Genomic DNA, 207,217 nt, shown 5'->3' on the forward strand with positions numbered 1-207,217 from the left:
TCATTGAGATCGCCATCGCCGGCAAGCCGGACTCCTACAGAAACTGTTTTTTGCCAGGGGACAGGCATAAAAAAGGGCTCCTTGAAGGAGCCCCTGGGCCGGAGCCCGCGGTCCGGATGGGACACGCATGGTTAATTCAGTACAAAATCAAATTGTCGTGTCGGAGTGTTGTGCCCTGTAATTAGCCGACGGCGTGAAGTTCGTTGAGTCTGTGGATTCCCGCAGTGCCGGTCATACCGTCCCAGTTGTCGCCGCGTCCTTCTCGCCAGCCGTTGATCCAGGCTTGACGTACCGACGGTAGAGTAAATGGGCAAAGCTCACGGGATTTGCCACCAACGCCATATTGATATCCGCGCAAAAATGCTCTTTCCAACGGATCACGCTTAAGTCTTCTCATAGGGTGTTGCCCTCACTTGTTGACTGTATTTATCGCGTCGACCTCTATTGAGGTCTGGCAGAAAAACTCTGCCGTTGGGGGCTCGTTGCCGGCGTGACGAGCCAAGGTGTTGACGTCATTGCGGCGCCAACCTGAGTTGAGTTCTAACCAATGCGTCACATCGAGGGAATGATCGTTTTGTCATAAGGAAGTAACTGTTCATGTGCTAAGGCCATAAGTAACAGAGTGTTTGTTGCGTATTTATTAGCCAAACCCCGGTATGATCGGCCCTGCGCTTGATGATGGGTTTAATCCTTTAGTGAGAATGGCTCCCGTTGCCGGGATGCACTATTCGACGAAGGGTCGACTTATGTCATTTTATTGCATCAACTTTTTTATCTGTCCTTGCATCTAAGCTCATTTGACCCGGGCAGCAGGGGTGGAACGGCACACCTTCGTGCCACGCGGGCGCTCTTCGAGAAAAGCGCCTGATTGAAAACCGGACCGGCAATGCGTTGCCCGGTCACTCAGCCAAAGGTTCTGGAATTCCCATGTCCGATCGTTTCGAACTCTTCCTCACTTGCCCAAAAGGCCTTGAAGGCTTGCTCATCGAGGAAGCCGTCGGGCTTGGCCTTGAGGAAGCGCGGGAGCACACCTCTGCCGTGCGTGGCATGGCCACCATGGAAACCGCTTATCGCCTGTGCCTGTGGTCGCGCCTGGCCAACCGCGTGCTGCTGGTGCTCAAGCGTTTCCCGATGAAGGACGCCGAAGACCTGTACCACGGCGTGCTGGACATCGAGTGGCAAGACCACATGCTCAATGACGGCACCCTGGCCGTCGAATTCAGCGGGCATGGCTCGGGCATCGACAACACTCACTTCGGTGCGCTGAAGGTCAAGGACGCCATCGTCGACAAGCTGCGTACTCCGCAAGGCGACCGTCCGTCCATCGACAAGCTCAACCCGGACCTGCGCATTCACCTGCGCCTGGACCGCGGCGAAGCCATTCTGTCCCTCGACCTGTCCGGTCACAGCCTGCACCAGCGCGGCTATCGCCTGCAGCAAGGTGCGGCGCCGCTGAAGGAAAACCTCGCGGCGGCCATCCTGATCCGTTCCGGCTGGCCGCGCATCGCGGCCGAAGGCGGCGCACTGGCCGACCCGATGTGCGGTGTGGGTACATTCCTCGTAGAAGCAGCGATGATCGCCGCCGATATGGCGCCGAACCTGCGTCGCGAGCAGTGGGGCTTCACCGCCTGGCTCGGCCACGTCCCGGCGTTGTGGAAAAAACTTCACGAAGAAGCGTCCGAGCGCGCCGCTGCCGGCCTGGCCAAGCCACCGCTGTGGATTCGCGGTTACGAAGCCGACCCGCGCCTGATTCAACCGGGCCGCAACAACGTCGAGCGTGCCGGCCTGAGCGAATGGATCAAGATCTATCAGGGTGAAGTCGCGACGTTCGAGCCGCGTCCGGACCAGAACCAGAAAGGCCTGGTCATCTGCAACCCTCCGTACGGCGAGCGTCTGGGCGACGAGGCGAGCCTGCTCTATCTCTACCAGAACCTCGGCGAACGCCTGCGTCAGGCCTGCCTGAACTGGGAAGCGGCGGTGTTCACCGGCGCGCCGGACCTGGGCAAGCGCATGGGCATCCGCAGCCACAAACAGTATTCGTTCTGGAACGGCGCCTTGCCGTGCAAGCTGTTGCTGATCAAGGTGCTGCCGGACCAGTTCGTCACCGGCGAGCGTCGTACCCCGGAACAGCGTCAGGTCGAGCGTGAACAAGCGGCCTACGATCAGACGCCGGACGAGCCGCAGGAACGCAAGTTTAACAAAAACGGCAACCCGATCAAACCGACGCCGGCACCGGCTCCGGTGGTCGAGCAGCCGCGCCTGAGCGAAGGCGGGCAGATGTTCGCCAACCGCCTGCAAAAGAACCTCAAGGCCTTGGGCAAGTGGGTCAAGCGTGAAGGCATCGACTGCTATCGGGTTTACGATGCCGACATGCCGGAATACTCCATGGCCATCGACCTGTATCACGATTGGGTCCACGTCCAGGAATACGCCGCGCCGAAATCCATCGACCCGGAAAAAGCCTCGGCACGCATGTTCGACGCCCTTGCTGCAATTCCGCAGGCGTTGAACATCGACAAGAGCCGCGTGGTGGTCAAGCGCCGCGAGCGTCAGAGCGGCACCAAGCAGTACGAGCGCCAGGCGGCGCAGGGCAAGTTCGTCGAGGTCAATGAAGGTGGCGTGAAGCTGCTGGTGAACCTCACCGACTACCTCGATACCGGTCTGTTCCTCGACCATCGGCCAATGCGCATGCGTATCCAGAAAGAGGCGGCCGGCAAGCGCTTCCTCAATCTGTTCTGCTACACCGCAACGGCCAGTGTGCACGCGGCCAAGGGCGGCGCGCGCAGCACCACCAGTGTCGACCTGTCGAAAACCTACCTGGACTGGGCGCGTCGCAACCTGTCGCTGAACGGCTTCTCCGACAAGAACCGCCTGGAGCAGGGCGATGTGATGGCGTGGCTCGAAGCCAGTCGTGACGAGTACGACCTGATCTTCATCGACCCGCCGACGTTCTCCAACTCCAAGCGCATGGAAGGCGTGTTCGACGTGCAGCGCGACCAGGTGCAACTGATTGACCTGGCGATGGCGCGTCTGGCGCCGGGTGGCGTGTTGTACTTCTCCAACAACTTCCGCAAGTTCGAACTGGAAGCCAATCTCGGCGAGCGTTATGCGGTCGAGGAAATCACCGCGCAGACCATCGATCAGGATTTCAGCCGCAACGCCAAGATCCATCGCGCCTGGAAAATCACGGCCCGTTGAAAACTGAGTGAACCCTTGTAGGAGCGAGCTTGCTCGCGATGAACCCGAAAGCGCCGCGTGTATCCAGAAAGCACGCGTTATCGTTATCGACCATCGCGAGCAGGCTCGCTCCTACAGGTGATCAACGCTGGTCAAATTAGTGGCAAATAGCTATAACTCAACTCACGGCCAAAGGGCTTTCCCGCACCTGGCGTTTTGAGTTGCGTTCTATGTCGTTGCACGCCGTGCGCCCAAAGATCCTGGGTTTTATCAGCGAAGATGTCTCGGCCTGGCTGGTCGCGCTGCTGGTATTGCTGGTCGGCGGGGTGCTCACCGGTTTGCTGGCATGGTCGACGCTGAATCTGTTTCACCATCAATTGCGGCAACGCTTTCAACTGCTGGCCAGTGAGCGTTATAGCCGTATCGAAGAGCGTTTCGAAGATCAGGAGCAGCGCCTCGATGGCCTGCGCCGTTTTTTCGCCAACTCCGACTCGGTGTCCCGGGCGGAATTCGACGGTTATACCCAGCCTTTGCTGCTGCGAACCCAAGCCTATTCCTATGCGCAACGGGTCAGCGGTGAGCAGCGGGCGGCGTTCGAACGCCGTGCCCGTGACGAAGGCTTGAGTGACTTCACCCTGCGCGAACTCGATGCCGATGGCGAACTGAAGCTGGCGGGCGAGCGCGACGAGTACGTGGCGGTGCTCTACAGCCAGACCCAAAGCAAACTCGGTTCTCCCCTCGGTTACGACTTGCTGGCCCAGCCGCTGCGGCGTGCCACGCTCGAACGGGCCGATCAGCATGGCCGCATGGCGGTGTCGCAACCGATGCATCTGGTGAGTATCGAGCCGGCTTATGCGCGAGGCGTACTGCTGGTCGCCCCCGTCACACCACGCAACAGAAAGGACCACAACGCCACCAAGCCCTACGGTTATGTGATGGCCGTGATCAGCATGCGCCAGTTGCTCGCGGACGGGCTGCCGGAAGCGAGCCGTGACTATCTCTCGGTGCGCATCCTCGATCTGTCGACCGACGACCAGCACGAAGTGCTCTTCGAGTCGCCCAACCCGCCGGCTGTCAGCGAGTTGTCGGCCACGCGCCTGTTGCGCATGGCCGATCATGACTATCAAGTCGATATCCAGCCCAGCGATGCGTTCCTGCAAGCCAACCACTCTTCCGTGACCAGCCTGGTGGTGTTGGGTGGTCTGCTCAGCGTGCTGCTCAGTGCCTTGCTGTATGTGCTGGTCAGTCAGCGCCAGCGCGCGTTGAAACTGGTCGAGCAACGCACCCAGGAGCTGCGCGACAGGGAGCAGGAGCTGCGCGGCACTCACGGTCAGCTGCGTGGCGTGCTGAATGCCGCCACCCAGGTTGCGATCATTGCCACCGACCTGCGCGGCGTCATCAGCACCTTCAACGCCGGTGCCGAGCAGATGCTCGGCTATGGCAGTGCCGAAGTGGTGGGTCACATGACCCTGGAAAACCTGCATCTGCCGCGCGAACTGGTCGCTCGCTCGGCAGAGTTGAGCGCACGTTATGGCAAGCCGGTGCCGACCTGCCAGGCGATGCTGGTCGAAGGCGAAGTGGGCGGCGGTCACGAGACGCGGGAGTGGACACTGGTGCGCGGCGATGGCAGCCACTTGATGGTCAACATGCTCGCCACACCGGTGCTCGATGAGCAAGGCCTGTGGGTCGGGCACCTGGCGGTGTGCATCGACATCACCGAGCGCAAACGGGTCCACGAAGCGCTTGCGGCGCGGGACCTGCTGCTGAAGAAACTCAGCGCCCATGTGCCCGGTGGCATCTATCAGTTCAAGATGGAGTTCGACGGGCGCTTCAGTGTGATTTACGCCAGCGACGGCATTCGCGAGATCTACGAGCTGGAGCCCGACGTGCTGCTGCTCAATGCCGAGTCGATCTTCACCCGCATTCACCCTCAGGACACCACCCGCGTCCGCGCCTCGATCCGCGCCTCGGCCGAAACCCTCAGCCCCTGGCGCGAGGAGTACCGCGTGCAACTGCCGCAACGTGGCTTGCGTTGGGTTCGCGGCGAAGCCACGCCGGAGGAGTTGCCCGGTGGCGGTGTGCTGTGGCACGGCTATATCTCGGACATTTCCGATATGAAGCGGGTGGAAGAAGAGTTGCGCGCGTTGTCGGTTACCGATTCGCTGACCGGGATCCACAACCGCCGCTATTTCCAGGAACGCCTGACCACCGAAATGGCCCGGGTGGAGCGTGGCGGCGGGGATCTGTCGGTGATCATGCTCGATATCGACCACTTCAAGCGGATCAATGACCTGCATGGCCACGCCATCGGTGACCGGGTGTTGCAGGCCGTGTGCGAACGGATCGGCCACCGGTTGCGTCGCACCGATGTGTTCTGCCGCCTGGGCGGTGAGGAGTTCATGGTGCTGTGCCCGGATATCAGCGGCGAGCATGCCTTTGTGTTGGCCCAGCAGTTGTGGCAAGGCTTGCGCAGTTCACCCATTGAGGGTGTCGGTACGGTCACCGCCAGTTTCGGCATTGCCAGTTGGCGGGTCGGGGAGGGGGCCGATGCCTTGCTGTTGCGCGCGGATTCGGGCGTGTATGCGGCGAAGCAGGCGGGAAGGGATCGGGTTGAGGAGGAGATGAGCTAACCCGGGTTGTACGCAGACCCTGTAGGAGCGAGCTTGCTCCGGGCGGCGTTCCGACGATGGTCGATAACGATAACGCGGACATACTGAATGTACGCGGCGCTCTGGAATCCATCGCGAGCAAGCTCGCTCCTACAAGGGACCGTGCTGTGCTTTACAACACCGAAGCCGTCTGCGGCATTTTCGGTTGGCGGTACAGGTCCAGCAGCACCTGATCGAGCACCGACGAGGCGCCGAACGGGGCCTTGTCGTTGAGGATCGCCACCACCGCCCAGGTGTTGCCGTTGATGTCGCGACTGAAACCGGCAATCGCCCGCACGGTGTTCAGGGTGCCGGTCTTGACGTGGGCTTCACCGCGCATCGCCGTGGTCTTCAGGCGCTTGCGCATGGTGCCGTCGGTGCCGGCGATCGGCATCGAGCTGATGTATTCGGCGGCATACGGGCTGTGCCACGCCGCTTCGAGCATCGAGGCCATTTCCCGGGCGCTGACACGCTCGGCGCGGGACAGGCCGGAGCCGTTCTCCATCACCAGGTGCGGCGCGGTGATGCCTTTTTTCGCCAGCCACTGACGCACGACACGCTGGGCGGCCTTGGCGTCGTCGCCGTCGGCATCGGTACGGAAGCGTTGGCCGAGGCTCAGGAACAGCTGCTGGGCCATGGTGTTGTTACTGTACTTGTTGATGTCGCGGATGATTTCCGCCAGGTCCGGCGAGAACGCCCGGGCCAGGACCTTGGCGTCTTTCGGTGTTGGCGCCAGCACATCCTTGCCCTGGATGCTGCCACCCAGTTCCTTCCAGATCGCGCGGACCGCGCCGGCGGTGTAGGTCGCGTGGTCGAGCAGCGACAGGTAGGTCTGCGAGCTGCAGCCTTCACCGAGTTGACCGCCGACCGTCACGGTCACGGTGCCATCGGCCTGGGCCACCGGGTTGTAGCGCACGCCACCGGTGCATTGCTTGGAATTGAGGGCCTTGACCTGGTTGTCGATGCGGATGCTCGCAATCGGCGGCTCCACCGAGACCAGCACCTTGCCCGAGTCATTGCGCGCGACGAAGCGCAGTGCCTTGAGGTTGACCAGCAGCGAATCGGGTTTGACCAGGAACGGCTTGTTCTCGTCGTTGCCGTCGTCATTGAATTCCGGCAGTTGCGGTTGCACGAAGAAGGTCTTGTCCAGCACCAGGTCGCCGGTGACCTGGGTCACGCCGTTGGCACGCAGGTCACGCATCAGCAGCCAGAGTTTTTCCATGTTCAGCTTCGGATCGCCGCCACCCTTGAGGTAGAGGTTGCCGTTGAGGATGCCGCCACTCAAGGTGCCGTCGGTGTAGAACTCGGTTTTCCACTGGTGGTTCGGGCCGAGCATTTCCAGGGCCGCGTAGGTGGTGACCAGTTTCATGGTCGACGCCGGGTTGACCGACACGTCTGCGTTGAACACCGTCGGGGTGCCGGGGCCGGTCAGCGGGATCATCACCAGCGACAGGGCGTTGTCCTGCAACTTGCTGGCTTTCAGGGCTTTTTCAACGTTGGGTGTCAACGCCGTGTTGATGGGAGCTGCGCAAACGGGGAGGGCCAGGGGGAGGAGAAAACCGGCCAACAGCAATGGACGCAAAGATTTGATCATCAGAAATAAAACCCTACAGTCGAGGGGAAAAAAGATGAGGGCATGAAGATAAATTCCCTCAATGGTCATGAAAGTGTCGGCATTATGCCCCAAGGTGTTGCAGCTTGTGCCGTGCGTCGGCGGTCTGATCGGCTATTTTTTTACCGACGGTAGGGGTAGTGGCCCAGAGAGTCAGGCAATTGGCGGCTTAAACTGCTAAAGTGCCGCCCGTTATTACTTAAGAGGATTGTTCCAATGGCGACTAACCGTTCCCAGCGTCTGCGCAAAAAACTGTGCGTCGATGAATTTCAAGAGCTGGGTTTCGAACTGAACCTGGATTTCAAAGAAGATTTGGCTGATGAAGCCATTGATGCTTTCCTCGACGCGTTCCTCAAAGAAGCCATGGAAGCCAACGGTCTGGGTTATGTTGGCGGCGACGACTACGGTCTGGTTTGCCTGCAGAAGCGTGGCTCGGTCAGCGCTGAACAGCGCGCTGCCGTTGAAGCCTGGCTCAAAGGCCGCACCGAGCTGACCAGCGTTGAAGTCAGCCCGTTGCTGGACGTCTGGTACCCGGAAAAGCCGATCAATCCGGTAGCTTGATGTTGAAAAAACGGCGACCCAAAGGTCGCCGTTTTTTTATGCGTTTTTTGTAGGCGCGAGCTTGCTCGCGATGAACCCGAGAGCACCGCGGGGTGTCATGTTCCCAGCGTTATCGTTGACGACCATCGCGAGCAGGCTCGCTTCCACCGTTCAGGATCAGCAGCGTCACCACCCCCGCGACAATCCCCCAGAACGCCGAACCGATGGAAAACAGCGTCAACCCCGATGCCGTGACCATGAAGGTGATCAGCGCCGCTTCACGCTCCTTCACTTCACTCATGGCAATGCTCAGGCCGTTGATGATCGAGCCGAACAGTGCCAGTGCGGCGATCGACAGCACCAGTTCCTTGGGCAGCGCGGCAAACAATGCCGCGAGCGTCGCGCCGAACACCCCGGCGATCCCGTAGAAAATCCCGCACCAGACGGCTGCGGTGTAGCGCTTGTTGCGATCCTCATGGGCGTGCGGTCCGGTGCAGATCGCTGCGCTGATCGCCGCCAGGTTGATGCCGTGAGAGCCGAACGGTGCCAGCAGCAAGCTGGCGATGCCGGTGGTGGTGATCAGCGGCGAGGCGGGTACCGTGTAGCCATCGGCGCGCAATACGGCGATGCCGGGCATGTTCTGTGAGGTCATGGCGACGACAAACAGCGGAATGCCGATGCTGATGGTCGCTGCCATGGAGAAATGCGGCGTGGTCCAGACCGGCGTGGCCACTTCCAGGTGGAAACCGCTGAAATCCAGCAGGCCCATGAAACCTGACAATGCCGTGCCGATCAGCAATGCCGCCAACACCGCATAACGCGGCGACAGGCGCTTGACCAGCAGATAAGTGACGAACATCCCCAGCACCAGGGCGGTGCGGTGTTGCGCGGCGACGAAAATCTCGCTGCCGATCTTGAACAGGATCCCCGCCAGCAGGGCGGCGGCCAGGGAGGCCGGGATTTTTTTCACCAGCCGTTCGAAGCTGCCGGTCAGCCCGCAAATCGTCACCAGCACCGCGCAGGTGATATAGGCGCCAATGGCTTCGCCGTAGCTCACGCCGCCCAGGCTGGTGATCAGCAGCGCGGCGCCGGGGGTCGACCAGGCAATGGTGATCGGCGTGCGATAGCGCAGGGACAGGCCGATGGAGCATACCGCCATGCCGATGGAAATCGCCCAGATCCACGAAGAAATCTGCCCGCTGCTCAGGCCCGCCGCTTGCCCGGCCTGAAACATCAGCACCAGGGAACTGGTGTAACCGGTCATCATGGCGATGAAACCGGCGACGATGGCCGAGGGCGAGGTGTCGGCCAGAGGGCGGAGCTGCGTGTGCGTGGCGTCGTTCATGACGGTAGTGTTCCTTGTGCAAATCGCGGAATTCGGGTTTAAGCCTAAACTCAAAAGTAACCGGACGTTGCGATACAGCCGGGGCAACATTCAGCCGTACAGTCGTGTTGCCACTAAGCATTGTGTACAATCGCAGTGTTTTTTACGCGATACTTGCCAGCGACCCACTGTGCCGTATTACAGTCACGGTCAATTCGCCGCAGTTCTTCCGACTCGAGTGCCCATGAACGAACAGTTGCAACCCCTAAAGAAACAACCGCGAGCAGGCAAAGCCGGCCGCAGCGGTACCCAGGACGATATTGTCTACGCGCATATCTTCGAGGCCATCCTCGAACAGCGTCTGGCGCCCGGCACCAAGTTGAGCGAAGAAGCGCTGGGGGAAATTTTCGGGGTCAGCCGCACCATCATTCGCCGCGCCCTGTCGCGCCTGGCCCATGAAGGTGTGGTTTTGCTGCGTCCGAATCGCGGCGCCGTGGTCGCCAGCCCGAGCGTCGAAGAAGCCCGCCAGGTGTTCATGGCCCGCCGCCTGGTGGAGCGAGCGATCACTGAACTGGCGGTTCAGCACGCGACCGCCGAGCAGATTGCCGAATTGCGCCAGATGGTCAACGACGAGCGCGACAGCTTCTCCCGTGGCGACCGTGGTGCCGGCATCCGCCTGTCGGGCGAATTCCACTTGAAACTGGCCGAAGCGGCGAAAAACGCCCCGTTGATCAGCTTCCAGCGCAGCCTGGTGTCCCAGACCTCGCTGATCATCGCCCAGTACGAAAGCGGCAACCGCTCCCACTGTTCCTACGATGAGCACACCCAGTTGATCGACGCCATCGAGAAACGCGACGGCGAGCTGGCGGTGAACCTGATGATGCACCACATGGATCACATCGACAGCAAGCTCAACCTCGATGAGGAAAGTGCTTCGGATGACCTGCATGCGGTGTTCTCGCATTTGTTGCAGACCAAGAAGCCAGGGCGCTCGCCGGCGAAAATCTGATAGACCGGGTCGCCCCTATCGCGGGCAAGCCCGCTCCCACAGGATTTGCGGTGGAGCGCAAATCTTGTGAACCCCACAAATCACTGTGGGAGCTGGCTTGCCAGCGATAGCAATCGAACAGGTAGTAAAAATCCCCCGGACTGTAGAGTGCGGGGGATTTTTTATGCCCGGAAAACCTTAGCGCTGATGCACCAGGTTGCCCGCCGCATAGGTCTGCTGAACAGTCCGGTCATCCCCCAGGGTCATCAACACGAACAACGTTTCGGCGATGTTGTTGGCCTGCTTCAGGCGATAGCTCAGCAGCGGCGTGGCGTTGTAGTCCAGCACCAGGAAGTCCGCATCGGTGCCCGGTTGCAGGGTGCCGATCCTGTCTTCCAGGCGCAGCGCGCGGGCGCCGCCGAGGGTGGCCAGGTACAGCGACTTGAACGGGCTCAGGCGCGCACCTTGCAGTTGCATGACCTTGTAGGCTTCGTTGAGGGTTTGCAGCAGCGAGAAACTGGTGCCGCCGCCGACATCGGTGCCGATACCGACGTTGAGGTTGTGCTTCTCGGCCATCGGCAGGTTGAACAGGCCGCTGCCGAGGAAGAAGTTCGAGGTCGGGCAGAACGAGATGGCCGAACCGGTTTCTGCCAGTCGCGCGCATTCGTCATCGCACAGGTGCACGCCGTGGGCGAACACCGAGCGCTCGCCGAGCAACTGGTAGTGGTCGTAGACGTCCAGGTAGCCCTTGCGCTCCGGGAACAGCTCCTTGACCCACTCGATTTCCTTGAGGTTTTCGCTGATGTGGGTCTGCATGTACAGATCCGGGTATTCGCTCAGCAACTGGCCGGCCAGGGTGAGCTGTTCCGGGGTGCTGGTCGGTGCGAAGCGTGGCGTCACTGCATAGTGCAGGCGACCCTTGCCGTGCCAGCGCTCGATCAGTGCCTTGCTGTCGACGTAGCTGGATTCGGCTGTGTCGGTCAGGTAGTCCGGGGCGTTGCGGTCCATCATTACCTTGCCGGCGATCATCCGCAGGTCGAGCTGCTCGGCGGCTTCGAAAAACGAGTTCACCGATTGCGGGTGCACGCTGCCGAATACCAGCGCAGTGGTGGTGCCGTTGCGCAGCAGTTCCTTGATGAAAATGTCGGCGACTTCGTCGGCGTGGGTCTTGTCGGCGAACTGGCTTTCGCACGGGAACGTGTAGGTGTTGAGCCAGTCCAGCAGTTGCTCGCCGTAGGCGCCGACCATGCCGGTTTGCGGCAAATGGATGTGGGTGTCGATGAAGCCCGGGGTGATCAGTGCATCCTGATAATGGGTGATCTCGATGTCGGCCGGCAGGGTCGGCAGCAGTTCGCTGGCGTGGCCCAGGGCACTGATCTGGCCGTTATCCACAACCAGCAAGCCGTCTTCGAAATACTCGTAGGAGGCTTCGATGCCAACTTTGGCAGGGTCGGCGATGCTGTGCAGGATGGCGGCGCGGTAAGCTTTGCGAGTCAAAGGCATGTGAGTTCTCAATGTCTGGCTTGTCAGTTCGAGGCGGCTTGCTTCGACGTGTGGCTGCGGCGTGAGGCGGGCAGCAGTTTGGCAATCGGTTCGGCGCTGGACGTTTGCTGGCCGAAATTGGCGTTGTAGGTGGCGATGATTTCGCCGGCGATGGAGATGGCGATTTCCACAGGCAACTTGCCTTTGACTTCGCCGATGCCCATCGGGCAGCGCATGCGTTGCACGACGCCGGTGTCGAAACCGCGATCGCGCAGGCGGTGTTCGAACTTCACGCGTTTGGTCTTCGAACCGATCAGGCCGAAGTAGGCGAAGTCGTTGCGCTTGAGGATCGCAGCGGTCAGTTCGAGGTCGAGCTGGTGGTTGTGGGTCATGACGATGCAGTAGCTGCCGGCGGGCAGATCGTCGATTTCATCCACAGGTTCTTCGCTGACGATCTTGCGCACGCCATGGGGGATCTGCTCGGGAAATTCATCTTCCCGCGAATCGATCCATCGCACCCTGCACGGCAGGCTCGCCAGCAATGGCACCAGGGCGCGGCCGACATGACCGGCGCCGAACACGGCAATCTGCGCCTGCACCTGGCCCATCGGTTCGAACAACAGAACAGTGGCGCCACCGCAGCATTGGCCGAGGCTGGCGCCGAGGCTGAAGCGCTCCAGATGGGTGTCCTGCTTGCCGCTGGCGAGCATCTCGCGGGCGATCTTCATGGCCTTGTATTCCAGGTGCCCGCCACCGATGGTGTCGAAGGCCTGGTTCGCGCTGATGACCATCTTCGAGCCGGCGTTGCGCGGCGTCGAGCCGAGCTCTTCGATGATGGTGACGAGCACGCAGGGCTCACCGCGGTTTTGCAGGTCGGCGAGGGCGTCGATCCAGTTGTACATGTTTCACCTCAACATCTCTGTTGTCAGTTCGGGCCTCATCGCTGGCAAGCCAGCTCCCACAGGATTTGAGTTGAATCCAAATTCTGTGGACACCACAAGACACTGTGGGAGCTGGCTTGCCAGCGATGGCCGCGCCTCGGTCTAGAGCGAAGCCAACTCGGTCTCGGCCTCGACAGCCTTCGCCGCCTTCAGCTGGCGCATCTGCTCACAGCCCCACAACACCCGCTCCGGAGTCGCCGGCGCATCGATTTTCGGTTGATGTTTGTAGTCGCCCAAGCTCGCCACGGCGTCCTTGATCGCACACCACGAGGCGATGCCGAGCATGAACGGCGGCTCGCCCACGGCCTTGGAATGGAACACCGTGTCTTCCGGGTTCTTGCGGTTTTCCACCAGCTTCACCCGCAGGTCCAGCGGCATGTCCGCCACGGCCGGGATCTTGTAGCTGGCCGGGCCGTTGGTCATCAGCTTGCCCTTGTTGTTCCACACCAGCTCTTCCATGGTCAGCCAGCCCATGCCCTGGATGAAACCGCCCTCGACCTGACCGATGTCGATGGCCGGGTTCAGCGAGGCGCCGACGTCGTGGAGGATGTCGGTGCGCAGCATCTTGTATTCGCCGGTCAGGGTGTCGACCAGCACTTCACAGCACGCCGCGCCAAAGGCGAAGTAGTAGAACGGACGGCCACGAGCCTGGCTGCGGTCATAGTAGATTTTCGGAGTCTTGTAGAAGCCGGTGCTCGACAGCGACACCTGGGCGAAGTACGCCTGCTGGATCAGCGCTTCGAAGGTCAGGATGTGATCGCGTACGCGCACGTGGCCGTTGTGGAATTCCACGTCTTCTTCGCTGACCTTGTACTGGCGAGCCGCGAATTCCACCAGGCGTTGCTTGATGGTTTCGGCGGCGTTCTGCGCGGCCTTGCCGTTCAGGTCGGCGCCGCTGGAAGCGGCGGTCGGCGAGGTGTTCGGTACCTTGTCGGTGTTGGTCGCGGTGATCTGTACGCGGTCCATTTCCACCTGGAACACTTCAGCCACGACCTGCGCGACCTTGGTGTTCAGGCCCTGGCCCATTTCGGTGCCGCCGTGGTTGAGGTGGATGCTGCCGTCGGTGTAGACGTGCACCAGGGCACCGGCCTGGTTGAGGAAACTGGCGGTGAAGGAAATACCGAATTTCACCGGGGTCAGCGCCAGGCCTTTTTTCAGGATCGGGCTGTTGGCGTTGTAGCGACGGATCGCTTCGCGGCGCTCGGCGTACTGGCTGCTTTCTTCCAGTTCGGCGGTCATCTCTTCGAGCATGTTGTGCTCGACGGTCTGGTAGTAGTGGGTGACGTTGCGCTCGGTCTTGCCGTAGTAGTTGGCCTTGCGCACCGCCAGCGGATCCAGGGCCAGATGGCGAGAGATGGCGTCCATCACTTCTTCGATGGCGACCATGCCTTGCGGGCCGCCGAAACCACGGTAGGCGGTGTTCGACGCGGTGTTGGTCTTGCAACGGTGACCGTTGATGGTCGCATCGCCCAGGTAGTAAGAGTTGTCCGAGTGGAACATCGCGCGGTCGACGATCGACGCCGACAGGTCAGGCGAGCAGCCGCAGTTGCCGGCCAGTTCCAGGTTGATGCCGTGCAGGCGCCCGGTGCTGTCGAAGCCGACGTCATACTCGACGTAGAACGGGTGACGCTTGCCGGTCATCAGCATGTCTTCGACCCGCGGCAGACGCATCTTGGTCGGCTGGCCGGTCAGGTGCGCGATCACCGCGCACAGGCACGCCGGGCTGGCGGCCTGGGTTTCCTTGCCGCCGAAACCACCGCCCATGCGGCGCATGTCGACGACGATCTTGTTCATCGACACGTCCAGCACTTCGGCCACCAGTTTCTGCACTTCGGTGGGGTTCTGCGTGGAGCAGTAGACGATCATGCCGCCATCTTCGGTCGGCATCACCGAAGAGATCTGGGTTTCCAGGTAGAAGTGTTCCTGGCCGCCGATGTGCAGCGTGCCCTGGATGCGATGCTCGGCAGTGGCCAGCGCCGTGACCGAATCCCCACGTTTATGGGTATGGCTGTCCAGTACGAAGTGGCGTTTGCGCAGGGCTTCGACCACGTCCAGCACCGGCTCGAGGTCTTCGTATTCGATGATTGCGGCCATGGCCGCCTTGCGCGCGGTTTCCAGGTCTTTCGCCGCCACGGCGAGCACCGGTTGACCGACGAATTGCACGGTATCGATGGCCAGCAGCGGATCGCCCGGCAGCAACGGACCGATGTCTTTCAGGCCCGGTACGTCTTCGTGGGTGATGGCGATGCGCACGCCTTCGAAGGCGTAGCAGGGCGCGGTGTCGATGCTGATGATGCGGGCGTGGGCACGGTCCGACATGCGCGCATAAACGTGCAACTGGTTCGGAAACTCCAGGCGATCGTCGATGTACTGCGCTTCACCGGCCACATGCTTGGCGGCGCTGTCGTGTTTGACGCTGCGGCCGACACCGGTGGTCAGGTCCTTGGCGAACAGTTCAGCCAATTCGGCTTGGGTCTTCTCTACGGCGTGATGATTAGACATAAGCGGTCACCCGAGTCTCGATGTGCGGTGTTTGCAGTTCGATGAAGTATTTGCGCAGCAGGTTCTGCGCGCTGAGCAGGCGGTATTCCTTGCTGGCGCGGAAGTCCGAGAGCGGCGTGAAATCTTCGGCCAGGGCGGCGCAGGCGCGTTCAACGGTGGCCTGCCCTTGGGATAAAGAGTCAAAACGGGAGCCGAGCAGCGCGGCTTCGCAGGCGGCGGCGCGTTTCGGGATGGCGGCCATGCCGCCGAAGGCGACGCGGGCTTCAGCGACCACGCCGTTTTCCAGGCGAATGTTGAAGGCGGCACAAACTGCCGAAATGTCGTCGTCCAGACGCTTGGAGACCTTGTAGGCGCGGAACAGTTTTTCAGCGCTGGCGCGGGGCACGATGATCTTCTCGATGAACTCGCTTTCCTGACGCGCGGTCACGCGGTAATCGATGAAGTAGTCTTCCAGGGCTATGGTGCGGCGGGTTTCGCCCTTGCACAGGACGATTTGTGCGCCGAGGGCGATCAGCAGGGGCGGCGAGTCACCAATCGGCGAGGCGTTGCCGATGTTGCCGCCCAGGGTGCCCTGGTTGCGGATCTGCAAGGAGGCGAAGCGGTGCAGCAATTCACCGAAGTCCGGGTACTCGGCGTTCAAGGCCTCGTAGCAATCGGACAGGGATGTGGCGGCGCCGATTTCCAGGCGCTCGTCAAAGCGGTCGATACGCTTCATCTCGGCGACGTTGCCGACGTAGATCATCACCGGCAGGGTGCGGTGGAACTGCGTGACTTCCAGTGCCAGGTCAGTACCGCCGGCCAGCAGGCGAGCCTGTGGATAAGCGTCGTAGAGGTCGGCGAGGTCGGCCACGGTCAGCGGCACCAGGCAGCGTTTGTCGCCGCTGTTGAGTTCGCCGATATCGGTCGGGGCAATGGCTTTCAGGCGCGCGATGGTCTCGGCTTCGCGGGCGTCGAACTGATCCGGTTTTTTGCCGCAGCAGGACTGCTCGGCGGCTTCCAGGATCGGCCGGTAGCCGGTGCAGCGGCAGAGGTTGCCGGCCAGTGCTTCATGGGCCTTGGCATGATCCGGTGCATCGCTGTTCTTTTGCAGGGCAAACAGCGACATCACGAAACCGGGGGTGCAGAAGCCGCATTGCGAACCGTGGCACTCGACCATGGCTTTCTGCACGCTGTGCAGTTCACCCTTGTGCTTGAGGTCTTCAACGCTGATCAGTTGTTTGCCGTGCAGGGACGACACGAAGGTCAGGCACGAGTTGAGGCTGCGATAGCGAATGTGTTCGCGGCCGTCGTCATCGGTCTGCAATTCGCCGACCACCACGGTGCAGGCGCCGCAGTCACCGCTGGCGCAGCCTTCTTTGGTACCGGGTTTGCCGACATGGTCGCGCAGATAATTGAGCACGGTCAGGTTCGGGTCCAGGGCGTGCTCGCTACGGAGTTCCTGGTTTAGTAAAAACTGGATCACGGAAGGCCTCGCAGACTCATTATTGTTGTTAACCGATGGGACCGAATTTAGCAGGTCTGACTTTTCGGTCAATGATTTTCTGACTTAAAGGTCAGGAAAATGCATTTTGTCGATCAACTACCTGTTGGTTAATTATTGTCGCTGGTTCGTTAGCCTGCCTTTTTGCTTGAATTTGCTTGAATCGTGCCAAAAAACCTCAGGGCAGGCACTCCGCCCTGACCCGGCAATTGCGCTACACTGCGCCGCTTGTACAGATCGAAGAGTTTGAAGGACAACCATGACGTTCAAGGCGCCGGACAGCCTCGCCGAGCAAATCGCTCACCACCTCGCCGAACGCATCATTCGCGGCGAAATGAAGCCCGGGGAGCGCATCCAGGAACAGAAGGTCACGCTGGCCCTCAATGTCAGCCGTGGTTCGGTCCGCGAGGCCTTGCTGATCCTCGAGCGTCGGCACCTGATCGCGATCCTGCCGCGCCGTGGCGCCCACGTCACCGAACTCACGCCACACAAGGTGCAGAGCCTGTGCACGCTGATGAGCGAGATGTACATCCTGCTGGCCAACGCGGTGGCCAGTGGCTGGCAAGTCCAGGCCGACCTGGCTCCGTTCGTGCAGATCCAGCAGCGCCTGACCGCGAGCTTCGAGCGTCAGGACATCCACACCTTCGTCGACGACAGTTTCAGCGTGATGCGCGCCACCTATGGGTTCGCCAACAATCCGTACCTGCAGGAAACCGTCGAGAACCTGCAGCCGGCCATGAGCCGTGCCTATTTCCTTGCCCTGGACCAGCGCAAGGCCTCGATGAGCGAGTACCTGGAACTGTTCGAACGCTTGCTCGCAGCGGTGATCGCCCGTGATTTTGCGCAGATCCGCGAAGTGCTGACCGCTTACGGCCAGCGCAGTTGCGATCTGGTGATCTCCGCTCTGACGGACGCCTGAGCGTGCGGCTCAAGTGCATCAAGCTGGCGGGATTCAAGTCCTTCGTCGATCCGACCACGGTGAACTTTCCCAGTAACATGGCGGCGGTGGTCGGGCCCAATGGTTGCGGCAAGTCGAACATTATCGACGCCGTACGCTGGGTGATGGGCGAAAGTTCGGCGAAGAACCTCCGTGGCGAGTCGATGACCGACGTCATCTTCAACGGCTCCACCAGCCGCAAGCCGGTGAGCCAGGCGAGCATCGAACTGGTGTTCGATAACTCCGACGGCACCTTGCTCGGCGAATACGCCGCCTATGCGGAAATCTCCATTCGCCGCAAAGTGACCCGCGACAGCCAGACCACCTATTACCTCAACGGCACCAAATGCCGGCGCCGCGACATCACCGATATCTTTCTCGGCACGGGCCTTGGCCCGCGCAGCTACTCGATCATCGAGCAGGGGATGATCTCCAAGCTGATCGAGTCCAAGCCCGAAGACCTGCGCAACTTCATCGAAGAAGCCGCAGGCATCTCCAAGTACAAGGAGCGCCGGCGCGAGACCGAGAACCGCATCCGCCGTACCCACGAAAACCTGGAGCGCCTGACCGACCTGCGCGAAGAGCTTACGCGTCAGCTCGAACGCCTGCACCGCCAGGCCGAGGCAGCCAAGAAGTATCAGGAATACAAGGGCGAGGAGCGTCAGCTCAAGGCCCAGCTGTCGGCCCTGCGCTGGCAGGCGCTGAACGATCAGGTCGGCCAGCGTGAAGCGATCATCGGCAATCAGGAGGTTTCTTTCGAAGCCCTGGTGGCCGAGCAGCGCAATGCCGACGCGAGCATCGAGCGCCTGCGTGACGGGCATCACGACCTGTCGGAACGCTTCAATCTGGTGCAAGGGCGCTTCTACTCGGTCGGTGGCGACATCGCCCGGGTCGAGCAGAGCATCCAGCACGGCCAGCAGCGCTTGCGCCAGTTGCAGGACGATTTGAAAGAGGCCGAGCGCGCTCGCCTGGAAACCGAATCCCACCTGGGTCACGACCGCACGCTGCTGCTGACCTTGGGCGAAGAGCTGGACATGCTCACCCCGGAGCAGGAAGTCACCAGCGCCGCCGCCGAAGAGGCCGCTGCCGCCCTGGAAGAATCCGAAACCACCATGCATGGCTGGCAGGAGCAGTGGGATACGTTCAACCTCACTGCCGCCGAGCCGCGTCGTCAGGCCGAAGTGCAGCAGTCGCGGATCCAGCAGTTGGAAACCAGCCTGGAGCGCCTGGCCGATCGCCAGAAGCGTCTTGGCGAAGAACGCGCCTTGCTCTCGGCAGATCCCGAAGACGCGGCAATCATGGAGCTCAGCGAGCAGCTCGCGGAATCTGAAGCGACCCTTGAAGATTTGCAGACCAGTGAAGAGGCTCAGGTCGAAAAGCTCGAGCAACTGCGCCAGCAATTGCAGCAGACGCTGACAGCGCAGCAACAGGCCCAGGGCGATTTGCAGCGACTCAACGGTCGCCTGGCTTCGCTCGAAGCCTTGCAGCAGGCCGCGCTCGATCCGGGCACCGGTACCGCCGAATGGTTGCGCGAACAGAACCTGGCGAATCGCCCGCGCCTGGCCGAAGGCCTGAAGGTTGAAGCCGGTTGGGAGCTCGCGGTGGAAACCGTGCTCGGTGCCGACCTGCAAGCGGTGCTGGTGGACGATTTCAACGATTTCGATTTGTCCGGGTTTGCCCAGGGCGATTTGCGTTTGCTCAGCCCGGCCAGCGATGGCGTACGGGTGCCGGGCAGCTTGCTGGAGAAGGTCGAGGCACAGATCGATCTGTCGCCTTGGCTGGGGCAAGTCAAACCCGTCGACAGCCTCGAACAGGCCTTGGCCTTGCGCGGACAATTGGCGGTCGGGCAGAGCCTGATCAGCCGTGACGGTTACTGGGTCGGTCGGCATTTCCTGCGGGTGCGTCGGGCCAGTGAAGCGGAAAGCGGCGTGCTCGCCCGCGGTCAGGAAATCCAGCAACTGGGCCTTGAGCGCGACGAGCGCGAAGCCGCCGTCGAAACCCTGGAAACCCAGCTTCAAAATCTAAGGGCGCAGCAGCGTCAGCAGGAGAACGGTCGCGAACATCTGCGCCGCCTGCTGCAGGACGAAGCCCGCCAGCAAGGTGAATTGAAGGCGCAATTGTCGGCCGGTAAAGCCAAGGCCGAGCAATTGACCCTGCGCCGCAGCCGCCTCGACGAAGAACTCATCGAACTGGACGAACAGCGCGCGCTGGAGCACGAAAACATCGGCGAAGCGCGCCTGCAATTGCAGGAAGCCCTCGACAGCATGGCGCTGGACACCGAGCAGCGCGAGCTGTTGCTGGCCCAGCGCGACAGCCTGCGCGAGCGCCTGGACCGAGTGCGTCAGGAAGCGCGGCAACACAAGGATCATGCCCATCAGTTGGCGGTGCGTCTGGGTTCGCTCAAGGCGCAGCACGATTCGACGCGCCAGGCGCTGGAGCGTCTGGAAATGCAGTCCGAGCGCCTGACTGAAAAGCGCGAGCAACTGAGCCTCAACCTGGAGGAGGGCGAGGCGCCGCTGGAGGAGCTGCGCCTGAAGCTCGAGGAGCTGCTCGACAAACGCATGACCGTCGACGTAGAACTCAAGACTGCGCAGATCGCCCTCGAAGACGCCGACCGCGAATTGCGCGACGCCGAGAAGCGCCGCAGCCAGGCCGAACAGCAATCCCAGTTGATTCGCAGCCAGCTCGAAACCCAGCGCATGGAATGGCAAGCCCTGACCGTGCGCCGCAAGGCCTTGCAGGACCAGTTGCTCGAAGACGGCTACGATCTTCACGGCGTACTCGCGACGTTGACCGCCGAGGCCAGCGAGAAGGAAGCCGAGGAAGAACTCGAGCGCATTGCCGCGCGGATTGCGCGCCTCGGCGCGATCAACCTCGCGGCCATCGACGAATACCAGCAACAGTCCGAGCGCAAACGTTATCTGGATGCGCAAAACGACGATCTGGTGGAAGCACTGGAGACGCTGGAAAACGTCATCCGCAAGATCGACAAGGAAACCCGTAACCGCTTCAAGGATACCTTTGATCAGATCAATGGCGGTTTACAGGCGCTTTTCCCAAAAGTTTTCGGTGGAGGACGCGCGTATTTGGAACTGACGGGCGAAGATCTACTCGATACAGGGGTGACGATCATGGCGCAGCCGCCAGGAAAGAAGAACAGCACCATCCATTTGCTCTCCGGCGGCGAAAAAGCCCTGACCGCATTGGCCCTGGTTTTTGCGATCTTCAAGTTGAATCCGGCGCCGTTCTGCATGCTCGATGAAGTTGACGCGCCGCTGGATGACGCTAACGTTGGACGCTACGCAAATTTGGTTAAAGAGATGTCTCAGACAGTGCAGTTCATCTATATCACCCACAACAAGATCGCCATGGAAATGGCCGATCAACTGATGGGTGTGACGATGCACGAACCCGGTTGTTCACGTCTGGTGGCAGTGGATGTCGAGGAGGCGATGGCGATGGTGGATGCCTGAGTCCTGGTCGCGGGAAGGCGTGTTTGTGGATTACAGGACTCTTTTCCTCGCTTCGACTTGCTGGCCAATCGACATATTCGCGCTAGCCAACGTGGTAGACGGTGTAAAGTTGCCTTTGGTCGTGCTAGTTTAATGTCAATTTTTCGTATACGTGGGCAAAACGCCTGTCAGAACATAGAGTTGGCGCCACGTTTTAAAGCGGTTTGCAGGTTGTAAACCCCTTATTTTTCAGCATTTTTTATAGAGGCACGGGATTACATGGAAATCGGTCTGCGCGAGTGGCTGATCGTCATCGGCATTATTGTCATTGCCGGTATTCTTTTTGATGGCTGGCGCCGGATGCGCGGCGGCAAGGGAAAACTGAAGTTCCGTCTTGACCGAAGTCTGTCCAACCTGCCCGAAGAGGACAGCAGCGCCGAGCTGCTGGGCCCGCCGCGAGTGCTGGACAACCATAAAGAGCCGCAACTGGACGAGCAGGATCTGCCGTCGGTGAGCATGCCGGCCCGGGAGCCTCGCGAGTCGGGCTCCAAGCGCGGCAAGCGTGGCCACGGCGAGCCTTCCCAGGGTGACATGAACCTCAGCCTGGACCTGGACGGCGGCCCGAGCTTCAGCAGCCGCGACGACGATTTCCCGGATGAAACCAAGTCCTCGTCATCGCTCAATGACAAAGAACAGCCACAAGCTGAAGAAGTGCTGGTGATCAGCGTGATCTGCCGCGACGCTGCCGGCTTCAAGGGCCCGGCGCTGTTGCAGAACATTCTGGAAAGCGGCCTGCGTTTCGGCGAGATGGATATTTTCCACCGTCACGAAAGCATGGCAGGCAACGGTGAAGTGCTGTTCTCCATGGCCAACGCCGTCAAGCCGGGCGTATTCGACCTGGACGACATCGACCACTTCAGCACTCCGGCGGTGAGCTTCTTCCTGGGCCTGCCTGGCCCTCGTCATCCGAAGCAAGCCTTCGATGTGATGGTGGCAGCGGCGCGTAAACTGTCCCAGGAGCTGAACGGTGAGCTGAAGGACGATCAGCGCAGCGTACTGACCGCCCAGACGATCGAGCACTACCGTCAGCGCATCGTCGAATTCGAGCGCCGCGCCCTGACCCAGAAGCGCTGATATTGGCAATGTGTGGGCATGACTGCCACGCACTGTAGGAGCCGGCTTGCTGGCGATGCGGACTTGAAACCGCCATCGCCGGCAAGCCGGACTCCTACAATGAATCTGCGCCGCATCAACAGATTGAGCAGCCTCGGCTGCTCTTTTGCTTTATGAGAGAACACCCATGACCGCCGCCAAGAACCGCATTTTAGAGCTGCGCGCTGAGCTGGATCAGCACAACTATCGCTACCACGTGCTCGACGAGCCGAGCATTCCGGACGCCGAATACGACCGCTTGTTCAACGAGCTCAAGGCGCTGGAAGCGGCCAATCCCGAACTGATCACCAGCGACTCGCCGACCCAGCGAGTGGGCAGCGCGGCACTGTCGGCGTTTAACCAGGTGCGTCACGAAGTGCCGATGCTCAGCCTCGGCAACGCCTTCGAAGAAACCGACATGCGCGAGTTCGATCGTCGCGTGACCGAAGGCCTGGATTTGCCGGCGGGCGATCTGTTCGGTGGCGGCGCAGCCGTTGAATATAGTTGTGAGCCCAAGCTCGATGGCCTGGCCGTCAGCCTGCTGTATCAGGACGGTGTCCTGGTGCGCGGCGCCACCCGCGGTGACGGCACCACGGGCGAAGACATCAGCGTCAACGTGCGCACGGTGCGCAACATTCCGCTCAAGCTGCAGGGCACTGGCTGGCCGGCGACCCTGGAAGTGCGCGGCGAAGTGTTCATGTCCAAGGCCGGTTTCGAGCGGCTCAACGCCACGCAGCTGGAAGTCGGCGGCAAGACCTTTGCCAACCCGCGCAACGCGGCGGCGGGCAGTTTGCGCCAGCTCGATTCGAAGATCACCGCCAACCGTCCACTGGAATTCTGCTGCTACGGCATCGGCCAGGTGTCGGCGGACATTGCCGATACGCACATCGGCAATCTGCAGCAACTCAAGGCCTGGGGCATGCCGATCAGCCACGAACTGAAACTGGCGCAGGGCATCGCCGAATGCCTGGATTACTACCGCGACATCGGTGAGCGGCGCAACGCGCTGCCTTATGAAATCGATGGCGTGGTGTTCAAGGTCAACAGCATTGCCTCCCAGCGCGAGTTGGGTTTTCGTGCCCGTGAGCCGCGCTGGGCCATCGCCCACAAGTTTCCGGCGATGGAAGAGCTGACCGAACTGCTCGACGTGGAATTCCAGGTCGGCCGCACCGGTGCGGTGACGCCGGTGGCGCGTCTGAAGCCGGTCAAGGTCGCGGGCGTCACGGTGGCCAACGCCACGCTGCACAACATGGACGAAGTCGCGCGCCTGGGCCTGATGATCGGCGACACGGTGATCATCCGCCGCGCCGGTGACGTGATTCCGCAAGTGGTGCAAGTGGTCATGGAGCGTCGTCCGGAAGATGCGCGGCCGGTGCAGATCCCCGAACAGTGCCCGGTGTGCGGCTCCCATGTCGAGCGCACGCAACTGATCAAGCGCAGCAAGGGCCGCGAGACGGTCAGCGAAGGCGCGGTGTACCGCTGCGTCGGCCGCCTGGCCTGTGGTGCGCAACTCAAGCAGGCAATCATCCACTTCGTTTCCCGTCGCGCCATGGACATCGAAGGCCTGGGCGAGAAGAGTGTCGAGCAACTGGTCGACGAAGGCCTGGTGAGTTCGCCGGCCGACCTGTACGCCCTGACTTTCGAGCAGATCGTCGATCTGGAAGGTTTTGCCGAACTGTCGAGCAAGAACCTGCTCGGCGCCATCGAAGACAGCAAGAAACCGGGCCTGGCGCGGTTCATCTACGCCCTCGGGATTCCCGATGTCGGCGAGGAAACGGCCAAGGTGCTGGCGCGTTCCCTGGGGTCGCTGGAGCGGGTGCAGCAGGCCTTGCCGCAAGTGCTGACGTACTTGCCGGACGTCGGCCTGGAAGTCGCGCACGAGATCCACAGCTTCTTCGAGGACGCGCATAACCAGCAGGTGATTGCTGATTTGCTCAAGCACGGTCTGCAGATTCAGGATCAGGGCGAGTTGGGCGCCGAGTTTTCCGCGAGCACCACCCTGGGTGGTTTTCTCGACAAGCTGCATATCCCCTTGGTCGGTCCGGGCGGGGCGCAGAAACTGGCGGACAAATTCGGCTCGCTGCAGGCGGTGATCGGTGCGGACTGGCTCGACATGCGTCAGGCGCTGCCGGAGAAACAGGCCAATTCGGTGCGCGAGTTCTTTGCGCTGGAAGCCAATCGCCAACTGGCCGAAGCGGCGGAGAAGCAACTGCTCGATTTCGGCATGCACTGGCAGAGCGAGAAGAAGGTCGTCGAAGGCCTGCCGCTGGCCGGACAGACCTGGGTGCTGACCGGCTCGCTGGAACTGATGAGCCGCGACGTGGCCAAGGACAAGCTCGAAAGCCTCGGTGCCAAGGTCGCAGGTTCGGTGTCGGCCAAGACCCATTGCGTGGTGGCCGGGCCGGGTGCCGGTTCGAAGTTGACCAAGGCCAATGAGCTGGGGTTGAAGGTGCTGGATGAAGAGGCGTTTGTGGCGTTTTTGAGTCAGCAGGGTATTTCGGTGTGACGCCCATCGCTGGCAAGCCAGCTCCTACAGGCGTAGGAGCTGGCTTGCCAGCGATGGCGATTTCAACCGCGCCACAAGAAGCGGGAACGATCCTCGCCGGAGAATGATCTAGTCTTGGCAAGCCCCAGGGAGAGATCGCCATGTACCGCTTCTTCGAACAGCTCAGCTCGCGCATCGCCGCGCCGTTCATGGCCGAGAGTTCGCGCAACAGCAAGGTCTGGCCCTGTCGTTGCGGGCAGTCGCTGTTTTTTCGCAACAGCCAGTGCCTGGCCTGCTCGGCGGCGTTGGGGTATCAGCCGCAGCAGAGTCGCTTGTCCTCCCTGCAACCGGGTGTGCAAACGGGCACCTGGCTGCTTGATGTCGATCCCGGGGGCGGGCTGTTTCGACGCTGCGCCAACCTCGATTCCCCGGCGGCCTGCAATTGGTTGCTGCCTGCCAATGACCACGAGGTTCTGTGCATTGCCTGCAGCCTCAATCGCACCATTCCCGATCTGTCGATCGCCGAGAACCACGAGCGCTGGCGCAAGGTGGAAATCGCCAAGCGGCGCCTGGTCGCGCAACTGGTCAGCCTCGGGCTGCCAGTCATCCCGAAAAGCGTGGACGAAGACATCGGCCTTGCGTTTGATTTCATCGGCGTCGACCGCGAAGGCAAGCCGCCCACCACGGGTCATGCCAACGGCCTGATCACCCTCGATATCAAGGAAGCCGACGACGCGCACCGCGAGCAGGTGCGGGTGCAGATGCACGAACCCTATCGCACGTTGCTCGGGCATTTTCGTCATGAGGTCGGGCATTACTACTGGGACCGATTGATCGCCAACAGCCAATGGCTGGAGCCCTTTCGCCAACTGTTCGGCGATGAACGCGCGAGCTATGCCGAAGCCCTCGAGCGACATTATCAGCAGGGCGCGCCGCTCGACTGGCAACAGCACTACGTCAGCGCCTACGCGACCATGCACCCTTGGGAAGACTGGGCCGAAACCTGGGCGCATTACCTGCACATGATGGACGCCGTGGATACCGCGCTGGGTTTTGGCATGAGCGCGCGGGAAATGGACTTCGACTATCAGCCGTTTCCGTCGGATACCCTCTACGATCCACAGCATCCCGGTGGCACGGCGTTTCTGTCGTTCGTCAATGCGTGGATCGAACTGGCGGGCATGCTCAATGAGCTGTCACGCAGCATGGGGCAGCCGGATTTCTATCCGTTCGTCCTGCCGCCAGCCGTCATTGCCAGGCTGCACTTTATTCACCTGGTGATCCAGCAAGAGGGCGGCAGGGCGGACGAGGTGCTTGAGGCGCAATAGCAAGTGCTTGAACCCCCTCATGTTTTTAATCCGAAACCAACGGTTGTAACTTCGTCTCAGATAGGTACAATGGCGCGGCTCGCCGACTGGTGAGCGTCGTTATGGTGACCCTATCGGTCCCCCCGCAACGATTACCCGTGAACCTGGTCAGAGCCGGAAGGCAGCAGCCACAGCGGGAACATTGTGTGCCGGGGTGTGGCTGGTAGGGTTACCACCTATCTCTAAGTCCTTGATTCTACAAGGATTTGTCAGTAAAAAATCTCGAAGTGTGACAGCGTTTAGGTACACCTATGTGGTGCACTGAGCTGTTGATTTTATCGTTATCATTTTCCCCGCGCTACAGGATGTCTTCGCAGTATGAGCGTATGTGCTTTATGCCCTATCGACTGATGATCTGAAGACTGTCCTTCAAATAGCTCGAGATCGACCAGTCGTCAGCTCGAGTAGCTGAATTCAGAAAAAATCCCATCTCGAGTTTGACAACGCTCAACTCTATACCAGAATAAAAAAACCGGCCCTCTTACGGTCAATAATAGGGACGGTTCTGGCAGGGGCGAACCCATGCGCTTTGCAACGATGATGGTAAGTCCGAGGCTAGATATTCTCAACTTAATAGAGAGCGCTCGAGATGGGTACGAAAATGAACCCGACTAACGGACACATCATTGTTGGTTCCTGCCTAGATGGCCATCGCTTTATCGGCCGTGTCATGGCTTCACAGCTTTTTCAGATCGCGCCTGACCCAAGGGACAGTGAGAACAAGAAAAAGCTAGATACTTCTGTTGAACTGCAGGGAATGCTTTCTGTGCGGGAAGAGGTCCAGCGGATGTTTGAAGGCGCCAAAAAGAAAAACGTGCCTGCTTACGCTGAATATATAATTAGTCTTAAAAATGGCGCAGATGGCATTACCCCACCGATTACCCTTTATTCAGAACAAGCACTAGATTTTGAAGAGCACGAGGATAATTCCTGTAGTATTCAAGTGCCGTGGGACCAAAAACTTGTTGCTATCGATGGTGAGACCCAATTGGCAGCACGACATGAAGCAGCCAACATCGATGAAGCGACCAAAAAACTTTGGGTGCCGGTTTACATCTGTCATGGGCTTGATAAGGGGTGGGCACGCCAATCTTTTCATGACTTGAATACATTGGGCGTACGCCCAAATCAGGCCTTAAGCCTAGGAATGGACGCTCGTGATCCGCTAACCCAGGTCACTCGACACCTTGAAAGGAACGTCCCATTCCTGAGGAACCATGTAAACAAAGTTCGTCGGCAGCTTCGGTCCACTGACGCACATATTGTTACCATCACTACGTTACGTAACGCCTGCGTGACGTTTGCTAAGGGTATTAATGGGGTTCAATACGGTAGTCGCCCTGTTCCCATTGATCCAGAGCTTCTGCCGAAGATCGAGAAAGCTGCGGTAGAGTGGTTCACCGCTGTTTCAGAGGCGATTGGGCCAGCATTAGAGGATCGTACTAATAAACTGGCTTCGGCACCTGCGGTATTCGCTGCCGTCGGTGCTCTAGGATCGCCGCTGCTACAAATTGAAGATGATGAGCTGAGGCTTATGCGGGCGAAAGAATTGGCTTTCGAGCTTAAAAGTATTGATTGGACGCGACACGCTCGTTGGGCTGGCATCGCTGGCAAGTTAAGCCCCAAAAATGTGTTGTCCGTTGGTGGTGCAAAAGAGACTGCTTATGCCGTTTACTCTGCACTGGCTGATGATACAAACACTGCATATAAAGCTATCCGTCCTGCAGTCGCTGTATCAGAGCTTCTGTAAGAGATCATGTAGCACTTCCGAGTAGGGCTTCCTAAGGGGGCCCGCTCTCCAATTTTCTGTTTAATGTTGGAGTTGCGTATTTCGGGGAGGCGGAGCTTGGATTAAGCTAGGTGGACGATTGTACCCAGGAAGCGGCCTTCCCAGGCCTGACCTCGGCCCTTGGCTACTTTTTGGCTAGAAGCGAGAGGGTAGATGCAACCTATGATTGCCGCAGCCGCATGATGGCATCTGTGATCGCTTGAGCGTTCGCGTCCAGCGTTTCCATGGCCGCCATTGCGTTAGCGGCGACACTTCCCACTCCATTTTCTGAGAGCCACTTGGTGATCTCTTCTATAGCAGCACCTAGGGCGTGCTGGTTGTGCAGGAGCAGCGTCAATGCATCCGCTGTGGCGATGTTGGGTTCTGTGTTATCTGACATGGGTATCGTCCTTGGGTGAGGTGTGAAAATCCTAGTTCATTTTGCCGCTGGTTGGGACTGGGTGGGTAATTTTTCGCGTCTATCCCCCTCGTTTACATTCGAACTGACTAGTTATTTGGGCCGCTCAACTAGCACGTTTCCTCTCGATCACCGGCAGAAGAAGACCGGAAATTTAAAACCGTGAATTTGATAAGCCTAGGTTGGTTAAGTTACTTTGGTTTGGCTAGTCACGTTTGTAATAATCAAGCTGGTCTAGTGGAACAACAACTGTCCAGTTTTCAGGAGGCGCCGTCAATATTAACGTCTTAAGCTGATCACTAGGTAATGAGTATAGTTTCTTCTCTACTTGATACAGGTTATGCTTTTGCGCTTTTTTCCCATCGAGATCAAATCCGTCCCGTACAGGTTTGTTTCGGTACATTTCCAGTGATGACTCCTGGTGATCAGTTAGGCTCACTTTGGCAGTCAGGATGTTCATATCCGCGTTCTTCATAATCGATACGACGCAAGCCCTGACGCAGGGCGGATCAGGTTTGAAAGGAACTTCATCACATTTGCACTTGATATTTTCTCCAGAAGCTTGCAGAGAGGTTGCTATCACAAGTGCAAATATACCCAGTATTCTATTCATTGCGTCCCGCTCCGGTTTTCAGCTGCTCGGAATGCAATCCACCAAACCATGTAGAAAAAAAGCCAAATCGCGAAAAATAATACGGCTAACCGCAGATAGTTCAATTGGTCATCATAGGAACCGTTCGCCAAGGAAAAAATACCCATCAATACTTGATCAGTCTTTGCAACCGTTGCAGCAAGGTAATGCCGAAGAACTGAATCGCCAGAAAACATCGAGAGCAACAGAAACGCCCAGCTGATAATCAATAAAAAGTACATCGACCTTACTTTGGTGTTTGGTGGACTAATGTGGGTGGTCCCAAACACCAACAACACACTGCCTCCCAAAAATGCGCTTGAAAGATTTACCAGCTGCTGTGAGCTGGCGGATATCGCTGCCAATGACTCCAACGTGTTCATCACAAGCCTCCAAAATCGACTCGACAGGGCTATCTCTTGATACACGCTAGCAGATGGTGGAAAGCTTAGATAAAGATAGCGCTCACTTCAGCTATGGGGACGTCGCGATGGAGTGTTATGGGGTGGGGTGAGCGATTACCCAACGACGGCTTGTGGCCGATTGTAGCCTGTCAGAAAGGGCTTCTGCCGACCCATAGCTGCCCTTCTTGAAAGGGCAGCTAACGGCCAAGAGCTACCGCTCACAGCGAGTGGTAAATGGATAGGATCACGCACGCCATTGTCGACTTAACCTGAGTCGATTCAATCCCGCGATTAACTAAAAGCCATCCTCATTCTGCTTAAGATGGAGTCCACAGCGGTGGTTATATCGGTGCCTTTGAATATTTTATATGGGAAAGTGTATTTCATATCCTTGTCATCTGTTTTCTTAATTACAAGAACCTCTTCTGATCTAACTTCAATGTCCATGTTTATTTTAGACATGACTGGGTCGGAGTTGATGAATGAAGTTAGTGAGTTGTAAATGAGTTCTTTTCGAGCGTCTTGGGTAGTGATGTAATCTAAAAAAGATACTTCTCCATCGCGAGTATTAACTGCACTTTCAGGGGCTTCAGAGCTACCCTCAATATAAGGCTCGTTAAAGTGCGTTATAAGTGGGGTTGTCCTTCCAGTACGGCTATCAAGTACTGCGCTTATGATTGCGGATTTAGCCTCTTCCCCTAACTCTTTAAAGTCATTCCACTCTTCTAGGAGGCGATAAATTCGATGCAAAGGGATTCGTATCAGAAAATGCGTGCCGTTGGTATTGATAAGAATAGAGCTATATGCTGCAGATCTATCCATCGTGCGATCTGGTTGAACGAAATTGGCAATGCCTAGTTCAGATAATATCTGCTTTAGGGGAGCGTTGGATTTAATTAAGGTGTCAAACTTTTCAGGTGCGATTTCATTTATTAGACTATACGTAAAGTCGATCAAAGTGCGGAAGCGAATAGCGCCTTTCGCAGTTTCCTTCAGTTCGCCACTGGAGATAGAACCAAGGACTGCGGCTTTCAGATCTGCGATTTGACTGCTCAGCAGATCAATGCTCCTGCCATCGGTTATTTTCAACCGTTGCTCGCTCAGCAGTCTTTGAAAAAGACCTGACCATTGTTTTTTTAATTGGATCTCGATATCTTCGAATCGTGAAAACTCAAAAATACTGTTATTTTCGTTTCTTAGTCGTAGAAAATTAATGAATTCAAATATATAGGCGGCAGTTTCCGGCTTGTCTATCGATGAAAACTCAATCTCTTTAATTATGTCTTTATTTTTGTTTTTCTCATAGGTTAAATGATCCCTCATGATTCCTGAGTCAACAAAAGCAAATACAGGGATGCCATTTTGTATGGCTTGCAAGATTTCCGCTTGGGTTATTGATATCTTATACCCACCCTCACCAAATTTTTCCGAACGGCTCATGTCAGATATTTTTTCAAGATCTATCTGCTCGAGTGCTTTAGGGATAATGGTGCCGCCAAACCGAGAGCCAACAACTAGAACCACTACGTCGCAATTTTTAACTTCGCGAAGACAGCTTGTATGGGTGTGGATCTGCGGGTCAAAAATAACTTCGGCTTGATCGCTCATTATAGGCTCGTGACCAAACCCTAACATTACGCTTCGCAATTGGCCTCTTAGCGAGTGGAGGTCGTAGCAGGTAGATGAGATAAAAACCTTTAGGCTTGCCACACAATATCCTTTGGTATAAGCGAATTAGGTGCCATCAGTGGCTTGATCAGCTAGCAGAATATCCAATGATCAGGAGAGTGGAAAGGCGCGTTTCATTCGCATCTCGCTCTTTCGAGCAAAGCCCGATCAATCTGAATCGGCCTAATATTACAAGTGTAATTTAAGTGAGTGCTTTTGGCCGTTGACTGTCGGTCGAAAGCGATCCCTTGAAAGTCGTTGATTCCCGAACTTTTTAAATTCTACACTTGCTCCGGGCTAAAATCGGACGTGTTCGGCTGGCCAGAATATCATCGGATAGGTCTGGGGAATTGGAGAAAGCTCGGTAAGTGTGGCCCGGCGTTAGGCCCGTACACGCTCGCCCGTGAAACCCGATCAACATGATTTCAGAATATCGAGACGTGAACTGGCTACCCTGGAGAGCGTCGCGGTAATCGCTAACTACGAGCTTACAGAGGCTGCATTCGCCTTGCTCATCTCTAGTCCGAGACGTTGCATTACGCGCATCACAGCGGTAGGGGACCACTGCCCTCCACGGGCGGTAGGGATGTTTCGAGCGACGAGACAATCAGCCACGGCCTGTAGGCTTGTGGCGCCCTTGAGAACGCATAGTTCGATAGCGTCCTTCACCCGTGCTGCACGGTCGTCTGCCTGCTGGCGCTGGGTGTCGTGACCTTTGGTGCGATTCAACTGGATACGACCCTTGGCGAGAGCCTGAGAGCGGTTGCTGATCTTCTGGACGGCCTCGGCATCACCACCAGCCGCACGTGCCTCCAGAGACTTCAATGCGGCCCTAGTTCGTTCGCTGATGAAGGTGCGTTCTTGTTCCGCCAGGACCGCGTAGATGTGCAGTTGAAAGGTGTCAGCGGTGGGCATGGTGGCTACCCGGAACTTGTGCGGCTTCATCAGGCCAGCGATGTGTTAAACGTCGCGGCTCATCCGGTCCAGCTTGGCCACCACCACAGGCCGCCCGTCCGCGAATGCTTTGGCCCCTGCTGGACGCTCCAGAGGGTGAATCGAGCCAGAGACGCCAACGTCTTCAAACTCTGCGACCACCACCCATCCTTGCTGCTCGGCGGCGAACTTGACGTACTCCCGCTGGGCATAGAGGCCGAGTCCGGATTCACCCTGACCTTTGGTTGATACACGGTAGTACGCGACAACTTCCATGCAGGTGACTCCGTAAACTAGGCTGATGAGGTTATTTTACAACTGTTAGAATGACCGATTAACAGTTGTAAATGTCTGGGCCGTCATTCCTGCCTGGTCCTGCCGGGTAGTCGATGTACTGGAAAGTGGGCATACATCATCCGAAAGCCACGTCATTCACCGCCCTTTCCCAAAGGGGTGAGGGGGGAAATGTATCAGGAATATGGGTCAGTTAGGAGCTGGGATTCTGAGGTCTATTCTTGATCTGGAACTCGACCAAAACGATTGGAGTGTCACATCCCGAGTAGGTGGAAGGGCGCAGAAATAGCGGGTCTAATGGCGGCCATCTGATGTCATCAAAAGGAGCGGCAAATGTTGGAGCTGGTGGAAACAAAAAGTGAAAAAATTGCCGCCCAACGGCGTTTTGCCAAGGCGATGGAGAGTGCCTGGAATGGGGAGGAACGTCGGACGGTAGCTTGGCGTCCTTCGAGCGAAGTATTGCCGATTGCCCACAACGGCGTGCTTTGGTTCGCCCAGGTAAAGCCTCACGATGATCAGAATACCTTGCGGTACTGGAACTCTTTTGGTGTCTATAACGATTCAGGAAACCTCCAGATAGCCGTTGAGATCAACATTCCTGTCGAGAGCAATTCCAAGGCGGTATCTGGTTTTTTCGCCAAGGATCAGGCTACTGGCTCCGTCTATCTTATGCATGATGGCGGCGTTGGCGGTGGGCGCCCTGGAATAGGTCAGGAAAACTTTCTACGCTGGTCGAGCAAACGGCCTGTACCGGTTATGGCGTCTGACGGGAACTCTCGATTCGGGATAATCGTGAGCGAAATCGATGGTGCAAGCTTGAGCGTCAACGTGTCATCGTTTGTCCAGTCGGTGATTGACTTTAAGGCTGCTGTTACGACGGCGGAGCCCGCTGTGATTGCCGAGGCTGAAGACGGCTTTAGCTACAAGGATTACTTCAAGGAGTTCTCTGGAAGGAAAAAAGGTGTCCGGAAGAAGGAGTTTGAATACATCACCCGACATGGCGACATCGTGCACGCGTTGTCTAGCTGGGTACTCGGGCCGCGCGGAGATTTTGGACGTAAGGTCATTAAAAATGCCTACATCGATCTTGGTGTGCAGGACAGGGAAGGTCGTTTGATTGAGCTATACGAAGTAAAAACGAACGCATCAAGGCAGACCCTCTACACTGCAATTGGCCAATTACTGGTGCACGAAAACCAAGCAGGAGAGGGTGTCAAAAAGGTTGTCGTGGTACCAAAAGGTGAAGTGGTCTCGAGCGATATACAGGGCGCCTTGAAGGCTCTGAGTATTGACATGGTTTTCTTCGAATTACGTGGTCAGGCTGTGTCCATTTGTCGCTGATAAGAGACGGATGATGGCTTACTCACCAAGGTTGCAGGGATGAGCGTATCAATGTGGTGGTTTCTGACGCTCCGATGTCCGAGGTTTCATCGAATCACCAATGTACCCGTTCGGAGCATTTCATAATGAATGGATTCCGTCTGACTGGTAAGATTCGTGGATACGCTGACCCCCTCTGATCGAAGCCTCCGTATGGCTCAGGTGAAGTCAAAGGGGACCAAGCCAGAAATGGTGGTGCGCCGGCTACTTTTTTCAATGGGGTACCGCTATCGGCTTCACGACCGCAGCCTCCCAGGCAACCCAGACATCATCTTCAAAGGCAAGAAGAAAGTCATTTTCGTCCACGGATGCTTTTGGCACCGACACGAAGGCTGTCCACTCGCAAGATTACCTAAGTCTCGGTTGGACTTCTGGATTCCAAAATTGGAAGGCAACAGAGAACGCGATACACGCACGCTGCATCAGCTAAAGTCACTGGGATGGGAAGTCCTTGTGATTTGGGAATGCGAGCTTAAAGATTTGAATTTATTAGAGAAAATGCTGAATGGCTTTCTTGGTCGGGGGGATGCGCAATGAAATCCGTTGAGTTATTCGCGGGTGCGGGCGGCCTTGCTATGGGGTGTGAAATCGCTGGATTTTCACATCTGGCTGTCGTCGAGTGGGATAAGTGGGCTTGCGATACCGTTCGCGAAAACCAGAAGCGCGGCTACCCCCTAGTGCAGCACTGGCAACTACACGAAGGAGATGTACGTGGTTTCGACTGGAGCAGTGTTCCAGAAGGCATTGAGCTGCTTGCCGGTGGTCCCCCGTGCCAACCGTTTTCCATTGGCGGTAAACATGGGGCATACGATGACAGTCGTGACATGTTCCCCGCGACTGTTGAAATCATCCGCACATTAAAGCCAAAAGCGTTCATCGTAGAAAACGTAAAGGGGCTGACACGGGCTGCCTTCGCCAATTACTACCAGTACATTTTACTCCAGCTTGAGTTCCCGGAGTTACCACGTCGGAAGGACGAGGGTTGGCATGATCATTTGATGCGCCTGCAAGCCGAACGAACCTCGGGTAAGCGTAAAGGTAAAGGTCATACCTACAACGTGGTACCAACCCTTGTAAACGCTGCTGATTATGGTGTGCCACAGAAACGGGAGCGGGTCTTCATCGTTGGTTTTAGGGATGACCTCGGAGTTGAATGGTCCATCCCGGAAGAAACTCACAGCTACGATGCCTTACTGCATTCCCAGTGGGTTACCGGTGAATACTGGGCTCGGCATGGTCTTAAGATGCCAGAAGTTCCTACCAAGCTTTTGTCACGAGTCCGTAAGCTGAAGAACGATCTGTTTCCTATGGATAAAGCACCTTGGAGAACGGTTCGTGATGCGATTGCCGATCTTCCTGATCCTGAAACCAAGGCAGCACTGAAAGTGCCTAACCATATGTTTCAGGGTGGTGCTCGTTCATACCCTGGTCATACAGGCAGCCCTTTGGATTTACCAGCTAAAACTCTGAAAGCTGGTGACCACGGCGTACCAGGCGGCGAAAACATGCTCGTCAAGGCAAATGGTGATGTGCGTTATTTCACTGTTCGTGAAAGTGCTCGCATTCAAACCTTCCCCGATGGTTTCCGGTTCCATGGAAGCTGGTCCGAAACGATGCGACAGCTTGGCAATGCGGTACCAGTGTTACTGGCGCAGCGTGTGGCTTCGAGTGTTGCGGAAAAATTGGCGATTGCTGAAATCATCCGTATTCAGAAAACCGTCAAGAAGGTGGTAAACGTCGCATGACGGCCAAAGTCATTCCATTCAATCCGTTGGACAAGAAAAATCTAGGTGCCAGCGTTGCAGAAGCGTTGCTATCCAAGGAGGTTCACCCGCTCAGTGCAATACCTGCATTTGATGGGGCAGGGGTGTACGCGATTTACTACACTGGTGACTTCCCTGCATATGCGCGTTTAGCGTCACTGAATCAAAGTGGGCAGTTCATGCTGCCGATTTATGTAGGCAAGGCTGTTCCTGCCGGAGCCAGAATGGGCGGTGATCTTGGTTCATCACCAGGAAAGGTTCTTCAAAAGCGGTTGAAGGAACATGCTGACAGCATTCGTGCGGCTGAGAACCTGAATATCGATGATTTCCATTGCCGCTTTTTAGTCGTGGACGATATTTGGATTCCGTTGGGTGAATCGCTAATTATCGCGAGATTCACCCCAGTGTGGAATTCGCTAATTGATGGCTTTGGCAACCATAACCCTGGAAAGGGGCGTCATGCTGGGATGCGTCCACGTTGGGACGTGTTACATCCAGGTCGATCATGGGCAATGAATCTTGCCGAACGGCCCGAGAAAGCGAAGGACATTTCAGACGATGCTGAGACCTATCTTCGTGAGCGAGCCCCAAGCCTTTCGACGCAGTTCATAAAGGCAGAAGGCGAATAGCTACTAGCGAAGGGCGGGAATATCAATTTTCACGAAGGGGGCAGTTGAAAAACTGGTCCCTTTTTATTTAGGGTTGTCGCGTAAACTTCCTGATTAGGCCAGCTCCTAACCGCATCATATCGTGCCTCCTTCCCGAGATATGCTTGCGGCAGATACACCGCGCGCAATTGCAGATAGCCATCATTTAAGGGATTATCAGCGGAGATGCGGCTGGTAATCTGGCCGTTAAACAGAGGGGTCGCTGGAAATGGAAGTCGTAGCAGAGCCAAACGCAGCGTTCAGATTGTCCGGTTTGACATTGGAAAATGGCTGGGTGGTCGGGGAGAGGCTAAAAACGGGTGCTGAAGCCGGGGGCTCTGGCGGCTTTTTCTCCGTTTCGTATGCAGTCAGTAAAGCTGGGAAGCCCGCGTTCTTGAAAGCCTTCGACTTGGTGAAAGCGTTGAAGTCTGGGCAGGCAGCTGGGCGCTCACTTGTGTCAATTTTGGGTGATCAGGCAAAGGCTTTTGCTTTTGAAACAGATCTCCATGATCTCTGTGCGGGGGCGAAGCTCAAAAGGATCGTCAGAATTATCGATCATGGAGAAGTCTATGTTCCTCCGGAAGGGAGCGAACAAATTCTGAGTATCCCCTATATGATCATGGAGTTAGCGGATGGTGGTGACGTCCGTGGATATTTAGGGAAAAATTCCGCTGTCGATATAGAGATGAAACTTACCTACTTGAAAGATGTTGTGTTGGGATTGTTTCAGCTCCATGGCGTAAAAGTCGCGCACCAAGATCTTAAGCCTTCTAATGTCATGATATTTGGCGATGGAATGGCCAAGGTTGGGGATCTCGGCCGTGCTAGCCGGCAGGATTCGGTGAGTCTCCACGACCACTTGCCAATTGCGGGTGATAGAGGCTATGCACCACCTGAACAATTATATGGTCACGCCCTAGACAATTGGCTAGATCGGAGAATGAGGTGCGATCTATTTCAATTTGCTTCAGTGGTCACTTTCGTATTTTTCGGCGTAACATTGAATACGGCATTGTATGAGAAGCTTTCTGTAGACTTGCGGCCACCGTATTTCGGCGGTGCCTGCGGTTCTTATTCTGCTGCACTACCTTTTTTACTGGACGCCTTTGATTTAGCTATTACTAAGTGGGGGGATAATTGTCCAGAATGGTTGCGTCTAGATTTAATGCGTATTATAAGGCAGGCCGGACATCCTGACTATACTCAGCGCGGAGCAAGAAAGTCGTTATTGCAAACGGTTCCACAACTTGGTCTTAACAGATTTGTAAGTGATTTTGAGAAGCTGATATTAAAGTCGAAAATTGAAGTTCGAAAAGAAATGAGAGCGGTAGTATGAAAGGTGTAAGTGCGAGCCGGGATATTGTTCCTATCTGGAAAACTTCTAGGGATGCTGCGAAATCGCTAGAAGTTAAGTCGCTTAAAGCTCCTGTGCCTTTGGATGGGTTAAATGGGCAGGGTTCGAAAATACTACTTGCTGAGTTCGAGAGTAATAGAAGCTTGGGCGTAGCCGCTGATTTGCTGAATATCGCTCTTCTCGAGGGTGATCAAGATGCCTTGAAGATTAGCGCCGAGTTCGTATTTTCACACGAGTTAGCGACGCCAGAGTTGCTTCGTATCTCAGGTGATATATTAGGGAATGAAAACAATAGATTGACGGACTATGCAGATCGGAATATTTCTGCACTGCGAACTCGCTTAAAGGAGAACTCGAATAATCCGCTAGCTTGGGCAGACCTCGCTAGGGCTTATGCGATTATCAATGAGAAAGATAAAGCCCAGAGAGCTATGCTTGTCGCTCTTCGTTATGCGAGTCACCACCGTTGGGTATGTCGGGCAGCATCCAGGCTTTTTGTGCACTTTGAGGAGCCTGGCCAAGCGCTCAGGTTGCTTCATCAGAACCCAAACCTTAAGCAAGACCCATGGCTACTTTCCACTGAGTTGGCTGTATCTCGCTTAGCATCCAGGCCCCTCAAGAATTGGGGGCAAGCAAAGAAGTTAGCTGAGTCCTCGATAAATCCTGTTCATCTATCCGAGCTTGCAAGTTCTATTGGGACGTCTGAAATACTTGGTGGGGCAGATAAAAAAGCAAAAAATTATTTCAGGCAAGCACTTATATCTCCGAATAGTAACTCTCTTGCTCAGGTGAAGTGGGCCGACCGCTCATTTAATCTTGGTTTTTCCAAGCAGATAGTTAGCTCGCTCCAGTCTGTGAGCAGCGCCTTCGAAGCTCGTCATTGGGAAGCTTACGAGCGGAAAGATATTGTGAGTGCAATCGAGTATGCGAAGCAGTGGTGGGAAGAGGAACCATATTCGACCTCTCCACCTCAAGCGATAGGCTATATGGGGTCATTGCTCAATGATGTTGGGTTGGTATATGAGAATACCAAAGTGGCACTTGAGCGTAATCCCACTGATATTACGCTAAAATTAAATGATATTTACGCGAGGGCTTGTCTGTTTGGGTTTGATGAAAGAGTAAAGTTCGCTATAACAGAAAAAGATATTTCATATCTGAAGAGTATTATGTCTGGAGAGGATAAAGACTACGCCGCTCATGCGTATGCTAACGCAGGTTTGATTTGCTATAGGCTTGGCGCTCTGGATAAAGGCAGAGAATTTTATGATGGAGCCAAGCAGTATTTTGAGAAAAAGCGAGACGATGCTGTATTGTTCTTGATAATCAATCACTACCGCGAAGCTCTAATATCTGGCGCTTCATGGTCCGCGATAATTGAAGATGAGCTGAGGCTAAAGCTGAGCGGAGCAAAGACCGTTACCTCTCCAGCCGCCGAATTCTATTTACAACAGATCGATCGGTTAGTAGGCGCTCCAGGTAATTGGGATGAAAAACTCTCTAAGCCTTTTGCTGTTCTGCCGGGGCGGCCTTCAGTGCTAAGGGCCGAGGAAAAGAAACCGTTAGTTGGGTATGTGGAGAGATTTTGGCTTCCCGACGACTTCATAACTCAAAATGGGCTAAAAATATTACTAGGGACTAGTTCATCTGGAAACAAAAATAAAAAATAAAGGCGGCGGCTTTAGATTTTTCCATTTTTTCAGCGATCCCCCAGAGTTTTTTTTCAAATTGGCGTCTTGGGTGAGTATCGGTCGAATTCAGCCGACCAAATATCGTGGAAAGCCTTCCTCGGAACAATCAACTTATAGCCATGATGGGGCGGGATTTAAAAGCCGTACTCGAGCCACTTCACTGTCCGCCGCTCAATCAGAAAGTATCCTGAGCACGAAAAAGCCTCCCCTAAGCGGCTGATGAGATGGTTGGCGTTGTTCCAATGTCTCTTTACAGTTGTAGTGTCCATCTCAATTGCATCAACAACCTGAGACTGCGTCATATCTTTGCCTTGAGACGTTGTACGGCTACTGTTGTATCGTTTGCAGCTGGACGTCCTAGCTTCTTACCTTCTGCTTTGGTGCGCCTCAAGCCGGCCTGTGTGCGTTTATTCAGAAGATTGCGTTCGAATTCGGCAACAGCTCCCCACACCTGCGTTGTCATTTTTCCGGCCGCCGACGTGAGGTCCACACCTCCCAAGGCCAGGGAATGAATTCGGGAACTTCGATATGGAATGTAAGGTTCATGCTTTTGGCGCTGAATATCACAGATCGGTATTTGGAGAGCGCTGAAACTCAGCACTATCGCGGTCGGTTTCTAACCCCAAGGGGTGACCTATAAGGCGCCGCATCGGCTAATTCTAAAATATCAACAGGGACGCGTAGGCCACAGCACTAGTGCGACTATACGCTGCCACAGGAGCTTACAGTACTGAGTTAAGGGCGGCTTTAACCCTTTGAACGGTGGTCGTGCTGCACTCCAGCATGTGGGCTACCGCCCGGATACTCTTGCCGTCATTCAGTAGTATCGTGATGCGGTTGCGAAGTTCTGTATCCGCTTGGCGACCTTTGTACGCACCATTGGCCTTGCCTTTAACGATGCCTTCTGCCTGACGACGGCGGCGGTCTTCATAGTCCTTACGGGCTACCACAGCTAGCATGTCGAGCAACATACCATTGACGGCTGCAATCATTCCTTTCGTGAAGTCGTCCATGCCTTGAGTGGGCTTCAAGGCTGCGTGACTGGTACTCAAGTCGATGGATACCACCGTCACCCGCTTGGCTGCGATCCTGGCTTTCAACAAGTCCCAGTCTGCTTGGGTGAGTCGGGACAGGCGGTCAACGCCTTCAATCAGCAGCACGTCACCTTCATGGCTGTCTTCCAGTAGACGGAACAACTCAGGACGCTCCAGCTTCGTCCCACTCTCGTTCTCTATATAGAAGGCTGCGATCTTATGACCATTGTCAGCAGCGAACGCTACAAGGGCTTCTTTGGCACGGGATGCATTCTGCTCAGAAGTTGAAGCGCGGAGGTAAGCACGGATGAACATGGTGAAGCCTGCCGTGTATTAATTAGGGTGTGTCAAACCATAGTGTGTCGCGTAGGGTGTGTCAACTTCCTTGTTTGCCTTCTTTAAATGGGTAATTTGGCTACTTTCTGTACGCCTTTTCTGTGGTGCCTGATGTGTACCCGTAATGACACAGGCTCTGGGGCAAGGGTGCTGGGGGATGATCCAAATCTGGATGATCAAAAACCCAAGCTCTCGCAATGCGACACGTTGAATTACCCAGCCGCTGCTGTGGCTCAAAACTGAGCTACTGCTGTGGGTCCATGCCGATCCAGCGTTGGACGGGGTGTCTTGGGAAGGAATGATACCCAGCAGATTTGCTGGCTACGGCCATACCTGAGCAACTTTGCTCACATTGACTGCCTGGTAGCCCAACTCAAAACTGAGTTCAGTGGAAAGTTTGCACGAGAAGGGATTTGGCTTAGCACCTGTAGTGGCAATGCCCCGTAAACAGGGGGCTGAAGGCCGGGATGAATACCAGAAAGGTGGGATTCAGTCACGAAGGGGATTAGTTATAGTAATAGGTGTTGCGTAGTTATTTTCAGGGGGCATTTTCAGAAATGACATCTCGGCCTACAGGGGAATTACTTGTAGAGTGTTTTAAGCCGCAGAGTTAGTTGTGACGTACCGTCACGCGACAATCAACTTGTGCCGCTCGGCATGGTTAACATCAAGATCAAGAGCAGGGTGGTGGCTGAGCCCCCTATCCACCCTACTGAATAGAATTGTTATCTTGCCTCACGACGTACATGTAATTGGTGGGGCAGGGGCAGGCAAGCCCCACACGTTTTTGATCTGAACTGTGCCGGATCTATGGTGACTGAAAGTCACGGATAGCTGTCTTCTAAGTCTTTACACTCTAAGTAATCAGCTGTGCCCAAAAGCACGAGTAACAACTGCACAGGTCCGAAGGGAGGGATAGGGGTAGCCCCCCTCCCGCTCTGGCTTCGAATTGTGCAGGGAGAATTTGTGCCCACAGGCACAGACTTATTTCCTGTGATTGTGTCACTGTTAGTCCTTTGTCATGGAGCAATCGTGGCTCATGCCACAAGTTACTAAGCAACGTTAAGAGCAAAAGCAAAGCGGGGAGGGCTTTCTGCCCCATCTCCCCCTTTTACTATATAGAGTTGTCATCCGTGCCTAGAGGCACAAGTTGTCCACAGGGATGGAAACTTTACAAGGTCGATTTGTAAAAGAGGTGGGCTATCTCAAAGCTACGCTTTGGCGATTCGCTCACTCACCATGCTGAGCATGGCGAGTTTCACTCTTTATATCTGTCGCTAATCAGCGATCATTGACCCCCTCCACCGTTAACCCCGCTAACGCCTGTGCTTGAACCCACTTCTTGATCGTGTTCCTGGCTATGCCAAGTTCCCTTGCGATGGTCTTGTTTGGCACCTTCGCCCCGATCATCTCCAATGCCCGCTGCTTCATGGGATGCTCTAGGACAGGCTTCGGCATGACGGGCTTTTCTTCGACTGTCCAGAACTTATCGAAATCAACTACTTGATCCACGGATCGTAGTATGGCTGGGTGACGTTCAAGGTGCAGTGCAATGCCCCGCAAAGCAACTCTCGCCGCTTCAACCACTCGTTGGAGCTGTCGCAAACTCATTGGTTTCGTATCGTGGTTGAGCAAACATCCTGCCGCCGCTGATACTGATAGTACAGGTAGGCGTAGCAACTTCTTGACATCAGCCTGGGAGACACTATGTTTCCCGTTGATTACACCGGGGCCAGTGCATATTGCTCCGAAAGTGAAATCATCCAGCCAAAGTGCGGTTCGTTCTTCAAGCATGAGTACAGTCAGTGCCCCGGCCAAGTGGTTCTCGATGGCCTGAGGTTTCCTTCCCGCATTTGTCTTTTGCTCAACCTGTTGGGGTGGTTGTTCGGGAAACAACTCTACGACTTCAGCGAGGTGAGCCGATGGTGGCGGAGCGATTCGTTCGGGAATAGGGCTGCCATCCTCGTCAATGTCCCAGGAGGCGATTATGTGGAGTGTGTCATCTGGCTCGGCAAATAATGGTGATGGTGAATATTCTTCAAGAATATAAAGTCCGTATTGCTCCCCGGTTACTTTGTCGTATATGAATCCGTTGATCGATGATGTTCTTGAGTATGCGACCCTCTCTCGAAAAATATGGTCGGGACATAGAATGGGGGTGGGTGTTGTAGTTTTCATCTTCATAGATGTCATTCCTTTGAGCGTGTTCAGTTATGTGCAGCCCTCGTGTGGCTTGGGTTATTTGTATATTGGGCTTGAGGCTTTTGTCAGGCACACGAACCCCACTCTACTCAGTCAAACCAGACGGCATCTGTTTGTATAAGGAGTGCTTCGGATTCTGCCAGCTTCTTTTCTTTGTACAGTTCTGGGCCTTTACTCCCCCCGGAGCAAGAAAATGCCCCGGTTTGTATTCAACGGCATCGCGATACATGCCGTTATGCCACGTTTTTACGAATGTACCCTGGTGCCTTCTCGCTGGCATAGGTAACTGCTTTACCGGTGAACCAGATTCGCTGCACCAGCATTCCAGAGTCAGTGGTGAAGTTCGTAATCTTGCAGTAACCATTATCAACAGCGAAAGCGGTCGGCAGTGGATTGATTAGATACTGGCGGGCACGGAGCCAGCCGATATCCTTCATCCAATGTTTCACTTCTTTCTGCTTCAGGTTTAACTGAGTGCAGAACTTCTGGAAGCCGATCAGGCCGGTGGAGTCTGCTATCTGGTGGTAAACCTCAATCTTCGGTGCGTCCTCGGTGATCTTGGCGTCACGCGCCTTCAGGTCCTCCAGGGCTAGGGTGCGGCCTTCGAACTCAGTAGCCCAGGCTCGCGCCGCTTCAGCCGGGTTGGAGAAGTTCGGCAGTGCTAGGGCTGGAGGCTTGGCCGCCTGGGCTTCCAGCTCATGAAGGCGAACAACAACCTTGTACCGCAATGGAGCGCTGTATCCAGTAATCAGGGTTTCGGTAAGGTCGCGGGGCAGGTTGAAGCATGGTTTCTCCCGCTTGTAGGTGTCCAAATAGATGCCAGCAAATTTGCTTGCATCTTCCACTCCCAAGTCCTCAAGCATATTGCGGATATCACGCATGACATCGGCGTGGTTCTTCTCGGTAAGCTCAGCCATCTCCAGGCTGCTCATAGTGAGGGGGGCAGCTGTGATACCGCTGTGATCCACCGAGGTCCCCGGAAACTGATGGGCGAAGGGGCTCCGGCTAACCATGATGACAGCGTTAGCGGTTTGATGTGGTGCAACATTTGTAATGATTTGCATAGTGTTTTTAAACCTTAAATTTTGGATGTAGCTGCCCGTCGCTACAACTTAGTAGCGTTTAATGCGGGCGTTGGTAAAGATATGTCTCGCACATTGCTTGAGTATTGGGCGAGGTCAGTGCATGTTCAGATTGGTGCTAGGTCATGGTTCTGTCCTATAGTTCGTTGTTCGGATTTTTCAGGGCAGCAGGAGGCCGTCACGGGAACTTAGAGTTCCGTCGTACTCGTAGTATGTGGGGGTCAAACTAGTCTAATGACTCTATGCTGCTTCCTGCTGGTTCCAGTGGCGCATGATTTCTTCGATCCGCCGGACTTTATATTGTTTACGGTACTCCTTGAATAGCGGCATGCGTTCCCGCAGATCATCTGCAAAGAGGTATATGTCTTTGCCGTGCTCTATGGCTTCGATAATTTCATCCTCGTAGAGAAAGTCTTGGTATGTCCGCTCGATCCATTCCCGGTTGAGTCGCTCCGTGTATTCCGCTCTCGACCGGATATCCGACTCCTTTCCGTACCCTGGTGAGTAAGAGCAAGAGTGAACCATCATGGTGCTGCTGTCATAAATTACCCAGTCATCGGCTTGCAGGGCTATCGCAGAAGCAGCTGAGGCACATGTAAAACCGATCTCGACTGTGATTTTTGCCTCGCACTCATCCATGCGGCGGCATAGGTAGTCGCAAGTTTCCAAGCTTCCGCCAGGTGATGAGAGTTGGATATATACTTGGTCTTCCTCTCCCGCATGGGCCAGGATGTTGGTGAGCTCGTCGTACTCATAAATTTCGCCTATAGGGCCGGTGAGTGGCACGACGTATTGCGTCGAAACTCGCTGCTTGGTAAGAATGTTCTTCGGGCGGTAAATGCTTTCGAATTCTACGAGTTCGTTGTTGGTTTGGTATTTCATTTAGTTGTCTTCCCTTACGGATTTCAGGCAATAGGTGGCCGTCGCTCAAAGTTAAGAGCTGGTGCGGGTGCGTGCACCTATTGAGCAATAGTTTGTTGGTGCTGTTCTTGTGTTTAGGGCTAAGTTAATTCATTTGTTGATCCTATGGTCGGTTGGGGTGCGTTTTTCGGGCAATAAACTGCCATAACGTAAACTGTGAGTTTCGTCGGACTTATAGTGTAAATTGGTCGAGTTGGCGTATGGGCTTTTTGCTAAGACAGGTATGAAGCGTTATTCTCTTACGTCATATAGTTGTTCTTTAGTGGTGGTTTGAAGGCGTTTTTCGGGCGCGGACTTATCTTGCGATCATGGCATTGTAGTTACTCACGAAGTTTAAACTAGGGCTGGCGAGGAAGCGGAATGATTAAATTCCGGACGCAACAATACCTCAATGCTAACACTTCATATTTTGTTGAAGTTGCAGAGAGGTCTATACAAGCAATCGGCAATGGGGCCTGAGTTCACCGATGGGCTTGGTGATGGGCGCCATTCTACGGGCTGAGATATTCTTGTCAAGCTTGGTGATGAAAAAACTTTGAGAAACTTCCGTCAGCCTGCTTTCAGTGCTGTGTTGCCGTCGCCAGGTCGCCCAGTCTGGCGACGGCCTTCTTCTATATAGACAGCGGGATCACAAGTGGGTCGGCCATCGGCGAAGGGTTAGGAGTCGGTCACGATGATGTGACCAAGCGCCTCCGCCATCGCCTTCAACGGGGAGCGACTGCCGTAAATACTGAACGTGACCGCTCCGTCTTCATGCCCGGCTATTCGTTTGATCAGCGAGTCCTGCACACCAGCGTCCCGCAGGTCGTCAATGAGTGTGTGGCGAAAACTGTGGAACGTCTTTCTGGGGTCAGTGATGCCCTGCTTAGTCTTGTACCGACCAAACCACTTCGACGGTGCATGGCCCAGCTTCCCCCGCACGGCCTCCAGTTCGGGAAACAGGCGATCTGCTCGGGAGGTCCTGACTGACTCGGCATGTTGCATCAGCCCCAAGTCGATCAGGGCAGGGTGTAAGGGAAGAATGCGTCGACTGCTGGAGTTCTTCAGGTTCTGGCCTTCGCGACTGTCATCGATGCGGATGCACTGGATACCCTGTTGCTCGATGAAGTCGTCCACCCGCAATTGGCAAAGTTCTTCCAGTCGCGCCCCGGTGGCTCGACCCAGGAGTGGCAGCCAATAACGCCATGGATGCTTTCGGGCTTCTGCTCTCAGTTCATCTAGGTTGAGCAGGGTGGTCAGATCCTGACGATCAAATGACAACCGGGCTTCTTTAGCTGACCCGGTCATGACCTTGAGTCCCAGCAGCGGATTGTCCGTGATGTACCCGTTCGACTTGCACCAGTTCAGGAAGGCAGAGAGCTTGCGTAAGCGATTGTTCACGGTAACGGCTGTGATGGTCTTGTAGGTGGTGCCCGACTCAACGACCTGCTTCAGGGTCTTGCCTTCATATTCGGGGCGTAGGCCGAAGTATTGCGGACAGCGACTCAGACGATCTTTCAACAGTCGGGCTTGCTGAACATCGAATGCTTCAACGGGCATATCGCCCATCAGTTCGAACAGATCACGTAACGAGCGTTCAACTTCGTGCGTGCTGACCTCCCGCCACGTACCGCCACGTTTCCCTTCTTCTATATAGAGCTTGGATAGAGTGGCGAGGGTAGGGCCGTCGCTGTTCCGCATCTCGGCATTGGTTTGCGCCTTCCTGGCAGCAGGTTGGATGGTTGATGAGGGGGCAGTGTCTCGCCACTCCGAACACAGCCTACGCAGCGTCTGAAGGTCTGCCATGGGGTGTGCGTTCAGGTGACTGTGGACCTGCCGGGCGAGTGAGGCTGCAAGGAACAGGGCACTTTGTCGCTGCCGAATGTTCAGGCTCAAACGTAAAGTGTGACACCTCGGGAAGAGGTGCTTGGGCAGTTTGAGATTGAGGTAGTAGAGCGCCCCGCGCTTGATGATGTAGGCCATGGGTGTGACACCAAAGTGTTACAGCAAAGTGTGACAGTGCTGGCTACACCCCAAACTTTTAACTGCCCGTGCAACGAATTCGCACGGTAGAAATAATGCACCCCAAAGAGCCTGAAACCCTTACCCCGTAAGGCCTGCAACGATGGCCGAGCATGCTGGCATGCCACCTGGTCAGATCCGGAAGGAAGCAGCCACAGCGGGAACATTGTGTGCCGGGGTGTGGCTGGTAGGGTTACCACCTTAACGCCACGCGAGTGTTCTCTCGCGTATCTTTCTGAATACAGACTTTCGCTAGCTGCCAGGATCTTGTCCGGGGCGGTTTTTTGTCGTTTCCGATTTGTCCGCAGCCGCAGGTTCGCCACCGATGTACAGCCGAACAATCGCATCGATCTCCCCGGACGTTTTCATCTGTGCCAGGGTGCGCAGAATGCGCTGCACCGGCACTTGCGGGTCGTTGCGCACGTAACAGCCGACATCCTGTTCCTGCAGCACCGCCACGCTGCGCAACTGTTGCGCCGGCAGCAGGCGTTGATTGAACCAGTCCAGGGTCCATTGATTGCTGACGGCGTAGCGGTTGCGGCCGGCGAGGAGTTTTTCCAGCACTTGTTGCTGATTGCGGGCGTCGTCGCGATGCAAGCGTTCGGTGTCGAACAGCGGTTGCAGGGTCGGGTAGCTGTAGCCCAGCACGGTGCCGATGGACTGATGCGACAAATCCGCCGGATCGATTGCAGCGGGGTGCACATGCCGGGTGATCAGCAGGTCGGGCTGGGTAAAGAGCGGGATGCTCCAGAGGTAGTCGCCGGACTGATTGGGCAGCCACGATTGCGCGGCATAGCAGCGGACATCGATCTCGCCGTGCTCCATGGCGTTTTGCACCCGTGCGCGGGGCAATACATGGAATTCGGCCGGAACGCCGACCTGGGTCGCGAGACTGAGCATCACGTCATACAGGATGCCCTGGGTCGGTTTTCCCCGTTCCAGCTGCACCATGGGCATGGTCCAGCTATCGGTTATCGCGAAGCGCAACGGCGCATTCGCCGCCACGCTATCCAGGCTGATCAACAGCAATGCCCCCAAGGCCAGCCGCATAAACACTCCGTTAAAAGCCCCCGATATGCAGCTTAGTCAGAATACACGAGCGCACCGGATGCAATTTGTGCCTTGCTCCGCTAGCATTAGCCGCTTCTGCTTCCTTCGCTGCGACGGTTTTCGATGAGTTATCAGGTTCTTGCACGTAAATGGCGTCCGCGCTCGTTCCGCGAAATGGTCGGCCAGACCCATGTGCTCAAGGCTCTGATCAATGCCTTGGACAGCCAGCGGCTGCACCACGCGTACCTGTTCACCGGTACCCGCGGGGTCGGCAAGACCACCATCGCGCGGATCATTGCCAAATGCCTGAACTGTGAAACGGGTATCACGTCCTCGCCCTGCGGCGAATGCTCGGTGTGTCGCGAAATCGACGAAGGCCGCTTTGTCGACCTGATCGAGATCGACGCCGCGAGCCGCACCAAGGTCGAAGATACCCGCGAATTGCTCGACAACGTGCAGTACGCCCCGAGCCGTGGGCGCTTCAAGGTCTACCTGATCGACGAAGTGCACATGCTCTCCAGCCATTCCTTCAACGCGCTGCTCAAAACCCTCGAGGAGCCGCCACCCTACGTCAAGTTCATCCTGGCCACCACTGATCCGCAGAAACTTCCTGCAACGATCCTTTCTCGGTGCCTGCAGTTCTCCCTGAAGAACATGACGCCGGAGCGTGTGGTCGAGCACTTGACCCATGTGCTGAGCGCCGAGAACGTGCCGTTCGAAGACGATGCGCTGTGGTTGCTGGGCCGTGCCGCCGACGGGTCGATGCGTGATGCCATGAGCCTGACCGACCAGGCCATTGCCTTCGGTGAAGGCAAGGTCATGGCCGTCGACGTGCGGGCAATGCTCGGGACCCTCGATCACGGGCAGGTCTACGACGTCCTGCATGCGCTGATCGAAGGCGATGCCAAGGCGTTGCTCGAGGCCGTCCGCCACCTGGCCGAACAGGGCCCGGACTGGAACGGCGTGCTCTCGGAAATTCTCAATGTGCTGCACCGCGTCGCCATCGCCCAGGCGTTGCCCGACGGCGTCGATAACGGTCATGGCGACCGCGATCGCGTGCTCGCACTGGCCCAGGCGTTGCCGGCCGAAGACGTGCAGTTCTACTACCAGATGGGCCTGATCGGCCGCCGCGATTTGCCGCTGGCGCCGGATCCCCGGGGCGGTTTTGAAATGGTCTTGCTGCGGATGCTGGCGTTCCGGCCCGCGGACACCGCGGATGCCCCGAGGCAACCGCTAAAGCCAGTGGGGATCAGCCAGGCCACAGTTGATTCCGCAAACTCAGTGGCTGCCGCGCCGGTTGTTGCGCCGGTAGTCGCAGCGGCCGTTGCACCGATAGCGCCTCCAGCGCCTGCACCGGAACCGGTGGCGCCGGTGATTGTGCCAGAGCCTGCGCCTGTGGTTGAGACGGTCGTGGTCGAAGAAGTTGTCGACCTGCCGTGGAACGACCCGGTCGAGCCTGCGCCCGTTCAGCAACCGGCGGTGGAACCGGTGCTGGAAACCGCCGGCGAACAACCCGAATTACCGCCGATGCCGTTGCCGACGCCGGACAGCGTGGTGCCGGACGCCCCGGAGTGGGCCGCCGCGCCGATCCCGGAACCTTCGGTGGCCGAAGTCGATGCCGCGACCCCGGGCATGGACTTGGATGACGAACCGCCGCTGGACGAAGATTACATCGAACCGGACATGGATTCGGCCTACAGTTACCTCGACGAACTGGCCAGCGAGCATGCCGCCGACCCGGCGCCCGAGCCCGAGCCGGAACCCGCGGCAATGCCCGCCACCGGCCTGGCCCTGCAATGGCTGGAATTGTTCCCGAAATTGCCGATTTCCGGCATGACTGGCAGTATCGCCGCCAACTGCACGCTGATCGCGGTGGATGGCGACAACTGGCTGATGCACCTGGACCCGGCCCACAGTGCCTTGTTCAACGCCACCCAGCAGCGTCGCCTCAACGACGCGCTGAACCAGTTTCACCAGCGCACGCTGACCCTGAACATCGAGCTGATCAAGCCCGAGCAGGAAACCCCGGCACAGGCGGCTTCGCGCCGCCGCGCCAACCGTCAGCGCGAGGCGGAGGAATCGATCCACGGTGATCCGTTCATCCAGCAAATGATGCAGCAGTTCGGTGCGGTGGTCCGTAACGATACTATTGAACCTGTCGACGCCCTGGTCACTCAGGGCTAACAACTGAAGGTGCCTGGCCGCATGGGCCGGGCGCTGATTCGATCCAAGTACTTTTGAGGTGATTACCATGATGAAAGGTGGCATGGCCGGCCTGATGAAGCAGGCGCAGCAGATGCAGGAAAAAATGGCCAAGATGCAGGAAGAACTGGCCAACGCCGAAGTCACCGGTAAGGCCGGTGGCGATATGGTCACCGTGGTGATGACCGGTCGCCATGACGTCAAGAGCGTGACCATCGACCCGAGCCTGGTCGAAGGCATGAGCGAAGACGACAAGGAAATGCTCGAAGCGGTCATCGCCTCCGCGGTCAACGATGCCGTGCGCAAGATCGAAGCCAACAGCCAGGACAAGATGGGCAGCATGACTGCCGGCATGCAACTGCCGCCGGGCATGAAACTGCCATTCTGATTCGCCTTCAGGCGGCAGATGAGCTACAAAAAATGCCAGGCATAGCGCCTGGCATTTTTGTTTCTGGCTGGCCGATATGTGTGGCTGACAGGCCGCCATCGCTGGCAAGCCGGCTCCCACAGGGTATGTATGGCTCACGAAACCTGTGGGAGCTGGCTTGCCAGCGATGAAGTCGCCCCGGTCCAACTGAATAAACATCGAACGCCATACCGCCACAAAGGTCTGCTCCCTATATCACTCAAACCCATCGATCACAGGAGACGCTGCCATGTCCGACCCCATGACCCTCAATCAACGCATTGTCCTGGCTTCTCGCCCGGTAGGCGCGCCAACGCCGGAAAACTTCCGCATGGAGCGGGTGGCGTTGCCGGATCTGGCCGACGGCCAGGTGCTGCTCAAGACCGTTTTCCTGTCGCTGGATCCCTACATGCGCGGACGCATGAGCGACGCTCCGTCCTACGCCGCCCCGGTGGAAATCGGCGAAGTCATGACCGGCGGCGCCGTCAGCCGGGTCGAGCGGTCGCTCAATCCGAAGTTCCAGGAAGGTGACCTGGTGGTCGGTGCCACCGGCTGGCAAAGCCACAGCATCAATGACGGTCGCAGCATCATTCCGATTCCCGCGCTGCCAAACCCTTCGATGGCCCTCGGGGTACTGGGTATGCCGGGCATGACCGCGTACATGGGCCTGATGGACATCGGCCAGCCCAAGGCGGGCGAAACCCTGGTGGTGGCGGCGGCGTCCGGCGCGGTGGGGTCGGTGGTCGGCCAGGTGGCGAAGATCAAGGGCTTGCGCGTGGTCGGCGTGGCCGGTGGCGCGGACAAGTGCCGTTATGTGGTCGACGAACTGGGCTTCGACGCCTGCATCGACCACAAGAGCCCGGACTTTGCCGATGAACTGACCAAAGCCTGCGGCAAGGGCATCGACATCTACTACGAAAATGTCGGCGGCAAGGTATTCGATGCCGTGGTGCCGTTGCTCAATGCCAAGGCGCGAATTCCGCTCTGCGGCCTGATTGCCTCCTATAACGCCCACGAAGCGCCGAGCGGGCCGGATCGCCTGCCACTGTTGCAACGCACCCTGTTGACCAAGCGGGTGCGCATCCAGGGCTTCATCGTGTTCGATGACTATGGTGATCGCCAGCCGGAATTCCTCAGCGCCATGGCGCCCTGGGTGCGTGATGGCAAGGTGAAATTCCGCGAAGACGTGGTCGATGGCCTGGAGCAGGCTCCCGATGCGTTCATTGGCATGCTGGAAGGGCGCAACTTCGGCAAGCTGGTGGTTCGGGTTTCCCGCGACTGAGTAATTGACGCTGCAATTTGACGCTCAACCGAGGCGCGGGTATAAACCGCGTCTCGTTGTTTTGTCGGACGTTTCCACCATGAGCTTCAGCCCTTTGATTCGCCAACTGATCGACGCCCTGCGAATTTTGCCCGGCGTGGGTCAGAAAACCGCCCAGCGCATGGCGTTGCAGTTGCTCGAGCGTGACCGCAGCGGCGGCTCGCGCCTGGCACTGGCCCTGAGCCAGGCCATGGAAGGGGTCGGTCACTGCCGTCTGTGCCGTACGCTGACGGAAGATGATCTGTGCCCGCAATGTTCTGATACCCGTCGCGACGACACCTTGCTCTGCGTGGTGGAAGGGCCGATGGACGTCTATGCGGTGGAGCAGACCGGTTTCCGTGGGCGCTACTTCGTGCTCAAGGGCCATCTGTCGCCACTCGATGGCCTGGGCCCGGAAGCCATCGGCATCCCGCAATTGATGGCGCGGATCGAAGAGGCCGGCACCTTCGCCGAAGTCATCCTGGCCACCAACCCGACCGTGGAAGGTGAGGCCACAGCGCATTACATCGCCCAGTTGCTCAGCAGCAAAGGCCTGATCGCCTCGCGTATCGCCCATGGCGTACCACTCGGTGGCGAGCTGGAGCTGGTGGATGGCGGCACGCTGGCGCACTCGTTTGCCGGGCGTAAGCCAATTTCGCTCTGAGTTCATGTGGCGTCCATGCTGACGCCATCGCTGGCAAGCCAGCTCCCACATTTGATTTGTGTGCACCACAGACTTCCGTAGGAGCCGGCTTGCTGGCGATCCAGCCGCCTCGGTCCACCTGACCCACACAATCCTGTTGAAAACCAAGCAAGCGCTCGGTTAACTTCACTGACCCCTTCAGTGGAGCTCGCCGATGTCTGCCTTTCAGGAATACTTCGATCCCAGCCACCAATTGGTCCGCGACAGCGTCAGACGTTTCGTCGAGCGCGAGATTCTTCCTGATATCGAGCAGTGGGAAGAAGCCGAAAGCTTTCCTCGCGAGCTTTACCTCAAGGCCGGCGCGGCGGGGATTCTCGGCATCGGCTACCCGGAGGCTTACGGCGGCAGCCACGAAGTCGATCTGTTCGCCAAGGTTGCCGCCAGTGAGGAATTGATGCGTTGCGGCTCAGGCGGGCTGGTTGCCGGCCTGGGGTCGCTGGATATCGGCTTGCCGCCCATTCTCAAGTGGGCGCGCGCCGAAGTGCGCGATCGTGTGGTGCCTCAGGTGCTGTCAGGCGAGAAGATCAGCGCCCTGGCCGTCACCGAGCCCGGCGGCGGCTCCGACGTCGCCAACCTGCAAACCCGCGCCGTGCGTGATGGCGATTGTTACCGGGTCAGTGGCAGCAAAACCTTTATCACCAGTGGTGTGCGTGCGGACTTCTATACCGTCGCGGTGCGTACCGGTGAGCCGGGGTTTTCCGGCATCAGCCTGTTGCTGATCGAAAAGGGCACACCGGGTTTCACCGTAGGACGGCAACTGAAGAAAATGGGCTGGTGGGCGTCAGACACGGGTGAACTGTTCTTCGATGACTGCCGGGTGCCTGCGGGCAATCTGATCGGCGTCGAGAACATGGGTTTTGCCTGCATCATGGGCAATTTCCAGAGCGAACGCCTGGCCCTGGCGTTGATGGCCAACATGACCGCGCAGCTGGCGCTGGAGGAGAGCCTGAAGTGGGCGCGCCAGCGCGAAGCCTTCGGCAAACCAATCGGCAAGTTTCAGGTGATCAAGCATCGTCTCGCCGAAATGGCGACCGCGCTGGAAGTGTCCCGCGAGTTCACTTACCGCCAGGCCGCGAAAATGGCGGCGGGGCAGAGCGTGATCAAGGAAATTTCCATGGCCAAGAATTTTGCGACGGATACGGCGGACCGGATCGTCACCGATGCGGTGCAGATACTCGGTGGTCTGGGTTACATGCGCGAGAGTCTGGTGGAGCGGCTGTACCGCGACAACCGGATCCTGTCGATTGGCGGCGGGACGCGGGAAGTGATGAACGAGATCATCAGCAAGCAGATGGGGCTTTGAACCGATCTTGAATTTTATGGTGTTGCCGCTGACGCTATCGCTGGCAAGCCAGCTCCCACAGTGTTCTTTGTCATGCACAAAATTTGTGTCCGCCAAAGATCCCTGTGGGAGCGGGCTTGCCCGCGATGGCGTCAGCTAAGACGCCACTTACTTATCGGAAAGGGCAAACTGCGTCAGGCAGAACGTAGGAATGCCCATGTCTTCCAGGCGTTGCGATCCACCCAGTTCCGGCAGGTCGATGATCGCCGCCGCTTCATGCACCCGCGCGCCCATGCGACGGATCAGGTTGGCCGCTGCAATCAGGGTGCCGCCAGTGGCGATCAGGTCATCGAACATCACCACCGAATCCCCTTCGCACAGGCTGTCGGCGTGCACTTCCAGGAAGGCTTCGCCGTATTCGGTCGCATAGCCCTCGGCCAGCACGTCAGCCGGCAGTTTGCCTTGCTTGCGGAACAGCACCAGCGGCTTGTTCAACTGATAGGCCAGTACCGAACCGATCAGGAAACCGCGGGCGTCCATCGCGCCGATATGGGTGAAGTCAGCCTCGACGTAACGGTGGGCGAAGCTGTCCATTACCAGGCGCAGGGCGGTCGGCGACTGGAACAGCGGGGTGATGTCGCGAAAGATCACGCCCGGTTTCGGGAAGTCGATGACAGGGCGGATGAGGGATTTGATGTCGAAGGAGTCGAAGACCATCGTCGTGGTGTCCTGGCAGGGCTGCAAACGACGCATTATAACGGCGGCTGAACCGTTTCGCTCAGCCGCAACGTTTTGTTTCAGCTTTCCAGTGAGCCCCCGGCCAGGGCGCACAGCTGGATCGGGTCGATAATCCGGATTTCCTTGCCTTCTGCCGCAATCAGTTCGTTTTGCTGGAAGCGCGTGAACACCCGGGAAACGGTCTCGACCGCCAGGCCCAGGTAGTTGCCGATCTCGTTGCGCGACATGCTCAGGCGGAACTGATTGGCGGAAAAGCCCCGGGCGCGAAAACGTGCCGAGAGGTTGACCAGGAAGGTGGCGATGCGTTCGTCTGCCGTTTTCTTCGACAGCAGCAGCATCATCTGCTGGTCGTCACGGATTTCGCGGCTCATCACGCGCATCAGCTGACGGCGCAACTGCGGCAATTGCAGGGCCAGTTCGTCGAGGCGTTCAAAGGGAATTTCACACACCGAGGTGGTTTCCAGGGCTTGCGCCGACACCGGGTGCTTTTCGGTGTCCATGCCCGACAGGCCGACCAGTTCGCTGGGCAGGTGGAAACCGGTGAGCTGTTCTTCGCCAGTGTCGCTCAGGCTGAAGGTCTTGAGCGCGCCAGAACGCACTGCGTAAACAGAATCGAAGGTATCGCCCTGGCGGAACAGGAATTCGCCTTTTTTCAGCGGTCGGCCGCGCTTGACGATTTCGTCCAGCGAATCCATGTCTTCCAGATTCAGCGACAGTGGCAGGCAAAGAGGGGCCAGGCTGCAATCCTTGCAATGGGCTTGAGTATGAGCGCGCAGTTTTACTGGCTCGGACATTTCTTCAATCCTTGTGGGAAATCACACATAAGACGTAAGGGTAACTCACCATAGGATCTCGGGGCCAGTCTGGGGCGCTTGCTTGCAGAATTAGATGACGCGTGAAAAACGCTGGCGACTGTGTTGTTCCAGGTACGCGTCGAACACCATGCACACCGAGCGCGCCAACAGTCGTCCGGCGGGCAGGATGCTGATCCTGTCGCGATCGAGTTCGATCAGCCCGTCCTTGGCCATGTCTTGCAGCTGCGGCCAGAGATCGCCGAAGTAGCCCTGGAAGTCGATGTTGAAGGCCTGTTCGATGTCAGCGAACTCGAGACTGAAATTGCAGAGCAGTTGCTGTATGACCGCCCGTCGCAGCCGGTCATCGGCATTGCACAGCAGGCCGCGGCTGGTGGCCAGTTGCGACGTGGCGAGGACGTTCTGATACTGGTTCAGATCGCTGCTGTTCTGGCAGTAGAGGTCGCCGATCTGGCTGATCGCCGAGACGCCGAGACCGATCAGATCGCAATGACCGTGGGTGGTGTAGCCCTGGAAGTTGCGCTGCAGGGTCGATTCTTCCTGGGCGATCGCCAGTTCATCGTCGGGCAGGGCGAAGTGATCCATGCCGATGTAGCGGTAACCGGCAGCGATCAGTTGCTCGATGGTGCGCTGCAGCATTTCCAGTTTCTGCGCGGGTGTCGGCAGTTCATTGCTGTTGATGCGCCGTTGCGGCATGAAGCGTTCCGGCAAGTGGGCGTAGTTGAACACCGAAAGCCTGTCCGGCTGCAGGCGGATGACCTCCTCGACGGTGCGGGCGAAGTTCTCCGGCGTCTGTCTCGGCAGGCCATAGATCAGGTCGATATTGATCGAGCGAAACTGCAGGGTGCGGGCGGCGTCGATCACCGCGCGGGTTTCTTCCAGGCTTTGCAGGCGATTGACCGCGCGTTGCACCGCCGGGTCGAGGTCTTGCAGGCCGATGCTGACCCGGTTGAACCCCAGTTCGCGCAGCAGGCCTATGGTCGACCAGTCGGCCTCGCGTGGGTCGATTTCGATGCCATAGTCGCCGGAGTCGTCGTCCAGCAAGTTGAAGTGTTTGCGCAGATGCGCCATCAACTGACGCAGTTCGTCGTGGCTGAGAAAGGTTGGCGTGCCGCCCCCGAAGTGCAGTTGCTCGACTTTCTGCGCGGGGTCGAGGTGGCATGCGATCAACTGGATTTCCTGTTCCAGGCGCTGCAGGTAGGGCTGCGCCCGCCCGCGATCCTTGGTGATGACCTTGTTGCAGGCGCAGTAGTAGCAAATGTTCGCGCAGAACGGCACGTGCACGTACAGCGACAACGGGCGCTGGGCCTTGCGGCTGTCACGCAGGGCGTGAAACAGATCGAAGGTGCCGACCTGGCTGTTGAACTGCACGGCAGTCGGGTACGAGGTGTAGCGAGGGCCCGCCAGGTCATAACGGCGGATCAGATCGGTGTCCCAACGAATGGCGTCGAGCATCATGCGGGCATTCCCCCGGATTGGCTGGCAGTGTCAGCCACTTTATGCGAGGGCGGGGCGGGGCATCTTGATTTGCATCAAGGTCAGAATCTTTGCTGTTTGCGAGGGCCCCTTCGCGAGCAGGCTCGCTCCCACATTTGGAATGCGCTCCTCTGTGGGAGCGAGCCTGCTCGCGAAGGGGGCGCCGCCGATCTAGTGCCCCATGAGCCAATGCTGATGCGGCCCCGGCAAGGTCCAGATGCCAAACAGCATCACCAGCAACCCGCCCGCCATGCGCACGCTGCGCTTGCGCAACAGTGCGGTGATGCGCTCGGCGGCAAGGCCGGTCGCCAGCAGCACCGGCCAGGTGCCGAGCCCGAACGCGAGCATCAACAATGCGCTGTCCAGGGCATTGCCCTGACTGGCCGACCATAGCAAGGTGCTGTAGACCAGACCGCACGGCAGCCAGCCCCAGAGCGCCCCCAGCAGCAGTGCGCGCGGAACGCTCGACACCGGCAGCAAGCGGTTGGCGACAGGCTGGATGTGTCGCCACAGGCCGCGACCGAGGCTTTCGATGCGGGTCAGGCCGCTCCACCAGCCGGCCAGGTACAGGCCCATGGCAATCAGCAGCAAGCCGGCGAGGACGCGCAGGAACATCGCCGCCGGGCTGCTGGCCACGGCCCATCCGGCCAGGCCGATCAGCAATCCGGCGCAGGCATAGCTCAGAATGCGGCCCAGGTTGTAGGCCAGCAGCAGGCGAAAACGCCGGCTGCGTTGTTCCTTGGGAATCGCCAGGGTCAGCGCGCCCATCAAGCCGCCGCACATGCCCAGGCAATGGCCGCCGCCGAGCAAACCGAGGATCACCGCAGACACCAGCATGGGCGCCAACTCAAGCATGGGGCGGAGCCTTGTCTTGCGGCTTGGCCGGTTGGCCGCTGGCCTCATCGACGGCAGCGGTGTGGTTCGGATCCTGGTCGTCGAACAGGATGCTGTGGGCCGGGCCGTCGAGGTCGTCGTACTGACCGCTGTCGACCGCCCAGAAGAAGATATAGACGGCAATGGCCACGATCAGCAGCGCAGCGGGAATCATCACGTAGAGAGCTGGCATCTGGACTCCATGCCCGCGCGGCTCAGGCCGGCAGCGGGCGGGTTTCTGGCGAGGTGCTGGCGGCGGGCGCGCTCGGCATGCGAGTCAGGCGCAGCGCGTTCAACACCACGGTCAACGAACTGATCGACATGCCCACCGCCGCCCAGACCGGAGTGATCCAGCCGAGGGCGGCGAAGGGCAACATGAGGCCATTGTACAACCCGGCCCACAGCAGGTTCTCGATAATCACCCGACGGGTGCGCCGCGCCAGGCTGAAGGCTTGCACCAACGCGTCGAGGCGGTTGGACAGCAGCACCGCATCGGCACTGGTTTTCGCCAGATCGGTGGCCGAACCCATGGCGACGCTGATATCGGCAGCCGCCAGCACCGGCACGTCATTGACCCCGTCGCCGAGCATCAACACCTTGCGGCCTTCTTTGTGCAGTTGTTGCAGGACTTGCAGTTTATCGTCCGGACGCAAGCCGCCATGGGCTTCATCGATGCCCAGCTCCGCCGCCACGCTGGCGACCATCGGCGAGCTGTCGCCGGACAACAGCAGCGTGCGCCAGCCACGTGCCTTGCACGCGTCCAGCAGCGCCGGCGCGTCGGCACGGAGGCGATCGTCGAGGACGAACCAGGCCAGCGGTCCCTGGCTGTCACCCAGCAGCAGCCATTGGCCGGCTTCTTCGGGCATCGACGGCACCACTGCGCCGCTGAGTTCGCAGACGAATCCCGGCTGGCCGATGCGCAGGCGTCGCCCGTCAACCAGCCCCTCCAGGCCAAGGCCCGGGGTGCTGTGAACTTCTTCGGCGGCCATCGGTGCACGTCCGAACGCCCGGGCGATCGGGTGTTCAGAGCGGTTTTCCAGGGCGGCGGCAAGGCCCAGGCATTGATCGCTGTCGAGCGCGCCGAGGGGGCGGATCGAACGCAGCGCCAGGCGGCCTTCGGTGAGGGTGCCGGTCTTGTCGAAAATCACCGTGTCGATCTGGTTCAGGCCTTCCAGCACATGGCCGCGGGTCAGCAGCAGTCCCAGTTTGTGCAAGGTGCCGGTAGCGGCGGTGAGCGCGGTCGGTGTGGCCAGCGACAACGCGCACGGGCAGGTCGCCACCAGCATCGCCAGTACGATCCAGAAGGCCCGCGATGAGTCCAGTTCCCACCACAACAGGCCAATCGCGGCGGCGGCGATCAGCGACAGCAGCAGGAACCATTGCGCGGCGCGGTCGGCGATTTCCGCCAGTCGCGGCTTTTCCGCCTGGGCACGATCGAGCAGGCGAACGATGGCCGAGAGACGGGTGTCCTGGCCCAGGGCCTGGACCTCGACGGTCAGTGCGCCTTCGACGTTCAGGGTGCCGGCGGTGACCGCGTCGCCGAGGGTGCGCGGTTGCGGCAGGTATTCGCCGGTCAGCAGCGACTCGTCGACGCTCGACTGACCGTCGAGGATCTTGCCGTCAGCCGGAAGAATGGCGCCTGGGTGAACCAGCACCTGATCGCCAACACGCAGTTCGCTGAGCAGAATGCGTTCGCTCTGGCCGTCAGGCATCAATCGCAGGCACGAGGCGGGCAGCAGATTCACCAGCTGCGCGGTGGCGGCGGCCGTACGCTCGCGGGCGCGGCGTTCCAGATAGCGTCCGGCCAGCAGGAACAAGGCAAACATGCCGACGGCATCGAAATACAGTTCGCCGACCCCGGTGATCGAGGTCCAGATGCCGGCGATGTAGGCGCTGCCGATGGCCAGCGACACGGAAACGTCCATGGTCAGGTGGCGGGTACGCAAATCGCGCATGGCGCCTTTGAAAAACGGCGCGCAGCTGTAGAACACGATCGGGGTGGTGAGGAACAGCGCGACCCAGCGCAGGATGGTGTGCATTTCGGGGCTGAGGTCGATGTTGAATTCGGGCCAGGTGGCCATGGTTGCCATCATCGCCTGGAACCACAGCAGCCCGGCCACGCCGAGCTGGCGCAGGGCCAGGCGGTTTTCGCTGGCCAGTTGTTCGCTGGCGCGGTCGGCCTGGTACGGGTGTGCGGCGTAACCGATGTGGCGCAGTTCGCTGAGGACCCGGCTCAGCGGTAATTGCCCATCGGCCCAGCGTACGTGCAGGCGATGGTTGGACAGGTTCAGGCGTGCTTCGGCCACTGCCGGGAGGGTGCGAAGGTGTTTTTCGATCAGCCAGCCACAGGCCGCGCAGCTGATGCCTTCCATCAACAGTGTGGTTTCGGCGAGGTCGCCATCGTGGCGGACAAAGGGTTGCTGCACATCGGCACGGTCGTACAGCGCCAGTTCGTCCACCAGTTGCACCGGCAGCGCTTCGGGGTTGGCCGAGGCTTCGCTGCGGTGCCGGTAATAGCTTTCCAGACCGCCGGCGACAATGGCCTCGGCCACGGCCTGGCAACCCGGGCAGCAGAACTCGCGGGAATCCCCGAGCACGACGGCGGTGAAGCGACTGCCGGTCGGGACGGGCAGGGCGCAGTGGTAGCAGGGGAGTGGGGTGGTCATGGTTGTTCTATGGCGTCTGGGTGGGCCCCATCGCCAGCAAGCCGGCTCCTACATTGGATTTGCGGCGTACGCAAAACCCTGTGGGAGCGGGCTTGCCCGCGATGCGCGAAGCGCAGCTTTTACTTCTTCAGGTCTTCGGCGCCCTGCAGCGGCTCGTCACCGAGCAGCAGGTCCTTGTCATGGCTGACCAGTTCCTCTTCGAACATGCGCCAGATGTGCTCGTCCTGGGTGCCGAGCAATTCGACAAAACGGCGACCTTCGATCTTGTCGCTCAACTGGCCGATGTAGCGGCCCTGTTCGGTGTCGCTGCGGGTCAGGGTGATCTTGCGATCCTTCTCCGGCTGGGTCGGCGAGATCAGGTTCAGCTCCAGGGTCGTGGGCTGGCTGTCGCCGCTCAGGCGCAGGTCGACTTCGCCGGTCACGTCATCGAGATGAACGCTGGCGCGCATTTTCAGGTTCTGGGCCAGCAGCTCACGGTCGAGGGAGCGGTTGATGCCTTTGCCGGCCTCGTAGTAGTTGTCGTTGACCAGGTTGTCCGGATTCTTCACCGCGATGGTCACCATGGACAAGGTCAGCGTCACCGAGCAGGCCAGGATCCCGATGATGATCCACGGCCAGAGGTGCTTGTACCAGGGACTTGCGGCATTTGCAGCGGGCATGTTCAGTTCTCTCAACGATTTTGTGGGCCGATGAACCGGCTCTTGGCTTCAATGTGGATGCTGTCGTCATCGGCATCCTTGAGGATGAATTTCACCTCGTTGGTGCTCGACGGCAGTTTTTCCGGTGCGACGGACAGCTCGGCCGGCTGGCTGACGATCTCGCCGGCCGCGACCTTGATCTCGCGCCGGCCCTGCAATTTGAGATCCGGCAGGCCGGAGGCTTCGAGCAGGTAGGTATGGTCGCGCTGGTCCTTGTTCATGATTTTCAGGCTGTAGACGTTTTCGATCCGGCCTTCGGCGTTCTCGCGGTACAGCACGCGGTCCTTGCTGACATCGAAACCCACCAGCGAGCGCATGAAGAACGCGGTCACCAGCAAGCTGATCATCGCCAGCAGCACCACGGCATAGCCGATCAGGCGCGGGCGCAGTTTATGGGTTTTCTGCCCCGACAGGTTGTGCTCGGTGGTGTAGCTGATCAGCCCGCGCGGGTATTCCATCTTGTCCATGATGGCGTCGCAGGCATCGATGCAGGCGGCGCAACCGATGCATTCGATTTGCAGGCCGTCGCGGATGTCGATGCCGGTCGGGCAGACCTGGACACACATGGTGCAGTCGATGCAGTCACCCAGGCCCTGGGCCTTGTAGTCGATACCTTTTTTGCGCGGGCCACGGCTTTCGCCACGGCGTGGGTCGTAGGAAACGATCAGGGTGTCCTTGTCGAACATCACGCTCTGGAAGCGTGCGTACGGGCACATGTAGATGCATACCTGCTCACGCAGCCAGCCGGCGTTGCCGTAAGTGGCGAGGGTGAAGAAGCCGACCCAGAAGTACGACCAGCCATCCGCCTGGCCGGTGAAGAATTCGAACACCAGTTCGCGGATCGGCGAGAAGTAACCGACGAAGGTCATGCCGGTGACGAAGCCGATCAGCAGCCACAGGCTGTGCTTGCTGAATTTGCGCAGCAACTTGTTGGCGCTCATCGGCGCCTTGTCGAGCTTGATGCGCTGGTTGCGGTCACCTTCGGTGACTTTTTCGCACCACATGAAGATCCAGGTCCAGACGCTTTGCGGGCAGGTATAACCGCACCAGACCCGGCCGGCGTACACGGTGATGAAGAACAGGCCGAACGCGGCGATGATCAGCATGCCGGACAGCAGAATGAAATCCTGGGGCCAGAAAGTGGCGCCGAAAATGAAGAACTTGCGCTCCGGCAGGTTCCACCAGACGGCCTGATGGCCGCCCCAGTTCAGCCACACCGTGCCGAAATACAGCAGGAACAGCACGGCACCGCCGGCCATCCGCAGGTTGCGAAACAGGCCGGTGAAGGCGCGGGTGTAGATTTTTTCCCTGGAGGCGTAGAGGTCGACGCTGTTGTTCGCGTTCTTGGCGGGTGGAGTGACGTCGTGTACCGGAATCTGGTTGCTCATCGTTGCATCCCACGGCAGTGGAAAAGTGCCTCGGTCAGTACGTGCCGACCGCGGTCAAAAAGGGGTGCTGCAGTGGCGCAATGATACGCCTGTCGCTCTAGCCTGCGGGTGCGACCTTTGGTCACGTTTGGCAAAATCATTTGATGGTGTAATGACTTGAATCAATTGACTTGGGAATTATGGACGAGTTTTGCGGTGAGGCGTTCAATCCTCGTTTCCTTTCAAGAGTGCTCTGACCGATTGACCGCCTGAACATCGAAGCCTGGCCTTAAACAAAACGGCCCCGCCAATTCACATTGGCGGGGCCGTTTTTTGTTGCTTCAAGCGTTTGCCTTACTCGGCGTCCGCTGCCTTCTCACCGTGAGACAGGCTGTAGACATAAGCAGCCAGCAGGTGAACCTTGTCGTTACCCTGCATTGCCTCTTGCGCAGGCATCTGGCCCTGACGGCCGTAACGGATGGTCTGCTGCAGTTGAGCGAAGCTCGAACCGTAGATGAACGCGGCCGGGTGAGTCAGGTTGGGGGCGCCCATCGCTGGCGTGCCTTTGCCTTCCGGACCGTGGCATGCCACGCAGTTGGTGGCGAACAGTTTCTGTCCGGCAGCCGGGTCGGCCTTGGCGCCTTCCGGCAACTTGCGGCCATCGAGGTTGGTCAGGATAAACGCGGCCACGTCGGCCACGCCTTGCTCGCCGATCACTTCAGCCCACGCCGGCATCACCGCATGACGGCCGCCCATGATGGTGGTCTTGATGGTTTCCGGCTCGCCACCCCAGCGCCAGTCGGCGTCTGTCAGGTTAGGGAAGCCATAGGCGCCCTTGGCGTCGGAGCCGTGGCAAACCGAGCAGTTGGAAGCGAACAGGCGACCACCCATTTTCAGGGCTTGCGGGTCCTTGGCCACTTCTTCGATTGGCATGGCGGCGAACTTGGCGAAGATCGGACCGAACTTGGCGTCCGACTTGGCCATTTCCTTTTCCCACTCGTGAACGCCGGTCCAGCCGGTCTGGCCGTTGGCGAACGCGGTCTGCTTCTCGTTATCCAGGTAGTTGTAACCCGGCAGCAGGCCTTTCCAGTTGCCCAGGCCCGGGTACAGCACCAGGTAGCCGAGGGCGAAGATGATGGTGCCCACGAACAGCATGAACCACCATTTCGGCAGGGGGTTGTCGTACTCCTCGATCCCGTCGAAGGAGTGCCCAACCGTCTCGTCCGTCTGCTCGCTGCGCTGGCCCTTGCGGGTCGACAGCAACAGCCAGGTCAGGGCGAAGATCGTACCGAGACTGAGGACTGTGACGTACAGACTCCAGAATGTAGTCATTCTTTGTTACTCCTAGAAGCTTGCTCGACGTGCTTGATGGCTTCGGGATCATCCGCGAAAGGCAGCAAGGTCGCGTCTTCAAACTCCGACTTGCGCTTGGGGCTGAATACCCACAACGCCAGACCGATGAAGGCCACCATCACGACAACGGTGCCCAGGCCACGAATCATCCCGATATCCATTTAGATCACCGTTTGCTTTTGATGATGGTGCCCAGGCCTTGCAGATAGGCCACCAGCGCGTCCATTTCGGTTTTGCCCTTCACGGCATCCTTGGCACCGGCGATGTCTTCGTCGGTGTAAGGGACGCCGAGCGTGCGCAAGACTTCCATTTTTTTCGCGGTGTCCTTGCCGTCGAGCTTGTTTTCCACGAGGAACGGGTAGGCCGGCATTTTCGACTCTGGCACTACGTTGCGCGGGTTGTACAAGTGCGCACGCTGCCAGTCATCGGAGTAACGACCGCCAACACGGGCCAGGTCCGGACCGGTACGCTTGGAACCCCACAGGAACGGGTGGTCCCAGACGCTCTCACCAGCGACCGAGTAGTGGCCGTAGCGTTCGGTTTCGGCACGGAACGGACGGATCATCTGCGAGTGGCAGCCGACACAACCGTTGGCGATATAAACGTCCCGGCCTTCCAGTTCAAGGGCGGAGCGGGGCTTCATGCCCTCGACCGGCTTGTTGGTGACGTCCTGGAAAAACAGCGGAACGATCTGGGTCAGGCCGCCGACGCTGACGGCGATGACCATGAAGAAGGCCAGCAGGCCAATGTTCTTCTCGACTGCTTCATGCTTCATCAGTGAGCTCCAACTACGGCAATCTGTTCGGCGGCTTTGGCTTCAGCCGGGTTCGAGGCGCGTACGGTACGGAATACGTTGTAGGCCATGAACAGCATGCCGGTGGCGAAGAATGCACCGCCCAGGGCGCGGACGATGAAGCCCGGGTGGCTGGCTTGCAGCGCTTCGACGAACGAATAGGTGAGGGTGCCGTCATCGTTGATTGCACGCCACATCAGGCCCTGGGTGATGCCGTTGACCCACATCGAAGCGATGTAGAGCACGGTACCGATGGTCGCGAGCCAGAAGTGCGTGTTGATCAGGCCGGTGCTGTGCATCTGCGCACGACCGAACAGTTTCGGGATCATGTGGTAGATCGCGCCGATCGAGATCATCGCCACCCAGCCCAGAGCGCCGGCGTGTACGTGGCCGATGGTCCAGTCGGTGTAGTGCGACAGCGAGTTCACGGTCTTGATGGCCATCATCGGACCTTCGAAGGTCGACATGCCGTAGAACGCCAGCGATACCACGAGGAAGCGCAGGATCGGGTCCGTGCGCAGCTTATGCCAGGCGCCCGACAGGGTCATCATGCCGTTGATCATGCCGCCCCAGCTCGGAGCCAGCAGGATGATCGACATCGCCATGCCCAGGGACTGGGCCCAGTCCGGCAGTGCGGTGTAGTGCAGGTGGTGCGGACCGGCCCAGATGTACAGGGTGATCAGCGCCCAGAAGTGCACGATCGACAGGCGATAGGAGTAGATCGGACGCTCGGCCTGTTTCGGCACGAAGTAGTACATCATCCCCAGGAAGCCGGTGGTCAGGAAGAAGCCCACGGCGTTGTGGCCGTACCACCACTGGATCATCGCGTCCGTCGCACCCGAGTAGGCCGAGTAGGACTTGAACAGGCTGACCGGCAGCGACATGTGGTTGACGATGTGCAGCATCGCGGTCACGACGATGAACGCGCCGTAGAACCAGTTGCCCACATAGATGTGCTTGGTCTTGCGCTTGACGATGGTGCCGAAGAACACCAGACCGTAGGTGACCCAGACAATGGCCAGCAGAATAGCCAGGGGCCATTCCAGTTCCGCGTATTCCTTGGTGGTGGTGAAACCCATCGGCAAGGTAATGATCGCGCCGACGATCACCGCTTGCCATCCCCAGAAGGTGAAGGCGGCGAGGCTGTCGGAAATCAGTCGCGTTTGGCAGGTTCGCTGCACGACGTAATAAGAAGTGGCAAACAGTGCACATCCACCGAAGGCGAAAATCACCAGGTTGGTGTGCAGCGGGCGCAGGCGTCCAAAGCTCGTCCATGGCAGACCGAAGTTCAACTCCGGCCAGACCAGTTGCGAGGCGATGAAGACACCGAGCCCCATGCCAAGGATCCCCCAGACCACCGTCATGATGGCGAACTGGCGGACTACCTTATAGTTATAAGCAGTCGGACTGATTGCTGTGCTCATTCTAAGGTTCCACGGTTTGGGTGTTTTATTAGGATTAAAAATCGGCCGCAAGTATGGAGAAAGCAGGGGGTCATTGCAACGCGCCATGACCTGGGTCAATGCTTTCAAATGCTGATTCTGCGGCCTTTCCATGCACCGCGTAAGGACAAAATTGCCCGCAGGCAAAATGTCCTGGCGAACTCGAAAGGCGAGGGGTTCAGGTGACATGTAACGGGGTGTGTTGAAACGCAACGATCGAGTGACCGATGGCAATTGGCGCGACAGCCGGTATTACCGGCCTTTGCGGCCTGTCATCGGGCAGATTCGTCGGACACCTCGCTTCGGGTCGACCTGGAACCGGTGCTTGCCGGTCCGCATCGGGGGAAGCTTAGACGTGAATCCGGGGAACCGAAAGGAAGAGTCAAAGAGGGTGCGACAATGCGTCGCAAAGAGGCAGGGAAGCTGCCGCATCCGGGTGAATGCGGCAGTAGAGCGGTCGGGAATTATTCGCCCTTGTCTTCGGCCAGCAAATGCTCGGAGCCGGCAGCGTGTGACAGGCTGTAAACGTACGCGGCCAAGAGCTGCACCTTGTCATTGCCGAGCAGTTCGTTTTGCGCCGGCATATGGCCCTGGCGGCCATGACGAATCGTTTGTTCAAGCTGCGTCAGGCTGGTGCCGTAGATGAAACCGGTCGGGTGCGTGAGGTTTGGCGCGCCCATGGCTTCGGTGCCCTGGCCGTTTGCCCCATGGCAGGCGACGCAGGTGGTGCTGAACGCTTGTTGTCCGGCTTGCAGGTCGGCCTTGCTGCCTTGCGGCAATGGCAGCCCGGCCAGGTCGTGGCGCACATAGGCCGCGACGTTTTTCACGCCTGCCTCGCCAAGGACTTCACCCCAGGCCGGCATCGCCGCCATGCGGCCACCCATGATGGTGGTCTTGATGGTTTGTGCGTTGCCGCCCCAGCGCCAGTCGCTGTCGGTCAGGTTGGGGAAACCGAACGCACCCTTGGCATCCGAGCCGTGGCACACCGAGCAGTTGGAGGCGAACAGGCGGCCGCCCATTTTCAATGCCTGTGGATCCTTGGCTACCTCTTCCACGGGCATCGCCGCAAACCGGGCGAAGATCGGCCCGAACTTCGCGTCGGCCTTGGTCATCTCCTTTTCCCATTCGTGCACGCCGGTCCAGCCGTTCTCGTAGCCGGGCAGGATGCCTTTCCAGTTGCCCAGGCCCGGATAAAGAATCAGGTAGCCGACGGCAAACACCAGCGTGCCGGCGAACAGCATGAACCACCATTGCGGCAACGGATTGTCGTACTCCTCGATGCCGTCGAAGCTGTGGCCCATGGTCTGGTCGACGCTGCCCTTGGTTTCGCCCTTGCGGGTGCCGATCAGCAGCCAGGTCAGGCCGATCAGGCTGCCGATGGTCAGTACGCAGATCCACGTACTCCAGAAGGTGGTCATGGCCGGGTACTCCTTGTTGCTGATTCTTCGGTGATGTCAGGTTGTGGCTCGTCGGCGAACGGCAGCAGGCGCGCTTCGGCGAATTCCGGGCTGCGCTTGCTGTTGAATACCCACAGGGTCAAGCCGACGAAGGCCACGAACACCACGACGGTGCCGAGACCGCGGATCATTCCAGTGCTCAATTCAAACATTGCTCACCTCTTGCTCTTGATCGCAGTGCCGAGCACTTGCAGGTAGGCGACCAGTGCGTCCATTTCGCTCTTGCCCTTGAGGGAAGCGACGGCGCCGGCGATGTCGTCGTCGGTGTACGGCACGCCCAGGGTGCGCATGGCCTTGATCTTGGTTTCGGTATGACTGCTGTCGACCGGGTTGGCCACCAGCCACGGGTAGGCCGGCATCTTCGATTCCGGCACCACGTTGCGCGGGTTGTACAGGTGCGCGCGGTGCCAGTCATCCGAGTAGCGCGCGCCGACCCTGGCCAGGTCCGGCCCGGTGCGTTTCGAGCCCCACAGGAACGGGTGATCCCAGACGCTTTCGCCGGCCACCGAGTAGTGGCCGTAGCGTTCGGTCTCGGCGCGGAACGGGCGGATCATCTGCGAGTGACAGCCGACGCAGCCTTCGCGGATGTAGATGTCGCGACCTTCCAGTTGCAGCGCGGTGTAGGGCTTCATGCCTTCCACCGGTTTGTTGGTCACGTCCTGGAAGAACAGCGGGACGATCTGGGTCAGGCCGCCGATGCTCACGGCCAGGATCATCAGCAGCAGCAACAGGCCGACGTTTTTCTCGATGGTTTCGTGTTTCATGGCGGACTCCTCAGGCCATCTGCGCGGCAGCGGCGACGTCGGCAGGCTGCGAGGCCCGCACGGTGCGCCAGGTGTTGTAGGCCATCAGGAACATGCCGCTGAGGAAGATCGCGCCACCCACCAGCCGCACGACGAAGCCAGGGTGGCTGGCCACCAGGGTCTCGACGAAGGAGTAGGTCAGCGTGCCGTCCTCGTTCACCGCACGCCACATCAGGCCCTGGGCGATGCCGTTGACCCACATCGAGGCGATGTACAGCACGGTGCCGATGGTGGCGAGCCAGAAGTGCGCGTTGATCAGGCCGATGCTGTGCATCTGCTCGCGCCCGAAGACTTTCGGGATCATGTGGTACAGCGCGCCGATGGAGATCATCGCCACCCAGCCGAGTGCACCGGCGTGTACGTGGCCGATGGTCCAGTCGGTGTAGTGGGAGAGGGCGTTGACCGTCTTGATCGCCATCATCGGCCCTTCGAAGGTCGACATGCCGTAGAACGCCAGCGACACCACGAGGAAGCGCAGGATCGGGTCGCTGCGCAACTTATGCCAGGCGCCCGACAGGGTCATCATGCCGTTGATCATGCCGCCCCAGCTCGGCGCCAGCAGGATCAGCGACATCACCATGCCCAGCGACTGCGCCCAGTCCGGCAGCGCGGTGTAGTGCAAGTGGTGCGGGCCGGCCCAGATGTACAGGGTGATCAGCGCCCAGAAGTGCACGATCGACAGGCGATAGGAATACACCGGACGCTCGGCCTGTTTCGGCACGAAGTAGTACATCATCCCGAGGAAACCGGCGGTGAGGAAAAAGCCTACGGCGTTGTGCCCGTACCACCATTGCACCATCGCGTCGGTGGCGCCGGAGTACAGCGAGTAGGACTTGGTGAAGCTGACCGGCAACTCCATGTTGTTGACGATGTGCAGGATCGCCACGGTGATGATGAATGCGCCGAAGAACCAGTTACCGACGTAGATGTGTTTGGTCTTGCGCTGCATGATCGTGCCGAAGAACACGATGGCGTAGGCGACCCAGACGATGGTGATCAGGATGTCGATCGGCCATTCCAGCTCGGCGTATTCCTTGGAACTGGTGTAGCCCAATGGCAGGCTGATGGCCGCCAGGAGAATCACAAGCTGCCAGCCCCAGAAGCAGAACGCGGCGATTTTCGGCGCGAACAGCTGAGTCTGGCAGGTACGTTGTACTGAATAAAACGAACTGGCGAACAGCGCGCAGCCGCCAAAGGCGAAGATCACCGCGTTGGTGTGCAGCGGGCGCAAGCGGCCGAAGCTGGTCCACGGCAGATTGAAGTTGAGTTCGGGCCAGACCAACTGGGCGGCGAGAAAAACCCCGAGCCCCATGCCGACGATGCCCCACACCACCGTCATAATGGCAAATTGGCGGACCACCTTGTAGTTGTAGGCGGTACTGATTGAAGTGTTCATGGTTCCCCATCCACGGTTCAGCCGAAGTGAGTGCGGCAGCGCATCCTTCGCCTGGAGTTATAGGCAGACTAAAAGCGAGGCAAGCATGGACAAACAGCACAAGGCCGGTATTGACGGGGATCAATGGGCGCAGTGCGTGCGGGATCATGGATGGTTGTGGAATGCCGCCAGCGGCAAGGCTGCGGCGACGCTGATCCTCGCCCATGGCGCTGGCGCACCGATGGACAGCGACTGGATGAACGACATGGCTGCACGCCTCGCCGCGCAAGGCGTCAACGTGTTGCGCTTCGAGTTTCCGTACATGGCGCAGCGGCGCCTCGACGGCGGCAAGCGCCCACCGAACCCGGCGCCGAAACTGTTGGAGTGCTGGCGTGAGGTGTATGCCCAGGTGCGACGTCATGTCACTGGGCCGCTGGCCATCGGCGGCAAGTCCATGGGCGGGCGCATGGCCAGCCTGCTGGCGGATGAGTTGGGCGCGGATGCGCTGGTGTGCCTGGGCTATCCGTTCTATGCGGTGGGTAAACCGGAGAAACCACGGGTCGAGCATCTGGCTTCTTTGAAAACCCGCACGCTGATCGTGCAGGGCGAGCGCGATGCCCTGGGCAATCGCGAGGCAGTGGAAGGCTATGCGCTGTCACCGAATATCGAGGTGTTCTGGCTGGTGGCGGGGGATCATGACTTGAAGCCGTTGAAGGCTTCGGGGTTTAGCCATGAGCAGCATCTGGCGGCTGCGGCCCAGCGGGTGGTTGAATTTCTTCAGTGAGGTTTTCGCCAGCAGCCAGGGCCTCATCGCTGGCAAGCCAGCTCCCACAGGTTTCAGTGTGTGAATGCAATTGATATCACACAGCGGAACCCTGTGGGAGCGGGCTTGCCCGCGAAGGGGCCCGGTCAGGCAGCATCACTTTCAGACTGGCAATAAAAAACCCGGAGGCATTCACCGTCCGGGTTTTTATCATTCCAGCAACAATCAGCGGTTAAACCGCTCCACCAACGAGTATTGCGTGTTGGCGGTCTTGGTCAGCTCTTCACTCAACAACGCCGAGTTCTGCGCCTGTTCCGAGGTCTGGTCGGCCAGGTGCGAGATGTTGCTGATGTTGCGGCTGATCTCTTCGGCCACGGCGCTTTGCTCTTCGGTCGCGGCGGCGATCTGGGTGGTCATGTCGGTGATGTTGGCCACCGCTTCGCTGATCCCCACCAGTGCCTGGTCGGCCTCCAGTACTCGCGCCACGCCTTCTTCGGCCTGGCGATGCCCGGCTTCCATGGTTTGCACGGCGGTGCTGGCGGTTTGCTGGAGCTTGGCGATCAGCGCATGAATCTGCCCGGTGGACTCGCTGGTGCGTTGCGCCAACTGGCGGACTTCGTCGGCCACCACCGCAAAACCACGACCCATCTCGCCGGCACGGGCCGCTTCGATGGCGGCGTTCAGGGCCAGCAGGTTGGTCTGGTCGGCGATGCCTTTGATCACGTCGACCACGCCACCGATTTCGTTGCTGTCCTTGGCCAGTTGGGTCACGGTCACGCCGGTTTCACCGACCACCACCGACAGGCGTTGGATGGCCTCGCGGGTTTCCCCGGCGATGTCGCGACCACGCCCGGTCAGGCGATTGGCTTCCTGGGTGGCGTCGGCGGTGCGTTGTACGTGGCTGGCGACTTCCTGGGTGGTCGCGGCCATCTGGTTGACCGCGGTGGCCACTTGCTCGGTCTCGACACGTTGACGCTCCAGGCCGCTGGAGCTGTTGTGCGCCAGGGCATCGGATTGCCGGGCCTGATCGGTCAGGTGTTCGGCCGTGTCCTGCAGACGCGTCAGGCAGGTTTTCAGGCGCGCTTCCTGACTGAGGATGGACATTTCCAGGCGCGCCTGATCGCCGCGACTGTCGGTGTACATCTGTGCGATCAACGGGTCGGACGTGGTCTGCTCGGCCAGGCGCAGCAAACGCTTGAGGCCGCGTTGTTGCCAGCGCAGGCCCATCAGGCCCAGTGGCACCGAAAGGCCGGCCGCCAGGGCAAAACCCCAATGGGAGTTCAGCGAGGCGCCGATCATGAAGCTCAATTGGCTGACCAGAATGAACGGCAGCCAGTCCTGCAGGATCGGCACCCATTTATCCGAAGAAGGAATGGCCGACTTGCCCTGGTTGATGCGTTGGTAGAGCGCCTCGGCACGGCGGATCTGTTCGGCGGTGGGCTTGACCCGCACCGACTCGTAACCGGTCACTTGCTTGCCTTCGAAGACCGGGGTCACGTAGGCGTTCACCCAGTAATGATCACCGTTCTTGCAGCGATTCTTGACAATGCCCATCCATGGCAAGCCTTGTTTCAGCGTGGCCCACATGTGTGCGAACACCGCGGCCGGGACGTCGGGGTGACGGACCTGGTTATGCGGTGCACGGATCAACTCCTCTCGGGAAAACCCGCTGATTTCGACGAAGGCGTCGTTGCAGTAGGTGATCATGCCCTTGGCATCGGTGGTGGAAATCAACCGTTGCTGAGCCGGGAAGGTCCGCTCGCGCTGTGTAATTGGCTGGTTGTTACGCATGGCTTTTTTAATCCGCAAGGCTTTCAAGTGCTGTATCGGCAAGACCTGCGGATTGTTGAGATTATTTTTCGATACTCTGTGGATTCCCCCGGTCCCCACATACAAAAACACCGCCCGAAGGCGGCGTTTGTATCAGCGCATGCCTAGGAGGCAATCATCTGCCGCAACACGTAGTGCAGAATCCCTCCCGCCTTGAAGTACTCCACTTCATTAAGGGTATCGATGCGGCACAGCACCTCGATTTTCTCGCGGCTACCGTCTTCGCGCGTGATGACCAGCGTCAGGTTCATTCGCGGCGTCAGTTCGGTGCCGGTCAAGCCGAGGATGTCCAGGGTTTCACTGCCGTCCAGATTCAGGCTCTTGCGGTTCTGATCCAGCTTGAACTGCAATGGCAGCACGCCCATGCCCACCAGGTTGGAGCGGTGGATGCGTTCGAAGCTTTCGGCGATGACCGCTTTGACCCCCAGCAGGTTGGTGCCTTTGGCCGCCCAGTCGCGGCTCGATCCGGTGCCGTATTCCTGACCGGCGATCACCACCAGCGGCGTGCCCGACGCCTGATAGCGCATGGCGGCGTCGTAGATCGGCATTTTCTCTCCGGTGGGAATGTAGCGGGTGTTGCCGCCTTCTTCGCCGCCGAGCATTTCATTGCGTATGCGGATGTTGGCGAAGGTGCCGCGCATCATCACTTCATGGTTGCCACGCCGCGAACCGTAGGAGTTGAAATCCCGTGGTTCCACGCCCTTGTCGCGCAGGTATTGCCCTGCCGGGCTGTCCGCCTTGATATTGCCGGCGGGGGAGATGTGGTCGGTGGTCACCGAGTCGCCGAGCAGGGCGAGTATGTTCGCTGCGCTGACATCCTTGATGACCGGCGGCGGCCCGCCGATGCCGTCGAAGAACGGAGGATGCTGGATGTAGGTCGAGTCGTCCTGCCAGACATAGGTCGCCGCTTGCGGAACCTCGATCGCCTGCCATTGCGCGTCACCGGCAAACACTTCGGCGTACTCCTTGTGGAACATGGCGGTGTTGACCTGATTCACCGCGTCGGCGATTTCCTTGCTGCTGGGCCAGATGTCCCGCAGGTACACCGGTTTGCCGTCCTGGTCTTCGCCCAACGGTTCGCGGTTGAGGTCGGTGCGCACCGTGCCGGCCAACGCATAGGCGACCACCAGCGGCGGGGAGGCCAGCCAGTTGGTTTTCACCAACGGGTGCACCCGGCCTTCGAAGTTGCGGTTGCCCGAGAGCACGGACGCCACGGTGAGATCGGCTTGCTGGATGGCTTTCTCGATGGGCTCCGACAGCGGCCCGGAGTTGCCGATGCAGGTGGTGCAGCCATAGCCGACCAGGGCAAAACCCAATTCATCGAGGTAACGGGTCAGGTCGGCCGCCTTGTAGTAGTCGGTGACCACTTTTGAACCGGGGGCCAGTGAGCTCTTGACCCAGGGTTTGCGCTTCAGGCCTTTTTCCACGGCTTTCTTCGCCACCAGCCCGGCGGCCATCATCACGCTCGGGTTGGAGGTGTTGGTGCAGGAGGTGATGGCGGCAATCACCACCGCGCCGTTTTTCAGGCGATAGGTCTGGCCTTCGTAGTGGTAATCCGCCTCACCGGCCAGATCGGCGTTGCCGACGGCGACGCCGCCACCGCCCTCACTTTCCAGCCGGCCTTCTTCCTTGCTGGTGGGTTTGAATTGCAGGTCGATGAAGTCACTGAAGGCCTGGGCGACGTTCGACAGGGACACCCGGTCCTGCGGGCGCTTCGGCCCCGCGAGGCTGGCTTCGACGCTGCCCATGTCCAGCGCCAGGCTGTCGGTGAACACCGGCTCCTGGCCGGGCAGGCGCCACAGGCCCTGGGCCTTGCTGTAGGCCTCGACCAGTTGCACCGTTTCGAGGGGGCGCCCGGACAGGCGCAGGTACTCGAGGGTTATCTCGTCCACCGGGAAAAAACCGCAGGTGGCGCCGTATTCCGGGGCCATGTTGGCGATGGTCGCCCGGTCGGCCAGCGGCAGGTCGGCTAGGCCGTCGCCGTAAAATTCGACGAACTTGCCCACCACGCCTTTCTTGCGCAGCATCTGGGTCACGGTCAGCACCAGGTCGGTGGCGGTGATGCCTTCCCTGAGCTTGCCGGTGAGTTTGAAGCCGATCACTTCCGGAATCAGCATCGACACCGGTTGCCCGAGCATCGCTGCTTCCGCCTCGATGCCGCCGACGCCCCAGCCGAGCACGCCGAGACCGTTGATCATGGTGGTGTGGGAATCGGTGCCGACCAGGGTGTCGGGGAAGGCATAGGTGCGACCGTCCTCGTCCTTGGTCCAGACCGTGCGGCCAAGGTATTCAAGATTCACCTGGTGGCAGATCCCGGTGCCCGGCGGCACCACGCTGAAATTGTCGAAGGCGCTCTGGCCCCAGCGCAGGAAGGCATAACGCTCGCCATTGCGCTGCATTTCAATGTCGACGTTCTGCTCGAAGGCACTGCTGCTGGCGAATTTGTCGACCATCACCGAGTGGTCGATCACCAGGTCTACCGGCGACAGGGGGTTGATCCGCTGCGGATTGCCACCGGCCTTGGCCATCGCCGCGCGCATGGCGGCCAGGTCGACCACCGCCGGTACGCCGGTGAAGTCCTGCATCAGTACCCGCGCCGGGCGGTACTGGATCTCGCGGTCGGAGCGCCGCTCCTTGAGCCACGCGGCCAGTGCCTTGAGGTCGGCGCCGGTGACGGTTTTTTCGTCCTCCCAGCGCAGCAGGTTTTCCAGCAGGACTTTCAACGACATCGGCAACCTGTCCAGCTCGCCCAGGCTCTTGGCGGCATCGGGCAGGCTGAAGTAATGGTAGGTCTTGTTGCCGACTTGCAGGGTCTTGAGCGTTTTCAGACTATCGAGGGACGGCATTGCAATCACTCCTTTGAGTCCGCACGGCCACGGACGGAGGGGACGGACAGAGCCTTAAACCTAGCCCTGTTTTCGGTAGCTGGCTAATAACTGGACTCTATGGACAGACCCCAGGTTCCGATCTCGGCTATCATGCGCCGGTTTTCGTGACAGGCTTTGCTTCAACGCAAGCCTGGGCATCGCGCAGTGGCTGAATTTCCTCGCCATTGCCCAGGAGTAAGAATGAACACCCTATTCATGCATTGCCGGCCGGGCTTCGAAGGCGAAGTCTGTTCCGAGATTTCCGACCTTGCCGCACGGCTGAACGTGGCCGGTTATGCCAAGGCCAAGGCCGCCACGGCCTGCGCCGAATTCGTCTGCACCGAAGAAGACGGCGCCGAGCGCCTGATGCGCGGGCAGCGTTTCGCCGAACTGATCTTCCCGCGCCAGTGGGCCCGGGGGATTTTCATCGATCTGCCGGAAACCGACCGCATCAGCGTGATCCTGGCGCATATGGCGGACTTTCCGCTGTGCGGTAGCCTGTGGCTGGAAATGGTCGACACCAACGACGGCAAGGAACTGTCGAATTTCTGCAAGAAATTCGAAGGGCACCTGCGCAAGGCGCTGATGGCCGCCGGCAAACTGGTGGAAGACGCGCACAAGCCGCGTTTGCTGCTGACGTTCAAGAGCGGCCGCGAAGTGTTCATGGGCCTGGCCGAGTCGAACAACTCGGCCATGTGGCCGATGGGCATTCCGCGTTTGAAATTCCCCCGCGAGGCGCCGAGCCGCTCGACCCTCAAACTGGAAGAGGCCTGGCACCACTTTATCCCGCGCGATCAGTGGGACGAGCGCCTGCACGGCGATATGACCGGTGTCGACCTCGGGGCCGCTCCTGGTGGCTGGACCTGGCAACTGGTCAACCGCGGCATGCTGGTGACCGCCATCGACAACGGCCCGATGGCCGAAAGCCTGATGGACACTGGGCTGGTGCAGCACTTGATGGCCGACGGTTTTACCTTCAAGCCCAAGCAACCGGTGGACTGGATGGTCTGCGACATCGTCGAGAAGCCGGCGCGCAACGCCGCGATGCTGGAAGAGTGGATCGGCGACGGCCATTGCCGCGAAGCGGTGGTCAACCTCAAGCTGCCGATGAAACAGCGTTATGCCGAAGTGAAACGCTTGCTGGAACGGATTGCCGATGGCTTCAAGGCGCGGGGCATCAGGGTCGAGATCGGCTGCAAGCAGCTGTACCACGACCGCGAAGAAGTGACGTGCCATTTGCGTCGGCTGGATGTGAAGAAGCCCAAGTCCCGCTGAAACACCGCAACCCCCTGTAGGAGCGAGCCTGCTCGCGATGGACCTGAGAGCACCACGGGGTGTCAGGTCTCCCGCGTCATCGTTGACGACCATCGCGAGCAGGGCTCGCTCCTACAGGGGGGGGCGGCGTAATGCCACAGATGACGTTGCACCCGGCAATGCGCGACAATGCCGGCCTGTTTCAGGAGTTGATCATGAGTGAAATGCTTGATACGCCGGTAGACGGCACCCTCGACGCCACCGGCCTCAACTGCCCGGAGCCGGTGATGATGCTGCACCAGCACATTCGTGACCTGGTGCCCGGCGGCCTGCTCAAGGTGATCGCCACCGACCCGTCGACCCGTCGCGACATTCCCAAGTTCTGCGTGTTTCTCGACCACGAACTGGTGGCGCAGCACGAGGATCAGGGCACCTACCTCTACTGGATTCGCAAAAAGTCCGGCTGATCAGTTCCCCTGTAGGAGCGAGCCTGCTCGCGATGGACGTCAACGATAACGCGTTAAACCTGATGCCCCGCGGTGTCCTGACGTTTTTCGCGAGCAGTCGAGCATTGACCGGCTGCTCCTACAGGTGATGCGGTGATCAGTGCTGGCACAGGCGAATCCGCCGGCGCGCACTGAGCGTCAGGCGGATCGACAGCATCAGCGCCGCACAGCTCAACCCGGCAATCAACCCTTCCCACAGCCCGCTCGGGCCGCTGGCCGGACCGAACCAGTCGGTCAGTCCCAGCAAGTAACCGACCGGCAGGCCGATACCCCAATAGGCGAACAGGGTCAGGATCATCGTCACCCGGGTGTCCTGGTAGCCACGCAACGCGCCCGCGCAGATCACCTGGATGGCATCGGAAAACTGATACAGCGCGGCATAGACGATCAGCATCGAGGCAATCTGGATCACGGCCCGGTCAGGCGTGTAGATCGAGGCGATCTGTTCGCGCAGCAGCAGGATCAGCGCCGCCGAGAACGCCGCGAACACCAGTGCCGCGCCGAGCCCGACCTTAGCCGCGAAACGCGCCTGCCAGGGATTGCCGGCCCCCAGCGCCTGGCCGACCCGCACGGTCACCGCCATGCCCAGCGAGTAAGGGATCATGAACAGCAGCGAGCTGATATTCAGGGCGATCTGATGCCCGGCCACCACGGTAGAGCCGAGACTGCCGATCAACAGGGCAATGACCGCGAAGATGCTGGACTCGGCGAAGACGGCGATACCGATCGGCAGGCCAATGCTGACCAGACGCTTGATCACGGCCCATTGCGGCCGGTCGAAGCGCACCAGTACACGGGTGCGGGCATAGAAGGGGGCCCAGAACGTCCAGCCGGCCATGCTCAACGCCATGAACCACATCACGATGCCGCTGGCCCAGCCGCAACCGACGCCGCCCAGGGCCGGTGCGCCGAAATGGCCATAGATCAACGTGTAGTTAAGCGGGATGTTCAGCAGCAGGCCACACAAGCCAATGACCATGCTCGGACGGGTACGCCCCATGCCATCGCTGTAGCAGCGCAGCACGTAATAAAAAGCCATGCCCGGAAAGCCGAAGGCGATCCCGTGCAGGTAACCCATGCTCGGCTCGATCAATTGCGGATCGACTTTCATCCAGTGCAGGATCGGCTCGGCGCCGAGCAGCAGGCCACTGCCGATCAAGCCGACACACAGTGCGAGCCACAGTGCCTGGCGTACCAGCGGGCCGATTTCGTCAAGCTGCCCGGCGCCAAAGCGTTGCGCGACCTTGGGCGTGGTTGCCAGCAGGACGCCGGACATCAACAGGTAGACCGGAATCCAGATCGAATTGCCCAGGGCCACCGAGGCCAGGTCCCGTGGGCTGACGCGGCCGGCCATCACCGCATCGACGAAGCCCATGGCCGTGGTGGCCAGTTGCGCGATCATGATGGGCAGGGCCAGGCTGAGCAGGCCCTTGAGTTCCAGGCGAACGGGGGTCGTCCGCGCAGGAGCAGTGGCGACGGTATTCTCTATTACAGGATTCAATGGCGAAACGTCCAAAAGGTGTTGAAGCACAGGCGCGCATTCTACGCGTTGACGCGCCAGTCAGGAAAAGACCCGTGTTGTGGATTTGTAATCAAAACAAGAACCCGATTTCTGTGGCGAGGGGCGCGTAATGCCTGCTGGCTCACAACGGCCATCTACGCCTAAACTGCCGATCCGCCAAAGGAGCCTGCCATGCTGATTGTTGCCGACGAAAATATCCCCCTGCTCGATGCGTTCTTCGCAGGCTTCGGTGAAATCCGCCGGGTGCCGGGACGCGCCATCGACCGTGCCATGGTCGAGCAGGCCGATGTGCTGTTGGTGCGTTCGGTGACCAACGTCAATCGCACGCTGCTCGAAGGCAGCAAGGTGCGCTTTGTCGGCACCTGCACCATCGGCACCGATCATCTGGACCTGGATTACTTTCAGCAGGCCGGCATCACCTGGTCCAGCGCACCGGGCTGCAATGCCCGCGGCGTGGTCGACTATGTGCTCGGCAGTCTGCTGACCCTGGCCGAAATCGAAGGTGTCGACCTGACCCGGCGTACCTACGGCGTGGTCGGTGCCGGCGAAGTGGGCGGACGGCTGGTCAAGGTCCTGCAAGGCCTGGGCTGGAAGGTGCTGGTGTGCGATCCACCTCGGCAAGCTGCGGAAGGCGGAGACTACGTCAGTCTCGAGCAGATCATCGACGAGTGCGATGCCATCAGCCTGCACACGCCATTGACCAAGCAGGGCCAGCAATCGACCTGGCATCTGTTCGATGACAAACGCCTGAACCAGCTGCGATCGGGTGCCTGGCTGATCAATGCCAGTCGCGGGCCGGTAGTCAACAACGCGGCACTGCGTGATGTGCTGCTGGAGCGCGAAGACCTGCAAGCGGTGCTCGACGTCTGGGAAGGCGAGCCTGAAGTCGACGTGGCGCTGGCCGAGCTGTGCGTGCTGGCAACGCCGCACATTGCCGGTTACAGCCTCGACGGCAAGCAGCGTGGCACCGCGCAGATCTATCAGGCGTATTGCGAGTTCCTCGGGCAACCGGCCCGCGTCAGCCTGAGCGATTTGCTGCCGGCACCGTGGCTGTCGCACGTGACCCTGAATGCGCAAAGCGACCCGGCCTGGGCATTGGCGATGCTGTGCCGTGGCGTGTATGACCCGCGTCGTGACGATGCGGATTTTCGGCGCAGCCTGGTCGGCAGTGTCAGCGAGCAGCGGGCGGCATTCGATGCGCTGCGCAAGAACTATCCATCGCGGCGGGAGATTGATGGGTTGCAGGTGCGGATCGAGGGGGATGCGCCGCAGTTGCAGAGGATTGTGGCGGCGTTGGGGGCGACACTGGTTTAAAGACCGCATTGGCCTTATCGCGGGCAAGCCCGCTCCCACAGGGATCACACTGAACCTGTGGGAGCGGGCTTGCCCGCGAAGGGCGCGCCTCAGTTCCGAATTGGAATAGCAGGCATAAAAAACCCGGCCAACAAAGGGCCGGGTCAAGAAGACGGTGGCTATATCACTCTTGTTCGGCAGGCTTGACCAATCGCTTTTCCAGTTCGCTGCAAGCTTTCTGGATCATCTCTTCAGTGATCGGTACTTCGCGACCCTGCTCGTCGATAATCGAGCAACCCAGAGACTGGTCTGGTTGCGTGCGGATCACTTGAATCTTGTCATCGCTGCTGTGTTGCAAGGACATGGCCTGTCTCCTCATCAGGTTGTGTGCTTACTGTAGAACCGCCAGGTGACCGGGCTATGACAACTCCCTGCGATCTTTCCGGGGGGACACATCCAGTCCAGCAGAAATGCCTTCGCGTGGCTACCCGAACTTTAGACCAATAGCGTCTAGCCTCTAGTGTTGGTGGACATAATTAACCTGACTCATTGTGATTTGCAGCGAGCCACCCCATTGAGCGGTATAGGCTGACCCTGATGACTGCCTTGTCCTGGAAAATTACGATGCTCTCTGCCCGTCACCGCCGTGCTGTTCGCCTGGCCATCCGTTTCATCGCGCCCTATCGTTGGCAGGCCTTTGGCGCCTTGCTGGCGCTGATCGTCACCGCGGGCATCACCTTGTCCATGGGGCAGGGCATCCGCCTGCTGGTGGACAAGGGGTTCATGACCCAGTCACCGCATCTGCTCAATCAGTCCATCGCGCTGTTCATGCTGCTGGTGGTGGGGCTGGCGATCGGGACGTTTGCACGGTTTTACCTGGTGTCATGGATCGGCGAGCGCTGCGTCGCCGATATCCGGCGTCAGGTGTTCAATCACCTGATTTACCTGCACCCCGGGTTTTATGAAGACAATCGCAGTTCCGAAATCCAGTCCCGCCTGACCGCCGACACCACGCTGCTGCAATCGGTCATCGGCTCTTCGCTGTCATTGTTCCTGCGCAATCTGTTGATGGTGATCGGCGGGATCGTCCTGTTGTTCATCACCAACCCCAAGCTCACCAGCATCGTGGTGGTGGCCTTGCCCCTGGTGATCGCGCCGATCCTGATCTTCGGGCGCCGGGTGCGTAACCTTTCACGCCTGAGTCAGGACCGGATTGCCGATATCGGCAGTTATGTCTCGGAAACCCTTGGCCAGATCAAGACCGTGCAGGCCTACAACCATCAGGCCCAGGACGAGCGCCGGTTTGCCGTGACGGTGGAGGAGGCGTTCAACACCGCGCGCAAGCGCATCTTCCAGCGGGCCTGGCTGATTACCCTGGTCATCGTGCTGGTATTGGGCGCGGTCGGGGTGATGCTCTGGGTCGGCGGCATGGACGTCATCGCCGGGCGAATTTCCGCCGGCGAGCTGGCGGCGTTCGTGTTCTACAGCCTGATCGTCGGCAGTGCGTTCGGTACCTTGAGCGAAGTGATTGGCGAATTGCAGCGGGCAGCCGGCGCGGCCGAACGGATTGCCGAGTTGCTGCGTTCGCAGAACATCATCCTGCCGCCGGTGGCGGGTGCGGTGGCATTGCCGGAGCGGGTCAACGGCCACCTGCAATTGCAAAATGTGCGTTTTTCCTACCCGTCGCGCCCGGAAAGTTATGCTGTCGACGGCTTGAGCCTGACCGTCAATGCCGGTGAGACCCTGGCGTTGGTCGGACCGTCAGGGGCCGGCAAGTCGACGGTGTATGACCTGCTGCTGCGTTTCTACGACCCGGCCGGGGGGCGCATCCTGCTCGATGGCGTGCCGTTGACCCAACTCGATCCGCTGGATCTGCGGCGCTGCTTCGCCCTGGTGTCGCAGACCCCGGCGCTGTTTTTCGGCAGCATTGAAGAAAACATCCGCTACGGCAATCCGCAGGCAACGTTGGCCGAAGTCCAGGAAGCGGCAAGGATCGCTTACGCCCATGACTTCATCGAAGCCATGCCCAACGGCTACCAGACGCATCTGGGCGATGGCGGTCTCGGCTTGTCCGGGGGGCAGCGCCAGCGCCTGGCCATCGCCCGCGCATTGCTGGTGGACGCCCCGATCCTGCTCCTCGACGAAGCCACCAGCGCCCTCGACGCCCAGAGCGAGCACCTGATCCAGCAGGCGCTGCCGAGCCTGATGAAAAACCGTACCACCCTGGTCATCGCCCATCGCCTGGCCACGGTGAAAAACGCCGACCGGATCGCCGTGATGGATCAAGGGAAGCTGGTGGCGGTGGGCACGCACCAGGAGCTGATCGCCAGCAATGCGTTGTATGCGCGGTTGGCGGCGTTGCAGTTCAGTGATGGGAATGAAGCGGCGTGAATGACTACTGATGAATGTTGCCCGGTTCGGGCATTATGTCGTCCTCTGTCATGAGCCCGGATGAGGATATGAGCCGTTATCAACCACCGTTGACCTTGACGACGAGAATGTTGTCGCTGATCGCCGATATCAGCGAACAGATCGGTCAGCTTACGGCAATGGACGATCGCCTGCAGACGCCTCAGTTACGTCGTGGCAATCGGATTCGAACGATTCAGGCTTCTTTGGCCATCGAAAACAATACGCTGAGCATCGAGCAAGTGACCGCCGTTCTGGCAGGGCAGCGTGTGCTGGGGTTGCCTCGGGAAATCCAGGAAGTTCGAAATGCGTTTGCTGCATACGAAGCCATGCCTGATTGGCAGCCGAGCAGCCGGACCGATGTGCTGCGAGCCCATGAACTGCTGATGGGCGGATTGATTGATGAATGCGGGCAGTTTCGTCGAGCCGGCGTGGGTATCTATCGTGGCGACAAGTTGATCCATATGGCGCCGCCGCCGAGTCGCGTTGTGCACTTGATTGATGACTTGTTGGCGTGGCTGGGTGCCTCGGACTGGCATCCGCTGATTACCAGCTGCGTCTTTCATTATGAATTCGAGTTCATCCATCCCTTCGCTGACGGTAACGGGCGTATGGGACGCCTTTGGCAAACCCTGATACTCAGTCAGTGGCGCCCGGTATTATCTTATTTGCCGGTTGAGGCCGTGATTCGGGATCAGCAGGAGGCGTACTACGCGGCATTGTCGGCGGCCGATCATTTGGCCGAATCAACGCCTTTCGTAGAGTTCATGTTGCAAGCCATGAGCCTTGCACTATCGGAGGCGGTACGGGGTGAGCCAGAAATCGACCCAGTAAGCGACCCAGTAAGCGACCCAGTAGGGAAGTTGCTTTCTGCACTGCATCTTAACGGTCCGCGAAAGATCAGCGAATTGATGGCTGACATCGGGTTGGTGCACAAGGCGACCTTTCGGGCCAACTATCTCAGGCCTGCATTAGCGGTCGAGTGGATAGAGATGACCCATCCCGAGTCGCCCAGTAGTCCGGCACAAAAGTATCGCCTGACCCAGCTTGGGAAACAGATCTTCGCACGGCTCAAATCGGCGAAGAAACACTGAGTAATAAAAAAGCCCGCATCTGTGATGCGGGCTTTTTTTTACGGGTCGATTTGGATCATTGATCGTCGAAAAACCGCTCATGCCAATCCACGATCGGCTGAGGCGAGTTGAGCTTCTGGCCGTAGATCACCGAGTACGACAAAACGTTCTGCACGTACTGGCGGGTTTCGTCGAACGGGATGCTTTCCACCCACACGTCGAAACTCAGGTGGTCGGCGCCGCGCAGCCATTGGCGGACGCGGCCGGGGCCGGCGTTGTAGGCGGCGGAGGCGAGGACGCGGTTGCCGTTGAACTGGCTGTGCACCTGGCTCAGGTAGGCGGCGCCCAGCTGGATGTTCTTGTCCGGGTCGAACAGTTGCTGTGGCGAGCTGTAGGGAATGCTGAACTTGCGCGCGGTTTCCTTGGCGGTGGCCGGCATCAGTTGCATCAGGCCCGAGGCGCCGACTCCGGAGCGGGCGTCGTCCATGAAGGCGCTTTCCTGGCGGGTGATGGCGAACGCCCAGCTTGGATGCAGGCCGCGATTTTTCGCTTCACGCACCAGCGTATTCTGGTGAGCCATCGGGAAGCGGATATCCAGGTCATCCCAATACTGCGCCTGACTGATGGTGCGGATCGCCGGGAAGTACCATTTCAGGTCGTAGGCCAGTTTGGCCTGGGCGACCATTTCGTCGCGGCTGAAGTGACGGCTGACGTAGTACCACTCGCGCCGACCATCGACGATTTGCCCGCGGGCGTGCAGTTCCAGGGCGCGGCGTACACCGGGCGTGTTGCGCACCTTGTTGATGGTGGCCTGGCTGAGCACCAGCGGCTTGTTGAGCAGCGAGTAAGGCGACTGCGAGCGATCGGCGGCGAGGAAACCATAGAAGTCGCGTTCGCGCGCCAGGTTTTTATACAGCGTCTGCACCTCCGGGTTTTGCGGTTGCGCCAGTTCCAGGCTGCGGGCCTGCCAGTAACGCCAGCGATTGGTGGTGGCCAGGTCCTGGGGCAGGCGGCGGGTCAACTGATAGGCATCGTCCCAGCGTGCCAGGCGCAGGAGCAGGCGCAGGCGCCATTCGGAAACCGTGTTGTCGCGCAACTCGGGATCGTACCTGGTCATGACATCCAGTGCGCGGCTGTCGAAACGTCGTGCGAGGGTCAGCCCGATTTCCCGGGCGATCGCCACTTTTTCATCCCGGGAGAAGTGCATGCTGCTGGCATACCCGTCGAGCAGGGCCATGGCCTTGTCCGGGTCCTGGCGAGCCAGGCGGCGCAGGCCGAGGCTGACCACGTCGGACATGGGTTCATCGGCCGGGGTGAAGCGTGACGGCTGGTTGAGCAGCTCCGGTTTCTGCGCGACGTCCACCAGCAGGCGACCACGAGGGGCCAGGGTGGACATGCCGTTGACCAGGCTGTTGGCCAACGGGTAGTTGCGCGCCTGGGCGGCGAGTTTGGCGCGCTCCCAGCGTCTTTGCTCGGTCAACTGGCCATCGGCGGCCCACATGCCGAACAGCGTGTCACAGGCCTCGGGCTGGGACTTGCCGGTCAGCCAGAGCTTTTCGGCGTTGGCGTTGCCTTCGGCCTTGAGGCCGTGGCTGAGCTGGTACTGCGCGTTCAGGCAGTCCAGTTCGGTGAAGTTCATTTTCGGGTCGTAGTACTTGACGAAGGTCGCCCAGTCGCCGCGATCAGCCAGCCAGCGCAACCAGCGCAGTTTCATCCAGTTGGCCTGGGGCAGGTCGCCGTGTTCGGCGAGGAACTTCTCGATTTCGGCGTTGCTCGCGGTTTTCAGGCGCGCGGTCAGCTCGTCGTACGCCAGGTACGGTTCCAGCGGATAATCGGCGAGGGCCTGGCTGTAGCGGAAATATGGGCCGGTATCACCCTTGGCCAGGGCGCGCTTGGCTTCATCGTAATACTGGCGTTGGGTGGACAGGTCCACCGCCTGGGCGGATTGAAACGCTGCGGCTGAAAGTAAAAAGCACGACAAAAGATTGAAAAGGCGACTGCGCATGAGACGTCCAGGCAGAGAAAACATGACAAGTGCGGGCCAGGGCCCGCACTGAATTGTCTGTAGCTTAGCCTTTTGCCAGCAGCCGGCGAAAGCTTTGCGGGTCTTACCGCATCAGTTCGCAACATTTGTCATTCAGAGTGCTACGAGAGTGAAATTGCCGGCCTTCTGAAGCCTCAAGTCAGGTAGAATGCGCGCCCGGTTTTTGGAGAAGCTCATGACCCTGCTCAAATTCAGCGATGTGTCCCTTGCTTTCGGCGCTATGCCGTTGTTGGACAAGGTGTCCTGGCAGATCGCCCGTGGTGAGCGGGTGTGCATCATCGGCCGCAACGGCACTGGCAAGTCCAGCATGATGAAGCTCGTCAAGGGCGACCAGAAGCCCGATGACGGCTCCGTTTGGCGCGCACCCGGGCTCAAGATCGGCGAATTGCCGCAAGAATTGCCGGTAGCCGACGAGCGGACCGTGTTCGACGTGGTGGCCGAGGGCCTGGACGGTGTGGGCGAATTGCTCGCGCAATACCACCACCTGAGTCAGAACTGCGTTACCGACGCCGATCTGGACAAGCTGATGCACGTCCAGCACGACCTCGAAGCCCGCGATGGCTGGCGTCTACAGCAATTGGTCGACAGCACCCTGAGCCGCCTGCAACTGCCGGCGGACAAGACCCTCGCCCAGTTGTCCGGCGGCTGGCGTCGTCGCGTCCTGCTGGCCCAGGCCCTGGTGTCCGAGCCGGACCTGCTGCTGCTCGACGAGCCGACCAACCACCTGGACATCGGTGCGATCGCCTGGCTTGAAGAAGCGCTGAAGGATTTCCAGGGCGCCGTGCTGTTCATCACGCACGACCGTTCTTTCCTGCAGAACCTGGCCACCCGCATCCTCGAACTGGATCGCGGCGGCCTGATCGACTGGAACGGCGACTACGCCAGTTTCCTCGTGCACAAGGAAGCCGAACTCGCTGCCGAAGCCACCGCAAACGCGCTGTTCGACAAGCGCCTGGCCCAGGAAGAAGTGTGGATTCGCCAGGGCATCAAGGCCCGTCGTACGCGTAACGAAGGGCGCGTACGTGCGTTGAAAGCCTTGCGTGTCGAGCGCAGCGAACGCCGCGAACGTACCGGCAAGGCGAATATCCAGCTGGACACCGCCGACAAGTCCGGCAAGCAAGTGATGGTGCTCGAGAACGTCAGCTTCGCTCACCCGGGCGGCCCGTTCCTGATCAAGGACTTCTCCATGGTGCTGCAGCGCGGCGACCGTATCGGCCTGCTCGGCGCCAACGGCACCGGCAAGACCACGCTGTTGAAGCTGATGCTCAGCGGCTTGCAGCCAACCAGCGGCAAAGTGGAAGAGGGCACCCGGATCGATGTTGCCTACTTCGACCAGTTGCGCCATCAACTGGACCTGGAAAAGACCGTGATCGACAACGTCGCCGAAGGTCGCGACTTCATCGACATCGACGGCCAGAGCCGCCACGTGCTGAGCTACCTCGGCGACTTCCTGTTCAGCCCGCAACGTGCCCGCACGCCGGTCAAGGCGCTGTCCGGTGGCGAGCGTGCCCGTCTGTTGCTGGCCAAGCTGTTCAGCAAGCCGGCGAACCTTCTGGTGCTCGACGAACCGACCAACGACCTCGACGTTGAAACCCTGGAATTGCTCGAAGAGGTCTTGCTGACCTTCAACGGCACCGTACTGATGGTCAGCCACGACCGGGCATTCCTCGACAACGTGGTCACCAGCACCCTGGTCTTCGAGGGTGAAGGCAAGGTTCGCGAGTACGTCGGTGGCTACCAGGACTGGCTGCGTCAGGGTGGCTCGCCGCGCCTGCTGGGCGTGACCGAGAGCAAGTCCGGCAAGGCCGACTTGAACTCCGCGGTGGTGAAGGCCGAGCCGGCACCGGTTGCGGCAGCTGTCGAAGCGCCTGTGGCGAAGAAAAAGCTCAGCTACAAGTTGCAGCGCGAGCTGGAAGCGTTGCCGGGGCAGATCGAAGCCATGGAGCAGCAGATCGCTGCTGTTGAAGCGCAGATGGCGGATGCGGGCTTCTATCAGCGTCCGGCGGCCGAAACGGCTGCGGTGATTGCTCAGCTGGAGCAGTTGCAGGCTGAACTCGACGTGATGGTCGAGCGTTGGGCCGAGCTGGATGCCTGATTGATCCGGCAATAAAAAAGCCCGGCGCTCAGTGATGAGCGCCGGGCTTTTCGTATGCAATGCGATTTGCTGTTTGAAATGGATTCCCTGTAGGAGCGAGCTTGCTCGCGATGGACCTGGAAGCCCCGCGGGGTGTCAGGTTGGTAGCGTCATCGTTGACGACCATCGCCAGCAAGCCGGCTCCTACAGGGGGTGGCTTCAGTTTTTGCTTTGCAGGCGCACCGCCAGCACATCGCAAGGCGCGCCATGCAGTACATCGTTGGCGGTGGAGCCCAGCAGGAGTGCCAGGCCGTGCCGGCCATGGCTGCCCACCACGATCAGGTCGCATTGTTGCTCCTTGGCGAAATGGTGGATTTCCTGGCGTGGCTGGCCGTAGGTCAGGTGGCAGTTGGCGCCTTCGAGTTCGGCGTACTTGTGCTTGAGGCGCTCCAGGCGCTCCTTGGCCTGATCGAACTGCTGTTGTTGCAGTTGTGACAGGTCCATCGGCACGTCGCCGCCAAAGGCCATCGCCATCGGCTCGACAATGTGCACCAGTGACAGTTTCGCGCCGTTGCTCACCGACAGCTCGCGAGCGCGGTGGATCACAGGGTCGCACTCTTCGGTCAGATCTACAGCGACCAGAATATGGTTGTAGGGCATGAGGTGCTCCTCCTGAGGATTGCAATATTGGTAAGTATGGCTGGTTTCAAGCGCATTGGTTCCAAAGTGACACAATGGGCTCATCAAGAATCGGGAGTACAGATATGACGGTCTGGATAGTGGTGTCAATCCTGCTGGTGGTACTCAGCCCTCTGGCATGGTTGCGCCCGTCACGTGCCCAGAGCGGACGAATTGCCCTGCGGATGGAGGCTCGGCGCATTGGCCTGGCCATGCAACTGGCGCCCCAGGAGTGGCCGCACTGGCTGAGCCAGGAGCCGCCGAGCCCGTGCGCCCAGTACCATCGTCCGCGGCGTGGCAATCAGCCGGCGTGCTGGAGCTACTGGCAAAAATCACCGGGCGTCTGGGTGAATCAGTGGCAGGAAACCTGCGAGGATCCGGGCCTGCTCAATCATTTCGAAAAATTGCCAGGCAATGTCTACAAAGTCGAGGCCGACAAGCAAATGATCGCCTTGTACTGGGGCGAGAAGGGCGAGGCCGAGGTGTTGCAACACATCGATGCCACCCTCAAGGCGCTCGCCTGAAACCCCACCCTCTGTAGGAGCGAGCCTGCTCGCGAAAAACCTGAGGGCTCCGCGGGGTGCCAGGCTAACAGCGTCATCGTTGACGTTCATCGCGAGCAGGCTCGCTCCTACAGGTTTTCATGCAGGCAATAAAAAGCCCGACAACATCATCGGGCGGGATGGCCAGGCAGGCCGGTAAAACAATGTGGGCTTGATCTTACGCCGGGCGTTCGCCCAAGCGTTCAACTTTTTCCCTAGATTTCGCCAGCGTAGCTCGTTAAACACGGGCTGCAGCGATTTAGGGCGACATTTCTAATAATTGATTCTATGAATGACCTCGCATGTTTCGGCGTGTTGAAGGTCTTCGCAGTACGGATATGACCGGAAAGTCGCGTTTCAACCCGTGTTTCAGGCGATTGACAATTGTCGGAAATTCCGTGAAGGTGACGTACCCGAATCAAACGGGCGTATGAATTGAGCGTTTGTATTTCAGACCGCTCCTACAGAATCCCGACTATCGCGTTGGCGGGTGTGCCGGGGGAATGGGCGTAGCATTGACGATCAACGTCCCTGCCAAGCCATTCGCCTGCGTCCGACGTGTACTGTTCAGCTTCCATATCGTGGAGATCAGTTGATGATTTACGAAGGTAAAGCCATCACGGTTAAGGCTCTTGAAAGTGGCATCGTCGAACTGAAGTTCGACCTCAAGGGTGAGTCCGTCAACAAGTTCAACCGTCTAACCCTGAACGAACTGCGTCAGGCCGTAGACACCATCAAGGCAGATGCTTCGATCAAGGGCGTGATCGTCAGCAGTGGCAAGGACGTGTTCATCGTCGGCGCCGACATCACCGAATTTGTCGACAACTTCAAGCTGCCGGATGCAGAACTTGTTGCTGGCAACCTCGAAGCCAACAAGATTTTCAGCGATTTCGAAGACCTCAACGTCCCGACTGTAGCTGCGATCAACGGCATCGCATTGGGTGGCGGCTTCGAAATGTGCCTGGCCGCAGACTTCCGCGTCATGTCGGCCACTGCCAAAATCGGCCTGCCAGAAGTCAAACTGGGCATCTACCCAGGTTTTGGCGGCACCGTACGCCTGCCGCGCCTGATCGGGGCCGACAACGCCATCGAGTGGATCGCCGCCGGTAAGGAAAACCGTGCTGAAGACGCGCTGAAAGTCGGTGCCGTCGACGCCGTGGTTGCCCCGGAGAAACTGGCCGAAGCTGCACTGAACCTGATCAAGGGCGCCATCAGCGGCGAATTTGACTACAAGGCCAAGCGTCAGCCGAAGCTGGAAAAACTCAAGCTCAACGCCATCGAACAAATGATGTCGTTCGAAACCGCCAAGGGTTTCGTGGCTGGCCAGGCCGGCCCGAACTACCCGGCGCCGGTCGAAGCGATCAAGACCATCCAGAAAGCCGCGAACTTCGGTCGTGACAAGGCGCTGGAAATCGAAGCCGCCGGTTTCGTCAAGCTGGCCAAGACCTCTGCCGCGCAGAGCTTGATCGGCTTGTTCCTGAACGATCAGGAGCTGAAGAAAAAGGCCAAGGCCTACGACGAAATCGCCAAGGACGTGAAGCAGGCTGCCGTATTGGGCGCCGGCATCATGGGGGGCGGTATCGCCTATCAGTCGGCTTCCAAAGGCACGCCGATCCTGATGAAGGACATCAACGAGCACGGCATCGAGCAGGGTCTGGCCGAAGCCGCCAAACTGCTGGTTGGCCGCGTTGATAAAGGCCGCATGACCGCCGCGAAAATGGCTGAAGTGCTCAATGGCATTCGTCCAACCCTGTCGTACGGTGATTTCGGTCACGTGGACCTGGTGGTCGAAGCGGTTGTCGAGAACCCGAAGGTCAAGCAAGCGGTACTGGCTGAAGTCGAAGACAAGGTCAAGGAAGACACCATCCTGGCGTCCAACACCTCGACCATTTCCATTACCTTGCTGGCCAAGGCCCTCAAGCGTCCGGAAAACTTCGTCGGCATGCACTTCTTCAACCCGGTGCACATGATGCCGCTGGTGGAAGTGATCCGTGGCGAGAAGTCCAGCGAGCTGGCCGTTGCCACCACCGTTGCCTACGCCAAGAAAATGGGCAAGAACCCGATCGTCGTCAACGACTGCCCGGGCTTCCTGGTCAACCGCGTGCTGTTCCCGTACTTCGGCGGTTTCGCCAAGCTGGTCAGCGCCGGTGTGGACTTCGTCCGTATCGACAAGGTCATGGAAAAATTCGGCTGGCCGATGGGCCCGGCCTACCTGATGGACGTGGTCGGCATCGACACCGGCCACCACGGTCGTGACGTGATGGCTGAAGGCTTCCCGGATCGCATGAAGGATGACCGTCGCTCGGCCATCGACGTGCTTTACGAAGCCAAGCGCCTGGGCCAGAAGAACGGCAAGGGCTTCTACGCCTACGAGGCCGACAAGAAAGGCAAGCAGAAGAAAGTCGCCGATCCGTCGGTGCTGGAAGTGCTCAAGCCGATCGTTTACGAGCAGCGCGAAGTCACTGACGAAGACATCATCAACTGGATGATGATCCCGCTGTGCCTGGAAACCGTGCGTTGCCTGGAAGACGGCATCGTTGAAACCGCTGCCGAAGCCGACATGGGTCTGGTCTACGGTATCGGTTTCCCTCCATTCCGTGGCGGTGCGCTGCGCTACATCGACTCGATCGGTGTGGCAGAGTTCGTTGCCCTGGCTGACCAGTACGCTGATTTGGGCGCGCTGTACCACCCGACCGCGAAGCTGCGCGAAATGGCCAAGAACGGCCAGAGCTTCTTCGGTTAAGCGCCCCCAACTAGAGTGAGAGTGAACTTATGAGCTTGAATCCTAGAGACGTCGTGATTGTCGACTTCGGTCGTACTCCGATGGGCCGCTCCAAGGGCGGCATGCACCGCAACACCCGCGCCGAAGACATGTCGGCGCACCTGATCAGCAAACTGCTGGAACGCAACGTCAAGGTCGATCCTGCCGAAGTCGAGGACGTGATCTGGGGCTGCGTCAACCAGACCCTGGAGCAGGGCTGGAACATCGCGCGCATGGCGTCGCTGATGACCCAGATCCCGCACACCTCGGCCGGCCAGACCGTCAGCCGTCTGTGTGGCTCGTCCATGAGCGCCCTGCACACTGCTGCGCAAGCGATCATGACCGGTAACGGTGACGTATTCGTCGTTGGCGGCGTCGAGCATATGGGCCACGTGAGCATGATGCACGGTGTCGATCCGAACCCGCACATGTCGCTGTATGCGGCGAAAGCCTCCGGCATGATGGGCCTGACCGCGGAAATGCTGGGCAAGATGCACGGCATCACTCGCGAGCAACAGGACGCTTTCGGCGTGCGCTCCCACCAACTCGCCCACAAGGCGACCGTGGAAGGCAAGTTCAAAGACGAAATCATCCCGATGCAGGGCTACGACGAGAACGGTTTCCTGAAAACCTTCGACTACGACGAAACCATTCGTCCGGAAACCACCCTGGAAAGCCTGGCGGCCCTCAAGCCGGCATTCAATCCAAAGGGCGGCACCGTGACAGCGGGTACTTCGTCGCAGATCACCGATGGTGCTTCGTGCATGATCGTGATGTCGGCGCAGCGTGCACAGGACCTGGGTATCCAGCCTTTGGCGGTGATCCGTTCGATGGCAGTGGCAGGTGTGGATCCGGCAATCATGGGCTATGGTCCAGTACCGGCCACACAGAAAGCACTGAAGCGCGCGGGTCTGAGCATCTCCGACATCGACTTCTTCGAGCTCAACGAAGCTTTCGCCGCACAGGCCCTGCCAGTGCTGAAAGATCTGAAAGTGCTCGACAAGATGAACGAGAAGGTTAACCTGCACGGCGGCGCGATCGCCCTGGGTCACCCGTTCGGTTGCTCCGGTGCGCGTATCTCCGGCACTTTGCTCAACGTGATGAAGCAAAATGGCGGCAACCTCGGGGTAGCCACCATGTGCATTGGTCTCGGCCAAGGCATCTCCACCGTCTTCGAACGCGTTTAAGCGACTCGTTGATGGAAGCCGGGGCCAAGTGCCCCGGTTTTTGTTTTTCCGGATTTATTTTTGTTTTTATTTTGAAAGAATTTGAGTGAGGGCCAAAGCATGCCGATACAACCTGGGCTCTACCAACATTACAAAGGTCCGCAGTACCGCGTTTTCAGTGTTGCGCGGCATTCGGAAACCGAAGAAGAAGTGGTCTTCTACCAAGCCCTGTATGGCGATTACGGCTTTTGGGTACGTCCCTTGAGCATGTTCCTGGAGTCCGTCGAGGTTGACGGCGAACAGGTGCCACGCTTTGCTTTGGTGCAGGCCGAAGAAAGCCTTTTTACCAAGCCATAAGCTGAGTTCGCGCAAAACCCTGCGCTTGACCTCACCTTGTTGCCACTATATATAGCGGTGCCGCGTCAGGCGCCAACCGCCTTTCACTTCTCGAATTCAGGAATTTTCCGATCCATGGGCAAATCGCTGGTCATTGTGGAATCCCCGGCTAAGGCCAAGACCATCAACAAGTATTTGGGCAACGAATACGTGGTGAAGTCGAGTATCGGCCATATCCGAGACCTGCCCACCAGCGGTTCGGCTAGCGCCAGCAAAGAGCCAGCCGCCAAGCGCGGCAAGGCTGCTGCGGGCGAAGCGCCGGCCTTGTCGCCGAAAGAAAAGGCGCGCAAGCAGCTGGTCGCGCGCATGGGCGTCGATCCGGACCATGGCTGGAAAGCCAAGTACGAGATCCTCCCGGGCAAGGAAAAGGTCATCGAAGAGCTGCGCCGGCTCGCCAAGGATGCTGACACCATCTATCTCGCAACCGACTTGGACCGCGAGGGGGAAGCCATTGCCTGGCACCTGCGCGAAGCCATCGGTGGTGACGACACCCGCTACAAGCGCGTGGTGTTCAACGAAATCACCAAGAAGGCGATTCAGGAAGCCTTCTCGAAACCCGGCGAGCTGGATATCGACCGTGTCAACGCCCAGCAGGCACGTCGTTTCCTCGACCGAGTCGTGGGCTACATGGTTTCGCCGCTGCTGTGGGCCAAGATCGCTCGCGGTCTGTCCGCCGGCCGTGTGCAGTCGGTTGCCGTGAAGCTGGTGGTCGAGCGCGAACGTGAAATCCGCGCGTTCATCCCGGAAGAGTACTGGGAAGTGCACGCCGACCTCGGCACCGCCAAAGGCGCGACCGTGCGTTTCGACGTGGCCCGCGAGAAAGGCGAAGCCTTCAAGCCGCTCAACGAAACCCAGGCCATGGCCGCGCTGGAGAAGCTCAAGGCTTCCAGCTACAGCATCGTCAAGCGCGAAGACAAACCGACCAGCAGCAAGCCGTCGGCGCCGTTCATCACTTCCACCCTGCAGCAGGCCGCGAGCAACCGCCTGGGCTTCGGTGTGAAGAAAACCATGATGATGGCCCAGCGTCTGTACGAAGCCGGTTACATCACCTACATGCGTACCGACTCCACCAACCTCTCGGTTGATGCTGTGGCGATGGCGCGTACATATATTGAAGGCGAGTTCGGCAAGAAGTACCTGCCGGAAAACCCGAACGTCTACAGCAGCAAGGAAGGCGCACAAGAGGCTCACGAAGCGATTCGTCCGTCCGACGCCAACACCGAGCCAAGCAAGCTGTCGGGCATGGAGCGTGACGCTGAGCGCCTCTACGAGCTGATCTGGCGCCAGTTCCTCGCTTGCCAGATGCTGCCGGCGCAATACCTGTCGACTACCGTCACCGTGGGCGCTGGCGACTTCGAGCTGCGTGCCAAGGGCCGCATCCTCAAGTTCGACGGCTACACCCGTGTCATGCCGCAAATCGCCAAGCCGGGCGACGACGACGTATTGCCGGACATGGCCCAGGGCGACGCGATGAAGCTGATCAAGCTTGATCCGACCCAGCACTTCACCAAGCCGCCGGCGCGTTACTCGGAAGCCAGCCTGGTTAAAGAAATGGAAAAACGCGGCATCGGTCGTCCTTCGACCTACGCGGCAATCATTTCGACCATCCAGGACCGCGGCTATGTGGCGCTGCACAACCGTCGTTTCTATTCGGAAAAGATGGGCGACATCGTCACCGAGCGTCTGTCCGAAAGCTTTTCCAACCTGATGGACTACGGCTTCACCGCCGGCATGGAAGAGCATCTCGATGACGTGGCCCAGGGCGAACGCGACTGGAAAAACGTGCTCGACGAGTTCTACGGCGACTTCAAGAAGAAGCTCGAAGTGGCCGAAAGTCCGGAAAGTGGCATGCGTGCCAACCAGCCGGTGATGACCGACATTCCGTGCACCACTTGCGGCCGTCCGATGCAGATTCGTACCGCGTCGACCGGCGTGTTCCTCGGTTGCTCGGGCTATAGCCTGCCGCCGAAAGAACGCTGCAAGGCCACCGTCAACCTGGTGCCTGGCGACGAAATCGCCGCGGACGACGAGGGCGAGTCGGAGTCGCTGGTACTGCGCGGCAAGCATCGCTGCCCGATCTGCAGCACGGCGATGGATGCCTACCTGCTCGATGAGAAACGCAAGCTGCACATCTGCGGTAACAACCCGGATTGCGATGGCTACGAAATCGAAGAGGGCACCTATCGCATCAAGGGCTATGAAGGTCCGAGCCTGGAATGCGACAAGTGCGGCAGCGAGATGCAGCTCAAGACCGGCCGTTTCGGCAAGTTCTTCGGTTGCACCAATGCCACCTGCAAAAACACCCGCAAACTGCTCAAGAGCGGTGACGCGGCGCCGCCGAAGATGGACCCGGTGAAGATGCCTGAGCTGAAATGCGAAAAGGTTAACGACACCTACATCCTGCGCGACGGTGCATCGGGTCTGTTCCTGGCAGCCAGCCAGTTCCCGAAAAACCGTGAAACCCGTGCTCCGCTGGTGCTGGAAATCATCCCGCACAAGGATGAGATCGATCCGAAGTATCACTTCCTCTGCGAAGCACCGAAGAAAGATCCGGATGGCCTCCCGGCTGTGATTCGTTACAGCCGCAAGACCAAGGAACAGTACGTGCAGACCGAGGTTGACGGTAAGCCGACTGGCTGGAAAGCGTTCTACGACGGTGGCAAGTGGAAAGTCGAAGACAAGCGCCCGGCTGCCAAGGCGTAAAGCGTCGCGGTACTGAAAAGGCCGCATGACAACCCTTTGGGGTTTTCATGCGGCCTTTTTGTTTCTGCTGCTTTTCTGTAGGAGCGAGCCTGCTCGCGAAAAACTCAAAGGCGACACGTTTTTCCAGGATGCACGCGTTATCGTTAACGTTTTTCGCGAGCAGGCTCGCTCCTACAGTATCGGCAGAGGACTTGCGGTTTGCCTGGCTGATCCACGACACTGTCTGACCTGCTAGAAGCCCTTATTCGTTGTGGAGGCTGCCGTCATGGCCCACGAACTCTATACCCGTACCAATCAGAAGATCTATTTCGCCGGCCTGTCACTGGAAGCACTGGCTCGCACTGAAGAGGGTCGGGCGATGAATTCGCTGGCGCTGATCCAGGCGGGACGCGAATCCGCGCTGTTTCACCTGTACGGCGCGCTGTTGGGTCTGTGTCACGAAATCGCCGGCTTCTATCGCCTGCCTCAGGCCAATGCGCCTCGTGCAGAGCTGTTGCTGACTCGCGAAGTGCTGGAAACCATCGCCATTCCGGAAATGGCCGAGCTGGTCGAACTGGCCAATAACCCGGAAACCTGGCTGGCCAGGCTGCTGGCTGCCCATGCTGCGCTGTTTCAGCCGCCACGCGCGCCGCACAAGCCGAAAGGGGACGTGACCCAGCCGCTGATCCAGGCTGTCAATCTGGATGAAGAGGACGCGCCGCAGGAGTTGAGCCGGGAAGAGCTGGAGAGCTGGCGCCAGAACCTGAAAGGATTGGCGATCCGGTTTCGTGAAGGGTTGAACGAGTGCTGACACAAGCGGCCGGGTAATGACATCTGGTCAAGATCCCAAGCGAAGCCCGAGCGATGCCTATATAATCCCCGCCTTTCGTGGAGAACAGTCCTTTATGCCAACGTCCTTTCTAGAAATTGTCGAGTTACCAGACGGCCGTATCGAGCTGCGCAGGGCCGAGGACGAGGGTTCTCTGGTTACTTTGGATTTCTCCGAGGACGCCAAGGCGTTCCTGCAAGGGCAGCACGTGGAAGTCGCCAAGGCGATGTTGAGCGTCGGTGTTCAGATGGCAGGACGCCTGGTTGAAGGCGAATTCGACAAGGACGAGGGGACACGGGTTCTTCATTGATCCCCGTCCGTCGTTTTTCTTGATCTCGCAACACTTCGGCTTCTCTGTCCCTGGAGAAGCCTCGCGCGGTGAAGCTCGCGCCCCTGCTGTCAGTTAACCCAAACGAATATTCAGGCTCTGAGCGTCCCCGGTGCGGGCGGCGCTGATCAGCTGTTGCCGCGATTGGCTGCTCAGCGGGTTGAGCCAGCTGACCACCGTATGGCTGCGCCCCAGGCGCAGGGCTTCGCAAGTGAGCTGCTGGGCACTCTGGGCGCCCCGTGATTGCAGCAACAGGATGCGCTCGCGATTGAGGCCGGCATCTCGCAGCCAGGCTTGAGTCAGGCTGGCAGGTGGCGCGATCAGTGTCAGCCAGCGTGCGTCCTGGTCCTGACTCAATTCCCTGAGGATCGGTGCCAGGAGGCTCAGGCAGTTCCCGGCTGCACCACGCAGTGACAGCTCGCTGAAAACGTCGGGTTCGGCGCTCCAGGGGGACTCGACCACGTCTTTCAGAATCGGCGCCAATGGCTGTGCCATGAACGCTTCGAACAACGGCAGTTGGGTTTGCTGTGGTGATGTCTGTGGAAACTGCATGGTGCCTCCTTTAGCGGCGAATGACGCCGACACTCAAGCCTTCGATCACCAGTTCCTGGTCTTGAAGGTTCACTTCGATAGGGGCGAACTCGGGGTTCTCGGCGATCAGCCAGACTTTGCTGCCGTCACGCTTGAAACGCTTGACGGTCACTTCGTCGCCGATGCGCGCCACCACGATCTGGCCGTTACGCGCCTCGCGGGTGGTGTGGACCGCCAGCAGGTCGCCATCGAAAATGCCGACATCCTTCATGCTCATCCCGTGGACGCGCAGCAGGTAGTCGGCGCGCGGATGGAAGAAGGCAGGGTTGATGTTGCAGGACTCTTCGATATGTTGCTGCGCAAGAATCGGGGCGCCGGCTGCGACCCGGCCAATGATCGGCAGGGTGGAGTCGTCGGCCTTGGCTTCGAAGCCGGGGATGCGGATGCCGCGCGAGGCGCCAGGCGTCATCTCGATGGCACCCTTGCGGGCCAGGGCCTTGAGGTGTTCTTCCGCCGCGTTGGGCGACTTGAAACCCAGTTCCTGAGCGATTTCCGCACGGGTCGGCGGGTAGCCGTTGTCTTCCAGGCAGCGTTTGATGAAGGCCAGAATCTCGGCTTGGCGTGGCGTCAGCTTTAGCATATTGATCGCTCTGTTTTTTTATACAGTGACTGGGATTATATACAGTGGCGCGGTCTTGGCAATGCTCCATTTTTCAGTGGCCGCCGGACGGTCGATCAGTCAGTGGATTGAAGCTTTGCCGTTGTGTGGTTAAATGTCTGACCGACCATTCCCGAAACTAACTGCCAGACTTGACAAGGCACAGGCTGAAACGTATGTTTCAAACAAGTGTTTGTCAGGCGGAGTAGCCATGGCCCAGTCGGAAACCGTTGAACGCATTCTTGATGCAGCCGAGCAGTTGTTCGCGGAAAAAGGTTTCGCTGAAACCTCGTTGCGCCTGATCACCAGCAAGGCCGGTGTCAATCTGGCGGCGGTGAACTATCACTTCGGTTCGAAGAAGGCGTTGATCCAGGCGGTTTTCTCGCGGTTCCTCGGGCCGTTTTGCCTGAGCCTCGATAAAGAGCTGGAGCGGCGTCAGGCCAAGCCTGAAATCAGGCCGACCCTCGAAGAGTTGCTGGAAATCCTCGTCGAGCAGGCCCTGGTGGTGCAACCGCGCAGCGGCAACGACCTGTCGATCTTCATGCGTTTGCTGGGACTGGCGTTCAGTCAGAGCCAGGGGCATTTGCGTCGTTACCTGGAAGACATGTACGGCAAGGTCTTCCGCCGCTACATGATGCTGGTCAACGAAGCGGCACCACGCATTCCACCGATCGAACTGTTCTGGCGCGTGCACTTCATGCTCGGTGCGGCGGCGTTCAGCATGTCCGGTATCAAGGCCTTGCGCGCGATTGCCGAAACCGACTTCGGCGTGAACACCTCGATCGAGCAGGTCATGCGCCTGATGGTGCCGTTCCTGGCCGCCGGCATGCGTGCCGAGTCCGGTGTGACGGATGCGGCCATGGCCACTGCCCAGTTGCGTCCACGCAGCAAATCGACACCGGTTGCCGCCAAGGTTTGACCGCACACGGGTGGGCGCGGCAGCTGACATCCGTTAAGCTAGCCGCCCATGCCGACTCTCGTTCTGAACCCATTCCCCATTGAATTCGCCAATCTGCCGGGCCATGTCCTTGGCGGCGAATGTGTGTGGGCCGGGTTTTCTGTTATGAAGGAATTCTTATGACTGCTGGCTTGCAAGGCTCGTTGATGGTGGATGTCGCCGGTACCTGGCTGACGGCTGAGGATCGCCAATTGTTGCGCCAGCCCGAAGTGGGCGGCCTGATCATCTTTGCCCGCAACATCGAGCATCCGCGTCAAGTGCGCGAGCTGAGTGCGGCCATTCGCGCCATTCGTCCCGATCTGCTGTTGGCGGTGGATCAAGAGGGCGGCCGCGTGCAGCGCCTGCGCCAGGGTTTCGTGCGCTTGCCCGCCATGCGCGCCATTGCCGACAATCCGAACGCCGAATACCTGGCCGAGCAGTGCGGCTGGATCATGGCCACCGAAGTGCTGGCCGTTGGCCTGGACCTGAGCTTTGCCCCGGTGCTGGATCTGGATTACCAGCGCAGCGCCGTTGTCGGCACCCGCTCGTTCGAAGGTGATCCCGAGCGCGCTGCCTTGCTCGCGGGTGCATTCATCCGCGGGATGAACAGCGCAGGCATGGCGGCCACCGGCAAGCACTTCCCTGGCCATGGCTGGGCCGAAGCAGACTCCCACGTCGCGATCCCGAATGATGAGCGCAGCCTCGACGAGATCCGCGCCAACGACCTGGTGCCGTTCACCAAGCTGAGCAAGCAACTGGCCGCGGTCATGCCGGCCCACGTGATTTATCCACAGGTCGATTCCCAGCCTGCAGGTTTTTCCCGTCGCTGGCTGCAGGACATCCTGCGTGGCGAGTTGCAGTTCGATGGCGTGATCTTCAGTGACGACCTGTCGATGGCGGGTGCTCACGTGGTCGGCGATGCCGCCAGTCGTATCGAAGCGGCGCTGACAGCAGGTTGCGACATGGGCCTGGTGTGCAACGACCGTGCGGCCGCCGAACTGGCCCTGAGCGCTGCCCAGCGTCTGAAGGTCAAGCCATCGGCACGGATTGCGCGGATGCGCGGCCAGTCGTTCGCCGGCACCGAATACCGTCAGGACCCACGCTGGCTGGCCGCTGTCGGCGCGCTCAAAGAAGCTCAATTGATTGATTAAGGACTGTTCGTTATGACGGTTTACGCGATTATCGGTGGCACTGGCCTGACTCAGCTCGAAGGCCTGAGCATTCGCCAGTCACTGGCAGTGGACACGCCTTATGGCGCACCTTCGGCCGAGGTTCAGATCGGCGAATATGCCGGCAGGGAAGTGCTGTTCCTGGCGCGCCACGGCCATCCCCATCGTTTTCCGCCGCATCAGGTCAACTACCGCGCCAATCTCTGGGCGTTGAAGCAGGCCGGTGCCGAAGCCATCCTGGCGGTCAACGCCGTGGGCGGCATCCATGCAGCCATGGGCACCGGGCATTTCTGCGTGCCGCATCAGTTGATCGACTACACCAGCGGTCGTGAGCACACCTACTTTGCCGATGATCTGGAACAGGTCACCCATATCGATTTCAGCTACCCCTACAGCGAACCGTTGCGCCAGCAACTGATCGCGGCATTGGCGGCGGAAGGTGTGGGCTACAGCAGCCATGGCGTGTACGCCTGTACTCAAGGGCCGCGCCTGGAGACCGTGGCTGAAATCGCCCGGCTGGAACGCGATGGCTGCGACATCGTCGGCATGACCGGCATGCCGGAGGCCGCCCTGGCCCGTGAGCTGGAACTGGATTACGCCTGCCTGGCGCTGGTGGTGAATCCAGCGGCGGGCAAGTCGACGGCGGTGATCACCATGGCCGAGATCGAGCAGGCTCTGCATGACGGGATGGGCAAGGTGAAATCGACGCTGGCGCGGGTGCTCAAGGGCTGAGTCAGGCTGCAACACCGAGTTGACCCTATCGCGGGCAAGCCACGCTCCCACAGGTTCGGTGTCGATCACAAATTCTGTAATCGACTCAAGACCTGTGGGAGCGTGGCTTGCCCGCGATGCGATTTGTCTGGCTCCACACCTTTCAACGCTTTTCGAGGTTTTCCGGCAGCGGCGCAAACAGCGCCTCGATATCATCGCTCTGCAGTTTCCAGTCCCCGGCCTTGCGCCCATCCAGCACGCCGGCCGCGAGGTCGGATTTTTCCTTTTGCAGGTGCTGGATCTTTTCCTCCACCGTGCCCCGCGCAATCAGTTTGTAGACGAAAACCGGCTTCTCCTGGCCGATGCGATACGCCCGGTCGGTCGCCTGGTTTTCCGTCGCCGGGTTCCACCATGGGTCGTAGTGAATCACCGTGTCCGCTTCGGTCAGGTTCAGGCCAACACCGCCGGCCTTCAAGCTGATCAGAAAGATCTGACGTTTGCCGCTCTGGAATTCCTTCACCGGTGTGCGGCGGTCGCGGGTCTGGCCGGTCAGCAGGGCGTAGGCCACGCCGCGCTTGTTCAGTTCGTCTTCGATCAGCGACAGCATTGAGGTGAACTGCGAGAACAGCAGGATCCGCCGACCTTCCTCGAACAATTCCTCGAGCATTTCCATCAGGCTGTCGAGCTTGCCTGAGGTGCTGCCACGGCTTGGCAGGGTCGCTTCGTTGACCAGACGCAAATCGCAGCACACCTGGCGCAGCTTGAGCAGCGCTTCGAGAATGATGATCTGACTGCGGGCCACGCCTTTGCGGGTGATCTCGTCGCGGACTTTCTTGTCCATGGCCAGGCGCATGGTTTCGTACACGTCGCGTTGCGCTTCGTTGAGCTCGACCCAGTGGATGATCTCGGTTTTCGGCGGCAATTCGGTGGCCACCTGCTCCTTGGTGCGGCGCAACAGAAACGGCTTGATCCGACCGTTGAGGTGCGCAAGCCTGACTTCGCTGGCGCGCTTTTCAATCGGTACGCGGTAATCGCGGTTGAAGCTTTTGACATCGCCCAGCCAGCCCGGCAGGAGGAAGTGAAACAGCGACCACAGTTCACCCAGATGGTTTTCCAGCGGTGTGCCACTCAGGCACAGGCGCTGCCGGGCATTCAGCTCGCGGGCGGCCTGGGCGGCCTTGCTGGTCGGGTTCTTGATGTATTGCGCTTCATCCAGCACCAGTATGTGCAGCGGCTGCGCAGCCAGGCGTTCGACATCCTTGGGCAGCAGGGCGTAGGTGGTCAGGATCAGATCGTAGTCAGCCAGCTTGTCGAAGTGCTTTTTGCGGCCGGCACCGTAGAGCGCCAGCACCTTGAGCTGCGGCGTAAAGTGCGCCGCTTCGTCGAGCCAGTTGGGGATCAGGCTGGTCGGCATCACCACCATGCTAGGTCGATCGAGGCGCCCGGCGTTTTTCTCGCTCAGCACGTGCGCCAGTGTCTGCAGGGTTTTGCCCAGGCCCATGTCGTCCGCAAGAATTCCGCCTACGTCCAGTTGCCGCAGCGACTGCATCCAGCTCAAGCCCTCGAGTTGGTAAGGGCGCAGCGTCGCATTCAGGCCGTCCGGGGCGGCGGCGGTGTAGTCCTTGACGTCGCGCAGGCGCTGGGCAAAGGTGCGGATCTGTTCGCCGCCCTCCCAGAGCAGTGGCATGTCTTCCAGCGGGTTCAGGCGCGTGGCGTCGGCCTTGCTCAGGCGCAAGGTGGTTTCGCCGGGCTCCTGCAGGTAGAACTCGCCAAGGGTGGCCAGCACCGGCTTCAAGCGGCCGAAGGGCAGGGCGACTTGCAGCGGGCCGTGCTCGGAGTTCGGGCGATTGGGGATGTTGACCAGGATCAGCTCGTCGTCGCGGCGTCGGGCCAGGCGTTCCGGGTTGAGGATTTCGGTGTGCGAGCGCATCAGGTTGAGCAGGATCGGCAACAGGCTCAGGCGTTCGCCGTTGACGATGATCCCCAGTTCCAGATCGAACCAGTCGCGCTCCGGTGCCTGTTCAACGGTGGCGTACCAGTCGTCCACTGCGGTCAGGTCGAAGCCGAATTCCTCATCGATCTGCAGTTCCCAGCCCTGGGTGCGCAACTTCGGCAGTTCATTGAGGGTAAAGGTCAGCCAGGCGCTGTCATTGACCATCTCGAACAGTTCGCCGGCACTTTCCGGCAGGGCCTTGCTTTGTCGGGTGGCGACTTTGAAGCCGAGGATTCGCAACTGTTCCCGGTAGGACTGTTCCACTTCCGGGTGACGTTTTATCCGTAGCGTCTGGGTTTCCTGGCGAATCAGGATGTCGGCGTTTTTCTGCCCGGACACGTACTCGTCCAGGTAGCTGAACGACAGCGCCGCACGATGCTGGATATAGCGCTGCATGCGGCCGTTGCGCGGCTCGAATGCGCTGAACTCGATGCTCGCCAGCCACAGGCGCGGGACCGGTTGCACGTTGTCCACGAGCACTTGCGGCGGGGCTTTCGGGCTGCGGTTTTCCAGGACGGCCTGGAGTTTTTCCAGGAGTTCGGCGTCTTTGGCGGCGGCAGGGTAGTCGAGGGTTTCCTGCACTTGCAGGAGCACCGCCGCGCAATGTTTGCAGTTGTTGTGCACCGGGCACGAGCAGGTGGCGTCGACCATCAGCAGGGTGCCCTTGGCTGACTCGCGCAAGCGAATGGTCTGGCGGTAAACGTTACCGCCAGAGCCTTCGCAAGCGGCGACGATGGTAGCGTCGCCGGCCTCGACGATCCTGACGCGATTCTCCAGCGCGTAGCGGCGACCGCGCTCCAGGCTCTGTTCTTTGAATCGGCTGACCCAGGACGGTGCCAGGGGTTTGCTCAGGGTCGCGGACATAGATCAGTCCGGAATTTCTTCGGGAGCTGCTCGGGGTGCGGGAGCGGTCAGCGAGGTGATCTTGATCAGCAGGCCGAGATGGCCGGCGTCGAGGAAGTTCAACTGGCCGTTTTTGGTATGACTGTCGGTCTTCAGGCGTTCGCTGGCGGTGACCAGGCCATCTTCGTTGATCTGGTTCACCCAGAAGTCTGCGTCGACGTCGGTAAAGCGCCCCAACTTCATGCTCAACGTGCCCTCGATAGGGAATTGGCCAAATTGTTCCTTGCCGTCGCTGATCGCGATTCGGGTGGCTTCCTCGCCAAGGTTCTGTTGCCAGGCCTTGTGCAGCAACACTGTGTATTCATTGCTGGCGGTGAGTTTTTCCACCTCGCCATTGAGGCTTGGCGTGCGCAGGCTGTCGGCGCTGACGGGCTGGGCGCCAGCCGCCCAGTCTTCCGGTGCGGCGCGGCTGACAATCGCCGGCACGGCGTTTTGACGGACCAGAATCATTTCGACCTGATACAGGTCATCGGCAAATGCCGTGGGGGCGACCAGCGCTGGCATCAGCAGGGTCAGCAAAGTCAGAGAGCGAAACAGGCGCATGCGGCGTCCTTCAAGCAGTTTTCGGAACGAGGCGCTCGAACAGCGCCTCTACAGTATTAAAGCGCTCTTCCGGGCGCTCCATCGGAACCATGAACTTGAACATCGTGGCGCCTTCGAATTTGTAGCGTTTTGGCTGGCTCTGGATCAGCTTGATCAGGGTCAGCGGGTCGACCGGCGTCTGTGCGGCGAACTCGACGCGACCGCCTTGCGGGCCGCCATCGACTTTCTTGATGCCCAGTTGCTCGGCCTGCAATTTCAGCGCAGTGATGCGGATCAGGTTCTTGGTCGGTTCCGGCAGCAGGCCGAATCGATCGATCATCTCCACCTGCAAATCCTTGAGGCCATCTTCATCGGTGGCCGAGGCGATGCGTTTGTAGAGGATCAGGCGGGCGTGGACATCCGGCAGGTAATCTTCCGGAATCAACGCCGGTACCCGCAAGTTGACTTCCGGGCCGCCGCCGAGCGGTTGATCGAGGTTCGGCTGCTCGCCCTTGCGGATCGACTTCACCGCGCGTTCGAGCATTTCCATGTACAGCGTGAAGCCGACTGCCTGGATCTGCCCGCTCTGGCCGTCGCCGAGCAGTTCGCCGGCGCCACGGATTTCCAGGTCGTTGGTGGCGAGCACGAAGCCCGCGCCGAGGTCCTGGGTATTGGCAATCGCTTCCAGGCGCTTTTCCGCGTCCGGGGTGATTTGCTGGCGTGGCGGCGTCAGCAGGTAGGCGTACGCCTGGTGGTGGCTGCGTCCGACCCGGCCGCGCAACTGGTGCAACTGTGCCAGGCCGAACTTGTCGGCGCGCTCGATGATGATGGTGTTGGCGCTCGGCACGTCGATACCGGTCTCGATGATGGTCGAGGCGATCAGTACGTTGAAGCGCTTGTGATAGAAGTCGCTCATCACCTGTTCGAGATCACGTTCGCGCATCTGCCCGTGACCGATGCCGATCCGTGCTTCCGGCACCAGTTCGGCGAGGTCGGCGGCGCATTTCTCGATGGTTTTCACATCGTTGTGCAGGTAATAGACCTGGCCGCCCCGCAGCAGCTCACGCAGCAAGGCCTCTTTGACCGTGCTCTTGTTCTGTTCCATGACGAAGGTGCGCACCGACAGGCGACGGGCCGGCGGCGTGGCGATGATCGACAGGTCGCGCATGCCCGACACCGCCATGTTCAGCGTGCGCGGAATCGGCGTGGCGGTCAGGGTGAGGATGTCGACTTCGCTGCGCAGTGCCTTGAGCTGTTCTTTCTGGCGCACACCGAAGCGGTGTTCCTCGTCGATGATCACCAGCCCGAGGTTTTTGATCTTCACGTCGTCCTGCAGCAGCTTGTGCGTGCCGATGACGATGTCGATCTTGCCTTCGGCCAGATCGGCGACCGCGGCGTTCACTTCCTTGGCCGACTTGAAGCGGCTCATCACCTCCACGGTCACCGGCCAGTCGGCGAAGCGGTCGCGGAAGCTGTTGTAGTGCTGCTGGGCGAGCAGGGTGGTCGGCACCAGGATCGCCACTTGGCGACCACCGTGAACCGCGATGAACGCGGCGCGCATGGCCACTTCGGTCTTGCCGAAGCCGACGTCGCCGCACACCAGGCGGTCCATCGGCTTGGGCGCGAGCATGTCTTCGCGCACCGCTTCGATGGTGGTTTGCTGGTCCGGGGTTTCTTCGAACGGGAAGCCGGCGCTGAAGGTCGCGTAGTCGGCTTTCGGGTCGGCGAAGGCATAACCTTCGCGGGCGGCGCGGCGGGCATAGATGTCGAGCAGCTCGGCGGCGACGTCGCGCACCTGTTCGGCAGCCTTGCGCTTGGCTTTCTGCCAGGTCTCGGAACCGAGGCGATGCAGCGGGGCCAGGGCATCGTCGCTGCCTGTGTAGCGGGCGATCAGGTGCAGGTTGGCCACCGGCACGTAGAGCTTGGCGTTCTCGGCGTATTCCAGCGTCAGGAATTCAGCGGCCTGACTGTCGATCTCGAGGATCGTCAGGCCGAGGTAGCGGCCGACACCGTGGTCGATATGCACCACCGGCGCGCCTTCGCGCAGCTCGGTGAGGTTCTTGATCACCGCATCGTTGTTGGCATCGGCGCGTTTTTCCCGGCGTCGACGTTGCATCACGCGCTGGCCGAACAACGGGCTTTCGGCAACCAGGGCCAGGGCCGGGTCGTCGAGCTGCAGGCCTTCATCGAGCGGGGCGATGGTGATCGCCAGGCGCTCCTTGCCGGCGACAAAGTCCGGCCAGCTGTCGACGGTTTTCGGCCGCAGCTTCAGGCGTTCCAGCAGTTCCAGCAGTACTTCGCGACGGCCTGCCGATTCGGCGGTAAACAACACGCGGCCGGGGAACTGGTCGAGGAACTCGGCCAGCGCCGCCAGCGGCTGCGTGGCCTTGGCTTCGATGGCCAGGTTCGGCAGCTCCCGAGCGGGGAATCGCTCGCGACCGCTACCGCTTTCCACGTCCTGTTGACTGGCCACCACGCGCGGCCAGTTCTTCAGGCGCGCGAAGCAGTCTTCCACCGGCAGGAACAGTTCGGCGGGCGGCAATAAAGGACGGGACGGGTCGACGCGGCGTTCTTCATAACGATTGCGCACATCGTTCCAGAAGTTTTCCGCCGCCTGTTCGATGCCCGGCAGGGAAAACACTTGCGTGTCCTGGGGCAGGTAATCGAACAGCGTCGAGGTTTCTTCGAAGAACAGCGGCAGGTAGTACTCGATGCCGGCCGGGGTAATCCCGCTGCTCAAGTCCTGGAAGATCGGGCAGCGGCGGAAGTCGACGTCAAAACGCTCGCGGAAGCGTGCCTTGAAACGGGTGACCGCTTCTTTCTGTAGCGGGAACTCCCTGGCCGGCAACAGCTTGACCGAATCGACCTTGTCGATGGAACGCTGGTTCTCCGGATCGAAGGTGCGCAGGGTTTCGATTTCGTCGTCGAACAGATCGATGCGGTATGGAAGCTTGCTGCCCATCGGGAACAGATCGATCAGCGAGCCGCGCACGGTGAATTCGCCGTGTTCATACACCGTATCGACGTAGCGATAACCGGTGGCTTCAAGCCGGGTGCGCATTTGCTCGACGTCGAGTTTCTGGCCGATATCCAGCACCAGGCTGCTGCCGAGCAGGAATTTGGTCGGTGCAAGGCGATGCAGGGCGGTCGTGATCGGCACCACCAGCACGCCATGGCTCAGTTCCGGCAGTCGGTAGAGGCTGGCGATGCGCTGGGAGATGATGTCCTGATGCGGCGAGAACAGGTCGTAGGGCAGGGTTTCCCAGTCGGGAAAGTGCAATACGGGCAAATCCGGGGCGAAGAAGGCCAGCTCCTGTTCCAGCCGTTCGGCACTTTGGCTGTCGGCGGTCAGCAGCAGGGTAAAGCGCTTGGCAGCGCTGGCGGCCTCGGCGATGGCCAGGCTCAGGGCGGCACCGGGCAGGTTGCCCCAGTGCTGTTTACCTGCCGCGGCAGGGAGAAGCGGTAGACGCAGAACGGGCACGGAAGGTTGAGCTCCAAGCGTTGCGACAAAGTCGGTAATTGTAGCGGTCTACGGTGCCGCCTGTCAGTTGCTGACTGCGTCTAAAGCACCGGTTTGGCGAAATGTAGTGGTAAAGACAAAATTAGACGGTTTTTTGCCGGAATTTATTGAATATGTAGTGGCAAAAACAACCAGTGTTACGGAGGGTTACGGATAAGGGGGCGTGACCTCCAAAAAATTGACTGCGCTGAAAGCCCCGGTTTTATTGGGTTTGCGCGAGGCGTAAGTTTTTTGAACGACGAATTGTTACGTAAAGCACGACGGGCGCGCATTGCTACCGCAGTCACTCGGCGGCATAATGTAGCCCCTTTTTTCTGCCCCTACATGTGGAAGGTTCCCGTGACTCAGAAGCCCGACCAGTGTCTTGGTGAATGGATCGACCGTGAAGCACTCGCAGAAGCGATGATTCCGCTTATCGGTCAGCTCTACCGCAATAACAACGTGGTGAGCTCGATCTATGGCCGCAGCCTGATCAATCGTTCAGTCATTGCGATTCTCAAAGCGCACCGCTTTGCCCGTCACCGTCAGTCCGACGAAAGTGAGCTGTCCGTCCACGAAACATTCCCGCTGATCAAGGCGATGAGCGAGCTCAAGCTCGGCGCCGCTTCGGTGGACCTGGGCAAGCTGGCGGCCAAATTCAAGGCCGAAGGCAATGGCCGCAGTGCCGAGCAGTTCGTCCGTGAAGAACTGGCCGACGTGGTTGGCCAGCAGAACGCTTCCGCCCGCAAAGGCACCGACGTTGTCCTGTACGGCTTCGGTCGTATCGGCCGTCTGCTGGCACGCATCCTGATCGAGAAAACCGGTGGTGGCGACGGCCTGCGCCTGCGCGCCATCGTTGTCCGCAAGGGTGCCGAGAACGACCTGGTCAAGCGCGCCAGCCTGCTGCGTCGCGACTCGGTTCACGGTCCGTTCGATGGCACCATCACCATCGATGAAGCCAACAACACCATCACCGCCAACGGCAACCTGATCCAGGTTATCTACGCCAAGAGCCCGGCCGAAGTCGACTACACCCAGTACGGCATCGAAAACGCTCTGATCGTCGACAACACCGGTGTATGGCGTGACGCCGACGGCCTGGGCCAGCACCTGGCCTGCCCGGGCGCTGCCCGCGTGATCCTCACCGCACCTGGCAAGGGCGCGCTGAAGAACATCGTGCATGGCATCAACCATGGCGACATCACCCCTGACGACAAGATCATCTCGGCGGCTTCCTGCACCACCAACGCCATCGTGCCGGTGCTCAAGGCAGTCAACGACAAGTTCGGCATCGTCAACGGCCACGTCGAAACCGTTCACTCGTTCACCAACGACCAGAACCTGATCGACAACTTCCACAAGGGCAGCCGTCGTGGCCGCGCCGCGCCGCTGAACATGGTCATCACCGAGACCGGTGCCGCCACCGCAGCCGCCAAGGCGCTGCCAGTGCTCAAGGGCAAGCTGACCGGCAACGCGATTCGCGTTCCTACGCCGAACGTGTCGATGGCCATCCTGAACCTGAACCTGGAAAAGGCCACCACTCGCGAAGAGATCAACGAGTACCTGCGCCAGATGGCCATGCACTCGGACCTGCACAAGCAGATCGACTACGTGAGCTCCCAGGAAGTGGTTTCCACCGACTTCGTTGGCTCGCGCCACGCTGGCGTCGTGGATGCTGAAGCGACCATCACCCAGGATAACCGCGTTGTTTTGTACGTCTGGTACGACAACGAGTTCGGTTACAGCTGCCAGGTGGTTCGCGTGATGGAAGACATGGCCGGTGTAAACCCGCCAGCATTCCCGCGCTAAGCCTTTAGCTGCACATGAAACGCCCCGGCCTTGGTCGGGGCGTTTTTGTTTGTGCGCCCCGCATGGACGCAATGTCTTGTGGGTGTGCGTGGTTCGACAGGCCGTTCTTCCTGCCGATTGTTATCGGCCCTCTTGTTTTTCTGTCTGAAGAGATCCGCTTTAGAAGCACTCTTGTAGGAAATGGATTTTTTCTTTTGGCGAAATTTCCTGATCGCCCTGTAGGCCCTGCTGTTGGGGGCGCGACGCTGTTAGCGTCCACCGCATTATTGCGGGCGACCGGATGAAAAAGGAGAAACAACAGTGAGCAAGGGTTATTACATTGGCCTGGGCGACAAGACCACCTGTGGCGGTAAGGTCCTGGATGGAGACACCCGGATCATGATGTACGGCATTGCCCATGCCCGTGATGGTGATCGAGTCACCTGTGGCAAGGACGGCGAGACTTACAAAATCGTCGGTGGCATTTCACACATGATCAGTCATGGCAAAGCCATGGCGGGCACGCTGGATAGCCGTAGTGGTTGCCCCTGTAAAGCGCAACTGATTCCCTCGGTGTTCACCGCCAGCTATCGGAATGAAGCCAGTCCTGCACGGCAAACCACCCGTGCCACCGCGTCGCCAACGACTCAAGCGGATAGCGGGTTTGCGATGAAATCCGGGGTGGACGATCCAAGGCTTGCAGAAAAAGTCGCTGCCCCACTCGACAACCTTGATGGAGGCGCAGCCTGTAACCATCCAGACCAAATGGAAGAGCTTGCCGCCTACATCGCCGGCGAGATGAATCGAAACATCAAACATCCGTCTGTATTGAAAATGAAAGAGTTGATCAGCTACGACAGCGATGCGGCTGCCAAGAAGTTTCGGGAACTACCCTGGTACGCCAGACTGGCGGGGCCACCGAACTTCAATACCATCGCATGGACGAAGAAGCTTGAGGCGATGGCGATCTGGACGAAGCAGGTGGGTCAAAATATGGAGTGGGACCATAAGCCGAAACTGGAGGCGATGTACAACGGTGTCGTCCGGCACAAGCAAGGGAAGTACGAGTACTACTACGATATCTGGTCGAACATTCACTATGGGTACGTTGGTATTGCAGGTGGTCTCTCAGAAAGTGTGCTGCTGGATGGAGCAGGAGCTGAACAGATCGCTTCGGACGCCCTGCGTAAGGTGAAGGAGTCGTTAACAAAGCCAATAGAGGAAAGAAAGCGCCTCGGTCCCCGACCTACAGCGAGTCCTTGGACGGAGCTACGATCATGGGATGATGTAGCTGATAGAGTTTCGATCAGCATCGGCACGAAGCTAGCCATCCAGTACCCTAATGGCGGGATAACTGCGCAGATAGTTGTGAATGAAGTGTTGGCAATTGCTCCAGAAAACTGGGGAGATGGAGTCCGTGTCCATTCCTGCTAATAAACCTCGGTCGCGTTACCTTCGGTGGCTATGGATTCTGTTGATACCACTATTGCTGCCATTGGCGGTTCTTCTGCTGATCGCCCTCTGGCAAATTATTGTGCTGCCCGCCGCAACAGTTCATTACTCCAAGAATGGTGAAGACGAATTGCGGTTCATCTGGAATGTACAACACCGGATATACAAAGGTGGTATGCCCCCTGGCAGCAGCACACGCGATCATGGTTTTTTGTTTCCTGATGAGAAGTTTTTCATGGAGATTTCCTGGTGGAGCAAGAACATTCGTGCGCATTGCGTCAAGATAACCCCGACGTGGACCAACACGCATATTTACCTCGATGCCAACGGCGATATTGATCTCAGCGAAGGCAGCGGCACGGATTCGGATCGACTAAAACAATGCGTCACAGATACCGCGACTCCGTGAAAAGACCAACATTTGCAGCCAATACTGTTCAGCTAAGAATTTTGTAGGAGCGAGTTTGTTAGTGATGGAGCAAGAGCGCTGCGTTTAACCAGTAAACAAGCGTTATCGTTGACGACCATCGCGAGCAGGCTCGCTCCTACAAAGAATCACCTCGCGTATTCGCCGGTAAGCCGGTTTGGGGGTGGTGCATAATGGTCGGCCTTTGGGGCCATGTCGGGGCGGGCTGTAAGAGATGGATGTATTGAGCAGGCGCCTGGGCGGTCTTGTGGTTTTGATTTGCCTCCTGTCTGGCTGTGGCCATGGCGACTCGATGGAATCTTTCAGCGGCCCCACCATGGGTAGCACCTATTCGATCAAGTACGTGCGTCGCTCCGGTCTTCCCGCTCAGGCGGACGTGCGCGTTGAAGTCGAAAAAATTCTCGCTGACATCGACCGGCAAATGTCGACCTACCGCAGTGACTCGGACATCGAGCGCTTCAATGCATTGCCGGCCAGCCGCTGTCAGGCAATGCCGACGTCGATCCTCGAATTGATCCGTGTGGGCGAGCAACTGTCAGTGCAAAGCGACGGTTCCTACGATCTGACGGTGGAGCCGCTGCTCAACCTCTGGGGCTTTGGTCCGCAGGCCCGCGGGGAAAAGGTCCCGACCGCCGAAGCCCTCGCCGAAGCCCGCAAGCGCGTCGGTCACCAGCACTTGCGTATCGAGGGCGACCGGTTGTGCAAGGACGCCGCCGTCGAGGTCGACTTCAACAGTATCGCCGCCGGTTATGCGGTGGACACGATCGCTGCAAAACTCGAGGCGATGGGCATCCATGACTACCTCGCCGAGGCGACGGGGGAGCTCAAGGCGTCAGGCCACAAGGCTGATGGCTCGCCGTGGCGCATCGCCCTGGAAGAACCGCGGGATGACCGGCAAGTGGCCGAGCGGGTCATTGCTGTCGACGGCTTCGGGTTGTCCACCTCCGGCGACTACCGCAATTTTTTCGAGCAGGACGGCCAGCGCTTTTCCCACACCTTCGATGCCCGCAGTGGTGCGCCGGTCTCACACAAGCTGGCGTCGGTCACGGTGATTCATCCTTCAGCATTGATGGCCGATGGCTTATCGACGCTGTTGCTGATTCTCGGCCCGGAGCGCGGTTGGGACTACGCTGAAAAACACGATATCGGCGCATTTTTTGTGATTCGTGCCGATACAGGTTTCGTCACACGCAGCAGTCACGCCTTTGAACGCCTCAGTGGTAAAAAAACCGAATGATTTCGGCGATTTGAGCATTGAAAACTGGCGTTGTAGTGCAGGCAAAAGTAGCCTACGACGCGACCAAGGGTTAATGTGCGCGGCGTTGACGCTTCTATAGACTGTGTCCGGGTTCTGCACTGGCCCCAAATTGTTCCTTCATGCCACGCATTGGCGTGATTTAGCCGCAGGTGCCGATGGCGCCGCGGCCTGTTCTGAGGAGTACGCATGGCTGTCTACAACTACGACGTGGTGGTGTTGGGTTCCGGCCCGGCGGGGGAAGGCGCGGCAATGAACGCCGCCAAGGCAGGGCGCAAGGTGGCGATGGTCGATAGCCGTCGCCAGGTCGGCGGCAACTGCACTCACTTGGGCACCATCCCGTCCAAGGCACTGCGTCACTCGGTGCGGCAGATCATGCAGTTCAACACCAACCCGATGTTCCGGGCCATTGGTGAGCCGCGCTGGTTCTCGTTCCCGGACGTGTTGAAAAGCGCCGAGAAAGTCATCTCCAAGCAAGTCGCATCGCGCACCGGCTACTACGCCCGTAACCGCGTCGACGTGTTCTTCGGCACCGGCAGCTTCGCCGACGAGCAGACCATCGAAGTGGTCTGCGCCAACGGCGTGGTCGAGAAACTGGTGGCCAAGCACATCATCATCGCCACCGGCTCGCGCCCTTATCGCCCGGCGGACATCGATTTCCACCACCCGCGCATCTACGATAGCGACACCATCCTCAGCCTCGGCCACACCCCGCGCAAACTCATCGTTTACGGCGCCGGCGTGATCGGTTGCGAATACGCCTCGATCTTCAGCGGCCTGGGTGTATTGGTTGAATTGGTGGACAACCGTGGCCAGTTGCTGAGTTTCCTCGACTCGGAAATCTCCCAGGCCCTGAGCTATCACTTCAGCAACAACAACATCACGGTCCGCCACAACGAAGACTACGACCGCGTCGAAGGTGTGGACAACGGCGTGATCCTGCACCTCAAGTCCGGCAAGAAGATCAAGGCCGACGCCTTGCTCTGGTGCAACGGTCGTACCGGCAACACCGATCAACTGGGTCTGGAAAACATCGGCGTGAAGGTCAATGGCCGCGGCCAGATCGAAGTCGACGAAAACTATCGCACCGGCATCCAGAACATTTATGGCGCCGGCGACGTGATCGGCTGGCCGAGTCTGGCCAGTGCCGCCCACGACCAGGGCCGTTCGGCCGCTGGCAGCATCGTCGATAACGGTAGCTGGCGCTTTGTGAATGACGTGCCGACCGGCATCTACACCATTCCGGAGATCAGCTCGATCGGCAAGAACGAGCAGGAGCTGACCCAGGCCAAGGTGCCGTATGAAGTCGGCAAGGCGTTCTTCAAGAGCATGGCGCGCGCGCAGATCGCCGGCGAGCCGCAAGGCATGCTGAAGATCCTGTTCCACCGTGAAACCCTGGAAGTGCTGGGCGTTCACTGCTTCGGTTATCAGGCGTCGGAGATCGTGCACATCGGCCAGGCGATCATGAACCAGCCGGGCGAACTGAACACGCTGAAGTACTTCGTCAACACCACGTTCAACTACCCGACCATGGCCGAAGCCTATCGGGTAGCTGCATACGACGGCCTCAACCGGCTTTTTTGAGCGGCTCCGGCCGGTGGCCTGAGCCGGCCGGGGAGACCGATTTCAGCAATTCTCGAGCGTGGCAGTGGCCAAACCGGGAAAGTCTGTAATCAGGCTGTCAACGCCGAAGTCGGCGAGTCTGCGCATCAGCGCAGGCTCGTTGACGGTCCACACCGACACATGCAGCCCCTGACGCTGCGCTTTTTGCAGGCGTTCCGGCGTGCACAGGGTCCAGTTCAGCGCCAGAATCTCGCAGCCGTAACTGGCCGCGACCTTCAGCGGGTCGAGCCAGGCGTACTCGGCCACCAGTCCGCGGGATACGTCCGGCACCAGCTCCAGCGCCGCCTTGAGCACTTCACGGGAACTCGAGGTGATGGTCACCTTGTCCATCAGGCCATGACGCTGGGCCATTTCGCGAATCGCCAGCACGGTGGTCGCTGCACGCATCCGTGATGCGCTCTTGACTTCCAGTTGCCAGTGATCGAAGTCGCATTTCTCGAACAGTTCTTCCAGCGTTGGGATCGGGCATGGCTTGATCCAGCCGGGGCCGCCCTTGCGTGCGTCATAGGTCACCAGCTCGGCCGCCGTGTGTTCGACGACCTTGCCGCGACGGTCAGTGGTGCGTTTGAGGGTCGGGTCGTGGATGACCATCAACTCGCCGTCACTGGACAGGTGCAGGTCCAGTTCGCAGCGACGCACGCCGTGCTTGAGACATTCCTGAAAGCTGGTCAGGGTGTTTTCCGGTGCTTCGCCCTTGGCGCCGCGATGGCCGTAGATGAGGGTCACGGTTCTTCCTTAATTTAATTGCCTGATTCGAGTTGTTCGCGGGCCTGGCGTCGTTCCTGGGCCTGCTTTTGCAAGATGTGGCGGGCCAACAGTTGGCGCTGGGCGTCGCTCAGGTGTTCGAACTCGGTGCCGACGTCATAACCATCGCCCTTGCGGTCGCAATGGGTGACGCGAGCGCGCAGCAACAGGCCCAGGGCTTGCGGCATCAGCACCAGCTTGACCGACAGGTGTGCGCCGGCGGCGATGGGCGTTGGATGCTGAAAGTCGATGCCGCCTTCGGAGATGATCACCGGCTGCGGTTCGCCGATCTGCCCGAGCACCGTCAGAGCGACGACCTGGCTCAGCAAATCGATGCGCTTGTTCTGGGATTTGAGGAATGCAGCGGTCGTGCGGTCGCGTTCGCTGATCTGGCGCAACAGGTGTTGCGACTCGAATTCGCTCAGGTGCAGTTCGCTGAGCAAGTTGAAGAGTGGGGAAGCATCCTGCAACACTTCCTGGCCTGTGGCTTCAGCAGCGGACAGGGGCCGAATTTCCAGTGCGATCGTATCCTCGATACGGTAGTATTCGCGGCGATCTTCTTCATCTAATGTCGACATGGCGAACCCATGGTAGCGGCGGTGGTCTGAGTGTAAAGCTGGTTATCGACCCCCGCCACAAGGACGTTCCTTTTCCCTCCGAACAAGCCCCGACATGTTCAGACCTCTCTTCGTATTTATCGGCACGCGTTACACCCGTGCAAAGCGTCGCAATCATTTTGTGTCATTCATTTCCCTGACTTCGATGATCGGGCTCGCCCTTGGCGTGGTCGTGATGATCGTGGTGCTGTCGGTGATGAACGGCTTCGATCATGAGATGCGCACCCGCGTGCTGGGCATGGTGCCCCACGCGACCATCGAGTCCGGCGAGGCGATCAGCGACTGGCAAAGCCTGGCCGCCAAGGTCAAGCAGAACCCGCAGGTGACGGCCGTGGCGCCGTTTACCCAAATGCAGGGGCTGCTGACCAACAACGGCAAGGTCTCGAAAGTCCTGCTCAATGCCATCGACCCGGCGCTGGAGCGCCAGGTCTCGATCATCGATCACTTCATGACCCAGGGCAAACTCGACGACCTGGTGCCGGGTGAGTTCGGCATCGTCATCGGCGACAAGGCCGCGGCCAAGCTCGGCGCGGCCATCGGCGACAAGCTGACGTTCGTGGCGCCGGAAGTCACCGTGACCCCGGCCGGGATGTTCCCGCGCATGAAGCGCTTTACCGTGGTCGGCATCTTCCATGTCGGCGCCGGTGAGCTCGATGGCTACCTGGGCGTCACCAACCTGCAGGACCTGGCCCGGCTGCACCGCTGGAAACCGGATCAGGTGCAGGGCCTGCGCCTGAAGTTCGACGACCTGTTCCAGGCGCCGCGCACCGCGTGGAGCATCGCCCGTGACCTGGGCGAAGACCGTTTCTACGCCCGCGACTGGACCCGTACCCACGGCAACCTGTACCAGGCGATCCGCATGGAAAAAGCCATGATCGGCCTGTTGCTGCTGCTGATCGTTGCTGTCGCGGCGTTCAACATCATTTCAACACTGGTGATGGTGGTGAACGACAAGAAGGGCGACATCGCGATCCTGCGCACCCTGGGCGCCACGCCGGGTACGATCATGCGCACGTTCATGGTGCAAGGCACCGTCATTGGTGTGGTCGGCACCGCGATCGGTGCTGTGGTCGGGATCTTCGCCGCGCTGAATGTCAGTGCCGCGATCTCGGCCCTCGAAGGCCTGATCGGTCATAAATTCCTCAACGCCGACGTGTACTTCATCGATTACCTGCCGTCGCAGGTGCAGAGCCAGGACGTGGTCATGGTCTGCTCCGCGGCGTTGGTCCTGAGTTTCCTCGCCACCCTGTATCCAGCCTGGCGTGCCGCGCGCACCCAGCCGGCGGAGGCGCTACGTTATGAGTGAGTCGGGCATGAGTGATAAAGCAATCTTGAGCTGCCGCAGCCTGGGCAAATCCTACGAGGAAGGCCCGGAATCGGTGGAAGTGTTGGCCGGCCTGCAACTGGAGTTGCACCCGGGTGAGCGTGTGGCGATCGTCGGCAAGTCGGGCTCGGGCAAAAGTACCTTGCTCAATCTGCTGGGCGGACTCGATACGCCGACCACGGGCAGCGTCTGGCTCGACGGTGAAGAGCTGTCGGCGCTGAGCGAGAAAAAGCGCGGCCTGCTGCGCAATCGCGCCCTCGGCTTCGTGTACCAGTTCCACCACCTGCTGGCGGAATTCACCGCCCTGGAAAACGTCTGCATGCCGCTGCTGATCGGCAAGACCGCGATCCCTGAAGCGCGCCAGCGTGCCACGGCGTTGCTGGAGCGGGTAGGACTGGGCCATCGCCTGGAACACAAACCGGCCGAACTGTCCGGTGGCGAGCGTCAGCGCGTGGCCATCGCCCGCGCACTGGTGAACAATCCCGGCCTGGTGATGCTCGACGAGCCGACCGGCAACCTCGACTCCCACACCGCCCAGGGCATTCAGGACTTGATGCTGGAGCTCAGCACCTCGATGCGCACGGCGTTCCTGGTGGTGACCCACGACATGAACCTGGCCCGCCAGATGGACCGCGTCCTGCACTTGCAGGAAGGTTGCCTCACGCCCATCTGATTGGCTGAAACCCGATGCCCGGAAAGGCGTCGGGTCTTTTATTTCTATACGGTGCCCCAGCGAATGTTCAGACCGTTATCGATCTTTATCGGCACGCGCTATACCCGCGCCAAGCGCCGCAATCGCTTTGTCTCCTTCATCTCGATGACCTCGATGATCGGCCTCGCCCTGGGCGTGCTGGCGATGATCGTGGTGTTGTCGGTGATGAACGGCTTCCAGCGCGAAATGAGCTCGCGCATCCTCGGCATGGTGCCGCACGCCACCATCGTCGGCGTCAACCCGATTGACGACTGGAAACCCGTGGCCGCGGCGGCGATGAAAAACCCGGAAGTGACGGCGGCGGTGCCGTTCACCGAGTTGGAAGGCATGCTGTCCTACAAGGGCACGATGCAGCCCATCCAGGTCAGCGGTGTCGACCCGGCGCTGGAAGGCCAGGTGTCGATCGTCGCCAAGCACATCGTCCAGGGCAGTCTCGAGGCCCTGAAGCCGGGCGAATTCGGCGTGGTGATCGGTGAGATCACGGCGCGCCGCTTCCGCTTGAACGTCGGCGACAAGATCACCCTGATCGTGCCGGAAGTCAGCAATGCGCCGGGCGGCATCACCCCGCGCATGCAACGGCTGAACGTGGTCGGCGTGTTCAAGGTCGGTGCCGAACTGGACGGCACCATGGCGCTGATCCACATGGCCGATGCCGCGCAGATGCAGCACTGGGAGCCGAATCAGGTGCAGAGCGTGCGCCTGGCGGTGAAGGACCTGTATGCCGCGCCGCAAGTGTCGAGCGACATCGCCACCGGCCTGGGCGCCGCCTACAAGGCTGACGACTGGACCCACACCCAGGGCAGTTTGTTCAGCGCCATGAAGATGGAAAAAACCATGATCGGCCTGCTGTTGCTGATGATCGTCGCGGTGGCGGCGTTCAACATCATTGCGACCCTGATCATGGTGGTGAACGACAAGGGCGCGGATATCGCGATCCTGCGCACCATCGGCGCCACGCCACGGCAGATCATGGCGATCTTCATGGTGCAGGGCACCGTGATCGGCATCGTCGGCACCTTGATCGGCGGTGTGTTGGGCGTGATTGCCGCGCTGAACGTCAGCCAGATCGTGGGCTGGATCGAGCGGGTCAGCGGGCAGCACATCTTCAGTTCCGACGTGTACTTCGTCAGCAACCTGCCGTCTGAGCTGCAAGGCGCGGATGTGGCGTTGATCTGCTCTGCCGGGTTTATCCTGAGCTTCCTGGCGACTGTGTACCCGGCATGGCGGGCGGCGAAGATCGAGCCGGCTCATGCGTTGCGCTATTCCTGATATCGCCATCGCGGGCAAGCCCGCTCCCACAGTAGACCGGGTTGAATCATGTATTTATGAACACCCCCAGACCCTGTGGGAGCGGGCTTGCCCGCGATGAGGCCGGAACTACTGGCCTCAATCCCCCCTTGGCAACTCGATCACAAACCTGGTCCACCCATTCTCCGATTCACAACGAATCTGCCCCCCATGGGCACGGATGATCGACTGGGTAATCGCCAACCCCAATCCCGCATGTTCACTGCTGCCTTCGCGGCGAGCCGGGTCTGCGCGGTAGAAGCGGTCAAACAGCTTCGGCAGTAACTGTGCGTCTATCCCGCTCCCGGTGTTTTCGACGCTCAATCTCAGGCCATTCGCTTGCTCGACAATGTTGACCCGGACCTCGCCGTCGGCGGGGGTAAAACGCAGCGCGTTATCCAGCAGGTTGGACAATGCTCGCCGCAACATGCTGCGGTCGCCCTCCAGACACCCATGACCCTCCCTGGCGAGCGTCACCCGCGCGTCTTCCGCCAGCGGCGCAAAGAACTCCAACAGCAAATCCGCCTCTCCCGCCAGTTCCAGCGCTTCGCGTTTGGGCATCAGCAAGCCATGGTCAGCCTTGGCCAGATAAAGCATGTCGTTGACCAGCTGCGCCATCCATTGCAGCTCTTCGAGATTGCTGTGCAGTGCCTCGCGATAATCTTCGATGGGCCGCGGGCGGGTGAGGGTGACCTGGGTGTGGGTCAGCAGGTTCGACAGTGGCGTGCGCAGCTCATGGGCAATGTCGGCGGAGAACGCGGACAGGCGCTGAAACGAGTCGTCGAGGCGTCCGAGCATGGCGTTGAAGTTGTGGGCCATTTCCGCCAGTTCCGGTGGCATGTTCTCTTCAGGCAGGCGCGAGTTGAGCGATTGCGCGGAAACACCGCTGGCCACCGCACTGATCCGCCGCAACGGGCGCAAGCCGCTGCGTGCCGCCCAGGCGCCCAGCAGTGCGGTGGCCAGGGCTGACAGGCCGACAGTCAGCCAGATCAAATGTTGCATGCGCTGCAGGAAGTGCTGGTGGTGGGTGATGTCCAATAGCAGGGTCAGTTGCGGCGATTCGGGTTTGTCCGCGAAGAGCGGCGCATTCAGCACGCGGTAGTCCGTGCCTTCATGACTCACCGTCGACAATCCGGGCTGGCTCGGCAATGCCTGGGGAATGTGGGTCGAGCTGTCATACCAGCGCTGGCCGTCGCTGCCGGTGATGCGCAGGGACAGGTCGGCCTGCCGGCTCAACTCCTCGGCCAGTTTCACCTCGCTGTCACTCGACTGAAGGTCGTGCAGGGCCCGGCGCAAGCCAATCAGCTTGCCGTCCAGCAGTTGCTGGTCGAGTTCGACGAAGTGCGCCTCACTGGCGCGGCTGAACAACACCCCGGCGAACAACGACACCACGGCGGTGCACGCCGCAAACAACAGCGCCAGGCGGCTGCTCAAGGACAGTCGGCGCATCAGGCGGGGCGCTCTTCAAGGACATAGCCCATGCCGCGCACGGTGTGGATCAGCTTGTTGGGGAATTCGTCGTCGATCTTCAGGCGCAGGCGACGGATCGCCACCTCGATGACATTGGTGTCGCTGTCGAAATTCATGTCCCAGACCTGGGACGCAATCAGCGACTTGGGCAGGACTTCGCCCTGGCGGCGCAGGAGCATTTCCAGCAGGGCGAACTCCTTGGCGGTCAGGTCGATGCGCTGGCCGCTGCGTTCGACCCGGCGCCGGATCAGGTCGAGGCGCAAATCGGCCAGTTGCAGGCTGGTTTCCTGGGGCGTGGCGCTGCCGCGACGCAACAGGCTGCGGACCCGGGCCAGCAGTTCGGAAAAGGCGAACGGCTTGACCAGATAATCGTCGGCGCCCAGTTCGAGGCCGTGAACCCTGTCTTCCACAGCGTCACGCGCTGTCAGAAAAAGTACCGGTGTGTCCAGGCCGGCGCTGCGCACCGCCTGCAGAATCTGCCAGCCATCACGACCGGGCAGCATCACGTCGAGGATCAGCAAGGCATATTCACCACTGAGGGCCAATTGCTGGCCGGTAGTGCCATCGGCCACCAGTTCCGTATTGAACCCGGCCTCGGCCAGGCCCTGGCGCAGGTAATGGCCGGTTTTCGGTTGGTCTTCGACAATCAGCAGTTTCATGGGCGACTCTTGGCAAATGGAACGAACGCTTTATACCGTGGGCAGCATTCATACAGGGCAACCTGACAAAGTTGTAATCTGCCTGTCAGGTTGCGGGCAGTGGCAGCAGTTTAGAGTTTTGCCCATGCTGAGCCTTATCTTGTTGGAGTATGACGATGTTTTTACGCAAATCCGTGGCGCAGATCCTCTGTTTGCTGGCGCTGAGTTCGCCGGTGTGGGCGGACGCCGGGCATGGCTACGATTTCGGTCAGCCGGCCCCGGCGGCCAAGGCGACCCGCAGTGTCGAGGTGGTCATGGGCGACATGTCCTTCACGCCCAAGGCCATCGACATCAAGGCCGGGGAAACCGTGCGCTTCGTGCTGGTCAATAAAGGCCAGTTGTTGCATGAGTTCAACCTCGGCGATGCGGCGATGCACGCCAGACACCAGCAGGAAATGTTGCAGATGCAGCAGAGCGGCATGCTGACGCCGACCGGCATGAAGGCCATGGACCACGGCGACATGGCCGGCATGGATCACGGCAAAATGGGCCACGGCATGCAGCATGACGACCCCAACAGCGTACTGGTGGGGCCGGGCAAGACCGCCGAGCTGACGTGGACCTTCAACAAGGCCACCAACCTGGAGTTTGCCTGCAATATCCCCGGCCATTACCAGGCGGGCATGGTCGGCAAACTGACTGTCAGTCAGTAAGCACTCAAAGGCGGGAGCAAAGGCTGATAGAATCCGCTGATTCTTCAGTCAGGTTTCCGCCATGCATCCCGCAGCCGAACACTCGCCGCTGGGCAAGTCCAGCGAATACATCGCCACCTACACGCCGTCCCTGCTGTTCCCGATCCCGCGCACCGCGAAGTGGGCGGAACTGGGCCTGACGGCGCAAACCCTGCCGTACAAAGGCGTGGACTTCTGGAACTGCTTCGAGCTGTCCTGGCTGTTGCCGTCGGGCAAGCCCGTAGTGGCGATCGGCGAATTCAGCATCCCGGCGGATTCACCGAACATCATCGAGTCGAAGTCGTTCAAGCTCTACCTCAACTCCCTGAACCAGACGCCGTTTGCCGACACCGCGAGCCTTGAGGTGACGCTGGCCAAGGACTTGTCGGCGGCTGCCGGCAAGCCGGTGGGCGTGCGCATTCGCAGTCTCAAGGATGTCGAGAGTGAAGGCGTCGTGGCCTTGCCGGGCGTGTGCATCGATGAACTGGATATCAGCGTCAGCAATTACGAGCATCCACGCCCGGAACTGCTGCGTTGCGATGATTCGCGCATTGTCGAGGAGAGCGTGCACAGCCATTTGCTCAAGTCCAACTGCCCGGTCACCAGCCAGCCGGACTGGGGCAGCGTGGCGGTGGAATACCGTGGCGCGGCGCTGGATCACGCCAGTCTGCTGGAGTACATCGTCAGCTTCCGCCAGCATTCGGACTTCCATGAGCAGTGTGTGGAGCGGATCTTCCTCGACCTGCAGCGGTTGCTCAAGCCGGAGAAACTGACCGTGTATGCGCGTTATGTGCGGCGCGGCGGGTTGGATATCAACCCGTATCGCAGCACGGAAGAGGTGCAGCTGCCGAATCATCGGCTGGTCCGCCAGTAACGAAACCCTGTAGGAGCGAGCTTGCTCGCGATGGTGTGTCAGTCGACGCCAAGGTCGCTGACACTCCATCGCGAGCGAGCTCGCTCCTACAGAGGCATTGGTGGGTTCAGATCCCCATGTTGGCCAAGGCCTGCCCAATGTTGCGCAGGGTGCCGGCAAGGGTCGGATGTTCGAGTTCGAAGCGTTCCACGGCCAGGTTGACGCCGTCGGCAAGGCTGGAGTCCTGGGTTTTGGTTTCCAGCTCAAGCTTCAATTCAATCTGTTGCATGAGCTCGTGCAGGTCGGCGCGTTCGTTTTCGGACAGCGGAGGATTCTGTTCCAATTGCTCGCGCAGGGCATTGAGCTGTTCTTGCAGTTCGCGGGCAGGCATGGCGTTCTTCCTTCTTTGATCGATAGGCACTGGCATAGACCATGGCGACAAGCCAAAGGTCGATGCCTGACCTTTAGATTAATCCACTCGCGCGCAACGTGCATGATCTCGGTCAGGGCTTTTCGCCCTTGAGCCGACGCAAGCTGATATCGGCCAGGCAGGTGTCGAGTTCACCGAGGTGATCGATGACCGAATGCACGCCCAGGCCGAACAGTTGCATCGTCGCCTTGGCGCGTTTGCTGTCGCGTTCCTGCGGGGGCAACGCCAGCCATTCCTGGGGCGTCAAACCGCAGAGCGAGCCGCAGGACGCCAGGCCGATGGTCCACAACCCGGCATTGAGCCCGGCTTGCAGCAGGCGGGGCTCGCCGCTCACCAGTACACAACCGTCGAGTCGCGAGACGTTCAGGCTCATCAAGGCTTGCCAGCAGGCATTCGGGGCCGGCCATGGATTGTTTGTTGCCGGATGTTGCGAAGGTTTGATCCAGTCCGGCAGCGCGGCGGCCAGGGATTGGCTGAGGGCAGGGGGCAGTTCATCGAGCCAGGCGCAGGGGATTTGCTGGCGCTGCAAGCTGCGCAGGCTGTCCAGTGCGCCGGGTGTGGCTTCGGCGTGCTCGGCCGAGTGGCTGCCGTGCCGATGCGTGTATGCGCCGAAATCCACCAGGCAGCCACTCAGGCCGAACAGTACGGCGGTCAGGCTGGGTGCGGTTTGCGGCATGGCTTCGGCGAGCGGCATATGGACGTCCCTGAAATAGTCCCGAGGCTAGCGGGCGACGGTGACAGTTGAGTGACATGGATGTGAATCGCTCACAGTTGGCACGATTGCTGTAGCGCCGGTTTCGTGCAAAGTGCCTTAAACGGCATTTACGTCTTATACTTGCCCACTTATTGCCCGGGCCAGGCGCCCGAGCCGGTACAAACCAAGGAGTTTTTTTCTATGCGCTGGAGCAACCATCTAGCCAGGATTTGTGTAACCGCCGGTGTGATGCTGGTTCCGTTCGTTGCCCAGGCAGCCTCGGAAGATGATCCTTGGGAAAGCGTCAACCGCCCGATCTACAAGTTCAACGACGTGATCGACACCTACGCACTGAAGCCGCTGGCCCAGGGCTACCAGTACATAGCGCCGCAGTTCGTCGAGGACGGCGTCCACAACTTCTTCCAGAACATCGGTGATGTGCGCAACCTGGCCAACGATATCCTCCAGGCCAAGCCTCACGCCGCAGGCGTTGATACCGCACGCCTCATTTTCAACACCACCTTCGGCTTGCTGGGCGTGATCGATGTCGGCACCAGGATGGGCCTGCAGCGCAATGACGAAGACTTCGGCCAGACGCTGGGTTACTGGGGTGTCGGCAGCGGCCCTTACGTGATGCTGCCACTGCTGGGCCCAAGCACCTTGCGCGATGCGCCGTCCAAGTACGTCGACAGCTACACGGCCCCCTATCGCTACGTAGACGACGTGCCCGTGCGTAACTCGTTCTACGCCCTGGACATCATCGATACCCGTGCCAGCCTGCTGTCGAGCGAGAAGCTGATCAGCGGCGACCGGTACACCTTCATCCGCAATGCGTACTTGCAGAACCGCGAGTTCAAGGTGAAAGACGGCCAGGTTGAAGACGATTTCTGATTCCGACCGGTAAACTGAAAAAGGCGGCCCTCAAGGCCGCCTTTTTTTGCCTGCGCAGACCCGCATGCCCGATGAAAATCACGCTTTTCGCTGTAGTCCCGAGCGGTTTGACTCATGGGTTGGATCCTTCCATTGGGTTTCGGTTTTGACCGTTCTTATAACTCTCGGTGATTTGACAAGCAAAGTCGTCAAGCGACCATCGGCGTGAGCTTGAAACGCCCCGCGGATGGGAGTACCGTCTGCGCCTTAGAAGGGCACCTCTGGTGAACACGTGTGTAGGGCAAATGCCCGAAAGCGGTGCGACAGAGAGGCTAGAAAGCGAATCCAGTAGTGAGTGCCGGGTCTAAATCCCCGCCTGCTACGCCAACCTAATTCTGGCGCCGTTTGCCCACATGCCAAAAACCAGTGCCACGCTGCTGATAATCGATGATGACGAAGTAGTGCGCGCGAGCCTCGCCGCCTATTTGGAAGACAGTGGTTTCAGCGTCTTGCAGGCCAGCAATGGCCAGCAGGGTCTTCAGGTATTCGAGCAAGACAAGCCCGACTTGGTCATCTGCGATCTGCGCATGCCGCAGATGGGCGGACTCGAACTCATCCGCCAGGTCACCGAGCTGTCGCCGCAAACGCCGGTGATCGTGGTGTCGGGTGCGGGCGTGATGAACGACGCGGTCGAAGCCCTGCGCCTGGGCGCGGCGGACTACCTGATCAAGCCTCTCGAAGATCTGGCCGTGCTCGAGCACTCTGTGCGCCGGGCCCTGGATCGTGCGCGCCTGCTGCTGGAGAACCAGCGCTACCGCGAGAAGCTGGAGAAGGCCAACCGCGAGCTCGAAGCCAGCCTGAACCTGCTCCAGGAAGACCAGAACGCCGGTCGCCAGGTGCAGATGAACATGCTGCCGGTCAGCCCGTGGACCATCGACGAGTTCAAGTTCGCTCACCAGATCATCCCGTCGCTGTACCTGTCGGGTGATTTCGTCGACTACTTTCGCGTCGACGAGCGCCGGGTAGCCTTCTACCTGGCGGACGTTTCCGGACATGGCGCCTCTTCAGCCTTCGTCACCGTGCTGTTGAAGTTCATGACCACGCGCCTGCTGTTCGAGTCCAAGCGCAGCGGCACCTTACCGGAATTCAAGCCTTCAGAGGTTCTTGGTCATATCAACCGGGGCCTGATCAGTTGTAAGCTGGGTAAACACGTCACAATGGTCGGTGGAGTCATCGACGAGGAGACAGGTTTGTTGACCTATAGCATCGGCGGTCATCTGCCGTTGCCAGTGTTGTACACGCCAGACAGTGTCAGTTATCTGGAAGGGCGTGGTCTGCCGGTGGGGCTTTTCAACGAAGCCACCTACGAAGACCACGTGCTGGAATTGCCACCGACGTTCAGCCTGACGCTGATGTCTGATGGCATTCTGGATCTTTTGCCAGAACCCACACTCAAAGAAAAAGAAGCGGCGTTGCCCCAACGGGTCAAGGCTGCGGGCGGCACCCTGGATGGGCTGCGGCAGGTTTTTGGATTGGCCACGCTAGGGGAGATGCCGGATGATATCGCCCTGTTGGTGTTGAGCAGGAATCTTTGATGAGTACCGGTAGAATCCAGTTCGCCGAGCAGGACGGCACCTTCGTCCTCAAGTTCGTCGGTGAAGTTCGCCTGACCCTGTGTTCGGCGTTGGATGCGACTATTGAGCGGATCTTCAGCGCGTTGAATTTCAACTCGATCGTGATCGATCTGACCGAAACCCGCAGCATCGACAGCACCACGCTTGGCCTGCTGGCCAAACTGTCGATCCTGTCGCGGCAGAAAGTCGGCCTGCTGCCGACGGTCGTCACCACCCACGAAGACATCACGCGGCTGCTGCAGTCCATGGGCTTCGAGCAGGTCTTCAACATCGTCGACAAACCGGTGCCATGCCCGGAATGCCTGGACGACCTGCCAGACCAGGATCAGTCGGAAGAAGTGGTGCGGATAAAAGTGCTCGAAGCGCACAAGATCCTCATGGGCCTGAACGACACCAATCGTGAAGCCTTCCATGACCTGGTGAATGCGCTCGAACGGCATTGATCCTTGAAATGGTGTGGGCCGGGCTGGCCCCATCGCGAGCAAGCTCGCTCCCACAGGTCCCTTGTTTAGCACACGACTTCAGCCATCCCACAAGTCCCTTGTGGGAGCGAGCTTGCTCGCGATGGCGTCCTGACAGTCACCAAACACATACAAAAAAGGGCGAACCCACCAGGGTTCGCCCTTTTTGCATTACACCCACTCAGATCACAGCTTGGCCTGCAACAACGCCTCAAGCTTCTCCTGATCCCGCGCGAACTGACGAATGCCTTCAGCCAGTTTCTCGGTCGCCATCGCATCTTCGTTGGACAACCAGCGGAACTGCGACTCGTTGAGGCTCAGGCGCGCTTCACCGGCATGGCCCGGCGCCAGTTTGCGCTCCAGCTTGCCGGTATCCGCTGCCAGCTTGTCGATCAGGTCCGGGCTGATGGTCAGGCGGTCGCAGCCGGCCAGTTGCTCGATCTGGCCGAGATTGCGGAAGCTCGCCCCCATGACCACGGTCTTGTAGTCATTGGCCTTGTAGTAGTTGTAGATGCGCGTCACCGACTGCACGCCCGGATCATCCGCGCCGGTGTAGTCGTTGCCGTTGGCTTTCTTGTACCAGTCGTAGATACGGCCCACGAACGGCGAAATCAGGAACACCCCGGCTTCGGCACAGGCGGCGGCCTGGGCGAAGGAGAACAGCAGGGTCAGGTTGGTCTGGATGCCTTCCTTTTCCAGGATCTCGGCAGCACGGATGCCTTCCCAGGTGGACGCGATCTTGATCAGCACGCGCTCGCGGCCAATACCGGCCTTGTCGTACAGCTCGATCAGGCGATGCGCACGCTTCAACATCGCGTCGGTGTCGAACGACAGGCGCGCATCCACTTCGGTGGAAATACGGCCCGGGATCACTTTGAGGATTTCCTGGCCCACGGCCACGCCGAAACGGTCGCTGGCCAGGCCCACATCGCCCTTGCAGTCATTGACGCTGGCGTTCAGCAGCTCGGCATACGCAGGAATGGCCGCGGCCTTGAGCAGCAGGGAAGGGTTGGTGGTAGCGTCCACCGGCTTAACGCGAGCGATAGCTTCGAAGTCGCCGGTGTCGGCAACCACGGTAGTCATTTGTTTGAGTTGTTCCAGCTTGGAAGTCATGGGCGTGCTCTGTCCTATGGGTCTGATGACATTACCCGAGCGCTGACAGCCACTCAAGGGTGCGTATGTGTATCGACGGCCCCTGCGGCAACAACCTGAAAACGGCTGTTTGAAAGGCGGGGCCTGGTAATGATGAATACGATGCCGAAACGCGGCACAGGTTCCAGGCAACTGATCGTCAGCACCCCGTGGATGTACGTCCTACCGCGGATTCAACTGGGTAGAGGCTGCCATTTTAGCCGGTTTCGCTTGGCCGTCGGAGGTCAGGAAACCGAAGTTTCTTTCCCGGTCGTTGCTGCCCGTTTCACTGTTTTTCCACTCGTAGATCGATGTCAGCGGGATATCGAGCTTCTTGACGTCGGCGATGAAGGTGCTGATTTTGCTGGCCTGCCCTTCGATCCCGCCGTTGGAGCTGAGGGAAGGCACACCCCATTCACTGATGACCCCCGGTAGATGGAAGTTTTGCTGAATAAACGCCTGGGTCTTGCTGATCTGCGCGCCGGACATGCCATAGGGGTGATAAGAGATCGCACTCAGGCATCGGGGGTATTCACTGACGATTTTCTTCAACGCCAATGCTGACGTCGTGCCGGCACTCGGTGGGCGGGCGAAGCCAAAGCCGATCAGCGGCGTCGATGGCGGTTTGTCCTGCAGCGAGTTGCACAGGGCACTCATGAACGGAACAAAGGTCGTGTCGAGATTTCGGGTTGGCCAGTACTTCGCCAGGTCCGGTTCGTTCCATATTTCAATGGCGACGAGCTGCGCGTTGTATGACTGCTCCAACCCTTTCACCGAACTGGCGAACGATTCGCCGGCAGCAACGAGTTCGCTGGTGTTGTCGGGGGCGGAGGTCAGCGCCTTGGTCGAGCGTACGGTCATCAGTACCGGCAGATCGGCGGACTTGGCCGCGGCGAAGGCATCGCTGATCTGCTTTTGATACGCCGCGCCGCCCAGGCTGTTGGTCCATACGCCAAAGCGCACGAATCCGAAGCCCGCGGCCTTGATCTGCTCGGCGTCGGTGGGGGAGAAGGTCTGGATCTTCACCTGGACACCGATGGTTTTGTTGGCGGCAAGCAGGGGGAACAAGTCACTGGCGTCAACCTGACTGGCTGCACCCAGCATTAACAGGGTTGAAGCGGTGAGCCGTTTGAAGCGTGCTGATTTCATGCCTGCACTCCTGGCGGGTAATGACATTTTCCAATGGTTGATTCGTTACTTTCATTTGGATGCTCGCGAGGGTGCCAAGTGCGCGAATGTTATTTTTTGTCAGGTAGTTGGTTCCGGAAAATCACAGTTATTTTTGGTCCGGTAATTCTGGTTGGGTGGCTTTTGGGGGCTGTGGTACTTAATGCACTTGTATTAACAGGGCGAATCTATTTCTCAGTGCCGCAAGGTCTTTTGGGTTCAGTAAAGCCCACTCGGAATGTTGGCATATTGATATTGCGCGGGAAAGTAACCTTGTTCAGAAAGATCCTTGTTGTCTGCGTGGGCAATATTTGCCGAAGTCCGACAGCAGAAACTTTGCTGCGTAACGCGCTGGCCCCTTCAGCGATCACGGTGACCTCGGCGGGTCTTGCCGCGCGGGTTGGCGAGGCCATGGAACCGTCGGCCCTCCAGGTTCTGGAAGACCACGGGCACAACGCCCAGGGGTTTAAAGCGCGGCAAATTACACCGGACATCGTCAATGAATCAGACTTGATTCTGGTCATGGAAAAAGAGCATGTAAAACAAGTACTGAAGATTGCCTCTCATGCCAGGGGCAAAGTGTTTCTGCTCGGTAAGTGGCAGAGCGAGCGAGAAATACAGGATCCGTATCGTCAAGGAAAGGCCGCTTTTATTCATGCCCATGCATTGATTGAAGATGCTGTTAGCTCATGGGCGCAGCGCCTCGGACATTGATGAACATTCTTCAGATCAGTGAATGGTAAGAACAGACTTATGCAGTTACCGTCAGTAATCGGCACCCGTGACAACGATCAAGACAGCATTGATCTTCTCGGCATATTTGGCAGTTTGATCGACCAGAAATGGTTGATCGGCGCGCTCACCGGTGCCTTCATGGCGACCGGCGTTGCCTATGCGGTTTTGGCGACTCCCGTGTACCTGGCGAACGCGCTGGTGCAGGTTGAACCGAAGAAGAACGACATGCTCGGGTTCTCCGATCTCAACAGCATGCTCGGCGGGCAATCGCCGTCGGTGACCGAAATCGGCATCATCAAGTCCCGCGCGGTGATCGGCAAAACGGTCGACGATCTTCGCCTTGATATCGACGTCACCCCCAAAACCTTCCCGGTCATTGGCGGTTTTCTTGCCCGGCGTTATCGCGGCGAGACCGAGTTCAGTGTCGCGGCGCCGCGTTTGGGCCTGAACAGCTACGCCTGGGGCGGAGAACGCCTGGAGATCAACCGGCTCAATCTGCCGAAAGAACTGCTGGGCAAGAAACTCACGCTGATTGCCGGCGAGCAGCATCGATTCCAGTTGTTCGATGAAAACGACAACTTGCTGGTCGAAGGCGTCGCCGGCGAAGCGTTCAAACAGGGCGATGTAGAAGGGCAGGTCGCTCAACTGTCGGCAAACCCTGGCACCCGCTTCGAAGTGGTGCGCAATCCACGGATCGTGACCATCCAGAGTTACCAGGATGCGCTGGATATTTCCGAACAAGGCAAGGAGTCGGGGATCATCCGTTTGGCCCTGGCCAGCACCGATGCGGCCGAGGCAGTGAAAATCCTCAATAAAATCGCTTCGTTGTATGTGCAGCAGAATGTGCAACGCACGTCGGCGGAAGCGGCGCAGAGTCTGGAGTTCCTGCAAGGTCAGTTGCCGCAGGTCAAGCGTGACCTGGCCAAGGCCAGCGATGCGCTCAACGGTTATCAAACCCGTGGCAAGACGGTCAACATTTCCCTCGAAACCCAATCGGTGCTGGAACAGGTTGTCAGTCTGGACACCCGTATCTCCGAACTGAAAATGCAACAGGCGGAGATGGATCGCAAGTTCACCAGGCAGCACCCGGCGTACCGTGCGCTGATGACCCAGATCGGCGAATTGACCCAGCAGCAGAAGGCGCTGGAGGGCAAGGCCCAGGACCTGCCTGCGACGCAACAGGAGCTGCTGAACCTGACCCGCGACGTGGAAGTGGCGTCGCAGATCTACACACAACTGCTGAACAAATCCCAGGAGCTGGACATCGTCCGGGCGGGGGCTGTGGGCAACGTGCGATTGGTCGACACCGCGGATGTCGACCTGACCAGCCCGGTCAAACCGAAAAAAGCCTTGATCGTTCTGATTGCCACCTTCCTCGGCGCCTTTTTCGGCGTTGCGCTGGTGTTGCTGCGTAAATCCCTGAGCCGGGGCCTGGAAGGTCCGGAGGCCATCGAGCAACTCGGCTTGCCGGTGTACGCGTCGATTCCCTACAGCGTCTTGCAACAGGAAGAGGACAGCAAAAAAGTTCGCGCCCGGGATGGGGCGGACAAGCCCGCGTACCTGTTGGCCCTGCGTAACCCGACGGACCTTTCCATCGAGTCGATCCGCAGTTTGCGCACCTGCCTGCACTTTGCGGGGCTGGATTCGACCAACAACCGGATCATGATTTCCGGTCCGAGCCCGCAGGTCGGCAAGACTTTCGTCTCCTCCAACCTCGCGGCGGTCATGGCGCAGAGCGGGCAGCGGGTGGTACTGATCGATGCCGACATGCGCAAAGGCCATCTGCACAAGACGCTGAACACACCGATCACCAATGGCTTGTCGGACCTGTTGGTCAAGCGCTGCAACATCGAGCAGGCAATCAACAGAGTCGAAGTCGACAACCTGCATTTCATCAGTCGAGGGCAGGTCCCGCCCAATCCTTCCGAGCTGCTGATGCACGCCAACTTTCGTGAGCTGCTGGCGCAACTCAGCGAGCTGTATGACGTGGTGATCATCGACACGCCACCGCTGCTGGCGGTGACGGATGCGGCGATTGTCGGTCGCGAAGCGGGGATCAGCCTGATTGTCACGCGCTTCGGGGTGAACCCGGCCAAAGAGATCGAGCTGACGATTCGTCGATTCGCCCAGAACGGCATCGAGTTGAAGGGTGCGGTGTTCAACGGCGTCGAGAAGCGTGCGGCCAGCTATTACGGTAACAGCGGCTATTACAACTACGAATACGCGTCCGACAAATCCTGAGTGTCAGCGGTTGTCCTTTCATGTTTGAAGTGGGTGAGTTGTGAAAAAAATACTGCACGTGGCAGAGACGATCAAAGGTGGCGTCGCAACGGTGATCCGCACGATCTCGGCTTCACCCGAAGGCGACGCGGCAAACTATGAGCTGGTCTATCTGGTCCCGCAGGATCAGGAAAAGGAACTGCACGGGATTGCCGGGCAACAGATCCGCACCTTCACCCGGACTGGACGCAATGTGCCGTCGTTGCTGCGCTTCGCCTGGCGACTGACCCAGGTGATGCTCAAGGAAAAACCCGATGTCGTGCATTTGCACAGCACCTTTTCCGGGGTTATCGGACGTTGTGTGTGCGTGCTGTTGCGACCTTGGCGCAAGCCGAAGATCGTCTACTGCCCGCATGCTTTTTCGTTCCTGATGGAAAGCTCTCCGACCAAACAGAAAGCCTACGCGTGGATCGAGCGGGCACTGCAGAAGGTCACCGACGTGATCATCTGCGTCAGCCAGTACGAGCTCGACAAGGCCGCGCGATTCGGCATTGAGCGCAAGCGCATGAAGCTGATCTACAACGGCATTCATCACAAGGATGACGCGCCCAAAGCCAACAGTCCCGAGCCGATTCATCTGCTCTTTGTCGGCCGTCTCGATTATCAGAAAGGCTTCGACGTGCTGCTCAAGGCTTTCGCCAAAGTCCAGCGCAGTGATCTGAAACTGACGGTGGTTGGCAGCGCCGTGAACGAGGATTCGGTCGAGTGCCCGCCGATGGAAGGGGTTGAATACCTGCCGTGGGTGACGCCTGGCGAAGTCCAGGTGCTGTACCGCAAGGCCGATGCGTTGATCGTCCCGAGTCGCTGGGAAGGCTTTGCGATGGTGCCGCTCGAAGGCATGGCCATGGGCTTGCCGGTGATTGCCAGCAACTGCACGTCGTTACCCGAACTGGTCACCAACGAGGTGTCCGGCTACGTCTTCCCCAGTGGGGATCACCAGGCGCTGGCCGATGTGTTGACGATAATCCAGAAGCCGCGGTTGCTCGACCTCGGCAGCGAAGGGCGCAGCATCGTCCGCGAGCGCTTCAGCGCCGCGTTGATGATCCGCCAGACCTACGACCTGTATCGCGCCCCCACTTTTTAATTAGAACTCAAGCATATGAACGTAACGATTTTGCATGGCTACAGTGCGTCCAACTCCGGTGACGGTCTGCTCGTGGATCTGGCCATTGCCCTGGTGCAGCGAAACTTTGGTGATGACACCTCGATCAGTGTCGTGGCCTCCGATCCAGAGTCCTTCAGTTACTTGCCGCACCCGCGTTTTGACGCGCCGGTCATGGCGGCCAAGGGGCTGGGGCGGGTCAAGCAGGCAGTGTTCCTCAACCAGTCCTACGCCGGTCTTGCTGATCTGTTGAAGAAAACCGATTTGATCGTCGGCGTCGGTGGCGGCTACATGCGCTCCAAAAGCGCCTTCGAACACATCAAGTTGAAACTGGGCCACGCCAAGCAACTGGAAACGGCGATCCTCAGCAAAGTGCCGTCGGTGTACCTGCCGCAAAGCATCGGACCGTTCCACGGCGAGAGCAGCAAGATCGTCGAGCATTACGCCAGCGCCGATGCGGTGTTCGTGCGTGACAACAGGTCGTCGGCGATTTTCGATGCCTGTGAAAATGTCTACCGCGCGCCGGATCTGGCGGTCCAGTCATTGGCCAGCAAAATCCTCATGCAGCCCAAGTTCACCCGTTGCGCGTCATCGCCGGCAACGGTGTGTGTGGTGCTGCGCAAGCCGCCGGAGTGGAGCAAGGAAAAGAAGGTCGCTTACGTGGCGAACTTGAAGCTGCTGCTGCAACGCTTGAAGAACAAAAGCAAAGTGGTTTGCGCGGTCCAGAGCGCCGTTCGCGGCAACGATGACGGTGCGTTCTATCGCGAATTGGGCATTACCGAAGACCTGCTGCCGTTGAAGGCGACGCTGGCCAAATATCAGCCGGACCTGGTGATTTCCGTGCGCCTGCACGGCGCCATCGAATCGCTGCTGTCCGGCGTCCCGGCGTACCACATCAGCTATGAGCGCAAAGGTTTCGGCGCCTATCAGGACATGGGCGTGGAAGACTGGGTGATCAACGGCGGCGACATTAATGTCGACACCATCATCGACACGGTCTACGCGCCGAACGCACTGTCCAGTTTCGGCAAACGCCTGACCGACACTTGCCGCGAGATCGAGGCAAAAACCGTGGCCATGGACGACATCATCAAAGGTATCGTTCGATGATATTTCGGCTACTGCTTCGCGGCGGAGCATTGGGCGCGAAGTTTTTGCTGGTGCTGGCGATCACCCATTTCCTCGGTTATGAGGCGCTGGGTTTTTACGGCGTGGTGGTCGCCGCCTCGTTGATTGCGTCGAAGTTCTACAGCGTCGGCTTCAGTTCCGAAATCAATCGGTTGATCAGCGTCGGTGGCAGTTCGCGACGGGTCGTCGACAAGGTCCTGCTGCTGTACCTGGCTGTGGGGCTGTTGTTGTCGGTGGTGACGGTGTTGGTTTATTCGCTGTTCCAGGACGTCGAGGCAACGACCACGCTGATCCTCTGCGTGACCCTGGTTTTGCTCACGGAACATCTGTCGTTCGAAATCAACTCCTTCGTGTTTTCCGCGCAGAAAGCCACGGCCGGTGCGTTGCTGTTTTTCATCAAGACCGGCCTCTGGGCGCTGTTGGCGGTGGGCGGGATGATGCTCGGCTGGGTGTCCGGGATCGCCAGTGTGCTGTGGCTGTGGGTTGCGGCCAACGTGCTGGTGATCGTCGCCGGTTACCTGATTGTGGTGAACGTGCACAAGGGCCGGGTGAGCGGGTCGCTGGCCACGGCGACCGTGTGGAAGGCCGGGTTGCCGTTCTATCTCGGCACGGGCTTGATCGCGTTGAGTCAGTACGCCGAGCGCTTTCTGATTATCGACCTCGAGCCCTACGCCAGCCTTGGTAAGTACGTGTACGCCTGGTCGGCTGCCAATACCCTGCAGGCGCTGTCCTATGCGGTGGTGGCGGTGGTCGGCATTCCGGTGCTCGCCAAGCGTTTTCAGGCTGATCAACAGCCGTTCACGGTCCGGCAACTGTTCGTGAACAAATGGGTCATGCGCTCGCTGGTGGTGTCCGCCGCAGTGGCGGTGCTGATTTATCTGTTCTTCAACGTTGTGCTCGATTACGTCGCCACGACCGTGCCGCGTCCGGACAACGCGATCCTCGGCGTGCTGATTTTTTCCTTCGCCCTGCGTGCCATTGGCGACATCGTCTGGGGCGGTTTGATTGCCTCGAAGAACAGCCGGGTGTCACTGGCCAGTGCGGCAATCTGCTTGCTGGTTTCGGTGCCGGCCAGCTACCTGCTGATCAAGCACTATTCGATCTACGGCGCTGCCTGGGGCAACGTCTTTGCGATCATCGTGCAGCTCGGCGTGATTGCCGTGTTGACCCGTGTGACCCGGCCGAAGGGGGCTTTGGCATGGGGTTGAAACTGCCGTGCATCGAGTTTCGAGGCAAGAGACTCGACTCGTCGATATCGTTCCTGATCCTGTTCACCGGGTTGTTTCTGTCAGTGGCCATGCCGCTGTTGGTCCCTCGCGATCCTGGCCCGGATGCCATGACCTTGTGGTCGTCCTACGCCCGTGCCGACAACTGCAATTTCTGGAACCCGTTCTCGCCGGATCGCTCTTCCTATGAGTGTTCGGCGTTTCTACTGCGACCCACCGGGATCAATCTGACCAATGCCTGGGCGTACGGCATGTTCTGCAATTTTTTCCTCACGGCGATTCCGGTGGTGGTCTTCCGGCGCATGCCGCTGACGATTTTCGGCACGCTGTGTCTGTGGGGCATCGTTCGTTCGTTCTTCCTTGAAAACCTGACCAAGGAAATCATTGTGTCGGTGGCGGTGTTGAGCATTTTACTCAGCTCTTTGACGCGCAAGTATCGCGGCGGATTTTTCTTCTCGGCGGTGATCTACGGCGTGCTGATCCGGCCCTACTGGATTCTGTTTTCACTGTCCTGGGTCGGCGTCTGCGTGATGAAGAAGTATGTCTCGCGCCTCACCTTTTTCCTGATGCTGTTCTTGTTCTACCTGGCGGTCGCCATGGCGATCCAGGTGGCGCTCGGGTTTCCGGTGTCGTCGATTCGCGCCAGCAACAATGAACTGCGCACGGCGGGCGAAGAGGGCTCCAAGTCGTTGATCGTCTCGTGGCTCAGCGGCAGCGACTTTGTCTCGCAAGCGCTGGACTCGATGATCATTTTCTTCCGGCTGTCGTTCCCGGTGGAACTGATTTTGCTGTCGGGGCCGGGGCAGGTGATCTTCGTGGCGTTGATGATCATGACCGCATTGCTGCTATTCAAAGTCATCACGTCGACCGATTACAAAGGCGCGCCGATCCAGACCAAGCCCAAGGAACTTATCGCGATTCCGCTGGCGTTCCTGCTGGTTCAAGGCCTGTTCGAGCCGGACTTCGGCTCCTTCGCCCGGCACTTCTCGATGGTGGTGCCGGTGTTGTTCGTCGGTCTGGGATTGATGTTGCGGGCGAACAAGCCGGTGCAAGTTGAATCAAGAATTCTGAATTGAGGCAGGTGCTTTATGTCGAGTAGGAAAAAGTCCCTGGAGATCGAAACCCTGCGTGGCCTGGCGTGCCTGCTGCTGGTGCTCTATCACGTGATCGGCCCGTTGGGTGGCGGCTTGAAAATAGACCTGGGCTCGCCGTTCCGGGTGATTGCCGACTCCATGGTGTACGTGCGGATGCCGCTGTTCACCTTTATCTCGGGCTACATTTACTCCATCTACAAAATACGCGGCAATGATTTTTCCGCGTTTTTCAGCGGCAAGGTGCGACGCTTGATCGTGCCGCTGTTTTGCGTGGGCGTGCCGTTCTCGGTGTTGCAGGCGGTGGGGCCGGGTGTGAACAAGGACGTCGGTGTGATCGACGCGTTGTTGTCGTTCTGGGTGCCGATCAACCACTTCTGGTTCCTGCAGGCGGTGTTCATCATTTTCATGTTCGTCGGCCTGCTGGAGTGGCGTGGTTTGCTGCGCTCGGCGACGCGCTTGTATCTGCTGTTTGCCTTTTCGGCGGTGTTGTTTTTGTTACCGCAGTTCAAGTTCGATGCGTTCGGCATTAATGGCGCGATCTACCTGCTACCGTTCTTTGTGGCGGGGATGATTGGCCAGGAAAATGTCGATGCGGTGAAACAACGGTTCAAGGTGATCGGGCCGTTGGTGTTTGTGTTGATCTCGCTGACGCTACTGTACGTGGCGGCGGTGGATCGCGAGTTGATCGTCGACCGCCGCAGCCTGATCGGTTTGACCGTGGGTTGCGTGTCCTGCATTGCGTTGCTGTCCAGTGACATGCGCTCGAAATGGCTGACCTGGCTCGGCGGGTATTCCTATGGGATTTTCCTGTTCCATGTGTTGTTTGCCGCCACTTCGCGGTTTGTCCTGGGGCGTTTGGGCGTGAAGGACGAAAGCCTTCTGGTGCTCGGTGGCTTGACGTGTGGCTTGCTGGGGCCGGTGGTTCTATCGATGGTTTTCAGTCGATTCAACTTCACCTCCGTGCTGTTCCTGGGTGAGCGTGCGGCGGCTAAAAAACCGCCGGCAAACGTCGCCCCGGTACCCCAGATATGATGAGTGTTCGAGTGAAGGAAGCGATGCATGTTGGCAGTTGATGACGTCCAGCCTGTTGCGGCGTCAGTGGTCGAAGTCGGCGACGCTCGCGAACGGTTTGGCCAGTGGCGCGAAGGGAAGGGTGGGAAGGTCCTGTCGATCTCGGTGATCGGCGACAGCTATAGCGCCGGGCAGGATTTCTATCTGAACAAACTGGTACAGCGGCTGGCCGGGGAGACGGGTTTCGCCGGTCCCGGCTATGTCGGTTTCAACCATGGCGCGGCACTTGGCGGCACGCACTTCAAATACACCCGCAGCAGCGAAAAATACTTCGGCGGCGACTGGCAGGTGTCCGCCCTCGGCCAGGCCAGCCCCGATAGTCGCACCTTTACCGGAGGGCCCGGCGCCTGGCTGCAGATCGATGCCAATCCGACAGCGGCCATCAACACGGCTGTCTCCCAAGCCAAACTGCTCTACCTCGGCAATGGCGAACCCAATGAGGTTCGTTACCGCTGGGCACCGTCCCAATCCTGGCAGCCATTGACGCTCGCAGGCTCGGGGGTTCAGGAAGTGCCGCTGCCGGGCACCTCGGCAGCGACAAACTGGTCGTTCCGGCTGGAAGTGGTGAAAGGCGCGCCAACGCTCTTTGGCTTGTGGATGAGCAACGACCAGGGCGGCGTGCGGGTATCAAAGCTGGCGGCGTCCGGCGCGGCATCCGCTGACTTCTACCACAGCGATAGCCGTTGGCAGGCGCAGTGGAAGACGGTGGTGTCGAAGATTCCCGCTGACATCTACCTGATCATGCTGGGTGGCAACGACCAGGGTTTTGGCGTGAAGCCCGAGCAGTACCGGAAGAACATTCAGGGATTGGTGGGGATGGTCCGTGAGATTCAACCGGCGGCGAGCATCAACCTGATCCTGCGTCAGGACACGACGCGTTCCAGTGCTTACCCGATGTCGGCCTATGCGCAAGTCCTGGAACCCTGGGCACGCGAGCAGCATTTGGGTTACGCCAATCTGCAATGTGCATTCGGTACCGACGTCAAACGCTACACCGCCACCATGATCGGCCCGGACAAGATTCATCCGGTGCCGGCCACGGGTGGGCAAGTGATTGCCGATTACTTCTATCGTCTTCTTGTCGGTGGCAACTCCGGGGTATCAGCACAGGGCAGCCGATTCGAAGTGCTCCAGATGAGCGAGCAGCTCTGCGGTTTTAAGCGGCATCAGTTGCGTAGCGCAACGGGTCTCCACATTGATGATGATGGCCGGGTCATTGCAGCAAATGCGCACCCGGAATCGCCAGTCGCTGAAAATCACTTTCAGTCCATCGCGGTCATCGATTTCCAGCGCCTGCCCGCGGTAAAGCCTTTTCAGGTGAGCGAGGAGGGGATAGGGGTCGAGCATCGGCCGGCGGATGTCTCCGGAAGAGGGAAACATACCGATCCGTTCCACCAGCAGAGTGGGGCCGAGCCAGGATTCGTTGGCGCTCGGCAACCGCTGATGGCGCGATAACGAGGACATCACCCCGAGGTTGCCCACCTCCATTTCAATGTATGCCGAGAGTTTTTTAATGTTCATGGTTGGCCTGCCTGAAATGAAGAGTGGGCGTCGGGTGCTGGAGCCGTCTTAGCGGCCCTTGAGGTACACGTTTTCGTAGCAGAAGTTGGTCGCCTGCAAGTAACCCTCGGCGTCGCCGCAATCGAAGCGCAAACCCTTGAACTTGTAGGCCAGCACACAGCCGTTCTGCGCCTGTTTCATCAGCGCGTCGGTGATCTGGATCTCGCCACCTTTACCCGGTTCGGTGTCGGCGATCAGGTCGAAGATATCCGGCGTCAGAATGTAGCGGCCGATGATCGCCAGGTTCGACGGGGCGTCCTGTGGGGCCGGTTTTTCCACCATGTTGTTGACCCGGTAGATCCCGTCGGAGATCGGCTCGCCGGCAATCACGCCGTACTTGTGGGTCTGGTCGCGGGGGACTTCCTGGATGGCCACGATCGAGCAGCGGTATTTCTTGTACAGCTCGATCATTTGCGTGAGAACGCCATCACCTTCCAGGTTCAGGCACAGGTCATCGGCCAGTACCACGGCGAAGGGTTCGTCACCGATCAACGGACGGCCACTGAGAATGGCGTGGCCCAGGCCCTTCATTTCCACCTGACGGGTGTAGGAGAAGGTGCAGGTGTCGATGAGCTCGCGGGTTCCGGCCAGGAACTTCTCTTTCTCGGTGCCGCGAATCTGGTGCTCCAGTTCATAGCTGATGTCGAAGTGGTCTTCCAGCGCACGCTTGCCCCGCCCGGTGACGATCGCCATGTGTTGCAGGCCGGCGTCCCGTGCTTCTTCGACGGCGTACTCGATCAATGGCTTGTTGACGATCGGCAGCATTTCCTTGGGCATGGCTTTGGTCGCTGGCAAGAAACGAGTGCCATAGCCGGCAGCGGGGAACAAACATTTACGAATCATAAAAGTATCCTGGACAGTCATAGAACACGGACAACGGGTGCGCGCAATAACGAGTGATTGCAAGTTTCAATGTTTATTGAAGGCTTACTTTAATACCTGAGTATGGCCGCTAGTGGCAAATAGCAATGTGCGGATAACGCGACAATGTTATGAGATGTCGGGTTGATAGTTGTTGGTTATTTTTAGTCGGTATCTGTTGATAGTGGTGCGTGCGTCGGAATGCTAATAAGTATCCCGCAATACAGTTTGGTCTGAAAAAATATTTATTGCTAGTCGTTGAACTAATTTTGTTTTGGGTTGTTGTCGCTCTTATTTGTGTGGTTCAGCACACACCTTTAACAAGAGGCGCTTGACGCGCAACTTCGCACCTTTCCCACTATGGACCGCGCTATGAAGATTCTGGTAACGGGTGGAGCTGGATATATCGGTTCGCACACCACGCTCGCACTGCTTGAGGCAGGCTATGAAGTTGTTGTGCTGGATAATCTTTGCAACAGCAGCGATGCGGCATTGCACGCGGTGGAAGTCATTTGCGGCAAGAGTGCGCTGATGATTCGCGGCGATGTGTGCGATCGGGCCTTGCTGGACCGGATTTTCCAGCAGCATGCCATCGATGCTGTCCTGCATTTTGCCGGTCTCAAGGCTGTGGGCGAGAGCGTGCGCAAGCCGCTTGAGTATTACGAGACCAACGTCAGCGGCAGCATCACGCTGTGTCAGGCGATGGCCGCTGCCGGGGTGTTTCGCCTGGTGTTCAGTTCGTCGGCCACGGTCTACGGCGAGCCGGAGCAGATGCCGATCCGCGAGGATTTCCCCACGGGCAACCCGACCAATCCCTACGGTCAATCCAAGCTGATCGTCGAAAATGTGCTGCGTGACCTGAGCCTGGCCGAGCCGCGCTGGAGCATCGCGTTGTTGCGTTACTTCAACCCGATCGGCGCGCATGACAGCGGCCATCTGGGCGAAGACCCGAGCGGCATTCCGAATAACCTGGTGCCCTACATCAGCCAGGTGGCGGTTGGCAGCCTGCAAGAGTTGTCGATCTTCGGTAACGACTACCCCACGGTCGACGGCACCGGGGTGCGCGACTACATCCACGTCGTGGACCTGGCGGACGGCCATCTCAAGGCCTTGCAGTCCATCGCCGGGCGCACCGGCATTCATACCTGGAACCTGGGCACGGGCGACGGCTACAGCGTGTTGCAAGTACTGCGGGCGTTCGAGCAGGCCTGCGGTCAGCCGGTGCCCTATCGGATGATGCCGCGTCGCTCGGGTGATATCGCCGAGAGCTGGGCCGATCCTTCCAAGGCGGAGAAAGAGCTGGGCTGGAAGGCTACGCGCAACTTGCAGGACATGGTCATTGATACCTGGCGCTGGCAATCGAATCACCCCAAAGGCTACCTGGGATGATGGCGTTTTAGCCTAGCGTTATTTTCGGTCGGGTTGTTAGATGTTGTCGGGAAAATACACTGGCTATGCCTTTTGCAAGTCCGTAGATATAAACCTGCCGTTCGACTTTTATTAGTTGGGTAAGACTGTGAAAGAACGACGGATCTTGTCCGCACTTTTCGCGGGCTTGAACTCTACCACCTCTAACGCACTACCCGATTTCGATCAGGTCGAATGTTAGAAAGGAGTTGATATGAAGAAAGTGATGGCAATTGCCCTGTTGACGATGTTGAGCAACTGGGCGTCCGCGGTAGAAGCGCCGCTTACAACTGCGACCAATGTATTGGGTAGCGTGGCGGCGACTCAAGCCACTGCAGCCAGTACTGCAATGGTCGCCAGTGCTGTAGCAGCGTCCAACAGTGGTGGAAGTGCAAACGGCGGTACGACGGGTACGACAGGTACCACGGGTACAACCGGTACGCACAACTAACTGAAACATCTGTTGGTGCAGTACAAGGTCGCCCGATGCAAATCGGGTGACTTTGTTTTGAGATTCGCCCTTGAATAGCGTAGTGCCATTATGACTCGTAGTTTTTCTCTTTTAATGTTGGCAAGCATCGCTTTACAAGGTTGCATGTTTTCCCCCGGCCAATACCTGAGCACCAGTGATATCACACGCCAGGGCGCCAGTGAGAGCAGCCGGGTCGAGCTCATTCCGATCACGCCCAAGCTCATCGCCATGAACAGGGCCACGCAAAAGCGTGAGTCCGTGCCGACGGAACTGTTGGCGGCACCGGCCGAGTACCGCATCGGCAGTAACGATGTCCTGTACATCACGGTCTGGGATCACCCGGAGCTGACCGCACCCTCCGGCGCGCAACAGCAGATTGATGCCAACGGTCGCCTGGTTCGGGCCGATGGCACGCTGTACTACCCGTTTATCAAAGAGGTGCAGGCGGCCGGTAAGACCGTCCAGCAACTGCGATCGGACATCGAAGAAAGGTTGTCGGCCTTCATCGCGGACCCGCAGGTGGATGTCGCCGTGTTGCGCTTTTCCAGTCAGAAAGTCGTGGTCACGGGCGCCGTTTCGAAGGCCGGTCCGCAAGCGATTTCCACCAACCCGCTCAGTGTGGTCGAGGCCCTCGGTTCTGCCGGTATCGATACGACGAGTGCGGACTTGTCCGGTCTGTTGCTGACGCGAAACGGGCGGGTCTACACGCTTAATCTCGACACGCTCAACCAGCCGGATTCCGAGTTGCAGAACGTCTACCTCAAGGGTGGCGATCAGTTGTACCTGCCGTACAACGACAAAAAGCGCATCTACGTCATGGGCGAGGTCAACCAGCCCCGCGCACTGAGCTTCAAGACCGCCACCATGAACCTGTCCGATGTGCTGGGCTCGGTCGGCGGATTGAGTCAGACCACCTCCAACGGTAACGCCGTGTACGTGATCAGGGGGGTTGAAAACCTCGATGTCGAACCGGCGAAGGTCTACCAACTGCAAGCAGAATCACCGACCGCCATGGCGCTGGCCACGCACTTTGAAGTGCGTCCCCAGGATGTTGTCTACGTAGGTCCTGCCAACGTGACTCGCTGGAATCGCTTCGTCAGCCAATTGGTGCCGTCGGCGGCGATTGTCGGTTCGGGCGCTTCCGCGGCGAAGAACATGAGTGAAGTCAGCAGCAACAGCAATTAAGGCCGGGTCCGATCGTGAGAACGTTGAATGTTGGCGTCTGCTTGATAGCGGCCTTGATGTTGTGTGGCTGTAACCCGCTGATGGTTGCTTCGATGACCAACCTCAAATCGGCGGTGGCGGGGCCGGATGAGCTGGACGTGACGGCGGCCCAGGTGGCGGATGTGCGCTTTCCCCAGCTCAAGCTGACCACGCCGTCCGGTTCCGGCGTGCTGGCGCTGGTGCGTGAGCGCGGCGACCTGCAGTTCTGGGTCGCGTCCGGCAAACAGGTTCTGCTCATGCGCGACGGTCTCGCGGTGCGCAGCATCGGCCTGGGCCTGGGCGGTGATCTGGACGGGACGCGCCTCGCTGACGTCTCGCCCTTCAAGCAAGGCCTCCATCAAGTACCGGATGGCTACACCAGCCAGCGCTGGATCGATCTCTACCAGGGCCAGGAAGTCGGGGTGACCTTGAACAGTCGCTTCTTCCGCAAATCCATGGAAACCCTGGAAATCCTCAACAAGGAATATGCCGTGCTACGTGTCGATGAGCAGATTGACGCGCCGGCCATCGGCCTGCGTGCGACCAATCGTTACTGGGTCGATCCCGTTGACGGTTTCATTGTGCAGAGTGAGCAGCAACTGACCTCGCAGCTGCGGGTCAAGATCGTGCAACTGACCCCTGACCGCAGGCATGCCCGGTGAAGCGGGTCAGGGCTCTATCGGCATGCCTGCTGTTCATCGCCGGCGCCTGCCATGCAACGGTCACCGTCACCGGTGATGTTGCCAATCCGGGGGCGGTCGAGCTGCCGGCGGGCGGGCGATTGCTGGACGTGATCAGCGTGGCACAGCCCAATGCCGAGAGTTACTGGTTGGCGGGCGTATTGCTGCGTCAGTCCCTGGTCGAGCAACAGACCCGGCTCAAGGTCGGGGTGCTGTTTGATCTGGACGTGCTGCAGCGCATGGCCGTGCTTTTCGACAGGCCGAGCCGGGCTGCCCTGGCGGTGCGGTTGGCCGAGCAAGTCAGGCGCATGCCGGTCACTGGGCGCCAGGTGGCTGTCCTGGACCCGGTCGCCGTGGAAGTCGGGTTTGCCCGCAACATTCGCCTGGACGACGGCGATCGCCTCATCTACCCGTTGCGGGTCGACGAAGTCGAGGTGCTCGGCGCTGTCGCCGAGTCGTGTCGGTTGCCCTATCAAGCGCTGCAAGAGGCCCGCGATTACCTGCAGGGTTGCACACCGCTTGTCGATGCGGACGCCGATTACCTGTGGTTGATCCAGCCCAACGGCGTCACCCGGCGCGTCGGCATTGCCCACTGGAATCGCGAGAGCGGGCAGATACCTGCCGCCGGCAGCAAGATTCTGGTCCCGGTCAAAAGCGATGACCTTGATCCGCCTATCCCTGAACTGAATCAGCAGTTGGCCGAATTTATTGCCACGCAGCTGGCTGAGGTGGTTCGTTGAATTTACGTTTTGCAGCCGTATTGTTATTGCCGTGTGGTCTGGCTCATGCAGAACCACGCATTACCCAGAATGATTTCGGTGGCGCAGGCTTGTTACAAACGCCGACGGCGCGCATGGCGCCGGCCGGTGAGTTGAGTCTGAATGCCAACCGCACCGACCCCTATAGTCGCTACAGCGTTTCACTTCAGCCATTTGAGTGGCTGGAAGGCTCGTTTCGCTACACCGCGATCACCAACCGCCCTTACGGCCCTGAATCGCTGAGTGGCAGCCAGAGCTACAAGGACAAGGCGGTCGACCTCAAGGCCCGCCTGTGGGAAGAAAGCCATTGGGCGCCCGAGGTGGCCGTGGGCTTCCGGGACATCGGTGGTACAGGCCTGTTCTCCAGTGAATTCGTGGTGGCCAACAAGCGCTACGACAATCTTGATTTCAGCGCCGGCATTGCCTGGGGTTACCTGGGCAACCGCGGTGACTTCGAAAACCCGCTGGGCTACATCAGTGATCGCTTCAAGACCCGGCCCGACAGCGAGGGCACCGGTGATGTCAACGCCGGGGCCTATTTTCGCGGCAGCCCTTCCTTTTTCGGCGGCGTGAGCTATCAGACGCCCTGGGATCGGCTCAGTCTGAAACTCGAATACGAAGGCAACGATTACAAGCACGAGCCGAAGGACAACGAGATCAAGCAGGACTCGCCGATCAACCTCGGCGCGGTGTTCAAGCTGACTGACTCGATCGACGTCAGCGCGGCCTGGGAGCGCGGCAACACGGCGATGTTCGGCGTCACTTTCCATACCAACTTTGTCAGCCGCAAGGCGCCGGCGAAGACGTTCGACCCGCCGGCTGAACCCTTGCCAGTGAAAGCGCCAAGCACCGGGATGGATCAGGTCAACTGGGCCGATGTGTCCCGGCGCCTGCAGCAAAATGCCGGGTACAAGGTCGAGCGCATCAGCCAGCGCGATTCCGAGTTGATCGTGTATGGCGAGCAGCAGCGTTACTTCCATTCGGCCAAGGCCGTTGGCCGGGCGAGCCGGATTCTGGACAACAGCGTCAACGACGATATCGACTGGTTCACCGTAGTGAACAAGCGCTACGACTTGCCGCTCGAAGAAACCAGCGTGCCACGGCAAACCTTCCGCGAAGTGATCAACAACGAGGAGCCGCTGCAAACGCTGCACCGCACCACCGAAATCAACCCGGCGATGCCGCACAACGAGAAAACCCTCTACACCGAAGCGATGCAGCCATTCGCTTATGGCGTCGGACTGGGCTTCAAGCAGAACGTCGGTGGCCCCGATGGCTTGCTCTATCAGTTCAGTGCCGACGCGGACGCCGAGTACCGCTTCAACCGCAACACCTGGTGGAGCGGCTTGCTCAGTGCCAACCTGATCAACAACTTCGACAAGTTCACCTATGACGCACCCAGCGGCTTGCCCCGCGTGCGCACGGACTTGCGCCAGTACATGACCACGTCCGACGTCACCATGCCGTTGTTCCAGTTCAGCCATGCCGAACAGTTGGACAAGGACCTGTATGGCATGGTGTACGGTGGCTACCTGGAGTCGATGTTTGCCGGCGTCGGTGGCGAGGTGCTGTTCCGTCCGACCGGCGAGCGCTGGTCGTTGGGCGCGGACCTGAACTACGTCCGCCAGCGTGAGTTCGACCAAGGGTTTGGCTTGCGTGATTATTCAGTGGTGACCGGCCACATCACCGGCTACACCGACTTGCCCTACGATACGCTGGCAGCCGTCAGCGTCGGGCGTTACCTGGCAGGCGACTGGGGCGGCACGCTGGATATCTCGCGAGAGTTTTCCAACGGGGTACGGCTTGGTGCCTGGGCAACGATCACCACCGCAACCGGTGCTGAATACGGCGAAGGTAGTTTCGACAAAGGCATCTACCTGTCCATTCCGTTCGACGAACTGATGAGCATGTCGACCATGCGCCGCGCCAACCTCGTCTGGTCGCCACTGACCCGGGACGGCGGTGCACGGCTCAATCGCAGCTACCAGTTGCACTCCATGACCGACAGTCGCGACGACGACATGTTCTATCGCAACTTCGAGAAGATCACCGAGTAACCTGCAGGAGCGAGCCTGCTCGCGATGGCGTCGGTACATTCAGCATTGATGTTGACTGACCCAACGCCTTCGCGAGCAGGCTCGCTCCTACAGTGGTTTTTTGCTGATCCAGAAATCCGGGTAGACCCCCGACTCCCAAATCACAGCCACAAAAAAGGGGACTTGCGTCCCCTTGCGGTGTTGCCTTGTGCAGCCCTAAACCATCAGTAGATGTCTTTCGACAACAAGGTGAACGGCGTCTTCACCAAAATCTTCAGGTCCAGCCACAACGACCAGTTGTTGATGTACTTGAGGTCGATCTCGACACGCTTCTGCATCTTGTCGATGGTGTCGGTCTCGCCACGGCAACCGTTGATCTGCGCCAGGCCAGTGATGCCCGGTTTGATTCGATGGCGCGCCATGTAGGCGAGAATCTTCCCGGAGTAGTAGTTGTTGTGCGCGATGGCGTGAGGGCGCGGGCCGACCAGTGCCATGTGCCCTTGCAGCACGTTGAACAGTTGCGGCAACTCGTCCAGCGAAGTGCGACGGATGAAGCGTCCGACGGCGGTGATGCGCGAGTCATTACGGCTGGCCTGCTTGACCTCATGATCATCGTGCACACGCATGGAGCGGAACTTCCAGACCTGAATCACCCTGCCGTTCCAGCCATGACGGTCCTGCTTGAAGAACACCGGGCCGGGGGAGTTGAGCTTCACGGCCAGGGCAATGACTAGCAAAACCGGGCTCAGCAGGATAATGGCCAGCAGGGCCACGCTTTTTTCCACCAGGCTTTTGCTGAGCGCGGCGGTGGGCCGGCTGGTCAGCGGACTTTCGTTCAAGTAGATCGCCGGCAGGCCATCCACGACTTTCACCGAGTGATTGAGCAGCGTCAGGCTGTTCAAGTCCGGCACCCAGACCACGTCAACGCTGGCATCCAGCAAATCGACGTACATGGCTTCGATTTTTGCCGCTTCCGACAGGGGCAGGGTGATGTACAAGCGACGGATGTCATGGGTCTTGATCAGTTCCAGCAGGTCTTCCTGGGCGCCGACGATGCGCGGTGCGCCCGGCTCCATGGCAGGAAGGGCACCGTTGCTGACCAGGCCCACCAATGGCAGGTTTTCGAGGTCGCTCAGTTTGTTCGCCAATCCCAGCGCCAGTTCACCGGTGCCGACGATCAGGGTTTTATGCTCGCTTTTGCGGGACCGCTGGTAGAACTTCGAGAACGCATGCAGCGGCGCATACAGCAACGCCTGGCCGAGGAAACCGTACACCGCCCAACCCAGGATGACTTGCCGGGAAAACAGCTCATCGGCCTTGCAGATAAACGCGATGCAGGCCAGCGCCGCCATCGTCATGGACCAGCCCATGAACAGGCGTCCCAGCCCTGACAGATAATTGTCTCTTTTTCGGTACACACCACTGAACGTATAAGCCGGAACCGAGGCCAGTACGGCGAGCGTTGCGCACATTCGGTAATAGAACTCGACCGTTCCAGTGTGCCGCTCGGCAAGTATGAACAACAGAGAAACTACAAAGCCCTGTGCCAGCGCCCATTGCCCCCAAAAGGTAAGTCCCTTGAGGCCGGTGTTTCGATTGATACTAAGAGTAAGATCCATACAATATCCCCAAAAGACGTCCATTCAGGTTTCGACAGTTGAAATCCGAGTTGTTAAACAGACTTTTTATTGTTGTTGTAGTGAGTGTCCTGAGGTAACAACGTCGATATGCCGAACTGTCGTCAGTCAATAGACTAAGTTATTAGCGGGGATGCTGTCTGACGAGTTCTAACAAGATGGCAAAGTGCCAACTATTAAGTTTTTAGAAAAGGCCGAGCGTTAGAAAAGGTCGAATGGAAGGGGGTGAATACTTAGAGTGGTGTTTGGTATTGTTGGAGGGGTGGGGATGAGGGCGGTTTGACTGGCGCGGAGGTTGAAACCAAACAGAGTGCTTTTTTTATTGTTGTAATCGCACTGTTTCTGTTTGTTTTATTCGCTAAAGGTGTAAGCGTTTACGCCACGACTTCCTGGATCAGGCAATAGCCACGATTCCTTACTGCACGAAACAGGCGTTCACCGTTACTGGCCATTTTGAATTTGTCTTGCAGCCGACTCAGGCACATTTCCAGGCCACGGTATTGTTCCGGCTCCCTGCCGATGCTGAGGATCAGTTCGTCTCGACTGACGACACGCTCTTCATGGTGCAGCATTTTCTTTACCAGCGCGGCTTCCAACCCGGTCAGGCTGATCTCGACGCCCTCTTTTACCAATGCGCTTTGATCCTTGTCGAGTTGCCAGGCCTTGCTGCAAGGAGTATCGCCCTCGATGGTTCGCGCAATGTCGCTGGCTGCCCCGGCTGTTGCCGGCATGCTGTGGAAAGGATTCGTCGATTGCGCTGCCAGCCATTCGGATTCCAGGGTGGCCAGTAGTCGCTGTGTATCATGTTCGATACTGCGCGCGACGTTTTTCCTTGAAACGCTTGGGTAGCTGAACTCCATCAGCACGGGAGCGGAAGAGGGCGAAGCAACACCTTCAATAAACATTTGTGCCTGGGAGGTGCCAAACGAGTTGAAGCGCTCACTGGACAGGATGGTCTCAAGTTCACGCTGAGACGTTGTGCTGTGGGTCACGACGACAAAGTATTTTCTTGGGAGGGTTGTACTAGTTTCCATGTCTCTCTCCTGAAGTACACACCAAATTTGGCTAAAAGATGATCGGCAGGGGAGCAATGACTCCCTGGGAAGTAGTCGAAAGGCAGGGTCTGGGCCCAAGTTTGGCCCTCGATGGGTTCCACTCGATCTGCTGCTATAGAATAAACTTTTATTGTTATGGTTCGATGTTGCCACGGTCATGGAATCGATAAATGCCTTTGGTATGAAATACAAAAAAACGATGAAGTCGAGATCTTTGTGCCGTTGAGAAAAACGTCTGTTTAGTTGGTGCTAAAGCGCCATCACTTCTGTGTGTCAGGGGGTTGAAATCAGACCTCTCATCAACCGGTACCCATGCCCCCTGATGCTTTGGATGGCGTTTGTGCCATACATGTCCTTGATTTTTCCACGAAGGCGGCTGATCGACTTTTCCAAAGCCCTGGGGTCATAAAAGTTGGTGTTGAGCCCCATGATGTTGGCGATTTCATCGTGACTTAGTATGTGGTTACTGGTTTGCGCAAAGGCTTCCAGGATCTTCATTTCTGCAAAGGAGATGTCCAGCTTCTTGCTGGTACCCAGTAGGCAAATACGGGTAGGGTCCAATATCAAATTGATATCTCTTTGCCATTCTTCACTGCTGAAGAACTCGGCGAGCGACTCAGGGCTTTCATCGGAAAGGGTATTGAGCTTGATACAGTAGTCGGCCCCCGCAAGATAGTACTTGATCTTGTTGTAGGTGCCTCGGCCTGTGATGACCGCGCAAATGATGGGTTTCAAGTTGCCGTTGCGCAGGTTTTCCACTAGCGCGAGGCTTTCTTCGAGGGCCGGAGGGCTGTCGATGATGATGAAGATGGCGCGATACGAACCGGAGCGTTCATTCTTCTTGACTGTACTAGTGTAGGCATTGGCCTCTAGTGCCATATCGGTCCGCACATGCCTTGCGACTTGCGTTCTAAAATGTTCAGCCACGCCACGGGTACGACCCAGAGTGAGAACTCCGGGTTCATCGTTTGTCTGGCGCTGGCTTCTAGTCGCTAAGTTCCCTGTAAGCATCATGCATTGACTCGAATAGGTGCTGACATCGGGATGTTAAAGCACCGGTTCTCATCTGTGACTGACAATTGGTAACATTTACGCGAATTTTAGACGTGGCTTCCGAGTTTTCTAACAATAGTTAAGCTTTTCAAGCTTTTAGTTGACTTTTTCCGGTGAGCTGAACTAGTGGGGTAGTGCCGTTAGATGGTGGCAATATGGAATTGTGCCACTCTTTTGAAACGATGGCGATTATTTTTTATGTCCTTTTGCCACTGTTTGGCCCACTGCGTGCCACCATTCATGCCAAGGTGCTGAATCTACTAAGAAACACAAATAGTGTGAGAGCGATCACACTTTATTGAGTGGCGAGACTTTTTTCCACTAAATACCTAAATATAGTTCCGGGGCGTTCGTACTCGGACGATTATTAACATGGCTTGAGTGTGTCTTTTGATAAGACATATTCTTTCTCGCTACATCTGGTAATGGGTGTGGATGTCTCGATTGTTTTGCTTGAGCTACTCAATATCTGAGTGCAGTTGACGGATCGTTCCCAAAGAACGGTCTGACGGAGGATTGATGGATTTCTGGACCCTTTTCAAAGTGTTGATCCTGGGCGCGGTAGAGGGCCTGACTGAGTTTTTGCCGATCTCCAGTACGGGTCACCAGATTATTGTAGCGGACTTGCTGGGATTTGGCGGTGAACGCGCCATGGCGTTCAATATCATTATTCAATTGGGCGCCATTCTTGCCGTTGTCTGGGAGTTTCGGCGCAAAATCTCAGAGATCGTCAAAGGACTGCCGACCCAACGTAATGCACAACGATTCACCCTGAACTTGCTGATCGGTTTTCTTCCGGCCGTGGTTCTGGGTGTATTGTTCGCCGAGCAGATTCATCACTATCTGTTCAACCCGATCACCGTGGCAGTCGCCTTGGTCGTGGGCGGCATTGTCATGTTGTGGGCGGAGCAGAGGGACCACGTGGTGCACGTCGACCATGTCGACGACATGCGCTGGCCGGATGCGCTGAAGGTAGGCTTCGCGCAATGCCTGGCGATGATACCGGGCACTTCCCGCTCCGGATCGACCATTATCGGCGGCTTGCTGTTTGGTCTGTCGCGCAAGGCGGCCACCGAGTACTCGTTCTTCCTGGCGATGCCCACCATGGTCGGCGCGGCGGTGTATTCAGGTTACAAGTACCGGGAACTGTTCCAGGCCAGCGACCTGCCGGTATTCGCCCTGGGCTTCGTCACAGCATTCTTTTTCGCCATGATCGCCGTACGCGGCTTGCTCAAGTTCATTGCGAACCACAGTTATGCCGCCTTCGCGTGGTACCGGATCGCTTTCGGATTGTTTATCCTGGCAACCTGGGCATTCGGTTGGGTGAACTGGACGGCGACGGCCGCCGGCTGACAGGTGCGCCAGGCGGATCAAACCGCCTGGCTGAAATGGCGAGAAAAACCGGGCATTAACGCCCTTCAAGCAGCTCCGCAGCTTGATCCAGCAAGGCCAGGGGCTCCTTGGCCTTGTGGATATCCACCGACAACAACTGCCGAAACTTGCGCGCCCCCGGGAACCCGGTGCCCAGCCCCAGCACATGGCGAGTGATGTGGTGCATCGAACCGCCGGCGTCGACGTGTGCAGCGATATACGGCCGCAGCTGCGCCAGTGCTTCAGCACGTGTGATCACTGGCGCCGTGCTGCCGAACAGCTGCTGGTCCACCTCGGCCATCACATAAGGGTTGTGATACGCCTCGCGGCCCAGCATCACACCGTCGAAGGTCTGCAAATGCTCGTGGCAGGCCTCCAGCGTCTTGATGCCGCCGTTGAGAATGATCTCCAGCTCCGGAAAGTCCGCCTTCAACTGCGCCGCCACGTCATAGCGCAGGGGCGGAATGTCGCGGTTCTCCTTCGGCGACAACCCCTCCAGAATCGCGATCCGCGCGTGCACGGTAAAACTGGTGCACCCGGCATCGCGCACCGTACCGACGAAATCACACAGCTGCTCGTAGCTGTCCCGCCCGTTGATCCCGATCCGATGCTTGACCGTCACCGGAATCGACACCGCATCACGCATCGCCTTCACACAATCGGCCACCAACTGCGGATGCCCCATCAGGCACGCGCCGATCATATTGTTCTGCACCCGATCACTCGGGCAGCCGACATTCAGGTTCACCTCGTCGTAACCATGCTCCTGCGCCATGCGCGCACACGCCGCCAGGTCCAGCGGCACACTGCCGCCAAGCTGCAACGCCAACGGATGCTCCGCCTCGTTGTGCCGCAGGAAACGCTCGTGATCACCATTGAGCAGGGCACCGGTGGTGACCATTTCGGTGTAGAGCAGGGCGTTTTTCGACAGCAGGCGCAGGAAAAAGCGGCAGTGGCGGTCGGTCCAATCCATCATCGGCGCCACGCTGAAGCGGCGGGACGGCTCAGAACGGGCATGGCTAGTGTTTGCGGGTGCTTCAGGTTTTTCGAAATTCATTGATACTGATCTTTTATACAGCGGTTTTTACCCATTTTTCCTTGTTTTCCGAGAGCGCTTGCTACAATGTAGCAAGCGTATTCGGCAATGTAGCAACTGGAAATGGGCACGATCACATCACGCAAGCGCAAGGACAACTCGACGGCCTACACGGCGCAGATACGGATCAATCGGGACGGGAAGACAGTTTATCAGGAAAGCCAGACCTTCGACCGCAAGCAGGTCGCCCAGGCCTGGATCAAACGGCGTGAGACGGAACTGGCCGAGCCCGGTGCCATCGCGCGCGCGAACCGCAAGGGGGTGACGATCAGGAAGATGATCGAGCAGTACCTGGACGAGTACGAAAAGATCCGGCCGCTGGGCAAGACCAAGAACGCGACGCTGAAGGCGATCAAGGATACCTGGCTGGGTGATCTCGACGATTCGGCGTTGACCAGTCAGAAACTGGTGGAGTTCGCGCAATGGCGGATGAGCAAGGAGGGCGGTGGTGTCCAGGCTCAGACGGTCGGTAACGATCTGTCGCACCTCGGCGCGGTGTTGTCCGTGGCGCGGCCGGCGTGGGGCTATGAGGTCGATGCGTTGGCCATGCCGGACGCGCGCAAGGTGTTGCGCAAGCTGGGCATGGTCAGCAAAAGCAAGGAGCGCAACCGTCGGCCGACCCTGGAGGAGCTGGACAAGCTGATGGAGCACTATTTCGAGATGCAGACGCGCCGTAAAGCCCAGATCGACATGCCGAAGCTAATCGCCTTCGCGATCTTCTCGACGCGCCGACAGGAGGAGATTACTCGGATCCGCTGGGAGGATTTGGATGAGTCCCGGCAGGCGGTCCTAGTGCGGGACATGAAAAACCCCGGGCAGAAAATCGGCAATAACGTTTGGTGCCATCTGCCGGATGAGGCCTGGGCGATCCTTCAGTCCATGCCCAAGGCGGAAAAGGAGATCTTTCCCTACAACAGCAGGTCGGTGTCGGCATCCTTTACCCGGGCATGCCTCTTCCTTGAGATAGAGGATCTGCATTTTCATGATCTGAGGCATGACGGGGTGAGTCGGCTGTTCGAGATGGACTGGGACATTCCCAGGGTGTCGAGCGTTTCGGGTCATCGAGACTGGAATTCACTTCGGCGATACACGCATTTGCGCGGGAGAGGGGATCAGTACGCGGGGTGGAAATGGTTGACGCAGGATTGGCGCTGACATTGGCTGAGCGAGAAGAGATTTCGCGTGCAGTAGTGGCAGGTAACTCGATCCGTTCCATAGCCGCGCTACTAGGGCGGGCAGCCTCTGCGATCAGTCGTGAGATCAGACGCAACGGTAGCCAAGAGTGCTACCGGGCTAATGCGTGGTAATCGTAGTTTGACCGTCGCCAGTAGGCCCGCCTTCAGGGAAATCTGCTAGGGAAAGCCCCGATGCGTGGTCAGGAGTCGGGATGCGCGTCCGTCTCGGCGCCGGGGTGAACCCCTTGTGTTCCCTGAAGAAGGTGATAACCTAAACCTTAATTTAGAAAAGCGTCGCCCTTGAGCGACTTTTGCAATTAAGCAGCCAAAAATTCGAGACCTTAATGCTCGTCAATATCTCTATGTCTAACATGTGGTCCTTCCGTGATACACAGAATCTGAGCATGCTTGCTTCAGACTCCAAAAAGGACGACATCAACCAACTCAACATTCAAACAATTGGCGACGCAGAAGAGAGAGTATTGAAATCCGCTCTTATCTTCGGCGCCAACGCAAGCGGGAAATCTAATTTAATTAAAGCGATAGGCTTCATGAAAGACATCGTTTTAAGTTCGATTTCCAATATTGAAACCAGCGTTTCCAGAAATATCGTTCCTTATCTTTTACGCGAGGAGAACTTAGAAGCCCCTTCCGAAATTGAGATGGTGTTTTATGCCAATAAAGTAAAATATAGATACGGCCTTAGTGTCAAAGAGGGAGAGATTGTTGAGGAGTGGCTTTACTACACTCCCCAGACAAGAGAAACCAAGCTCTTCGAACGCAATAGAATGTTTGTTGATTATAATAGGTCTAGTTTTTCCGAGGCCGATCTATTTGTAAAGAAAGGAGCCCTTGAAAAGACCAGGGCTGACGTACCGTTCATCTCGGTCCTTTCTGGTTTCAATGGTGAGCACGCAACGATTATCACAGACTGGTTTAATAAGACGCACATATTAAACGGTATTACTGACTCTCATTATAGTGACTTCACTTATAAGCAGATCCAAAACAATTCGAGTTTTAGATCTTGGCTCCTCAAAATTCTGAAAGCTTTCCAAATTGCCGATTTAAGAGTGGTTGATAGCGTATCTGACGAGCGCTTGGATCAAATTGACACTACTGATGACACCATGCGCAAATTGGTCGACAGTTTCAAGGAGTTCCAGAGAGCAAAGAAGATCAATAGAACTAACCTGCTTGTAATTAAGAAAGTAGATAGTCATGAGGTTGAATTTCCATTGGCCCTAGAGTCTGATGGAACGCGTAAGCTTATAAATATTCTCGGTCCTATATATGATTCAATGATGGCTGGCGAGCGCCTGATCATTGATGAGTTTGACTCGAAATTTCACACGCTGTTATCAAAGCACCTGTTTAAAATATTCCATGCAGAAAGCAATCAGGGCTGCCAGATAATTGCAGCGGTACAAGATGTCAATCTCATGGATACTGAGTGTTTTAGGCGTGACCAAGTATGGTTTGTGGATAAGGACGGTGAAGGGGCAAGCGAACTGTACTCTCTTGTTGAATATAAAGAGAAATCTCGCTCCTTGAAAAACAACTATGGTGACGATTATTTAGAGGGGGCTTTTGGCGCAATTCCTTTATTTAACTCCTTTGAAAGCATTGATCGACTTATGGGGATAGACCATGAGTAAAAGGTCTAGCCCGCTTAAAGGTGCCGCACGGCGCGAGGACACCCGCGAAGCTCAACCGTTGAAGCGCAACCAGTATTTGAGCTTCAGCTTCAAATATTTCAAGGATCAGGATGACGTGGGTCAATCACTAGCAACATGGGCTAGCGGTGATCTATTAGCTTCATTGATTGCTAAGTTGCATCATATAAGTAAAGTCAATATCACCGAGTTACAAACAGAGAAATCCATAACCAATTACAGACGCTTTCCACCCGCTGACAAGACACATTTTTCCTGCCCTAGTGATTTGTCTAAAGATGATAGTTGGGGAGTGATTAGAAATATCGGTGGACAAAAGCAACGTGTCGCAGGCTTTTTAAGGGATAACATTTTTTACATCGTATTCCTGGATCGTGATCATAAATTTTGGCCAACCGATAATTAATCATAATATCTTCGCATGTCGAGTGATAGTCGATATGCGAAGCAAAAAATTCATATTCCAAATACTCTGAGTTTGCTTCTTTTGCCCAGGCTCATTCGCTTTCGCAGAAATACAGAAGTTTTTTAAACGAGCAGTTTGTGTTCAGCGTTGGGTGTTGCACGGTTATCAATAGAGAGTCTCCAGGCACTTAATGGCATTCTCTTCCCATGAGCTGGTTTTGCTCCTTCGCGGCTTTCTCGCGCTGGCGATCGATGTAGTCGGAAAGGTCTTTCAAGTGGATGCCCAGCCCAGCTTTCTGGCTATTGGCGCCCAAGCGCACCACCGGAATATCGATCTCGCCTGAGAGGTGTTTTTGCTTGAATTTTACTACGGTTAAATTCATGTAATCGGCACAGACGCGATCCAAGGGGATGACCACTTGCCCGTTGTACTGGGCCATCAGCAGGAAAAGGGTGTTCATGTGACCTCTTGGTTATCGTCTGTCTGAAAGTAAATTGAATGCTGTTGCTGCCACGATTGGAACCTGACCGTTGCCAAGGGCTTTAATGCGGTCCACCCGATGGGCCACCCCATCAGCCACTCGACCCATTGTGGGTTGAGTTGTCCACCGTCCAATGCCATCACTGCGTGATCCAGCCGATCGTTGCAGCGGTCTGCTCCCGATTTTCGGATCAAGGCGGCCGGCGAAGAGCCTTTCGACATGCTGGCGACCGGTGTCGGCCATCTCCTGGTGGCGGGATTGTTGTGGGTCTTTAGCAACAATCCAGATGCGATCCCGTTGATGCGGGGCTCCGAGATCAGCCGCTCCCACAACACCCCAGCACGCGTCATACCCCATTTCGGTAAGGTCACCGAGGACCACAGCAAGTCCTCTTCCCACAAGCAGTGGTGAGTTTTCCACGTCGACGAATTTCGGTCGTACCTCATCGATAATTCGTGCCATGTGTGTCCATAACCCAGAGCGGCTGCCTGCGAGCCCAAGTCCGTTACCGGCGGCCGAAATGTCCTGACAAGGAAATCCTCCCGAAACCACGTCAACAAGTCCTTTCCATGGTCGGCCGTCAAAACTGCACACGTCAGACCAAATCGGGAAAGCCGGGAGCAGTCCATCGGTTTGTCGTTGCGCCAGAATTTGTGCGGCGTAGGCATCACGCTCAACGGCGCAGACGGTGCGCCAGCCGAGAAGGTGGCCGCCGAGTATTCCGCCTCCAGCGCCTGCGAAAAGAGCCAGCTCATTCACTTTGCCTCCATAGGGCGGTATTGAGTGCAGGTTGTTTACCCCTGAACGGCAGGGGCTACCGGTGAATCACGCTGCTGCCGTCAACGCCTGGGTGTCGAGGTAGTCGGCCAGGTCGTGCAGGTAAACCACCGGCTTTGCCCGGGTCGAGCCGTGCAGGCGCTTCACCGTGAGCTTGATGCGGCCTTTCTTGATCTCGGCCAGCAGGTGGCGGTCGGTCCGGATGTGCGAGAAGTAATGCTCGCGCACGGCTGCTAGCGTCGGGCACGGTGTTGCGAACTGGCGCCGAAGTTGGTCGAGGGTATTACTCATGCCGCGTCCTCCCCGAACCCCACCGATGGGGGCAGCAACTTGAGGCGGATCAGTTCAGCAAGGCCTTCTTTGCTTTTGCCCATGGCGGCCGCGCAGACGTTGCCGCGTTGATCGGCGACGACTGCACCGTAGGGGTACTCCGGTGATTTGGTCGGGGTGACGTAGGCGATTTGCCCTTCGCCAATGACCGCGTCAACACAGCGGAATACCTCGGCCAACTCGGCGCTGACCGGTGGCAGCGATTCCAGTAGTTGTACGGCTTCGGCTGATGCGCCAATCAGCGTGGCGCGGCTGATGATGGTCGGGTGGTTGAGAAACATTGGGACCAGCTTCAGTGCGCCGATGGCTTGGGTAATTGCGTTCTGGCTCATGCTGCGGCGTCCTTGTGCGTAATGGAGATGTTCAGTTTTTTGGCGATCCACTCGACACCTTCTTCCTTCACCATCACTACGGCGTAATGGCGAAAACGGTTGGTGTTTCCGATCTGGACGCTGCGCGGATCCGAGAACAGATAACCCCGGTCGCGGTGATGGCTGGCCAAGTCGCCGTCAATGGTCAGGATGCGCAGTTCTCGCAACCTGGTGCGGAAGGCGCGAGGCTTGAGGCCGAGCACGGCGGCCGTTTGATCCAGGGTGCGATTCATGGCGCGGTCCTCAGGCTGCGAGCAATTTTCGAACGTTGTTCAGCAGAGCGTCTGACTCGGCCAGCATCTGCTGTATTTGCGCTGCGCTACCGGGTTGCACTGGTGGCGGCGAAGGTTCTGCCGACTCAATACGGCCGTTCGCGATGTCCTGGATGAAATCCCGCAGGTGCAGATGATTGGCGCGATCTGAACGCTTGAGGGTCAGCTCGCCGGTGTTGCCACCCAAGTCCACGCTGATGACTGCGCTGCAATCAGTGAGCTCCACTTCAAAACTTGCATGGATGGTTTGCTCTGGTCGTTGAAGAGGGCATACGGCTGCGCCGCCAACCTGGAGCATGTAATGCAGCAGCTCTTGTTTTGCGAGTGGGATGAGGTAGTTGTTCATGCTGCATCCCCTCCGAACGGCAATGAGCTTTCAACGGCAGCAGTGCCGGTAGGCTCGGCGGCCGCGGTGCGACCTGTAGAGGTTGTAATTACTAGCAGGCCTGTTTGGCGCTGGATGGCTTCGACGGCAGCCCGGCTACTGCAGGCAGACGGATGTAGATAGACGGGGCAGCGCGTGCTGCTGTGCTGTGTGGTTTGCATTGCTCGTACTCTTTGGTGAGAGGTAGATACGAGTGCAAAATTAGCAATGGCTAAATAAACATGCAATAGCAGATGCTAATTTAGTTTTTCGATGTGCAAAAAAAACCCGCACTTGGCGGGTTATTTGAGGGGCGAACGATTACAGCAGTACGGAATACCAGAAGACTTTGCCTATCACGATGATTTCGTTTTTGAGCAGTTCGGTTGCACTGTACTCTTCGTCTGGATGCTCTTCCCGGTTATAGCTACGCATCCTGATGCCTCCACCAGGTAGCCGGTACAGCGTTTTCACTCGCAGCTGACCTCCGTGATTCAGCGCGTACATTTTTCCATCGGTGATGGTTGTACAGCCCTGGTCAACACCTACGGTGCTTCCGTGGGGAAGAACGGGTTCCATGCTGTTGCCATTAACAGTTACGCAGACCGCTTCGTTCGCCTGGACGCTTTGCCGCCTTAGGGTCATTTTTCCAAAGCGAAGTTTTTGCTTGTGTGACTGATGTACTGCGGTTCGGCCGCTCCCAGCGGATAGTTCAACTTCCTTAAGAAACGGCACGTAGACCTCGTCATCATCCAAGGGGGTATCGTCGTCCCATACATCAATGGGGCCGAGATACTCGGCATTGCTTGGGACGACTTCATTCTCTGGCGTTTGCGGCGCTCTCGATGTAGGGGCGCGCATCGAGCCGGACGGCGTTGTTAGCGTGCCCTCGGCAAGACCAATTTTCGCTTCAAGATTCGCAGCCGCTTTCTCGCCAAGCGATCTATGCCCGTTGAGCAATTGCGACAGGTATGAGGCGTCTAGGTTGTATTGGTCGGCGAACTCTTTCTGGGTTTTTTCGCCCATCAAGTCACGCAGCACCTGAACTCGCATTTTCTTTATATCCATTCCTCAATCATCGCTTTCCGTTAGCAAACAGTAAATTACGGTTTGCTATTGCTGAAAACATTAGCAATTGCTAATCTCGGCATTCAGAAGGAGGTGCATATGACCTTGCACGAGTATTTGAAGAGTCTTGATAAAGCCGCGCTGGATGCATTCGCAGGCCGTTGCGGCACGTCAGTTGGCCAGTTGAAGCAGGTCGCTTACGGCAACCGTCGTGCTGGCGCTGCTTTGGCGGTCGGTATCGAGCGAGAGTCGGCGGGTTCAGTCACTTGCGAGCAACTCCGTGCAGACATTGACTGGGCTTACCTTCGCGGTTCCAAAGCTGCTTAAAAAGTGCCGGGCTGGGGCCTCTCACCAAAGAATCCCCCAGCCCAGCTACGACGATACACAGCACATGCACATCGGTCGTGGTCGTAGGATAGGGGCTGCCCTGGACTATGGCTAGACCGTAAACAGGGGATTTACGGTTATGAGTCGCACAGATCTTTTGCCGGACGCAGGTCCGGTCCTTCCTTTGCGCCAGGCGATTTATCGCGCTGGTCGTGACTACAAGGGTGGAATTACCGCCCTTGCCTTTGACATGGTATTGGATAACGACACCCTTCAGAAGAAACTCAAACTTGATGAAGAGCGCCGTTGGCTGAATCCGGATGAACTCGAGGAGTTGATCAGGCTGACTGCCGACTCGCGTTTGCTCGATGCACTGATGCGTCCTACAGGCGCCGTCTGGTACCGCCCAGTACCGGTACCGGCGACACGCGATGCACTTAAGGCCGTTGGAAAGTTGCTCGGTGAAACCGGTGAGCTGGTCGCGTCGATGCATGATGGAGCTGCCGACAACGTCTGGGAGTTGCACGAAGTTTTGGATCTGGAAAAACAGGGCATGGATGTAATTCGCGAAGTTCTAGGCATCATGGCGGGTGCTCGGCTAGCGATGGAGGATCGGGTCAATGGATGACATCGATCGCGCGAACGACCAGGCGCAATACCTGCTCGATGTAGCCCTTCATAGCAACCGTCGTGTGCCTTCGAATTGCGTCAGTGCGCAGTTCTGTGAGGATTGTGATGAAGCTATCCCGTTGCTTCGACAGCAGATAATTGAGGGGTGTGAAACCTGCGTCCATTGCCAGGGGTTGCGGGAGGCTCGGCGATGACTGAACTGGCCAAAGGAATAGCCACCGCCACATGGGCAAAACGTTACATCAACACTTTCGATCTCGTCCTGGTATCAATCGAGCCAGGTGAAAAAGCCCCAAAGGGCTTGGGGTGGAACAAACCGGGTGGCTACATCACCGATGCCGATAGCGCTGAAGCTTTCTGGCAACGAAACCCTAATCACAACCTCGGCGTCGTACTTGGGCCGAGCCGGGTCTGTTCGCTGGACGTCGACGACGTTCAGTGGACGCGGCATGTGATGTATGAGCTGCTGGGTGTCGATCTGGATGCCATGGCTTTGGTGTACCCGACCATTGTGGGGAACCCTGCGCGTTTCCGGGTGCTGTTTAAGCTGCCGGAAGGCATTGAGCTGACCCGGCATTCTCTCTCGTGGCCGAATGAAAAAGACCCTGACGGTTCGATCCACAAAGGCTTGATGGATAAAGCCAAGGCTGCGAAAGAGCAGGGCGATGGCGTCGGGGAGGTTGCGGCGCGCACGGAGGCCGAAGAGTACAAACGCTTCACGGTGTTCGAACTGCGTGCTGGCCTGGTACAGGACGTGTTCCCGCCTTCGATTCATCCGGGTACCGGCAAGCCTTACACCTGGAGAACCCCGCCCAGCGCTGCGGACGGATTGCCAACGCTGACCGATGAGTTGCTTTCTGTCTGGCAAAACTGGGACTTCTTTAAGCGTGATGCCGAAGCAGTATGCCCTTGGGCGATCAAGCCGACCACGCCACCGGCGAAAGTTGCCAAGCGTCCAGCAGCTACGGTGGGTCAACGCCCGTCGGTAATTGATGAGTTCAACCGCTGCCACGACATCGAGGAGCTGCTGCGTAGCCACGGATACATCAAACGAGGCAGCAAGTGGCTTTACCCGCAGAGCAGCACCGGGCTGCCCGGCGTGACCATAAGTGAGGGCAAAGCCTATTCGCACCACGGTGCCGATCCGCTTGCTAACGGGCATCAGAATGACGCCTTCGAGGTGTTCTGTTTGCTCGAGCACGGCGGGGACCAGTCGAAGGCGGTGAAGGACGCTGCTCACATGATGGGTATGCAGCATTCCTCGCGCCCTGATCCGCGTGACCTTCCCCCGACCCCATCTGGTGACAAGTGCGAGCCGCGCCCCGGCGCCGACGACGTCAGCGAGGCCGCTACGGCTCCTGACGGGGGCGCGGGGGAGTCGCTGACGCTTGACCAGTTATTGCGTCGTTTTGCGCTGGTCGAGGGCACAACGCAAGTATGGGACTGCGATCAGTCGCGGGTGATGAAGAAGGCCGCATTTGAAGCACGGGTGGGCAAACCGCTCGCCAAGGCGTGGCTGGATGACACGGGCAAACGGTTGATTGCGGATGATCACGTCCGCGACATCGAGCAAGCGCGGCGCATGGCGGGCAAGAAGGGTGGTGCGTTCGGCATGCCGCCGACTGACCGATACGTGTACATCGATGGCACCAAGGATGTCTGGGATCGTGAGAAAAAGCGTCGTATCGCCGAGGGCGCGGTGAAGATGGCGCTGGGTGACACGTATCCACTCTGGCTGAACAGCAGTGAACGGCGCACCGTGGATGTCGAACATATCGTGTTTGATCCGACCATGAGCAAGGATCCAGCGGTGTACATCAACACCTTTGATGGCCTGCCGCTCGAACCGGTCAGGGATGACGAAGCCTGCGCCAACCTGCGCTGGCTTATTTCGTTTTTGTGCAACCACGATGAAGCTGCGGCTCAATGGCTGACCCGCTGGTTGGCGTACCCGTTGCAGCACTTGGGCGCCAAGATGGACACCGCCGTGCTGATGCACTCGATCATGGAGGGCTCTGGCAAAAGCCTGCTGTTCGCGGATGCACTGGGCATGTTGTACGGCCAGTACGCGGCCACGGTCGGTCAGACGCAACTGGAGAGCAACTTCAACGCCTGGCAAAGCCGCAAATTGTGGTCGGTGTTTGAAGAGGTGGTAAGTCGCGATCAACGATACAACCAGGTGGGCAAGATCAAGCACTTGATCACTGGCAAGACGGTACGTATGGAATCGAAGTTCATCAATGGGTGGGAGGAGGCCAACCATATGAACGCGGTATTCCTGAGCAACGAGATCTTGCCATGGCCGATCAGCGACAGTGACCGGCGGATGCTGGTGATGTGGCCCATGGAAACCTTGCCGGTCGAGCGGCAAAAGGCGATCGGGAGGGAGCTGGAACAGGGTGGTGTTGCGGCGCTGTACGGTTGGTTGTTGTCAGTCGATCTGGGCGACTTCAACCAGCGAACGCGACCGCCATCTACGGATGCCCGGGAGCGCCTGGTGGCCTTGAGTCGAGCCGGTTGGCAGACATTCTTGCATCTGTGGCAGACGAGTGAGCTTGGCAATGGTTTATGGGGGCCATGCTTGTCGACGGATTTGTATGCGCTGTTCTTGGAGTGGTGCCAACGAAACAAAGAACATACGATGAGCCAGACGAAATTCTCCCTGTTTATCAGTTCGGCGGTGGAGAAGACCAGGTCCATCCCGTGGACTGAAGGTAGCAATCGTCGTTTCGGGGCTTTCTTCGTTCCCGATCATCCTGACGCTTCCCTGCTCCCATCATTGAAGGCGGCCGAGCTGGGGAGCACGGTGTCGTTCTGGCGTGCTAAGGCAAAGCTTGCGGGTTGGAATGTGGACGGCTGGGATCACCTCAAGGGGATCGCAGCATGAATTCCTCAAGCATTGTGTTGGGTGTGTTGGGTGTGTGTCGGGTTACTTTCGGCAACTCAACACAGGTTCGAGCCAGCGAATTCAAGGGTTATAGAGATGTGTGTTTGGTGTGTTGGGTTTACGCCCGCGCGTGCGCGCGCGCATGCATTTTTTACTCTCTCGGTTGCCCTTGCGGCAATAGAAAAAAACTCCATGCGAGGACAGAAAAACCCAACCAACCCAACACACTCAACACAAAACATCTCAAGGTATTGATTTATAAATTTTTTATTTGTGTCGGGTTTGTGTTGGGTTCGGTGTTTTCTGTGTTGGGTTCGGTTTTTCGGGGGAAAGGACGATGATCGGGGAAGTTGAAGAATTGATGCAGCATTGGGGGGCTCAGCACGGCCAGGTTGGCGACGGTGGTGGTTTGGGCAGTCCGATGGCGACGATCATGCAGTATGGCGGTTGCGCTCCCCGTGGTACTCCAGGTTCTCGAGATCTGATGATGTCGGCTGGTGGTATGGACCATGCCAGCTCCGAGGTCGCCGCTGCTGTGGCACAGCTCGAACGGCAATCGAAGAAGGGTGCCCAGCTGGCTTTGTTAGCTCGCAATCGCTACCTGGCCCAACCTCCCATGACTGTTCGTGAGCAGCTTCGGTTGTTGCAACTCGCCGAGGATGCTGACCGGACCTACAGAAACTGGGTGCATCGTTTGCACCAGCAGGTGTTGTTGATACTGACCCTGCGCAGCGCAACAACACGTGGACTTGACCGCCGCAGTGGTACGGTGGAAACCAATTACACACGTGCATCAATGAGCAAGCGTATAAGCGCGTTCTGACCGGGACTTCGTATGCTGGAGGCAATCACGAGAGAGTGATCAGCCTCTCGCACTGGACAGCTGTCCTTCAGACTATTAGCTTGCAAGCTGCGTACGTTTTTTCTATGTGGTCTGATCTTTAGTCGTCATTAATAATGGAGTGGTAACTTTGCAAAATTCATATATTGAAAGCCTTCACGTAATGAATGTGAGGCAGTTTGGTGAGTTGAATGTGAAGTTCAATGACGGATTTAATTTTATATCTGGTCCGAATGGGTGTGGGAAAACATCTATTCTTGCGTGTATTTCCCATTGCTTTAGCCCAAATAATTTTGAATACTCTCGTTTCAAGGGGGATGCTGAATTTTGGACCGATTTTACCTCCGGGCATGAAAAGTTTAGAGTTGGATTTTCTGTCGGTGCTTTTCAAGGAGAAGTATATAGATCCTCGGCATTGAGAGGTTGGAATCCGCCACCTTCAGGCGATGGTAGGAAATCACTGGAGGTTCATAATTATAGAGAACGGTCCTCGAATTTTTGCCCGCTGTTCTTGGGTGCGAACCGGAGTATAAAATACAAACAGATATCCGGCATGCAGCGCGAGCCGGAAATGGCCCAGAAATTAGATGCGTATTCTAAAAGCAGTACTAGGTCTCTTCATGGTGAGCATCAGCAAGATATTAAGCAGTGGTTTGTTAATCGCTACTTCATGATCGAAAAAGAGTGGGCGACTGAAGAGCGGACAAACTGGGAGCATATGGTGAGCAGTTTGCCAAAACTTGGTCCCTTCGATAGTAAGTTCTCATACGTAAAAATCGGGAAAGATATGGAGCCGATTTTCTCGATTTATGGAGAGGAATGTTATTTGGAGGAACTGTCCTCAGGTTTTCAGGCTGTACTTTCTATCATAGCCAGTATTTTTGAGTGGGTAGAAGGTAGTAGGCCAGATGGCGAGCGCCAGGTTGCTATAGCTTCGGGGACAGTACTAATAGATGAATTAGATCTTCATCTTCATCCTGAATGGCAGTTTACTTTGAGAGATGGGTTGAAAAGTATATTTCCTAACATGCAATTCATTGTAACCACGCACTCTCCTCACTTGTTAGCGTCTGCGCAGCAGGGAGAGGTTATTGTGATGCCAAAAATATCAGGTAGAGAGAGCTATAATCTAGAAGCCTCCTCAAAAGCTTTTTCTGGTTGGAATACGGATCAAATATTATCTGAGGTGATGGGGGTTGAAAGTCTTGAGAATAAGCTATATGAACGGTTAATATCAAAGGCGTTTGATCTTGTAGAGGTTGGTGCGATACAAGAATTAGAAGTTGTTGTGGATGAACTTATGAGCGTCTCCCATCCCAGTGATGCAATAGTTACTGTGTTGCAAGCAAAATTAGCAGCATTGGTGGCGATGAATAATGATTAAACTAGTGCGGAGAGGTAAGCCGGGGATACTTGAAACTAATCAAGGTGTCTGGCAGCAAGCATTGGATCTTGCTATAAAGAAGTATGGTGGGTATGGAAGTATCCCTCAAAAAGAGAGGGAAAGCTTGGTGTCTCATTATCGCCATGAAAAAATAAAAGAAGGATTGGTTGAAAGTTCCGGTGAGAAGTGCGCGTTTTGTGAAAGCAAGCCTGGCGAGAGTGGTAATATTGAAGTTGAGCACTTTCTGCCAAAGTCTATATATCCGAGCTTAACTTTTGAGTGGGGTAATTTTTTACCTTCCTGCAGAAAATGTAATGGAAGTAAGTCTGATCACGATACCGGAGCAGATCCTATAGTAAATCCTTATGATATTGATCCGGATTCTGTTTTCTATTATCGGGATATTCAAATAAAGGCAATTGGCGATAATGTGTTGGGCGAAACCACCATAAGAGTGTGTGGGCTTAACTCTGTTCGGTTGATGAGGCCTAGAGCAGAGATACTTGTTGCTTTGCATGATTTCTCTGAATCGATTCGTGAGGCGATTGAAGACTACAGAAGTTGCACGACTGAGTTGCAGCGAACTAATCGGGCGAGAAAAATTTATGAATCGATTGAGCGGATAGAACTAATTTCAAGCCGGGATGAACGCTATTCAGGGTTTTGCAAGAGCTATCTTCAAGCTTGTGAGCCTTATTGTGAGGCGAAAAAATTGATTGCCGAAAGGAATGGATAGCAAATCGAACTGGAAAAATCAATGTATATCTATTCACAGCATGGGTGGCATCAGACTTCTTGGCGCACCATTACAGTTCTATGGAGATGTTGAGCCAGAGTGGCAAGCATAGTTGGTTACCGCTCGTCGGAGTGTCTTGCGTCAAACCTGCGTCAAAGTGCGCGAAATCAGCATCGAGTTACACAACCGAAAATGCCCCCTTTTCGGTTTTTCCGGAGAGGGGTAAAAAGTCCCCACGATATGGAATTTGCGCCTTGGCGCTGACCTCGCACGTGTCGTGCAGCTTCACCCGGCATTCCCTGAGCCGGTCACCTAACCCCGCTTCGGCGGGGTTTTCTATTTTCGGCGTATGGCGTTAAAACTTGGGACAGAAGATGACAAATGAGCAGCAGGCGCTGGCAGACATGCCGATCTGGTTGGTGATCGTCCTGGCCTTGGTTGGAGGCGTGTCGGGTGAAATGTGGCGGGCCGATAAAGACGGGGCGCGCGGTTGGGTGTTGTTGCGCCGATTGGCCCTTCGATCTGGCGCCTGCATCGTCTGCGGCGTCTCTGCAATGATGTTGATGATCGGTGCGGGGATGTCGGTTTGGACGGCTGGCGCGATCGGATGCCTCACTGCGATGGCCGGCGCCGATGTGGCGATTGGGTTGTATGAACGGTGGGTGGCAAAGCGTCTTGGTGTCACCGAGTCGTCCGGCACTGGCGGCGAACCAGGGCAATGATGCGGCTTGAGATGCGCGACAACATCGACAGGATCGCGAAAAGCATGCGAGGGCTCTGCCGCAACAAGGTGCCAACGGCTGCAGCCAAGGCGTTGACCTTTACCGCCGAACGGGTGCAAATCGCGGAGAAAGCCGAGATTGTCCGCGTGTTTGATCGTCCCACCCGCTGGACCTTGAACTCGATCTATAAACGAAGTGCCGCAGCCACCCGGTTGTTCGCCCGCGTGTGGGTCAAGGATGAGGCCAGCTCCGGCGTTGCCGCCTCGAAGTACCTGCCTGTGCATATGGACGGCGGCAATCGTCCGCACAAGCGGTTCGAAAAGGCTTTGATTCATTACGGTCTCATGCCCGCCGACATGTACGCGGTGCCAGGTCGTCGGGCTCGAATGGATGGCAACGGCAACATCAGCCGTGGTCAGATCGTGCAGATACTGTCAGCGCTTGGCGCTGCCGAGCGCGTATCAGGCTTCATGGCCAACCGCACGGCGCGTAGCAAGCGGCGCAATCGCAATGCCCCTGAGTACTTTGTTGGTCGCCCTGGCAGCGGCACCGGCCCGCTTGGCATCTGGCAGCGCGTCGGCAGCGGGGCTCGGCCCATCCTGATCTTCGTTAAGCGTCCGACCTACCGGCGCCGCTTTGACTTCTACGGTGTGGCCAATCGCGTGGCGGCTGCCGAGTTCGAACCGCTGTTTCGACGGGCATTGGCCCGCGAGATGGGCCGGGGGTGACGGCGGGCCTCGGTTTCGCCCGCTGTTGGGGTGGTTTGGGCATGGGGCAGGGCCATGTTGCCCTGATCAATGGGTCCTTCCGGACGATCACGAGAATGGGGTAATTCGAACCCCGACTTTTTTGCAGATTCAACCTGACATAGGGGGTTCCGCTTCCCTGTCAGCAACAGGACCAGACCATGCCAACCCAACGTGAAATCGCCGAACACCTGGACATGAGTGAGCGCAATGCCCGCGACGTGCTCAAGGGGTTGAGCCTGGACGGGCAGACGGCGCCCCTCGACGAGATCCGCACGGCTTACATCCGCGACCTGCGGGGAAAAGCTGCGGGGCGCGGAGGCAGCCAGCTTGAACAGCTCAACAGAGCGCGGATCGATGACTTGCAGCAGAAGGCGGCAAACGGCCGGCTGGCGTATCACGAAAAGCTGCGCTCATTGATCTCCGCCGGTGAGGCTGAGCGGGTGCTGTCCGACTGGGCCAGCTTCGCAAACCGGGAATACCTGGGCGGCCTTGAACGAATCCTTCAGGAAATCGAAAACGTGCAGAAACTCACGATTGATCGAACAGTGGTGGCCAAAGTTGCTGGACCTACAACCGAGCGAATTGCAGGCTACGCGCGAAAACTTGGCGCGGAGCTTGTTGGCAGCAGCGGGGAAGTTCAACCCGCCGCGTGACATTCCGACCGCGCATTACCTGAGCACCGAGTTTTACCTGCCCTCAGAGAGCGGCGTGTTGCACGGGCTCTACGACTTCCAGTACACGCCTTACTTTCTCGGCGTTGCCGCTGCCCTGGATGATCCGCGGGTCAGCGAAGTGGACCTGATGAAAGCGGCGCAGATCGGCTGGACCTGGTTCCTGATCGGCTACCTGTTCAAGTTCATTCACAACCTGCCGCGTCCGATCATGATCCTGTTTGCCAAGGAGAAGGACGGCAAGAACTTCCACGACGAAAAGCTCAAGTTCGGTGTCACGGCGAACACGGAAGTGGCGAAGCTGATGCCGGTTGACGTCAGCCGCACCTCCGGCAACCGCTGGGACCATAAGACCTTTCCGGGCGGGTTTCTCAAGCTGGTGGCGTCCAACTCGCCCGGCAACGTTAAATCCACTTCCTCTGTCGGCCTGTCGGTGGTCGAGGAACCAGACGACACCAGCGACGACGTAAAGGGGCAGGGTGATGCGATCGCTCTGCTCGAAGAGCGTGGCAAGCGTTATCCCGGCTCGAAAATGTTGGTGGGCGGTACACCCGCGATCAAGGGCGCGAGCAAGACCGAGGCGCGACTGGCCCAGACCGATTGCCGGGTGTTGCCGATTATCTGCCACACCTGCGGCCAGGCTCATGTGCTGGACTTCGCGCACATCAAGTGGCTGGACATCGAAGAGGAAGCGCAGCCCCATGAAATCTACGGGCGTGCGGATCCGGCAACAGCCGGCTACGCCTGCCCGCACTGCGGCGAGATCTGGGACGACTACCAGCGCAAGGAGAACATCCGCAACACGGTGTTTAACGCCATTGATGCCGGTGATCCGAACTGCGGCTGGGTGCCGACAAAACCCTTTGCCGGGCGTGCCGGGTTCATTGAGCTGAACGAGCTCTACGCCTGCCTGCCGGGTACCAGCTTGGCCGATATCGTGCGCGAGAAACTCAACGCCGAGCACCAGGCGTCGATGGGCAACCTGTCGCTGCTGATCAAGTTCGTCAACCAGAAACAGGGCCGGGCTTACGAGTACAAATCCGACCTGCCCGAGGCGGACAAGCTGGCAGAGCGGGCGGAAGACTACCCCGAACTGTTCGTGCCCATGGGGGGGCTGGTGGTCACTGCCGGCGTGGACGTCCAGCATGACCGCCTCGCGGTAGTCATGCGGGCTTGGGGCCGGGGTGAGGAATCCTGGCTGCTCTACTGGGGCGAGATCTACGGCGAGGTGGTGTTGCCCGATCAGGGCGTGTGGCTGGACCTGGAGAAACTGCTGTTTGCTCCCATCACCCACGCCGGCGGTGCCAAGTTGAAGGTGCTCGCGGTGTCACTCGACACCTCGGACGGTACCGTCACCCAGGACGCGGCCTATGCGTTTTGCCGTAAGCATCAACAACGCGGCGTTATGGCGATCAAGGGCGCCAGCGAGCGAGGCAACAGCCGGGATGATGAACGAAAAGAAATCTTCAGCGCGCCGCGGCAGGGGGTGGACACCGACAAAGAGCAGAAGGCGTCGAAGTACGGCCTGCGCCCATACATCGTCGGCACCTCGCGAGCCAAGGATCTCTGGATTGAGGGGCGTTTGCCGTTGGCTGGAGACGGACCGGGCCGGATGCACTTCTACAAGACGGTGCGGCCTGACTACTGGCGGCAGATCACGGCGGAAGTGAAAGCTCCCAGCCGCCGGCATCACTATCGCAAGGTGTGGCAGAAAAAGGCCGGTGAGCCGAACGAGGCCACCGACTGTGAAACCTACGCCCTGCATGCGGCCCGGTCGCTGAAAACTCACCTGCTGCAAGAGCACGACTGGGCGGCGCTTGATGCCCAGATTCGGCAGGGGGCGCTTTTCTTCGATGCACCTCCGGCGAGTGAGCCGGCTCACGATCCAGATCCTGGGCCTGCTGCAGCTGCTGAGCCACCGGCGCCGGCCGCACCTGTTGAACCACCTGAACTCCCGCCAACTGGCGGGAGAGTTATTTCTGGGCGCCGCAGTGCAATGCGTGTGCTCTCCCAACGCAGGAACTAACCCATGGCCATCACACTGGAACAGGCGCAGAGCCAGCTTCAAGCGTGGCTCGACGCAAGCATCAAGGTCAGTCAGAAACAGAGCTATCGCATCGGCACCCGGCAGCTGGAATATGCCGATGCCGCTGAAATCACGCGGATGATCGACTACTGGCAAGGCCAGGTTGATCGACTGGCCAGCGGACGGCCTCGGGGTATAACGCTGCGTGGGATCACGCCGTTATGAGCCGCGCACCGAAAGCCCCTGAACCGACGCTGCTGGACAAGGCCATCAGTTGGATCAGTCCAGAGCGCGGTGCCAAGCGGATGCATGCACGGATGACGATGACCGCCTTGGGCGGTTACACCGGAGCCTCCAAAGCCAAGCGCTCGTTGAGTGCCTGGAATCCTACGGCGGGCAGTGCCGCGGCGGACCTGTTGCCGGACTTGCCCACGCTGCGCGAGCGCTGTCGCGATTTGGAGCGCAACAACCCCATCGGCGGTGGCGCGATCAACACGGTGACGACGAAAACGGTCGGTACTGGCCTGGCCCTCAAGTCGGTGGTCAATCGCCAGATCCTGGGGTGGGATGAAGAGCAGGCCCGCAACTGGCAGCGTAATACTGAATCGCTGTTCAAGTCTTGGGCCGAAACCAACTGCTGCGACATTACCCGAGAGCAGAACTTTTACGGCCTGCAGGAACTGGCCTGGCGCTCGGTGCTGAGCAGCGGGGATGTGTTCCCACTGCTGACGCACAAGGTCCAACCCGGCCATCACTACTCAGCGTGCATTCAGCTGATCGAGGGCGATCGGGTCTGCAACCCGGACGGCAAGGCCGACACGGAGACACTCACCGCCGGTATCGAACGTGATGCGGACGGGGCGCCGGTCAAGGCGCACATCCTGCGCAGTCATCCAGGTGCGCTGGGTGTGAAAGAGCGGAAATGGGATGAGCGTCCGTTCTTCAACGAGCGGGGCGGCCGGGTACTGCTGCACCTGTACCGGCGCCGTCGTGTGGGTCAGCCCCGCGGGGTGCCTTACCTGGCGCCGGTGATCGAGAAGCTCAAACAGCTCGACCGCTACACCGACGCCGAGCTGGAAGCGGCGGTGGTGTCGGCGTTCTTCGCGGTGTTCATCAAGCCAGGCAATGGTGGCCAGCTCAGCCCTTTGGCCTCAGCTGCGACGGGCAATACGCCGGTGGGCGGTGATGCTCCGGCAGGGCGCGCTTCTGGCGGCTGGGACGGTTCGCTCAGCGGTGGCATCGTGGCCGAGCTGGACGACGGCGCCTCCATCGATACCGCCTCACCGGGGAGGCCGAACATGGCCTTTGATCCTTTCGTGCTGGCCATGCTGCGCCAGATCGGTATGGCCTTGGAGCTGCCGTATGAGGTGCTGATCAAGCACTTCACTGCCAGCTATACGGCGGCCCGGGCTGCCGTGATGGAGGCCTGGCAGTTTGTGCGCGGGTGCCGAGATTTTTTGGGGCACAACTTCTGCCAGCCGGTGTACGAGCATTGGTTGGAAGAAGCCGTTGCGCAGGGCGATGTCGAAGCACCGGGCTTTTTTGACCATCCGTTATTGCGATATGCCTATTGCGGGTCGCTGTGGGTCGGGGATGGCCCGGGCACGGTGGACCCGCTGAAAGACGTCAACGCCGCGGAGAAACGCATTGATATCGGCATAAGCACGCTGGCGAAGGAATCGATGCTCTATGACGGCAGCGACTGGGAAGAAAACCACGAACAGCGGGCGCTGGAGGTAAAGCGCCGCCTTGACGATGGTCTTTCTGCCACGCCTACAGCACGCCCGGAAAATGAGCCTGCCGTAAACCCCGACCTTCCTGAACGGACATAACTATGAGCGACAACCCAACCGATGCACCTCCGGTGCACCGGGTGACGGCGTTCGACCTGGTGTCACGCGAGCCCTGGGCCATCACCCCGGACATGCTGCAGACCATCACCGCCATCGCCCGCCGCGAAAATGAAGGGCCAGAAGCCTTGGAGGCTCGGCAAGGCAAGCCCTTGCAGAACACTCGAACGGTGACACAGCGCGGCAACGTGGCGTTGTTGCCTGTCACCGGCCCGGTGTTCCGCTACGCCAACCTCTTTACGGCGCTGTCCGGTGCGACCTCGCTGGACGTGCTGGCCAAGGAGTTCACCACGGCCGTGGACGACCCGCGAACCGACACCATCATCCTGGTGATGGACACGCCCGGCGGCATTGCCAGCGGCATCGCGGAGTTCGGCCAAATGATCCGCGCCTCGCCCAAGCGGGTGGTGGCCTACGTATCCGGCAACGCAGCCAGCGCCGGTTACTGGATGGCCGCGGCGGCCCATGAAATCGTCATGAGCCGCACCGGCGCGGTCGGTTCCATTGGCACTGTGTTGACGGTGCAGAAAAATGGCGATGACGGCAGTTTCGAGATCGTCAGCAGCCAGAGCCCCAAAAAACGCCCGGACTTCGGCACCGAGTCCGGCCGTGCGCAGGCCCAGGCCCATGTCGATCGATTGACCGACATCTTTGTCGAGGACGTCGCCAATTATCGCGGCCTCAGTGTTGAAACCGTGCTGGCCGACTTCGGCCAGGGCGACATGCGGATTGGTTCTGATGCCGTTGAACTGGGCATGGCTGACCGTGAATCCACCCTTGAAAACCTTATCGCCGAATTCAACGGCAGCACTTCTGGAGATCGATCCATGTCCACGCAAAACAGCAGCACCGCACCAACCACAACGACTGAAAAGCCAGCCATCACCCGCGAGTACCTGGCTGCGAACCATGCCGAGTTGCTGGCCAGCCTGGAACATGACGCACACGCAGCCGGTGCCCGTGCTGAGTGTGACCGCATCAAGGCTGTCGAGGCGGCTGGATTGCCGGGCCATGAAGAACTGATTGCCAGCCTCAAGTTTGATGGCAAAACCAGCGGTGCCGAAGCTGCCACGCAGGTGATCGGTGCCGAGAAATCGAAGCGCGCAAACGCACTGGCCGATATCCGCGGCAGTGCTGCCGAGCCCGTACCGGGTGTCGCTACACCGCCAGCGGCTCCAGCGGCTACCAAGGAAGATCCGGACGCTCCGCTGGAAGAACGTGCCAAAGCAACCTGGGACAGCGACAAGGAATTGCGCGCTGAATTCGGAACCTTCGAGGCCTACCACGGTTATCGCCGGGCTTCCGAAAAAGGCCTGGTCAAGGTTCTGAAAAAGTAAGTACCTGGTAATCCTCTAACCCCTGGCCCTGGAGAATCCTATGCCACTTACCCTCGACACCCCACGCGCTTACGAGACGGCGGATATCAACGAATTGCCCGTTGCCGGCGCCGCTCAGATCTTCGAAGGCTCGGCGATCGGCATTGTTGCCGCCAGCGGCCTGGCTCGACCGCTCGCCGCCGGTGATCTGTTTGCCGGCTTTGCTGATCGTGGCGCTGACAACCGCATCGGCGGCGCCGGTGCGATCCGCGTCCGCGCGCGTGAGCACGGCAAGGTTCAGTTGGCTGTCGCTGCATTGGCGATCACGGACATCGGCAAGGCTGTCTACGCCAGTGACAGCGGTACCTTTGTGCTGACTGCCGCCGGCAATAGCCGCGTCGGCCATGTGCACCGCTTCGTCAGTGGCGGCGTTGGCATCGTCAAGTTCGCTGCACAGGCCATTCCGGTCGCTCCGTAACACCCCGCGCAACTCCATTTTTTCCAATTCATCCTTCCTCGGGAGAATCACCCATGGGTGCTGAAGTACTGTCCAGTCGTGCCGTGATCGGTACGTTTTACGAGCTGCTCGAACAAAATGTTGGCAATACCTGGATCGATGCAGTCTCCAACCTGTTCGACTCTGACCAGGCCAAAGAAACCTATCCCTGGATCGGCATGGTGCCAACCCTGCGCGAATGGATCGGCGGGCGTCATGCCAAGGGTTTCAACAGTGCTGAGCTCGAAATCGAGAACCTGCACTTTGAAGCGACGATCGAAGTCCTGGTCAAGGAGCTGCGCCGCGACAAAACCGGTCAGCTGCGCATTCGCCTGGGCGAGCTGGCCGACCGTACCAACGCGCACTGGGCTCGCTTGTTGTCGGTGCTGCTACTCAATGGCGAGAGCCAGGTCTGCTACGACGGGCAGTACTACTTCGACACCGACCACCAGGAAGGCCAAAGCGGTGTCCAGTCCAACAAGATCACCACGACCATTGCCAGCTTGCCGGCCAAGGTGCACGGCACACCGACTGCCCCAAGCGTCGAAGAATTCCAGCAGGCCGTAGCCAAGTCGGTCACCCAGTTGACCAGCCTGAAAGACGATCAGGGCGAGCCGATCAACGAACTGGCTCGCGAGTTTTTGGTGATGGTGCCATTCAACCTGCTGAGCGTTGCCCAGGCAGCATTGAGCGTGCCCCGTGGTACCAGCATCAGCGAAATCGTTATGCCAGATAACGTCGTGGTTCGTGTGGTGGGCAACGTCCGCCTCAACACCTGGACCGACAAGTTCGTCACCCTGCGTACTGACGGTCGCCTGAAAGCGTTCATTCGTCAGCAGGAAACCGATGTGGTGATGAAGGCCAAGGCTGAAGGCTCGGAGTACGAGTTCGACAACGATGCCCACCAATACGGTGTCGACACCTGGCGCAACGTGGGCTTCGGTCGCTGGCAGTACGCCGTCCTGAACCAACTGGTGTAAGCCCGCGGGCCTACACGTCATCGAGGACATTGATATGCCGAAGTATCACGTTGATCAACCCATCACGCTGTACAGCGGTGAGTTGATCTTGACCGCTGCCCAGGCTGCTGCACGTGCGCACAGCCTGGAGGCGATCGCGGGCAAGAAGGGGCGCTACATCATTCTGGATGCCGTTCAGTTCAAAGCGGGGGAGGAGATCGTTATCCCTGGCGAACCGGACAAGGCGCTGGCGCAGCGCGTGAGTAAGGTCGAGAAAGCAGCCGGGGGCAGTGATGGGGAATAAGTCCTACATAGTCGTGTCCGGGACCTTTCGCGGCCCGGGCGACAAGGTCACCGCACTCGGTGGCCAGATCGAATTGCCGGACGACGTTGCCGAACGCTTTCGCCACCAGCTGGTGGCGGTGAAGACGGGAGCCGTCGCCCAGCCAGCTCAGGAAAGCGCCCCTCGCAAAAACGCCCAAGCCAAGGAAGGCGGCAGTGCTTAACGAGGATCTCGCGGGCTTCCTGGAAGATTTCGACGTGGGAGGGGAGATCGATGGTCAACCCTTTCTGGCGGCCCGAGATATGCCCGACGAGATCGTTGGAATGGGTGGGTTGAACAGTCAATCCACCGGCTACGAGATCCTGATTATCACTGCCGAGGCCGAACGCCTTGGCATCGACAATCCGAAGTTGATCACCGTCGGTGGCGCCACCTTCAGGGTGCGCGATCGCCGCATGATCGATGACGGCGCGTTCAGTCTGGCCTCTCTCACCAAGGTTTAAATCCCATGCCCTCGATTCAAGAACGCATCGTCGAAAAGGCGAAGGCGCTGATTTTGGCTGCCGGTACGCTGGCTGAAGATCGTGTGTTTCGCAGCCGTACTGAAGCGCTGACACGGGGCATGACCCCGGCCATCGTGCTGCGGCCTGACTTGGAAACCACCGAGCGCGAAAGCCACTCGGTGGACCGCAACCAGTTCGAACTGTCAGTTGAAATTCTGGCACGGGAGAACACCACCACCGGTGAGGCCTGGGACCAGGTTGCCGATCTGGTCAAGGTCGCGGTTCATGCCGTCATGCTGGCCGAGGATGCGTTTGTTGAGGCGGACCGGGTTCAACGCTTCTACATCGACTGGATCGAGGAAGACGGGGACAACACAGCCGGCAACTGCATGGTGCGTTACCGCTTTACCTACCTGTGCAATACCGGCGACCTGACGTCCGGACCTACCTTTTACTGAGGAACACATTATGCAAATCGCATTCGGCAGCGGGTTGTTTTATGCCACCCCGCTGATGGACGCCTATGGCAACTCGCTGGCCTCACCGACGCCCATTCTGCTCGGCATCATGCAGGAAGCCTCGGTAGATCTGTCCTACGACTCCAAGGAATTGTTCGGTAGCGAGCAGTTCGCGGTCGACGCCGCGCGCGGTCAGGGCAAATTGTCCGGCAAGGCCAAAGCGGCGCAGATCAGCCTTTCGCAGTGGAATGCCCTGGTGTTCGGCCAGAACCTGCAGCCCGGTCAGGTGCTGGTGCATCACGCGACCACGCCGACCCCTGTGCCTGCGGGCGGCAAGATCACCGTTACGCCGCCTGTTGGTGGTCTGTTGGCAGGTGATCTTGGCGTTCGTGGCGGCGGCGCGGTGCCTTTCGAGCGGGTGCTGAGCGCTCCTGCAGTCGGGCAGTACACCTATAACGCTTCGGCGGGCGAGTACAGCTTCGCGGCGGCCGATGTCGATGTACCGGTGTTTATCGACTACCGCTACTCGGTTTCGACGGGTAAGAGCCTGTCGGTTCGCAACTTGCCCATGGGCGATATGCCAGTGTTTCAGGGTGAGCTGTACCTGAAGTACAAGGGCAAATCGATCTATGTGCGGGTGCCGAATTTCGTCAGCAACAAGCTGGGTCTCGGCACCAAGCAGGACGACTACACCATCCCTGACTTTGAGTTCACCGGCTACGCCGATGAGTTTGGTGAGGTCGCGTACTGGAGTGCCAGCGAATGACGGTCGTGAATATACCGGGTGTCGAATTCGCGTTTCCCGGGAAGGTGTTGGTGATTCCACCGCTGGCTCTGGGTGATCTGGAACAGTTGCTGGACCGCATCAACTCGGTGATGGCGGGCAACATGGACAAGGATGGCGTCGCGACCGTGATCGATGCGACGCATGCGGCATTGCGTCGTAACTATCCCGATATCGAACGCGGCGAGGTTGCCGCGCTGTTGGACCTGCGAAACATGCGGGATGCCCTCAATGCGGTGATGAACGCCTCGGGTATGGAAGTCCGGGATGCGACGCCGGGGGAAGTGGTGGCCCCTTCGACTGGGGCCAGCTCTACGCACACCTGATCGCCAGTACCGGCCAGAGTCCGGTCACGCTACGGCGTGACTGGGACATGGTCATGGTGGGCCACATGACGGACTACTGGCATCACCACCCGCCGGTGCATGTGCTTGTCGCCGGGTATCTCGGATACAAACCAACGCAGTCGGACGGGGCAGCACCTGACCTGGCGGCCAACATGGCGGCACTGGCAGCCGATATGCGCGACGAACTGCCGCCGCATTTGCGGGGCGCACTGGATGCCTTTGTCGTGCCAGCCGAGCCGCTCCAGTAACACCATCAACGGAACTCCGCTTCGGCGGAGTTTTTCATTTCTTGCACAGTGAGTGTCCGGCATGGATAGAAATATCGCGTACCAGTTCACTGCCGGCACTCAGGGTTTTGACCGCGCAGTTGAAAGCATCGAGCGCAACATGCGTGACGCTCGAACCACGCTCAGCCGTGAGTTGCGGGCCATCAACACGGACATGGTAGGCAGCCAGGCCCAGATCGGAAAGTTTGGCCCGGCGGTGAACGATGCTTTTTCTGGTGTCGCCACTGTTATGCGCTCCGGGCTGGGCGGTGTAGCTGCGGGCATTTTGGGCGTGTTTGGGGTCGGCGCTTTCAAGCTGGGTCAGTTGGTCAGTGACAGCAAGGACGCGGCGATCCAGCAGCAGGCGGCCTATCGCGGTTTGGAAGCGGTGGCCAACCATGCCGGCGTCGGTATCGGCCGGGCCATGGATGAGGCCAACAAGCTGGCTGCCGATGGTTTGATTAGCGTCGGTGACGCGGCCAAGGCGCTGCAGAACCTGCTGAGCCGCGGGTACAGCGTCGACCAGGCGGTCTCGGTGATCAACCGTTTGAAAGACGCTGCGGCGTTCAACCGCCAAGCCAGCCTCAGCATGTCCGAAGCGGTGGTGACCGCGACCGAGGGTTTGAAGAACGAAAACTCGGTGCTGGTCGACAACGCCGGGGTAACGAAAAACGTTGCGAAAATGTGGGACGAGTACGCCAAGAGCATTGGCACCACGCGTGACAAGCTGAACGATTCGCAGAAGATCCAGGCCGAATACAACGGAATCATGAAAGAGACCGAGGCTCAGGTCGGTAATGCGAAGAAGGCGGCCGATGGGCTGACGGGTAGCCAGGCTGAGCTCGACTCGAGGAGCAATGAACTCAAGGTCACCATTGGCACAATCCTCGAGCCCGTTTTTATCAGCTTGAACAAGCGTCTGGCGGAAACCGCCGGTTGGTTCAATGGCATTCTCAAAGGCATGACGGGGGTGGGGCTGACCGTCGAGGAAGTGTCGGCGAATGTCGCTCGCTATGAGGCGATGCTGGCAAACGTTGACAACAAAGGGTCACGGGGTGGAGGAGGTAAGGCCCAGCTCGAGGGCACGCTACAAGAAGAGCGCCTGTTGCTGGAAAGCATGCAGCTCACCTCTACGAAGATCGACCAGGTAGACGCCGGCATGCGCTCGCGCCTGGCGCGAATCGAGGCGCAGCGAGCCAAGGTCGCGGAAATGGCAGCGGGCGGCGATACCGCGTTGACCAAGGCTCCCCAGCAAGGGCGCGTCGCTCCAACCGCCTATGGCATTGAGATCGCCCGCCTGACCAAGCTTGAACAGGCCTACGCCGCTGCCGTCGAGCATCGCAAAAGCCTGATTCAAACCACCACGCCGCCGCCGGCGAAAACGGATACTCCGACCGCGCCGACTGGGGCGACAAAGTCCCGGGTCAGCCAGTGGTCAGAAGCACTGGATGCGCAGAAGGTCGCACACGCGCAGCTGCAGTCGGAGCAGGGGACCTTTCTAAAGTTCTCGCAACAGCAGGAAATGGACTACTGGCAGGGCATCCTGAAACGGACTGACCTCAGCGCCTCCGAACGGCTCACCGTGCAACGCAACTACCTGGGCGCCTTGAACGGGCTTCGCCGTCAGGACGAAGGCAAAGCGTTTGCCGATCTGCAGGCCCAGGCCCAGCAGTACCGCCACAACATGGACGCCCGGCTGCAAATTGCTCAGCAGGCGTTGGATCGTAGCCGGTTGCTCTATGGCCAAGACTCTCAGGAGTACCAGCGGGCGGCCTCTGAGGTAGTTGCGATCGAGCGGGAGAAACAGCAACAGATCACCAACATGAAGCAGCAACAGTTCGGCGCCGACCAGCAGGCCCGGCTGGCAGACGTTTCCCATGCGGAGCAGATGGCGCAACTGGATCTGCAGGCCAACCTGATCACCCAAGGGCAACTGCTGCAGGCCCAGGCGGAGTTTGAAAAACAGCGGTATGCAATTGAGGCCCAGGCGCTGGTCCAGCGCAAGGCGTTGCTGGAGCAGGACCCCGACCGCAACCCGGTCGCCCTGCAGCAGGTCCAGCAGCAGATTCAAGCCTTGGAGCAGACCCACCGCAACAGCCTGGCGGTCATTGGCCGGCAGCAAGCCATGGAGTCCCAGAGTAACTGGAGCGGCATGCTCGGCAGCATCCAGTCGAGCTGGAGCAGCGGACTCAGCGGCATCCTCAACGGCACGATGACTACTCAGGGTCTGCTGAATGGAGTGTTCAGCAGCATCGGTGGTGCGTTCATCGAGAACATGGTTACGAAGCCCTTGATGGCCTGGATCTTCGGTGAGACGGCGAAAACCGGTGTGACGGTGGCCGGCGTTGGCATGCGCACCGCGGCGGAGGCGGGCGGGGCGGCGATGTCCGTGGCGATCTGGGGCGCCGCAACGATCAAGAACATCATGGCAAGCGCCTGGCAGGCCATGGCCGGTGCCTTCGCGGCGATGTCTGCGATTCCAATCATCGGTCCCGCCTTGGGGGTGGCGGCGGCTGTGGCGGCCGGTGCGTTTGTGTTCGGGATGGTCAAGAACGTGGCGTCTGCCGAAGGCGGCTACGACATCCCGGCGGGCACCAATCCGATGACCCAACTCCACGAACAGGAAATGGTGCTGCCCAAGCAGTACGCCAACGTTATCCGCCAGGCGGCGAATGGTGAAGGCCAGTTGGGGGGAGGTGGAGGCGGGTATCACTACCACGACAACAGCGGCCGTCTGACGCCCTCGGACATTCGTCGTAACGCTCGAGTCTTTGCCGAGGAAATGCAGAAGCTCAAACGCAACGGTGCCATCAAGGCATAAGGGGTAATCATGCTGTTAGGGCCTTTTTTTCCGGCACGCTGGATTGCGGGTTTTCCGGATCGCGGTGTGATGGCGGATGACGTGTTGCCGCATATGCCCGGGCAAACCTTGCTCGCGAAGAAGGCGCCGGAGTGGAGCACTGGAGTGCAGAAGTCGGTGAGCGGCCGGCGCCGATCGACGGCGTATTACTCGGCACCGCTGTGGACGTTCCAGATGAACTACAACGCGATTCGCAAGCGGCCAGGTCTGGACGAGTGGTCGCGGATCTTGAACTTCTTCAACGAGCGAAAAGGGCAGTTTGGCGAGTTCCTGTTCTTTGATCGCACCGATCACCTGGTGAACAAGCATCGGTTCGGTACCGGCGACGGCATTACCCGAACCTTTCAACTGTCCCGGGCCATTGGCAATTGGGTCGAGCCGATTTATGGCGTCGTCAACATCGAGCGGTTGAGCGTTGCCGGCGTGCCGGCGACGGGCTTCACCGTCGATGAATTGGGGCAAATCACCTTTGCCCATGCACCGGCCAACGGCGCGCCGCTGGAATGGACGGGGGCGTTCTTTTTCCGTTGTGCCTACGACTCAGACGCACTGGATAGCGCGCAGCCATTCGGAAAGATCTGGGAAATGAAAAACATCTCCTTCACGAGCATCAAACCATGATCGCAGCCAGTCCTGAGTTGCAGCAGTTTTTGGCCACGGCGCGCAGCTTCGTGATGGCTGACTTGTACACCATCACCCTGGCTAGCGGGCAGGTCCTGCGCTACACCGACGCCGGCATCCAGATTTATGCCAGCGGTGTGAACTACTCGGCATCCGGCCCGCTGATCAAGCGCACTGGCGTGCGGATCGTTCGAGGCATTGAGGTCGACACCTTGAGCGTGACCTTTTATGCCGGCGTGGATGACACGCTCTTGGGCGAGCCAGTATTGGCATTCATTGCCGGCGGTGGCTTCGACGGTGCTTCCCTGACACTCGCCCGGGCGTTTATGCCGGATTGGGGCGGTTCTGTGGTCGGTACCGTGATGCGTTTCATCGGTCGAGTGGCCGGGGTCGAAGCGGACCGCGAGCAGGCCACAGTCGAGGTCAAGTCGCCGCTGGAGTTGCTGGACACCAAGGTGCCCAAAGGCGTCTACCAGCCCGGCTGCCTGCGCACCGTGTACAGCGCGGATTGTGGGGTGAACCGTTCGCTGTTCGAGACGGCCGGCCAAGTGCTGGCAGACACCACAGCACTGCGCATCCATACCAATCTTTCCGCGGGGAATGGATGGTTTGATCAGGGCGTTATCCGTTTCGTGAACGGTGGCAATGCCGGCGTTGCGCGCACGGTGCGACGCCAGGCGGGAGACGGCGTGGTCAGTTTGATCCTGGGTCTGCCAGCGGTACCGGCACCCGGGGATCAGTTCCTGATTTATCCAGGTTGTCCACGGACGCTGGATGCCTGCACCAACAAATTCGGCAACCGTGGCCGCTATCGCGGCATGCCCTTCATCCCCGTCGCGGAGACATCCATATGACCGAGCAGGAGCAGCTGCAGCGCGACGCGGTGCTGGCCGAGGCCCGGTACTGGCTCGGAACACCCTACCAGCACCGACAGCACCTCCACGGTGTGGGAGTTGATTGCGCCTGGTTGCTGATCGAGGTGTTTCATTCGGCTGGCCTGATGCCGCGTATCGACCCGGGCGCCTACGCGCAAGACTGGCACCTGCACCGAAGTCAGGAGCTGTACCTGGGCTGGCTGGACGAGTACGGCCATGAGGTCGAAAGCCCCCAGCGCGGGGACGTCGCGATCTGGAAATTCGGGCGCACCTACAGCCACGCCGCCGTGGTCATCGACGATCACCGGATCATCCATGCCTATCGCGATATCGGCGTTGAAGTGGCCGACATGCGCGAAGAGCGTTTTGTTTGCCGGCCCGTGCGCTATTACACACTTGATAATTACGGAGGCAGCGATGGGGGGCAGCAGCACAACGATCTCTAACAGCGCCACACGCATCAACGCCATGCAGATCCAGAGCAGTGCGGCTGGCAAGCCGATCGCCTGGATGGCCGGGCGCAATCGCATCAGTCCCAACCTGATCTATTACACCGACTTCGAGGCGGTGGCCAAAACCACGAAGACCAAGACCGGCGGCAAGGGCGGCGGCGGTGCGACCCAGAAGGACACGACTTACACCTACTATGCCGCGCTCATTCTGGCGATCGGCCGGGGCTCGCTCAGCGCAGTCCGGCGGATCTTCCGTGACAAGGAAGTGTTCGAGGAAAAGGTGTTAGGGGGTGTGGTGCAGTCATCCCTGGCCCAGATCGGCTTTAGCGTCATGACCGGCTCGCCCGATCAACCGGTATGGGGCTACCTTGCAACCAAGCACCCGGCCGAGGCGATCGCGTACTCGAGCACGGCTTATGTTTATTCGCCGCGTTACTTGCTCAACGATAACGCTGGGGTGCAGAACCATACCTTCGAAGTTGATGGTCCCTACCAGGTGCCGGGATTGCCTGACGCGAACCCCGGGCTTTTCTTGCCGGCGTTGTTGATGGACCCGCTGGATGGTGTCGGGTTTGACCCGCAGTGGATCGATGACTTGAGCAACTATCGGGATTACTGCCTGGCAGAAAACCTGCTGCTCAGCCCGGTCCTCGATGAGCAGGCCGCGGCCAGCGAAGCCATCGCCCGTTGGTTGCAGTTGACCAACAGCGAGCTGGTCTGGTCGGCGGGGAAGATGAAGATCATCCCTTTCGGTGATCAGGTCGTCTCCGGCAACGGTGTCACCTGGTACCCGAACATCACCCCTGTTGCCGATCTGACCGATGACGACTTTCTCGCAGAGGAGGGGACGCCACCGATACAAATCAAGATCAAGAGCCAGGCCGACAGTTACAACGAAGTGTCGCTGGAGATCCTGGATCGTGATCATGAATACAACACCGACGTGGTGCGCGGTGTTGACCAGGCGGCCATAGAGCAGTTCGGCTCCCGGCCGATGGATACCATCAAGGCCTACGAGATCTGCAGCACGGCGATCGCCTCGCACGCTGCCCAGCTGCTGGTCCAACGCATGCTGTATGTCCGTAACGAATACCAGTTTTCCCTGGGCTGGCAGCATGTGCTGCTAGAACCGATGGATCTGGTCACCGTCACTGACCCCGGGCTGAACATTGATCGCCGGCTGGTCCGGCTGATGTCGACCGAGGAAGACGAGGACGGCAAGCTCTCGGTCGTGGCCGAAGATGCCCTGCTGGGTATCGGCAGTGCGCCGAGCTATCCGGTACAAAGCAAGGCCGGGTATCAGGGCAACCAAAACGCCGATCCAGGCCCGGTGCTGGTCCCGATCATCTTTAATCCGCCCGATAGCTTGTTGCTGCCCGGTGAGACACAGGTCTGGGGTGCGGTGGCCGGTACCAACGAAAACTGGGGGGGCTGTGAGGTCTGGATCAGTGCTGACGGCGACAGCTATCGGATGGTGGAAAGCATTTACGGGCGTTCCCGAATTGGTCAGCTCACCGCGCCTCTTGCCGCCGGGGTGGATCCTGACGTCACCAACACTCTAAAGGTGCAGTTGTCAGCCGCTGGCCAGCTCACGGCCGCAACGACCACCGAGGCCGACAGCGGAGCGACCTTGTGCTGGGTCAACGGCGAGTTGATCAGCTATCGAGATGCAACGCTCACCGGTGCCGGAGCATACAACCTGCAATACCTGCGACGCGGGCGTCTTAGGTCCTCCGTGATCAGTCATCCGGTGGGCGCCTCTTTTGTTCGCCTTGATGATGCGATCTGGAAGCACAGCTACACCGTGGATCAGATCGGAAAAACAGTGTGGGTGAAGTTCCGCTCATTCAACGTGTTCGGGAGAGCCTTGCAGGATCTAGCCGACGTGACGGCCTACAGCATCACCCTTAACCCGGCACGAGTGGTTCCCACGGCGGCGCAAGGTTTGTTGTTGGTCGGGGCGTTCGAGGCACCGTATTTCGCGGTTAGCTGGACCGCCGGAAGCAACGCGGCGGATCGCATCATCCGGATCCGCAACGCTTCGAACAACGCCTTGCTGCGTGAAGTCATCACCACCGGCACGACGTTCACCTATCAACGCGCTGACGCGCTGGTGGACGGTGCTTTGGTTCGTAGCTATCGCGTGGAAGTCATCGAGCGGAACTCGGCGGGCAATGCGGCGGTGACGGCTTTGGTGGTGGTCAATACGGCGCCGCCGGCAGTCAGTGGCGTTGCCGCAACGGTGACTGGCACCACGGCGAACGTGAGCTGCAGCACCAGCTCAGCCCCGGACGCGGCGGGCTACATGTACGTCTATTCAACCGTGGCTGGCTTCGATCCGACGATCTCGGGGACCGTCGGGTATCAGGGCGCTTCGGTCGCGGGCCAGATCACGGGCCTGGCGCCGGGCACGACCTACTACTTGCGCGCTGCAGCTTATGACACCTGGAGCAGCGTTCGCTCGCAACTCAATTTCGCCCCGGCGATAACCTTTACGACCTGACAGAGAACAACTATGCAACCCATTCAGTTCTTCGCCGCAAGAGCCGAAGACGGTGCCCTATTGCCTGATGCAACCGTGGATGTGTTCGCCCATGGTACTCAGGACCGCGCCGTCTTGTTTTCGGATTCGGCGGGCACCGTTCCGCTTGAGAACCCCTTTCGGGCTGATGCCAACGCCCGGGTGTTCTTCTATTCGACGACCGACCACATCGATATTCGAATCAGTCGTTACGGCTATGTAGCGCCGATGTTGCTCGATATTTCGACTGTGGATGTGGCTACAGCCGTTGAGCAGGTTCGAGGGGAAATCGATCAGATTCTTGATCAGGCGAGAGATGATTTCGAGAATTTGCTGCAGCACTCTGGTTACGAAACTGTTTTTCTTGCTTATGCCGGGGGCGTAGTTGTCCAGCGCCAAACTCAGCTGGTGCAACGTGACGGCGAACTTTATCGAGTGGCCGACCAGGCCACGCTCCCGCTGACGCTCACTGGAACCTGGTCGATCGATAAGCTGAAGCTTTTTGCTGTGGGTGACATCTCACTTCGCCAGGTTCTGATGAGTGCATTAGGCGCTGAGAATGTTTCGATCAAGGCACCGGGCGTCAACACAGTTGTGCGCAGTCTCGCCAGCAAGGTTCAGCGCGAAATTGAACTGGGCGACTACGTGGCTGGCGGTCTGGACGACACCGTGCAGTTCCAGAATATGCTTAGCGATATCGGCAACAAAACGACTTATCGCATGATCTCCATTGGCGGCCTGTCTGCCAGTTATTCCGGCACCACACCGCGGGTAATTGTTAGGTCTGGTGACTACGCCATCAGCGACTCGTTGGTGCTTCCGTCTTATGTGAACCTCGAAGGCGAAGAATGCCTGATCGCGCAGAACGGCGGCGTGACCAAGGACATCTTCAGCGGCGTGGCCTATCTGTGGCAGATCCAGGGCTTCAACCTGGCCGGCGGGCGCAACCCGATCAGTTTCAGCAATAACAACATTAACTCGGCCATGGTCGAGATCAAAAATTGCGACATTATGCTGGCCGATGGTTTCGGGATTAACACATTCGCCACCGGAACAGATGCCCTAGGCAATGCATGGTCCCACCTGTCTACCGAGTGCAACCTTCACAAGGTGCGGATTCTCACGTGCAAGCAAGCGATCAACAACGCTTGCGACCACATGACCGTCAGCCAGAGTTGGATTCAGCAGGATAAATCCAACATGGCGCCTTCGTCGCCCGCCATTATCAACAAGGGTATTTCCGCCAGTGACCCGAACGTCCTAACTCGCCTGCACATCAAAGATTCGTTCCTGATCCCGAACGTCGGAACCGGCGTGGGTCGCTTGTCTGGCGTGCGCTGGATCGACAACTATGGCAGTTTCAACGCCTCACACACACGCTTTGGCGGCGAGGGTGGCGGCATGACGATTTTGCACCACATCGGGGCGCCCAATACCCAGTTCCCCTGGAACAGCCAAGAGGTTGGGTTTTTCAGCTGCTTCCTGTTCTCCGGCCCGGACGGTGTTCCTGAAAGCTGCGTGATGGCTATCATGGGGCAGATCCCGAATCGGTTTGTTATGCGGGACTGCACCGGCCCGGTGTCTGGGCCGATCATCGCGAACCTGTCGTCGACCAACATCCCGGCCTATATGGCGGCATTCGAAGCGGCAACCGGGAGAAAGGCCTATGAATACTTCAAGGTACTCATCGACAACGTGAGCCACGACCTGAACTCCTACACGCCGCAACGCCAGATCATTCCGGCATCGCTTCTGCCGTATTCCTTGCGCGGGCGTTCGACCAAGATCCGCAAGACCAACCAGTCTATGGCTACAGGTTTGGCAGTAGTAACCAACATTGTGTCATTCGCTACGATCGTAGACGACAACGTGGGGGCGTTCTCGCTGACCACCCCCGATCGACTGCTTATGCCAAATGGCTGCTCCAAAATGACCATCAGCGTTTCGGTGATCATGGCAGTGGATGGCGCGGCGAAGTATATCGCCGTTGAGCTGGTCGATTCTGGGGGCACCTATTTCGACGGTGAAGGCGAGCCGAAGGGCATAAACCCGGATAAGGACCGTATAAAATGTGTGTTCAAGGTGTCCGGGGTCCCGGGGCAGTACTGGCGGTTGCGCATCCGCCACAACGCGGCGGCGCCACTGAATATGGATGATTGCCAAGTCGATATTTCGCCGAACGACTACCAGGGATGATGGAGGCCAGCGACACACGAAAAGTACATCGTTAAGTGGTGCCCAGATGAGTAGCCGCCTTGAGCGGTTTTTTTGTACCTGAACTTTGAAGACCCGCCTTCGAGCGGGTTTTTTTTATGCCTGGAGAAAAGTGATGACTGTATCCGATAGAGACCGCGACATTCTCGCCCGCACGCTGTGGGGTGAGGCTCGCGGTGAATCCCTGGCCGGCCAGATCGCCGTGGCCTGTACCATCCGCAACCGCGTAAACGACGGCAAGGACAAGTCGTGGTGGGGGGAGGGCTATGCCGGCGTGTGCCAGAAGCCCTACCAGTTCAGTTGCTGGAACAGGAACGATCCGAACTTCGCCTACCTGAGTGGTGCGAAAAAGATTCCGTTCCGCGAGCTCGCCCAATCGCGGATTGCCGCTGACCAGGTGATAGATGGAAAGGTGCCGGATCCCACCGGTGGCGCGACCCACTACTACGCGACCACCATGCCGAGGCCGCCGGGTTGGGTAAAAGGCGCCAAGGAAACGTTGAGGCTCGGCCATCACATCTTCTTCAAGGACGTGCCATGACAGCCTGCAGTAGATAGTCACAAATGCGGGTAACTGGAGCTGGGGCGCTATGGTTCGAGAGTCCTTGCTGTAAACATGCCGCTGTTGTCCAGACTGTGGATCTGTCTGATCGAGAGGAGGAGTGATGCTGACATCGGTACAAAAGCTATTCGGTTTGTTGGCGATGGTTGTCCTGCTAATCGTTGCCGGCGCGGCCTCGGCTTGGAAAGTGCAGGAATGGCGGTACGGCAAGCAACTGGCGGACCTCGTAGCGGTTCAGGCTCAAGGCGTTGCCCAGGCTGAGCGCTTGGCACGGGAAGAGGAACAGCGCCGCCAGTCGGCCGTTGATAGGGTGAAAATCGATGCGAAAGAACAGTACAAAACTGCAACTGCTCATGCTGCTGATGCTGATGCTGATGCTGCTAGCGAGCGGCTGCATGTCGCGGCGGGCAAATTCATCGCAGGAGCCAGTGGCAGCACCTGCGATTCCAATACTGCCAAGCGAGGCGCGACAGCAGCTCGCGCCGCTATGGTGCTCTCCGACCTGTTCCAGCGGACTGACAAGAGAGCGGGAGAGTTGGCGGCAGCATATGACCGCGCCAGATTAGCGGGGCTGGCGTGCGAGCGAAGTTATGATGCGCTCAGGCTGCGATTTAAATAAAAAGTTTCTAAAGTTACTACACCACGGGTTTCTGCAAAATAGTAATAGTAGCTTCATGGTCTTTGAGTTTTGGGTCTACATTTATCAAGTGAGGTATGTTCAATTCGAGTAGCAAGTGGTGCAGTGCAACAAATCTTTGAGTCGAAGGTTTGGTTTCTAGGCTGCCCACGGTGAATGTAACTCCTTCATCTGTTTCGTTGAGTTGGACACACTCGCCGGGAAGACATCCATTTGGAGTTGGGCAGAAATTGACGTTGGATGTTCGCATTAGATTCAAAAAATTAAGTGCGTAAAGTTGCGATTCTGTATCCGCAACAGAGAAAATTCTCACGTTTGCAGGTGGCTCTGCCCTGAAGAGATCTGACTTTAGAAGTGAGGATAGCTGATCAATTTGGTCTTTTGTTAGTTGCCTTGTAGCCTGCAACTTATGAAGTCGTTCGTTGACTTTTGCTGCTTCAGCTTTAGCCTCCTCTGCTTGTTTTTTAAGCTCAGCTGTCTGCTGTTCGAGTTGAGCGGCACGTTCATTCGCCTCTGCGGCTTTGAGTGTTGCTTCAGCCGATCCGCGTTTAGCTTCTTCCGCCCGGGCATCAGCAGCTTTTGAAGCTGCTGATGCTTGTACCACCGCGGTCTCATTATTTGATTGGCGAATTTCTGAATACGTATCACGAACTGATGTAGCCCACATAGCTCCAATTGTTGCTAGCAATACAAGGATTGAGCCTACAACTAACCCAACGTTCGACCATCCAAGGAGTTGGTCGGCCGTTTTTGAAGAGAGATCGAACATAGATTTACTCCGTTATCAAAACCGTAAATTTGCTTGCGAAGGTTCAGCATCAGTTCAAGCGGCGTCACCTTCTATGACCATGCTTTCGCCTCGAACCGGCAACAGACCTTCCCAGATGACGTTCACTTTTCTCAACCCTTCTTCAGAAGCAGGCGTCGACGCGTTCCACGTGGGCTTTCAGTGTAACCAGTGTTTTGGATTTTGCTGGCGACCGCCGGGGGACGGTTAGGTCACCCGGTGATCAGATAGTTCTCTAAAAAACTGACCGCAGCCATTCTCAAAGTTAACTGTATATTCGTACAGTTTCTGGATGTCGAGCGTCATGAGCTATTCCATTTTTGGGCCGATTGCCGAGGGCGGTCGAAAGCTGCCACTGTGCCTGCTTCAAGTTCCGGCCTGCTTTACCTCGCCAGCAACGATCTATGTCGATCCTGCGGGCAAGTTCAGTTGTTAATGTGTGCTTGATTATTTAGAGGTGTCGATTATTTTTGAGTTGGGATTTTATCTATAATTAATTTTACTAGTTCTTGGATGTTGATTGGGATATTGTCTGGGAGATTACTTCCGTTTTCTTGCATGCCAAAAATTTTAGCTGCGACATCCGATTTTATCTTGTTTTGTTCATCAGTGGGTAAGGTGGCGATATATGGGTTAATCGCTCTCAGGTCTAGCGAAATTCGTCTATTGATGTGTTCTTGGTTTCTATGTTTCGCTGATTCTCTTGCAAGATATGCGGCGGGTACTGAAAGAGCTATAGCTGTAAATATTTTAAAAATTGATTGTTTCCAGTCAAATGCGTTGAATAGTGATTCAAAAATCGATATGCACAAAAATACTCCTGTCAATGTCATGCATGCTAATGACCAATTTCTCATTTTGTTGGCAGATTTATTTTCTGTCTCGGCTGTGTCTGCATAATCTACCAATAATACTTTGGTAGCCGTCTCTCCGAGTAGTTTGTGAATTTTGTCGTTGCTATCTTTGCTGCTCTGGACAGCGTCTTCTGTAATTTTTGCGGCTTTATCTAATTCTTTTGCTAAGACTTGATTAAGTTCGTAAATAATAGATTTGAGTTGCTCTATTTCATCCGTTAATTTCAATATATCAGCATTGGACTTTTTGTATTCTGAATGACTTCTCTGTTTTAGTTGCTCAATTTCATCGGATCCCTTGGATATATCTCTTATGAAGGTTTTGATTTCGGATTCTAATGTTGCTTTAAGTTCGATTAATTGCTTTTCATTGATTGAGATTGAATCTTTATTGGAGTGGTGGTTCTCAGGACCTTGGAGGTATTCTTCACGGGGTCGATAGAATGGTCCAGAGTCGATTTTCTCTAATAGTGTCAAAGACATGTTTGAAAGTTTATTGGCTGTAGAAATTGCCGCTTGTTCGTGATTTGTATTTTGGGCGATGCCGGACGCAAATTTATAAGCCGAAAGGCCAAAGGCTCTAGCGCTGTTAATTGCGGAGATAGTATCGTCTGGAGAGTTTGATATGTGATTTGATAGATTTTTTATTTCGATGCCTAAATTAGAAATGTTCTCGGTGTCGAATTTGGAAAGGGTATTGGAGGGGAGTTGCTCTAGAAGTGTTTCTTTGAGTTTGTATATTGAATCTATGCTTTCTTTGTATATGTCTAGTGGCTTTGGCATTCGAAATGTCTGCATTGAAATGTGATTGTTCGGGTCTGAATTTAGACCCGTGGGACCATTTTTTATGTTGCTAGAAACTGACGTGAGACAAGGAGAAAAAACGACCTGAGCTCATACAGGTTACGAAGTCGTTTGCAGTATGTCCATGCTCTGCTTTGTTCGATAGCGGTTACTCCGGCGTCATCATCACCGCGAGTGTCATCTTGATGAACTCCTCGTTGTGGTCGATCACATCTAGGGCGCCGCGCACGTTGACGGCGACATCCGCGGCTCCGCGCTGATCAACCCAATTTGTGAGCTCCATGATTGCGGCTTCCAGGGCGAGTAGGTTTTTATTGATCCTTAACAGCAGGGAAGGGAGCAGGTCAGTGTGTGGCATCGCGAATCCTCCGTGAAGAACTCAGCGTAGTAGTCGAATTTTGGGTGAGTGACCAAGAGTCGACTTTCCCAGGCTATAAACGAAGAACCGGTAGTGCCCGTGACAGGTCTGTCTCACAGCTCGCTAGTGTCAGTTCAGGGCACAGGTAATCTTAGGGCATTTTTAGGGCATGACGGATGCCGCTTCAGGCCTATTTAGGCCTTAATTTTTGTACGAAAGGCCCAATATATGTTTTATCTGGCCTACGCGGTGTTGGCCACGGCTGTGTTGCAGATCTGGATCAAGTCAACGGCTTGAGCGGCTCCCTGGCGCAGGCAGATCATTTCGCGGCTTCTTTCATCAAGAATTCGTATGCCTCGTTGGTTTTGATGATCGTGCTTGTTGACCAGTATGAGTAACCGAGAACACGAGAGTCGGTTGCCATAATCCCCGTCGTTGCATTCAACGCCAGCCGCATGGCCTCATCTAAAGTATGCCCTGGCCAAGTTTGACGGTAGGCTGCCAAGCCCAGCACAATTGGAATTTTCAGATTTTTCATTTTGCCGATACTGTACTTCTGAAACTTGCCGGGCCCGGTATAGTTGTCGAATGCCTTGCAGTTGGATGCTGGGCATTTACTGTATGCCTGCAAAGAAACATAGTCTGCCGCAGCAAGTGGAATCTCAATCTCTCCAATATGGCTAGTGTGAGTAGTGATACCCACCGGCATGTCCTGCTTGATGGATTTGACCCGATCCTTGAAGTCTTGGAACGCGGCGATGTGACTGGTGTACCCGCAAGGTGGGTGAAGCTTCCAGTCACCTTCAAGATCCAATTCAATAGCATCTATACCCTTGACAATTAAGGCTGGCACGGGGCCCGAGTCAGGATCTAGTAGTGCATTAACAGCGGCCTTCGTCGGCGGGAGGTAGACCGTCGCAATGATATACATGTTTTTCTGTTGAAGAGTATGCGTCAGGGTCTTGAGTTGGTTAACAGTTGAACTGGGTTTGGGAAGCGTTGCAAGAGAACACTTCGATACTACGGTGGGGGTGTCGGTCAACATGATGTGTACTCGACGCATACCCATATCTTGAAGTTTTTTGATCAACGAATCCTGAACTTTGGCAGGATTCTTCCACCATATGCCGCGCCCCTTTAGCACTTCATTCAAATCAGCAGCAGAAACTCCAAGCGAGAGCCCCATGAGACATATCAGTAATTTTGACATTGCATCACCTCCTACGGGCATCACTGAGTTAGCGTAGTTCACCTTTGGAGATTGCAATTTTTGTATTAACAACCACGCCCCTCATGACATGAGGGGGCTCGCCCTAACCGCTGGGCGACCCCACCCCCCTCTGGAAGGCTTAGTTCGCACGAGGCGCTGGGGCATTCGGCTCATAAAGACAGGTAAAAAACAACGTAGCTACTCTTCGCCATCGATCTGTCCTCCGACAGCTTTTGGCCGACTGTTGCCAACCATGAACGGTAGCTATCGACCTAGGGTTGACGATCAGCAGGCACAATATCCCGTTTAGTCATCGATTTTTGGGTTACCACCAGATTGGTGGCAAAAAATGGGCAATCTGCTATTACGTATGTACCCACCATTTCAGTGGATCGCGGGCCAACTTGACCATACAGGTGCACCAAGATGCGAAATTCACTTCTCCTTTTACCGCTCCTTCTTCAAGTATCAGGCTGCACAACCTTCAGCGGTCCAGGCTCAGATATTGGATGGACAGATGCCGTTCCACCTGTTGGGAATGGTGTTGGACGCAAGGTAGAAACAAATCATCGTGTTAAGTCCCTTGGCCAGGCAGCATTTCAAGTGACGCCAGACCAACTAGAAATTCTCCCCACATATAACGCGGTGAGTACAGAAGAAAATACTAAGTACTCGGCTGGCGCTAACGCCGTGTTCAGCCAGATAACCGCCGACGCCAAAATCGAAAGATCTACATCTAATCTTAGCCAATCGAGTGATTGGAAAATTGTTCAGCTCAAAGATTTTTCGACTGTCGTACTTGATAAAGAATTTGCATATAAATGTTTGACGGCAAAAGAATACAGCTACGAGGTTATTCAGAAAACTTCAGGCAACGTTAAACTTGATGCTTCAAAAATCGCTCAAGCATTTGGTGTGACCGCTGCTGCGGTAGAGGTCAGTGCTAGCCCGGACAAACCAAACCACACAAAGGTCACAATTGCTGAGCCCAATGTGTGCCTATCTTTTGTTTCTGCAACACTTGAGCGAGCTCGGTGGTTGACCAGATATGATGGCACTAGGAGCTTGCGCCTAGATGGTGCCAAAAAATTCACTTTAAATATTAATGAACCTGGCCCCACCGTGGAGCCAGATTTTGGAAAGAGAGCGGTTCAGACAAAACCTAGATATCAACTTTATGCGGGCGAAGCCGGAGGTAAGGCAACTCTAAATGTAATGATAGAAGACAGGGAAACACACCAAGAAGTTCCTACAAAGATTTTAAAAGAAACTTTGCCTGGGGTGTGGAAGCAAAGCTATAAGGTTCATACCTTTAATGTGGAGGAGGATATTTACGCGATAATGTCTCTTGATATTGAAGCCAAGCGAACGGCTGACAATAAAATTGTAGTAACGTATGCCGAGTTGTCTTCCCCAGAGTACAAGCTAAAACGCGACTGAATTACTGTGCAGCTACCACAACTATTACTGCGCAGTGATGAGTATGGCCAGAACCAACTCACCGCAGTCACTCAGGTGTCATCAGCACTGCGAGCGTCATCTTGATGAATTCTTCATTTTTGTCGATGGCCTCCAGGGCACTGCGCACGTTGTCGGCGACGTCGGCGGATCCGCGCTGCTCGACCCAGTTCGACAGCTCCATGATGGCAGCTTCTAGAGCGAGTTGGTTTTCGTTGATCTTGAACAGCAGGGAAGGGAGCAAATCTGAGGTTGGCATGGTGTTTCCTCCGTGAAGCATTCAGCGTAGCAGCCGAAGGCTGAATGGGTGACTTGCTGCCCCCTTTCCTCAGCAAGTTTCAGCTCCGTTCAAACCGAGAACCGGTAGTGCCCCTGACAGGCCTGTCTGACACCTTGCTTAAAAGTTGCTACAAAAAGAAGCAATAACACAGTCTGAGCAAGGCTGGCTGGGGCTGTGGTCGATGGCTACATCCAATCCATCATCGGCGCGACGGAAAAACGGCGGGAGAGCGGGGCGATGCAGCGTTGGCTGCGGACATTGGGAATCTGGAAGCGGTGAGGCCGGGAGATGGAGGAGTTCATCAGTATTAGCCAGATCAAGGCGCAAACGGGAATGACGTCGCGTTGCTAACTCACACAATCGCCTTGCCGGAACACACCACTACAAAATCCTGCTTGCTCGGATCCCTTACAAAGCGGCCACCTAGCCGACAAACGAGCTAGCATTCTGATGGCACCCATCTAATCTCATCTGACAAATTCCCCCCGTCCCACCTCGTCCCCCTCCAGAAGGTGTGTGCCATGCCCAATTTCGGTGAAACTCTGATTAACACCACGACTCCAGGCGATCAGGAAGATCCGAATATCTATGGGCTAATCGACGGTGGTTTTGTCATCGCCTGGCATGGCAATGGTCTTGGCGATGCCACTGGAATATTCACCCAGCGCTACAACGCCAGCGGTGCCAAGGTGGGGGGGGAGGCGCTGGTCAACACCACGCTGGCGGGCGAGCAGAGTCAGCCTTCGGTAGTCGGGTTGTTGAACGGCGGTTACGTTGTGACCTGGTCTGGCCTCAATACCGGGGGGGCTGATTGCATCTTTACCCAGCAGTACGGCGCCAGCGGGGCCAAGGTTGGTGGCGAAACTGTTGTCAATACAACCACGGCGGGCTTTCGCGATTCCCCTGAAATTACTGCGCTGGCCGACGGTGGTTATGTGGTGACATGGGGGGCAGAGGAGACCCCTGGCGACTTCGGGTCTTATCTGCAGCGTTTCAATGCCAGCGGGGTCAAGGTCGGTGGGGAGGTTCACATCAACACCACTACGGTGGGGCCTCAGGATTTTCCGCAGATTTTTGGTGTGCCCGACGGTGGTTACCTGGCGGTGTGGGAGGGGAGTGGGCCGGGAGACGACTACGGCATCTTCACCCAGCGCTTTAACTCGGCTGGCGCCAAGGTCGGTGTGGAAACCCTGGTCAATACACCCTCTGCGGAGATTCAGTCCGAGCATATGGTCGCCGTGCAGGCCAACGGCAATTACCTGCTCATCTGGGAGTCTTACCCTAATACGGTTACCGGAGTGGAACAAAGAGACGTATTTTCCCAGCTCTATAACTCCGCCGGCGGCAAGATCGGTGCGCAGACCCGGGTCAATACCACGACCCCTGGTGGTCAGGGGGAGCCTCACGTTTCGGCAATGTTCGACGGTGGCTACCTGGTCACTTGGGTGGGCAATGGCCCGGGTGATGTCGATGGCGTTTTCACTCAGCGTCTTAATGCCAGTGGCGTTCTGGTCGGGGCGGAAACCCGGGTCAATACGACGGTAGCGGGCGACCAGGTCATCACGCGGGTGACCACACTGATTGATGGTGGTTATGTGGTTGTCTGGGAGTCGATCGGTCAGGACGGCGCAGGTTCAGGCACTTACTTCCAGCGTTTCGACGCAAGCGGCAACAAGTTGACCGGTCTGCCGGGCGATGCCGCGGCCAACGTGCTGACCTGGGCGGGGGTGGGAAGCGTGGTCATCGATGCCGGGGCGGGGGATGACACCCTCACGGGCGGCAGTGCAAACGACCATCTCAACGGCGACGCCGGCAACGACACGCTCAACGGCGGTGGCGGCGCAGACCGGATGACCGGCGGCGACGGCTCCGACACTTACTTCGTCGATAATCTGTTCGATGTCGTCAGCGAAACCAACGCCGTTGCGGCTACCGGTGGCATCGATACGGTCAACAGTCTGCTGGCGACCAACGTCCTCGGCGCCAACGTGGAAAACCTGCGCCTGTTGGCCACGACTGCCGCGAACGGTACCGGCAATGCGTTGAACAACACGATCTTCGCCGGTGCCGGCAACAATATCCTCAATGGCGGCGATGGCGTCGATACTGTGTCCTACGCTTTTGCCACCAGTGCGGTGACGGTCAGCCTGGCGGTCACCACCGCCCAGGCCACGGGTGGCTCCGGCAGCGATACGCTGCTGGCCTTCGAGAACCTGACCGGCAGTAACTTCAACGACACCCTGACCGGCAATGCGGGCGCCAACACCCTCAACGGCGGTGCCGGCGCAGACACGCTGATCGGTGGTGACGGTTCGGACTCCTACGTTGTCGATAATGTCGGCGATGTGGTCAGTGAAACCAATGCTGTCGCCGCCACCGGTGGCACGGATACGGTCAGTAGCTCTCTGGCCGCCTACACCCTGGGCGCCAACGTGGAAAACCTGCGCCTGCTGGCCACCACCGCCGCCAACGGTACTGGCAATACCTTGAACAACACGCTGTTTGCCGGGGCCGGCAACAACATCCTCAATGGCGGCGATGGTGTCGATACCGCGTCTTATGCCTTTGCCGCCACTGCGGTGGTGGCCAGCCTGGCGGTGACGACCGCCCAGGCAACGGGGGGCTCGGGCAGCGATACGTTGCTGGCCTTCGAGAACCTGGCCGGCAGTAACTTCAACGACACCCTGACCGGCAATGCGGGCGCCAATACCCTCAGTGGCGGCGCGGGCAACGATGCCCTCAATGGCGCTGCCGGCAATGACACCCTCGATGGTGGTGCCGGTGCAGACACGCTGGTCGGTGGCGACGGTTCGGACATTTACATTGTCGATAACGTCGGTGATGTGGTCAGTGAAACCAACGCAGTTGCCGCTACCGGCGGCACGGATTCTGTCTATACCACCCTGGCGAGCTATATCCTCGGCGCCAACGTGGAAAACCTGCGCCTGATGGCCACAACCGCTGCCAACGGCACCGGCAATACCTTGAACAACACGCTGTTTGCCGGGGCCGGCAACAACATCCTTCATGGCAGCGATGGCATCGATACCGCGTCTTATGCCTTTGCCGCCAGTGGGGTGGTTGCCAGTCTGGCGGTCAGCACCGCCCAGGCCACGGGCGGCTCGGGCAGCGATACGCTGCTGGCCTTCGAGAATCTGGCCGGCAGTAATTTCAACGACACCCTGACCGGTAATGCGGCTGCCAATACCCTCACTGGCGGCGCGGGCAACGATGCCCTCAATGGCGGTGCCGGCAATGACTCTCTCGATGGCGGTGCCGGTGTAGACACAATGGTGGGGGGCGACGGTTCGGACATCTACGTTGTCGATAACATCGGCGATGTGGTCAGTGAAACCAACGCGGTTGCCGCCACCGGCGGCACGGACACTGTCTATAGCTCGCTGGCCGGTTATACCCTGGGCGCCAACGTGGAAAACCTGCGTCTGCTGGCAACCACCGCCGCCAACGGTACCGGCAATACGTTGAGCAACACGCTGTTTGCCGGTGCCGGCAACAACATCCTCAATGGCGGCGATGGTGTCGACACCGCGTCCTACACCTTTGCCGCCAGCGCGGTGACTGCCAGCCTGGCTGTGACCACTGCCCAGGCCACCGGCGGTTCGGGCAGCGATACGCTGTTGGCCTTCGAAAACCTGACCGGCAGCAATTTCAACGACAGCCTGACGGGCAACACGGCTGCCAACACCCTCATCGGCGGCGCGGGCAATGACGTGCTCAATGGGGGAACCGGTAACGACCTGCTGATCGGCGGGGTGGGGGTTGACCAGCTCACAGGCGGTGTCGGAGCCGACCGCTTCGACTTCGATGCCTTGAGTGAAATGGGCCTGGGCACATTGCGCGATGTGATCGGGGATTTCAAAACCGCCGAGGGGGACAAAATCGACCTGTCGACCCTGGACGCCAACGTGGCCACCGCCGTCAATGATGCCTTCAGCTTTATCGGGGCGAACGCCTTCAGTGCCAATGCGACCGGGCAGGTGCGCTTCGCCGGCGGCGTCCTGTTCGGCAGCACCGATGCCGACACGGCGGCGGAGTTCGAGATTTCCCTGGTGGGTGTTGCCACGTTCGCGGGCACAGACCTGATTGCCTGATCGTGCCTCGCCGGGGCTCTATGGAGCCCCGGTGCACAGGGTTCCTGAACCGATGCTGTCGCCACGCAACATTTCATGATGCCCGGCACGGACGAGGCCTAGGATGAAAGCCAAATGTCGTGTCCTCCGCGCCTCAGCCCACAGGAATGAAAAAATGATCGCAAACCTGGTCAAAGTCTCGCTGATCGCGGGTTCCGTGCTATTGAGCGCCTGTTCCGCTGTGAGCACTCAGCGCGACTATTCGGCCGACTCGGTGCAGCCGGCCGGCTTTGGCCCGGGGCCCACCAACAGCAACGCCAACAAGATGAATTTCCATGGCAGTGCGCTGGGCAATAGCTTTGGCGAGTACAGCTCGGGTTTGCTGCACGACGATTGACCGGTGGCGCAGCGCTGGCGTGATGTCCACCGCTGCGCACTGGATCAGGCTCAGATCATCCTCAAGCCTTCGAAAGGATTCCAGCCTTGCGAGCCTTTTACCTGTTTCAGGTAGTAGGCGTAGTTGGCGCTCAATCCGTACATGAGTGCAAAGACAACGTTCATGCCGCTGTTGAAGGCCTTGGGTGCTTCTTCATAACCCAGCAGGGCGAAAACCACTGTCAGGGCAACGGATATGGCAACGATGATCGCGATGATCGCCAGGTTCTTTTTCCACAGTCCAAGCACGAAAAAATAGATCGGCCCGAAAAAAAACGCGATGAGGTTCAGGTTGATCAGGAGGCGCTTGCGCGCTGGCAACTGTTTGAAAGCCAGTTTGAAATCCGGGCTTTTGGGGCCGCCGTGCTGATCAAAAAAAGCGAAGCGTTCTTGCCATTTCGGGCTGACATTGTAGGTTTGCAATTCATCCGTGCTGCTCATGATCTGTCCTTTTTTGAGGTGCTGCCCGGTCGAGGCATCGACCGGACTGTCGTTCGGTGAGAGAGTAGTTTCAAACATGTAACGAGAATTGACAAGGCATGACCAAAGGCCTTGGCCTGCGGTTCTCGCGTCAGGTCTTGTTGGAAAACGGCCTGACGGCGGTCACCCATTCCAGTCGCAGGCACGCCGTTATTTGCCCTCGGGCACCGCCAGCCACTGCCGCAGAATCTTCTGGTAATTGCCGGTCACCTTGGCCAGGTGCAGCCACTGATCGACGTACAGCTTCCAGGTGATGTCGTCGCGGGGCAGCAGGTAGGCTTTTTCGCCGTATTGCATGGAGTGCGTCGGGTTGACTGCGCACAGGCCGGGCTTGAGCTTCTGCTGATACAGCGCCTCCGACGCATCGGTGATCATCACGTCGGCTTTTTTATCCAGCAGTTCCTGAAAGATGCTGATGTTGTCGCGCAGCTGCAATTGCGCCCGGGGCAGGTAGGCGTGGACGAACGCTTCGTTGGTGCCGCCGGCAGGTTCGACCAGGCGAACCGCAGGCTGGTTGATCTGTTCGACGGTCTGGTACAGCGCCTGGTCTTCGCAGCGCACCAGCGGGATTTTGCCGTCGACGTCCAGGGTGGTGCTGAAGAAGGCTTTTTTCTGCCGCTCCAGGGTGACCGAGATGCCGCCCATGGCGATGTCGCACTTGCCGGCGAGCATGTCGGGCATCAGGGTTTTCCAGGTGGTGGGCACCCACTCGACCTTGACGCCCAGGCTCTCGGCCAGGCTGCGGGCCATGGCGATGTCGATGCCGGAATACTCGCCGTCTTCGGCCTTGAAAGTGTAGGGCTTGTAGTCACCGGTGGTGCAAACGCGCAGCTGTCCCTGTTGCATGACGCTGTCCAGGTGCGAAGGTTCTGCCTGGGCGCCAAGGGAGAGTGCGAGCAAACCGCCGAGCATCATTGCTCTGTTGATTGTCTTCATTGTCATCGGACTTTTGTGCTGGGGTGGTTTTGAAGGGGGGAGTGTAGTGAAGTTTTCAGCGCTGTGAAAAATCAACACCCGCTAAAAGCCGCTCATTTCCCCTTCCGGGCTCAACGTCCCCAACCACGCCACCAACCCCACAATCACCAGCGCCGCGGCCATTTCCACCACCACGCTGCGCCGAAGTGCGTGGGCCGCCGCGCGATGTTGGCCGTCGCGCAACGACCGCTCCAGCAAGGGGCCGAGATGGAAGCGGTTCAGTGCCGCCAACACCAGCATTCCGGCAAACAGCAGTACTTTTATCGCCAGCAGGATTCCGTAGTGGCTGAGCAGAACCTCTTCGAGTTTCGGGCCGACGATGAACAGGTAGTTCACCACGCCCGTCACGCTGATGATCACCACGATCAGCGCACCGACTGGCTCGAATCGCTTGACCGCGCGAACCAGCAACCCTGCGTGCGCCCGGGTTGGCAGGGCGCGGGTTTGCGCGAGCAACACAAAGGCCAGCAACGCACCGAGCCAGGCGCCCGCTGCCAACAGGTGCAGGATGTCCGCCAGGAAGTGCCAGAAACGGCGACTGCCTTCGTCCATGGCGCCATGCCCGCTCCAGGCCAGGCTGGCGAGGGCGATGCCGCCGGCCGTGGCGGCGATCAGCAGGCTGCTGGTGGGGGCGCGCGGGTAAAGCATCAACGCCAGCCCCGCGACCACCAGCGCAATCATCCGCACGACCCAGGCCAATCCGACGTCGGTCTCGAACAGCATCATCTCGAGGTGCGGACGCAATTGGGCAACGTCTGATTCGCCGCTCATGGCGCTGGCCATCAGCACCATGCCTGCGCTGGACAGCAGTGCACCGACTCCCGCAGTTCCCGTCAGCAAGCGGCGAAAGGGCAGCCCGGATAGCCGCTCCTGCCCTCTGAAGCTGTACAGCCCGAACAGCGCGACGCCAAACAACAGCATCAAGTCCACATACAGCACAAACCGCAGCACGACATTGGCCGAGTCGCTCATCGATCATTTCACTTTGAACGTGACGTTGCCGGTGATCGGGTGGGTGTCCGACGACACCGCGCGCCATTCGACCTTGTAGGTGCCGGCAGTCAAGGGCGCTGTCGGTGTGATGAGCATGGTCTTCGGATCACTGCTGGCGCTGACTTTGGCCTTGACCGGCATCGGGGCGTGGGCCATGCCGGACATTTCGGTCATCAGCAGTTTTGCCCCGGAAAACTGGGTGACGAGGTTTTCGGAAAAGTGCAGTTCGATCTTGTCCGGCGGGGCACCTGTCGCGCCTTCCGCCGGGGTGGAGGCGAGCAGTTTCGGGTGAGCTTGAGCGAGGGTGCTCATGAGCATCGCGATAACGACAGCGGCGGGTTTTATGTGGCGCATGCAAGGTCCTCTACCGCTTGAAGCGGTTGTTGTTGGTTTGGGGGTGTTCAGAACCACATCCGCACACCGAGCACCAGGCGTGTTTCGCTGCGGTCCTCGCCTTCGTCATTGGCAAAGTCGGCGGTGTTGCCGTAGGTGCGGTTCCAGGTCACGCCGAGGTAGGGCGCGAATTCCCGGCGGATTTCGTAGCGCAGACGCAGGCCGGCTTCGGTGTTGGACAGCCCCGCGCCGATGCCCCGCTGCGGATCGTTTTTGCCGTAGGCGTTAAGTTCGACGGTCGGTTGCAGGATCAGCCGATTGGTCAGCAGGATGTCGTAGTCGCCTTCCAGCCGCACGGCGCTCTGGCCGCCTTCGCCGATGAAGGCCGTCGCTTGGGCTTCGAAGTTGTACAGCGCCATGCCTTGCACGCCGAGCGCGGCCCAGGTTTGCGGGGCGCCGGGTTTGAAGTCCTGGCGCACCCCGCTGACGACGTCCCACCACGGGGAAATGGCGTGGCCCCACAGGGCCTGGATTTCCGCGTCCTCGGTCACGCCGTTGCTGCGTTCGCCTTCGGAGCGCAGCCACAGGCGATCGATGTCACCGCCGACCCAACCGGACAGATCCCAGGCCAGGGTGCTGCCGTCATCGGCGTCCTGCCATTCGAGTTTGTCGGCGAGGAAAAAACTGTTGAGCGCGCTGTCATGTACGCGGTGACCGGCGGGATCGGCATACACCGCCGCGCGATCGGCATCGGTCAGCAGCGGGATGGGCGTACGGCTTTCGCTGGGTGCGGCGGGCTGCATCCGGCCTTCGTCCATGCTCTGCATCTGGCCGTGGTCCATCTGGCTGTGATCCATGCCTTGCATGTCATCGTTGGCGGCCATCGTCGTGGAGGTCGCGAGTGCGATAAAAAACGGGGTGAATCGAATCATGGGGTGCGCCTCATTCTTCCACGCGAACTTCACGGAACATGCCCATTTCCATGTGGTACAGGAGATGGCAGTGATAGGCCCAGCGGCCGAGCGCATCGGCGGTGACCCGATAGCTGCGCCGGGAACCGGGTGGCATGTCGATGGTGTGTTTGCGCACCATGAACTGGCCGTTCTCGTCTTCGAGGTCGCTCCACATGCCGTGCAGGTGGATGGGGTGCATCATCATCGTGTCGTTGACCAGCACGACGCGCAGCCGCTCGCCGTACTTGAGGCGCAGGGGCTGTGCGTCAGAGAACTTCACGCCGTTGAACGACCAGGCGAATTTTTCCATGTGGCCTGTCAGGTGCAGCTCGAGGGTGCGGCCAGGCTCGCGGCCGTCCGGGTCTTCGAAGGTGCTGCGCAGGTCGGCATAGGTGAGCACGCGGCGACCGTTGTTGCGCAGGCCCATGCCCGGGTCGTCGAGTTTCGGTGAGGTGGACATGGCTTGCATGTCCACCAGCGGGTTGTCGGTTTCCGAGGCCGGGTGGGACTGCATGCCGGGCATGTCGGCCATGTTGCTGTGATCCATGCCCGCCATGCTGCCGTGGTCCATGCCGGCCATGCCCATGTCGTCCATGGTCACCAGGGGGCGCGGGTCCAGTGGCGGCAGCGGTGCAGGCAGTCCTTCCTTCACCGCGAGGGTGCCGCGTGCGTAGCCGGTGCGATCCATCGCCTGGGCGAACAGGGTGTAGGCCGCTTCGGTCGGCTCGACGATGACGTCGAAGGTCTCCGCCACGGCAATGCGAAACTCGTCGACGCTCACCGGTTTGACGTGCAGGCCATCGGCAGCGACCACGGTCATTTTCAGGCCGGGGATGCGCACGTCGAAGTAGCTCATGGCCGAGCCGTTGATGAAGCGCAGCCGCAGTTTTTCCCCCAGGCGGAATATCCCGGTCCAGTTCATGTCCGGCGCCTGGCCGTTCAACAGGTAGGTGTAAGTGGCGCCGCCGACGTCCGCCAGGTCGGTGGGGTTCATTTTCATTTGCGCCCACATGGTGCGGTCGGCGACGGTCGGCCCCCAGCCCTTTTCGCTGACGTCGTGGATGAAGTCGCCCACGGTGCGCTTGTTGAAGTTGTAGTAGTCGGACTGTTTTTTCAGGGTCTTCATCAGGCCGACCGGGTCTTCGTCGGTCCAGTCGCTGAGCATCACCACGTAGTCGCGGTCGTACTGGAACGGCTCCGGGTCCTTGGCGTCGATCACCAGCGGGCCGTAGACGCCGGATTGCTCCTGGAACCCCGAATGGCTGTGATACCAGTAGGTGCCGTTCTGGCGCACGGTGAACTGGTAGACGTACATGCCGCCCGGCTCGATGCCCTTGAAGCTCAGGCCTGGCACGCCGTCCATGTTGGCCGGCAGCAAGATGCCGTGCCAGTGGATGGAGGTGCTGTCCTTGAGTTTGTTGCGCACCCGCAACGTCACCGTATCGCCTTCACGCCAGCGCAGCAGCGGGCCGGGGATGCCGCCGTTGATGGTCATCGCGGTGCGTGGGTTGCCGGTGAAGTTGACCGGGGATTGGCCGATGACCAGGTCGAAATCGCTGCCGGCCAACACCTGCGGTTCGCCGGGACTGCCGAGCGCCCAGACCGGTGTGCGCCATAACCCGAGGCCGCCGAAGAGCCCGCCGATGGCCAGGCCTTTGACGAAGGTGCGTCTTGAAGTGTGGGAGTGCATGCCGTGTGTTCCGCCCGTCAGCCTGTTGAACTTGTCGACGAGGCTAGCGAGCGGTGCCTTTCAGCAGCCTGAGGCGGGGATTACAGTTTTGACAGGTTGGACGTCGTTTTCTGGCTTGAAGCGGGTTTTTCCCTCGAGGCCACGGTGTCGCCGCAGTTGATGTAGGAAGACGACTTCAGCCAGCGTTGGTCCGGGTAGTAGGAAAACAACAACTGCCCGTCCTTCATCGAGTCGATCAGGCGATGGGCGATTGCCGGGCGGACGGCCGGGCAACCCAGGCTGCGGCCGATGCGGCCATTGGCGCGGGCCAGCACCGGGCTGACATAGGGCGCGCCGTGAATGACGATGGCGCGGTCAAAGGCGTTGTCGTTGAAGCCGGGCTCCAGGCCCTCCATGCGCAGCGAGTAACCGTTCTGGCCGCTGTAGCTTTGCTGGGTGCGGAACAGGCCGAGGCTGGTGGCGTGGCTTTCGTTGCGGTTGGAGAACAGCGTGGCCATGTTTTCACCGCTGTTGCGGCCATGGGCGACCAGTTCGTGAAACAGCAACTTACGCCGCTTAAGATCAAAGACCCACAGGCGTTGTTCGGTCGAGGGCAGGGAGTAATCGATCACTGCCAGCCGTTGGGCCGGGGCGACACCTTGGGCGCGGCTGCATTGAGTTGCGCGAACGGCCAGGGCAATCACTTTGGCGTCGGCGCCTGGTGCTGCTTTGACCAGCGCGTTTTCAAGCGAATCGGCGTAGGCTGACGTTACTGAAAGGCACGTCAGTAAAATGGCAAATAAAAGGCCAAAGCGGTTTAGCGCCATAGTCGGGTCTCATCATGATAATTTCGAGTCTAGCTAGCAGCGAGCGGAAAGCTAGTCGGTTGAAACGGGGGATTAAGGATTATCCATGGTGCAATTAACAAGGTCATTCGTCATAAGCCGCATATTTTTTATGGGCTTTCTGATCAGCGGTGCAGCGATTGGGCAAACGTCGCCGATTGAGCCGGTATCTGCGACAAGCAGCACAATCGACGCCGCGGCGCCCGACGATGCGCTCGGCCAGGCCATTCAGGCATCGCTGGAACCGCTGCGCTCGGCCTTTCCGCCGTTGCTCACGTCCAGGCGCAATCAGCGTGTGGATATCAATCGGGTGGTGCTGGATTTCTATATGCACCGCAACTACCGCGCCGCGTGGACGGATGATCGGGACGTGGCGCAGTTGCTCAAGAGCCTCGAAGACACCCGGATCGACGGCCTGAACCCGGCGGATTTTCGCATCACCGAACTGGCCCAGGCCCATGAGTCGCTGGTGGCGGCCATGCCTTCCACGGCACAAAGGGTGATGTTCGACATGGCCGCCACCCGCACGTTCATCACCGCGCTGCTGCAACTGCGGCGTGGCAAGGTCGATCCGTCGCGGCTGGACATTCACTGGAATTTCGACCCGGCCGGCGGTGATGCCCGCGAAGACATGAACAACCTGTTCGCCGCCCTCGATGCCCATGACGTGGCACGTGCATTCGCCGATGCGCCGCCTCAGGAAACGATCTACCGCAATTTGCGTGAGGGCCTGGCCCGTTTGCGCCAGGTCCGTGAGGCGGGCGGCTGGCCGAAAGTCGCCGAAGGTCAATCGCTCAAGCCCGGTATGGACGGGGTGGCGGTCGCACAATTGCGTGCGCGTCTGGTGGCGGGCGGTTACCTGGACCCGCAAGCGTCGAAAAAGGCCGGCTACGACGACAAGGTCATTGCCGCGGTGAAGAAGTACCAGGTCGAGCAATACCTGGGGGCCGATGGCGTAGCGGGGGCGGCGACGCTGAAGGCTCTGAACGTGCCGGTCGAGGCGCGGATCGATCAGGTGCGGGTCAACATGGAGCGCGCCCGCTGGTTGCTGTACAAGCTTCAGGGCACGTTCGTGATCGTCGATATCGCCGGGTACAAGGTGGCGATGTACCGCGATGGTCTGCCGATCTGGCATTCGCGGGTGCAGGTCGGCAAGCCGGTGCGCAGCACGCCGGTGTTCCAGGCCGAAATCACCTACATCACGTTCAACCCGACCTGGACCGTGCCGCCGACCATTCTCAAGCAGGACGTGATTCCAAAGGTCCAGAACGATCCGGGCTATCTGGCCGCCAACCGGATTCGCGTGCTTGATCGCGAAGGCAATGTGCTCAATCCGTCGGACGTTGACTGGAGCAACCCACGGGGCATCCACCTGCGTCAGGATGCCGGGCCCGACAGTTCGCTGGGGCAGGTGGTGATCCGCTTCCCCAACGACTATGCGATTTACCTGCATGACACGCCGCACCGCGAGCTGTTCGCGAAAACGGTCCGGGCCACCAGTTCAGGCTGCATCCGTGTGGAAAATCCGCTGCAACTGGTCGAGTTGTTGTTCAACGATCCGGTGCGTTGGAACAGCGCCGGGATTCAAAAACAGTTGGCCAACGGCCGGACCGAGAACATCCGGCTGCCGGTGAAAGTACCGGTGTTGCTGGCCTATTGGACCGTGGACCTGAGCAATGACGGGCGGGTGACGTTCAAGCCCGACATTTATGATTACGATGCCCGGGTGTTGCAGGGCTTGAGCCAGCCGACCAAGTTGCCGCCCCTGGATCTGCGTCGGGCAGAGGTGCCGTTGGTGGTGACGGGACAGTAAGCCCCTTGTAGGAGCCAGCCTGCTGGCGATGGTCGTTAACGATAACGCGTGCTAACCGGATAAACGCAGCGCGCTCGAGCCCATCGCCAGCAAGCCGGCTCCTACAGGTGAAGCTCAACGCTGACTTTTGTAGGAGCTGGCTTGCCAGCGATGGTCGTTAACGAAAACGCGTGCGAACTGGATTAACGCAGCGCGCTCGAGCCCATCGCCAGCAAGCCGGCTCCTACAGGTGAAGATCAACGCTGATTTTTGTAGGAGCTGGCTTGCCAGCGATGGTCGTTAACGATAACGCGTGCGAACTGGACAAACGCGGCGCACTTGAGTGCATCGCCAGCAAGCCGGCTCCTACAGTTGAAGATCAACGCTGACTTTTGTAATTGGATGGACTCGCCCAAGCCGAGGCGTCAATGCGCCACGGTGGCAGTCTAAACAGCCATCGACAGCGAGGGCGAGTCCATGAAAAATCATAGTTCGTTTGATCAATCCGTGTCTCCTTCCG

At 58.5% G+C, this 207,217-nt stretch carries 183 protein-coding genes, 1 other RNA gene and 3 pseudogenes; 107 read left to right on the top strand and 80 right to left on the bottom strand.

Annotated elements, in window-relative coordinates:
• Nucleotides 1–181: 181 nt before the first annotated feature.
• Nucleotides 182–397: a ribosome modulation factor gene (gene rmf / locus EI969_RS16810; protein WP_003223300.1), complete on the bottom strand. Its 216-nt coding sequence runs from the start codon at nt 395–397 to the stop codon at nt 182–184.
• A 530-nt stretch (nt 398–927) separates the two neighbouring features.
• Here rmf and rlmKL point away from each other — a divergent pair.
• Nucleotides 928–3,198 (top strand): bifunctional 23S rRNA (guanine(2069)-N(7))-methyltransferase RlmK/23S rRNA (guanine(2445)-N(2))-methyltransferase RlmL, encoded by a 2,271-nt coding sequence (gene rlmKL, locus EI969_RS16815; protein WP_160388781.1) that lies wholly within the window; start codon nt 928–930, stop codon nt 3,196–3,198.
• Nucleotides 3,199–3,407: 209 nt separating this feature from the next.
• Nucleotides 3,408–5,807: a diguanylate cyclase gene (locus EI969_RS16820; protein WP_160388782.1), complete on the top strand. Its 2,400-nt coding sequence runs from the start codon at nt 3,408–3,410 to the stop codon at nt 5,805–5,807.
• Nucleotides 5,808–5,958: 151 nt separating this feature from the next.
• Here the strand turns inward: EI969_RS16820 and dacB are convergent, their stop codons facing one another.
• Entirely contained in the window at nt 5,959–7,419 is a 1,461-nt protein-coding gene (gene dacB / locus EI969_RS16825) for a D-alanyl-D-alanine carboxypeptidase/D-alanyl-D-alanine-endopeptidase (protein WP_160388783.1), read from the bottom strand.
• A 234-nt stretch (nt 7,420–7,653) separates the two neighbouring features.
• Between dacB and EI969_RS16830 the strand changes: the two genes are divergently transcribed.
• On the top strand, nt 7,654–7,998 hold the full coding sequence (locus tag EI969_RS16830) for a YggL family protein (RefSeq protein ID WP_007971486.1): 345 nt from the start codon (nt 7,654–7,656) through the stop codon (nt 7,996–7,998).
• A 109-nt stretch (nt 7,999–8,107) separates the two neighbouring features.
• On the opposite strand, the gene EI969_RS16835 is transcribed toward EI969_RS16830, so the two are convergent.
• Nucleotides 8,108–9,322 (bottom strand): benzoate/H(+) symporter BenE family transporter, encoded by a 1,215-nt coding sequence (locus EI969_RS16835; RefSeq protein WP_160388784.1) that lies wholly within the window; start codon nt 9,320–9,322, stop codon nt 8,108–8,110.
• A 223-nt stretch (nt 9,323–9,545) separates the two neighbouring features.
• On the opposite strand from EI969_RS16835, the gene EI969_RS16840 reads away from it, so the two are divergent.
• Nucleotides 9,546–10,310: a GntR family transcriptional regulator gene (locus EI969_RS16840; RefSeq protein WP_150715740.1), complete on the top strand. Its 765-nt coding sequence runs from the start codon at nt 9,546–9,548 to the stop codon at nt 10,308–10,310.
• 177 nt (nt 10,311–10,487) lie between these two features.
• Here the strand turns inward: EI969_RS16840 and guaD are convergent, their stop codons facing one another.
• The 4 genes from guaD to xdhA form a co-directional block, all read right to left on the bottom strand.
• The gene (gene guaD, locus EI969_RS16845) at nt 10,488–11,792 is read right to left on the bottom strand and encodes a guanine deaminase (protein ID WP_160388785.1); all 1,305 of its coding nucleotides are present in this window, start codon (nt 11,790–11,792) and stop codon (nt 10,488–10,490) included.
• Nucleotides 11,793–11,815: 23 nt separating this feature from the next.
• Nucleotides 11,816–12,673: a xanthine dehydrogenase accessory protein XdhC gene (gene xdhC / locus EI969_RS16850; protein ID WP_160388786.1), complete on the bottom strand. Its 858-nt coding sequence runs from the start codon at nt 12,671–12,673 to the stop codon at nt 11,816–11,818.
• Nucleotides 12,674–12,814: 141 nt separating this feature from the next.
• Complete coding sequence (gene xdhB / locus EI969_RS16855; protein WP_160388787.1) at nt 12,815–15,214, bottom strand: xanthine dehydrogenase molybdopterin binding subunit; 2,400 nt, start codon at nt 15,212–15,214, stop codon at nt 12,815–12,817.
• Nucleotides 15,207–16,676: a xanthine dehydrogenase small subunit gene (gene xdhA / locus EI969_RS16860; protein WP_160388788.1), complete on the bottom strand. Its 1,470-nt coding sequence runs from the start codon at nt 16,674–16,676 to the stop codon at nt 15,207–15,209. The genes xdhB and xdhA overlap by 8 nt, the downstream gene beginning before the upstream one ends.
• Nucleotides 16,677–16,953: 277 nt before the next feature.
• Here xdhA and EI969_RS16865 point away from each other — a divergent pair, with 277 nt between their 5' ends.
• From EI969_RS16865 to EI969_RS16895, 7 genes are all read left to right on the top strand, one after another.
• The gene (locus EI969_RS16865) at nt 16,954–17,613 is read left to right on the top strand and encodes a GntR family transcriptional regulator (RefSeq protein WP_160388789.1); all 660 of its coding nucleotides are present in this window, start codon (nt 16,954–16,956) and stop codon (nt 17,611–17,613) included.
• Between the two features lie 2 nt (nt 17,614–17,615).
• Nucleotides 17,616–21,104 (top strand): chromosome segregation protein SMC, encoded by a 3,489-nt coding sequence (smc, locus tag EI969_RS16870; protein WP_160388790.1) that lies wholly within the window; start codon nt 17,616–17,618, stop codon nt 21,102–21,104.
• Nucleotides 21,105–21,362: 258 nt separating this feature from the next.
• On the top strand, nt 21,363–22,217 hold the full coding sequence (gene zipA, locus EI969_RS16875) for a cell division protein ZipA (RefSeq protein WP_160388791.1): 855 nt from the start codon (nt 21,363–21,365) through the stop codon (nt 22,215–22,217).
• A gap of 166 nt (nt 22,218–22,383) precedes the next feature.
• Nucleotides 22,384–24,741, top strand: a complete 2,358-nt coding sequence (ligA, locus tag EI969_RS16880; RefSeq protein ID WP_160388792.1) for an NAD-dependent DNA ligase LigA — start codon at nt 22,384–22,386, stop codon at nt 24,739–24,741.
• Nucleotides 24,742–24,881: 140 nt separating this feature from the next.
• Entirely contained in the window at nt 24,882–26,048 is a 1,167-nt protein-coding gene (locus tag EI969_RS16885; RefSeq protein ID WP_160388793.1) for a putative zinc-binding metallopeptidase, read from the top strand.
• 111 nt (nt 26,049–26,159) lie between these two features.
• Nucleotides 26,160–26,256, top strand: an RNA gene (ffs, locus tag EI969_RS16890) — signal recognition particle sRNA small type.
• Nucleotides 26,257–26,688: 432 nt separating this feature from the next.
• Nucleotides 26,689–27,837, top strand: a complete 1,149-nt coding sequence (locus tag EI969_RS16895) for a DNA sulfur modification protein DndB (RefSeq protein WP_160388794.1) — start codon at nt 26,689–26,691, stop codon at nt 27,835–27,837.
• A 199-nt stretch (nt 27,838–28,036) separates the two neighbouring features.
• Here EI969_RS16895 and EI969_RS16900 read toward each other — a convergent pair whose 3' ends face one another.
• From EI969_RS16900 to EI969_RS30800, 6 genes are all read right to left on the bottom strand, one after another.
• Nucleotides 28,037–28,255 (bottom strand): hypothetical protein, encoded by a 219-nt coding sequence (locus EI969_RS16900; protein WP_160388795.1) that lies wholly within the window; start codon nt 28,253–28,255, stop codon nt 28,037–28,039.
• Between the two features lie 223 nt (nt 28,256–28,478).
• Nucleotides 28,479–28,886, bottom strand: a complete 408-nt coding sequence (locus tag EI969_RS16905; protein ID WP_160388796.1) for a hypothetical protein — start codon at nt 28,884–28,886, stop codon at nt 28,479–28,481.
• Complete coding sequence (locus EI969_RS16910; protein ID WP_160388797.1) at nt 28,883–29,287, bottom strand: hypothetical protein; 405 nt, start codon at nt 29,285–29,287, stop codon at nt 28,883–28,885. The genes EI969_RS16905 and EI969_RS16910 overlap by 4 nt, the downstream gene beginning before the upstream one ends.
• A gap of 312 nt (nt 29,288–29,599) precedes the next feature.
• Entirely contained in the window at nt 29,600–31,018 is a 1,419-nt protein-coding gene (locus EI969_RS16915) for a DUF4062 domain-containing protein (RefSeq protein WP_160388798.1), read from the bottom strand.
• A gap of 438 nt (nt 31,019–31,456) precedes the next feature.
• Entirely contained in the window at nt 31,457–31,891 is a 435-nt protein-coding gene (locus tag EI969_RS30795; protein ID WP_305989805.1) for a hypothetical protein, read from the bottom strand.
• 45 nt (nt 31,892–31,936) lie between these two features.
• Entirely contained in the window at nt 31,937–32,185 is a 249-nt protein-coding gene (locus EI969_RS30800; RefSeq protein ID WP_305989806.1) for a recombinase family protein, read from the bottom strand.
• A gap of 351 nt (nt 32,186–32,536) precedes the next feature.
• Here EI969_RS30800 and EI969_RS16925 point away from each other — a divergent pair, with 351 nt between their 5' ends.
• The 6 genes from EI969_RS16925 to EI969_RS16950 all read left to right on the top strand — a co-directional run bounded on the left by EI969_RS16925 (nt 32,537) and on the right by EI969_RS16950 (nt 39,017).
• Nucleotides 32,537–33,544: a hypothetical protein gene (locus tag EI969_RS16925; RefSeq protein ID WP_160388799.1), complete on the top strand. Its 1,008-nt coding sequence runs from the start codon at nt 32,537–32,539 to the stop codon at nt 33,542–33,544.
• 156 nt (nt 33,545–33,700) lie between these two features.
• Nucleotides 33,701–34,120 carry a DNA mismatch endonuclease Vsr gene (locus EI969_RS16930; RefSeq protein ID WP_160388800.1) on the top strand — a complete coding sequence of 140 codons (420 nt, stop codon included), beginning with the start codon at nt 33,701–33,703 and terminating at the stop codon, nt 34,118–34,120.
• Nucleotides 34,117–35,328 (top strand): DNA cytosine methyltransferase, encoded by a 1,212-nt coding sequence (locus tag EI969_RS16935; protein WP_160388801.1) that lies wholly within the window; start codon nt 34,117–34,119, stop codon nt 35,326–35,328. Before EI969_RS16930 ends, EI969_RS16935 begins: the two co-directional genes overlap by 4 nt.
• Nucleotides 35,325–35,975 carry an Eco29kI family restriction endonuclease gene (locus EI969_RS16940; RefSeq protein ID WP_160388802.1) on the top strand — a complete coding sequence of 217 codons (651 nt, stop codon included), beginning with the start codon at nt 35,325–35,327 and terminating at the stop codon, nt 35,973–35,975. The genes EI969_RS16935 and EI969_RS16940 overlap by 4 nt, the downstream gene beginning before the upstream one ends.
• 247 nt (nt 35,976–36,222) lie before the next feature.
• Nucleotides 36,223–37,329 (top strand): protein kinase, encoded by a 1,107-nt coding sequence (locus EI969_RS16945; RefSeq protein WP_160388803.1) that lies wholly within the window; start codon nt 36,223–36,225, stop codon nt 37,327–37,329.
• Nucleotides 37,326–39,017 (top strand): hypothetical protein, encoded by a 1,692-nt coding sequence (locus tag EI969_RS16950; protein ID WP_160388804.1) that lies wholly within the window; start codon nt 37,326–37,328, stop codon nt 39,015–39,017. Before EI969_RS16945 ends, EI969_RS16950 begins: the two co-directional genes overlap by 4 nt.
• A 251-nt stretch (nt 39,018–39,268) precedes the next feature.
• Here EI969_RS16950 and EI969_RS30590 read toward each other — a convergent pair.
• The 7 genes and pseudogenes from EI969_RS30590 to EI969_RS16985 all read right to left on the bottom strand — a co-directional run.
• A pseudogene (locus tag EI969_RS30590) lies at nt 39,269–39,555 on the bottom strand (recombinase family protein); the annotation flags it as partial.
• A 205-nt stretch (nt 39,556–39,760) separates the two neighbouring features.
• Nucleotides 39,761–40,387 carry a recombinase family protein gene (locus EI969_RS16960; RefSeq protein ID WP_160388805.1) on the bottom strand — a complete coding sequence of 209 codons (627 nt, stop codon included), beginning with the start codon at nt 40,385–40,387 and terminating at the stop codon, nt 39,761–39,763.
• 1,302 nt (nt 40,388–41,689) lie between these two features.
• On the bottom strand, nt 41,690–42,592 hold the full coding sequence (locus EI969_RS16965; protein WP_160388806.1) for a helix-turn-helix domain-containing protein: 903 nt from the start codon (nt 42,590–42,592) through the stop codon (nt 41,690–41,692).
• A gap of 251 nt (nt 42,593–42,843) precedes the next feature.
• Nucleotides 42,844–43,674 carry a Rha family transcriptional regulator gene (locus tag EI969_RS16970; protein ID WP_160388807.1) on the bottom strand — a complete coding sequence of 277 codons (831 nt, stop codon included), beginning with the start codon at nt 43,672–43,674 and terminating at the stop codon, nt 42,844–42,846.
• A gap of 258 nt (nt 43,675–43,932) precedes the next feature.
• Nucleotides 43,933–44,574: an ATP-dependent Clp protease proteolytic subunit gene (locus EI969_RS16975; protein WP_160388808.1), complete on the bottom strand. Its 642-nt coding sequence runs from the start codon at nt 44,572–44,574 to the stop codon at nt 43,933–43,935.
• Nucleotides 44,575–45,270: 696 nt separating this feature from the next.
• The gene (locus EI969_RS16980) at nt 45,271–46,575 is read right to left on the bottom strand and encodes a site-specific integrase (RefSeq protein ID WP_160388809.1); all 1,305 of its coding nucleotides are present in this window, start codon (nt 46,573–46,575) and stop codon (nt 45,271–45,273) included.
• A gap of 291 nt (nt 46,576–46,866) precedes the next feature.
• Nucleotides 46,867–47,664 (bottom strand): ABC transporter substrate-binding protein, encoded by a 798-nt coding sequence (locus tag EI969_RS16985; protein WP_160388810.1) that lies wholly within the window; start codon nt 47,662–47,664, stop codon nt 46,867–46,869.
• 123 nt (nt 47,665–47,787) lie between these two features.
• On the opposite strand from EI969_RS16985, the gene dnaX reads away from it, so the two are divergent.
• The 5 genes from dnaX to EI969_RS17010 all read left to right on the top strand — a co-directional run bounded on the left by dnaX (nt 47,788) and on the right by EI969_RS17010 (nt 53,578).
• Nucleotides 47,788–49,848, top strand: a complete 2,061-nt coding sequence (gene dnaX, locus EI969_RS16990; RefSeq protein ID WP_160388811.1) for a DNA polymerase III subunit gamma/tau — start codon at nt 47,788–47,790, stop codon at nt 49,846–49,848.
• Between the two features lie 67 nt (nt 49,849–49,915).
• Nucleotides 49,916–50,254 (top strand): YbaB/EbfC family nucleoid-associated protein, encoded by a 339-nt coding sequence (locus EI969_RS16995; RefSeq protein WP_007971455.1) that lies wholly within the window; start codon nt 49,916–49,918, stop codon nt 50,252–50,254.
• 268 nt (nt 50,255–50,522) lie between these two features.
• A complete protein-coding gene (locus EI969_RS17000) occupies nt 50,523–51,554 on the top strand; it encodes an NADP-dependent oxidoreductase (protein ID WP_160388812.1) in 1,032 nt (343 codons plus the stop codon).
• A 79-nt stretch (nt 51,555–51,633) separates the two neighbouring features.
• Nucleotides 51,634–52,236, top strand: a complete 603-nt coding sequence (recR, locus tag EI969_RS17005) for a recombination mediator RecR (protein ID WP_160388813.1) — start codon at nt 51,634–51,636, stop codon at nt 52,234–52,236.
• 193 nt (nt 52,237–52,429) lie between these two features.
• Nucleotides 52,430–53,578, top strand: a complete 1,149-nt coding sequence (locus EI969_RS17010; RefSeq protein ID WP_160388814.1) for an acyl-CoA dehydrogenase family protein — start codon at nt 52,430–52,432, stop codon at nt 53,576–53,578.
• A gap of 147 nt (nt 53,579–53,725) precedes the next feature.
• Here EI969_RS17010 and EI969_RS17015 read toward each other — a convergent pair whose 3' ends face one another.
• The 16 genes from EI969_RS17015 to ccoN (EI969_RS17090) form a co-directional block, all read right to left on the bottom strand.
• Nucleotides 53,726–54,274, bottom strand: a complete 549-nt coding sequence (locus EI969_RS17015; protein ID WP_008057870.1) for an adenine phosphoribosyltransferase — start codon at nt 54,272–54,274, stop codon at nt 53,726–53,728.
• Between the two features lie 80 nt (nt 54,275–54,354).
• A complete protein-coding gene (gene fnr, locus EI969_RS17020) occupies nt 54,355–55,089 on the bottom strand; it encodes a fumarate/nitrate reduction transcriptional regulator Fnr (RefSeq protein WP_160388815.1) in 735 nt (244 codons plus the stop codon).
• 90 nt (nt 55,090–55,179) lie between these two features.
• Entirely contained in the window at nt 55,180–56,562 is a 1,383-nt protein-coding gene (gene hemN / locus EI969_RS17025) for an oxygen-independent coproporphyrinogen III oxidase (protein ID WP_160388927.1), read from the bottom strand.
• A gap of 192 nt (nt 56,563–56,754) precedes the next feature.
• Nucleotides 56,755–57,438 carry a sulfite exporter TauE/SafE family protein gene (locus EI969_RS17030; protein ID WP_150715755.1) on the bottom strand — a complete coding sequence of 228 codons (684 nt, stop codon included), beginning with the start codon at nt 57,436–57,438 and terminating at the stop codon, nt 56,755–56,757.
• Complete coding sequence (ccoS, locus tag EI969_RS17035) at nt 57,431–57,649, bottom strand: cbb3-type cytochrome oxidase assembly protein CcoS (protein ID WP_007971444.1); 219 nt, start codon at nt 57,647–57,649, stop codon at nt 57,431–57,433. Before ccoS ends, EI969_RS17030 begins: the two co-directional genes overlap by 8 nt.
• A 22-nt stretch (nt 57,650–57,671) precedes the next feature.
• Entirely contained in the window at nt 57,672–60,122 is a 2,451-nt protein-coding gene (locus EI969_RS17040; RefSeq protein WP_160388816.1) for a heavy metal translocating P-type ATPase, read from the bottom strand.
• 119 nt (nt 60,123–60,241) lie between these two features.
• Entirely contained in the window at nt 60,242–60,781 is a 540-nt protein-coding gene (locus EI969_RS17045) for a FixH family protein (protein ID WP_160388817.1), read from the bottom strand.
• 11 nt (nt 60,782–60,792) lie between these two features.
• Nucleotides 60,793–62,208 carry a cytochrome c oxidase accessory protein CcoG gene (gene ccoG / locus EI969_RS17050; protein ID WP_160388818.1) on the bottom strand — a complete coding sequence of 472 codons (1,416 nt, stop codon included), beginning with the start codon at nt 62,206–62,208 and terminating at the stop codon, nt 60,793–60,795.
• Nucleotides 62,209–62,541: 333 nt separating this feature from the next.
• The gene (gene ccoP / locus EI969_RS17055; protein ID WP_160388819.1) at nt 62,542–63,519 is read right to left on the bottom strand and encodes a cytochrome-c oxidase, cbb3-type subunit III; all 978 of its coding nucleotides are present in this window, start codon (nt 63,517–63,519) and stop codon (nt 62,542–62,544) included.
• Nucleotides 63,516–63,701 (bottom strand): CcoQ/FixQ family Cbb3-type cytochrome c oxidase assembly chaperone, encoded by a 186-nt coding sequence (locus tag EI969_RS17060; RefSeq protein ID WP_003175465.1) that lies wholly within the window; start codon nt 63,699–63,701, stop codon nt 63,516–63,518. Before EI969_RS17060 ends, ccoP (EI969_RS17055) begins: the two co-directional genes overlap by 4 nt.
• 5 nt (nt 63,702–63,706) lie before the next feature.
• Entirely contained in the window at nt 63,707–64,315 is a 609-nt protein-coding gene (gene ccoO, locus EI969_RS17065; RefSeq protein ID WP_095047713.1) for a cytochrome-c oxidase, cbb3-type subunit II, read from the bottom strand.
• Complete coding sequence (ccoN, locus tag EI969_RS17070; RefSeq protein WP_046041350.1) at nt 64,315–65,757, bottom strand: cytochrome-c oxidase, cbb3-type subunit I; 1,443 nt, start codon at nt 65,755–65,757, stop codon at nt 64,315–64,317. Before ccoN (EI969_RS17070) ends, ccoO (EI969_RS17065) begins: the two co-directional genes overlap by 1 nt.
• 482 nt (nt 65,758–66,239) lie before the next feature.
• Entirely contained in the window at nt 66,240–67,193 is a 954-nt protein-coding gene (ccoP, locus tag EI969_RS17075; RefSeq protein ID WP_160388820.1) for a cytochrome-c oxidase, cbb3-type subunit III, read from the bottom strand.
• A complete protein-coding gene (locus EI969_RS17080) occupies nt 67,190–67,384 on the bottom strand; it encodes a cbb3-type cytochrome c oxidase subunit 3 (protein ID WP_160388821.1) in 195 nt (64 codons plus the stop codon). The genes ccoP (EI969_RS17075) and EI969_RS17080 overlap by 4 nt, the downstream gene beginning before the upstream one ends.
• Nucleotides 67,385–67,387: 3 nt before the next feature.
• The gene (ccoO, locus tag EI969_RS17085) at nt 67,388–67,996 is read right to left on the bottom strand and encodes a cytochrome-c oxidase, cbb3-type subunit II (RefSeq protein ID WP_160388822.1); all 609 of its coding nucleotides are present in this window, start codon (nt 67,994–67,996) and stop codon (nt 67,388–67,390) included.
• Nucleotides 67,997–68,006: 10 nt separating this feature from the next.
• Nucleotides 68,007–69,431 (bottom strand): cytochrome-c oxidase, cbb3-type subunit I, encoded by a 1,425-nt coding sequence (gene ccoN / locus EI969_RS17090; RefSeq protein WP_160388823.1) that lies wholly within the window; start codon nt 69,429–69,431, stop codon nt 68,007–68,009.
• Between the two features lie 85 nt (nt 69,432–69,516).
• Here ccoN (EI969_RS17090) and EI969_RS17095 point away from each other — a divergent pair, with 85 nt between their 5' ends.
• Nucleotides 69,517–70,194: an alpha/beta family hydrolase gene (locus EI969_RS17095; RefSeq protein ID WP_256678323.1), complete on the top strand. Its 678-nt coding sequence runs from the start codon at nt 69,517–69,519 to the stop codon at nt 70,192–70,194.
• A gap of 204 nt (nt 70,195–70,398) precedes the next feature.
• Here the strand turns inward: EI969_RS17095 and EI969_RS17100 are convergent, their stop codons facing one another.
• A complete protein-coding gene (locus EI969_RS17100) occupies nt 70,399–71,964 on the bottom strand; it encodes a PAS domain-containing methyl-accepting chemotaxis protein (RefSeq protein WP_160388824.1) in 1,566 nt (521 codons plus the stop codon).
• 143 nt (nt 71,965–72,107) lie between these two features.
• Complete coding sequence (gene acnA, locus EI969_RS17105; RefSeq protein WP_160388825.1) at nt 72,108–74,849, bottom strand: aconitate hydratase AcnA; 2,742 nt, start codon at nt 74,847–74,849, stop codon at nt 72,108–72,110.
• Between the two features lie 222 nt (nt 74,850–75,071).
• Between acnA and rlmM the strand changes: the two genes are divergently transcribed.
• Nucleotides 75,072–76,145, top strand: coding sequence for a 23S rRNA (cytidine(2498)-2'-O)-methyltransferase RlmM (rlmM, locus tag EI969_RS17110; protein ID WP_160388826.1), 1,074 nt, complete (start codon nt 75,072–75,074; stop codon nt 76,143–76,145).
• A 194-nt stretch (nt 76,146–76,339) separates the two neighbouring features.
• The gene (tusA, locus tag EI969_RS17115) at nt 76,340–76,591 is read left to right on the top strand and encodes a sulfurtransferase TusA (protein ID WP_160388929.1); all 252 of its coding nucleotides are present in this window, start codon (nt 76,340–76,342) and stop codon (nt 76,589–76,591) included.
• Between the two features lie 136 nt (nt 76,592–76,727).
• Here the strand turns inward: tusA and EI969_RS17120 are convergent, their stop codons facing one another.
• Nucleotides 76,728–78,131, bottom strand: a complete 1,404-nt coding sequence (locus EI969_RS17120) for an MATE family efflux transporter (protein WP_160388827.1) — start codon at nt 78,129–78,131, stop codon at nt 76,728–76,730.
• 192 nt (nt 78,132–78,323) lie between these two features.
• On the opposite strand from EI969_RS17120, the gene pdxB reads away from it, so the two are divergent.
• Nucleotides 78,324–79,466: a 4-phosphoerythronate dehydrogenase PdxB gene (pdxB, locus tag EI969_RS17125; RefSeq protein ID WP_160388828.1), complete on the top strand. Its 1,143-nt coding sequence runs from the start codon at nt 78,324–78,326 to the stop codon at nt 79,464–79,466.
• Nucleotides 79,467–79,629: 163 nt separating this feature from the next.
• Here the strand turns inward: pdxB and EI969_RS17130 are convergent, their stop codons facing one another.
• Nucleotides 79,630–79,809, bottom strand: a complete 180-nt coding sequence (locus EI969_RS17130) for a PA1571 family protein (RefSeq protein ID WP_007974065.1) — start codon at nt 79,807–79,809, stop codon at nt 79,630–79,632.
• Between the two features lie 260 nt (nt 79,810–80,069).
• Here EI969_RS17130 and EI969_RS17135 point away from each other — a divergent pair, with 260 nt between their 5' ends.
• Both EI969_RS17135 and EI969_RS17140 read left to right on the top strand, forming a co-directional pair.
• Nucleotides 80,070–81,836, top strand: a complete 1,767-nt coding sequence (locus EI969_RS17135; RefSeq protein ID WP_160388829.1) for an ABC transporter transmembrane domain-containing protein — start codon at nt 80,070–80,072, stop codon at nt 81,834–81,836.
• A 68-nt stretch (nt 81,837–81,904) separates the two neighbouring features.
• Nucleotides 81,905–82,948, top strand: a complete 1,044-nt coding sequence (locus EI969_RS17140; protein ID WP_160388830.1) for a Fic family protein — start codon at nt 81,905–81,907, stop codon at nt 82,946–82,948.
• Between the two features lie 55 nt (nt 82,949–83,003).
• On the opposite strand, the gene EI969_RS17145 is transcribed toward EI969_RS17140, so the two are convergent.
• Complete coding sequence (locus EI969_RS17145) at nt 83,004–84,932, bottom strand: transglycosylase SLT domain-containing protein (RefSeq protein WP_160388831.1); 1,929 nt, start codon at nt 84,930–84,932, stop codon at nt 83,004–83,006.
• Between the two features lie 214 nt (nt 84,933–85,146).
• Between EI969_RS17145 and EI969_RS17150 the strand changes: the two genes are divergently transcribed.
• Nucleotides 85,147–87,066: an ATP-binding cassette domain-containing protein gene (locus EI969_RS17150; RefSeq protein ID WP_160388832.1), complete on the top strand. Its 1,920-nt coding sequence runs from the start codon at nt 85,147–85,149 to the stop codon at nt 87,064–87,066.
• 198 nt (nt 87,067–87,264) lie between these two features.
• Here the strand turns inward: EI969_RS17150 and EI969_RS17155 are convergent, their stop codons facing one another.
• Nucleotides 87,265–87,705 (bottom strand): universal stress protein, encoded by a 441-nt coding sequence (locus EI969_RS17155; protein WP_160388833.1) that lies wholly within the window; start codon nt 87,703–87,705, stop codon nt 87,265–87,267.
• A gap of 104 nt (nt 87,706–87,809) precedes the next feature.
• Here EI969_RS17155 and EI969_RS17160 point away from each other — a divergent pair, with 104 nt between their 5' ends.
• From EI969_RS17160 to EI969_RS17190, 7 genes are all read left to right on the top strand, one after another.
• Entirely contained in the window at nt 87,810–88,247 is a 438-nt protein-coding gene (locus EI969_RS17160; RefSeq protein ID WP_160388834.1) for a hypothetical protein, read from the top strand.
• A 613-nt stretch (nt 88,248–88,860) separates the two neighbouring features.
• A complete protein-coding gene (gene fadB / locus EI969_RS17165; RefSeq protein ID WP_160388835.1) occupies nt 88,861–91,008 on the top strand; it encodes a fatty acid oxidation complex subunit alpha FadB in 2,148 nt (715 codons plus the stop codon).
• Nucleotides 91,009–91,037: 29 nt separating this feature from the next.
• Complete coding sequence (gene fadA / locus EI969_RS17170) at nt 91,038–92,213, top strand: acetyl-CoA C-acyltransferase FadA (RefSeq protein WP_160388836.1); 1,176 nt, start codon at nt 91,038–91,040, stop codon at nt 92,211–92,213.
• A 99-nt stretch (nt 92,214–92,312) separates the two neighbouring features.
• Nucleotides 92,313–92,549 carry a DUF1653 domain-containing protein gene (locus tag EI969_RS17175; protein ID WP_007986363.1) on the top strand — a complete coding sequence of 79 codons (237 nt, stop codon included), beginning with the start codon at nt 92,313–92,315 and terminating at the stop codon, nt 92,547–92,549.
• A 114-nt stretch (nt 92,550–92,663) separates the two neighbouring features.
• Nucleotides 92,664–95,291: a type I DNA topoisomerase gene (topA, locus tag EI969_RS17180; protein ID WP_160388837.1), complete on the top strand. Its 2,628-nt coding sequence runs from the start codon at nt 92,664–92,666 to the stop codon at nt 95,289–95,291.
• Nucleotides 95,292–95,556: 265 nt separating this feature from the next.
• Nucleotides 95,557–96,081: a DUF6586 family protein gene (locus EI969_RS17185; protein WP_160388838.1), complete on the top strand. Its 525-nt coding sequence runs from the start codon at nt 95,557–95,559 to the stop codon at nt 96,079–96,081.
• A 94-nt stretch (nt 96,082–96,175) separates the two neighbouring features.
• Nucleotides 96,176–96,409, top strand: coding sequence for a hypothetical protein (locus tag EI969_RS17190; RefSeq protein WP_053161660.1), 234 nt, complete (start codon nt 96,176–96,178; stop codon nt 96,407–96,409).
• A 93-nt stretch (nt 96,410–96,502) separates the two neighbouring features.
• Here the strand turns inward: EI969_RS17190 and sulA are convergent, their stop codons facing one another.
• Both sulA and lexA read right to left on the bottom strand, forming a co-directional pair.
• Nucleotides 96,503–96,979 carry an SOS-induced cell division inhibitor SulA gene (gene sulA / locus EI969_RS17195; RefSeq protein WP_160388839.1) on the bottom strand — a complete coding sequence of 159 codons (477 nt, stop codon included), beginning with the start codon at nt 96,977–96,979 and terminating at the stop codon, nt 96,503–96,505.
• A 10-nt stretch (nt 96,980–96,989) separates the two neighbouring features.
• Nucleotides 96,990–97,598: a transcriptional repressor LexA gene (gene lexA, locus EI969_RS17200; protein ID WP_007974043.1), complete on the bottom strand. Its 609-nt coding sequence runs from the start codon at nt 97,596–97,598 to the stop codon at nt 96,990–96,992.
• A gap of 229 nt (nt 97,599–97,827) precedes the next feature.
• On the opposite strand from lexA, the gene EI969_RS17205 reads away from it, so the two are divergent.
• The 3 genes from EI969_RS17205 to EI969_RS17215 all read left to right on the top strand — a co-directional run bounded on the left by EI969_RS17205 (nt 97,828) and on the right by EI969_RS17215 (nt 100,454).
• The gene (locus EI969_RS17205) at nt 97,828–98,535 is read left to right on the top strand and encodes a TetR/AcrR family transcriptional regulator (RefSeq protein WP_150717101.1); all 708 of its coding nucleotides are present in this window, start codon (nt 97,828–97,830) and stop codon (nt 98,533–98,535) included.
• A 158-nt stretch (nt 98,536–98,693) separates the two neighbouring features.
• Nucleotides 98,694–99,704: a beta-N-acetylhexosaminidase gene (gene nagZ, locus EI969_RS17210; protein WP_160388840.1), complete on the top strand. Its 1,011-nt coding sequence runs from the start codon at nt 98,694–98,696 to the stop codon at nt 99,702–99,704.
• A gap of 12 nt (nt 99,705–99,716) precedes the next feature.
• A complete protein-coding gene (locus tag EI969_RS17215) occupies nt 99,717–100,454 on the top strand; it encodes an S-methyl-5'-thioinosine phosphorylase (protein WP_160388841.1) in 738 nt (245 codons plus the stop codon).
• Between the two features lie 142 nt (nt 100,455–100,596).
• On the opposite strand, the gene EI969_RS17220 is transcribed toward EI969_RS17215, so the two are convergent.
• The 3 genes from EI969_RS17220 to mfd are packed head-to-tail and all read right to left on the bottom strand — an operon-like array spanning nt 100,597 to nt 107,332.
• Nucleotides 100,597–103,290, bottom strand: coding sequence for a DEAD/DEAH box helicase (locus EI969_RS17220; RefSeq protein WP_160388842.1), 2,694 nt, complete (start codon nt 103,288–103,290; stop codon nt 100,597–100,599).
• A gap of 3 nt (nt 103,291–103,293) precedes the next feature.
• Nucleotides 103,294–103,872: a CsiV family protein gene (locus tag EI969_RS17225; protein ID WP_160388843.1), complete on the bottom strand. Its 579-nt coding sequence runs from the start codon at nt 103,870–103,872 to the stop codon at nt 103,294–103,296.
• Between the two features lie 10 nt (nt 103,873–103,882).
• Nucleotides 103,883–107,332: a transcription-repair coupling factor gene (gene mfd, locus EI969_RS17230; protein WP_160388844.1), complete on the bottom strand. Its 3,450-nt coding sequence runs from the start codon at nt 107,330–107,332 to the stop codon at nt 103,883–103,885.
• 363 nt (nt 107,333–107,695) lie between these two features.
• Here mfd and EI969_RS17235 point away from each other — a divergent pair, with 363 nt between their 5' ends.
• The 5 genes from EI969_RS17235 to sthA all read left to right on the top strand — a co-directional run bounded on the left by EI969_RS17235 (nt 107,696) and on the right by sthA (nt 113,856).
• Nucleotides 107,696–109,159, top strand: a complete 1,464-nt coding sequence (locus EI969_RS17235) for a glyceraldehyde-3-phosphate dehydrogenase (RefSeq protein ID WP_160388845.1) — start codon at nt 107,696–107,698, stop codon at nt 109,157–109,159.
• A gap of 300 nt (nt 109,160–109,459) precedes the next feature.
• On the top strand, nt 109,460–110,572 hold the full coding sequence (locus tag EI969_RS17240; protein WP_371925985.1) for a polymorphic toxin type 44 domain-containing protein: 1,113 nt from the start codon (nt 109,460–109,462) through the stop codon (nt 110,570–110,572).
• Nucleotides 110,556–110,999, top strand: a complete 444-nt coding sequence (locus EI969_RS17245; protein ID WP_371925986.1) for a hypothetical protein — start codon at nt 110,556–110,558, stop codon at nt 110,997–110,999. The genes EI969_RS17240 and EI969_RS17245 overlap by 17 nt, the downstream gene beginning before the upstream one ends.
• Before the next feature lie 232 nt (nt 111,000–111,231).
• Complete coding sequence (locus tag EI969_RS17250) at nt 111,232–112,254, top strand: FAD:protein FMN transferase (protein WP_160388846.1); 1,023 nt, start codon at nt 111,232–111,234, stop codon at nt 112,252–112,254.
• Nucleotides 112,255–112,461: 207 nt separating this feature from the next.
• On the top strand, nt 112,462–113,856 hold the full coding sequence (sthA, locus tag EI969_RS17255; RefSeq protein ID WP_053161582.1) for a Si-specific NAD(P)(+) transhydrogenase: 1,395 nt from the start codon (nt 112,462–112,464) through the stop codon (nt 113,854–113,856).
• Between the two features lie 42 nt (nt 113,857–113,898).
• Here the strand turns inward: sthA and EI969_RS17260 are convergent, their stop codons facing one another.
• Both EI969_RS17260 and EI969_RS17265 read right to left on the bottom strand, forming a co-directional pair.
• Nucleotides 113,899–114,621 carry a glycerophosphodiester phosphodiesterase gene (locus tag EI969_RS17260; protein WP_110659754.1) on the bottom strand — a complete coding sequence of 241 codons (723 nt, stop codon included), beginning with the start codon at nt 114,619–114,621 and terminating at the stop codon, nt 113,899–113,901.
• A gap of 14 nt (nt 114,622–114,635) precedes the next feature.
• Nucleotides 114,636–115,217, bottom strand: a complete 582-nt coding sequence (locus EI969_RS17265) for a PilZ domain-containing protein (RefSeq protein WP_160388847.1) — start codon at nt 115,215–115,217, stop codon at nt 114,636–114,638.
• Between the two features lie 94 nt (nt 115,218–115,311).
• Here EI969_RS17265 and EI969_RS17270 point away from each other — a divergent pair, with 94 nt between their 5' ends.
• The 3 genes from EI969_RS17270 (at nt 115,312) to EI969_RS17280 (ending at nt 118,561) form a co-directional block, all read left to right on the top strand.
• On the top strand, nt 115,312–116,562 hold the full coding sequence (locus EI969_RS17270) for a lipoprotein-releasing ABC transporter permease subunit (protein WP_160388848.1): 1,251 nt from the start codon (nt 115,312–115,314) through the stop codon (nt 116,560–116,562).
• 7 nt (nt 116,563–116,569) lie between these two features.
• On the top strand, nt 116,570–117,253 hold the full coding sequence (gene lolD, locus EI969_RS17275; protein ID WP_178120709.1) for a lipoprotein-releasing ABC transporter ATP-binding protein LolD: 684 nt from the start codon (nt 116,570–116,572) through the stop codon (nt 117,251–117,253).
• Between the two features lie 63 nt (nt 117,254–117,316).
• Nucleotides 117,317–118,561, top strand: coding sequence for a lipoprotein-releasing ABC transporter permease subunit (locus tag EI969_RS17280; protein WP_160388849.1), 1,245 nt, complete (start codon nt 117,317–117,319; stop codon nt 118,559–118,561).
• A 117-nt stretch (nt 118,562–118,678) separates the two neighbouring features.
• On the opposite strand, the gene EI969_RS17285 is transcribed toward EI969_RS17280, so the two are convergent.
• Together EI969_RS17285 and EI969_RS17290 are read right to left on the bottom strand one after the other, a co-directional pair.
• On the bottom strand, nt 118,679–120,028 hold the full coding sequence (locus tag EI969_RS17285) for a heavy metal sensor histidine kinase (protein ID WP_160388850.1): 1,350 nt from the start codon (nt 120,026–120,028) through the stop codon (nt 118,679–118,681).
• Complete coding sequence (locus tag EI969_RS17290; RefSeq protein WP_008053332.1) at nt 120,028–120,708, bottom strand: heavy metal response regulator transcription factor; 681 nt, start codon at nt 120,706–120,708, stop codon at nt 120,028–120,030. The genes EI969_RS17285 and EI969_RS17290 overlap by 1 nt, the downstream gene beginning before the upstream one ends.
• A gap of 155 nt (nt 120,709–120,863) precedes the next feature.
• Between EI969_RS17290 and EI969_RS17295 the strand changes: the two genes are divergently transcribed.
• Together EI969_RS17295 and queF are read left to right on the top strand one after the other, a co-directional pair.
• A complete protein-coding gene (locus EI969_RS17295; protein WP_160388851.1) occupies nt 120,864–121,400 on the top strand; it encodes a plastocyanin/azurin family copper-binding protein in 537 nt (178 codons plus the stop codon).
• A gap of 61 nt (nt 121,401–121,461) precedes the next feature.
• Complete coding sequence (queF, locus tag EI969_RS17300) at nt 121,462–122,292, top strand: NADPH-dependent 7-cyano-7-deazaguanine reductase QueF (RefSeq protein WP_154860629.1); 831 nt, start codon at nt 121,462–121,464, stop codon at nt 122,290–122,292.
• A 106-nt stretch (nt 122,293–122,398) separates the two neighbouring features.
• Here the strand turns inward: queF and EI969_RS17305 are convergent, their stop codons facing one another.
• Together EI969_RS17305 and EI969_RS17310 are read right to left on the bottom strand one after the other, a co-directional pair.
• Nucleotides 122,399–122,662, bottom strand: a complete 264-nt coding sequence (locus EI969_RS17305) for a DUF4404 family protein (RefSeq protein WP_160388852.1) — start codon at nt 122,660–122,662, stop codon at nt 122,399–122,401.
• A gap of 112 nt (nt 122,663–122,774) precedes the next feature.
• Nucleotides 122,775–123,395, bottom strand: a complete 621-nt coding sequence (locus EI969_RS17310; RefSeq protein WP_160388853.1) for an HAD family phosphatase — start codon at nt 123,393–123,395, stop codon at nt 122,775–122,777.
• A 201-nt stretch (nt 123,396–123,596) separates the two neighbouring features.
• Between EI969_RS17310 and EI969_RS17315 the strand changes: the two genes are divergently transcribed.
• The 3 genes from EI969_RS17315 (at nt 123,597) to rssC (ending at nt 126,342) form a co-directional block, all read left to right on the top strand.
• Nucleotides 123,597–124,286 carry a VacJ family lipoprotein gene (locus EI969_RS17315; protein WP_160388854.1) on the top strand — a complete coding sequence of 230 codons (690 nt, stop codon included), beginning with the start codon at nt 123,597–123,599 and terminating at the stop codon, nt 124,284–124,286.
• A gap of 392 nt (nt 124,287–124,678) precedes the next feature.
• The gene (gene rssB, locus EI969_RS17320; RefSeq protein ID WP_150717083.1) at nt 124,679–125,860 is read left to right on the top strand and encodes a two-component system response regulator RssB; all 1,182 of its coding nucleotides are present in this window, start codon (nt 124,679–124,681) and stop codon (nt 125,858–125,860) included.
• Nucleotides 125,860–126,342 (top strand): anti-sigma factor antagonist RssC, encoded by a 483-nt coding sequence (gene rssC / locus EI969_RS17325; protein WP_057715633.1) that lies wholly within the window; start codon nt 125,860–125,862, stop codon nt 126,340–126,342. The genes rssB and rssC overlap by 1 nt, the downstream gene beginning before the upstream one ends.
• A 204-nt stretch (nt 126,343–126,546) precedes the next feature.
• On the opposite strand, the gene tal is transcribed toward rssC, so the two are convergent.
• Together tal and EI969_RS17335 are read right to left on the bottom strand one after the other, a co-directional pair.
• Nucleotides 126,547–127,473 (bottom strand): transaldolase, encoded by a 927-nt coding sequence (tal, locus tag EI969_RS17330; RefSeq protein WP_150717082.1) that lies wholly within the window; start codon nt 127,471–127,473, stop codon nt 126,547–126,549.
• A 201-nt stretch (nt 127,474–127,674) separates the two neighbouring features.
• Complete coding sequence (locus EI969_RS17335) at nt 127,675–128,640, bottom strand: glycosyl hydrolase family 5 (RefSeq protein ID WP_160388855.1); 966 nt, start codon at nt 128,638–128,640, stop codon at nt 127,675–127,677.
• A gap of 291 nt (nt 128,641–128,931) precedes the next feature.
• Between EI969_RS17335 and EI969_RS17340 the strand changes: the two genes are divergently transcribed.
• The 8 genes and pseudogenes from EI969_RS17340 to EI969_RS17375 form a co-directional block, all read left to right on the top strand.
• On the top strand, nt 128,932–129,372 hold the full coding sequence (locus EI969_RS17340) for a low molecular weight protein-tyrosine-phosphatase (RefSeq protein ID WP_046038070.1): 441 nt from the start codon (nt 128,932–128,934) through the stop codon (nt 129,370–129,372).
• Between the two features lie 39 nt (nt 129,373–129,411).
• Nucleotides 129,412–131,634, top strand: coding sequence for a polysaccharide biosynthesis tyrosine autokinase (locus EI969_RS17345; RefSeq protein WP_160388856.1), 2,223 nt, complete (start codon nt 129,412–129,414; stop codon nt 131,632–131,634).
• Between the two features lie 40 nt (nt 131,635–131,674).
• Nucleotides 131,675–132,757, top strand: coding sequence for a glycosyltransferase (locus EI969_RS17350; RefSeq protein ID WP_160388857.1), 1,083 nt, complete (start codon nt 131,675–131,677; stop codon nt 132,755–132,757).
• Nucleotides 132,758–132,772: 15 nt separating this feature from the next.
• Nucleotides 132,773–133,885, top strand: a complete 1,113-nt coding sequence (locus tag EI969_RS17355; RefSeq protein WP_160388858.1) for a polysaccharide pyruvyl transferase family protein — start codon at nt 132,773–132,775, stop codon at nt 133,883–133,885.
• Nucleotides 133,882–135,111, top strand: coding sequence for a polysaccharide biosynthesis C-terminal domain-containing protein (locus EI969_RS17360; protein WP_160388859.1), 1,230 nt, complete (start codon nt 133,882–133,884; stop codon nt 135,109–135,111). The genes EI969_RS17355 and EI969_RS17360 overlap by 4 nt, the downstream gene beginning before the upstream one ends.
• The gene (locus tag EI969_RS17365) at nt 135,102–136,205 is read left to right on the top strand and encodes a hypothetical protein (protein WP_160388860.1); all 1,104 of its coding nucleotides are present in this window, start codon (nt 135,102–135,104) and stop codon (nt 136,203–136,205) included. Before EI969_RS17360 ends, EI969_RS17365 begins: the two co-directional genes overlap by 10 nt.
• A gap of 12 nt (nt 136,206–136,217) precedes the next feature.
• Nucleotides 136,218–137,255, top strand: coding sequence for an acyltransferase family protein (locus tag EI969_RS17370; protein ID WP_160388861.1), 1,038 nt, complete (start codon nt 136,218–136,220; stop codon nt 137,253–137,255).
• Between the two features lie 27 nt (nt 137,256–137,282).
• Nucleotides 137,283–138,389 (top strand): annotated as a pseudogene (locus tag EI969_RS17375) (SGNH/GDSL hydrolase family protein); the annotation flags it as partial.
• Nucleotides 138,390–138,395: 6 nt separating this feature from the next.
• On the opposite strand, the gene EI969_RS30605 reads toward EI969_RS17375, so the two are convergent.
• Together EI969_RS30605 and galU are read right to left on the bottom strand one after the other, a co-directional pair.
• Nucleotides 138,396–138,815, bottom strand: a complete 420-nt coding sequence (locus tag EI969_RS30605) for a mannose-1-phosphate guanylyltransferase (protein ID WP_256678329.1) — start codon at nt 138,813–138,815, stop codon at nt 138,396–138,398.
• Between the two features lie 48 nt (nt 138,816–138,863).
• Nucleotides 138,864–139,697, bottom strand: a complete 834-nt coding sequence (gene galU, locus EI969_RS17380) for a UTP--glucose-1-phosphate uridylyltransferase GalU (RefSeq protein WP_160388862.1) — start codon at nt 139,695–139,697, stop codon at nt 138,864–138,866.
• Nucleotides 139,698–140,087: 390 nt separating this feature from the next.
• Here galU and galE point away from each other — a divergent pair, with 390 nt between their 5' ends.
• From galE to EI969_RS17410, 6 genes are all read left to right on the top strand, one after another.
• The gene (gene galE, locus EI969_RS17385) at nt 140,088–141,104 is read left to right on the top strand and encodes a UDP-glucose 4-epimerase GalE (protein WP_160388863.1); all 1,017 of its coding nucleotides are present in this window, start codon (nt 140,088–140,090) and stop codon (nt 141,102–141,104) included.
• A 232-nt stretch (nt 141,105–141,336) separates the two neighbouring features.
• Nucleotides 141,337–141,573: a hypothetical protein gene (locus EI969_RS17390; RefSeq protein WP_160388864.1), complete on the top strand. Its 237-nt coding sequence runs from the start codon at nt 141,337–141,339 to the stop codon at nt 141,571–141,573.
• 144 nt (nt 141,574–141,717) lie between these two features.
• Nucleotides 141,718–142,779 carry a polysaccharide biosynthesis/export family protein gene (locus EI969_RS17395; RefSeq protein WP_160388865.1) on the top strand — a complete coding sequence of 354 codons (1,062 nt, stop codon included), beginning with the start codon at nt 141,718–141,720 and terminating at the stop codon, nt 142,777–142,779.
• A gap of 14 nt (nt 142,780–142,793) precedes the next feature.
• Complete coding sequence (locus tag EI969_RS17400) at nt 142,794–143,459, top strand: YjbF family lipoprotein (RefSeq protein ID WP_160388866.1); 666 nt, start codon at nt 142,794–142,796, stop codon at nt 143,457–143,459.
• Complete coding sequence (locus EI969_RS17405; RefSeq protein ID WP_160388867.1) at nt 143,456–144,217, top strand: capsule biosynthesis GfcC family protein; 762 nt, start codon at nt 143,456–143,458, stop codon at nt 144,215–144,217. Before EI969_RS17400 ends, EI969_RS17405 begins: the two co-directional genes overlap by 4 nt.
• A complete protein-coding gene (locus EI969_RS17410) occupies nt 144,214–146,292 on the top strand; it encodes a YjbH domain-containing protein (RefSeq protein WP_160388868.1) in 2,079 nt (692 codons plus the stop codon). Before EI969_RS17405 ends, EI969_RS17410 begins: the two co-directional genes overlap by 4 nt.
• A gap of 203 nt (nt 146,293–146,495) precedes the next feature.
• Here EI969_RS17410 and EI969_RS17415 read toward each other — a convergent pair whose 3' ends face one another.
• The 3 genes from EI969_RS17415 to EI969_RS17425 all read right to left on the bottom strand — a co-directional run bounded on the left by EI969_RS17415 (nt 146,496) and on the right by EI969_RS17425 (nt 149,977).
• The gene (locus EI969_RS17415) at nt 146,496–147,890 is read right to left on the bottom strand and encodes an undecaprenyl-phosphate glucose phosphotransferase (RefSeq protein ID WP_160388869.1); all 1,395 of its coding nucleotides are present in this window, start codon (nt 147,888–147,890) and stop codon (nt 146,496–146,498) included.
• Nucleotides 147,891–148,282: 392 nt separating this feature from the next.
• Nucleotides 148,283–148,942 (bottom strand): helix-turn-helix domain-containing protein, encoded by a 660-nt coding sequence (locus tag EI969_RS17420; protein ID WP_160388870.1) that lies wholly within the window; start codon nt 148,940–148,942, stop codon nt 148,283–148,285.
• Between the two features lie 294 nt (nt 148,943–149,236).
• The gene (locus tag EI969_RS17425) at nt 149,237–149,977 is read right to left on the bottom strand and encodes a winged helix-turn-helix domain-containing protein (protein ID WP_160388871.1); all 741 of its coding nucleotides are present in this window, start codon (nt 149,975–149,977) and stop codon (nt 149,237–149,239) included.
• Between the two features lie 558 nt (nt 149,978–150,535).
• Between EI969_RS17425 and EI969_RS17430 the strand changes: the two genes are divergently transcribed.
• A complete protein-coding gene (locus EI969_RS17430) occupies nt 150,536–151,369 on the top strand; it encodes an undecaprenyl-diphosphate phosphatase (RefSeq protein WP_160388872.1) in 834 nt (277 codons plus the stop codon).
• Between the two features lie 55 nt (nt 151,370–151,424).
• On the opposite strand, the gene dusA is transcribed toward EI969_RS17430, so the two are convergent.
• Nucleotides 151,425–152,444 carry a tRNA dihydrouridine(20/20a) synthase DusA gene (dusA, locus tag EI969_RS17435; protein WP_160388873.1) on the bottom strand — a complete coding sequence of 340 codons (1,020 nt, stop codon included), beginning with the start codon at nt 152,442–152,444 and terminating at the stop codon, nt 151,425–151,427.
• Between the two features lie 102 nt (nt 152,445–152,546).
• On the opposite strand from dusA, the gene EI969_RS17440 reads away from it, so the two are divergent.
• From EI969_RS17440 to EI969_RS17455, 4 genes and pseudogenes are all read left to right on the top strand, one after another.
• The gene (locus EI969_RS17440) at nt 152,547–153,638 is read left to right on the top strand and encodes a tyrosine-type recombinase/integrase (RefSeq protein ID WP_160388874.1); all 1,092 of its coding nucleotides are present in this window, start codon (nt 152,547–152,549) and stop codon (nt 153,636–153,638) included.
• A pseudogene (locus EI969_RS17445) lies at nt 153,629–153,778 on the top strand (helix-turn-helix domain-containing protein); the annotation flags it as partial. The gene EI969_RS17440 and the pseudogene EI969_RS17445, both read left to right, overlap by 10 nt.
• A gap of 284 nt (nt 153,779–154,062) precedes the next feature.
• Nucleotides 154,063–155,316 carry an ATP/GTP-binding protein gene (locus EI969_RS17450; protein ID WP_160388875.1) on the top strand — a complete coding sequence of 418 codons (1,254 nt, stop codon included), beginning with the start codon at nt 154,063–154,065 and terminating at the stop codon, nt 155,314–155,316.
• Nucleotides 155,309–155,740 carry a hypothetical protein gene (locus tag EI969_RS17455; RefSeq protein ID WP_160388876.1) on the top strand — a complete coding sequence of 144 codons (432 nt, stop codon included), beginning with the start codon at nt 155,309–155,311 and terminating at the stop codon, nt 155,738–155,740. Before EI969_RS17450 ends, EI969_RS17455 begins: the two co-directional genes overlap by 8 nt.
• A 187-nt stretch (nt 155,741–155,927) precedes the next feature.
• Here the strand turns inward: EI969_RS17455 and EI969_RS17460 are convergent, their stop codons facing one another.
• From EI969_RS17460 to EI969_RS17490, 7 genes are all read right to left on the bottom strand, one after another.
• Nucleotides 155,928–156,200, bottom strand: a complete 273-nt coding sequence (locus EI969_RS17460) for a pyocin activator PrtN family protein (RefSeq protein ID WP_160388877.1) — start codon at nt 156,198–156,200, stop codon at nt 155,928–155,930.
• 12 nt (nt 156,201–156,212) lie between these two features.
• Complete coding sequence (locus EI969_RS17465; RefSeq protein WP_160388878.1) at nt 156,213–156,980, bottom strand: DNA cytosine methyltransferase; 768 nt, start codon at nt 156,978–156,980, stop codon at nt 156,213–156,215.
• 66 nt (nt 156,981–157,046) lie between these two features.
• A complete protein-coding gene (locus EI969_RS17470; protein WP_160388879.1) occupies nt 157,047–157,289 on the bottom strand; it encodes a pyocin activator PrtN family protein in 243 nt (80 codons plus the stop codon).
• A complete protein-coding gene (locus tag EI969_RS17475; protein ID WP_160388880.1) occupies nt 157,286–157,660 on the bottom strand; it encodes a hypothetical protein in 375 nt (124 codons plus the stop codon). The genes EI969_RS17470 and EI969_RS17475 overlap by 4 nt, the downstream gene beginning before the upstream one ends.
• A complete protein-coding gene (locus EI969_RS17480; protein ID WP_160388881.1) occupies nt 157,657–157,932 on the bottom strand; it encodes a hypothetical protein in 276 nt (91 codons plus the stop codon). The genes EI969_RS17475 and EI969_RS17480 overlap by 4 nt, the downstream gene beginning before the upstream one ends.
• 10 nt (nt 157,933–157,942) lie before the next feature.
• The gene (locus EI969_RS17485) at nt 157,943–158,317 is read right to left on the bottom strand and encodes a hypothetical protein (RefSeq protein ID WP_160388882.1); all 375 of its coding nucleotides are present in this window, start codon (nt 158,315–158,317) and stop codon (nt 157,943–157,945) included.
• Between the two features lie 339 nt (nt 158,318–158,656).
• Nucleotides 158,657–159,403, bottom strand: a complete 747-nt coding sequence (locus tag EI969_RS17490; protein WP_256678324.1) for a helix-turn-helix transcriptional regulator — start codon at nt 159,401–159,403, stop codon at nt 158,657–158,659.
• Between the two features lie 99 nt (nt 159,404–159,502).
• Here EI969_RS17490 and EI969_RS17495 point away from each other — a divergent pair, with 99 nt between their 5' ends.
• The 31 genes from EI969_RS17495 to EI969_RS17645 all read left to right on the top strand — a co-directional run bounded on the left by EI969_RS17495 (nt 159,503) and on the right by EI969_RS17645 (nt 188,362).
• A complete protein-coding gene (locus EI969_RS17495) occupies nt 159,503–159,730 on the top strand; it encodes a YdaS family helix-turn-helix protein (RefSeq protein ID WP_160388883.1) in 228 nt (75 codons plus the stop codon).
• Nucleotides 159,731–159,869: 139 nt separating this feature from the next.
• A complete protein-coding gene (locus tag EI969_RS17500) occupies nt 159,870–160,358 on the top strand; it encodes a phage regulatory CII family protein (RefSeq protein WP_160388884.1) in 489 nt (162 codons plus the stop codon).
• On the top strand, nt 160,351–160,554 hold the full coding sequence (locus tag EI969_RS17505) for a TraR/DksA C4-type zinc finger protein (protein WP_160388885.1): 204 nt from the start codon (nt 160,351–160,353) through the stop codon (nt 160,552–160,554). Before EI969_RS17500 ends, EI969_RS17505 begins: the two co-directional genes overlap by 8 nt.
• Nucleotides 160,551–163,247 carry a DUF5906 domain-containing protein gene (locus EI969_RS17510; protein WP_160388886.1) on the top strand — a complete coding sequence of 899 codons (2,697 nt, stop codon included), beginning with the start codon at nt 160,551–160,553 and terminating at the stop codon, nt 163,245–163,247. The genes EI969_RS17505 and EI969_RS17510 overlap by 4 nt, the downstream gene beginning before the upstream one ends.
• A gap of 337 nt (nt 163,248–163,584) precedes the next feature.
• Nucleotides 163,585–164,070, top strand: coding sequence for a hypothetical protein (locus tag EI969_RS17515; RefSeq protein WP_160388887.1), 486 nt, complete (start codon nt 163,585–163,587; stop codon nt 164,068–164,070).
• A 148-nt stretch (nt 164,071–164,218) separates the two neighbouring features.
• On the top strand, nt 164,219–165,472 hold the full coding sequence (locus EI969_RS17520; RefSeq protein ID WP_160388888.1) for an AAA family ATPase: 1,254 nt from the start codon (nt 164,219–164,221) through the stop codon (nt 165,470–165,472).
• Entirely contained in the window at nt 165,465–166,208 is a 744-nt protein-coding gene (locus tag EI969_RS17525; RefSeq protein ID WP_160388889.1) for an HNH endonuclease, read from the top strand. Before EI969_RS17520 ends, EI969_RS17525 begins: the two co-directional genes overlap by 8 nt.
• Nucleotides 166,209–166,582: 374 nt before the next feature.
• Complete coding sequence (locus tag EI969_RS17530) at nt 166,583–166,930, top strand: phage holin family protein (RefSeq protein ID WP_160388890.1); 348 nt, start codon at nt 166,583–166,585, stop codon at nt 166,928–166,930.
• A gap of 11 nt (nt 166,931–166,941) precedes the next feature.
• Complete coding sequence (locus EI969_RS17535) at nt 166,942–167,658, top strand: hypothetical protein (RefSeq protein ID WP_160388891.1); 717 nt, start codon at nt 166,942–166,944, stop codon at nt 167,656–167,658.
• 215 nt (nt 167,659–167,873) lie between these two features.
• Entirely contained in the window at nt 167,874–168,332 is a 459-nt protein-coding gene (locus tag EI969_RS17540; RefSeq protein ID WP_160388892.1) for a hypothetical protein, read from the top strand.
• Nucleotides 168,295–170,376 (top strand): phage terminase large subunit family protein, encoded by a 2,082-nt coding sequence (locus tag EI969_RS17545; RefSeq protein WP_218575227.1) that lies wholly within the window; start codon nt 168,295–168,297, stop codon nt 170,374–170,376. The genes EI969_RS17540 and EI969_RS17545 overlap by 38 nt, the downstream gene beginning before the upstream one ends.
• Nucleotides 170,377–170,379: 3 nt before the next feature.
• Nucleotides 170,380–170,601, top strand: coding sequence for a DUF6148 family protein (locus tag EI969_RS17550; protein WP_085715656.1), 222 nt, complete (start codon nt 170,380–170,382; stop codon nt 170,599–170,601).
• A complete protein-coding gene (locus tag EI969_RS17555) occupies nt 170,598–172,208 on the top strand; it encodes a phage portal protein (RefSeq protein ID WP_160388893.1) in 1,611 nt (536 codons plus the stop codon). The genes EI969_RS17550 and EI969_RS17555 overlap by 4 nt, the downstream gene beginning before the upstream one ends.
• A 2-nt stretch (nt 172,209–172,210) precedes the next feature.
• Nucleotides 172,211–173,563 carry a S49 family peptidase gene (locus EI969_RS17560; RefSeq protein ID WP_160388894.1) on the top strand — a complete coding sequence of 451 codons (1,353 nt, stop codon included), beginning with the start codon at nt 172,211–172,213 and terminating at the stop codon, nt 173,561–173,563.
• 40 nt (nt 173,564–173,603) lie between these two features.
• Nucleotides 173,604–174,020 carry a cytoplasmic protein gene (locus tag EI969_RS17565; protein WP_160388895.1) on the top strand — a complete coding sequence of 139 codons (417 nt, stop codon included), beginning with the start codon at nt 173,604–173,606 and terminating at the stop codon, nt 174,018–174,020.
• 53 nt (nt 174,021–174,073) lie between these two features.
• Entirely contained in the window at nt 174,074–175,018 is a 945-nt protein-coding gene (locus EI969_RS17570; RefSeq protein ID WP_160388896.1) for a Mu-like prophage major head subunit gpT family protein, read from the top strand.
• Between the two features lie 34 nt (nt 175,019–175,052).
• Nucleotides 175,053–175,301 carry a hypothetical protein gene (locus tag EI969_RS17575; protein WP_160388897.1) on the top strand — a complete coding sequence of 83 codons (249 nt, stop codon included), beginning with the start codon at nt 175,053–175,055 and terminating at the stop codon, nt 175,299–175,301.
• Nucleotides 175,291–175,503, top strand: coding sequence for a hypothetical protein (locus EI969_RS17580; RefSeq protein WP_160388898.1), 213 nt, complete (start codon nt 175,291–175,293; stop codon nt 175,501–175,503). The genes EI969_RS17575 and EI969_RS17580 overlap by 11 nt, the downstream gene beginning before the upstream one ends.
• Nucleotides 175,496–175,783, top strand: a complete 288-nt coding sequence (locus EI969_RS17585; RefSeq protein WP_160388899.1) for a hypothetical protein — start codon at nt 175,496–175,498, stop codon at nt 175,781–175,783. Before EI969_RS17580 ends, EI969_RS17585 begins: the two co-directional genes overlap by 8 nt.
• A gap of 5 nt (nt 175,784–175,788) precedes the next feature.
• Nucleotides 175,789–176,241: a hypothetical protein gene (locus EI969_RS17590; protein WP_116580557.1), complete on the top strand. Its 453-nt coding sequence runs from the start codon at nt 175,789–175,791 to the stop codon at nt 176,239–176,241.
• A gap of 10 nt (nt 176,242–176,251) precedes the next feature.
• On the top strand, nt 176,252–177,007 hold the full coding sequence (locus tag EI969_RS17595) for a hypothetical protein (protein WP_160388900.1): 756 nt from the start codon (nt 176,252–176,254) through the stop codon (nt 177,005–177,007).
• Nucleotides 177,004–177,351, top strand: coding sequence for a hypothetical protein (locus EI969_RS17600; protein WP_160388901.1), 348 nt, complete (start codon nt 177,004–177,006; stop codon nt 177,349–177,351). The genes EI969_RS17595 and EI969_RS17600 overlap by 4 nt, the downstream gene beginning before the upstream one ends.
• A gap of 65 nt (nt 177,352–177,416) precedes the next feature.
• The gene (locus EI969_RS17605) at nt 177,417–177,620 is read left to right on the top strand and encodes a hypothetical protein (RefSeq protein ID WP_160388902.1); all 204 of its coding nucleotides are present in this window, start codon (nt 177,417–177,419) and stop codon (nt 177,618–177,620) included.
• A 61-nt stretch (nt 177,621–177,681) separates the two neighbouring features.
• Nucleotides 177,682–180,459, top strand: coding sequence for a hypothetical protein (locus EI969_RS17610; protein ID WP_160388903.1), 2,778 nt, complete (start codon nt 177,682–177,684; stop codon nt 180,457–180,459).
• A 9-nt stretch (nt 180,460–180,468) separates the two neighbouring features.
• On the top strand, nt 180,469–181,119 hold the full coding sequence (locus tag EI969_RS17615) for a DUF2460 domain-containing protein (RefSeq protein ID WP_160388904.1): 651 nt from the start codon (nt 180,469–180,471) through the stop codon (nt 181,117–181,119).
• Nucleotides 181,116–181,973: a DUF2163 domain-containing protein gene (locus EI969_RS17620; protein ID WP_160388905.1), complete on the top strand. Its 858-nt coding sequence runs from the start codon at nt 181,116–181,118 to the stop codon at nt 181,971–181,973. Before EI969_RS17615 ends, EI969_RS17620 begins: the two co-directional genes overlap by 4 nt.
• Nucleotides 181,970–182,440 carry an NlpC/P60 family protein gene (locus tag EI969_RS17625; protein ID WP_160388906.1) on the top strand — a complete coding sequence of 157 codons (471 nt, stop codon included), beginning with the start codon at nt 181,970–181,972 and terminating at the stop codon, nt 182,438–182,440. The genes EI969_RS17620 and EI969_RS17625 overlap by 4 nt, the downstream gene beginning before the upstream one ends.
• Complete coding sequence (locus EI969_RS17630) at nt 182,412–184,949, top strand: phage tail protein (RefSeq protein ID WP_160388907.1); 2,538 nt, start codon at nt 182,412–182,414, stop codon at nt 184,947–184,949. The genes EI969_RS17625 and EI969_RS17630 overlap by 29 nt, the downstream gene beginning before the upstream one ends.
• 12 nt (nt 184,950–184,961) lie before the next feature.
• On the top strand, nt 184,962–187,163 hold the full coding sequence (locus EI969_RS17635; RefSeq protein WP_160388908.1) for a hypothetical protein: 2,202 nt from the start codon (nt 184,962–184,964) through the stop codon (nt 187,161–187,163).
• 133 nt (nt 187,164–187,296) lie between these two features.
• On the top strand, nt 187,297–187,722 hold the full coding sequence (locus EI969_RS17640) for a cell wall hydrolase (RefSeq protein WP_160388909.1): 426 nt from the start codon (nt 187,297–187,299) through the stop codon (nt 187,720–187,722).
• A gap of 124 nt (nt 187,723–187,846) precedes the next feature.
• Nucleotides 187,847–188,362, top strand: coding sequence for a DUF2514 family protein (locus EI969_RS17645; RefSeq protein WP_160388910.1), 516 nt, complete (start codon nt 187,847–187,849; stop codon nt 188,360–188,362).
• Nucleotides 188,363–188,378: 16 nt separating this feature from the next.
• Here the strand turns inward: EI969_RS17645 and EI969_RS17650 are convergent, their stop codons facing one another.
• The gene (locus EI969_RS17650) at nt 188,379–189,149 is read right to left on the bottom strand and encodes a hypothetical protein (RefSeq protein ID WP_160388911.1); all 771 of its coding nucleotides are present in this window, start codon (nt 189,147–189,149) and stop codon (nt 188,379–188,381) included.
• A gap of 322 nt (nt 189,150–189,471) precedes the next feature.
• Here EI969_RS17650 and EI969_RS30610 point away from each other — a divergent pair, with 322 nt between their 5' ends.
• On the top strand, nt 189,472–189,603 hold the full coding sequence (locus EI969_RS30610) for a hypothetical protein (protein WP_256678325.1): 132 nt from the start codon (nt 189,472–189,474) through the stop codon (nt 189,601–189,603).
• Between the two features lie 28 nt (nt 189,604–189,631).
• Here the strand turns inward: EI969_RS30610 and EI969_RS17655 are convergent, their stop codons facing one another.
• The 3 genes from EI969_RS17655 to EI969_RS17665 form a co-directional block, all read right to left on the bottom strand.
• Entirely contained in the window at nt 189,632–190,804 is a 1,173-nt protein-coding gene (locus EI969_RS17655; protein WP_160388912.1) for a hypothetical protein, read from the bottom strand.
• Nucleotides 190,805–190,973: 169 nt separating this feature from the next.
• Nucleotides 190,974–191,183, bottom strand: a complete 210-nt coding sequence (locus EI969_RS17660; RefSeq protein WP_160388913.1) for a hypothetical protein — start codon at nt 191,181–191,183, stop codon at nt 190,974–190,976.
• 319 nt (nt 191,184–191,502) lie between these two features.
• The gene (locus EI969_RS17665; RefSeq protein ID WP_160388914.1) at nt 191,503–192,393 is read right to left on the bottom strand and encodes a hypothetical protein; all 891 of its coding nucleotides are present in this window, start codon (nt 192,391–192,393) and stop codon (nt 191,503–191,505) included.
• Nucleotides 192,394–192,819: 426 nt separating this feature from the next.
• Here EI969_RS17665 and EI969_RS17670 point away from each other — a divergent pair, with 426 nt between their 5' ends.
• A complete protein-coding gene (locus EI969_RS17670; protein WP_160388915.1) occupies nt 192,820–193,833 on the top strand; it encodes a hypothetical protein in 1,014 nt (337 codons plus the stop codon).
• A 67-nt stretch (nt 193,834–193,900) separates the two neighbouring features.
• Here EI969_RS17670 and EI969_RS17675 read toward each other — a convergent pair whose 3' ends face one another.
• Complete coding sequence (locus tag EI969_RS17675; protein WP_160388916.1) at nt 193,901–194,110, bottom strand: hypothetical protein; 210 nt, start codon at nt 194,108–194,110, stop codon at nt 193,901–193,903.
• 542 nt (nt 194,111–194,652) lie between these two features.
• Here EI969_RS17675 and EI969_RS30805 point away from each other — a divergent pair.
• Together EI969_RS30805 and EI969_RS17685 are read left to right on the top strand one after the other, a co-directional pair.
• A complete protein-coding gene (locus EI969_RS30805) occupies nt 194,653–198,243 on the top strand; it encodes a calcium-binding protein (protein ID WP_160388917.1) in 3,591 nt (1,196 codons plus the stop codon).
• A 154-nt stretch (nt 198,244–198,397) separates the two neighbouring features.
• Entirely contained in the window at nt 198,398–198,619 is a 222-nt protein-coding gene (locus EI969_RS17685) for a hypothetical protein (RefSeq protein WP_160388918.1), read from the top strand.
• Nucleotides 198,620–198,669: 50 nt separating this feature from the next.
• Here EI969_RS17685 and EI969_RS17690 read toward each other — a convergent pair whose 3' ends face one another.
• From EI969_RS17690 to EI969_RS17720, 7 genes are all read right to left on the bottom strand, one after another.
• On the bottom strand, nt 198,670–199,098 hold the full coding sequence (locus EI969_RS17690) for a DUF2628 domain-containing protein (RefSeq protein WP_160388919.1): 429 nt from the start codon (nt 199,096–199,098) through the stop codon (nt 198,670–198,672).
• A gap of 189 nt (nt 199,099–199,287) precedes the next feature.
• The gene (locus tag EI969_RS17695) at nt 199,288–200,073 is read right to left on the bottom strand and encodes a transporter substrate-binding domain-containing protein (protein WP_160388920.1); all 786 of its coding nucleotides are present in this window, start codon (nt 200,071–200,073) and stop codon (nt 199,288–199,290) included.
• An 81-nt stretch (nt 200,074–200,154) separates the two neighbouring features.
• The gene (gene copD / locus EI969_RS17700; protein ID WP_160388921.1) at nt 200,155–201,084 is read right to left on the bottom strand and encodes a copper homeostasis membrane protein CopD; all 930 of its coding nucleotides are present in this window, start codon (nt 201,082–201,084) and stop codon (nt 200,155–200,157) included.
• 3 nt (nt 201,085–201,087) lie between these two features.
• A complete protein-coding gene (gene copC / locus EI969_RS17705) occupies nt 201,088–201,459 on the bottom strand; it encodes a copper homeostasis periplasmic binding protein CopC (RefSeq protein WP_160388922.1) in 372 nt (123 codons plus the stop codon).
• Between the two features lie 47 nt (nt 201,460–201,506).
• On the bottom strand, nt 201,507–202,370 hold the full coding sequence (locus EI969_RS17710) for a copper resistance protein B (protein WP_160388923.1): 864 nt from the start codon (nt 202,368–202,370) through the stop codon (nt 201,507–201,509).
• Between the two features lie 10 nt (nt 202,371–202,380).
• Nucleotides 202,381–204,081: a copper resistance system multicopper oxidase gene (locus tag EI969_RS17715; RefSeq protein WP_160388924.1), complete on the bottom strand. Its 1,701-nt coding sequence runs from the start codon at nt 204,079–204,081 to the stop codon at nt 202,381–202,383.
• A gap of 80 nt (nt 204,082–204,161) precedes the next feature.
• Nucleotides 204,162–204,887: a murein L,D-transpeptidase catalytic domain family protein gene (locus EI969_RS17720; RefSeq protein WP_160388925.1), complete on the bottom strand. Its 726-nt coding sequence runs from the start codon at nt 204,885–204,887 to the stop codon at nt 204,162–204,164.
• Nucleotides 204,888–204,972: 85 nt separating this feature from the next.
• On the opposite strand from EI969_RS17720, the gene EI969_RS17725 reads away from it, so the two are divergent.
• Nucleotides 204,973–206,718 carry a murein L,D-transpeptidase gene (locus EI969_RS17725; RefSeq protein ID WP_160388926.1) on the top strand — a complete coding sequence of 582 codons (1,746 nt, stop codon included), beginning with the start codon at nt 204,973–204,975 and terminating at the stop codon, nt 206,716–206,718.
• Nucleotides 206,719–207,217 lie beyond the last annotated feature (499 nt).

Origin of the sequence: Pseudomonas sp. PB101 (assembly GCF_009764265.1) — a bacterium.
Taxonomy (GTDB): Bacteria; Pseudomonadota; Gammaproteobacteria; order Pseudomonadales; family Pseudomonadaceae; genus Aquipseudomonas.

Excerpts from the sequence above, each read along its gene's own strand:
- acnA (WP_160388825.1), bottom strand. The coding sequence starts at position 74,849 with ATGCCGTCCCTCGATAGTCTGAAAACGCTCAAGACCCTGCAAGTCGGC.
- xdhB (WP_160388787.1), bottom strand. The coding sequence starts at position 15,214 with ATGTCTAATCATCACGCCGTAGAGAAGACCCAAGCCGAATTGGCTGAA.
- EI969_RS16910 (WP_160388797.1), bottom strand. The coding sequence starts at position 29,287 with ATGAACACGTTGGAGTCATTGGCAGCGATATCCGCCAGCTCACAGCAG.
- EI969_RS17640 (WP_160388909.1), top strand. The coding sequence starts at position 187,297 with ATGACTGTATCCGATAGAGACCGCGACATTCTCGCCCGCACGCTGTGG.
- EI969_RS17550 (WP_085715656.1), top strand. The coding sequence starts at position 170,380 with ATGGCCATCACACTGGAACAGGCGCAGAGCCAGCTTCAAGCGTGGCTC.
- EI969_RS17455 (WP_160388876.1), top strand. The coding sequence starts at position 155,309 with ATGAGTAAAAGGTCTAGCCCGCTTAAAGGTGCCGCACGGCGCGAGGAC.
- EI969_RS17250 (WP_160388846.1), top strand. The coding sequence starts at position 111,232 with ATGGATGTATTGAGCAGGCGCCTGGGCGGTCTTGTGGTTTTGATTTGC.
- EI969_RS17080 (WP_160388821.1), bottom strand. The coding sequence starts at position 67,384 with ATGTTTGAATTGAGCACTGGAATGATCCGCGGTCTCGGCACCGTCGTG.
- EI969_RS30795 (WP_305989805.1), bottom strand. The coding sequence starts at position 31,891 with ATGCCCACCGCTGACACCTTTCAACTGCACATCTACGCGGTCCTGGCG.
- EI969_RS16945 (WP_160388803.1), top strand. The coding sequence starts at position 36,223 with ATGGAAGTCGTAGCAGAGCCAAACGCAGCGTTCAGATTGTCCGGTTTG.
- EI969_RS17270 (WP_160388848.1), top strand. The coding sequence starts at position 115,312 with ATGTTCAGACCTCTCTTCGTATTTATCGGCACGCGTTACACCCGTGCA.
- EI969_RS17205 (WP_150717101.1), top strand. The coding sequence starts at position 97,828 with ATGGCCCAGTCGGAAACCGTTGAACGCATTCTTGATGCAGCCGAGCAG.
- hemN (WP_160388927.1), bottom strand. The coding sequence starts at position 56,562 with ATGCTCGACGCCATTCGTTGGGACACCGATCTGATCCGCCGTTATGAC.
- ccoO (WP_095047713.1), bottom strand. The coding sequence starts at position 64,315 with ATGAAGCATGAAGCAGTCGAGAAGAACATTGGCCTGCTGGCCTTCTTC.
- EI969_RS17565 (WP_160388895.1), top strand. The coding sequence starts at position 173,604 with ATGCCACTTACCCTCGACACCCCACGCGCTTACGAGACGGCGGATATC.
- EI969_RS16965 (WP_160388806.1), bottom strand. The coding sequence starts at position 42,592 with ATGAAGATGAAAACTACAACACCCACCCCCATTCTATGTCCCGACCAT.
- EI969_RS17235 (WP_160388845.1), top strand. The coding sequence starts at position 107,696 with ATGTGGAAGGTTCCCGTGACTCAGAAGCCCGACCAGTGTCTTGGTGAA.
- EI969_RS17635 (WP_160388908.1), top strand. The coding sequence starts at position 184,962 with ATGCAACCCATTCAGTTCTTCGCCGCAAGAGCCGAAGACGGTGCCCTA.
- EI969_RS17595 (WP_160388900.1), top strand. The coding sequence starts at position 176,252 with ATGCAAATCGCATTCGGCAGCGGGTTGTTTTATGCCACCCCGCTGATG.
- nagZ (WP_160388840.1), top strand. The coding sequence starts at position 98,694 with ATGACTGCTGGCTTGCAAGGCTCGTTGATGGTGGATGTCGCCGGTACC.
- rlmKL (WP_160388781.1), top strand. The coding sequence starts at position 928 with ATGTCCGATCGTTTCGAACTCTTCCTCACTTGCCCAAAAGGCCTTGAA.
- lolD (WP_178120709.1), top strand. The coding sequence starts at position 116,570 with ATGAGTGATAAAGCAATCTTGAGCTGCCGCAGCCTGGGCAAATCCTAC.
- EI969_RS16895 (WP_160388794.1), top strand. The coding sequence starts at position 26,689 with ATGAACCCGACTAACGGACACATCATTGTTGGTTCCTGCCTAGATGGC.
- EI969_RS16935 (WP_160388801.1), top strand. The coding sequence starts at position 34,117 with ATGAAATCCGTTGAGTTATTCGCGGGTGCGGGCGGCCTTGCTATGGGG.
- EI969_RS17610 (WP_160388903.1), top strand. The coding sequence starts at position 177,682 with ATGGATAGAAATATCGCGTACCAGTTCACTGCCGGCACTCAGGGTTTT.
- ccoO (WP_160388822.1), bottom strand. The coding sequence starts at position 67,996 with ATGAAACACGAAACCATCGAGAAAAACGTCGGCCTGTTGCTGCTGCTG.
- EI969_RS30805 (WP_160388917.1), top strand. The coding sequence starts at position 194,653 with ATGCCCAATTTCGGTGAAACTCTGATTAACACCACGACTCCAGGCGAT.
- EI969_RS17470 (WP_160388879.1), bottom strand. The coding sequence starts at position 157,289 with ATGAGTAATACCCTCGACCAACTTCGGCGCCAGTTCGCAACACCGTGC.
- rssB (WP_150717083.1), top strand. The coding sequence starts at position 124,679 with ATGCCAAAAACCAGTGCCACGCTGCTGATAATCGATGATGACGAAGTA.
- EI969_RS17040 (WP_160388816.1), bottom strand. The coding sequence starts at position 60,122 with ATGACCACCCCACTCCCCTGCTACCACTGCGCCCTGCCCGTCCCGACC.
- lexA (WP_007974043.1), bottom strand. The coding sequence starts at position 97,598 with ATGCTAAAGCTGACGCCACGCCAAGCCGAGATTCTGGCCTTCATCAAA.
- EI969_RS17305 (WP_160388852.1), bottom strand. The coding sequence starts at position 122,662 with ATGCCTGCCCGCGAACTGCAAGAACAGCTCAATGCCCTGCGCGAGCAA.
- EI969_RS17510 (WP_160388886.1), top strand. The coding sequence starts at position 160,551 with ATGACTGAACTGGCCAAAGGAATAGCCACCGCCACATGGGCAAAACGT.
- EI969_RS17145 (WP_160388831.1), bottom strand. The coding sequence starts at position 84,932 with ATGCGCAGTCGCCTTTTCAATCTTTTGTCGTGCTTTTTACTTTCAGCC.
- pdxB (WP_160388828.1), top strand. The coding sequence starts at position 78,324 with ATGCTGATTGTTGCCGACGAAAATATCCCCCTGCTCGATGCGTTCTTC.
- EI969_RS17650 (WP_160388911.1), bottom strand. The coding sequence starts at position 189,149 with ATGTTCGATCTCTCTTCAAAAACGGCCGACCAACTCCTTGGATGGTCG.
- fadA (WP_160388836.1), top strand. The coding sequence starts at position 91,038 with ATGAGCTTGAATCCTAGAGACGTCGTGATTGTCGACTTCGGTCGTACT.
- EI969_RS17430 (WP_160388872.1), top strand. The coding sequence starts at position 150,536 with ATGGATTTCTGGACCCTTTTCAAAGTGTTGATCCTGGGCGCGGTAGAG.
- EI969_RS17535 (WP_160388891.1), top strand. The coding sequence starts at position 166,942 with ATGCGCGACAACATCGACAGGATCGCGAAAAGCATGCGAGGGCTCTGC.
- EI969_RS16835 (WP_160388784.1), bottom strand. The coding sequence starts at position 9,322 with ATGAACGACGCCACGCACACGCAGCTCCGCCCTCTGGCCGACACCTCG.
- EI969_RS16980 (WP_160388809.1), bottom strand. The coding sequence starts at position 46,575 with ATGGCCTACATCATCAAGCGCGGGGCGCTCTACTACCTCAATCTCAAA.
- EI969_RS17560 (WP_160388894.1), top strand. The coding sequence starts at position 172,211 with ATGAGCGACAACCCAACCGATGCACCTCCGGTGCACCGGGTGACGGCG.
- EI969_RS17685 (WP_160388918.1), top strand. The coding sequence starts at position 198,398 with ATGATCGCAAACCTGGTCAAAGTCTCGCTGATCGCGGGTTCCGTGCTA.
- EI969_RS16995 (WP_007971455.1), top strand. The coding sequence starts at position 49,916 with ATGATGAAAGGTGGCATGGCCGGCCTGATGAAGCAGGCGCAGCAGATG.
- dnaX (WP_160388811.1), top strand. The coding sequence starts at position 47,788 with ATGAGTTATCAGGTTCTTGCACGTAAATGGCGTCCGCGCTCGTTCCGC.
- fnr (WP_160388815.1), bottom strand. The coding sequence starts at position 55,089 with ATGTCCGAGCCAGTAAAACTGCGCGCTCATACTCAAGCCCATTGCAAG.
- ccoP (WP_160388820.1), bottom strand. The coding sequence starts at position 67,193 with ATGACCACCTTCTGGAGTACGTGGATCTGCGTACTGACCATCGGCAGC.
- EI969_RS17675 (WP_160388916.1), bottom strand. The coding sequence starts at position 194,110 with ATGCCAACCTCAGATTTGCTCCCTTCCCTGCTGTTCAAGATCAACGAA.
- EI969_RS17000 (WP_160388812.1), top strand. The coding sequence starts at position 50,523 with ATGTCCGACCCCATGACCCTCAATCAACGCATTGTCCTGGCTTCTCGC.
- EI969_RS16940 (WP_160388802.1), top strand. The coding sequence starts at position 35,325 with ATGACGGCCAAAGTCATTCCATTCAATCCGTTGGACAAGAAAAATCTA.
- EI969_RS17155 (WP_160388833.1), bottom strand. The coding sequence starts at position 87,705 with ATGCCCTACAACCATATTCTGGTCGCTGTAGATCTGACCGAAGAGTGC.
- EI969_RS16830 (WP_007971486.1), top strand. The coding sequence starts at position 7,654 with ATGGCGACTAACCGTTCCCAGCGTCTGCGCAAAAAACTGTGCGTCGAT.
- EI969_RS17570 (WP_160388896.1), top strand. The coding sequence starts at position 174,074 with ATGGGTGCTGAAGTACTGTCCAGTCGTGCCGTGATCGGTACGTTTTAC.
- EI969_RS17690 (WP_160388919.1), bottom strand. The coding sequence starts at position 199,098 with ATGAGCAGCACGGATGAATTGCAAACCTACAATGTCAGCCCGAAATGG.
- EI969_RS17660 (WP_160388913.1), bottom strand. The coding sequence starts at position 191,183 with ATGCCACACACTGACCTGCTCCCTTCCCTGCTGTTAAGGATCAATAAA.
- sthA (WP_053161582.1), top strand. The coding sequence starts at position 112,462 with ATGGCTGTCTACAACTACGACGTGGTGGTGTTGGGTTCCGGCCCGGCG.
- ccoS (WP_007971444.1), bottom strand. The coding sequence starts at position 57,649 with ATGCCAGCTCTCTACGTGATGATTCCCGCTGCGCTGCTGATCGTGGCC.
- EI969_RS17370 (WP_160388861.1), top strand. The coding sequence starts at position 136,218 with ATGTCGAGTAGGAAAAAGTCCCTGGAGATCGAAACCCTGCGTGGCCTG.
- EI969_RS17655 (WP_160388912.1), bottom strand. The coding sequence starts at position 190,804 with ATGCCAAAGCCACTAGACATATACAAAGAAAGCATAGATTCAATATAC.
- EI969_RS17015 (WP_008057870.1), bottom strand. The coding sequence starts at position 54,274 with ATGGTCTTCGACTCCTTCGACATCAAATCCCTCATCCGCCCTGTCATC.
- EI969_RS30610 (WP_256678325.1), top strand. The coding sequence starts at position 189,472 with ATGAGCTATTCCATTTTTGGGCCGATTGCCGAGGGCGGTCGAAAGCTG.
- EI969_RS17130 (WP_007974065.1), bottom strand. The coding sequence starts at position 79,809 with ATGTCCTTGCAACACAGCAGCGATGACAAGATTCAAGTGATCCGCACG.
- EI969_RS16975 (WP_160388808.1), bottom strand. The coding sequence starts at position 44,574 with ATGAAATACCAAACCAACAACGAACTCGTAGAATTCGAAAGCATTTAC.
- EI969_RS17045 (WP_160388817.1), bottom strand. The coding sequence starts at position 60,781 with ATGCCCGCTGCAAATGCCGCAAGTCCCTGGTACAAGCACCTCTGGCCG.
- EI969_RS17515 (WP_160388887.1), top strand. The coding sequence starts at position 163,585 with ATGATCGGGGAAGTTGAAGAATTGATGCAGCATTGGGGGGCTCAGCAC.
- rmf (WP_003223300.1), bottom strand. The coding sequence starts at position 397 with ATGAGAAGACTTAAGCGTGATCCGTTGGAAAGAGCATTTTTGCGCGGA.
- ccoN (WP_160388823.1), bottom strand. The coding sequence starts at position 69,431 with ATGAACACTTCAATCAGTACCGCCTACAACTACAAGGTGGTCCGCCAA.
- EI969_RS17720 (WP_160388925.1), bottom strand. The coding sequence starts at position 204,887 with ATGGCGCTAAACCGCTTTGGCCTTTTATTTGCCATTTTACTGACGTGC.
- queF (WP_154860629.1), top strand. The coding sequence starts at position 121,462 with ATGCATCCCGCAGCCGAACACTCGCCGCTGGGCAAGTCCAGCGAATAC.
- EI969_RS17295 (WP_160388851.1), top strand. The coding sequence starts at position 120,864 with ATGTTTTTACGCAAATCCGTGGCGCAGATCCTCTGTTTGCTGGCGCTG.
- fadB (WP_160388835.1), top strand. The coding sequence starts at position 88,861 with ATGATTTACGAAGGTAAAGCCATCACGGTTAAGGCTCTTGAAAGTGGC.
- EI969_RS17010 (WP_160388814.1), top strand. The coding sequence starts at position 52,430 with ATGTCTGCCTTTCAGGAATACTTCGATCCCAGCCACCAATTGGTCCGC.
- EI969_RS17450 (WP_160388875.1), top strand. The coding sequence starts at position 154,063 with ATGCTTGCTTCAGACTCCAAAAAGGACGACATCAACCAACTCAACATT.
- EI969_RS17605 (WP_160388902.1), top strand. The coding sequence starts at position 177,417 with ATGACGGACTACTGGCATCACCACCCGCCGGTGCATGTGCTTGTCGCC.
- EI969_RS17100 (WP_160388824.1), bottom strand. The coding sequence starts at position 71,964 with ATGCGTAACAACCAGCCAATTACACAGCGCGAGCGGACCTTCCCGGCT.
- EI969_RS16905 (WP_160388796.1), bottom strand. The coding sequence starts at position 28,886 with ATGAATAGAATACTGGGTATATTTGCACTTGTGATAGCAACCTCTCTG.
- ccoN (WP_046041350.1), bottom strand. The coding sequence starts at position 65,757 with ATGAGCACAGCAATCAGTCCGACTGCTTATAACTATAAGGTAGTCCGC.
- EI969_RS17600 (WP_160388901.1), top strand. The coding sequence starts at position 177,004 with ATGACGGTCGTGAATATACCGGGTGTCGAATTCGCGTTTCCCGGGAAG.
- EI969_RS17315 (WP_160388854.1), top strand. The coding sequence starts at position 123,597 with ATGCGCTGGAGCAACCATCTAGCCAGGATTTGTGTAACCGCCGGTGTG.
- EI969_RS17415 (WP_160388869.1), bottom strand. The coding sequence starts at position 147,890 with ATGGATCTTACTCTTAGTATCAATCGAAACACCGGCCTCAAGGGACTT.
- EI969_RS17580 (WP_160388898.1), top strand. The coding sequence starts at position 175,291 with ATGGGGAATAAGTCCTACATAGTCGTGTCCGGGACCTTTCGCGGCCCG.
- EI969_RS17615 (WP_160388904.1), top strand. The coding sequence starts at position 180,469 with ATGCTGTTAGGGCCTTTTTTTCCGGCACGCTGGATTGCGGGTTTTCCG.
- EI969_RS16865 (WP_160388789.1), top strand. The coding sequence starts at position 16,954 with ATGACGTTCAAGGCGCCGGACAGCCTCGCCGAGCAAATCGCTCACCAC.
- EI969_RS17395 (WP_160388865.1), top strand. The coding sequence starts at position 141,718 with ATGTTTTCCCCCGGCCAATACCTGAGCACCAGTGATATCACACGCCAG.
- EI969_RS17495 (WP_160388883.1), top strand. The coding sequence starts at position 159,503 with ATGACCTTGCACGAGTATTTGAAGAGTCTTGATAAAGCCGCGCTGGAT.
- EI969_RS17390 (WP_160388864.1), top strand. The coding sequence starts at position 141,337 with ATGAAGAAAGTGATGGCAATTGCCCTGTTGACGATGTTGAGCAACTGG.
- EI969_RS17500 (WP_160388884.1), top strand. The coding sequence starts at position 159,870 with ATGAGTCGCACAGATCTTTTGCCGGACGCAGGTCCGGTCCTTCCTTTG.
- EI969_RS17505 (WP_160388885.1), top strand. The coding sequence starts at position 160,351 with ATGGATGACATCGATCGCGCGAACGACCAGGCGCAATACCTGCTCGAT.
- EI969_RS16885 (WP_160388793.1), top strand. The coding sequence starts at position 24,882 with ATGTACCGCTTCTTCGAACAGCTCAGCTCGCGCATCGCCGCGCCGTTC.
- EI969_RS17285 (WP_160388850.1), bottom strand. The coding sequence starts at position 120,028 with ATGCGCCGACTGTCCTTGAGCAGCCGCCTGGCGCTGTTGTTTGCGGCG.
- EI969_RS17460 (WP_160388877.1), bottom strand. The coding sequence starts at position 156,200 with ATGAACACCCTTTTCCTGCTGATGGCCCAGTACAACGGGCAAGTGGTC.
- EI969_RS16960 (WP_160388805.1), bottom strand. The coding sequence starts at position 40,387 with ATGTTCATCCGTGCTTACCTCCGCGCTTCAACTTCTGAGCAGAATGCA.
- EI969_RS16970 (WP_160388807.1), bottom strand. The coding sequence starts at position 43,674 with ATGCAAATCATTACAAATGTTGCACCACATCAAACCGCTAACGCTGTC.
- rssC (WP_057715633.1), top strand. The coding sequence starts at position 125,860 with ATGAGTACCGGTAGAATCCAGTTCGCCGAGCAGGACGGCACCTTCGTC.
- zipA (WP_160388791.1), top strand. The coding sequence starts at position 21,363 with ATGGAAATCGGTCTGCGCGAGTGGCTGATCGTCATCGGCATTATTGTC.
- EI969_RS17095 (WP_256678323.1), top strand. The coding sequence starts at position 69,517 with ATGGACAAACAGCACAAGGCCGGTATTGACGGGGATCAATGGGCGCAG.
- EI969_RS17670 (WP_160388915.1), top strand. The coding sequence starts at position 192,820 with ATGCGAAATTCACTTCTCCTTTTACCGCTCCTTCTTCAAGTATCAGGC.
- EI969_RS30605 (WP_256678329.1), bottom strand. The coding sequence starts at position 138,815 with ATGAACATTAAAAAACTCTCGGCATACATTGAAATGGAGGTGGGCAAC.
- EI969_RS17645 (WP_160388910.1), top strand. The coding sequence starts at position 187,847 with ATGCTGACATCGGTACAAAAGCTATTCGGTTTGTTGGCGATGGTTGTC.
- EI969_RS17715 (WP_160388924.1), bottom strand. The coding sequence starts at position 204,081 with ATGCACTCCCACACTTCAAGACGCACCTTCGTCAAAGGCCTGGCCATC.
- EI969_RS17630 (WP_160388907.1), top strand. The coding sequence starts at position 182,412 with ATGGGGGGCAGCAGCACAACGATCTCTAACAGCGCCACACGCATCAAC.
- EI969_RS17540 (WP_160388892.1), top strand. The coding sequence starts at position 167,874 with ATGAGTGAGCGCAATGCCCGCGACGTGCTCAAGGGGTTGAGCCTGGAC.
- EI969_RS17480 (WP_160388881.1), bottom strand. The coding sequence starts at position 157,932 with ATGAATCGCACCCTGGATCAAACGGCCGCCGTGCTCGGCCTCAAGCCT.
- EI969_RS17265 (WP_160388847.1), bottom strand. The coding sequence starts at position 115,217 with ATGTCGACATTAGATGAAGAAGATCGCCGCGAATACTACCGTATCGAG.
- EI969_RS17725 (WP_160388926.1), top strand. The coding sequence starts at position 204,973 with ATGGTGCAATTAACAAGGTCATTCGTCATAAGCCGCATATTTTTTATG.
- EI969_RS17135 (WP_160388829.1), top strand. The coding sequence starts at position 80,070 with ATGCTCTCTGCCCGTCACCGCCGTGCTGTTCGCCTGGCCATCCGTTTC.
- dusA (WP_160388873.1), bottom strand. The coding sequence starts at position 152,444 with ATGAATTTCGAAAAACCTGAAGCACCCGCAAACACTAGCCATGCCCGT.
- EI969_RS17175 (WP_007986363.1), top strand. The coding sequence starts at position 92,313 with ATGCCGATACAACCTGGGCTCTACCAACATTACAAAGGTCCGCAGTAC.
- EI969_RS17160 (WP_160388834.1), top strand. The coding sequence starts at position 87,810 with ATGACGGTCTGGATAGTGGTGTCAATCCTGCTGGTGGTACTCAGCCCT.
- EI969_RS17030 (WP_150715755.1), bottom strand. The coding sequence starts at position 57,438 with ATGCTTGAGTTGGCGCCCATGCTGGTGTCTGCGGTGATCCTCGGTTTG.
- EI969_RS17555 (WP_160388893.1), top strand. The coding sequence starts at position 170,598 with ATGAGCCGCGCACCGAAAGCCCCTGAACCGACGCTGCTGGACAAGGCC.
- EI969_RS17220 (WP_160388842.1), bottom strand. The coding sequence starts at position 103,290 with ATGTCCGCGACCCTGAGCAAACCCCTGGCACCGTCCTGGGTCAGCCGA.
- EI969_RS17710 (WP_160388923.1), bottom strand. The coding sequence starts at position 202,370 with ATGATTCGATTCACCCCGTTTTTTATCGCACTCGCGACCTCCACGACG.
- EI969_RS17485 (WP_160388882.1), bottom strand. The coding sequence starts at position 158,317 with ATGAACAACTACCTCATCCCACTCGCAAAACAAGAGCTGCTGCATTAC.
- EI969_RS17140 (WP_160388830.1), top strand. The coding sequence starts at position 81,905 with ATGAGCCGTTATCAACCACCGTTGACCTTGACGACGAGAATGTTGTCG.
- EI969_RS16840 (WP_150715740.1), top strand. The coding sequence starts at position 9,546 with ATGAACGAACAGTTGCAACCCCTAAAGAAACAACCGCGAGCAGGCAAA.
- EI969_RS17440 (WP_160388874.1), top strand. The coding sequence starts at position 152,547 with ATGGGCACGATCACATCACGCAAGCGCAAGGACAACTCGACGGCCTAC.
- EI969_RS17215 (WP_160388841.1), top strand. The coding sequence starts at position 99,717 with ATGACGGTTTACGCGATTATCGGTGGCACTGGCCTGACTCAGCTCGAA.
- ccoP (WP_160388819.1), bottom strand. The coding sequence starts at position 63,519 with ATGACTACATTCTGGAGTCTGTACGTCACAGTCCTCAGTCTCGGTACG.
- EI969_RS17225 (WP_160388843.1), bottom strand. The coding sequence starts at position 103,872 with ATGCGCCTGTTTCGCTCTCTGACTTTGCTGACCCTGCTGATGCCAGCG.
- ligA (WP_160388792.1), top strand. The coding sequence starts at position 22,384 with ATGACCGCCGCCAAGAACCGCATTTTAGAGCTGCGCGCTGAGCTGGAT.
- EI969_RS17345 (WP_160388856.1), top strand. The coding sequence starts at position 129,412 with ATGCAGTTACCGTCAGTAATCGGCACCCGTGACAACGATCAAGACAGC.
- EI969_RS17620 (WP_160388905.1), top strand. The coding sequence starts at position 181,116 with ATGATCGCAGCCAGTCCTGAGTTGCAGCAGTTTTTGGCCACGGCGCGC.
- rlmM (WP_160388826.1), top strand. The coding sequence starts at position 75,072 with ATGAACACCCTATTCATGCATTGCCGGCCGGGCTTCGAAGGCGAAGTC.
- recR (WP_160388813.1), top strand. The coding sequence starts at position 51,634 with ATGAGCTTCAGCCCTTTGATTCGCCAACTGATCGACGCCCTGCGAATT.
- EI969_RS17280 (WP_160388849.1), top strand. The coding sequence starts at position 117,317 with ATGTTCAGACCGTTATCGATCTTTATCGGCACGCGCTATACCCGCGCC.
- ccoG (WP_160388818.1), bottom strand. The coding sequence starts at position 62,208 with ATGAGCAACCAGATTCCGGTACACGACGTCACTCCACCCGCCAAGAAC.
- EI969_RS30800 (WP_305989806.1), bottom strand. The coding sequence starts at position 32,185 with ATGGAAGTTGTCGCGTACTACCGTGTATCAACCAAAGGTCAGGGTGAA.
- EI969_RS17590 (WP_116580557.1), top strand. The coding sequence starts at position 175,789 with ATGCCCTCGATTCAAGAACGCATCGTCGAAAAGGCGAAGGCGCTGATT.
- tusA (WP_160388929.1), top strand. The coding sequence starts at position 76,340 with ATGAGTGAAATGCTTGATACGCCGGTAGACGGCACCCTCGACGCCACC.
- EI969_RS16925 (WP_160388799.1), top strand. The coding sequence starts at position 32,537 with ATGTTGGAGCTGGTGGAAACAAAAAGTGAAAAAATTGCCGCCCAACGG.
- EI969_RS16900 (WP_160388795.1), bottom strand. The coding sequence starts at position 28,255 with ATGTCAGATAACACAGAACCCAACATCGCCACAGCGGATGCATTGACG.
- dacB (WP_160388783.1), bottom strand. The coding sequence starts at position 7,419 with ATGATCAAATCTTTGCGTCCATTGCTGTTGGCCGGTTTTCTCCTCCCC.
- tal (WP_150717082.1), bottom strand. The coding sequence starts at position 127,473 with ATGACTTCCAAGCTGGAACAACTCAAACAAATGACTACCGTGGTTGCC.
- EI969_RS16950 (WP_160388804.1), top strand. The coding sequence starts at position 37,326 with ATGAAAGGTGTAAGTGCGAGCCGGGATATTGTTCCTATCTGGAAAACT.
- EI969_RS17475 (WP_160388880.1), bottom strand. The coding sequence starts at position 157,660 with ATGAGCCAGAACGCAATTACCCAAGCCATCGGCGCACTGAAGCTGGTC.
- EI969_RS17525 (WP_160388889.1), top strand. The coding sequence starts at position 165,465 with ATGATTAAACTAGTGCGGAGAGGTAAGCCGGGGATACTTGAAACTAAT.
- guaD (WP_160388785.1), bottom strand. The coding sequence starts at position 11,792 with ATGCCTTTGACTCGCAAAGCTTACCGCGCCGCCATCCTGCACAGCATC.
- EI969_RS17530 (WP_160388890.1), top strand. The coding sequence starts at position 166,583 with ATGACAAATGAGCAGCAGGCGCTGGCAGACATGCCGATCTGGTTGGTG.
- EI969_RS17360 (WP_160388859.1), top strand. The coding sequence starts at position 133,882 with ATGATATTTCGGCTACTGCTTCGCGGCGGAGCATTGGGCGCGAAGTTT.
- EI969_RS16820 (WP_160388782.1), top strand. The coding sequence starts at position 3,408 with ATGTCGTTGCACGCCGTGCGCCCAAAGATCCTGGGTTTTATCAGCGAA.
- EI969_RS17420 (WP_160388870.1), bottom strand. The coding sequence starts at position 148,942 with ATGGAAACTAGTACAACCCTCCCAAGAAAATACTTTGTCGTCGTGACC.
- EI969_RS17290 (WP_008053332.1), bottom strand. The coding sequence starts at position 120,708 with ATGAAACTGCTGATTGTCGAAGACCAACCGAAAACCGGCCATTACCTG.
- EI969_RS17335 (WP_160388855.1), bottom strand. The coding sequence starts at position 128,640 with ATGAAATCAGCACGCTTCAAACGGCTCACCGCTTCAACCCTGTTAATG.
- galU (WP_160388862.1), bottom strand. The coding sequence starts at position 139,697 with ATGATTCGTAAATGTTTGTTCCCCGCTGCCGGCTATGGCACTCGTTTC.
- EI969_RS17425 (WP_160388871.1), bottom strand. The coding sequence starts at position 149,977 with ATGATGCTTACAGGGAACTTAGCGACTAGAAGCCAGCGCCAGACAAAC.
- EI969_RS17185 (WP_160388838.1), top strand. The coding sequence starts at position 95,557 with ATGGCCCACGAACTCTATACCCGTACCAATCAGAAGATCTATTTCGCC.
- EI969_RS16985 (WP_160388810.1), bottom strand. The coding sequence starts at position 47,664 with ATGCGGCTGGCCTTGGGGGCATTGCTGTTGATCAGCCTGGATAGCGTG.
- EI969_RS17625 (WP_160388906.1), top strand. The coding sequence starts at position 181,970 with ATGACCGAGCAGGAGCAGCTGCAGCGCGACGCGGTGCTGGCCGAGGCC.
- EI969_RS17365 (WP_160388860.1), top strand. The coding sequence starts at position 135,102 with ATGGGGTTGAAACTGCCGTGCATCGAGTTTCGAGGCAAGAGACTCGAC.
- EI969_RS17490 (WP_256678324.1), bottom strand. The coding sequence starts at position 159,403 with ATGGATATAAAGAAAATGCGAGTTCAGGTGCTGCGTGACTTGATGGGC.
- galE (WP_160388863.1), top strand. The coding sequence starts at position 140,088 with ATGAAGATTCTGGTAACGGGTGGAGCTGGATATATCGGTTCGCACACC.
- copC (WP_160388922.1), bottom strand. The coding sequence starts at position 201,459 with ATGCGCCACATAAAACCCGCCGCTGTCGTTATCGCGATGCTCATGAGC.
- xdhC (WP_160388786.1), bottom strand. The coding sequence starts at position 12,673 with ATGTACAACTGGATCGACGCCCTCGCCGACCTGCAAAACCGCGGTGAG.
- EI969_RS17150 (WP_160388832.1), top strand. The coding sequence starts at position 85,147 with ATGACCCTGCTCAAATTCAGCGATGTGTCCCTTGCTTTCGGCGCTATG.
- EI969_RS17665 (WP_160388914.1), bottom strand. The coding sequence starts at position 192,393 with ATGTCAAAATTACTGATATGTCTCATGGGGCTCTCGCTTGGAGTTTCT.
- copD (WP_160388921.1), bottom strand. The coding sequence starts at position 201,084 with ATGAGCGACTCGGCCAATGTCGTGCTGCGGTTTGTGCTGTATGTGGAC.
- topA (WP_160388837.1), top strand. The coding sequence starts at position 92,664 with ATGGGCAAATCGCTGGTCATTGTGGAATCCCCGGCTAAGGCCAAGACC.
- EI969_RS17355 (WP_160388858.1), top strand. The coding sequence starts at position 132,773 with ATGAACGTAACGATTTTGCATGGCTACAGTGCGTCCAACTCCGGTGAC.
- EI969_RS17190 (WP_053161660.1), top strand. The coding sequence starts at position 96,176 with ATGCCAACGTCCTTTCTAGAAATTGTCGAGTTACCAGACGGCCGTATC.
- EI969_RS17575 (WP_160388897.1), top strand. The coding sequence starts at position 175,053 with ATGCCGAAGTATCACGTTGATCAACCCATCACGCTGTACAGCGGTGAG.
- EI969_RS17695 (WP_160388920.1), bottom strand. The coding sequence starts at position 200,073 with ATGAAGACAATCAACAGAGCAATGATGCTCGGCGGTTTGCTCGCACTC.
- EI969_RS17060 (WP_003175465.1), bottom strand. The coding sequence starts at position 63,701 with ATGGATATCGGGATGATTCGTGGCCTGGGCACCGTTGTCGTGATGGTG.
- EI969_RS17310 (WP_160388853.1), bottom strand. The coding sequence starts at position 123,395 with ATGCCGCTCGCCGAAGCCATGCCGCAAACCGCACCCAGCCTGACCGCC.
- sulA (WP_160388839.1), bottom strand. The coding sequence starts at position 96,979 with ATGCAGTTTCCACAGACATCACCACAGCAAACCCAACTGCCGTTGTTC.